The organism is Microbacterium sp. MMO-10, from assembly GCF_037148715.1.
GTDB lineage: Bacteria > Actinomycetota > Actinomycetes > Actinomycetales > Microbacteriaceae > Microbacterium.
Genome location: NZ_JBBCSV010000004.1, coordinates 507840 through 706303 on the forward strand (window position 1 = coordinate 507840; position 198464 = coordinate 706303).

General features: G+C 71.2%; 194 protein-coding genes, 2 tRNA genes, 1 pseudogene and 2 riboswitches (1 of these 199 only partly in view). Of the genes and pseudogenes, 128 read left to right on the forward strand and 69 right to left on the reverse strand.

Features of this window, described 5'->3' with window-relative positions; translation table 11 throughout:
• The 5 genes in view from WFJ17_RS15040 to xseA are tightly spaced (at most 41 nt apart) and all read right to left on the reverse strand, a layout consistent with a single transcriptional unit that may run on beyond the window.
• Positions 1–640 carry the 5' end (the start) of a class II fumarate hydratase gene (locus tag WFJ17_RS15040; protein WP_336648831.1) on the reverse strand. 782 nt of this gene lie to the left of the window's left edge, so 640 of the gene's 1422 nt are visible here — the first part of the coding sequence; its start codon is at positions 638–640; the stop codon falls past the left edge of the window.
• Positions 641–681: 41 nt separating this feature from the next.
• On the reverse strand, positions 682–1332 hold the full coding sequence (locus WFJ17_RS15045) for a carbonic anhydrase (RefSeq protein WP_251446837.1): 651 nt from the start codon (positions 1330–1332) through the stop codon (positions 682–684).
• Positions 1329–1982 carry a DUF4245 family protein gene (locus WFJ17_RS15050; protein WP_251446839.1) on the reverse strand — a complete coding sequence of 218 codons (654 nt, stop codon included), beginning with the start codon at positions 1980–1982 and terminating at the stop codon, positions 1329–1331. Before WFJ17_RS15050 ends, WFJ17_RS15045 begins: the two co-directional genes overlap by 4 nt.
• Entirely contained in the window at positions 1979–2242 is a 264-nt protein-coding gene (locus tag WFJ17_RS15055) for an exodeoxyribonuclease VII small subunit (protein WP_251447269.1), read from the reverse strand. The genes WFJ17_RS15050 and WFJ17_RS15055 overlap by 4 nt, the downstream gene beginning before the upstream one ends.
• 15 nt (positions 2243–2257) lie before the next feature.
• Positions 2258–3571, reverse strand: coding sequence for an exodeoxyribonuclease VII large subunit (gene xseA, locus WFJ17_RS15060; RefSeq protein ID WP_336648832.1), 1314 nt, complete (start codon positions 3569–3571; stop codon positions 2258–2260).
• Positions 3572–3720: 149 nt separating this feature from the next.
• Between xseA and WFJ17_RS15065 the strand changes: the two genes are divergently transcribed.
• Both WFJ17_RS15065 and WFJ17_RS15070 read left to right on the forward strand, forming a co-directional pair.
• Positions 3721–4758: a 4-hydroxy-3-methylbut-2-enyl diphosphate reductase gene (locus tag WFJ17_RS15065; protein WP_374208786.1), complete on the forward strand. Its 1038-nt coding sequence runs from the start codon at positions 3721–3723 to the stop codon at positions 4756–4758.
• A complete protein-coding gene (locus tag WFJ17_RS15070; protein WP_336648833.1) occupies positions 4755–5300 on the forward strand; it encodes a DUF6264 family protein in 546 nt (181 codons plus the stop codon). Before WFJ17_RS15065 ends, WFJ17_RS15070 begins: the two co-directional genes overlap by 4 nt.
• A 60-nt stretch (positions 5301–5360) precedes the next feature.
• On the opposite strand, the gene WFJ17_RS15075 is transcribed toward WFJ17_RS15070, so the two are convergent.
• Together WFJ17_RS15075 and WFJ17_RS15080 are read right to left on the reverse strand one after the other, a co-directional pair.
• Positions 5361–5954 (reverse strand): DUF4822 domain-containing protein, encoded by a 594-nt coding sequence (locus tag WFJ17_RS15075; protein ID WP_336648834.1) that lies wholly within the window; start codon positions 5952–5954, stop codon positions 5361–5363.
• A 100-nt stretch (positions 5955–6054) separates the two neighbouring features.
• Positions 6055–6543 (reverse strand): hypothetical protein, encoded by a 489-nt coding sequence (locus WFJ17_RS15080; RefSeq protein WP_336648835.1) that lies wholly within the window; start codon positions 6541–6543, stop codon positions 6055–6057.
• A 115-nt stretch (positions 6544–6658) separates the two neighbouring features.
• Here WFJ17_RS15080 and WFJ17_RS15085 point away from each other — a divergent pair, with 115 nt between their 5' ends.
• From WFJ17_RS15085 to WFJ17_RS15095, 3 genes are all read left to right on the forward strand, one after another.
• Entirely contained in the window at positions 6659–7162 is a 504-nt protein-coding gene (locus WFJ17_RS15085; protein ID WP_251446852.1) for a sigma-70 family RNA polymerase sigma factor, read from the forward strand.
• Entirely contained in the window at positions 7159–7833 is a 675-nt protein-coding gene (locus WFJ17_RS15090; RefSeq protein ID WP_336648836.1) for a zf-HC2 domain-containing protein, read from the forward strand. The genes WFJ17_RS15085 and WFJ17_RS15090 overlap by 4 nt, the downstream gene beginning before the upstream one ends.
• Before the next feature lie 70 nt (positions 7834–7903).
• On the forward strand, positions 7904–8413 hold the full coding sequence (locus tag WFJ17_RS15095; protein WP_336648837.1) for a COG4315 family predicted lipoprotein: 510 nt from the start codon (positions 7904–7906) through the stop codon (positions 8411–8413).
• Positions 8414–8479: 66 nt separating this feature from the next.
• Here the strand turns inward: WFJ17_RS15095 and fbaA are convergent, their stop codons facing one another.
• The gene (gene fbaA / locus WFJ17_RS15100) at positions 8480–9508 is read right to left on the reverse strand and encodes a class II fructose-bisphosphate aldolase (RefSeq protein WP_251446858.1); all 1029 of its coding nucleotides are present in this window, start codon (positions 9506–9508) and stop codon (positions 8480–8482) included.
• A 184-nt stretch (positions 9509–9692) separates the two neighbouring features.
• On the opposite strand from fbaA, the gene glpX reads away from it, so the two are divergent.
• Positions 9693–10685: a class II fructose-bisphosphatase gene (glpX, locus tag WFJ17_RS15105; RefSeq protein WP_251446860.1), complete on the forward strand. Its 993-nt coding sequence runs from the start codon at positions 9693–9695 to the stop codon at positions 10683–10685.
• A 150-nt stretch (positions 10686–10835) separates the two neighbouring features.
• Positions 10836–11048 (forward strand): UDP-N-acetylmuramyl pentapeptide phosphotransferase, encoded by a 213-nt coding sequence (locus tag WFJ17_RS15110; protein WP_251446862.1) that lies wholly within the window; start codon positions 10836–10838, stop codon positions 11046–11048.
• Here WFJ17_RS15110 and WFJ17_RS15115 read toward each other — a convergent pair.
• The gene (locus tag WFJ17_RS15115; RefSeq protein WP_336648838.1) at positions 11023–12315 is read right to left on the reverse strand and encodes a DNA recombination protein RmuC; all 1293 of its coding nucleotides are present in this window, start codon (positions 12313–12315) and stop codon (positions 11023–11025) included. The two genes, WFJ17_RS15110 and WFJ17_RS15115, sit on opposite strands and share 26 nt — an antisense overlap.
• Before the next feature lie 52 nt (positions 12316–12367).
• Positions 12368–12970 (reverse strand): 3'-5' exonuclease, encoded by a 603-nt coding sequence (locus tag WFJ17_RS15120; RefSeq protein WP_336628654.1) that lies wholly within the window; start codon positions 12968–12970, stop codon positions 12368–12370.
• A gap of 82 nt (positions 12971–13052) precedes the next feature.
• On the opposite strand from WFJ17_RS15120, the gene WFJ17_RS15125 reads away from it, so the two are divergent.
• From WFJ17_RS15125 to WFJ17_RS15145, 5 genes are all read left to right on the forward strand, one after another.
• Entirely contained in the window at positions 13053–13793 is a 741-nt protein-coding gene (locus WFJ17_RS15125) for a class I SAM-dependent methyltransferase (protein WP_336648839.1), read from the forward strand.
• A 31-nt stretch (positions 13794–13824) separates the two neighbouring features.
• Positions 13825–14898 (forward strand): redox-regulated ATPase YchF, encoded by a 1074-nt coding sequence (gene ychF / locus WFJ17_RS15130; RefSeq protein WP_251446877.1) that lies wholly within the window; start codon positions 13825–13827, stop codon positions 14896–14898.
• Between the two features lie 262 nt (positions 14899–15160).
• Positions 15161–15442, forward strand: a complete 282-nt coding sequence (locus WFJ17_RS15135; RefSeq protein ID WP_251446880.1) for a type II toxin-antitoxin system Phd/YefM family antitoxin — start codon at positions 15161–15163, stop codon at positions 15440–15442.
• Positions 15439–15840 (forward strand): type II toxin-antitoxin system VapC family toxin, encoded by a 402-nt coding sequence (locus WFJ17_RS15140; protein ID WP_336648840.1) that lies wholly within the window; start codon positions 15439–15441, stop codon positions 15838–15840. The genes WFJ17_RS15135 and WFJ17_RS15140 overlap by 4 nt, the downstream gene beginning before the upstream one ends.
• Before the next feature lie 302 nt (positions 15841–16142).
• The gene (locus WFJ17_RS15145; RefSeq protein ID WP_251446886.1) at positions 16143–16811 is read left to right on the forward strand and encodes an MOSC domain-containing protein; all 669 of its coding nucleotides are present in this window, start codon (positions 16143–16145) and stop codon (positions 16809–16811) included.
• Between the two features lie 176 nt (positions 16812–16987).
• Here the strand turns inward: WFJ17_RS15145 and WFJ17_RS15150 are convergent, their stop codons facing one another.
• Positions 16988–17332, reverse strand: a complete 345-nt coding sequence (locus WFJ17_RS15150; RefSeq protein ID WP_336648841.1) for a LysR family transcriptional regulator — start codon at positions 17330–17332, stop codon at positions 16988–16990.
• Between the two features lie 126 nt (positions 17333–17458).
• Between WFJ17_RS15150 and WFJ17_RS15155 the strand changes: the two genes are divergently transcribed.
• Together WFJ17_RS15155 and WFJ17_RS15160 are read left to right on the forward strand one after the other, a co-directional pair.
• Positions 17459–18232: an alpha/beta fold hydrolase gene (locus WFJ17_RS15155; protein ID WP_336648842.1), complete on the forward strand. Its 774-nt coding sequence runs from the start codon at positions 17459–17461 to the stop codon at positions 18230–18232.
• A 59-nt stretch (positions 18233–18291) separates the two neighbouring features.
• On the forward strand, positions 18292–18453 hold the full coding sequence (locus WFJ17_RS15160; protein WP_251446892.1) for a hypothetical protein: 162 nt from the start codon (positions 18292–18294) through the stop codon (positions 18451–18453).
• Here WFJ17_RS15160 and WFJ17_RS15165 read toward each other — a convergent pair.
• Positions 18446–18787 carry a YciI family protein gene (locus WFJ17_RS15165; RefSeq protein ID WP_292884582.1) on the reverse strand — a complete coding sequence of 114 codons (342 nt, stop codon included), beginning with the start codon at positions 18785–18787 and terminating at the stop codon, positions 18446–18448. The two genes, WFJ17_RS15160 and WFJ17_RS15165, sit on opposite strands and share 8 nt — an antisense overlap.
• A gap of 156 nt (positions 18788–18943) precedes the next feature.
• Here WFJ17_RS15165 and WFJ17_RS15170 point away from each other — a divergent pair, with 156 nt between their 5' ends.
• The 6 genes from WFJ17_RS15170 (at position 18944) to WFJ17_RS15195 (ending at position 22327) form a co-directional block, all read left to right on the forward strand.
• Entirely contained in the window at positions 18944–19519 is a 576-nt protein-coding gene (locus tag WFJ17_RS15170; protein WP_251446898.1) for an alpha/beta fold hydrolase, read from the forward strand.
• A complete protein-coding gene (locus tag WFJ17_RS15175) occupies positions 19519–20073 on the forward strand; it encodes a cysteine hydrolase family protein (protein ID WP_336648843.1) in 555 nt (184 codons plus the stop codon). Before WFJ17_RS15170 ends, WFJ17_RS15175 begins: the two co-directional genes overlap by 1 nt.
• A gap of 154 nt (positions 20074–20227) precedes the next feature.
• A complete protein-coding gene (locus WFJ17_RS15180; RefSeq protein ID WP_251446903.1) occupies positions 20228–20443 on the forward strand; it encodes a hypothetical protein in 216 nt (71 codons plus the stop codon).
• Between the two features lie 4 nt (positions 20444–20447).
• Entirely contained in the window at positions 20448–20792 is a 345-nt protein-coding gene (locus WFJ17_RS15185; RefSeq protein WP_336648844.1) for a type II toxin-antitoxin system PemK/MazF family toxin, read from the forward strand.
• 45 nt (positions 20793–20837) lie between these two features.
• Complete coding sequence (locus tag WFJ17_RS15190; RefSeq protein WP_251446909.1) at positions 20838–21662, forward strand: Fpg/Nei family DNA glycosylase; 825 nt, start codon at positions 20838–20840, stop codon at positions 21660–21662.
• 26 nt (positions 21663–21688) lie between these two features.
• A complete protein-coding gene (locus tag WFJ17_RS15195) occupies positions 21689–22327 on the forward strand; it encodes a DUF1345 domain-containing protein (protein ID WP_251446911.1) in 639 nt (212 codons plus the stop codon).
• Here the strand turns inward: WFJ17_RS15195 and WFJ17_RS15200 are convergent.
• The 3 genes from WFJ17_RS15200 to WFJ17_RS15210 all read right to left on the reverse strand — a co-directional run bounded on the left by WFJ17_RS15200 (position 22311) and on the right by WFJ17_RS15210 (position 24015).
• Entirely contained in the window at positions 22311–22898 is a 588-nt protein-coding gene (locus tag WFJ17_RS15200) for a 1-acyl-sn-glycerol-3-phosphate acyltransferase (RefSeq protein WP_251446914.1), read from the reverse strand. The two genes, WFJ17_RS15195 and WFJ17_RS15200, sit on opposite strands and share 17 nt — an antisense overlap.
• Positions 22899–22993: 95 nt before the next feature.
• On the reverse strand, positions 22994–23293 hold the full coding sequence (locus WFJ17_RS15205; protein ID WP_251446918.1) for a Fe-S cluster assembly protein HesB: 300 nt from the start codon (positions 23291–23293) through the stop codon (positions 22994–22996).
• A 149-nt stretch (positions 23294–23442) separates the two neighbouring features.
• Positions 23443–24015: a carboxymuconolactone decarboxylase family protein gene (locus WFJ17_RS15210; RefSeq protein ID WP_295034712.1), complete on the reverse strand. Its 573-nt coding sequence runs from the start codon at positions 24013–24015 to the stop codon at positions 23443–23445.
• A gap of 182 nt (positions 24016–24197) precedes the next feature.
• Between WFJ17_RS15210 and WFJ17_RS15215 the strand changes: the two genes are divergently transcribed.
• Entirely contained in the window at positions 24198–24356 is a 159-nt protein-coding gene (locus WFJ17_RS15215) for a hypothetical protein (RefSeq protein ID WP_336648845.1), read from the forward strand.
• A 64-nt stretch (positions 24357–24420) separates the two neighbouring features.
• Here the strand turns inward: WFJ17_RS15215 and WFJ17_RS15220 are convergent, their stop codons facing one another.
• Both WFJ17_RS15220 and WFJ17_RS15225 read right to left on the reverse strand, forming a co-directional pair.
• Entirely contained in the window at positions 24421–25362 is a 942-nt protein-coding gene (locus tag WFJ17_RS15220) for a hypothetical protein (protein WP_336648846.1), read from the reverse strand.
• A 93-nt stretch (positions 25363–25455) separates the two neighbouring features.
• On the reverse strand, positions 25456–26934 hold the full coding sequence (locus tag WFJ17_RS15225; protein ID WP_336648847.1) for an MDR family MFS transporter: 1479 nt from the start codon (positions 26932–26934) through the stop codon (positions 25456–25458).
• 254 nt (positions 26935–27188) lie between these two features.
• On the opposite strand from WFJ17_RS15225, the gene WFJ17_RS15230 reads away from it, so the two are divergent.
• The gene (locus tag WFJ17_RS15230; protein ID WP_442927993.1) at positions 27189–29072 is read left to right on the forward strand and encodes an ABC transporter ATP-binding protein; all 1884 of its coding nucleotides are present in this window, start codon (positions 27189–27191) and stop codon (positions 29070–29072) included.
• A gap of 42 nt (positions 29073–29114) precedes the next feature.
• Here the strand turns inward: WFJ17_RS15230 and WFJ17_RS15235 are convergent, their stop codons facing one another.
• The 7 genes from WFJ17_RS15235 to WFJ17_RS15265 form a co-directional block, all read right to left on the reverse strand.
• Positions 29115–29888: an SDR family NAD(P)-dependent oxidoreductase gene (locus WFJ17_RS15235; protein WP_336648848.1), complete on the reverse strand. Its 774-nt coding sequence runs from the start codon at positions 29886–29888 to the stop codon at positions 29115–29117.
• A gap of 56 nt (positions 29889–29944) precedes the next feature.
• Positions 29945–30886 (reverse strand): glycosyltransferase family 2 protein, encoded by a 942-nt coding sequence (locus tag WFJ17_RS15240; RefSeq protein ID WP_336648849.1) that lies wholly within the window; start codon positions 30884–30886, stop codon positions 29945–29947.
• Between the two features lie 64 nt (positions 30887–30950).
• A complete protein-coding gene (locus WFJ17_RS15245; protein WP_336648850.1) occupies positions 30951–32099 on the reverse strand; it encodes a cysteine desulfurase family protein in 1149 nt (382 codons plus the stop codon).
• A gap of 1 nt (position 32100) precedes the next feature.
• On the reverse strand, positions 32101–32967 hold the full coding sequence (gene nadC / locus WFJ17_RS15250) for a carboxylating nicotinate-nucleotide diphosphorylase (protein ID WP_336648851.1): 867 nt from the start codon (positions 32965–32967) through the stop codon (positions 32101–32103).
• Positions 32964–34451 (reverse strand): L-aspartate oxidase, encoded by a 1488-nt coding sequence (gene nadB, locus WFJ17_RS15255; protein ID WP_336648852.1) that lies wholly within the window; start codon positions 34449–34451, stop codon positions 32964–32966. The genes nadC and nadB overlap by 4 nt, the downstream gene beginning before the upstream one ends.
• A complete protein-coding gene (gene nadA, locus WFJ17_RS15260) occupies positions 34451–35761 on the reverse strand; it encodes a quinolinate synthase NadA (RefSeq protein WP_336648853.1) in 1311 nt (436 codons plus the stop codon). The genes nadB and nadA overlap by 1 nt, the downstream gene beginning before the upstream one ends.
• A gap of 118 nt (positions 35762–35879) precedes the next feature.
• The gene (locus WFJ17_RS15265; RefSeq protein ID WP_336648854.1) at positions 35880–36545 is read right to left on the reverse strand and encodes an NUDIX hydrolase; all 666 of its coding nucleotides are present in this window, start codon (positions 36543–36545) and stop codon (positions 35880–35882) included.
• Positions 36546–36655: 110 nt separating this feature from the next.
• A riboswitch (glycine riboswitch) is annotated at positions 36656–36749 on the forward strand.
• Between the two features lie 248 nt (positions 36750–36997).
• Between WFJ17_RS15265 and gcvT the strand changes: the two genes are divergently transcribed.
• From gcvT to WFJ17_RS15305, 8 genes are all read left to right on the forward strand, one after another.
• On the forward strand, positions 36998–38104 hold the full coding sequence (gene gcvT, locus WFJ17_RS15270) for a glycine cleavage system aminomethyltransferase GcvT (protein ID WP_336628635.1): 1107 nt from the start codon (positions 36998–37000) through the stop codon (positions 38102–38104).
• Positions 38101–38478, forward strand: a complete 378-nt coding sequence (gcvH, locus tag WFJ17_RS15275) for a glycine cleavage system protein GcvH (RefSeq protein WP_251446955.1) — start codon at positions 38101–38103, stop codon at positions 38476–38478. The genes gcvT and gcvH overlap by 4 nt, the downstream gene beginning before the upstream one ends.
• Positions 38479–38534: 56 nt before the next feature.
• A complete protein-coding gene (gcvP, locus tag WFJ17_RS15280) occupies positions 38535–41351 on the forward strand; it encodes an aminomethyl-transferring glycine dehydrogenase (RefSeq protein ID WP_442927994.1) in 2817 nt (938 codons plus the stop codon).
• Between the two features lie 197 nt (positions 41352–41548).
• On the forward strand, positions 41549–43174 hold the full coding sequence (locus tag WFJ17_RS15285) for a peptide ABC transporter substrate-binding protein (RefSeq protein WP_336648855.1): 1626 nt from the start codon (positions 41549–41551) through the stop codon (positions 43172–43174).
• A gap of 185 nt (positions 43175–43359) precedes the next feature.
• Complete coding sequence (locus tag WFJ17_RS15290) at positions 43360–44286, forward strand: ABC transporter permease (RefSeq protein WP_336648856.1); 927 nt, start codon at positions 43360–43362, stop codon at positions 44284–44286.
• Positions 44279–45220, forward strand: coding sequence for an ABC transporter permease (locus tag WFJ17_RS15295; protein ID WP_336648857.1), 942 nt, complete (start codon positions 44279–44281; stop codon positions 45218–45220). Before WFJ17_RS15290 ends, WFJ17_RS15295 begins: the two co-directional genes overlap by 8 nt.
• On the forward strand, positions 45217–46890 hold the full coding sequence (locus WFJ17_RS15300; protein WP_336648858.1) for an ABC transporter ATP-binding protein: 1674 nt from the start codon (positions 45217–45219) through the stop codon (positions 46888–46890). Before WFJ17_RS15295 ends, WFJ17_RS15300 begins: the two co-directional genes overlap by 4 nt.
• 20 nt (positions 46891–46910) lie before the next feature.
• A complete protein-coding gene (locus WFJ17_RS15305) occupies positions 46911–47468 on the forward strand; it encodes a PH domain-containing protein (RefSeq protein ID WP_336648859.1) in 558 nt (185 codons plus the stop codon).
• A gap of 167 nt (positions 47469–47635) precedes the next feature.
• Here the strand turns inward: WFJ17_RS15305 and WFJ17_RS15310 are convergent, their stop codons facing one another.
• Together WFJ17_RS15310 and WFJ17_RS15315 are read right to left on the reverse strand one after the other, a co-directional pair.
• Positions 47636–48604 (reverse strand): hypothetical protein, encoded by a 969-nt coding sequence (locus tag WFJ17_RS15310; RefSeq protein WP_336648860.1) that lies wholly within the window; start codon positions 48602–48604, stop codon positions 47636–47638.
• Between the two features lie 233 nt (positions 48605–48837).
• Positions 48838–49635, reverse strand: a complete 798-nt coding sequence (locus WFJ17_RS15315; protein WP_336648861.1) for a CPBP family intramembrane glutamic endopeptidase — start codon at positions 49633–49635, stop codon at positions 48838–48840.
• Between the two features lie 111 nt (positions 49636–49746).
• Between WFJ17_RS15315 and typA the strand changes: the two genes are divergently transcribed.
• Entirely contained in the window at positions 49747–51657 is a 1911-nt protein-coding gene (typA, locus tag WFJ17_RS15320; RefSeq protein WP_251446979.1) for a translational GTPase TypA, read from the forward strand.
• A gap of 56 nt (positions 51658–51713) precedes the next feature.
• On the opposite strand, the gene WFJ17_RS15325 is transcribed toward typA, so the two are convergent.
• A complete protein-coding gene (locus WFJ17_RS15325; protein ID WP_292884650.1) occupies positions 51714–52262 on the reverse strand; it encodes a helix-turn-helix domain-containing protein in 549 nt (182 codons plus the stop codon).
• 65 nt (positions 52263–52327) lie between these two features.
• Between WFJ17_RS15325 and WFJ17_RS15330 the strand changes: the two genes are divergently transcribed.
• The 6 genes from WFJ17_RS15330 to WFJ17_RS15355 all read left to right on the forward strand — a co-directional run bounded on the left by WFJ17_RS15330 (position 52328) and on the right by WFJ17_RS15355 (position 56802).
• The gene (locus tag WFJ17_RS15330; protein WP_251446986.1) at positions 52328–53074 is read left to right on the forward strand and encodes an AzlC family ABC transporter permease; all 747 of its coding nucleotides are present in this window, start codon (positions 52328–52330) and stop codon (positions 53072–53074) included.
• Positions 53071–53385, forward strand: a complete 315-nt coding sequence (locus WFJ17_RS15335) for an AzlD domain-containing protein (protein ID WP_251446990.1) — start codon at positions 53071–53073, stop codon at positions 53383–53385. Before WFJ17_RS15330 ends, WFJ17_RS15335 begins: the two co-directional genes overlap by 4 nt.
• A gap of 35 nt (positions 53386–53420) precedes the next feature.
• Entirely contained in the window at positions 53421–53918 is a 498-nt protein-coding gene (locus tag WFJ17_RS15340) for a histidinol dehydrogenase (protein WP_336648862.1), read from the forward strand.
• Positions 53919–53927: 9 nt separating this feature from the next.
• Complete coding sequence (fdxA, locus tag WFJ17_RS15345; RefSeq protein WP_251446996.1) at positions 53928–54248, forward strand: ferredoxin; 321 nt, start codon at positions 53928–53930, stop codon at positions 54246–54248.
• Between the two features lie 4 nt (positions 54249–54252).
• On the forward strand, positions 54253–55365 hold the full coding sequence (gene dapC / locus WFJ17_RS15350; protein ID WP_336648863.1) for a succinyldiaminopimelate transaminase: 1113 nt from the start codon (positions 54253–54255) through the stop codon (positions 55363–55365).
• A 141-nt stretch (positions 55366–55506) separates the two neighbouring features.
• Positions 55507–56802 (forward strand): citrate synthase, encoded by a 1296-nt coding sequence (locus tag WFJ17_RS15355; protein WP_292884667.1) that lies wholly within the window; start codon positions 55507–55509, stop codon positions 56800–56802.
• A 72-nt stretch (positions 56803–56874) separates the two neighbouring features.
• On the opposite strand, the gene WFJ17_RS15360 is transcribed toward WFJ17_RS15355, so the two are convergent.
• Both WFJ17_RS15360 and WFJ17_RS15365 read right to left on the reverse strand, forming a co-directional pair.
• Positions 56875–58272, reverse strand: coding sequence for a DEAD/DEAH box helicase (locus WFJ17_RS15360; RefSeq protein ID WP_336648864.1), 1398 nt, complete (start codon positions 58270–58272; stop codon positions 56875–56877).
• A gap of 198 nt (positions 58273–58470) precedes the next feature.
• The gene (locus tag WFJ17_RS15365; RefSeq protein ID WP_292884673.1) at positions 58471–59868 is read right to left on the reverse strand and encodes an MFS transporter; all 1398 of its coding nucleotides are present in this window, start codon (positions 59866–59868) and stop codon (positions 58471–58473) included.
• A 151-nt stretch (positions 59869–60019) separates the two neighbouring features.
• Here WFJ17_RS15365 and WFJ17_RS15370 point away from each other — a divergent pair, with 151 nt between their 5' ends.
• Positions 60020–60589, forward strand: a complete 570-nt coding sequence (locus tag WFJ17_RS15370; RefSeq protein WP_292884676.1) for a TetR/AcrR family transcriptional regulator — start codon at positions 60020–60022, stop codon at positions 60587–60589.
• Here WFJ17_RS15370 and dapD read toward each other — a convergent pair.
• Positions 60586–61539 carry a 2,3,4,5-tetrahydropyridine-2,6-dicarboxylate N-succinyltransferase gene (gene dapD, locus WFJ17_RS15375; protein WP_336648865.1) on the reverse strand — a complete coding sequence of 318 codons (954 nt, stop codon included), beginning with the start codon at positions 61537–61539 and terminating at the stop codon, positions 60586–60588. The two genes, WFJ17_RS15370 and dapD, sit on opposite strands and share 4 nt — an antisense overlap.
• Before the next feature lie 65 nt (positions 61540–61604).
• On the opposite strand from dapD, the gene dapE reads away from it, so the two are divergent.
• The 3 genes from dapE (at position 61605) to WFJ17_RS15390 (ending at position 64168) form a co-directional block, all read left to right on the forward strand.
• Entirely contained in the window at positions 61605–62678 is a 1074-nt protein-coding gene (gene dapE, locus WFJ17_RS15380; RefSeq protein ID WP_251447017.1) for a succinyl-diaminopimelate desuccinylase, read from the forward strand.
• Positions 62671–63909, forward strand: coding sequence for a hypothetical protein (locus tag WFJ17_RS15385; RefSeq protein ID WP_336648866.1), 1239 nt, complete (start codon positions 62671–62673; stop codon positions 63907–63909). The genes dapE and WFJ17_RS15385 overlap by 8 nt, the downstream gene beginning before the upstream one ends.
• An 85-nt stretch (positions 63910–63994) precedes the next feature.
• Positions 63995–64168: a DUF3117 domain-containing protein gene (locus WFJ17_RS15390; protein ID WP_082072398.1), complete on the forward strand. Its 174-nt coding sequence runs from the start codon at positions 63995–63997 to the stop codon at positions 64166–64168.
• A gap of 91 nt (positions 64169–64259) precedes the next feature.
• Here the strand turns inward: WFJ17_RS15390 and WFJ17_RS15395 are convergent, their stop codons facing one another.
• Entirely contained in the window at positions 64260–64892 is a 633-nt protein-coding gene (locus WFJ17_RS15395; RefSeq protein WP_251447023.1) for an O-methyltransferase, read from the reverse strand.
• Positions 64893–64988: 96 nt separating this feature from the next.
• Here WFJ17_RS15395 and WFJ17_RS15400 point away from each other — a divergent pair, with 96 nt between their 5' ends.
• Positions 64989–65462 carry a Sec-independent protein translocase TatB gene (locus WFJ17_RS15400; protein WP_336648867.1) on the forward strand — a complete coding sequence of 158 codons (474 nt, stop codon included), beginning with the start codon at positions 64989–64991 and terminating at the stop codon, positions 65460–65462.
• A gap of 133 nt (positions 65463–65595) precedes the next feature.
• Here WFJ17_RS15400 and WFJ17_RS15405 read toward each other — a convergent pair whose 3' ends face one another.
• The 3 genes from WFJ17_RS15405 to WFJ17_RS15415 are packed head-to-tail and all read right to left on the reverse strand — an operon-like array spanning position 65596 to position 68512.
• Positions 65596–66723 carry an Mrp/NBP35 family ATP-binding protein gene (locus WFJ17_RS15405; RefSeq protein WP_336648868.1) on the reverse strand — a complete coding sequence of 376 codons (1128 nt, stop codon included), beginning with the start codon at positions 66721–66723 and terminating at the stop codon, positions 65596–65598.
• Positions 66720–67244 (reverse strand): DUF1003 domain-containing protein, encoded by a 525-nt coding sequence (locus WFJ17_RS15410; RefSeq protein WP_251447277.1) that lies wholly within the window; start codon positions 67242–67244, stop codon positions 66720–66722. Before WFJ17_RS15410 ends, WFJ17_RS15405 begins: the two co-directional genes overlap by 4 nt.
• Entirely contained in the window at positions 67244–68512 is a 1269-nt protein-coding gene (locus WFJ17_RS15415) for a magnesium transporter (RefSeq protein WP_251447032.1), read from the reverse strand. The genes WFJ17_RS15410 and WFJ17_RS15415 overlap by 1 nt, the downstream gene beginning before the upstream one ends.
• Before the next feature lie 88 nt (positions 68513–68600).
• Here WFJ17_RS15415 and WFJ17_RS15420 point away from each other — a divergent pair, with 88 nt between their 5' ends.
• From WFJ17_RS15420 to WFJ17_RS15430, 3 genes are read left to right on the forward strand one after another with little or no spacing between them, the layout of a single operon-like run.
• Positions 68601–69341 carry a general stress protein gene (locus WFJ17_RS15420; RefSeq protein ID WP_251447035.1) on the forward strand — a complete coding sequence of 247 codons (741 nt, stop codon included), beginning with the start codon at positions 68601–68603 and terminating at the stop codon, positions 69339–69341.
• A complete protein-coding gene (locus WFJ17_RS15425) occupies positions 69338–70042 on the forward strand; it encodes an alpha/beta hydrolase family protein (protein WP_336648869.1) in 705 nt (234 codons plus the stop codon). Before WFJ17_RS15420 ends, WFJ17_RS15425 begins: the two co-directional genes overlap by 4 nt.
• Complete coding sequence (locus WFJ17_RS15430) at positions 70039–71229, forward strand: MalY/PatB family protein (RefSeq protein WP_336648870.1); 1191 nt, start codon at positions 70039–70041, stop codon at positions 71227–71229. Before WFJ17_RS15425 ends, WFJ17_RS15430 begins: the two co-directional genes overlap by 4 nt.
• Positions 71230–71265: 36 nt before the next feature.
• On the opposite strand, the gene WFJ17_RS15435 is transcribed toward WFJ17_RS15430, so the two are convergent.
• Positions 71266–72210: a phosphotransferase gene (locus WFJ17_RS15435; protein ID WP_336648871.1), complete on the reverse strand. Its 945-nt coding sequence runs from the start codon at positions 72208–72210 to the stop codon at positions 71266–71268.
• Positions 72177–73607, reverse strand: coding sequence for an aminopeptidase P family protein (locus WFJ17_RS15440; RefSeq protein WP_336648872.1), 1431 nt, complete (start codon positions 73605–73607; stop codon positions 72177–72179). The genes WFJ17_RS15435 and WFJ17_RS15440 overlap by 34 nt, the downstream gene beginning before the upstream one ends.
• Before the next feature lie 240 nt (positions 73608–73847).
• Here WFJ17_RS15440 and WFJ17_RS15445 point away from each other — a divergent pair, with 240 nt between their 5' ends.
• Positions 73848–74243, forward strand: a complete 396-nt coding sequence (locus WFJ17_RS15445) for a DUF3054 domain-containing protein (RefSeq protein ID WP_336648873.1) — start codon at positions 73848–73850, stop codon at positions 74241–74243.
• An 18-nt stretch (positions 74244–74261) separates the two neighbouring features.
• On the opposite strand, the gene WFJ17_RS15450 is transcribed toward WFJ17_RS15445, so the two are convergent.
• Entirely contained in the window at positions 74262–75296 is a 1035-nt protein-coding gene (locus tag WFJ17_RS15450) for an endonuclease/exonuclease/phosphatase family protein (RefSeq protein WP_251447049.1), read from the reverse strand.
• Positions 75297–75394: 98 nt separating this feature from the next.
• Between WFJ17_RS15450 and WFJ17_RS15455 the strand changes: the two genes are divergently transcribed.
• On the forward strand, positions 75395–76282 hold the full coding sequence (locus WFJ17_RS15455) for a PHP domain-containing protein (RefSeq protein WP_251447051.1): 888 nt from the start codon (positions 75395–75397) through the stop codon (positions 76280–76282).
• A gap of 23 nt (positions 76283–76305) precedes the next feature.
• Here WFJ17_RS15455 and WFJ17_RS15460 read toward each other — a convergent pair whose 3' ends face one another.
• Entirely contained in the window at positions 76306–77826 is a 1521-nt protein-coding gene (locus WFJ17_RS15460) for a DEAD/DEAH box helicase (RefSeq protein WP_251447053.1), read from the reverse strand.
• A 211-nt stretch (positions 77827–78037) separates the two neighbouring features.
• On the opposite strand from WFJ17_RS15460, the gene WFJ17_RS15465 reads away from it, so the two are divergent.
• On the forward strand, positions 78038–78751 hold the full coding sequence (locus WFJ17_RS15465; protein WP_336648874.1) for a ferritin-like fold-containing protein: 714 nt from the start codon (positions 78038–78040) through the stop codon (positions 78749–78751).
• A 21-nt stretch (positions 78752–78772) separates the two neighbouring features.
• Here the strand turns inward: WFJ17_RS15465 and WFJ17_RS15470 are convergent, their stop codons facing one another.
• Genes WFJ17_RS15470 through WFJ17_RS15480 form a run of 3 tightly spaced genes read right to left on the reverse strand, consistent with a single transcriptional unit; the run spans position 78773 to position 79819 of the window.
• Positions 78773–79294: a hypothetical protein gene (locus WFJ17_RS15470; protein ID WP_336648875.1), complete on the reverse strand. Its 522-nt coding sequence runs from the start codon at positions 79292–79294 to the stop codon at positions 78773–78775.
• A gap of 7 nt (positions 79295–79301) precedes the next feature.
• Complete coding sequence (locus WFJ17_RS15475) at positions 79302–79589, reverse strand: hypothetical protein (protein ID WP_251447059.1); 288 nt, start codon at positions 79587–79589, stop codon at positions 79302–79304.
• Between the two features lie 5 nt (positions 79590–79594).
• The gene (locus WFJ17_RS15480; protein WP_251447061.1) at positions 79595–79819 is read right to left on the reverse strand and encodes a DUF3107 domain-containing protein; all 225 of its coding nucleotides are present in this window, start codon (positions 79817–79819) and stop codon (positions 79595–79597) included.
• Between the two features lie 242 nt (positions 79820–80061).
• Between WFJ17_RS15480 and WFJ17_RS15485 the strand changes: the two genes are divergently transcribed.
• The 3 genes from WFJ17_RS15485 (at position 80062) to WFJ17_RS15495 (ending at position 88353) form a co-directional block, all read left to right on the forward strand.
• On the forward strand, positions 80062–81399 hold the full coding sequence (locus tag WFJ17_RS15485; RefSeq protein ID WP_336648876.1) for a DUF222 domain-containing protein: 1338 nt from the start codon (positions 80062–80064) through the stop codon (positions 81397–81399).
• A gap of 175 nt (positions 81400–81574) precedes the next feature.
• Complete coding sequence (locus WFJ17_RS15490) at positions 81575–84850, forward strand: ATP-dependent helicase (RefSeq protein WP_336648877.1); 3276 nt, start codon at positions 81575–81577, stop codon at positions 84848–84850.
• Complete coding sequence (locus WFJ17_RS15495; RefSeq protein ID WP_336648878.1) at positions 84847–88353, forward strand: ATP-dependent DNA helicase; 3507 nt, start codon at positions 84847–84849, stop codon at positions 88351–88353. The genes WFJ17_RS15490 and WFJ17_RS15495 overlap by 4 nt, the downstream gene beginning before the upstream one ends.
• On the opposite strand, the gene WFJ17_RS15500 is transcribed toward WFJ17_RS15495, so the two are convergent.
• Positions 88299–89735 carry a hypothetical protein gene (locus WFJ17_RS15500; RefSeq protein WP_336648879.1) on the reverse strand — a complete coding sequence of 479 codons (1437 nt, stop codon included), beginning with the start codon at positions 89733–89735 and terminating at the stop codon, positions 88299–88301. The genes WFJ17_RS15495 and WFJ17_RS15500 overlap by 55 nt on opposite strands.
• Positions 89736–89797: 62 nt before the next feature.
• On the opposite strand from WFJ17_RS15500, the gene nudC reads away from it, so the two are divergent.
• Complete coding sequence (nudC, locus tag WFJ17_RS15505) at positions 89798–90742, forward strand: NAD(+) diphosphatase (protein WP_336648880.1); 945 nt, start codon at positions 89798–89800, stop codon at positions 90740–90742.
• Positions 90739–92484, forward strand: a complete 1746-nt coding sequence (locus WFJ17_RS15510; protein WP_336648881.1) for an ATP-dependent helicase — start codon at positions 90739–90741, stop codon at positions 92482–92484. Before nudC ends, WFJ17_RS15510 begins: the two co-directional genes overlap by 4 nt.
• A gap of 746 nt (positions 92485–93230) precedes the next feature.
• Here the strand turns inward: WFJ17_RS15510 and WFJ17_RS15515 are convergent.
• Positions 93231–94631, reverse strand: coding sequence for a zinc-dependent metalloprotease (locus tag WFJ17_RS15515; protein WP_292888653.1), 1401 nt, complete (start codon positions 94629–94631; stop codon positions 93231–93233).
• Between the two features lie 133 nt (positions 94632–94764).
• Here WFJ17_RS15515 and WFJ17_RS15520 point away from each other — a divergent pair, with 133 nt between their 5' ends.
• The 3 genes from WFJ17_RS15520 to WFJ17_RS15530 all read left to right on the forward strand — a co-directional run bounded on the left by WFJ17_RS15520 (position 94765) and on the right by WFJ17_RS15530 (position 98999).
• A complete protein-coding gene (locus tag WFJ17_RS15520; RefSeq protein WP_336648882.1) occupies positions 94765–95865 on the forward strand; it encodes a YlbL family protein in 1101 nt (366 codons plus the stop codon).
• An 89-nt stretch (positions 95866–95954) separates the two neighbouring features.
• Entirely contained in the window at positions 95955–98867 is a 2913-nt protein-coding gene (locus WFJ17_RS15525; RefSeq protein WP_336648883.1) for a UPF0182 family membrane protein, read from the forward strand.
• Positions 98868–98925: 58 nt separating this feature from the next.
• Positions 98926–98999, forward strand: a tRNA-Met gene (locus tag WFJ17_RS15530).
• Positions 99000–99095: 96 nt separating this feature from the next.
• On the opposite strand, the gene WFJ17_RS15535 is transcribed toward WFJ17_RS15530, so the two are convergent.
• On the reverse strand, positions 99096–99884 hold the full coding sequence (locus WFJ17_RS15535) for a slipin family protein (protein ID WP_251447079.1): 789 nt from the start codon (positions 99882–99884) through the stop codon (positions 99096–99098).
• Between the two features lie 181 nt (positions 99885–100065).
• Here WFJ17_RS15535 and WFJ17_RS15540 point away from each other — a divergent pair, with 181 nt between their 5' ends.
• From WFJ17_RS15540 to WFJ17_RS15550, 3 genes are read left to right on the forward strand one after another with little or no spacing between them, the layout of a single operon-like run.
• Positions 100066–101265: a hypothetical protein gene (locus WFJ17_RS15540; RefSeq protein WP_251447081.1), complete on the forward strand. Its 1200-nt coding sequence runs from the start codon at positions 100066–100068 to the stop codon at positions 101263–101265.
• Positions 101262–102380 (forward strand): hypothetical protein, encoded by a 1119-nt coding sequence (locus WFJ17_RS15545; protein ID WP_336648884.1) that lies wholly within the window; start codon positions 101262–101264, stop codon positions 102378–102380. Before WFJ17_RS15540 ends, WFJ17_RS15545 begins: the two co-directional genes overlap by 4 nt.
• Before the next feature lie 54 nt (positions 102381–102434).
• Entirely contained in the window at positions 102435–103238 is an 804-nt protein-coding gene (locus tag WFJ17_RS15550; RefSeq protein ID WP_292888642.1) for a carbon-nitrogen hydrolase family protein, read from the forward strand.
• 14 nt (positions 103239–103252) lie between these two features.
• Here the strand turns inward: WFJ17_RS15550 and WFJ17_RS15555 are convergent, their stop codons facing one another.
• Positions 103253–104452, reverse strand: a complete 1200-nt coding sequence (locus WFJ17_RS15555) for an aminotransferase class I/II-fold pyridoxal phosphate-dependent enzyme (RefSeq protein WP_251447087.1) — start codon at positions 104450–104452, stop codon at positions 103253–103255.
• Positions 104453–104550: 98 nt separating this feature from the next.
• Between WFJ17_RS15555 and WFJ17_RS15560 the strand changes: the two genes are divergently transcribed.
• From WFJ17_RS15560 to WFJ17_RS15570, 3 genes are all read left to right on the forward strand, one after another.
• Positions 104551–106020: a S1C family serine protease gene (locus tag WFJ17_RS15560; protein WP_251447089.1), complete on the forward strand. Its 1470-nt coding sequence runs from the start codon at positions 104551–104553 to the stop codon at positions 106018–106020.
• Positions 106021–106171: 151 nt separating this feature from the next.
• Entirely contained in the window at positions 106172–107467 is a 1296-nt protein-coding gene (locus WFJ17_RS15565; protein ID WP_336648885.1) for a CDP-glycerol glycerophosphotransferase family protein, read from the forward strand.
• Positions 107464–108915 (forward strand): CDP-glycerol glycerophosphotransferase family protein, encoded by a 1452-nt coding sequence (locus WFJ17_RS15570; RefSeq protein WP_336648886.1) that lies wholly within the window; start codon positions 107464–107466, stop codon positions 108913–108915. Before WFJ17_RS15565 ends, WFJ17_RS15570 begins: the two co-directional genes overlap by 4 nt.
• A 36-nt stretch (positions 108916–108951) precedes the next feature.
• Here WFJ17_RS15570 and WFJ17_RS15575 read toward each other — a convergent pair whose 3' ends face one another.
• The 5 genes from WFJ17_RS15575 to WFJ17_RS15595 form a co-directional block, all read right to left on the reverse strand.
• On the reverse strand, positions 108952–109989 hold the full coding sequence (locus WFJ17_RS15575; protein WP_251447282.1) for a glycosyltransferase family 2 protein: 1038 nt from the start codon (positions 109987–109989) through the stop codon (positions 108952–108954).
• 130 nt (positions 109990–110119) lie between these two features.
• Entirely contained in the window at positions 110120–111499 is a 1380-nt protein-coding gene (locus tag WFJ17_RS15580) for a sugar porter family MFS transporter (RefSeq protein WP_292888632.1), read from the reverse strand.
• Positions 111500–111565: 66 nt separating this feature from the next.
• A complete protein-coding gene (locus WFJ17_RS15585) occupies positions 111566–111871 on the reverse strand; it encodes a hypothetical protein (RefSeq protein WP_251447098.1) in 306 nt (101 codons plus the stop codon).
• A 101-nt stretch (positions 111872–111972) separates the two neighbouring features.
• Positions 111973–112971 (reverse strand): hypothetical protein, encoded by a 999-nt coding sequence (locus WFJ17_RS15590; RefSeq protein ID WP_251447100.1) that lies wholly within the window; start codon positions 112969–112971, stop codon positions 111973–111975.
• A gap of 92 nt (positions 112972–113063) precedes the next feature.
• A complete protein-coding gene (locus WFJ17_RS15595; protein ID WP_251447102.1) occupies positions 113064–113756 on the reverse strand; it encodes a phosphocholine cytidylyltransferase family protein in 693 nt (230 codons plus the stop codon).
• Positions 113757–114106: 350 nt separating this feature from the next.
• Between WFJ17_RS15595 and WFJ17_RS15600 the strand changes: the two genes are divergently transcribed.
• The 3 genes from WFJ17_RS15600 to WFJ17_RS15610 all read left to right on the forward strand — a co-directional run bounded on the left by WFJ17_RS15600 (position 114107) and on the right by WFJ17_RS15610 (position 117914).
• Positions 114107–116041, forward strand: coding sequence for an ABC transporter ATP-binding protein (locus tag WFJ17_RS15600; RefSeq protein WP_336648887.1), 1935 nt, complete (start codon positions 114107–114109; stop codon positions 116039–116041).
• Positions 116042–116046: 5 nt separating this feature from the next.
• A complete protein-coding gene (locus WFJ17_RS15605; protein ID WP_336648888.1) occupies positions 116047–117585 on the forward strand; it encodes a hypothetical protein in 1539 nt (512 codons plus the stop codon).
• 62 nt (positions 117586–117647) lie between these two features.
• The gene (locus WFJ17_RS15610; protein WP_045272272.1) at positions 117648–117914 is read left to right on the forward strand and encodes a DUF3039 domain-containing protein; all 267 of its coding nucleotides are present in this window, start codon (positions 117648–117650) and stop codon (positions 117912–117914) included.
• A 48-nt stretch (positions 117915–117962) separates the two neighbouring features.
• Here WFJ17_RS15610 and WFJ17_RS15615 read toward each other — a convergent pair whose 3' ends face one another.
• Positions 117963–119285, reverse strand: a complete 1323-nt coding sequence (locus WFJ17_RS15615; protein ID WP_336629913.1) for a nicotinate phosphoribosyltransferase — start codon at positions 119283–119285, stop codon at positions 117963–117965.
• Positions 119286–119355: 70 nt separating this feature from the next.
• On the opposite strand from WFJ17_RS15615, the gene murI reads away from it, so the two are divergent.
• The 4 genes from murI (at position 119356) to WFJ17_RS15635 (ending at position 122564) form a co-directional block, all read left to right on the forward strand.
• A complete protein-coding gene (gene murI, locus WFJ17_RS15620; RefSeq protein WP_336648889.1) occupies positions 119356–120189 on the forward strand; it encodes a glutamate racemase in 834 nt (277 codons plus the stop codon).
• Positions 120186–120932, forward strand: a complete 747-nt coding sequence (gene rph, locus WFJ17_RS15625) for a ribonuclease PH (RefSeq protein WP_251447115.1) — start codon at positions 120186–120188, stop codon at positions 120930–120932. The genes murI and rph overlap by 4 nt, the downstream gene beginning before the upstream one ends.
• Positions 120929–121519 (forward strand): RdgB/HAM1 family non-canonical purine NTP pyrophosphatase, encoded by a 591-nt coding sequence (gene rdgB / locus WFJ17_RS15630; RefSeq protein ID WP_292888619.1) that lies wholly within the window; start codon positions 120929–120931, stop codon positions 121517–121519. The genes rph and rdgB overlap by 4 nt, the downstream gene beginning before the upstream one ends.
• A 112-nt stretch (positions 121520–121631) precedes the next feature.
• Entirely contained in the window at positions 121632–122564 is a 933-nt protein-coding gene (locus WFJ17_RS15635; protein ID WP_251447121.1) for a cation diffusion facilitator family transporter, read from the forward strand.
• A gap of 28 nt (positions 122565–122592) precedes the next feature.
• Here WFJ17_RS15635 and ligD read toward each other — a convergent pair whose 3' ends face one another.
• Positions 122593–124587 (reverse strand): non-homologous end-joining DNA ligase, encoded by a 1995-nt coding sequence (ligD, locus tag WFJ17_RS15640; protein WP_336648890.1) that lies wholly within the window; start codon positions 124585–124587, stop codon positions 122593–122595.
• A 46-nt stretch (positions 124588–124633) separates the two neighbouring features.
• Between ligD and ku the strand changes: the two genes are divergently transcribed.
• A complete protein-coding gene (gene ku / locus WFJ17_RS15645; RefSeq protein WP_336648891.1) occupies positions 124634–125464 on the forward strand; it encodes a non-homologous end joining protein Ku in 831 nt (276 codons plus the stop codon).
• A 7-nt stretch (positions 125465–125471) separates the two neighbouring features.
• Here ku and WFJ17_RS15650 read toward each other — a convergent pair whose 3' ends face one another.
• From WFJ17_RS15650 to WFJ17_RS15665, 4 genes are all read right to left on the reverse strand, one after another.
• On the reverse strand, positions 125472–126158 hold the full coding sequence (locus WFJ17_RS15650; RefSeq protein WP_292888612.1) for a DedA family protein: 687 nt from the start codon (positions 126156–126158) through the stop codon (positions 125472–125474).
• 153 nt (positions 126159–126311) lie between these two features.
• A tRNA-Leu gene (locus tag WFJ17_RS15655) sits at positions 126312–126393 on the reverse strand.
• A 48-nt stretch (positions 126394–126441) separates the two neighbouring features.
• Positions 126442–127266, reverse strand: a complete 825-nt coding sequence (locus tag WFJ17_RS15660) for an aldo/keto reductase (RefSeq protein ID WP_336648892.1) — start codon at positions 127264–127266, stop codon at positions 126442–126444.
• A gap of 73 nt (positions 127267–127339) precedes the next feature.
• On the reverse strand, positions 127340–128557 hold the full coding sequence (locus WFJ17_RS15665) for an MFS transporter (RefSeq protein ID WP_336648893.1): 1218 nt from the start codon (positions 128555–128557) through the stop codon (positions 127340–127342).
• 110 nt (positions 128558–128667) lie between these two features.
• On the opposite strand from WFJ17_RS15665, the gene WFJ17_RS15670 reads away from it, so the two are divergent.
• From WFJ17_RS15670 to WFJ17_RS15700, 7 genes are all read left to right on the forward strand, one after another.
• Positions 128668–129117 carry a MarR family winged helix-turn-helix transcriptional regulator gene (locus tag WFJ17_RS15670; RefSeq protein WP_251447140.1) on the forward strand — a complete coding sequence of 150 codons (450 nt, stop codon included), beginning with the start codon at positions 128668–128670 and terminating at the stop codon, positions 129115–129117.
• Positions 129118–129184: 67 nt separating this feature from the next.
• Positions 129185–129967 (forward strand): CpaF family protein, encoded by a 783-nt coding sequence (locus WFJ17_RS15675; protein WP_336648894.1) that lies wholly within the window; start codon positions 129185–129187, stop codon positions 129965–129967.
• Between the two features lie 273 nt (positions 129968–130240).
• A complete protein-coding gene (locus WFJ17_RS15680) occupies positions 130241–131329 on the forward strand; it encodes a tyrosine-type recombinase/integrase (RefSeq protein WP_336648895.1) in 1089 nt (362 codons plus the stop codon).
• The gene (locus WFJ17_RS15685; RefSeq protein WP_336648896.1) at positions 131326–131652 is read left to right on the forward strand and encodes a helix-turn-helix domain-containing protein; all 327 of its coding nucleotides are present in this window, start codon (positions 131326–131328) and stop codon (positions 131650–131652) included. Before WFJ17_RS15680 ends, WFJ17_RS15685 begins: the two co-directional genes overlap by 4 nt.
• Positions 131649–133607 carry a hypothetical protein gene (locus tag WFJ17_RS15690; protein ID WP_336648897.1) on the forward strand — a complete coding sequence of 653 codons (1959 nt, stop codon included), beginning with the start codon at positions 131649–131651 and terminating at the stop codon, positions 133605–133607. Before WFJ17_RS15685 ends, WFJ17_RS15690 begins: the two co-directional genes overlap by 4 nt.
• A gap of 217 nt (positions 133608–133824) precedes the next feature.
• Positions 133825–134196 carry an ArsR/SmtB family transcription factor gene (locus WFJ17_RS15695; RefSeq protein WP_336648898.1) on the forward strand — a complete coding sequence of 124 codons (372 nt, stop codon included), beginning with the start codon at positions 133825–133827 and terminating at the stop codon, positions 134194–134196.
• Positions 134196–135467 carry an MFS transporter gene (locus WFJ17_RS15700; protein ID WP_336648899.1) on the forward strand — a complete coding sequence of 424 codons (1272 nt, stop codon included), beginning with the start codon at positions 134196–134198 and terminating at the stop codon, positions 135465–135467. Before WFJ17_RS15695 ends, WFJ17_RS15700 begins: the two co-directional genes overlap by 1 nt.
• 52 nt (positions 135468–135519) lie before the next feature.
• On the opposite strand, the gene WFJ17_RS15705 is transcribed toward WFJ17_RS15700, so the two are convergent.
• Both WFJ17_RS15705 and WFJ17_RS15710 read right to left on the reverse strand, forming a co-directional pair.
• Positions 135520–136122 carry a copper resistance CopC family protein gene (locus WFJ17_RS15705; protein ID WP_336648900.1) on the reverse strand — a complete coding sequence of 201 codons (603 nt, stop codon included), beginning with the start codon at positions 136120–136122 and terminating at the stop codon, positions 135520–135522.
• Positions 136123–136256: 134 nt separating this feature from the next.
• Positions 136257–136784 carry a hypothetical protein gene (locus WFJ17_RS15710; protein WP_336648901.1) on the reverse strand — a complete coding sequence of 176 codons (528 nt, stop codon included), beginning with the start codon at positions 136782–136784 and terminating at the stop codon, positions 136257–136259.
• A gap of 338 nt (positions 136785–137122) precedes the next feature.
• Between WFJ17_RS15710 and WFJ17_RS15715 the strand changes: the two genes are divergently transcribed.
• On the forward strand, positions 137123–138175 hold the full coding sequence (locus WFJ17_RS15715) for a hypothetical protein (protein ID WP_336648902.1): 1053 nt from the start codon (positions 137123–137125) through the stop codon (positions 138173–138175).
• Positions 138176–138227: 52 nt separating this feature from the next.
• Here WFJ17_RS15715 and WFJ17_RS15720 read toward each other — a convergent pair whose 3' ends face one another.
• The 5 genes from WFJ17_RS15720 to WFJ17_RS15740 form a co-directional block, all read right to left on the reverse strand.
• On the reverse strand, positions 138228–138533 hold the full coding sequence (locus WFJ17_RS15720) for an ArsR/SmtB family transcription factor (protein WP_256534719.1): 306 nt from the start codon (positions 138531–138533) through the stop codon (positions 138228–138230).
• Between the two features lie 97 nt (positions 138534–138630).
• Positions 138631–139161, reverse strand: a complete 531-nt coding sequence (locus WFJ17_RS15725; RefSeq protein ID WP_256534718.1) for a YbhB/YbcL family Raf kinase inhibitor-like protein — start codon at positions 139159–139161, stop codon at positions 138631–138633.
• An 18-nt stretch (positions 139162–139179) separates the two neighbouring features.
• On the reverse strand, positions 139180–140745 hold the full coding sequence (locus WFJ17_RS15730) for a GMC family oxidoreductase (RefSeq protein ID WP_256534717.1): 1566 nt from the start codon (positions 140743–140745) through the stop codon (positions 139180–139182).
• A complete protein-coding gene (locus tag WFJ17_RS15735) occupies positions 140742–141251 on the reverse strand; it encodes a hypothetical protein (RefSeq protein ID WP_256534716.1) in 510 nt (169 codons plus the stop codon). Before WFJ17_RS15735 ends, WFJ17_RS15730 begins: the two co-directional genes overlap by 4 nt.
• 35 nt (positions 141252–141286) lie before the next feature.
• The gene (locus WFJ17_RS15740) at positions 141287–142315 is read right to left on the reverse strand and encodes an NAD(P)-dependent alcohol dehydrogenase (RefSeq protein WP_256534715.1); all 1029 of its coding nucleotides are present in this window, start codon (positions 142313–142315) and stop codon (positions 141287–141289) included.
• 248 nt (positions 142316–142563) lie between these two features.
• On the opposite strand from WFJ17_RS15740, the gene WFJ17_RS15745 reads away from it, so the two are divergent.
• From WFJ17_RS15745 to WFJ17_RS15790, 10 genes and pseudogenes are all read left to right on the forward strand, one after another.
• Positions 142564–143322 (forward strand): MIP/aquaporin family protein, encoded by a 759-nt coding sequence (locus WFJ17_RS15745; protein ID WP_256534714.1) that lies wholly within the window; start codon positions 142564–142566, stop codon positions 143320–143322.
• 127 nt (positions 143323–143449) lie between these two features.
• On the forward strand, positions 143450–144598 hold the full coding sequence (locus WFJ17_RS15750) for a glycerol dehydrogenase (RefSeq protein WP_256534713.1): 1149 nt from the start codon (positions 143450–143452) through the stop codon (positions 144596–144598).
• A gap of 124 nt (positions 144599–144722) precedes the next feature.
• Positions 144723–145547: an IclR family transcriptional regulator gene (locus tag WFJ17_RS15755; protein WP_336648903.1), complete on the forward strand. Its 825-nt coding sequence runs from the start codon at positions 144723–144725 to the stop codon at positions 145545–145547.
• A 220-nt stretch (positions 145548–145767) separates the two neighbouring features.
• Positions 145768–146163, forward strand: a pseudogene (locus tag WFJ17_RS15760) (ATPase, T2SS/T4P/T4SS family); the annotation flags it as partial.
• Positions 146160–147014, forward strand: a complete 855-nt coding sequence (locus WFJ17_RS15765) for a type II secretion system F family protein (RefSeq protein WP_251447153.1) — start codon at positions 146160–146162, stop codon at positions 147012–147014. The pseudogene WFJ17_RS15760 and the gene WFJ17_RS15765, both read left to right, overlap by 4 nt.
• Positions 147011–147937 carry a type II secretion system F family protein gene (locus WFJ17_RS15770; RefSeq protein ID WP_336648904.1) on the forward strand — a complete coding sequence of 309 codons (927 nt, stop codon included), beginning with the start codon at positions 147011–147013 and terminating at the stop codon, positions 147935–147937. Before WFJ17_RS15765 ends, WFJ17_RS15770 begins: the two co-directional genes overlap by 4 nt.
• Before the next feature lie 34 nt (positions 147938–147971).
• On the forward strand, positions 147972–148178 hold the full coding sequence (locus WFJ17_RS15775; RefSeq protein WP_251447157.1) for a hypothetical protein: 207 nt from the start codon (positions 147972–147974) through the stop codon (positions 148176–148178).
• A gap of 6 nt (positions 148179–148184) precedes the next feature.
• Positions 148185–148601 carry a TadE/TadG family type IV pilus assembly protein gene (locus tag WFJ17_RS15780; protein WP_336648905.1) on the forward strand — a complete coding sequence of 139 codons (417 nt, stop codon included), beginning with the start codon at positions 148185–148187 and terminating at the stop codon, positions 148599–148601.
• A 64-nt stretch (positions 148602–148665) separates the two neighbouring features.
• Positions 148666–149073 (forward strand): TadE family protein, encoded by a 408-nt coding sequence (locus WFJ17_RS15785; protein ID WP_336648906.1) that lies wholly within the window; start codon positions 148666–148668, stop codon positions 149071–149073.
• Entirely contained in the window at positions 149070–149540 is a 471-nt protein-coding gene (locus WFJ17_RS15790) for a pilus assembly protein TadG-related protein (protein WP_336648907.1), read from the forward strand. Before WFJ17_RS15785 ends, WFJ17_RS15790 begins: the two co-directional genes overlap by 4 nt.
• Before the next feature lie 45 nt (positions 149541–149585).
• Here WFJ17_RS15790 and WFJ17_RS15795 read toward each other — a convergent pair whose 3' ends face one another.
• Both WFJ17_RS15795 and WFJ17_RS15800 read right to left on the reverse strand, forming a co-directional pair.
• Positions 149586–151079: a bifunctional phosphatase PAP2/diacylglycerol kinase family protein gene (locus tag WFJ17_RS15795; protein WP_336648908.1), complete on the reverse strand. Its 1494-nt coding sequence runs from the start codon at positions 151077–151079 to the stop codon at positions 149586–149588.
• A gap of 60 nt (positions 151080–151139) precedes the next feature.
• Complete coding sequence (locus tag WFJ17_RS15800; RefSeq protein ID WP_336648936.1) at positions 151140–152360, reverse strand: MFS transporter; 1221 nt, start codon at positions 152358–152360, stop codon at positions 151140–151142.
• A gap of 151 nt (positions 152361–152511) precedes the next feature.
• Between WFJ17_RS15800 and prfB the strand changes: the two genes are divergently transcribed.
• Both prfB and WFJ17_RS15810 read left to right on the forward strand, forming a co-directional pair.
• Positions 152512–153624, forward strand: a complete 1113-nt coding sequence (gene prfB, locus WFJ17_RS15805) for a peptide chain release factor 2 (protein ID WP_251447169.1) — start codon at positions 152512–152514, stop codon at positions 153622–153624.
• A gap of 99 nt (positions 153625–153723) precedes the next feature.
• Positions 153724–154362 carry a C40 family peptidase gene (locus tag WFJ17_RS15810; protein WP_336648909.1) on the forward strand — a complete coding sequence of 213 codons (639 nt, stop codon included), beginning with the start codon at positions 153724–153726 and terminating at the stop codon, positions 154360–154362.
• A gap of 22 nt (positions 154363–154384) precedes the next feature.
• On the opposite strand, the gene WFJ17_RS15815 is transcribed toward WFJ17_RS15810, so the two are convergent.
• On the reverse strand, positions 154385–155194 hold the full coding sequence (locus WFJ17_RS15815) for a DUF2510 domain-containing protein (RefSeq protein WP_336648910.1): 810 nt from the start codon (positions 155192–155194) through the stop codon (positions 154385–154387).
• A 200-nt stretch (positions 155195–155394) separates the two neighbouring features.
• On the opposite strand from WFJ17_RS15815, the gene ftsE reads away from it, so the two are divergent.
• From ftsE to smpB, 3 genes are read left to right on the forward strand one after another with little or no spacing between them, the layout of a single operon-like run.
• On the forward strand, positions 155395–156372 hold the full coding sequence (gene ftsE, locus WFJ17_RS15820) for a cell division ATP-binding protein FtsE (protein ID WP_251447178.1): 978 nt from the start codon (positions 155395–155397) through the stop codon (positions 156370–156372).
• Positions 156369–157283 carry a permease-like cell division protein FtsX gene (gene ftsX, locus WFJ17_RS15825; RefSeq protein WP_251447181.1) on the forward strand — a complete coding sequence of 305 codons (915 nt, stop codon included), beginning with the start codon at positions 156369–156371 and terminating at the stop codon, positions 157281–157283. The genes ftsE and ftsX overlap by 4 nt, the downstream gene beginning before the upstream one ends.
• Before the next feature lie 51 nt (positions 157284–157334).
• Complete coding sequence (gene smpB / locus WFJ17_RS15830) at positions 157335–157811, forward strand: SsrA-binding protein SmpB (protein ID WP_251447183.1); 477 nt, start codon at positions 157335–157337, stop codon at positions 157809–157811.
• A gap of 30 nt (positions 157812–157841) precedes the next feature.
• On the opposite strand, the gene WFJ17_RS15835 is transcribed toward smpB, so the two are convergent.
• Positions 157842–159743 (reverse strand): S9 family peptidase, encoded by a 1902-nt coding sequence (locus WFJ17_RS15835; protein ID WP_336648911.1) that lies wholly within the window; start codon positions 159741–159743, stop codon positions 157842–157844.
• A gap of 147 nt (positions 159744–159890) precedes the next feature.
• Between WFJ17_RS15835 and WFJ17_RS15840 the strand changes: the two genes are divergently transcribed.
• On the forward strand, positions 159891–160856 hold the full coding sequence (locus WFJ17_RS15840) for a methylenetetrahydrofolate reductase (protein ID WP_251447188.1): 966 nt from the start codon (positions 159891–159893) through the stop codon (positions 160854–160856).
• Between the two features lie 35 nt (positions 160857–160891).
• Complete coding sequence (metE, locus tag WFJ17_RS15845) at positions 160892–163213, forward strand: 5-methyltetrahydropteroyltriglutamate--homocysteine S-methyltransferase (protein WP_336648912.1); 2322 nt, start codon at positions 160892–160894, stop codon at positions 163211–163213.
• 136 nt (positions 163214–163349) lie between these two features.
• Here the strand turns inward: metE and lexA are convergent, their stop codons facing one another.
• Complete coding sequence (lexA, locus tag WFJ17_RS15850) at positions 163350–164036, reverse strand: transcriptional repressor LexA (RefSeq protein WP_251447192.1); 687 nt, start codon at positions 164034–164036, stop codon at positions 163350–163352.
• Between the two features lie 325 nt (positions 164037–164361).
• Between lexA and WFJ17_RS15855 the strand changes: the two genes are divergently transcribed.
• The 6 genes from WFJ17_RS15855 to WFJ17_RS15880 all read left to right on the forward strand — a co-directional run bounded on the left by WFJ17_RS15855 (position 164362) and on the right by WFJ17_RS15880 (position 168810).
• A complete protein-coding gene (locus tag WFJ17_RS15855) occupies positions 164362–164718 on the forward strand; it encodes a LysM peptidoglycan-binding domain-containing protein (protein ID WP_336648913.1) in 357 nt (118 codons plus the stop codon).
• A gap of 98 nt (positions 164719–164816) precedes the next feature.
• Positions 164817–165902: a histidinol-phosphate transaminase gene (locus tag WFJ17_RS15860; RefSeq protein ID WP_336648914.1), complete on the forward strand. Its 1086-nt coding sequence runs from the start codon at positions 164817–164819 to the stop codon at positions 165900–165902.
• A complete protein-coding gene (hisB, locus tag WFJ17_RS15865; protein WP_251447199.1) occupies positions 165899–166501 on the forward strand; it encodes an imidazoleglycerol-phosphate dehydratase HisB in 603 nt (200 codons plus the stop codon). The genes WFJ17_RS15860 and hisB overlap by 4 nt, the downstream gene beginning before the upstream one ends.
• The gene (gene hisH / locus WFJ17_RS15870) at positions 166498–167148 is read left to right on the forward strand and encodes an imidazole glycerol phosphate synthase subunit HisH (RefSeq protein WP_251447201.1); all 651 of its coding nucleotides are present in this window, start codon (positions 166498–166500) and stop codon (positions 167146–167148) included. Before hisB ends, hisH begins: the two co-directional genes overlap by 4 nt.
• Before the next feature lie 110 nt (positions 167149–167258).
• Positions 167259–168005 (forward strand): bifunctional 1-(5-phosphoribosyl)-5-((5-phosphoribosylamino)methylideneamino)imidazole-4-carboxamide isomerase/phosphoribosylanthranilate isomerase PriA, encoded by a 747-nt coding sequence (priA, locus tag WFJ17_RS15875; protein WP_251447203.1) that lies wholly within the window; start codon positions 167259–167261, stop codon positions 168003–168005.
• A complete protein-coding gene (locus tag WFJ17_RS15880; RefSeq protein WP_336648915.1) occupies positions 167989–168810 on the forward strand; it encodes an SseB family protein in 822 nt (273 codons plus the stop codon). The genes priA and WFJ17_RS15880 overlap by 17 nt, the downstream gene beginning before the upstream one ends.
• Positions 168811–168835: 25 nt before the next feature.
• Here WFJ17_RS15880 and WFJ17_RS15885 read toward each other — a convergent pair whose 3' ends face one another.
• On the reverse strand, positions 168836–169222 hold the full coding sequence (locus WFJ17_RS15885) for a DUF1844 domain-containing protein (RefSeq protein WP_251447207.1): 387 nt from the start codon (positions 169220–169222) through the stop codon (positions 168836–168838).
• A gap of 323 nt (positions 169223–169545) precedes the next feature.
• On the opposite strand from WFJ17_RS15885, the gene infC reads away from it, so the two are divergent.
• From infC to argH, 27 genes are all read left to right on the forward strand, one after another.
• Positions 169546–170148 carry a translation initiation factor IF-3 gene (infC, locus tag WFJ17_RS15890; protein WP_374208788.1) on the forward strand — a complete coding sequence of 201 codons (603 nt, stop codon included), beginning with the start codon at positions 169546–169548 and terminating at the stop codon, positions 170146–170148.
• Positions 170149–170238: 90 nt separating this feature from the next.
• Entirely contained in the window at positions 170239–170433 is a 195-nt protein-coding gene (rpmI, locus tag WFJ17_RS15895) for a 50S ribosomal protein L35 (RefSeq protein WP_182253581.1), read from the forward strand.
• 32 nt (positions 170434–170465) lie between these two features.
• On the forward strand, positions 170466–170852 hold the full coding sequence (gene rplT / locus WFJ17_RS15900; RefSeq protein WP_336648916.1) for a 50S ribosomal protein L20: 387 nt from the start codon (positions 170466–170468) through the stop codon (positions 170850–170852).
• Positions 170853–170935: 83 nt separating this feature from the next.
• Positions 170936–171736: a TrmH family RNA methyltransferase gene (locus WFJ17_RS15905; protein ID WP_251447209.1), complete on the forward strand. Its 801-nt coding sequence runs from the start codon at positions 170936–170938 to the stop codon at positions 171734–171736.
• Positions 171737–171816: 80 nt separating this feature from the next.
• Positions 171817–172485: a response regulator transcription factor gene (locus tag WFJ17_RS15910; RefSeq protein ID WP_251447211.1), complete on the forward strand. Its 669-nt coding sequence runs from the start codon at positions 171817–171819 to the stop codon at positions 172483–172485.
• A 2-nt stretch (positions 172486–172487) separates the two neighbouring features.
• Positions 172488–173882: a sensor histidine kinase gene (locus tag WFJ17_RS15915; protein ID WP_251447213.1), complete on the forward strand. Its 1395-nt coding sequence runs from the start codon at positions 172488–172490 to the stop codon at positions 173880–173882.
• Positions 173879–174871 (forward strand): TAXI family TRAP transporter solute-binding subunit, encoded by a 993-nt coding sequence (locus tag WFJ17_RS15920; protein WP_336648917.1) that lies wholly within the window; start codon positions 173879–173881, stop codon positions 174869–174871. Before WFJ17_RS15915 ends, WFJ17_RS15920 begins: the two co-directional genes overlap by 4 nt.
• 197 nt (positions 174872–175068) lie before the next feature.
• Positions 175069–175833, forward strand: a complete 765-nt coding sequence (locus WFJ17_RS15925) for an amino acid ABC transporter ATP-binding protein (protein ID WP_251447217.1) — start codon at positions 175069–175071, stop codon at positions 175831–175833.
• Between the two features lie 42 nt (positions 175834–175875).
• On the forward strand, positions 175876–176784 hold the full coding sequence (locus tag WFJ17_RS15930) for a glutamate ABC transporter substrate-binding protein (RefSeq protein WP_251447219.1): 909 nt from the start codon (positions 175876–175878) through the stop codon (positions 176782–176784).
• A gap of 101 nt (positions 176785–176885) precedes the next feature.
• Positions 176886–177542 (forward strand): amino acid ABC transporter permease, encoded by a 657-nt coding sequence (locus tag WFJ17_RS15935; RefSeq protein WP_251447221.1) that lies wholly within the window; start codon positions 176886–176888, stop codon positions 177540–177542.
• Positions 177539–178486 carry an amino acid ABC transporter permease gene (locus tag WFJ17_RS15940; RefSeq protein WP_251447223.1) on the forward strand — a complete coding sequence of 316 codons (948 nt, stop codon included), beginning with the start codon at positions 177539–177541 and terminating at the stop codon, positions 178484–178486. The genes WFJ17_RS15935 and WFJ17_RS15940 overlap by 4 nt, the downstream gene beginning before the upstream one ends.
• A gap of 27 nt (positions 178487–178513) precedes the next feature.
• Positions 178514–179572, forward strand: coding sequence for a phenylalanine--tRNA ligase subunit alpha (pheS, locus tag WFJ17_RS15945; RefSeq protein WP_442927995.1), 1059 nt, complete (start codon positions 178514–178516; stop codon positions 179570–179572).
• Complete coding sequence (gene pheT, locus WFJ17_RS15950; protein WP_336648918.1) at positions 179572–182094, forward strand: phenylalanine--tRNA ligase subunit beta; 2523 nt, start codon at positions 179572–179574, stop codon at positions 182092–182094. The genes pheS and pheT overlap by 1 nt, the downstream gene beginning before the upstream one ends.
• 111 nt (positions 182095–182205) lie before the next feature.
• On the forward strand, positions 182206–182892 hold the full coding sequence (locus tag WFJ17_RS15955) for an urease subunit gamma (protein ID WP_336648919.1): 687 nt from the start codon (positions 182206–182208) through the stop codon (positions 182890–182892).
• Positions 182892–184592 (forward strand): urease subunit alpha, encoded by a 1701-nt coding sequence (locus WFJ17_RS15960; RefSeq protein ID WP_442927990.1) that lies wholly within the window; start codon positions 182892–182894, stop codon positions 184590–184592. The genes WFJ17_RS15955 and WFJ17_RS15960 overlap by 1 nt, the downstream gene beginning before the upstream one ends.
• Before the next feature lie 19 nt (positions 184593–184611).
• Positions 184612–185313, forward strand: a complete 702-nt coding sequence (locus WFJ17_RS15965; protein ID WP_336648920.1) for an urease accessory protein UreF — start codon at positions 184612–184614, stop codon at positions 185311–185313.
• Positions 185306–186061, forward strand: a complete 756-nt coding sequence (gene ureG / locus WFJ17_RS15970) for an urease accessory protein UreG (RefSeq protein ID WP_336648921.1) — start codon at positions 185306–185308, stop codon at positions 186059–186061. Before WFJ17_RS15965 ends, ureG begins: the two co-directional genes overlap by 8 nt.
• Positions 186058–186801: an urease accessory protein UreD gene (locus WFJ17_RS15975; protein ID WP_336648922.1), complete on the forward strand. Its 744-nt coding sequence runs from the start codon at positions 186058–186060 to the stop codon at positions 186799–186801. The genes ureG and WFJ17_RS15975 overlap by 4 nt, the downstream gene beginning before the upstream one ends.
• On the forward strand, positions 186791–187795 hold the full coding sequence (locus tag WFJ17_RS15980) for a HoxN/HupN/NixA family nickel/cobalt transporter (protein ID WP_336648923.1): 1005 nt from the start codon (positions 186791–186793) through the stop codon (positions 187793–187795). The genes WFJ17_RS15975 and WFJ17_RS15980 overlap by 11 nt, the downstream gene beginning before the upstream one ends.
• A gap of 7 nt (positions 187796–187802) precedes the next feature.
• Positions 187803–187896, forward strand: a riboswitch (TPP riboswitch).
• On the forward strand, positions 187887–188741 hold the full coding sequence (thiM, locus tag WFJ17_RS15985) for a hydroxyethylthiazole kinase (protein ID WP_251447229.1): 855 nt from the start codon (positions 187887–187889) through the stop codon (positions 188739–188741). It overlaps the preceding riboswitch by 10 nt.
• Entirely contained in the window at positions 188738–190957 is a 2220-nt protein-coding gene (locus tag WFJ17_RS15990) for a bifunctional hydroxymethylpyrimidine kinase/phosphomethylpyrimidine kinase (protein WP_336648924.1), read from the forward strand. Before thiM ends, WFJ17_RS15990 begins: the two co-directional genes overlap by 4 nt.
• A gap of 293 nt (positions 190958–191250) precedes the next feature.
• Positions 191251–192324 carry an N-acetyl-gamma-glutamyl-phosphate reductase gene (argC, locus tag WFJ17_RS15995; protein ID WP_336648925.1) on the forward strand — a complete coding sequence of 358 codons (1074 nt, stop codon included), beginning with the start codon at positions 191251–191253 and terminating at the stop codon, positions 192322–192324.
• Positions 192321–193478: a bifunctional glutamate N-acetyltransferase/amino-acid acetyltransferase ArgJ gene (argJ, locus tag WFJ17_RS16000; protein WP_336648926.1), complete on the forward strand. Its 1158-nt coding sequence runs from the start codon at positions 192321–192323 to the stop codon at positions 193476–193478. The genes argC and argJ overlap by 4 nt, the downstream gene beginning before the upstream one ends.
• A complete protein-coding gene (gene argB / locus WFJ17_RS16005; protein WP_251447238.1) occupies positions 193475–194374 on the forward strand; it encodes an acetylglutamate kinase in 900 nt (299 codons plus the stop codon). Before argJ ends, argB begins: the two co-directional genes overlap by 4 nt.
• Complete coding sequence (locus WFJ17_RS16010) at positions 194371–195591, forward strand: acetylornithine transaminase (protein WP_336648927.1); 1221 nt, start codon at positions 194371–194373, stop codon at positions 195589–195591. The genes argB and WFJ17_RS16010 overlap by 4 nt, the downstream gene beginning before the upstream one ends.
• Positions 195588–196538, forward strand: coding sequence for an ornithine carbamoyltransferase (argF, locus tag WFJ17_RS16015; protein WP_336648928.1), 951 nt, complete (start codon positions 195588–195590; stop codon positions 196536–196538). Before WFJ17_RS16010 ends, argF begins: the two co-directional genes overlap by 4 nt.
• A complete protein-coding gene (gene argH, locus WFJ17_RS16020) occupies positions 196535–197974 on the forward strand; it encodes an argininosuccinate lyase (protein ID WP_336648929.1) in 1440 nt (479 codons plus the stop codon). The genes argF and argH overlap by 4 nt, the downstream gene beginning before the upstream one ends.
• Positions 197975–198464 lie beyond the last annotated feature (490 nt).

Genomic DNA, 198464 nt, shown 5'->3' on the forward strand with positions numbered 1-198464 from the left:
GGATCTGGCGGGCGTAGCCGCCGAACTCCTGGCCGAGGGTGACCGGGGTGGCGTCCATGAGGTGGGTGCGGCCGGACTTGACCGCGTCCTTCCACAACTCCGCCTTCGCCTCGAGGGCCACCGCGAGGTGGTCGAGCGAGGGGATGAGGGTGTCGATGAGCGCCTGGGTGACGGCGATGTGCACCGAGGTCGGGAACACGTCGTTCGAGGACTGCGAGGCGTTCACGTGGTCGTTCGGGTGCACCGTCGCGCCCAGGATCCGGGTCGCGAGGGTCGCGAGCACCTCGTTCATGTTCATGTTCGAGGAGGTGCCGGATCCGGTCTGGTACGTGTCGACGGGGAACTCGCCGTCGTGCCTGCCCGCGGCGACCTCGTCCGCGGCCTGGGCGATCGCATCGGCGATGGCGCCGTCCAGGGTGCCGAGCTCCTTGTTCGCGAGCGCCGCGGCCTTCTTGATCCGGGCGAGCGCCGCGATCTGCGTCGACTCCAGCCCCTTGCCCGAGATCGGGAAGTTCTCGACGGCGCGCTGCGTCTGGGCTCCGTAGAGCGCGTTCACGGGCACGCGCACCTCGCCCATGGTGTCGTGCTCGATGCGGTACTGCAGCGCGTTCTCGCCGCTCCGCTGGTGTGTGTCGGTCACTGCTGTTCCTCCAGTTGTGACGGGGTGATGTGGGGGGATGTTCAGGGGAGGTCGCCGAGACCCGCGGTGACGACGGGCACGGCCGTGCCCTCGTTCAGCCGGTAGTTCGCGCCGACGATGCCGAGACGGCCCTCCGTCACGGCCTGGGCGATGAGCTCGGAGGACTGCAGCAGATCGTGCACGGTGTTGCGCAGGTGCTCCTGGCCGACGAGTTCGGGATCGATGTCGGCCACGGTGGATCCGCCCTGCTCGGAGAGCACCTTGCGGGCTGCGGGGACGATCGGCGCCACGAGCTTCCAGATGTGCGGCGGCAGCGGGGCCGCGTCGATGGCGGTGCCGTCGATCGCCGCGCGCACGGCGCCGCAGCTGTCGTGCGCGAGGACGACGATGAGCGGCACACCGAGGACGGCGACCGCGTACTCGAGGCTCGCGACGATCGACTCGCCGATCACCTGACCGGCGTTGCGCACGACGAAGAGGTCGCCGAGGCCCTTGTCGAAGATGATCTCCGCCGCCAGGCGCGAATCGGAGCAGCCGAACAGCGTTGCCATCGGCGCCTGCCCGTCCACGAGTTCGTGACGCTTGCCGACGTCCTGGTTCGGGTGCTGGGGCGTGCCGGCGACGAACCGCCGGTTCCCCTCGCTCATGAGCCGCCAGGCCTCGTCGGGGGTCAGAGTGCTGTTACCGGTCATCGTCCGCTTCCGAGTTCGTCGATCTGGGGGCTGATCTTCGCCACGAGTTCCGCCGTGCCGGCCTTGCCGAGCGCGCCGTAGACCAGGACGTAGTCCTTGCCGACCTGCGTTCCGAGGGCGTAGTTGATGTTCGCCGACTCGTCGGGGCGCGAGATCACGTACTCGTCCCAGGCGCGTCCGCCGATGGTCACGGTGTTCTTCGAAGCCGTGCCGCGCAGCGGCGTGAGCGCCCAGTCGGCGTCGGCGTCGAAGGCCTGCGCGATGTGCGCGTAGCCGCGGGCGTCATCGGCCTGCGGGGCGATGGTGATGTCCCACACGATCGGCTTGCCGTCGACCAGGACGGCCTTGTTCACACGCCAGTTGTTGGGCGGCGTCGGAAGCAGCACGGGGCGGTTCAGACTGCTCTGCGCGTTCCTGGCCGCGGCGGGGAGGTCGACGGCGTTGGTGCCGGTGAAGTCGCCGCGCGGCACGATCAGCACGATGAGCAGCACGACGCCCACGGTGGCGATGAGGGCGGCGATGAGGCCGCGGAAGGTCTGGCTGCCCCGGTAGGCGGCCGACGACGCCGCCTTGCGGTCGGCCGTCTCCTGCGCGGTCTCCGGGCGCCCCAGCTCGGCGACGACGGGCGGCTGTTTCGGTGCGCGGCTCATCGTCCGGCCTCCTCGGACTCGGCGTGCGAGCGCGCGGAGTCGAGGCGGCGCTTCGCACCCAGCAGCCACTCCTCGCAGCGTGCAGCGAGCGCTTCGCCGCGCTCCCACAGCGTGAGCGACTGCTCGAGCGTGGGCGCGCCCTGCTCGAGCTCGGCGACGACGCGGACCAGCTCGTCCCTGGCCTGCTCGAAGCTGAGAGAAGCCGGATCGGCGACGGTCGGCGCAGAGGTCCCTGCGGAGGCGGACGGCTCGTTCGACACAGTCACGCCTCCATCCTACCGGCGTGCGTCGGCGCCACCGGCCGCGTCGGCACCGCCGTCCGCGGCCTCGGCGATCTCGCCCTCCGACACGGCGCGCAGCGAGCCGCGGTCGACCGTGAGGGTGAGCACGGTGCCGGAGGGGGCGTCCGCGGCGTCGCGCACGATGCGCCCGTCGTCCCGGTGCGCGATGGCGTACCCGCGGGCGAGGGTCGCCGCGGGCGAGAGCGCGCGCAAGGAGGCGCGCAGCTCTGCGGTACGGCGGGCCGCCGCGTCGACGGTGCGGCCGAGCGCGTCGCGCGACCGTGCGGACAGCAGCCACACCTCCTGTGCGCGGCGCTCGATGAGCGGATCCGGATCCCGCAGCGCCGGACGGGAGCGCAGCTGCTCGAGCTGGGCGATGTCGTGCGCGATGCGCTGGGAGACGCGGGTGGCGGCCCTCGCGCGCAGCTGGGCGACGAGCGCGCGCTGCTCGCCGACGTCGGGCACGACGCGCTTGGCGGCGTCGGTCGGCGTCGAGGCGCGGAGGTCGGCGACGTCGTCGAGCAGCGGGTGGTCGTTCTCGTGTCCGATCGCGCTGACCACGGGGGTCGTCGCGGCGGCGACCGCCCGCACGAGGCGCTCGTCGCTGAAGCCGAGAAGGGTCTGCGGGTCCCCGCCGCCGCGGGCGATCACGATCACGTCGACCTCCGGATCCGCATCGAGCCGCTTCAGTGCGGCGAGCGTCTCCGGCACGCAGCGGTCGCCCTGCACCGCGGCGTGCACGGTGCGGAAGCGCACCTGAGGCCAGCGCAGCTCGGCGTTGCGGTGCACGTCCTTCTCCGCGTCGGAGTTCTCGCCCGTGATCAGCCCGATCATGTGCGGCAGGAACGGCAGCGGCTTCTTGCGGGAGGCGTCGAACAGTCCTTCCTGGCGCAGCTGGGTGCGCAGCCGCTCCAGGCGTTCGAGCTGATCGCCGAGCCCGACGTGCTTCATGGCGGAGACGGCGAAGCTGAAGTCGCCGGCCTTGACGAAGTAGTCCGCCTTGACCGCGGCGACCACGTGGTCGCCGATCGCGAGATCGGCCGGAATCCGCGCGCGCACGCTCGACCAGATCCGGATCGAGATCTGCGCATCGGAGCGGGTGTCCTTGAGGCGGGCGAAGACGTTGCCGGCACGCAGGTTCCAGCTCGTGATCTCGCCCTCGACCCAGACAGTGCCCCACTGGGCCACGAAGTCGCGGATCGTGGCGTTGAGGCGGGCGATGGAGGTCGGCGCGTCCGCGGTCGAGTCGCGGGGGGAGACGGCGTCGGCCGGCGGGGTCTCGCCGGGGGCGGCTTCGAAGACGGTCATCGCATCCTGTCGATCGGGGCGGGTTCAGGATAACGCGGGCTCCCGACGCGGCCCGGCCCGGTACGCAGGGCGGCCCGTCCCGGCCTCCTGCCAGGAGGCGCCGATAGAATCGCGGGGTGAGTTCTCCCGTCGCGCTGCCCGTGCCGCAGATTCCCCGCCGTCGTCCCGAGGGCGCGCGCGAGCCGCTCCAGAACCGCCCGGTCGAGGGCGTCAAGCGCGTGCTGCTCGCCGCGCCCCGCGGCTACTGCGCGGGGGTCGACCGCGCCGTCGTCGCGGTCGAGAAGGCGCTGCAGCGCTACGGTGCGCCCGTGTACGTGCGCAAGCAGATCGTGCACAACATCCACGTCGTGACCGAGCTCGAGGAGCAGGGGGCGATCTTCGTCGACGAGGTGGACGAGATCCCCGAGGGATCCCACGTGGTCTTCAGCGCCCACGGCGTCTCGCCGATGGTGGTCTCCGCCGCGGAGGACCGCCACCTGCACGCGATCGACGCGACCTGCCCTCTGGTGACCAAGGTGCACCGCGAGGCGGTGCGCTTCGCCCGCGACGACTACGAGATCCTGCTCATCGGCCACGACGGCCACGAGGAGGTCGAGGGAACCGCGGGGGAGGCGCCCGACCACGTCACGGTCGTGAACTCGCCGGCCGAGGCCGACACGGTCGAGGTGCGCGACCCCAGCAAGGTGGTGTGGCTGTCGCAGACCACCCTCTCCGTCGACGAGACGATGGAGACCGTCAACCGGCTGCGCACCCGGTTCCCCGAGCTGCAGGATCCGCCCTCCGACGACATCTGCTACGCGACGCAGAACCGGCAGGTCGCGATCAAGAAGGTCGCCAAGGACGCGGATCTCGTGATCGTGGTCGGATCCGCGAACTCGTCCAACAGCGTGCGCCTGGTCGAGGTCGCGCGCGAATACGGCGCCCGGGCCGCCTACCGCGTCGACTACGCCGACGAGGTGCGTCAGGAGTGGCTGGACGGCGTCGCCACCGTCGGGGTGACGAGCGGCGCCTCCGTGCCCGAGGTGCTCGTGCAGGAGGTGCTCGCGGCCCTCGCCGAGGCGGGTTACGGAGACGTCGAGGAGGTGCGCACGGCCGAGGAGGACCTCATGTTCTCCCTCCCCAAGGAGCTGCGCCAGGACATCACGGGCCAGCGCGACGAGCGGGCGCTCGGAGGACGCAGCCGATGACCGGCTCCGGGCCCGCGGAGCAGCCGCGACGGCCGGCTTTCGGCGAGTACGCGACTCCGGAGGAGCAGAGCAGGCGAGCGGGAAGGCCGATGCCGCCGCCCGTCGTGCCCGTTCCGCCGACCGTGCTTCCGGTGGTCCCACCGGCGCAGGACACGGCGGAGCGCCCGGCTCACCCCGTCGACAGGATGGCGTCGATCGCGCTGCTCGCCTACGGGGTCTGGAACGTCATCACGACGGTCATCGCCTACCTCGACCCGTCCTCGCTCATGACCTCGATGATGCGGATGATGGGGATCACCGGCACCTTCTCGAACTACGGACCGGCGCGGACCGCGGGGATCGTCGCGGGTATCGTCCTCATCGTCGGCTGGATCGTGACCGCCGCATGGTCCGTGGCCCGGCTGCGGCGCGGCAAGCTCACGTGGTGGCTCCCGGTGTCCGGCGGCATCGTGTTCGGCATGCTGGCGTCGGTCTGCATCGCGGTGCCCTTCATGACGGATCCGAGCGTCGTCTCGTTCCTGAACGGGCAGCTCCAGAAGTAGCGTCCGCGGACGCCGAAGGTCCGGCCCCCTCGGGGAGCCGGACCAACGACGAGCGGCCCGTCAGTGCGCGTTGCCGTTGTTGAAGTGGTGGTCGCCCTTGTGGTGACCGTTGCCGTGCGCCCCGGGGCCGCGACCTCCGGTGCCGGGCTCGACGTGGTTGGTCTTGGTGTGCACGATGTCGTAGTAGACGCTCGTGTCGGCCGCGTTCGGGAACACCCGGTAGGTGAAGACGTTCTTGTTCAGCTCCACGATCGGGACGACGCGCTCGAACAGCACGGCGCCGTTCGCGTCCTTCGCGGCGATCCACCGCGTGGCGCCGTCAGCGGGCACGTTCCAGTCGCCGTGCATCTTCGGGCTGTCGTCGAGGTTGTACATCGTGAACGTGCCGTCGGCCTTGAAGTACGCCCAGCCCACGAAGTTCTTCACGGCCGGGTCGTCGAGAGCGACGCGGCGGCCCTGGGCGTCGAGCGCGCTCGTGGTCTTCCACGGGGTCGAGGCCAGCGTCTCGAACGGCGTCAGCGCCCGGTGGCCGGAGGCGAACGATGCGGGCGCGGCAGCCGGCGCGGCTGCGGCGGCGACCGTCGGGACGATGGCGACGGCCGCGAGGGCGATCGTCGAGGCGGCGATGAGCTTGCGGGGGAAGGTGATGTTCATGTCTTCCACGCTAGGAATCGGGCCCCGATCGTCGCATCAGCCGATCGGCTACTTCCGGTGCCACCGGGCGGATGATCCCGGAATCGGGCTGCCGGTGCCGTCAGGCGATCCCGCCCCAGACGGCACGTGCGCCGGCCTCGCCCGCCAGGACGGCGGTGACGATCGTCCCGATCGCGCACACCGCCGCGATGATGGTGATCGTCGCGGAGATCGCGGACGCGATGCGGATCCGCCGGATCCGGGCCGTCATCCGCTCCCGCAGGTGAACGGCGACGGCCGCGATCAGGAGGGCGATGCTCCAGGGGATCAGCAGGAGCCCGAGCGCCTCGTGCTGCCGGATCGCGGGCGTGGATCCGACCTTCGCTGCCAGATCGAGGCCGGCGAGAACGGTCACCGTCACCAGGACCGCGACGAGTGCCGCGGCGATCGGCATCGCCAGGCCCAGACGGCGTCGGGCAGCGGGCCAGATCGCCGTGAGAGCCACGGCGAGCGCCGTCACGGGAGCGAGGATCACCGTGGCGTGCACCAGCAGCGGGTGCAGCGGGAGGCCGAGAAGCGTGAAGGGGCCGGAGGCGAGCAAGGCGGTCATACTGGGAGAACGGCGCGCGGGTGCACCGGGTTCACCGGATCCTATCGGCGCGGATCCGATCCGTCGGGGATGAACCTTTCGTTCGCGGATCTCGTTTCCCCGGTAGGAGGCGACGATGGAGGATGAGGACGAGCGGCTGACCGCGCTCTACGACGTGCACGCCGGGCCGATCCGTCGCTACGTCGTGCACCTGACGGGCAGCAGCTCCTCCGCGGACGACGTCGTGCAGGAGACGCTGCTGCGGGCCTGGCGCACCCCGCGGATCCTGGAGCAGGAGGTCGCGACGACCCGGTCCTGGATGTTCACCGTCGCGCGGCATCTCGTCATCGACGAGGCCCGCAGCGCGCGCCGGCGCCATGAGCATCCCGTCGCCGAGGTGCCGGAGCAGGGCACCGACGACACGACGGATCGCCTGTTCGACGCGATCCTCATCGAGGACGCGCTCGCCGACCTCAGCGCCGAGCATCGCGCCGTGATCGTGGCCGGATACTACGGCGGTCGCAGCGTCGACGAGATCGCACAGGAGCTCGCGATCCCCGCCGGAACGGTGAAGTCGCGCATGCACTATGGACTGCGGGCCCTGCGGCTCGCGCTGCAGGAGAGAGGGGTGATCCGGTGAGCATCGATCCGGACCCGTTCGCCACGTGGGATGCCGCCTATGCGATGGGTGCGCTGTCCGCGCCGGACCGCGCGCGCTACGAGGCGCATCTGGCGGACTGCCCGGACTGCCGTGCCGCCGTGGCCGCGCTCGTGCCGGCGGTGAGCCTGCTGTCGCGCGTGCGCGCCGAGGACGCGGAGCGCATCGGCACGGGCGAACCCGATCCGGTCGCTCCGAAGCTGCTCTCGATCGCGCGTGCACGCCGCCGGCGTCGCCGCCGTGCGCTCTGGACCGGCATCGGCATCGCGGCCGCGCTCGCGATCGCCGTACCCGTCACCGTCGTCGCGATCGCGCCGCGCCCGGCGGTGTCCGTGGCGCTGGAGGCGGACAGATCCGTTCCGGTGAGAGCCACGGTCTCGCTGACGCCCGTCGCCTGGGGCACGAGGATCGACATGGCGTGCCTGTACGACGCCGGGGCGCCCGATGCCGGGTGGACCTACGTCCTCACCGTCGTGGGCAAGGACGGCACAGCGACCGACCTGTCGACCTGGAAGGTCCAGCCGGGGCGGACGGCGACGCTCTCCGCGGGCACCGCGGCGGCGCTCGACGACATCCGGACGGTCGAGATCCGCACGGCGGCCGGAGACGTCGTGCTGAGCCGGGACATCCGCGGCGGATCCGCGTCGGGGTGAACCGCCACGCGCTCGCCCTCGTTCTTGCCCTGGAGCGCACCGCACGGAGCGCGGTCGAAAGGATGAGGACATGCGCAGAACCTGGGCGATCGGAGCCCTTGCACTGGGATTACTGCTGGCCGGATGCAGCTCGCCGGCGACGACCGGATCCTCGGCGCCTCCGGCATCGAGCGACGGGTACGGGGGCGGCGGCGGCTACGGCTCCGGGACGAGCAGTACCGCGGCGAGCACGAGCCTGAAGGTCGCGAAGACGTCTCTCGGCGAGGTCGTGGTGACCTCGGCCGGCATGACCGCCTACATGTTCGACAAGGACACCCAGGGCACGCAGGCGAGCGCGTGCACGGGAGCCTGCGTCGGATTGTGGCCGCCCATCCTCGCCACCGGTGGCACGCCCCAGGGAGACGGCATCACCGGCACGCTCGGCACGATCCCGACGCCTGACGGCAAGAAGCAGGTCACGCTCGACGGCTGGCCCCTCTACACCTACTCCGGTGACGCGGCGGCCGGTGACGTGAAGGGCCAGGGCGTGCAGGGCATCTGGTGGGTCGTGGATGCGACGGGCGCGAAGATCGGCGGCTGACCCGCAGACGACGGAAGCGCCGCCGGGACGGATCCGGGCGGCGCTTCCGATGCGGCTGAGGTGCGGTCAGCTCTTCGACTGGCCGTACGAGCCCAGCTGACGGGTCGACTCGATGACGCGCTGGGCCATCGCGGTCTCGGCGACCTTGCCCCAGGCGCGCGGGTCGTAGACCTTCTTGTTGCCGACCTCGCCGTCGACCTTCAGGACGCCGTCGTAGTTGCTGAACATGTAGCCCGCGATCGAGCGGGTGAACGCGTACTGCGTGTCGGTGTCGATGTTCATCTTCACGACGCCGTTCGCGACCGCGAGGGCGATCTCCGCGTCGGTGGAACCGGATCCGCCGTGGAAGACGAGGTCGAGCGGCTTCGCGCCCGTGCCGTACTTCGCGGCGACCTGCGCCTGGATCTCGCCGAGCAGCTCGGGGCGCAGCTTCACGCCGCCGGGCTTGTACACGCCGTGCACGTTGCCGAAGGTGAGCGCGGCGATGTAGCGGCCCTGCTCGCCGAGGCCCAGCGCCTGGACGGCCTGGTCGACGTCGGCGAAGGTGGTGTAGAGCGCCTCGTTCGAGCCCTCGTGCGCGACGCCGTCCTCCTCGCCGCCGACGACGCCGATCTCGACCTCGAGGATCGCGTTGATCGCCTTCATGCGGGGGAGGAGATCCTTGGCGATCTCGATGTTCTCCGCGAGCGGCACGGCCGAGCCGTCCCACATGTGCGACTGGAAGATGGGGTTGCGTCCGGCCCGCACCTCTTCCTCGCTTGCCGCGATGAGGGGCTCGACGAAGCCGGCGAGGGCGTCCTTCGGGCAGTGGTCGGTGTGCAGCGCGACGGTGACGGGGTAGGACTTCGCGACCTCGGTGGCGAACTTGGCGAAGGCCAGCGCGCCCGTGGCGCGGGCCTTGACGGTCTGACCGGCGAAGTAGTCGGCGCCGCCCGTGGTGACCTGGATGATGCCGTCGGAGCCGGCCTCGGTGAGACCCTGCAGCACGGCGTGGATGGTCTGCGAGCTGGAGACGTTGAACGCCGGGTAGGCGAAGCCGCCCGCCTTCGCGCGGTCGAGCATCTCGGCGTACTGATCCGGGGTGGCAACGGGCATGGCTTCTCCTGTGCTGGATGACGGGGGTCGGTGCCACTCTAGCGCCGTAGGATCCGCGTTTCAGAGCGCGTGACCGACGGCCTGGGGAGCCGGATCTTCCGCCTGGTAAAGAAGGGAAGATCTTTCGCTTTCCCGGAGCGGAAAACTGCTGATCCGTACGCTTCGCGGCCCTACGCTGGGGGCCATGGTGCGCCTCACAGCCGATCTCAGCCCCCTCAGCCCCGACCGCAACCTCGCACTGGAACTCGTCCGTGCCACGGAGGCGGCGGCGATCCGTGCCGTCCCCTTCATCGGCCGCGGTGCGAAGGAGGAGGCCGACGGCGCCGCCGTCGACGCCATGCGGGCTTTCCTCGGGACGGTCGACTTCGACGGTCGCGTCGTGATCGGCGAGGGCGAGAAGGACAACGCCCCGATGCTCTTCAACGGCGAGCATGTCGGCAGCGGCGTCGAGTGGGCGCAGCAGTACGACATCGCCGTCGATCCGATCGACGGCACCACCCTCACCGCCGAGGGGCGCCAGAACGCCGTGTCCGTCATCGCGGTGTCCGACCGCGGCACGATGCTCGACGCCTCGAGCGTCTTCTACATGGACAAGCTCGTCACCGGCCCCGCGGGCGTCGGAGTGGTCGACATCCGCCTCCCCGTCGCGGAGAACATCCAGCGTCTCGCCGGCGCCCTGGGCAAGCCGGTCGAGGAGCTCGTCGTCTCGGTGCTGAACCGTCCTCGTCACGAGAAGCTCATCCGGGAGATCCGCGAGGCCGGTGCCGGCACGCGTCTGATGAGCGACGGCGACGTCGCGGGCGGCATCAACGCCGCCCGTCACGGCGCGCGCACCGACATGTGCATCGGCATCGGCGGCAGCCCGGAGGGCATCGTCACCGCCTGCGCGATCAAGGCTCTCGGCGGTCACATCCAGGGCCGGCTGTGGCCCCGCGACGATGATGAGCGCCAGCGCGGCATCGATGCCGGCCTCGACATGGACAAGGTCTACGAGGCCGACGACCTGGTGAGCGGAAACAACACGATCTTCGTCGCCACGGGTGTGACGGACGGGCAGCTCGTCGCCGGCGTGCGCCGCGAGGGCGACTACCTCTACACCGAGAGCGTCGTGCTGCGCAGCGCCTCGGGCACCCTGCGGCGCATCGCCTCGGAGCACCTCGTCTCCAAGTGGCTCTGAGCCTCATCCCGCGGCGGCGGGCCGGGTCGCGATAACGACCTGGCCTCAGTCCGGCCGATTCCCTCGGCACCTGGCACAATGGGGGAGGCGCCATCGGCGTGCACGGCGCATTCGGCGCGACGCGGAATGCGGAGCAGGAAGGTGATGAGGATGGCTACGGAGAACATCTATCGCCATGAGACGGTCACCGACACCGGCACGGTGAAGGTCGTCGAGATGGAGGCCGCGCGCCGCCCCGACGTGCTCTTCCGCGTCCGTCGCGAAGAGGGCCACGAGATCAGCGCCTGGTGGATGATCGGCGCGTTCGTGCTCTTCTCCGCGACCGTCGTCTTCCTGCTCAGCGGGGTTCCGGGGAGCGCCTGACCTCCTCCCGGGCTTCGTCCTGCCCGGCCAGCCGCGCACGCAGCTCGCCGAGGTCCGCCTGCATCGCGTCCGCGGTGGCAGACGACGCGGGATCCTCCACCGTCGGGGGTGAGGTCAGCTCCTCCGCGGTGAACCGCCGGGTCGCGCCGGTGACCGGCAAGGGTGCGGCCAGCGCGTCGGCATCGACACCGGGGAACCGCCGGGCGGTCACGAGGACCCGCCCTTCCAGCGACCCTGCGAAGCGGTTGTAGCTCTCTACCGTGCGCTCCAGCGCCCGGCGCAGGTCGTCCGCATGCCCGGCGAGCACGCCGAGCCGGTCGTACAGCTGGGTGCCGAGCTCGAGCAGCACGGCGGCCTCGGCCGACAGCTCCTGCTGCTTCCACGTGTAGGCGACGGTCTTCAGCACGGCCCAGAGATTCACCGGGGTCGCCAGGGCCACGCGCTTGCCGAAGGCGTAGTCGAGCAGGGCCGGATCCTCGTCGAGGGCGGCGGACAGCAGCGACTCGCTGGGCAGGAAGCAGATGACGAACTCGGGGCTCACCTCGAGTCCCGACCAGTACGCCTTCTTGGCGAGTGCGTCCACGTGCGCGCGCACCGCCTTGACATGCTGCTGCATCAGGATCCGGCGCTGCGGATCCTCGGAGCCGAGCGCGCCGGCTGCGAGGAACGCGTCGAGCGGAGCCTTCGCATCGACGGCGATCGAGGCGCCGCCGGCGAGGCGGATCACCATGTCGGGGCGCCCCTGGCCGGCATCGGAGCGGATGGTCGTCTGCAGGTCGAAGTCGACGTGCCGGGTGAGGCCGGCGGCCTCCACGACGCGGCGCAGCTGGGTCTCGCCCCAGACCCCGCGTGCCGAGGTGGAGCGCAGTGCACCGGCCAGGGACTCGGTCGTCGACCGCAGCGCCTCGCCGCTCTCCTCGGTGCGGCGCAGCTGCTCGCTGAGCTGACCGAACTGGGCGTGGCGCTCGCGCTCCAGCACGGTCACCGTCTGCTGCATGCGGTGCAGGCTCTCGCGCACCGGGGCGAGGGCGGTGAGCACCGCGCTCTCCTGCCGGGCGCGCTCGGCCGCGTCGTGCTGCTGAAGGCGAGCGTGCTCGACGGCGTCGCGGTAGAGGTCGTGCTGCCGGTCGCGGTCTTCGCGGACCACCGAGAGCTCGGCATCGGCGCGGGCGAGGTCGGCGGCGCCGCGGCTGCGGCCGAGGAACCAGCCGACGGCCAGGCCGGCGACAGCGGTGAGAGCGGCGATGAGCAGTGCGAGCGCGTCCATGCGTCCATGATGGGCGGGGCCACCGACATCGCCGGGGACGCGCGGTCGCGTGTCAGGCCGCGGCGCGCACCTTCGCCGGGGTAGCCGGGGCGAGAGGGTCTCCGAGGCGGACGCCGATCGTCTCGGCCAGCTGCTGCACGGTGGCGGATCCGGTGCGCTGTGCCGCATCGATCACGATCTGCGCGCACGCGCGGGCGTCGGCGAGCGCGTCGTGATGCGGGAAGGTGCCGAACCCGGCGGCCTCGGCCGCGACCGGGAGCTTGTAGGAGTCGAGGTCGTAGACCTTGCGGGCCACGGCGAGGCTGCACAGCGAACGGTAGGGCGGGCAGTCGTCGCCGGTCGCCTCGCACGCACGTCGGATGACGTTGAGGTCGAACCCGGCGTTGTGCGCGACCAGCACGTCCGCGCCGGCGAACGCGCAGAGCCGATCGAGCTGCTCGCTCCATCCCGGGGCGCCCTGCACCTCGTGCGCGCGGATGCCGTGGATCCGGACGTTCCACTCCTGGAACTCGTCATGCCCGGCGGGCGGGCGGATCAGCCAGCCGGTCTGCGCGACGACGATGCCGTCCCGCACTCGGACCAGACCGACCGAGCATGCCGAGGCCGGGGAGGAGTTCGCCGTCTCGAAGTCGATCGCGGTGAAGTCCAGGGCCACGGATCCACCTTCCGTCGACCATGTGCGCCGGCGGAGCAGGCGCGCCGCGGAGGGCGTGATCGGCGGGCGTAGTCTCGGGAGCATGGTCGAACGTGCGACGAGTTTCGGATCCGAGACGGGCAGCTATGAGAAGGGACGGCCGGAGTACCGGTCGGACGCGGTCGCCTGGCTGCTGGAGCCGCTGGCGGACGGCGACAGGGCGGTGGTCGACATCGGCGCGGGGACCGGCAAGCTCACCCGCGCCGTGCGGGGCCTCGGGGGCACGGGCGTGACGGCCGTGGATCCGGATCCGCAGATGCTCGAGGCCCTGCGCGAGAAGACCCCCGGCGTCGAGGCTGTCACCGGCACGGCGGAAGCGCTGCCGCTGCCGGACGCGAGTGCCGACGCCGCGACCCTCGGGCAGGCCTGGCACTGGGTGGACCCTGTCGCCGCCTCCGCGGAGATCGGCCGCGTCGTGCGCCCCGGTGGCGTGCTCGGGCTCATCTGGAACGTGCGGGACGGCCGCACCGAGTGGGTGCGCCGGTTGACCGCGATCATGGGCGGCAGCGCGGCGGAGCAGATGATCGGCGAGAACACCGTGCGGGTCGCGGCGCCCTTCGGAGCGCTGGAGGAGCGGCGCTGGGAGTGGTCGCGCGAGATGACGCGCGCCGAGCTGCATGCGATGGCGAGCTCCCGCAGTGTCATCATCACGTCGTCGCCGGAGGAGAAGGCGCGGATCGCGCAGGCGATGGACGAGCTCTTCGACGAGCTCGGCCTCGTCGAAGGCGGAACGCTGTCGATGCCGTACGTGACCGCGGCCTACCGCGCGATCCGCGGATCGTGAGCGGGCGCGGGCCCCGGTAGACTCGTACCCCGTGGCTCTCACCATCGGAATCGTAGGACTGCCCAACGTCGGCAAGTCCACCCTCTTCAACGCCCTCACCAAGAACGACGTGCTCGCGGCGAACTATCCGTTCGCGACGATCGAGCCGAACGTCGGCGTGGTGAACCTGCCCGATGCGCGGCTGAACGCGCTCGCCGAGATCTTCGGCAGCGAGCGGATCCTGCCCGCGACGGTGTCGTTCGTCGACATCGCCGGCATCGTGCGCGGCGCGAGCGAGGGGGAGGGGCTGGGCAACCAGTTCCTCGCGAACATCCGCGAGGCCGACGCGATCGCCCAGGTCGTCCGTGGCTTCGCCGACGACGATGTCGTGCACGTCGACGGGGCGATCGACCCCAAGAACGACCTCGAGACGATCAACGCCGAGCTCATGCTCGCCGACCTCCAGACGCTCGAGAAGGCGATCGTGCGCATCGAGAAGGAGGTGCGCGGCCGCAAGACCGACGCTTCGGTGCTCGAGGCGGCGAAGGCCGCGAAGGACGCGCTCGAGCGCGGCCAGCTGCTCTCCACGAGCGGCATCGACCTGACGCCGATCAAGGAGCTCGGTCTGCTGACCTCGAAGCCCGTGATCTTCGTCTTCAACGTCGACGAGGCCGTGCTGACGGACGACGCCCGCAAGGCCGAGCTCGCCGCGCTCGTCGCGCCCGCCCAGGCGATCTTCCTCGACGCGAAGATCGAGTCGGAGCTCATCGACCTGGATCCGGAGGACGCCGCAGAGCTCCTCGCCTCCACCGGTCAGGACGAGTCGGGCCTCGACCAGCTCGCCCGCATCGGATTCGACACCCTCGGCCTGCAGACCTACCTCACCGCCGGCCCGAAGGAAGCCCGCGCCTGGACGATCCACAAGGGCGACAAGGCCCCGCAGGCCGCCGGCGTGATCCACACCGACTTCGAGAAGGGCTTCATCAAGGCCGAGGTCATCTCGTTCCAGGATCTGGTGGACACCGGATCCGTCGTCGAGGCCCGCTCGAAGGGCAAGGCGCGCCTGGAGGGCAAGGACTACGTCATGCAGGATGGCGACGTGGTGGAGTTCCGTTTCAACGTCTGAATCTGAACTGTGAGCTGGCGTGGTACTAGCGCCTGCGCGATGGCGTGTTTCGCATCGGACGTCTGAGGCAATGCTCGGATGAGGGCAGCTCACACCTCCGACGGCGTCGTCGTGTCGATGTCTGTGGCGGAGGCCGTTGTGCTGCACGTCATGTCGGACGTTCAGCAGGCCCTCACCCTTCTGATCCCGACTCTCGGCTCCGAGGAGTACGGTTCGGTGACGTTTCGCTCCAATTACGTAGCGCGGGTGCTACACTCGTCGCATGAGTGTGAGCGATTCGCACATCGAGAGCCTCTCCCAGCGTGAACTGCGCAACGAGTCCGGACGTGTTCTGCGTCTTGTCGGCGAGGGTCAGTCGTTCGTTCTGACCAACCGAGGCGTCGCCGTCGGTCGTATCGTCCCGCTCGACGCGCCCGCCGCCACGCTGCCGATCGTTCGGGCTGCGAAGCGCGTCGGAGGCTGGGCCGCGCTGAGCCCTCAGCCCGTCGAGAGTGATCGACTCTTGTCGCGCATCGTCGACGAGCTTCGCGAGGACCGGGTGTGAGCAGCGCTCCACTCGTCTACGTCGATACCTCCGCATTCGGAGCGCTTCTCATCTCCCAGGTCGAGACCGAGGCGCTGGTGGAGTGGCTCGACGGTGCGGACGTCAGCCTTGTCTCGAGCGATCTGCTAGAGACGGAGCTGCGTCGGATGGCCGCGCGGGAGGGACGGGACCAGGCGAAGGTCAGTGCGATCCTCGAGGGCGTTTCTCTTGCGGCGCTCGATCGTGCCGTGTACCGCTCGGCGGGGTTCTTGCCGATGCCCTATCTGCGCACTCTCGACGCACTCCATTTGGAGGCGGCGATCCGCCTGGACGTCGATGCCGTCCTCACGTACGACCATCGGCTTGCTGAAGCGGCGCGGGCCGCTGGCCTCGATGTCATTGCTCCTGGTCGCGGATGAGTGGGTTGACGGATCTGTTTTCGTTGGACGGATGCGGTGCCGAGGAAATAATGCTTGACACGGCTCCGACCGGGGTCCGACTCGCGCCCTGCCCGCCCTTCGTTCGCGGGCGCGAAGTCAGCTCGGAAGCGATCGTGCACTGGTCATTCGTTGGCTACGAGTTCAAGCGCTCCGTGACGCCCGTTCAGCAAGTGGTGATGGCTCGTGCCCTCGCATGACGTTCTGCGAACCGGGGAACGTGGTTGCGTTCAGATACAGATCAGTCTGCAGAGCCATTTCGGCAGACTGGAAAGGGAGCCACAATGGCCCATGTCGTCTCAGTGAACGTCGGCGCGGAGCGACCGAACGCCGCCAAGGACACCCCTACCGGCATCCATAAGCGGCCGGTGGAGATTATCGAGCTGCGACGACCCGGCTCGAAGCACGGGGGACTCGGCAGCGGCGTCGTGGGTGACTTCATCGGCGACCGGCAGCACCACGGCGGCGACTATCAAGCCGTGTACGCGGTCTCCCGTGAGGAGCTGGACTGGTGGGGCAAGGAGCTCGGTCGTCATCTGGATGACGGCATGTTCGGGGAGAACCTCACCACGACCGGTATCGATATCGACCACGCGCTCATCGGTGAGCGCTGGCAGGTGGGGGACGCCGTGGTGCTCCGGGTCGAGGGACCCCGGATCCCGTGCGGCACGTTCCGCATGCACATGGGGGAGGCGGGCTGGCTCAAGCGGTTCGTCGATCATGGCCTGTCAGGTGCCTATCTGTCCGTCGAGCGGCCGGGATTCGTCCGGCCAGGCGAGACGATTACGGTGCTCTCCCGCCCAGACCACGCGATCGATGTGCCGACGGTCTTCCGAGCGTTCTACGACGACGTCGAAGCTATGCGGGAGGTCATCGAGGCAGGCGTGCTCTCGGATTCCGAGGAGACCGCGGCGCTGGAAGCCCGTCTTGAGCGGTTGAATCGCAGACGCTGAGGAGTGGCGAGACTCGTGGAGGTCGCTCCATCTCGCGAGAGTCTGGTCATCTGCCTCGTGCCGTCGAATGACGCGCGATTGCAGTTCGAGCCGGTAGGCGCGATGCCGGTGATGTCCAACGATTCCGAGCTGCTCCGTTCCGAGCCCGGCCCCTGAAGCCAGGGTTCGAGTAAGGGTCAGCGTCCCTGGCGCTTCTTGTAGGGCTTGGGCTGGCCCTTCACGGCGGGTGCCCGGCCCTTTCCCTTGGACGCCTTCGCCTTGCCGCCGGACGGCGCATCCGACTTCTGCGGGGGCGTGGGCGCCGCGGCGATCCTGTCCCGCGCCTCGGGGAGCAGGAGAAGGCCGGCACTGGTCAGACGGGTGGAACCGCCGCGGGTGACGAGCGGCTGCCCGACCTCCTCCTCGAGCTTCTCGATGGACGAGTACAGCGCGGCGAGCGGGATGCCGAGGCGGGCTGCTGCGCGCGGGAAGTGCAGCTCCTCGGCGACGGCGACGAATCCCCTCAGGTGGGTGATCTTCATGGAAATCCGTCCTCTCGCGCGCGGATCGCGGCGTCGTCCAGCGTACGGGGCTTCGTCGCACGATGCGCTGCACCTGGATCCACCGGGAGGGTGTCGTCGCGTGGACCGGCGCACTACCGTGGGGTCGTGGAAGCGCGCGGGAGCAAGACCTCGGTGCACTACGTCGAGCACGGCACGGGGCTCCCCGCGCTGATCCTGCACGGCGCCGGCGTCGACCATCGCGAGTCCGAGGCCTGCTTCGAGCCGGCGTTCTCCGGGATCCGCGGAGTCCGGAGGATCTATCCCGATCTGCCGGGCATGGGCCGCACGTCGGCGCCGGAGGATCTTCGCAGCGCAGAGGACGTCGTGGTCGTGCTCTTCGACTTCGCGGAGCAGGTGAGCGACGGCGAGTCCTGGCTCCTCGTGGCCCACTCGGCGGGTGCGCATTTCGCGCGGGCGATTGCGGCGCGGAATCCCGAGCGGACGGCGGGCCTCGCCCTGGTCTGCCCGCTGCTTCCGGACATCCGGGATGTACCGGAGCATCGCGTGATCGACGGATCCGGCGATCTCGGCGATGACGAGTTCCGGGGGTACTTCGTCGTGCAGACGCCGGAGATGCTGGAGAGGTACGAGCGGTTCGTGGTGCCCGGTATGGGTCTCGCCGATGAGGGCGCGATGGAGCGGATCGCCGAGCAGTGGGAGCTCGCGCCGGGGGAGGGCCCGCCGTTCGCCGGGCCGACGCTCGTCGTGGCGGGCCGGCTCGATTCGACGGTCGGATATGCCGCCGCGCTCGATCTTGCGGACCGCTACCCGCGCGCGACGGCCGCGGTCCTGGACGACGCCGGGCATGCGCTGCCGCACGAGCGGCCCGAGCTGCTCCGCGCGCTGATCCACGACTGGGTGGACCGGGTTCTGCGCTGAGCGTCCCCGCGCAGCGCGAGGCTCGTAGGATGACGGTGTCGTCCAGAGGAGGCACGGCCATGTCCGATAGCGATGAGCAGCCCACGGCACCGCATGTCCCGGCACCCGGTGAGCCGACGATCCCCGAACTCGAGGTCGACGAGAACATCGCACCTCGACCCGAGGAGGAGATCGCGGATCTGCTCCGCGCCGAACCGGATGAGGACGATCAGGTCAGCTGACCCGGCGCACCTCCTGGGGCCAGCCGCAGGCTTCGGCGATCCTGCCCGCCCAGTGCTTCGCGGCGGCGTCGTCGGCGACGTCGATGATCGTGAGGCCGCCGATGCGCTGCTCGGTCGGGGCGAAGGGTCCCGCGTCGATCACCGTCGTTCCGCTCGTCGCGTCGGCGGTGAACGCCGCAGCATCGTCCTCGTGCACGCCTCCGGCGAAGACGAGGGCCCCGGCGTCCCTGATGTCCGACACGACGGCATTGGCGAGCGGCCCGCGTTCCGCGAACCACTCGGGGCTGTGATCGCCCACCCACTGCTGGTTGAAGTAGATGATGTACTGAGTCATCGCCGCTCCTCGCGTCGCCCGTGCGGTCACGGGCCCTCTCGCGATCGTACGCCGCGGGATTCCGGGCTCTCGAGCCCGGAACGAGGATCCGGATCGGCTCTCCTGTCCCGACGCCGGCCCAGCAGAGGCCGCGGCGGGACTCGGTACGATGGCTCGGTGACTACCGAGAACAACAGCATCTTCGAACCCGATGGCCGCGCGATCCCCTACGTCGACGAGATGTCGGAGGGCGACGGGCCCGTTCTGGTGCTGATCCCGGGCCGCGGCCTGGAGGGCGGCGCGCTCGGCTCGGTCGCGCACATCCTCGCCGGCGAGGGGATCCGCGTGCTGCGGATCGGCAACCGCGCCGCCGACGACGCGACGCTCGACGAGCGCGTCCAGGACGCGAGCGACGTGATGGATCACGTCGGCATCGGCGCCACCTGGATCGGCGGCCACGGGGTCGGCGGGACCGTCGCCCGTGCACTGTCCGCGAAGCGCACCGACCGTGCTCTCGGCGTGCTGCTGCTCGGGGTCGAGGACGTCGACGTGCCGATCGCGCCCTCCGTGCCGATCCTCATCATCCAGGGGTCCGCGGACGACGTCATGCCCCCGGCGAACGGCGAGAAGCTGCGCGACTCCGCGAAGGAGCGCGCGAGCGTCGTCACGATCGAGGGCGGCGGCCATCTGTTCCCGGTGAGCGACCCTGTCGACACGGCCTTCGCCATCGAGGACTACCTGGCCTGGGACTGATGATCGGCACTGCTGCGCAGTCGCCGGCGCGTACCGTCCTCCTCGTGATCGACATGCAGAACGGCGTCATGCCCGGCTGCTTCGACGAGCGCGGAGTGCTCGAGCGGACCGACGCCCTCGTGCGCCGGGCGCGCAGCGAAGGGGTTCCGGTGGTGTGGGTGCACCACGATCCGGTCGGCGTGGGCACGCCCGACTGGGAGCTCGCGTCGCCGCTCGCGCGTGCCGACGGGGAGCCGCTTGTGCGCAAGAGCTACCGCGACGCCTTCGCCGACACCGATCTGCAGGAGGTGCTCGATGCCTTCGGCGCGACTCGGCTGGTGGTCGCCGGCGCGCAGTCGGACTTCTGCGTGCGCACCACCACGCAGCGGGCGGCCGCCGAGGGCTACGACGTCACGCTGGTGCGCGATGCGCACACGACGGTCGACGCGACCGTGGACGGCGTCCCGATCACGGGCGAGCAGATCGTGGCCCACACCAACATGTACTTCTCCGGCCTCCGCTACCCGGGGCAGGAGTTCGCCGTCGCCCCGCACGACGAGGTGGCGCTCGCCTGACGCGCGGGTCCGGCCTCCACAACCCGGGCACCTTCCGGGTTTCGCGCCGATCTCGCCTCGAGCGCGTTCCCCGGGAGCGCGAGCGGGCATCCTCGACGCGGGGGATCAAAGAGGAGGTATACGGATCGGTATACGTCCGCCTTAGAATCGGAGCATGGCGATGACCACCATCAAGGTGACGACCGAGCTGCGCGATCGGATCAACGACGACGCACGGGCGACGGGCGTTTCGGCAGCGGGTCTGATCGAGCGCCTTCTGGATGCCTATGAACGGCGGAGGCGGATGGATGCGTTCGGCCGCGCTGTCAGCGCGGCCGACGGCGGTTACTGGGATGAGTTCCACGAGTGGGACATCGCGCTGGCGGACTGACGACGTGACGACGCTACGGAGGGGCGACGTCGTCTGGGCCGATCTGGATCCGACACGCGGACGGGAGCACTCCGGTCGCCGGCCAGTCCTGGTCATCGCGAGCGACCTTTTCCTGGAGCAGGCGGACAGCCTCGCGATCGTCGTCCCGGCGTCGAGCATCGATCGGGGCTGGCCCAATCACGTGCGCCTGCGCGGACCGGGGCTGACCCTGCCGCGAGCGACCTTCGCGCTGACCGAACAGCCGCGCACGATCACCCGGGACCGGATCACCGGCGCCCTCGGTCAGGTCGACGTCGCGACGATGCGCGAGGTGGACCTCTGGCTCCGGGACTTCCTGGGTCTGCCGTGACCTCCAGGCGCGCGGATGTCCGACCCCGGTGCGAGGATGGGGCGCATGCCCGAGTCTCCGGAGGTGCAGGCGCTGGTCGAGTTCCTCGACGAGCGGATCCGCGGTCGCGTCATCGCCGCGGTCGAGATCGATGAGTTCCGCGTGGTCAAGACGCGCGACCGGCCGCCGGGATCGCTCGTCGGCGCGCGCATCGACGGTCTGACCCGATTCGGCAAGCACGTCGGTTTCGACACCCCGGAGGGCTGGCTGATGCTCGGCTTCGGGCGCAACGGATGGATCCGCTGGCTGGACGCGGGGGAGCAGCCCGGCGACGAGCTCGTGCCGGAGGTCGCGCGGATCGTGCTCGACGACGGTGCGGCGATGCGGATCGTGGACACCGGCGACTTCCTCGCGGTCACGCTCTCCGTCGTCGACGGCCCGCAGGACGTGGCGGGAATCGCCGCGCTGGGACCGGATCCGCTGAGTCCCGACTTCGCCCGCGACGCGTTCGAGCGCGCCCTGGGCAGCAGGCGCAAGCAGATCAAGGCACTGCTGCAGGAGCAGACGTCGCTCGCGGGAATCGGCAACGCCTATTCCGACGAGATCCTGCATCGCGCGCGGATCGCCCCCGCGGTGCACGCCGCGCTGCTCGACGGCGACGAGCGGGATCGACTGTTCGCTGCCACGACCACGGTGCTGCGCGCCGCCGTCGCAGACCGACGCGGCCTGGCGCCCGAACAGCTCAAGCCGGCCAAGGTCGCCGCGATGGCCGTGCACGGCCGCGGCGGCGAGGCGTGCCCGGTGTGCGGCACGACCATCGTCGACCGGGTGTTCTCCGGCGCCTCTGCACAGTTCTGCCCGCACTGCCAGCCCGAGCGCTCCCCGGCATGAGTCGGCATGCGGGTTAGCATTCCGAGGTGAGCCCGCTTCCCCTGCGCCATCGCTGGCGTGTGCGCACCGCCGTCGCGATCCTGGCCGGAACCGCGGTCGGTTTCGCCGTCACGCCCTCCCTGGGGCTGGCGGCAGGACTCCTCGCGGCCTGGGGCACGCTGGCGCTCGTCAGCACCGTGTGGATCCTGCTCGTGGTGTGGCCGATGAACGCCGAGCAGACGCGCTCGCACGCCACCGAGGAGGACCCCGGCCGCCGCATCGCCCGGGTCGTGGCCGTGATCGGGAGCTTCGTCAGCATCGCGGCCGTGCTGGTCGTCGTGCTGCAGGCCCGGCATGCGCACGGCTGGGTGCAGTTCGCCCTCGCCGGGAGCGCCGTGCTCAGCGTCGCCGCCTCGTGGGGGCTGATCCAGGCCGACTACATGCTGCGCTACGCGAAGCTCTACTACGACGGATCCGGCGGCATCCTCTTCAATCAGGACGAGGATCCCGAGTACACCGACTTCGCCTACTTCTCGGTCGGCCTCGGCATGACCTACCAGGTCGCCGACACCAACGTCACGCGCAACGCGATCCGGCGGATCGTGATCGCTCAGACGACGATCGCCTACGTGTTCGGCGCGCTCATCCTCGGCACGATCATCAATCTCGTCACGGGGCTGGGATGACCGCCGCCAGCTCCTCGCGCAGTCGCGGCTCGGTGCGGCGCTCGGGGCGCACTCCCGCCTTGTCGGCGTAGAAGGCACGGATCCGATCCATGTCCGCGGCGACGTCGCCGGTGAGATCGAGGGTCGGTCCGAGGCCCGTGGTCATGGTGCTGCGATCGACATATCCCAGGGTCACCGGCATCCCTGTCTCGCGGGCGATGCGATAGAAGCCGCTCTTCCAGTGGTCGTTGCCGCCACGGGTGCCGTCGGGCGTCACCACCAGCCCGAACACCGCGCCGGTGCGGATCTGCTCGACGACCTCGCCGACGACGCGCGCCGGATCCGAGCGATCGACCGGGATGCCGCCGAGCCGGCGCATGATCGGGCCCCGCCAGCCGGTGAACAGGCTCTTCTTGCCCAGCCAGTGCACGTCGATCCCCAGCCGCCACGCGATGCCGAGCATGAGCACGAAGTCCCAGTTCGAGGTGTGCGGTGCGCCGATGAGCACGGTCGGGCGCGTCGGCGCCGGCTCGCTGCGGAGCGACCAGCGACTGCAGGTCCAGAACACGCGTGCGGCGAGGCGTTTGAACATCCGTCCACCGTAGGGCCCGGCGTATTCCGTGTTGCGCATGAAGAAGGCCCGGGCGGACGTGAAGGACGTCCGCTCGGGCCTCGGCCGCCGGGCGGTCAGACGGCCTGCGGCAGCAGCGAGAACGACACCGCGCCCTCGTCCGTGACGTTCGCGTCGAGGACCTTGCCGTCCAGGACGACGGCGGCCTCCCCTTCCAGGAAGACGGGAGCACCGGGCAGATCCAGGATCTGGTCATCCGGCTCGGGCGCGACGACGACATCGGCGGCCAGGCGATGCTGGTCCGCCTGCCCTGCGGCATCGGCGGTGTGGATGCGCAGTCCCGCGCCCTCCGCGTCGGTGCGACGACGGACGAGCGTGGTGACGAGCGCGGTGGCGCTGTCGGTCAAGGTGAGCATGAGGCACTCCTTCCGGTTGCGGACACGTCGCGGTCACGACATGTCCGGGCCACGATTCCTCGTACAGGCCGGTCCCTCAACCGCGTTGCGGCGTTTCGGGCCGATTCGGAGGATCTTCCCACCGAAGGACCGGCGGGCGATCTCCGCTGTCAGAGGGCGGCGGCGCGCAGCGCGGCGGCCGTCTCGGGAGTCAGTCCCGGCACGTCCTCCGTCGGCACGGCGAGCGCGAGCAGCGCACGGCTGAAGTAGTTGCGCGCCGCGGCGGCCAGCGTGATGTCCACGATCTGGCGGTCGTCGAAGCCGGCATCGCGGAGTGCTCCGGTGTCGGCGTCCGTCATCGATCGCGGATCCGACGACAGGCGCTCGGCGTAGCGGACGACAGCGCGCTCGGCCGGGGTGAAGCCGCTGTCGTCTCGGTGCGCGAAAGCGGCGAGGGCCTCGTCGTCGAGGACCTCTGCCCGGAGGGACTTGCGTCCGTGGGCGAGAAGGCAATGCGGGGAGCCGATCGCCCTCGCCGCGCCCAGGGTCGCCGCCTCGTAGACCCGGATGCCGATCGACGGCACGATCGCCGCGATGAGGGCCATGAACGCGGCGTGCGCCTCCGGGTTCACCGCCATGGCTCTCGTGTAGGCGAAGACGAACCCGTCCGAGGAGAGGTCGTCGGCGTACATCTCGGCGACATGTCCCTCGGCGGTCTCCGCGGGGGGAGTGCTGATGATCATGGGAAGCTCCTTCGCGTCCGCGCCGACGCGCCTCCTGAGCGGGAGGACCCCAGTGCCAGCGCCCGAGCGAAGACTACGCCTGGCGCGCGCCGGACGGTATGGGTGGGCATCCGCCACCGTGCTTCTCCGTGCCGGATCCCGAGAACGGCGCCGTCCGATCCGGACGGGCGTAGCATCGAGGGATGACCACGGCAGCTGACCCCCAATCGCAGGCCCCCGCGGACGCCGAGCGTCCGACGCTGGCGGCCGCGCCGGGGCTCACCCTGCTTGCGGGCGACGAAGCGACGGACGCCGGGCTCTGCATCGGCGGCTTCTGCCGTCTCCCGGGCGCGAAGGACTGACCTCCCACATTCGAGTCGTCCCCCTGAGCACGACCTATGAACCGTGCTCAGGGGGACGACGCGGTCATACGGCGCGCGGAACGCCGAGAAGGCGCAGGTCGCGAGCGATGCGGTCCGGTGAGTCCCGAAGCTCGCGCGATGTGCACCGGATCTGAATGCGATCCGGCGCGGCGAGCGCACGCTGGCGCGCCAGATCCGCCTCCCAGTGCGCGACCTCCATGTGGAACGCGCCGTCGACCTCGAGGATGAGCGTCTTGCCGTCGGGAAGCGACCATTCGCAGTCGGTGTAGCGGGCCCGTCCGTCTGTGCCACGGCGCATGGTCTGGCGCCGAGGCGTGGCCAGCCCGAAGGCACGGCAGAGATGGAGCACATCGAGCTCGGCGACTGACTGGGCCCCGTCCGCGATCTCGCTCAGCGTCTCGCGGAACATCCGCGCCCATCGCAGCGGTCGCATCCGGGGGATCCAGGCAGCCAGTCGTGCCGGAGTGGTCAGGCCTTGCTGAACCGCCGCCGCAACGACGCCCTCGGCGGTGCGCGGGGAGTGCTGGTACGCCGCGAAGTGAAGTATCGCGGGCTCCAACCGGCATGTCGGAAGCCGGCGAGCAGGATCGCGCATCGCGGCCAGTGATCGCCGGGTCTCGACGAACCGGATCCCGGCGAGGGGTTGCCCCAGATCGCTGCCCTGGGGAACCAGCACCGTGATCTCCTCACGGTGCCAGCTGCGCAGGCCGGACACCTCGGCGGCGCTGAGGTCGCCGATGATCGCCGGAGCGCCGGCATGGAGAACGCCGAGTCGCATCAGTTGCGCACGGGTGAGGCCACCGGTGGTGGTGCCGATGACGGTAGCCGAGCGGGCAACCCAGCGCTCGGTCGCGATTCGATGTCGCACCGCGTCGTTGTCGATCCCGTGAGCGCGGAGCTGCGCGCGCGTGATCAGACCGTCCTGCGCTCCCGCGAGCTCTCGCCATCCCATGCCTGGAAACAGTGCCGCAGCACGGCGGATCATGCGTCGAGTTCTCCACAGAACGCGAGTCGTCCCCCTGAGCACGACCTATGGACCGGGCTCAGGGGGACGACTCGAATGTGGCGGAGGCCCAGGTCAGTGCATCGCCGGAGCGGTGCCCTCCTCGTGCGGCTGGTCCTCCGGCTTGCGGATCACGAAGGCGCCGACGATCGTCAGCGTCGCGATGACCGCCGCGATCACAAACGTCGTGCGGGAGCCCGCGGCGACCGCGGCCGGCTGCTCGGTGCCGCCGTTCGCGTTCACGATCACCGTGAAGACCGCCATCATCACCGCGATGCCGGCGGCGCCCGCGACCTGCTGGATCGTCGAGATCACCGCGCTGCCGTAGGAGTAGAACCTCGGCTTCAGCGAGGCGAGCGACGCGGTGAACAGCGGCGTGAAGGACAGTGCGAGCCCCATGGACAGCAGCGTCTGCGCGACGATGAGCACCCACACCGGCGTGCTGGTGCTCAGGGTCGTGAACAGCCACAGCATGCTCGCGGCGAGGATCGAGCCGGGGATCAGCAGGATCCTCGTGCCGCGGGCGTCGTAGATCCGGCCGATCACCGGTCCCAGCAGGCCCATCGCGAGCGCCCCGGGCAGCACCACGAGGCCGGCCTCGGTGGTGCCCAGCGAGAGGCCCTTCTGCAGGAACAGCGGCAGCACGGTGATCGCGCCGAAGAACGCGATCGAGAGCAGGAACATCTGCACCATGGAGAGCGAGAAGTCGCGCGACGCGAAGACGCGCAGATCCAGCAGGGCATCGTCCTTGCGCTGCAGCACGACCTGACGCCAGAGGAAGAGCGCCAGTCCGATCGCGCCCACGATCAGCGCGATCGCCATCGGCAGCGGCGAGCCCTCGCCGCCGGAGAGCTCGCCGATCTGGCTGAGCCCGAACACGAGGCCGCCGAAGCCGAACGCGCTGAGCACGATGGACAGCGCGTCCAGCGGCGCGTGGGTCTGCTCGCCCACGTTCGTGAGCCAGCGCCAGCCGATGAACATCGCGACCAGCGCGATCGGCAGCACCACCACGAAGATCGAGCGCCAGCTGAAGTGATCGAGCAGGAAGCCGGCCAGCGTCGGGCCGATCGCCGGGGCCAGCGAGATCACGATGCTGACGCGGCCCATCATGCGGCCGCGCGACGACGGCGGCACCAGGTTCATCACGGTCGTCATGAGCAGCGGCATCATGATCGCCGTGCCCGACGCCTGCACGATGCGGCCCGCGAGCAGCATCGGGAAGCCGATCGCGAGCGCGGCGAGCAGCGTGCCCGCCGAGAACAGCGCGAGCGCGGTCAGGAACATCTGCCGCGTGGTGAAGCGCTGCAGCAGGAAGCCGGTCGTCGGGATGACGACGGCCATGGTGAGCATGAAGGCGCTCGTGACCCACTGGGCCGCCAGCGGCGTGATGCTGAGGTCGTCGATGAGATGCGGGATCGCCATGTTCATCGTCGTCTCGTTCAGGATCGCGACGAATGCGGCGGCGAGCAGGACCCAGATCACGCCCATGTCGCGGCGCGGGATCAGACCCCCGTCGGAGACGGCGGGGGTGGATCCGGTATCGATGGCAGACATGTGTTCCTCCGGCTCGGCGGGGGCGAAAGATGGGGGATGGGTCGGCGGAGCGACCAGCGACTATCAGCGTAACCACAGGGTCGGACATTCCATTCCCCGGAAGCGGGGCATCGCCGCGGGACCGCGTCCGCGACGTTGCGCCCTGAGCGGACGGGGCCCGCGCGCGAAGCCCGTGCCGAGCTCGTGGTCATACGCTTGCGGGGTGCCGAAGGTGCAGGTGACCCGCGGCGGGCAGGGGTGAGCGGATGAGCATGATGGCCAGGATGGGCGGCGCGCGCGGCGGCCGGCCCGTGGACGAGGCGGCTCAGCGCAGGCAGAACGCCGAGGCGCCCCGGATCCCGAACCTCGGTCGCCGCGTGGTGACGCTGTTCCGGCCCTACCGGAACCGGATCCTCACGACGGTCCTGCTCGTCGTCCTCGGCGCCGCGCTCGGCGTCATCCCGCCCCTGCTCGTGCAGCGCGTCTTCGACGACGCGCTGTTCCCCCAGGACGGTTCCGGTCCGCAGCTCGGGCTCCTGGTCACCCTGGTCGTGTCGATGATCGGCCTGTACCTGCTCTCGTCCGGGCTCGGCGTCGTGCAGACCTGGCTCACCTCGACCGTCGGCAACAGCGTGACGGGCGACCTGCGGGTGCGCCTCTTCGAACATCTGCAGGCGATGGAGCTGGGCTTCTTCACCCGTACCAAGACCGGGGTCATCCAATCGCGGCTGCAGAACGACGTCGGCGGGGTCTCCGGCGTCCTCACCAGCACGGTGACGAGCATCCTCGGCAACACCGTGACGGTGATCGCCTCGCTCGTCGCCATGATCCTCCTGGACTGGCGGCTCACCATCATCGCGGTCTGCGTCATGCCGATCCTCGTGCTCGTGCAGCGCCGCGTGGGCCAGGTGCGGGCGCGGATCGCGGGCGAGACGCAGGAGTCGCTGTCCGAGCTCACCGCGATCACCCAGGAGACGCTGAGCGTCTCCGGGATCCTGCTGTCCAAGTCGTTCAACCGGCAGCGCTCCGAGTCGGCCCGGTACCAGGCGCAGAACCGCACGCAGATCCGTCTGCAGGTGCGTACGGCGATGAGCGGGCAGGGCTTCTTCGCCGTCGTCTCGGTGCTGATGTCGAGCGTCCCGGCGATCATCTACCTGGTCGCGGGCTTCCTCGTCGCCGGAGGCACCGGATCCATCAGCGCCGGCGCCATCGTCGCGTTCACCACCGTGCAGGCACGGCTGCTCATGCCGCTGATCGGGCTCATGCGCGTGGCGCTGGACGTGCAGACCTCGCAAGCGCTGTTCGCGCGCATCTTCGAGTACCTCGACATGGTGCCGCAGATCACCGACGCCCCCGACGCCCTGCCGGCGACCGCCGCGCCGGGTCCGCGCGGACTGCTCGAGTTCCGTGACGTGCGCTTCCGCTATCCGGACGCATCGCCGACCGCGCGGGACACGCTGCAGGGGGTCTCGTTCACCGCGGAGCCCGGGCAGCACGTCGCCTTCGTCGGACCCTCGGGGGCGGGCAAGACCACGATCCTGTATCTCGCGCCCCGGCTCTACGAGGCGAGCGGGGGAGCGGTGCTGTTCGACGGCGCCGACGTGCGCACGCTGACGCAGGAGTCGATCATCGACGAGATCGGCATCGTCTCGCAGGAGACGTATCTCTTCCACGCGACGATCCGCGAGAACCTGCTCTATGCGAAGCCGGACGCCACCGAAGACGAGCTGGTCGCGGCGTGCACGGCGGCCAACATCCATCACGTGATCGCCGGATTCGAGCAGGGCTACGACACCGTGGTCGGCGAGCGAGGGTACCGCCTGTCGGGCGGCGAGAAGCAGCGCATCGCGATCGCACGGGTGCTGCTGAAGGATCCGCCGGTGCTGCTGCTGGACGAGGCGACCTCGGCGCTGGACACGGTCTCGGAGCGCGTCGTGCAGGAGGCCCTCGACGAGGCGGCCCGTGGCCGCACCACCCTCACCATCGCCCACCGTCTGTCGACCGTGATCGGCGCCGATGTCATCCACGTGGTCGAGGAGGGGCGGATCGTCGAGTCCGGCACGCACGCGGAGCTGCTCGCCCACGGCGGCCTGTACGCGGATCTCGCCGCCCAGCAGGTGGCGGCGGCGAGGATCGACGACGACATCCGTTCGGCCTGAGCGCGGATCCGGGGACCGGCGACGGCCCCCCGGATCCGACACTCAGTGCGCCGAAAGGCCGCCGTCGACGAAGAGCGAGTGCCCCGTGACGTACGCCGAGCCCGCGCCGGCGAGGAACACGGCCGCCCCCGCGAAATCGGAGGGAAGGCCGTTGCGCCCGATCATCGTCCGCGCCGCGAGGGCCGCGATCTGCACCGGATCCTCCTGCAGACGCGCATTCAGCGGGGTCAGCACGAATCCGGGGACGAGGGTGTTGCTGGTCACTCCGGTGCCTCCCCACGCCTCGGCCTCGGAGCGCATGAGCGACTCGACCGCGCCCTTGGAGACGCCGTAGACGCCGCTGCCCACGAAGGCGCGATGGGCCTGCTGGGAGCTGATGTGGATGAGGCGGCCATAGCCCCGCTCGGCCATGCCGACGGCGTAGCGCTGGCCCAGCAGGAACGGGGCGAGGGAGTTCACGGTCATCGTGGCGTCCCAGTCGTCCTCGGTGATGTCGGCGAAGGCGGGACGGATGTTGATGCCGGCGGAGTTCACGAGGATGTCCGGCTCACCGAACGGCGCCGCGGCGTCCTCGGCGACCGTACGGATCCCCTCTCGGGTGCCGAGGTCGCCGACGACGCCGGCGGCGCGGCAGCCGAGTTCGGTGAGCTCGCGCACGGTCTCGTCGACGCGCTCGGCGCCGCGCGCGACGATCACGGTCGCCGCTCCCGCTCGCGCGAGGGCGGTCGCGATGCCGCGGCCGATGCCGGAGCTGCCCCCGGTGACCACGGCCGTGCGGCCGTCGAGGGAGAACAGTTCGGAGAGGTAGGCGTTCATGGTGGTCCTGTTTCTGACGGCGACGCAGGGCGCGCGCGGTCGGGGACGGGCCGCGGCTACCAGCGCAGCGCGGCGACGAGGGAGGGATCGACGCGGGCGTCGGAGAACTCCGGGAGCGCCTCGAGCTCGTCGAGGAAGGCTCGGACCGCCGCGGGATAGGCGGGGTCGGGGTGGGTGCCGGCGATCTCCTGGAGCGGCGGCACGTCCATCGCGAGGATGAGACCGAGCCTAGCGGCCACCGCGGCATGGGCGCCCGCATCGTGCAGCACCGCGATTCCGCCGCGGAGGGCGGCGAGGTAGTCGCGCAGCACCGGCAGCCGGTCCTTGCCCTGGGTGATCGAGCTGCCGTCGGCGCGCAGGCGCCACCGGACGACGGCGTCGGGGATCACGTCGAAGGCCCGCGCCGACGTGTACATGCGCTGTGCGACGATCTGGTCCTCGTAGGCGACGCCCTCGGGGAACCGCAGGCCGTCCCAGAAACCGGTGCGGCTCACCTTCGACCACGCCACGATGTTCGCCGACGCGGCCGGGTGGTCGAAGATCGTCGTGCCCAGAAGCTCCGGATCCGTCGCGGCCGAGACCCAGGGCTGGATCCGACCCGGCGCGTAGCGCTCGCCGTCCCAGCGCGAGCGCACGTAGGCACCGGCCACGAAGTCGCTGCCGCTCGCGGCGAGCGTGCCGGTGAGGCGCTCGAGCGCCGACGGGGTCAGCTCGTCGTCGCCGTCGAGGAAGCCGACGTAGTCGGTGTCGACGAGGTCGAGCGCGGCGTTGCGGGCGCCGCCGAGCCCGCGGGGCTCGGTGTGGTGCAGCACTGCGAACCGCGGATCCGCCTCGGCCGCGGCGGCGAAGATCCGTCCGGTGTCGTCGGCGGATCCGTCGTCGACGAGCAGGGCCCGCCATGCGGTCAGCGTCTGCGCGCGCAACGAGTCCAGCGCGGCCGGAGCGAAGGCGGCGATGTCGCGCCCGGGCACGATCACGGTCACGAGCGGGGCAGGCACCCTGTCAGTCTAGGAGCGCGCCCGGTCGGTGGCGCCGGGCGGGTCTCGCGCCGTGCGCCGGCCGTCAGGAGCGCACGGCGGCCACGGCGTCGGCGACCAGCGCGGCCAGCCGCTCCGGGGCGTCGCCGGGGAGCCCGGTGCGGCCGAGCGTGAACCGCACCGAGGTCTGCGCGACGGCCGGTGCGACGCCGCAGGCGAGCAGCACGTGCGAGGGCTCGTCGCTGCCGGCCGCGCATGCGGATCCGCTCGAGGACACGACGCCACGACGCTCCAGCTCCAGCAGCACGGCCTCGCCGGAGACCTCGCTGAAGGTGAAGCTCGCCGTGCCGGGCAGCCGCCGGACGGGATCCCCCGTGAGACGCGCCGACGGCACGGCGGCGAGGATACCGGCGATGAGCCGTGCGCACTGCGCGCCGACCTGCGCCGACGCCGCGGCGCGCTCGGCCTCTGCGAGCTCCAGCGCCGTCGCCAGCGCGACGGCGCCGGCGACGTTCTCGGTGCCCGACCGGCGGCCGCGCTCCTGGCCGCCGCCGTGCACGAGCGGTTCGAGCGGCACGCGTCCGCGCACGGCCAGCGCGCCGATCCCCTTGGGAGCGCCGAGCTTGTGCCCGGCGATCGCGACGGCATCGGCCCCGAGGCCGGCCAGGGGCAGCCAGCCCGCGGACTGGACGGCGTCCACGTGCACCGGGATCCGGCCCGAGCCCGCCGCCGCGGCCACGATGCCGGCGATGTCCTGGACGGTGCCGATCTCGTTGTTCGCGTGCCCGACGGCGATCAGCGCGGTGTCGGGGCGGATCGCGGCCGCGATGTCGGACGGATCCACCCGACCCGTGCCGTCGACGGGCACGAGGGTCGACTCGACGCCGTGGAAGCGCTCGAGGTGGTGCACGGACTCCAGGATCGACTCGTGCTCGATCGGCGTCGTGACGACGTGACGGCGGCCCGGGGAGAGCGCGGCGAGCACGATGCCCTTGACCGCGAGGTTGTTCGCCTCGGTGCCGCCGGCGGTGAACACGACGTCGCCGGTGCGCATGCCGAGCACGCGGGCGATGCGCGCGCGGGCGTCCTCCAGCCCCGCCGCCGCGGTCTCGCCCACCGTGTGGTGACTGGACGGATTGCCGAACGCCCGGGTGAGGTACGGCGCCATCGCCTCGAGCACCTCGGCGCGCACGGGGGAGGTCGCCGCGTGATCCAGGTACAGCGGACCGCTCATGTCAGTCGATCCGCACGTCGAGCCCGAGGTCCAGCGCCCGCGCGGAGTGGGTGAGCGCACCCACCGAGATGACGTCGACCCCGGTGCCGGCGATCGCGCGCACGGTGTCGAGGTTCACGCCGCCCGAGGCCTCCGCCGTCGCACGGCCGGCGATCAGTGCGACACCGGAACGCAGGTCGTCGAGGGAGAAGTTGTCCAGCAGCACGGTGTCCGCACCGCCCTCGAGCACGGCGGGGATCTGGTCCAGCCGGTCCACCTCGACCACGACGTGCGTCGTGTGCGGCAGTGTCGCGATGGCCTCGCGCAGCGCCGTCGCGAGATCCCGCCCGCCCCTGCTCAGCACGGCGAGATGGTTGTCCTTCGCCATCACCGCGTCGGAGAGCGAGAAGCGGTGGTTGCGCCCGCCGCCCGCGACGACGGCGTGCCGCTCGAAGGCGCGCAGGCCCGGCGTGGTCTTGCGGGTGTCGGCGATCCGGACCCGCTTGCCGCCGGGGCCGGCGCCGTCGACGGCGGCGACGTAGGCGGCCGTGAGGGTCGCGATGCCGCTGAGGCGCTGCGTGAAGTTCAGCGCCACCCGCTCGGCCGTGAGCACGCTGCGGGCGGATCCCGTCACGGTCGCGAGCACGTCACCCGCGGCGAAGGCGTCGCCGTCCGCGAAGTGCAGATCCACCGAGATGGTCGGGTCGGTCAGCGCGAACGCGGCGGTGAAGACGTCGCCCCCCGCGAACACCCCGGGCTCGCGGGCGACCAGGTCGGCGGTGGCGGTCGCATCGACGGGGAGCAGGGCGGTGCTGGTCAGATCGCCCCAGGGGGCGTCCTCCTCCAGGGCGGCGCCCACGACGCGGTTCAGGACGGCGGGGGTGATCATCGCGCTCCGATCAGGGCGGGGGCTTCGAGGTGATGCGCGCCGACCGAGACCGGGCGTGAGAGGGCGGCCGCGATCATCGCCTCCGCGAGCTGGAGCAGGTTGCGGTCTTCGACGGCCGTCCGGGTGAGGCCCTCCGGCGGGCGCCAGGAGCGGACCGTCGCGAGCGCTTGTCCGAGCCCGTCGGGGGTGCGCAGCGGGCCGACGAGATCCCACATGAGCTCCTGCAGGGCGAGACGGGAGAACGGGGTCCGGCGGGATCCGTCCCCGACGCCCGTCGCCTGTCCCCGGGGCTGCCGCGGCGCGCTCGACGAGTCCCGCGGAGAGGCCGAGACGAGAGCCGCCGCCGCGCGCGCGCCGAACACCGCTCCTTCGAGCAGCGAGTTCGAGGCGAGCCGGTTCGCGCCGTGCACCCCGGTGCGGGCGCACTCGCCGACCGAGAAGAGCCCGGGCAGGGTGGTGCGTCCGTCGACGTCGGTGACGACGCCGCCCATGAGATAGTGCGCCGCCGGGGTCACCGGGATCGGCTCCCGCGCCCAGTCGAAGCCGCGCTCGTGCGTCACCCGGTCGATCGTCGGGAAGCGCGCGGCCAGGAGGTTGGCCCCGAGAGCCGTGGCGTCGAGCCGCACCGGGGAGCCCTGCTCGGCGGCGCGGCGCACGATGGCACGGGCCACGACGTCGCGCGGGGCGAGCTCGCCGTCGGGGTGCGCGTCGAACGCGAACCGCCGGCCGTCGTCGTCGATGAGGGTCGCCCCCTCGCCGCGCACCGCCTCGGAGACGAGGAAGGCGGGACCGGGGGAGACGAGGATCGTCGGATGGAACTGCACGAACTCCAGGTCGGCGACCGCCGCGCCGGCGCGCAGCGCCGCGGCGATGCCGTCGCCGGTGCAGACGTCCGGGGCGGTGGTATGGCGGAACAGCTGGCCGGCGCCGCCCGTCGCGAGGATCACCGCGTCGGCGGTCACCTCCTGGAGGCGGCCTTCCGCGAGGAGCAGCGCGCCGCGCACGCGACCGTCGGCGGTCAGCAGATCGACGAGCACCGCATGCTCGCGGACGGGGACACCCGTCTCCCGCAGCCGGGCGCACAGCGCGGCGGAGATCCCGGCTCCGGTCGCGTCGCCGCCCGCGTGGGCGATGCGCGCCGCCGAGTGCGCCGCCTCGAGCCCGAGCCGCAGCGCCCCGGCGGCGTCGCGGTCGAAGGGCACGCCGCGTGCGATGAGCTCGGCGATCCGCGCGCTCGCGTCGCCGACCAGCACCTCGACGGCCTCGGGATCGGACAGACCGGATCCGGCGACCAGGGTGTCCTCGGCGTGCGCGGCCGGGGAGTCGCCGGCCCCGTAGGCGCCCGCGATCCCGCCCTGCGCCAGCGCGGTCGCGCCGTCGCCCAGGGCGTCCTTCACGACCATCGTGACGCGATGGCCGGCCTCGTGCGCGTGCAGCGCCGCGGTGAGACCGCCGATGCCGCCGCCGACGACGAGGACGTCCATCAGCCGACCGCCACCGGAGGGCGTGCCGCCAGCATGCGCTCGAGCGCGACCCGCGCGGGATCCGCCACATCGGCGGTCACCGTGATCCGGTTCGGCGTGCGTCCCGCCACGAGCTCCTCGAGCACCCAGGCGAGATAGCCGGGGTGGATCCGGTACATCGTCGAGCACGGGCAGACCACCGGATCCAGGCAGAAGATCTCGTGCTGCGGATACTGTGCGGCGAGCCGGCGCACGAGGTTGATCTCGGTGCCGATCGCGAACGTCGTGGGCTCGGTCGCGGCGTCGATCGCACGGCGGATGAAGTCGGTGGATCCGGCCTCGTCCGCGGCGTCCACGACCTCCATCGGGCACTCGGGGTGCACGATCACCCGCACGCCGGGGTGCGCGGCGCGCGCCTGGTCGATCTGGGCGACGGTGAAGCGGCGGTGCACGGAGCAGAACCCGTGCCAGAGGATGACGCGCGAGTCCTGCAGCTCCGCCGCGGAGGACCCGCCGAGCGGACGGCGCGGATTCCACAGCGGCATCTCGGAGAGCGGCACGCCCATCGCCTTCGCCGTGTTGCGTCCGAGGTGCTGGTCGGGGAAGAACAGCACGCGGCGGCCGCGCGCGAAGGCCCATTCCAGCACCGTGCGGGCGTTGGAGGAGGTGCACACGATGCCGCCGTGCCGGCCGACGAAGCCCTTGATCGCGGCGGAGGAGTTCATGTAGGTGACGGGGATCACGGGCACGAGGCCGTCGGCATCCGGTGCGTCGAGCGGGCCGAGGACTTCGGCGAGCTGCTCCCAGCACTCCTCGACCTGGTCGATCGAGGCCATGTCCGCCATCGAGCAGCCGGCAGCGAGGTTCGGCAGGATCACGGCCTGGTCGGGTCCGGAGAGGAGGTCCGCGGTCTCGGCCATGAAGTGCACGCCGCAGAAGACGATCGCCTCCGCATCCGGGTGCTCCTTCGCCGCGGTCGCGAGCTGGAAGGAGTCGCCCATGTAGTCGGCGTGCTGCACGACCTCCTCGCGCTGGTAGAAGTGCCCGAGCACCACGACCCGTTCGCCCAGAGCGGCCTTCGCGGCGCGGATCCTCTCGTGCAGCTCTGGCTCCGCGGCCTCGCGGTAGGACGCGGGCAGCTCACCCTGGCGCGGGGCGCCGGTGGGGATCACGTCGCCCATCGAGGATCCGGGGCCGTACCCCGGGACGGTGTCGAAGTTCCACGGGCCGGCGGCGAGATCGGTCGCACAGGTCTCCTCGGTGGAGGCGCCGGTGACGATCAGCTGAAGCGCGTGATCGACGGAGGGATCGAGGAGAGGGGAGGAGGACATGGCGCGCCGCCTTCTGGTCGAATCGACATTTAGTGTCGCTGAGTGCACATTAAGTCGAAATGACCAGAAGTGCAAGCGGAGGGGCGGGAAGGCCCGGGAGCGCGGCGCGCGGAGGGGCTCAGTTCTCGGAGCAGTAGCGGTACAGCCGCGCGGGCCGATGGTTGCCGGTGCGGAACGACTCGGTGGGGACGAGCTCGCCCGAGCCTTCGAGCAGGCGGCGGAAGTTCGACGGATCCAGACGCCGTCCGAGCACGGTCTCGTAGACCTCGCGCAGCTCCGCGAGGGTGAACTCGTCGGGGAGGAGCCCCGCCGCGATCCGGCTGTAGCCGACCTTGTTGCGCAGGCGGTCGAGGGCGTAGGCCGCGATGCGGTTGTGATCGAAGGCGAGCGGGGGGATCGCGTCCACGTCCAGCCACTCGACGTTCTCGGGCGCGCCGGCCGCCGAGCGCTGGGCGTCGACGAGGTCCGAGCGGAGCAGGGCCCAGTAGACCACCGAGATCGTACGGTTCGGTGAGCGATCCACGTCGCCGAACGTGTACAGCTGCTCGAGGTAGCTCGGCGTGAGTCCGGTCGTCTCGGCCAGGGTGTGCGCCGCGGCCGCGTCGAGGTCCTCGTCGACGCCCAGCCAGCCGCCCGGCAGCGCCCACATCCCGCGGTACGGCTCCCGGGTGCGCCGGACCAGCGGCAGCATGAGCCGGTCGCCGTCGTCCGAGGCGCGCAGGGAGAAGATGACGGCCGAGACGGCGACGCGGATCGCGTCGTCCTCTGTCCTCGCCTGGGTCACACCACGAGCCTAGGGCGAGGATCCCCGTTCGGGCGACGATGGCCCGCCGACCCCTGCGCCCGCGCGGGCCGTGCCGCTATGCTGGGGGGATCAACTGAACACGTGGCCGCATGGTCCGCGCGGGAGAGTCCGGTGATCGCAGCCGGACACCGAAGGAGCAAGCCTCCCCGCCAATCTCTCAGGTAACCGCACCGCGCAGATCCGGCCGCTCTGAAAAGCGATTTCGAGCGAAGCAAGAAATCGGGTTGAGCGAGGCCGCCGAAGGCGTCCGAGCCGAAACCCCGGTGAGCAGATCCCCGCGGATCTCCACCTCTTGTTGCTTCACGACGGATCCGCCGACGGTGAAAGCCCTCGCGCACGCGCGCGGGCGAAGCTCTCAGGCCCATGACAGAGGGGGAGTTCTCGGATCCGCGCGCCGCCCGGATCCTCACCCATCCGCACGGGAGAGCTCCATGACAGACGCCCGCTACACCCCGCTCCGCGAGCGCCACGAGGCGCTCGGAGCCTCGTTCACCGATTTCGGCGGCTGGCAGATGCCGGTCCGCTACACGTCCGACCTCGCCGAGCACCACGCCGTGCGCGAGGCGGCCGGGATCTTCGACATCTCGCACATGGCCGAGTTCACGATCCGCGGCGCCGGCGCCGCGGAGTATCTCGACTACGCCCTCGCCGGCCGGCTCTCGGCTCTCGCGGTCGGCAAGGCGAAGTACTCCCTCCTGCTCGCCGAGGACGGCGGGATCATCGACGACGTCATCGTCTACCGGCTCGGCGACGAGGACTTCCTCATCATCAGCAACGCGGGCAACCGCGACGCCGTGCGCGAGGCGCTGCTCGCCCGCACCGCCGATCGTGAGGTCGTCGTGGCGGACGTCTCCGACGACTACGCGCTCATCGCCGTGCAGGGTCCGAACGCCGAGGCCATCCTCGCGGAGACCGCGGGCATCGACGAGGTCTCCGTCCCCTGGGCGGAGCAGAAGTACTACGCCTGGGCGAGTGCGGACTACCAAGGCAAGCCGCTGCTGCTCGCGCGCACGGGCTACACGGGCGAGGACGGGTTCGAACTGCTCGTGGCCGCCGCGGACGCCGCGGCGCTCTGGGACGCGGTCGTCGCCGCCGGCGCGGAGCACGGGCTCGTCCCCGCGGGTCTCGCCGCACGCGACACCCTGCGCCTCGAAGCAGGCATGCCCCTCTACGGGCACGAGCTGAACCGCGAGACGAAGCCGGCCCAGGCCGGGCTCGGCCGCGTCGTCGTCGCCGACAAGGAGAGCTTCGTCGGCAAGGACGGCATCACGCCGGCCGAGGGCGCGCGCGTGCTCGTCGGCCTGGCCGCCGAGGGCCGCCGAGCCGGCCGCGCGGAGTACGCGGTCGTGAGCGAGGACGGCACGGTGGTCGGCGAGATCACCAGCGGCGCCCTCAGCCCCACGCTCGGCCACCCGATCGCGATGGCCTTCGTCGACCCCGCGGTCGCCGACGGCTCCGTCCCCCTGTTCCTCGACGTCCGCGGGACGAAGATCCCCGCATCCCTCACCGCCCTGCCTTTCTACCGGAGGAAGAAATGACCGATCTGAACACCCTGCGCTACAGCGAAGAGCACGAGTGGGTCGCCGTGGACGGCGACAATGCCACCATCGGCATCACCGACTTCGCCGCCGACGCCCTCGGCGACATCGTCTTCGTCGAGCTGCCGGCCGTGGGCACCTCCTTCAGCCGCGGCGACGTCTTCGGCGAGGCCGAGTCGACCAAGTCCGTCTCCGAGCTCTACGCGCCGGTCGACGGCACGGTCGTCGAGATCAACGACGCCGTGGTCGGCGACCCCTCGCTGGTCAACTCCGCCCCCTTCGAGGGCGGCTGGCTGATCAAGGTCTCCCTCGCCGCGGGCGCGGTCGACGGTCTGCTGGACCGCGACGCGTACGTGGCGCACACGGAGGGCTGAGAGTGACCTCGTTCGCAGACCGCCACATCGGCACCACGGCCGACGCCCAGCGGGCGATGCTCGACGCCATCGGCATCGCGTACGGCGCCGATGAGCGCCCCGTCGATGCGCTCATGCGCGAGGCCGTGCCCGCTTCGATCCGGTCGGCGGCAGACCGCGTCAGCGTGCTTCCGGCCGCCGCGAGCGAGGCCGAGGCCCTCGCCGAGCTGCGTGCCCTGGCCGACGGCAACACGGTGAACCGCGCCATGATCGGCCTGGGCTATTACGGCACCATCACGCCGAGCGTGATCCAGCGCAACGTGCTGGAGAACCCGTCCTGGTACACGGCCTACACGCCCTATCAGCCGGAGATCTCGCAGGGCCGGCTCGAGGCGCTGATCAACTTCCAGACCATGGTCTCGGAGCTGACCGGCCTCGACACCGCGAACGCGTCGATGCTCGACGAGTCCTCCGCGGTCGCCGAGGGCATGCTGCTCGCGCGGCGCGGATCCAAGTCCGCCTCCTCCGTCTTCGTGGTCGACGCCGATGCGCTCCCGCAGACCAAGGCACTGCTCGCGACGCGTGCCGACGCCGTCGGCATCGAGCTCGTCGAGCGCGATCTCGCCGCGGGCGAGACGCTGCCCGAGGAGCTGTTCGGCGTCTTCGTGCAGTACCCGGGCGCCTCCGGCCGGATCTGGGATCCGTCCGCGGTCATCGACGCGGCCCACCTCGCCGGCGCCCTCGCCGTCGTCGCGGCCGACCTGCTCGCGCTCACCCTGATCGCCTCGCCGGGATCGCTCGGCGCCGACGTCGCCGTGGGCACCACGCAGCGCTTCGGCGTGCCGATGGGCTTCGGCGGTCCGCACGCGGGCTACATGGCGGTGCGCAGCGGTCTGGAGCGGCAGCTCCCCGGTCGCCTCGTCGGCGTCTCGCAGGATGCGGACGGCCACCCGGCCTACCGCCTCGCGCTGCAGACCCGTGAGCAGCACATCCGCCGGGAGAAGGCCACCTCGAACATCTGCACCGCCCAGGTGCTGCTGGCCGTGATGGCCTCGATGTACGCGGTCTACCACGGCCCCGAGGGGCTCAGGGAGATCGCGACCGGCGTCGCGTCCAAGGCGCGCTTCCTGGCCACCCAGCTGGAGAAGGCCGGCGCCGAGATCGTGCACGCGGACTACTTCGACACGATCACGGTCCGCGTCCCCGGCCGGGCGCAGGCGCTCGTCGCCGACGCCCACGCGGCGGGGATCCTGCTGAACCCGGTCGACGCCGACACGGTGAGCATCGCCGCCGACGAGACCACGACCTACGAGGACATCCTCGCGGTGGCGACGGTCTTCGGCGCGGGAGAGGGATCCTTCGCCTACATCCCGGTCACCAGCGTGCCCGCGGCCCTCGCCCGTCAGGACGAGTACCTCACGCATCCCGTGTTCCACGCGCACCGCTCGGAGACTGCCATGATGCGGTATCTGAAGAGCCTCGCGGACCGGGACTACGCGCTCGACCGCGGCATGATCCCGCTCGGATCCTGCACGATGAAGCTCAACGCGGCGACCGAGATGGCGGCGATCACCTGGCCCGAGTTCGCGCAGCTGCACCCGTTCGCCCCGGAGGCGGACGTGCGCGGCACGCTTGAGCTGATCGACCAGCTCGAGGCGTGGCTCGCCGACGTGACCGGTTACGACGCGGTGTCCCTGCAGCCGAACGCCGGTTCGCAGGGAGAGCTCGCGGGCCTGCTCGCGATCCGCGGCTACCACCTCGCGAACGGCGACGATCACCGCACGGTGTGCCTGATCCCGTCGTCCGCGCACGGCACCAACGCCGCCTCGGCGGTGCTGGCCGGCATGAAGGTGGTCGTCGTCGCGACCGATGAGCTGGGCAACGTCGACCTCGACGACCTGCGCGCGAAGATCGCGCAGCACGCCGACGAGATCGCTGCGCTCATGATCACCTACCCGTCCACGCACGGCGTGTACGAGCACGACGTGCTCGACATCACGGCGGCGGTGCACGCGGCCGGCGGTCAGGTGTACATCGACGGCGCGAACCTCAACGCGCTGCTCGGCTACTCCCGGTTCGGCGACCTGGGCGGCGACGTCTCGCACCTCAACCTGCACAAGACGTTCGCGATCCCGCACGGCGGCGGCGGCCCCGGTGTGGGCCCGGTCGCGGCCAAGGCGCACCTCGCTCCGTACCTGCCCGGGCACCCGCAGGCCCAGCGCGAGACGCACGCGGGCGGCTACGTCTTCGAGGGCGGTCCGGTCTCCGCGGCGCCGTACGGATCCGCCGGCGTGCTGCCGATCTCGTGGGCGTACGTGCGCATGATGGGCGCCGACGGCCTGCGCGACGCGACGGCGGCGGCGGTCCTCGCGGCCAACTACGTCGCGGCGCGTCTGGGCGAGCACTACCCGGTGCTGTACTCGGGGGAGCAGGGCCGGGTGGCGCACGAGTGCATCCTCGACCTGCGTCCGCTCAAGGAGGCGACCGGGATCACCGTGGACGACGTGGCCAAGCGCCTTATCGACTACGGCTTCCACGCCCCGACCATGTCGTTCCCCGTCGCGGGCACGCTCATGGTGGAGCCCACGGAGTCGGAGGACCTCGGCGAGCTGGAGCGCTTCGTCGAGGCCATGATCCAGATCAGGGCCGAGGCGGCCGAGGTCGCCGCGGGCGTCTGGCCGGCCGACGACAACCCGCTCGTGCACGCACCGCACACCGCGGCCTCGCTGCTCATGGGGGAGTGGGATCACGCCTACTCCCGTGAGCAGGCGGCCTACCCGACGCATGCGCTCATCGCGGGCAAGTACTGGCCGCCGGTGCGTCGCATCGACAACGCCTACGGCGACCGCAACCTGGTGTGCGCCTGCCCGCCCGTGGAGGCGTTCGCGCTGTAGTCGTCGGGACCCGATGAAGAGCCGTCGAGACGCCCCGGAATCCGCTTCCGGGGCGTCTCGTCGTTCAGGTCACCAGTGAATAACGGTTAACGCCGCGCATTCGTGCGATCCGCGGATCGGCGGTTAGGCTCGAGTATCCCTGAGCACTCGACGACGAGTGCGCAGATTGCTGTCAATTGTCCACAGGAGGACACAACGTGAAGCGCAACAAGATCGCCCTCGCGGGCATCGGGCTGCTTGCGGCGGGCGCACTCGCCCTCGCCGGCTGCTCCAGCAAGTCCGGCGGCGACGCCACCGCCTCGACGGGTGGGGATTCGAAGTCGATCATCCGTGTGAGCGGAAGCGAGCCCGAGAACCCGCTGCTCCCCGCCAACACCAACGAGGTCGGCGGCGGCAAGATCCTCGACTCGATCTTCGCCGGTCTGGCGTTCTACGACGCCAAGGGCAAGCTCGTCAACGACATGGCCGAATCGATCAAGGTCGACGACTCCAGTGACCTCACGATCAAGGTCAAGCAGGGCAACACCTTCTCCAACGGCGAGAAGGTCACCGCCGACAGCTTCATCAACGCCTGGCAGTACGGTGCGTTGTTCTCGAACAAGCAGCTCAACCAGTCCTGGTTCAGCGACATCGAGGGCTTCAGCGCCGACGCGGACTCCCCGCTGACCGGTCTGAAGAAGGTCGACGACTACACCTTCACGATCAAGCTCTCCAACCCGGTCGCGGCGGACTTCTCGCAGCGTCTCGGCTACTCGGCGTACTACCCGATCCCCGAGGCCGGTCTGAAGGACATGGCCGCGTTCGGCGAGAACCCGATCGGCAACGGCCCGTACAAGTTCGCCAAGACGGGCGCGTGGCAGCACAAGGTCGAGCTCGACCTCGTCAAGAGCGACAGCTACAAGGGTGCGCGTCAGGCCAAGAACGGCGGCGTGACCTTCGTGTTCTACGCGACCGCCGACGCCGCGTACGCCGACCTGCAGAGCAACAAGGTCGACGTCATCGACCTGATCCCCGCCTCGGCGCAGCAGACGTTCGAGTCCGACCTGGGCGACCGTGCGGTCAACCAGCCGGCGGCGATCTTCCAGTCGTTCACCCTTCCGGGCAACCTGGCGCACTTCACGGGCGACGAGGGCAAGCTCCGCAAGGAGGCGATCTCGCTCGCCATCGACCGCGCGGCGATCACGAAGACGATCTTCAACAACACCCGCACCCCGGCCAGCGACTTCACCTCGCCGGTCATCGCGGGCTGGTCGGACTCGCTCAAGGGCGCCGACGTGCTGAAGTTCGACGCCAAGAAGGCGAAGGAGCTGTGGGCCGAGGCCGACAAGATCTCGCCGTGGTCCGGTAAGTTCCAGATCGCGTACAACTCCGACTCCTCCCACCAGGCGTGGGTCGACGCGGTCTCGAACCAGCTGAAGAACAACCTCGGCATCGACGCCTCGGGCAACCCCTACGTCGACTTCGCCTCGCTCCGCAAGGACGTGAACGCCCGCACCATCCAGACCGCGTTCCGCACCGGCTGGCAGGCGGACTACCCGGCGCAGTACAACTTCCTGCAGCCGCTCTACGGCACCAAGGCCTCGTCGAACGACAGCGACTACTCGAACCCCGAGTTCGACGCGCTGCTCGCGAAGGGCGCTTCGGCTTCCGACCAGTCCGAGGCCACGAAGGACTACTCGCAGGCGCAGGAGATCCTCCTCCAGGACCTCCCGGCGATCCCGCTGTGGTACTCCAACGTGAACGGCGGCTTCGCCAAGGGCGTGAACAACGTCCAGTTCGGTTGGAACTCGGTTCCGCTGTACTACGAGATCACCAAGGGCTGACCGGCCCGAGGGATCACACCCGCGAGGCGGTGACGACCACGTCACCGCCTCGCGCGCTGTCAAAACAGCGCAAACCCAAAGTGTCGTGCACGTCGAACACGTGACACGATTCTCTCAGCGAGGCGTCGCACCCGCACAGATCGTGCCGGGGACCCGAGGCGCCTCCTCATCTGGAGGGAGGGCGAATGTTCGGATATATCCTCAAACGCCTCTTGCAGGTCATCCCCGTGTTCCTCGGGGCCACCCTGCTCATCTACTTTCTGGTGTTCGCCATGCCCGGCGACCCGATCGCGGCGCTCTTCGGCGACAAGCAGCCGAGCCCGCAGCTGCACGCGGCTCTCACGGCTCAGTACCACCTGGACCAGCCGTTCATCGTGCAGTACTGGTACTACCTGGTCGGCATCTTCCAGGGGAACATGGGCACCACGTTCTCCGGCCGGTCCGTCAACGACGTGCTCGCGGCGACGCTGCCGGTCACGGGTCGTCTGGCGGTCATGGCGATCGCGCTCGAGTTCGTGCTCGCGATCATCATCGGCACCTTCTCCGCGCTGCGCAAGGGCAAGATCTTCGACAACTCGATGCTCGTCTTGTCGCTGGTCTTCATCTCGATCCCGATCTTCGTCATCGCGTTCCTCGCGCAGTACTTCCTCGCGGTCAAGCTGCAGTGGTTCAGCCCGACCGTGGGCGCCGACAACGACTGGGGCGACCTCTGGCTGCCGGCGATCGTGCTCGGCGTCAGCCTGTACGCGACGAGCATGCGGCTGATGCGCGGCTCGGTCATCGACACGCTCAACCAGGACTGGGTGCGCACCGCCTACAGCAAGGGGCTGCCGCGACGACGCGTCATCCCCGTGCACGTGCTGCGCAACTCCCTGATCCCGGTGATCACCAACTCCGCCACGAACTTCGGCGTGCTGCTCGTCGGCGCCACCGTCACCGAGGGGATCTTCAACGTCCCCGGCGTCGGCAACACGCTGTTCCACGCGATCCAGCAGCACGAGGGGCCGACCGTGGTGTCCTTCGTGACCGTGTTCGTGATCATCTACGTGCTCGTCAACCTGCTCGTGGATCTGCTGTACGGCCTGCTCGACCCGAGGATCCGCTATGTCTGACACCAGCGCGACGCACTACGTCGCACCCATCCCCGAGGGCACCGTCGCCGTCGACGCCATCAAGATCGCGGACAAGCCGTCCAACCTCTGGCGCGACGCCTGGGCCGACATCCGCAAGCGTCCGATGTTCTGGATCTCGTTGGTGATCGTGCTCATCGTGCTCCTGATGGCCGTCTGGCCGACGCTGTTCACGCAGACGCCGCCGAACAACAACTGCCAGCTGTCGAACTCGAACGGCGGTCCCGCAGCCGGGCATCCGCTCGGCTTCACCTTCCAGGGCTGCGACATCTACGCCCGCACCGTGTGGGGAGCGAGGACGTCGCTTTCCGTCGGCATCATCGCGACGCTCATCGGTTCGATCATCGGCCTCGTCATGGGCGCCCTGGCAGGCTTCTACGGAGGCTGGCTGGATGGGGTGCTTTCCCGCGTGGGCGACATCTTCTTCTCGATCCCCTACATCCTCGCAGCGGTCGTCGTGATGAGCGTTTTTGCGCAGTACCGCAACGTGTTCACGCTGGCGTTCGCCATCGGCGGGTTCGCGTGGGCGTCCACGGCGCGCGTGGTGCGCGCGGAAGTCCTGAGAGTGCGCCAGGCCGATTTCGTGACGGCCTCGCGAGCGCTCGGGAAGTCGCGCTTCGGCACGCTCATCTCGCACGTCATCCCGAACGCGATCGCACCGCTGCTCGTGATCACCACGCTGAGCCTCGCCGCCGCGATCGTCGCCGAGGCGACTCTGTCGTATCTCGGTGTGGGACTCGGATCCGACACGATGAGTTGGGGCAATGACATCGGCCAGGCCCAGGCCTCGCTGCGCGTCGCCCCGATGGCGCTCATCTACCCCTCGATCGCGCTGACCGTCACCGTCCTCGCGTTCATCATGCTGGGCGAGCTCGTGCGAGACGCCCTCGACCCGAGAGCGAGGGCTCGCCGATGAGCGCATCGACCGACACACCGCTTCTTCAGATCCGCGATCTGAGGATCGCCTTCGACACGCAGAAGAGCTCGCGCGAGGTCGTGCACGGCGTCAACCTCGAGCTGTATGCGGGCGAAACGCTGGCGATCGTGGGCGAGTCCGGTTCGGGCAAGTCCACCACGGCCTCCGCGATCATCAATCTGCTGCCTGGAACCGGGCACGTGACCGCGGGCAGCATCATGCTCGACGGTCAGGAGCTGACCTCGCTCACCGAGGGGCAGATGGAGAAGATCCGCGGTCGCGAGATCGGCTACGTGCCCCAGGATCCGATGTCCAACCTCAACCCCGTGTGGTCGATCGGCTTCCAGGTCAAGGAGGCGATCCGTGCGAACGGGCTCGCCCAGGGCCGCAAGGAGATCGAGGCCCGCGCGATCGAGGTGCTCCAGCAGGCGGGACTCGCGGACGCGGCCAAGCGCCTGCACCAGTACCCGCACCAGTTCTCCGGCGGCATGCGCCAGCGCGCGCTCATCGGCATCGGCCTCGCGGCCGACCCGAAGCTGCTCATCGCGGACGAGCCCACCTCGGCGCTCGACGTGACCGTGCAGCGCGTGATCCTGGACCACCTCGCGGGGCTCACCAAGGAGAAGGGCACCGCGGTGCTCCTGATCACGCATGACCTGGGGCTCGCGGCCGAGCGCGCCGAGAAGATCATCGTCATGCAGAACGGCGAGATCGTCGAGGCGGGACCGAGCCGGGAGATCCTGGAGAACCCGCTGCATCCGTACACGAAGAAGCTCGTGGCCGCAGCCCCGAGCATCGCTTCGCAGCGGATCCAGGCCGTGGTCGAGAAGCGCGGCATCGAGACGAGCGAGGACATCGCGGGCATCCCGCCGACCGTCAGCGTGCGCGAGCTCACCAAGGACTACAAGATCCGTCAGGGGTCGTTCCGCAGTGTGCCGTTCCGCGCCGTCGACGCCGTGTCCTTCGACATCCCGCGTGGCAAGACGCTCGCCCTCGTGGGCGAGTCGGGCTCGGGCAAGTCGACCGTCGCCAAGATGGTCCTCAAGCTCGAGGAGCCGAGCTCGGGAACGATCCAGATCGATGGCGCCGACATCTCGGGTCTTTCCGGACGCGAGACCCTGGCGCTGCGCCGGCGCATGCAGCCGGTCTTCCAGGATCCCTATGGATCCATGGACCCGCTGCGCAACATCGGCAACACGATCTCGGAGCCGCTGGACATCCACGGCGTGGGCGACCAGGCGTCGCGCCGCGCGCGGGTGCTCGAGCTGCTGGATCAGGTCTCGCTGCCGCGGGAGCTGGCGACGCGGTATCCGAACGAGCTGTCCGGCGGTCAGCGTCAGCGCGTCGCGATCGCGCGTGCGCTCGCGCTGAAGCCCGACATCGTCGTCCTCGACGAGGCGGTCTCCGCGCTCGACGTGCTGGTGCAGGACCAGATCCTGAAGCTGCTCGCCGAGCTGCAGAGCGAGCTCGACCTCACCTACCTGTTCATCACGCACGACCTCGCCGTCGTGCGCGTCGCCGCCGACCTGGTGTGCGTGATGGAGAAGGGCAAGCTGGTCGAGCAGGGCACGGTGGACGAGATCTTCGCGAACCCGCAGCAGGAGTACACGGAGCGCCTGCTCCAGGCCATCCCGGGCGTCTCGATCGCCCTGGGCGGTCGCAGCGCGTGAGCTCGATGGATCAGACGCCCGTGGGCGCGCGGACCTACCGCGCGACCACGGGTGTCGCCGTTCTCGTCGTGTGCGCGGTGTTGTCCGTGTTCCTGCTCGGCGACGCGGTGGTGCGGGGCAGCTGGGGACTCATGCTCCTGTTCGTGCCCTGGGTCCTGCTCGTGCTGTGGCTCATCTACGTGGTGAGCGTGGCGTCGATGGTGCACGTCGACGAGGAGGGCGCCTCGGTGCAGAACTTCCTGCGCCGCACCCGCTTCGGCTGGCGCAGGGTCACCGAGCTCGATCTGCGCTGGCAGCTGGACTTCACGCTCGACGACGGCCGGAAGCTCGCCTGCTGGGGCGGCCCGGGCCGGATCCAGTCGCCGCGGATGAAGCGCTCGGGCGAGGTCACCGTTCCGCAGAGTCTGCAGGCGCTCACCGACGTGCGCGCCCGCTGGGAGAACGCGGTGGAGCGCCCGGTCGGCACGACGGGCGAGGGCGTGGACGCCCCGATCCGGCGCAGCTGGGACTGGCCGGCGATCGGCGCACTGGTCGTCATCGTCGTCTGGGCCGCGATCGCGATCGCCGTCACCCGCTGACCCGTCCGTCCGTCCGGTCCGTTCGTCCGGCGTGCGGCCGTCCGTTGGCACCTCGCTCCGGCCGTCCGGCGGGCGACCGTGAGACCGAGTTTCCGTGCCGAGACCCGCGATCGCATCGTCGGTCTCGTGCGGCAGGTTCGGTCTCACGGTGCGGTGGCCGCGCACCGTCACGCGAGATCCCGCAGCGTCGCGAGCAGCGCCGCATCCCGGCGATGGGGGCGGGGCACGCCGGCGCTCATCAGGATGCCGGTGAGGATGGCGAAGTCCCGGACCTCGCTCCAGCCCCAGTGCAGGAGGCCCGAGGCCTGGCGGCGCAGACGGGAGTCCCGCTGCTTCTCCCGCATGATCGCGCTCATCGGATCCTGAAGCGTTCCGTCGTACTTGATCCGGCCATCGGCCTCGCCGATGATCCTCCTGCTCCGCCAGAAGAAGTCCGCGCGATCGACGCATCCCTCCAGGTGGAACTCGACCTGGAGCTCGGGAAGCTCGAACCCCGCCGCCTCCATGACTCCGAGGCTCAGCGACTCCAGCGGACTCTCGGGCACGCCGGTCGCGCGTTCGAGCGCCCATCGTGCATTCCTGCGACCGCGTGAGGTCTCACGGCTCTCGTTGATCGCTCGCAGCTCGTCCGGCCTCGGATCCCTGGCGCGACGAAGCAGCGCGTCGACGAAGGCGAGGCCCTCGATCGGCGGGACGGAGCGCGCGACATCCACGGCCGTATCCGGGATCCCGGTGAGCAGTGTTCCGCCGACCTCCTCGATCACGCGGTCGTGGCCGCCGGTGTGGATACGGATCCTGCCGGCGAGCCGACTGGATCCGAGGGGTTCGAGCACGTGGACCGGCTCATCGGCCCGGCCGAGATAGACGCCGCGCAGGGCGGCCGCGGAGACGCCGCAGAACACGGCGTCCGGCTTCTTCAGCGCCACGGCATGGACGTGCGCGAGGTAGCGAGCCCACGGCGGCAGCGTCTGCCAGCGTTTCGACTCGGCGTAGACACCGGGCATGATCCGGATGATCTCGCCGCGATGCCAGGCCCGGTTCAGGCGACTCGCGTTCAGCGGGCTGCGCTCTCGCAGCAGTTCGATCGGGACGGGGGCGATCCCGTCGACAGCGATGGATTCGGAGGTGCCGTTCATCCCCCTGATTCTCACCACGCCCCGGACGACCCGGGGGCCCATTGCCGCAACGGTGAGGAACCCGCCGCACCTCCCGCCTGTGGAGGACGACAGTCGTCGTCAGCGAGACCGAACTCCCGTCCCGAAACCGACGTTGGCATCGCGGGTCTCGGGACGCAGGTTAGGTCTCGCGGCCAGGGGGCGGGACGGGGCGGGGCAACGGGACGGGGCGGGGCGGGGCGACGGGGCGGGGGTCAGTGCCCGCTGATACCGAACAGGGACGGCCACAGGGCCGCGACCACGGGGTAGCCGACGAACGCGGCGGCGTCGATGAGGAAGTGCGCCACGAGGAACGGCAGCAGGCGGCCGCTGCGCAGGAAGAGGGTGCCGAACAGGAGGCCCATCGCGAGGTTGCCGACGAAACCCGGCAGGCCCTGGTACAGGTGGTAGCTCGCGCGGAGGACGGACGTGCCGAGCACGATGGCCCAGGGGCTCCAGCCGAGCTGGCGCAGGCGGGCGAACAGGTACCCGAGGACGACGAACTCCTCCTGCAGCGCCGCGCGGGCCGCCGACAGCAGCAGCACGGGGATCGTCCACCAGTAGGCGCTCGCGGATCCCGCATCCACGGCGAGCGACAGTCCGAGCGCGCGCCCCGCGACGTACAGCGCGAGGCCGGGGACGCCGATCGCGAGCACGAGGCCAGTGCCCCAGGCCGTATCGCGTCCGATGCGGCGGCCGTCGAGGCCGAGTGCGCCCAGATGCGGCCGCGTCGGGCGCCACAGCAGGAAGCACACCAGCAGCACGGGCGCCACGGCGAAGGCGAGACCGAGCAGCTGGTAGAGGAGGTCGAAGACCTCCCGGCTGGACAGTGCGGGGTTCAGGGACGTGCTCTGCTGCGCGATCGGCGTGGAGCGGGTCGCGCTGTCGATGAGCTGCACGATCGCGTACACGGCGGACTGGCCCAGCCCGAGCGCGAGCACGATCGCGATCTCCCAGCCGATCCGGATCCGGGACGGGGCATCCGGCGGGGACAGGGGGACCGCGATCTTCATGTGATGAGCGTACGGGGCCGTCTGATGAGCGTAAGGCTCCGTCCAGGTGCCGTGTTGTATCCTGAAGAGTCCGGAATCCCGGGCGAAACCCCATCTGCATTGGATTCCTTCATGGCGCACGCCCTCCGTTCCGATCTCCGCAACGTCGCCATCGTCGCGCACGTCGACCACGGCAAGACCACGCTGGTCGACGCCATGCTCCGCCAGACCGGATCCTTCGGCGAGCACGCGCACGTCGAAGAGCGCGCGATGGACTCCAACGACCTGGAGCGTGAGAAGGGCATCACGATCCTCGCCAAGAACACGGCGATCACCTACAACGGCGCGCACACCGACACCCCGATCACGATCAACGTGATCGACACCCCGGGTCACGCCGACTTCGGCGGCGAGGTCGAGCGCGGCCTGTCCATGGTCGACGGCGTGGTGCTGCTCGTCGACGCGTCCGAGGGCCCGCTGCCGCAGACCCGCTTCGTGCTGCGCAAGGCGCTCGAGGCCAAGCTCCCGGTCATCCTGCTCGTGAACAAGACCGACCGTCCCGACGCGCGCATCGCCGAGGTCGAGGAGGAGGCGCACGACCTGCTGCTGGGCCTCGCATCCGACCTCGTCGACGACGTCCCCGACCTCGATGTCGACGCCCTGCTCGACGTCCCCGTGGTGTACGCTTCGGGCCGCGCCGGCGCGGCCTCGCGCACGCGTCCCGAGAACGGCTCGCTGCCCGACAACGACAACCTCGAGCCGCTGTTCGAGGCGATCCTCGAGCACGTGCCGGCTCCCGCCTACGACGACGAGGCGCCGCTGCAGGCCTGGGTCACGAACCTCGACTCCTCGCCCTTCCTCGGCCGCCTCGCGCTGCTGCGCGTCTTCAACGGCACGCTGAAGAAGGGGCAGACCGTCGCCTGGGTGCGCGGTGACGGCTCGACGAGCAACGCCCGCATCACGGAGCTGCTGAAGACCCGCGCCCTCGAGCGCTACCCCGCGGAGGAGGCCGGCCCCGGCGACATCGTCGCGATCGCCGGCATCGCCGACATCACGATCGGCGAGACGATCGCGGATCCCGAGGACGTGCGTCCGCTCCCGGCCATCACGGTCGACGACCCCGCGATCTCGATGACGATCGGCACCAACACCTCGCCCCTCATGGGCAAGGTCAAGGGCCACAAGCTCACGGCGCGCATGGTGAAGGACCGCCTGGACCGCGAGCTCATCGGAAACGTCTCGCTCAAGGTCGAGGACATCGGGCGTCCGGACGCGTGGGAGGTGCAGGGCCGCGGCGAGCTCGCGCTCGCGATCCTCGTCGAGAACATGCGTCGCGAGGGCTTCGAGCTCACCGTCGGCAAGCCGCAGGTGGTCACGAAGAAGATCGACGGCAAGACCTACGAGCCGTTCGAGCACCTCACGATCGACACGCCGGAGGAGCACCTCGGCGCGATCACCCAGCTCCTCGCGAACCGCAAGGGGCGCATGGACAACATGACCAACCACGGCACCGGCTGGGTGCGCATGGAGTTCATCGTCCCCTCGCGCGGGCTCATCGGCTTCCGCAGCGAGTTCCTCACCACGACCCGCGGCACCGGCATCGCGAACGCGATCTCGCACGGCTACGAGCCGTGGGCCGGTCAGATCACGACGCGCCAGAACGGCTCGATCGTCGCCGACCGCTCCGGCGTGGTCACCCCCTTCGCGATGATCGCCCTGCAGGAGCGCATGTCGTTCTTCGTGCAGCCCACCGAAGAGGTCTACGAGGGCATGGTCATCGGCGAGAACTCGCGCGCCGACGACATGGACGTGAACATCACCAAGGAGAAGAAGCTCACCAACATGCGCTCCTCCACGGCCGACAACTTCGAGTCGATGACGCCGCCGCGCCTGCTGACCCTCGAGGAGAGCCTCGAGTTCGCCCGTGACGACGAATGCGTCGAGGTCACCCCCGAGAAGGTCCGCATCCGCAAGGTGATCCTGGACGCGACGGTCCGCGGCCGCGAGGCCTCGCGTCAGAAGCGCCAGGACTCGGGCGCCTGATCCGTGCAAAGGCCCGTCTGCTCCGGCAGGCGGGCCTTTCTCGTGCGCGGCGCCGGTCAGCGCAGCTCGGACACGAGCACGGCGGAGGTGCCGGGCTCGAGCGCCTCGAAGACGTGCCCGGCGTCGCCCGGGTAGGACAGATAGTCGCCGGGGCGCAGTTCGACGGCCCCGTCCGCCGGGCCGACCAGCGCGCGCCCGCTGATCAGCACCACGTGCTCGGTGGTGCCGACGTGGTGCGGCTGGGAGCGGCGCGGCTCGCCGGGCTCCGCCTGGATGATGTACAGGTCGCGTCGGGCGCCCGGGGGACAGGCCGCGATCAGCGTCGCCAGATACGGTGCCGCTGCCGAGGGCACGCCGGCGTGCTCGCCGGCGCGGATCAGGGTCGGGGCGCTGACGCGCTCCTCGACGAATGCGGCGAAGGGGAGGCCCAGCGCGTCGGCGATCGCCCACAGCGTCTCGACGCTCGGGCCGGTGGATCCGCTCTCCAGCTGCGACACCGTGGCCTTGGAGACGCCGGCGCGGCGTGCGAGCTCGGACACGGAGATCCCGGCCGTCTCGCGTTCGCGACGGAGGGATCGGGAGATGCGCTCGCGGAGATCATCCATGCGGCCAGTATTCCAAACGATCGTTCGCCTTGACAAACATTGCGCCGATGTTCAGAATGATCGTCATGCGTTCAGAGGAGCGAACGGTCGACCGTGACGGCGACGAGATCGCCGCAGAGGTCCGCGGCGCGCGCCGTGAGGCGCTCGGCGTCGCCCTCGCCACCAGCGCCTACGGCGTGTCTTTCGGGGCGCTGGCCGTCGCCAGCGGCTTCGACGTGTGGCAGACCTGCGTGCTCAGTCTGCTCATGTTCACCGGCGGGTCGCAGTTCGCCTTCGTCGGTGTGATCGGCGCCGGCGGGATCGCGGCGGCGCCGGCGGCGATCGCCTCGGCGCTGCTGCTGGGCGTGCGCAACGTCGCCTACGGCATGCGGATGTCTCCGGTGATCGGCCGTGGTGCGCTCAAGCGCGCCGCCGCCGCCCCCTTCACCATCGACGAGTCCACCGCGGTCTCGCTCGCGCAGACCTCGCCGCGGGCCCGCACCCTCGGCTTCTGGATCACCGGGCTCGGCATCTACGCCGGCTGGAATCTGACGACGCTGCTCGGCGCGCTGCTCGGCGACGTCCTCGGGGATCCCAGGACCTATGGCCTGGACGCGGCGGCGGCCGCGGCGTTCCTCGCCCTGCTCTGGCCCCGGCTGCGCCGACGCCAGGCGATCGCGGTGGGGATCGCCGCCGCGACCGTGGCGACCGCGCTCACGCCCGTGCTGATCCCCGGGCTGCCGGTGCTCGTCGCCGCGCTCGTGGCCGTCGTCGTCGGGTGGTTCAACTGGCTGGGGCGCGAGGGAGCCGAACCGGCGGGGGGAGAGGCATGACGCTGTGGAACGCGGTGCTGCTCGCGGCGATCGGGTGTCTGGCGCTCAAGGCGGCCGGATACCTCGTGCCGGCCTCGGTGCTGGAGGCGCCGCGGCCGGCGCGCATCACGGATCTGCTCACCGTCGCCCTGCTGGCGGCCCTCGTCGCCGTGCAGGCGCTCGCCTCGGGGCAGCACATCGTCGTGGACGCACGGGTCCCTGCGGTGCTCGTGGCCGCCGGGCTGCTGTGGCTGCGGCAGTCGTTCCTCGTCGTGGTGATCGCCGCGGCCGTGGTGGCCGCCCTTCTGCGCCTGGTGGGCTGGGCGGCCTGAGGGCGGCGGACAGGGTGGCCGCGTAAGCTCGAGGCGTGCGCGGATCCTGGCTCAATCGAGTGCTCTCCTGGGTGGCCCTGCTGATCGTGGGCGTGGTCTTCGGGCTCGCCGCGACCGTCACCCACGCCTCCTCGCTCTGGGGCTTCGGCTGGGCGGGCATCGTGCTCGGCGTGATCGCGTGCGGCGGGATGCTCCTGGCGGTGCGCCTGCTGCTGCGCGACCGCTGGGCGGCGCTCCTCACCGGCCTGGGCATGCTCGCGGGGATGATCGTGATCTCCGGACGCGGCCCGGGCGGCTCGGTGATCGTGCCGAACGACCTGCTGGGCGTCGTGTGGACCTGGACGGTCGCCGGGATGGTGCTGCTCGTCGCGGCCTGGCCCGACTTCTCGCGCATCCGCCGGATCCAGCAGGAGCAGGCCGCCCTTCGACAGGCTCAGGGGCCGGCGGACAGGCAGGGGCCGGGGGAGAGGCAGGGGCCGGGGGAGAGGCAGGATCCTCGGGGTCAGGGAGAGGCTCCCGCCGACGGGTCGTAGACTGGGGCGGTGACCTATGTGATCGCTCTTCCCTGTGTCGACGTCAAGGACCGCGCGTGCGTCGACGAGTGCCCCGTGGACTGCATCTACGAGGGTGAGCGCTCTTTGTACATCCACCCCGACGAGTGCGTGGACTGCGGCGCCTGCGAGCCGGTCTGCCCCGTGGAGGCGATCTACTACGAGGACGACCTGCCCGAGGAGTGGGCCGACTACTACAAGGCGAACGTGGAGTTCTTCGACGAGATCGGGTCCCCGGGCGGCGCCGCCAAGGTCGGCGTGATCCATCACGACCACGCGGTCATCGCCGCTCTCCCGCCTCAGGGCGAGTGACGTCATGAGCGTCCGCGACCTCGCCGACTACCCCTGGGACGCGGTCGCCCCGTTCCGTGAGCGCGCGGCCGCGCATCCGGACGGGATCGTCGACCTCGCCATCGGATCCCCGGTGGATCCGACGCCCGAGATCATCCGCCGGGCGCTCTCCGAGGCCACCGACGCGCACTCCTACCCGCAGACCGTGGGCACTCCGGCGCTGCGGGAGGCGATCGTGGACTGGTACGCCCGACGCCGGGGCGTCCCCGACCTGCGCGTGGACAACGTGATGCCCACGATCGGCTCGAAGGAGCTGGTGGCCCTGCTCCCGACCCTGCTCGGCCTGGGCGAGGGGGACATCGTGGTGCAGCCGCGGGTCGCCTATCCGACCTACGCCGTCGGCGCCCAGGTCGTCGGCGCGACCGTCGTCAGCGAGGACGACCCGGCGCTCTGGCCCGAGGGTGCGCGGCTCATCTGGATCAACACCCCGGGGAACCCCGACGGCCGTACCTGGACCGTCGAGGAGCTGACCGAGGCCGTGCGTCGCGCGCGGGAGCTGGGCGCCGTCCTCGCGAGCGACGAGTGCTACGCAGAGCTCGGCTGGGACGGGCCGTGGGCCACGGAACGCGTGCCGAGCGTGCTGGATCCTCGTGTCACCGGCGGTACCCGATCGGGGCTGCTCAGCGTCTACTCGCTGAGCAAGCAGTCGAACCTGGCCGGCTACCGGGCGGCGTTCGTGGCGGGGTGCGCTCGCATCGTCGGCGACATCCTCACGGCCCGCAAGCACCTCGGCCTGATGCCGCCGGCCCCCGTGCAGCACGCGATGGAGGTCGCCCTCCGCGACGACGAGCATGTGGCCGCGCAGAAGGAGCTGTATCGCCGGCGCCGGGATGCGCTGCGGCCGGCGCTCGTCGAGGCGGGCTTCCGGATCGACGGCTCCGAGGCCGGTCTCTATCTGTGGGCGACCGAGGGGCGCGACGCCTGGGAGTCGATGGGGCGCCTGGCGGACCTCGGGATCCTGGCCGGTCCAGGGCCGTTCTACGGCGACCACTCCGCCGACCACGTGCGGCTGTCCCTCACGGCGCCGCTCGAGCGCATCGAGGCGGCCGCGCAGCGGCTCCGGGGGAGTGTTTCGTAGGTCTCCACAGTCGTTCCCGCTTCAGTCTTGGCTGTTTTCACAGTAGGACCGCACGGGGGATAGGCTGTAGAAGCGTCGCGATCCGGGCCCATCGGCACCGATCGCACATCCCCCAATCGACAGACGCATGAGGAGGACTGCGTGAGCGCAGCGGGCGAGCGGCCGACCAAGGCGACGCTGACGGTAGGCGAGACGACCGCGGAGTTCCCGGTCCTGCACGGCACCGACGGACACAGCAGCATCGACTTCTCCACCCTCACCCGGCAGACCGGGCACACGGGGCTGGACTACGGGTTCGTGAACACGGCGTCGACCAAGTCGGCGATCACGTTCATCGACGGCGACCAAGGCATCCTGCGCTATCGCGGCTACCCGATCGAGCAGATCGCGAACTCCTGCTCCTATCTCGAGGTCGCGTGGCTGCTCATCTACGGAGAGCTGCCCACGCCCGCCGAGCTCGCCGACTTCGACGAGAAGATCCGCCGGCACACCCTGCTGCACGAGGACCTGAAGCATTTCTTCCAGGCCCTTCCCGACAATGCGCACCCGATGGCGGTGCTGTCCTCCGCGGTCGCCGCGCTGTCGACGTACTACGAGAACGAGTCGGATCCGCACAACCCGGAGCACGTGGAGCTGAACACGATCCGCATGCTCGCCAAGCTCCCGGTGATCGCGGCCTACGCGCACAAGAAGAGCATCGGTCAGGCGTTCCTCTACCCCGACAACTCGCTGAGCTTCGTGGACAACTTCCTCAAGCTCAACTTCGGCGTGCACAGCGAGCCGTACGAGATCAACCCGGTCATGTCGAAGGCCCTCGAACTGCTGCTGATCCTGCACGAGGACCACGAGCAGAACGCCTCGACCTCCACGGTGCGCCTGGTCGGCTCGACCGGGGCGAACCAGTTCGCGTCGATCTCGGCCGGCATCCAGGCGCTCTCGGGCCCGCTGCACGGCGGTGCGAACGAGGCCGTGCTGACGATGCTCGCGCAGATCCGCGACTCCGGTCAGAGCATGCAGCGCTTCGTGGAGCGGGTGAAGAACAAGGAAGACGGCGTGAAGCTCATGGGCTTCGGGCACCGCGTCTACAAGAACTACGACCCGCGGGCGAAGCTCGTCAAGGCCGCTGCGGACCAGGTGCTCGCCGAGCTCGGCGTGACGGATCCGCTGCTGGATCTCGCGAAGGAGCTCGAGGAGATCGCGCTCGCGGACGACTACTTCCAGGAGCGCCGTCTCTACCCGAACGTCGACTTCTACACCGGCGTGATCTACAAGGCGATGGGCTTCCCGACGCGGATGTTCACGGTGCTGTTCGCGATCGGCCGTCTGCCCGGCTGGCTGGCGCAGTGGCGCGAGCTGAATCTCGACCCGCAGACGAAGATCGGCCGTCCGCAGCAGCTCTACACGGGCTCCCCGGAGCGCGACTTCCGCCGCGGCTGAGCCGACGGCGCGACGATGCAGTGAGGGCGGGGATCCGATCGGATCCCCGCCCTCACTGCATCGCGCTGCGGCTCAGCGGGCGCTCGGCGTGCCCTGCGGACGCGACGAACGACGACGGCGACGGCGGGCGGGCGCGGCGGCGACATCACCGGATGCCGCGGCACGCCGCTGACCCTGGGGCTGCGCCTGGCTCTGTCCCTGACGGGGCTGGCCCTGCCGCTGGCGGGTCGCGCCGCCGGCGGCGGCCGGCTTCTTCTTGGCGGGCTGCTGCGCGACCGGCTTCGGCGCGGGCTTCACGTAGGGCGCGGTCTCGCCGACCAGGCCGGACACCGCGGGGGACGCCGCGGAGACCTGCTCGATCGCCGCGGTGATCTGGGCCTTGCGGAGCAGGTCCTTCACGTCGCGCCGCTGCTCGGGCAGGAGGACGGTCACGACGGTGCCTGCGGCGCCGGCGCGCGCGGTGCGCCCGGAGCGGTGCAGGTACGCCTTGTGCTCGGCGGGCGGATCCACGTGCACGACCAGGTCGACGTCGTCGACGTGCACCCCGCGCGCGGCCACGTCGGTGGCGACGAGCACGCGCACGCCGCCCTCGGCCGGGTCGGCGGAGAAGGCCGCGAGGTTGCGCTCACGGGCGTTCTGGCCGAGGTTGCCGTGCAGGTCGACGGCGGGGATCCCGGCCGTCGTCAGGACCTTGGCGAGCTTCTTCGCCTGGTGCTTGGTGCGTGTGAACAGGATGCGCCGGCCGGTGCCCGAGGCGAGGGTCTGGACGAGGGTCTTCTTGGCTTCGGCGTCGGCGACCTCGAGCACACGGTGCGTCATCTCGCCCACCGGGACGCTGGACTCGTCGACCTCGTGGCTGACCGCGTTCGAGAGGAAGCGGCGCGCGAGCACGTCGATGCCGTTGTCCAGCGTCGCACTGAACAGCAGGCGCTGGCCGCCCTGCGGGGTCGCCGCGAGGATCCGCGTGACTCCGGGCAGGAAGCCCAGGTCGGCCATGTGGTCGGCCTCGTCGAGCACGGTGACGCGCACCTCGTCGAGGCGCACGACGCCCTGCTTCATGAGGTCTTCCAGGCGGCCGGGGCAGGCCACGACGATGTCGACGCCGCGACGCAGCGCCTCCTCCTGGGGGCGCTGGCTGACGCCGCCGAACACGGTCGTGACGCGCAGCCCCGCCGCCTTCGCGAGCGGGGCGATGGTCGCCGCGATCTGGGTGGCCAGCTCGCGCGTCGGCGCGAGAACGAGGCCGCGCGGGTGCTGCGGGCGGGAGGTCGCGCCGGTGAGCCGGGCGACGAGGGGGATCGAGAACGCGAGGGTCTTGCCGCTGCCGGTGCGGCCACGACCGAGCAGGTCGCGACCGGCGAGCGAGTCGGGCAGGGTGCCCTGCTGGATGGGGAAGGCTTCGGTCTTGCCGTCGGCGGCGAGCACCGCGGCGAGCGGCGCGGGCACGCCGAGATCGAGGAAGGAAGGCATGGATATCTCCTGGGCCGGATTCGCCGGCCGCATAAGGGCGTCGTTGTCGACGCGAGAGGTCGCCGCTCGAGAACCGGATCGCGAGGGGGAGCGGGGCTCCACTTCCAGGGATGATGAATCCAGGGATCCGGGATGGCGACGAGATGCCGGAAGATCCGACATCGGGTCCATCCTATCGCGGATCCCCGGATCCTCGGTTCACGCCTCGACGAGCTCGGGGAGCGCGGTCGCGGACGTCGTCGCCGCAGGACGCGTGCGCACCGCCCAGACGATGGCACCGGCGAGGAGCGTGGCGACCGCGACGAGCATCCAGGCGGTGGCGAAGCCGGAGCCCGTGCCGTGCGGAGCCGCGCCGAACACGATCGCACCGGTCGCCGCGGAGCCGATCGCGGAGCCGATCGTGCGGAGGTTGGCGTTCACCCCGGTCGCGACACCGGTCACGGCGGCGGGCACGCTCTGCACGACGATCCCCGCGGAAGCCGCGTAGGCCAGGCCGCAGCCGATCCCGAACCCGGCGCCCGCCGCGGCGAGCTGCCACGGTGCCGAGTGGGCGAGGGCGGCGGACGCCGCGGAGAGACCCATCAGCAGAGAGCCCATCACCAGCAGCGTGCGCAGCGACAGGATCCGGTTCAGCGCGCCGGTGGCGAAGCCCACGCCGCTCATTCCGATGAGCATCGGGACGAGCATGAGGCCGGCGTCGCGCACCGTGAGACCCGCACCTCCGGCCGACTCGGTGAGCTCGAGGAACTGCGGCAGGTAGCCCCAGAAGGCGAAGACGCCGGCGCCGATGAGCAGCGAGGCCGCGTTCACCGGCCAGATTGCGGGCGAGGCGAGCAGCCGCAGATCCACGAGCGGCTCTGCGGAGCGCAGCTCCGACACGATCCATGCGGCGAAGGCCGCGGCGGCGAGTCCGAACAGCGCAAGGACGGCAGGAGAGGTCCAGCCCCAGCGCGCGCCGGTGCTGAGCGGCACGAGCAGCGCCACCAGCCACAGCGACAGCAGCACGGAGGACCGCGTGTTCACCCGGCCTCGGGCGCGCACGCCCGTGTCGCGCACGACGGCGAGGGTGAGGAGAGCGCCGAGCGCGGCGACGAGGAACGGCACGGCGAACGTGCCGCGCCAGCCGACCAGGTCGGCGAGCGGGCCGGCGAGGACGGTGCCCGCGGCGCCCCCGATGCCGATGACGGCGCTGACGATGCCGATCGCGCCGGTCACGCGTTCCCGCGGGAGGGCGTCGCGGAGCAGTCCGTAGGCGAGCGGGAACAGAGCGCCGCCGATGCCCTGCAGCACGCGGGCGACGATGAGGATCTCGAGGCCGGGTGCGACGGCGGCGAGGACGTCGCCCGCTGCGGTGACCCCGAGGGTGATCAGGAAGGTGGTGCGCCGGCCGCGCAGGTCCCCGACGCGGCCGAGCGTGGGCGTGGCGACCGCGGCCGCGATGAGCCAGGCGGTCATCGTCCAGCTGGCCGCATCGGCGCTGACGCCGAACTCGGCCTGCACCAGGGGGACGAGGGGGATGACGAGGTTCTGCAGGAGTGCGATGGACGAGACCGCCACGGCGATGGCGACCAGGATCGAGGTGGATGAGCGGGACATGAGTTCCCTTCCGAAGCCTGGATGAGAGAGGTAAAGTGGGAGGAGACCTCCGAACGGAGGCTGCCTCCGGATTGACGGTACCGGAGGGTGCCTCCGTTTTGCAAGGGGTCTTCCGAGACTTTTCTGAAGGCTTTTCTGAAGGGACGACGCGATGGGCGGTCAGAACCGGGCGGCGACGACGCTGGAGGAGCGGCGCCCGCGCCGCGCCGACGCGGCGCGCAACTTCGACGCGCTCGTCGTCGCGGGTCGCGAGGCGTTCGCCGAGGACGGATCCGACGCCTCCCTCGAGGACATCGCCCGTCGTGCGGGTGTCGGCATCGGCACCCTGTATCGCAACTTCCCGACGCGGGACGACCTCATCGAGACGCTCTACCTCCGCGAGGTCGCCGCGCTCGCGGATGCCGCGGACGAGGTCGCCGACCTCGAGCCCGGACCGGCGTTCGAGGCCTGGCTCGACCGGTTCGTCGAATACGTCGGCACCAAGCACGTGCTGCTGGACGGGCTGAACCGCGAGTCCTCGGTGTTCGCCGAGTGCCGCGGGGTGATGCTCGGAGCGGGGGAGCCGCTCCTGGCGCGCGCCCAGGCCGCCGGCGCGGTGAAGGCGGATCTCGCGATCGCCGACGTCGTCAAGCTCATCGCCGGAGTCAGCGCGGTCGCCTACGACGACGAGGCGCAGCGCCGCCGCGTGCTGGGACTCGCGATCGGATCGCTGCGCGCCTAGGCGTGCAGCGCCTCGTTCAGCGTCACTCCGACCCCGGCCCGGCGGACCGCCTCCACCGCTCCCGACAGCGAATTGCGGCGGAACAGGATCCCGTTCTCGCCGCTGAGCTCGGCGCCCTTGACGACCGGGCGGCCGCCGTCGGCCGTCGGGGCCGCGTCGGCGAGCACGATCTTCGTGCCGGCCGTGACGTACAGCCCCGCCTCGACGATGCAGTCGTCGCCGAGGGAGATCCCGATGCCCGCGTTCGCGCCGAGCAGCGTGCGCGCGCCGATGGAGACGCGGTGCGTGCCGCCGCCGGACAGCGTGCCCATGATCGAGGATCCGCCGCCGATGTCGGAGCCGTCGCCGACCACGACGCCCTGCGAGATCCGGCCCTCGACCATCGACGCGCCCAGGGTGCCGGCGTTGAAGTTCACGAAGCCCTCGTGCATGACCGTGGTGCCCGGGGCGAGATGGGCGCCGAGGCGCACCCGGGAGGCATCGGCGATGCGCACACCGGCCGGCAGCACGTAGTCGGTGAGTCGGGGGAACTTGTCGACCCCGGTGATCTGGATCCCGGCCCGCTGCAGCAGCGGGCGGAGGCGCGCAGCGTCGGAGGGGAGCATCGGGCCGGCGCTGGTCCAGGCGACGTTCGGGAGGTGCGCGAAGATCCCGTCGAGGTTCACCTCGTTCGGGCGCACCAGCAGATGCGAGAGCGCGTGCAACCGGAGGTAGGCGTCCGCCGTCGAGGCCGGCGCGTCGTCGAGGTCGATCGTCAGCTGCACGAGCTCGACGGTCACGTTCCGCCGCTCGTCGGGCCCGGCGGAGGACTCGAGGGTCAGCGCGGCGGGGGCGAGATCGCCGGCGGAGGGGGCATCGGTGCCGATCTCCGCGAACCACGCATCCAGCACGGTGCCGTCTCCGGCGATCGTGGTGAGCCCTGAGCCATGGATCGTGCGCGCGTCGGTCATGGAACCACGGTAGCGAATCGGCGCCTCCAGCTTCGGCTTCATGACGCGGCGCTAGGGTGGGGGACATGCCGCTCGATCTCACCGCCTCTGCGGCGGACATCACCCGCGCGATCTGCGACATCCCCAGCGAATCGGGATCCGAGGCGCATCTCGCCGACCTCATCGAGGAGGCGATGCGCGATCGCGAGCATCTCGAGGTGATCCGCGAGGGCAACACGATCGTCGCCCGCACGAACCTCGGTCGTGCGCAGCGCGTGGCGATCGCCGGTCACATCGACACGGTGCCGATCAACGGCAACGTCCCGACCCGCGACGTCGAGATCGACGGCGTGCCGATGATCTGGGGCCGCGGGACGGTCGACATGAAGGCGGGGGTCGCGGTGCAGCTGAAGCTCGCCGCCGAACTCGTCGATCCCGCCGTCGACATCACCTGGATGTGGTACGACAACGAGGAGGTCGAGGCGGCCCGCAACGGCCTCAAGCTGCTCGCCGAGAGCCGGCCCGAACTGTTCCGGGCCGATTTCGCGATCCTCGGCGAGCCCTCGAACGGCGAGGTCGAGGGCGGCTGCAACGGCACCCTCCGCGCCGTCGTCCGCACGACCGGGGTGCGCGCGCACTCCGCGCGGGCCTGGATCGGCGAGAACGCGATCCACCGCGCGGCGCCGATCCTGGCGCGCCTCGCCGAGTACCGTCCCCGCGAGATCGCGGTCGACGGCCTGGAGTACCGCGAAGGACTGAACGCGGTCCGCATCAGCGGCGGCATCGCCGGCAACGTCATCCCCGATCTCTGCGAGGTCGAGGTCAATTACCGGTTCGCGCCGAGCAAGTCCGCGGCCGACGCCGAGGCGCACGTGCGCAACGTGTTCGCCGGCTTCACGGTGGAGATCACCGATGTCGCCGAGGGTGCGCGTCCCGGCCTGGACGCGCCGATCGCGCAGGAGTTCGTCGCCGCCGTCGGCGCGACGCCGAAGCCCAAGTACGGCTGGACCGACGTCGCGCGCTTCTCAGCGCTGGGCATCCCCGCGGTCAACTACGGACCCGGCGACCCGCATCTCGCGCACCACGACGAGGAGCGGGTTCCGATCGCGCAGATCACCGCCACGGAGCAGGGTCTGCGATCCTGGCTTCGCGGTGTCTGACCTCGCGGCCCTGCCCCGCTGGGCGGGACGCGTCTACGCCCGCATGCCCGCCTGGGCCGGCATCCTCGCGGTCTACCTCGGCGCGCGCCTGATCACCACGGCGCTGCTGCTGATCGCGACCGGGCTCTCCGGCGGCCCCGGATCGAGGTTCGGCGCGCACGCCACGATCGCCTCGTTCGTGAGCGGCTGGGACGCGCAGTGGTACTGGTACATCGCCGTCTACGGCTATCCGACCACCCTGCCGCTCGGGGCGGACGGACATGTCACCCAGAACTCGTGGGCGTTCCTGCCGGTGTACTCCTGGGTCTCGCAGGTGGTCGGGCTGCCGTTCGGCGAGGGCGGCTGGCCCGTCGGCGCCGCGATCGTCTCACTCATCGCCGGATACTTCTGCTGTCTCGTCCTCTTCCGGATGATGCGGGTCAGGATCGGCCGGATGGCCGCCGTCTGGACCGTGATCTTCTTCGCGGCGGGACCTCTCGGCGCCCTCTTCCAGGTCGGCTATGCCGAGGTGCTGAACATGCTGTTCCTGCTCCTGGCCCTGGACGGCCTCATCCGCCGGCGCTACGTGCGGCTGTACCCCCTCATCGTGCTCATGGGGTTCACCCGCCCCGGTGTGCTCGCGTTCGCGCTGATGCTCGGTCTCATGCTCGTGCTGCGATGGCTCCGGCGCCGCACGGATCCGCTGAGGGGCCGGGAGATCGCGCACTACCTCGGCCTCGGTGCGCTCGCCGTGACCGTGGGCTTCGCCTGGCAGGTGATCGCGGGCATCGCGACCGGAGTGCCGAACGCCTATCTGGAGACCGAGCTGAGCTGGCGCGGTTTCTGGATGCCGCAGGACGGGAAGCCGTCGTTCTCCCCGTTCGAGGGCTGGCTGTCGGCGATGCCGTACTGGGCCAAGATGCTCGGGCTGCCCGGCTGGCTCGGGCTGGTCGTCCTCGGTGTGCTCGTCGCCCTGTTCGCGGCGGCGCTCATCGCGGGCCCCGGCGTGCGGCGGCTCGGGCCCGAGATCCGGCTCTACGCGGCGAGCTATGCGCTCTATCTGCTGGCGGTGTTCTTCCCTCAGTCCAGCACGCTGCGGCTGCTGTTCCCGCTCGCGCCGCTGTGGGGCGCCGTCGGCTGGCGACGGTCGTGGTGGCTCCGCGTCGGCGTGCTGATCGTCTGCCTGTGGCTCCAGTGGGTCTGGATCGCGAACGTCTACGGCTATGCGGACACGTTCTGGCGCGTGCCCTGAGCCCCTCGGGCGCCGAAGCGGTAAGCGGTGTCCCAGCACCCACTAATATGGAAGCTGTAGACCACCGAGGAAAGGGAGCACCGCGATGGCAGCGATGAAGCCGAGGACTGGCGACGGACCCATGGAGGCCGTGAAGGAGGGCCGGCTGATCATCGTGCGCGTGCCGCTCGAGGGCGGCGGGCGCCTGGTCGTCTCCGTCAATGACGCCGAGGCGAAGGAGCTGCACGACGTGCTGAGCAGCGTCGTGGCAGCCGCCTGAGTTCTTTCAGATCGTCGAAAGGCCCGCGTTCTGCGGGCCTTTCGTCATTCCCGGACGTCTTCCTCGCGCTCCGGAGGGAAGGCCCTCCCGCTCAGACGGAGACGCCGGTGAGCTGGAGCAGCCCCTCGCCCGCCGTGTTCAGCGCCGCCAGCACGGCAGGGGACTGCTGGGTCTCCTGGATGAGCGAGCGGTAGGCGACGGTCACGTCGTCGCGCTGCACCGGATCCGCGACCCGCCCGCCGGCGAGGACACGGGGCACCAGCACCGTTCCGCCCGCGCGCACGAGCCGGAGACCGTGCTCGACGTACTCGATGACGTTCTCCGGATCCGCGTCCACCAGCACGATGTCGTAGGCGGCCTCGTTCATGCGCGGCAGCACGTCGGCGGCCCGGCCGGCGATGAAGCGGGCCCTGGTCGGGGCGATCCGCGCGTCCTGGAAGGCGCTGCGCGCCGCGGCCAGATGCTCCGGCTCGTTGTCGATCGAGGTGAGCACCGCCTTCGGAGCGCCGCGCAGCAGCCACAGCCCCGAGACGCCGGCGCCGGTGCCGATCTCGACGATCGAACGGGCATCCGAGGCCGCAGCGAGCAGGGCGATCTGCGCGCCGACGGCAGCGCTGATGGGCTGCGCGCCGAGCTCGACGGCATGCGCACGCGCCCGGGCGATCTCGTCCGGTTCGACGATGGCCTCGCGTACGTACCGTGCGTTGGCGTCCTGCTCGCTCACTTCGACTCCCTCGCGGTCACTCAGTGCGCCGCATATCTTACGAGCGTAGGCGTCCTGCGTGTCCGATGCGGCCAGGCGCGGCGGTACCCTTGTGACATGTTCTTCGGCATCACCATCGAGAAGCTCCTCGTGATCGGCGTGATCGCGGCCCTTCTCGTGGGCCCCGAGCGGCTTCCGCGGTATGCGGAGTCGTTCGCGCGCCTGGTCAAGCGGGCCGGCGACTACCTGCGCGGCGCCAAGGACCGCATGCGCGAGGAGGTCGGCCCCGAGATCGACGAGCTGGACTGGCGCAAGCTCGATCCGCGTCAGTACGACCCGCGTCGCATCATCCGCGATGCGCTGATGGACGACAGCCCCGCCCCGGCGCGCCCCGCGGCGCCGGCCGTCGCGGCCGAGACGCCCGCGGCCGCGGTTCCCGCTGCGGGATCGGCGGCGGCGCTGCTGGCCTCCGCGACGGCGATGAACGCCGCTTCCGCGTCCGCAGAACCGGCGCCGGACGCTCCGGCCTCCCGGGCGCCCAAGGTCTTCTCCGCCGAAGAGCTGCCGCCCTACGACAGCGAAGCCACCTGACGTCCCCTTCGGGGGCGTTGAGCGAGCACCGGCGGAGCCGGAGGGAGACGAAACGCGGTCACCTCGCGAGGGTGCCGCGTTTCGTCTCGGTCGCGCTTCGCGCGTCCTCGCTCAACGACCCCATCGGGGCCGCTCACCGCGGGCTGACCGGCAGCCGCCTGCCGGAGAGACCGCGACCCGCGCGGTCGATCGCGTCGGCGACGGCGAGGATCGCGCCCGCGGCAGGGTCGCGCGCATCCGCGAGCACGACGGGCACACCCGCGTCACCGCCGGTGCGCAGCGCGGGGCTCAGCGGCACCGAGGCGAGCAGCGGGACCGGATCCGCATCCTGCGAGAGCGCCTCCGCCACCGCCTGCCCGCCGCCCGAGCCGAAGAGGTCGAGCGAGCTGCCGTCGGGCAGGGTGAGCGCGGCCATGTTCTCCACGACGCCGATCACGCGCTGACCCGTCTGACGGGCCACCAGGCCGCTGCGGATAGCGACCTCTGCGGCCGCCTCCTGGGGTGTCGTCACCACGAGCACGTCGGCGTGCGGGAGCAGCTGGCCGAGGGTGATCGCGATGTCGCCGGTGCCGGGCGGCATGTCGATGAGCAGCACATCGAGGTCGCCGAAGAACACGTCGGTGAGGAACTGCTGGACCGTGCGGTGCAGCATCGGGCCGCGCCAGGCCACCACGGACTCGCCCTCCCGCAGGAACATCCCGATCGAGATCGCCTTCACGTCGTACGCGACGGGCGGCAGCATGAGGTCGTCGATGCGGGTGGGCTGCGTGCCGGGGGCGATGCCGAGCAGCCCGGGGATCGAGAAGCCGTGCACGTCGGCGTCGATGAGACCGACCCGGCGGCCGCGGGCCGCGAGGGCGACCGCGAGGTTGGCGGTGAGCGACGACTTCCCGACGCCGCCCTTCCCGCTCGTGACCGCGATCACGCGCGTGAGCGAGTCCGGGCCGAAGGGCATCTGCCGTGGGGCCCTGCCGTCGCGGAGGCGATCGGTCAGGGCGCGCCGTTCGTCCGGCGTCATCACCCCGACCGCGACCTCGACGCCCTCGACGCCGGCCACCGAGGCTGCCGCGGCGCGTACATCGGCCTCGATCCGGGTCGCCGCGGGACAGCCGACGATCGTGAGAGCGATGCCGACGTGTGCGACGGCCCCGTCGACCGTGATGTCGCGGAGCATGTCGAGATCGGCGAGCGGGCGGCGCAGCTCGGGGTCGGTGACGGCGCCGACGGCACGACGGACCGCGGCGGCGAGATCGGCGGTCACGGAGTCTGCTCCGCCGGATCCTCGTCGCGCAGCTCGCTCAGCATCGCCCGGAGCTCGGCGCGCAGCACCTCGCGGGTGACGCCCTGCGAGGAGCGCTCCTCGAGGGCCATCCGCAGCGCCACGATCTCGCGCGCGAGGTACTCGGTGTCGGCGAGATTGCGCTCGGCGCGCTGGCGGTCCTGCTCGATCTGGACCCGATCCCGGTCGTCCTGACGGTTCTGCGCGAGCAGGATCAGCGGGGCGGCGTAGGACGCCTGCAGCGACAGGATCAGCGTGAGCAGCGTGAAGTTCGTCGCGGCGGGGTCGAACTGCCAGTCCCGGGGCATGGCGATGTTCCACCACAGCCAGACGATGACGAACACGCTCATCCCGATGAGGAAGCCCGAGGTGCCCATCGCGCGCGCGAAGGCCTCGGAGAAGCGCCCGAAGGTGTCGCTCGAGCCGGAGGAGGTCGCGCTGCGCCCGAGCATGCCGGAGCGACCGCGGGGCAGATCCAGGCCCCGGCGGCCCGACTTCGCCATCATCCGGCCGCGCCCTGCGTCGGGACGGACGTGTCCGCGTCGTGCGAGCGCCAGTCATCGGGCAGCAGGTAGTCGAGCACGTCGTCGACGCTGATCGCGCCGACCAGCCGGTGCGCCTGATCGACGACCGGGAGCGAGACGAGGTCGTAGCTGGCCAGCATGCGCGCCACCTCCGCGGCGGAAGCGGTGGCGGGCACCGGCTCCAGTGTGTCGTCGACGATCGCGCCCAGCCGTTCGTGCGGCGGATAGCGCAGCATGCGCTGGAAGTGCACCACTCCGAGCAGGCGTCCGGTGGGGGTCTCGAACGGCGGGAGCGTGATGAACACGGCCGCGGCGAGGGCGGGGTGCAGCTCGTGCCGCCGGATCAGCGCCAGCGCCTCGGCCACGGTGGCGTCGGCGGAGAGGATGATCGGCTCCGGCGTCATCAGCCCGCCCGCGGTGTCGGGGCTGTAGCGGAGCAGCATCCTCACGTCCTCGGCCTCCTCGGGCTCCATCAGCTCGAGGAGGTGCTCCAGACGGCCCTGGGGGAGCTGGGCGAGGAGGTCGGCGGCGTCGTCGGGCTCCATCTGGTCCAGGATGTCGGCGGCGCGCTCGTCGCCCAGCCGGTCCAGGATGTCCATCTGGTCGTCCTCGGGCATCTCCTCGAGGGCGTCGGCGAGCCGCTCGTCCGGGAGTTCCTCGGCGACCTCGATGCGGCGCTGCTGGGGGAGGTCGAGCAGCGTGTTCGCGAGGTCGGCGGGGTGCATCTCCGAGAACGTCGCGACGAGCTGCTCGGCCGACTGCGCCTCGCCGGGACGGTGATGCTCGCGCACCTCGGTCCAGGTCGCGAACGTGGTGGGACCCTTCGCGAAGGGAGACGCGCTGGTCTTCGGCTTGCGCAGGAAGAGCTGGCTGACCGACCATTCGCCGAGCCGGTTCGGCTCGATCGCGACGTCCTCGATCACGGCCGTTCCGGAGGCGTCCGCGAAGTCGACCCGGCGGCCGATGAGCTCGGCCATGATGCGCACCTCGCCGTTGCGCGGCTTGAACCGGCGCACGTTCATCAGCCCCGACGTGATGACCTGCCCGGTGCTGATCGATCCGACCCGTCCGATGGAGAGGAAGACCTGGCGGCGGCCGGGGATCTCGCACACCAGGCCGATCACACGGGGGGCCGCGCTACTTCGGTACACGACGACGACATCTCGGACTTTGCCGATCCGGTCGCCGGCGGGGTCGAACACGGCGCACCCGGCCAGGCGCGCGACGAAAACCCGCTGTGTGCTCATGCTTCCAGCGTACTGTCCTGCACCTCGGGATCCGGGGCGGGTGACGGCATCCGGCAGACTCCGGACGGCCGCGTGGAACAATGGACCGATGAGCATGATGAATGCGTCGGGTCCGGCGGGCGAGATCGGCGAGACGGTCGCCACGGTGGCCGAGTACGAGGCCGCGCAGAAGCTCGTCTCGCAGCTGATCGCGGGCGAGATCCCCGCCAGGGCGATCGCGATCGTCGGCGTCGGCGTGCAGACGGTGGAGCGCGTCACCGGACGCCTCGGGTATGCGAACGCCGCGCGTTCCGGCGCCGTGAACGGCGTGCTCATCGGGCTCTTCCTCTCGGCGATCTTCGTGCTGGGCAACCCCTCGGTCCCCATGCAGGCCTTCATCGGGATCCTGTTCGTCGGCGTCGCGATCGGCATGATCCTCAGCCTCATCACCTACTCGATCGTGCGCCGCCGCCGCGACTACGCGAGCGTCATGCAGCTCAAAGCCGACCACTACGAGGTGACCGTGCTGCCGGACTCCGTCGGCAAGGCGCGCCAGGTGCTGGGGCGCGCCGTCACGCCGATCCCGCGCCCCGCGCCGTCCGCGACCGCGGCCGAGCCGCCGCAGTACGGGGAGCGCGTGGAGGAGCCGCCGCGCTACGGCGAGCGCGTGACCCCCGAGCGTCCGCCGATGCCGCCGATGCCCCCCGCGGTCCCCGCGTCCCCGGTGCCGGCCGAGCCGGTCGCCGCGCCGCCGGTCACCCCGGCCCCCGCGCCCGAGGGCGCCCCGCAGGGCGACGAGGGCCCGCAGCCGGAGGGCGACGAGCAGCCGGGCGACGGCTCCTCACGATGACGGAGTCCGCCGAGGAGCGGTTCCCGATTCCGGTTCCGCTTCCGGCGGGTGGCGTCGAGGTCTCCGCCGTCTTCGGACCCGCGCCCGCGGCGCCCGTCGAGGACGCACCGCTCGTCGTGATCGCCCACGGCGCCGGGGCGGGGATGGATCATCCCTTCCTGCTCGGGTTCGCCGCGGCGCTGCGGGCCGACGGGCTGCACACCCTGCGCTTCACCTTCCCGTATCTCGAGGCCGGCCGGCGGATGCCGGGACCGGCCGCGCACGCCATCGTGACCTGGCGCGCCGTGGTCGCGGAGGCGAGACGGCGCACCCGGGGACCCGTGTTCGGCTGCGGCAAGTCGTACGGCGGCCGGATGGCGTCGATGGCGGCCGCGGAGGAGCCCGGTCTCGACGTCGCCGGCCTGGCCTACCTCGGGTACCCCCTGCATCCGCCCGGCAAGCCGGAGAAGCCGCGGATCGAGCACCTGCCCGCGGTGCGGCAGCCGCAGCTCTTCGTGGAGGGGACGAACGACCCGTTCGTGCAGCCGCTCGCGCAGCTCGAGGACGCGGTCGCCTCGTGCCGGGACGCCCGGATCGCCTGGGTCGACGGCGGCGGGCACTCGTTCGAGGTGAAGGGGCGCAAGCGCCCGCCCGCCGAGGTGGGCGCGGGGATCGCACCGCTGGTCGCGGAGTTCGTGAGGATCGGAGCAGCAGGGGTATGAGCACGGCGGAGGAGCTGGACGCGATCGGGATCGACCGGCTGCGGGAGAACGGCAGTCTGAAGTGGTCGGTCTTCCCCGAGACGATCGGCGCGTTCGTCGCCGAGATGGACTTCCCTGCGGCGCCCGCGGTCGATGCGGCGATCCGGGACGCCCTCGACCGGGGGCTGACCGGCTACCTGCCCGCGGCGGTCCGGGATCGGATGGCCGACGCCGTGGCGCGCTGGCAGCGCGACCGCTACGGCTGGGAGGTGCCCGCCGAGCGGATCCGCCCGGTCCCGGACGTGCTGACCGCGCTGCGCACCACGATCGACTTCTTCACGGCCCCCGGGTCGAAGGTCGTGCTCCCGACGCCCGCGTACATGCCGTTCCTGACGATCCCCGCGATGCACGACCGGGAGATCATCGAGGTGCCGATGCTCGTCGACGGAGGTCGCGCCGTGTACGACCTCGACGGCATCGACGGGGCACTGGCGGACGGCGGCGGCCTGCTGATCCTCTGCAATCCGTACAACCCGCTCGGGCGGGTGTTCGAGCGGGCCGAGCTGGAGGCCGTCTCCGCCGTCGTGGAACGGCACGGAGCGCGGGTCTTCTCGGACGAGATCCATGCGCCTCTCGTGTTCGCCCCGCACCGGCATGTGCCGTATGCGAGCACCGGTCCCGCTGCGGCGGCGCACACGATCACTGCGGTGAGCGCCTCGAAGGCCTGGAACCTGCCGGGTCTCAAGGCGGCCCAGGTGATCCTCACGAACGATGCCGACGCCGAGACCTGGGCGCGCCCCGAGGTCGCGTGGGCCGAGCACGGCACGGCGAACCTCGGTGTCGTCGCCACGACCGCTGCATTCGACGAAGGCAGAGGGTGGCTCGCCGACACCCTCGACTACCTGGACGGCAACCGGCGCGTCCTGGGTGAGCTGCTCGCCGCGCACATCCCTGCGATGGGCTACCGCGCCCCCGAGGGCACCTACATCGCCTGGCTGGACGCCCGGGCTCTGGGCGTCGAAGGATCGCCGGCCGAGTTCTTCCGCGAGCACGCCGGCGTCGCGATGACGGACGGGCTGGCCTGCGGCCCGGCGGGGGAGGGCCACCTGCGCTTCATCCTCGCGACTCCGCGTCCGATCATCGAGCAGGCCGTTCGACAGATGGCGGACGCGCTGCGCGAGCATGCCATGAGGAGTCGGTCCGTGTAAGTGCGGCCCAGTGGGCTGATCCAGCCGATCCGGCGATCAGCCCACCAGATCCGGATCCTCCAGCAGGCGCCCCATCGTGCGCAGACCGAGCGCGGCCATGACGGGGTTCGTCCGCTCGTAGTACCAGCCCAGGCCCATCGCCTGCTGCAGCGCCCACGCGCCCCCGCGGCGCCACTCGCGGTCGTCGGAGCCGAGGGCCGCACGGAGCCGGCGCCGGTCGTCGAGTCCGAGCAGGTGCCACGCGATCACGAGGTCGAGGGAGGGGTCGGCCGGGCCGAAGGACCCGCCGTCGAGAACACCGTCGAGCCGCCCGTCCTCGGAGAGCACGAGGTTCGGCGGGATCAGGTCCCGATGCGACAGGACCTCGACGCCGGGATGCGGGATCCGCGACAGCCGTGCCCAGAGCGAGCGCGCCGCGGCGACGTCGAGCAGGTGCTCACTGCGCGCGAAGCACTCGGTCATCCACTCCTCGTGCACGCGGAGGTCTCCGCCGCGGCCGCGGCCGTCGAAGGAGCGTCCGCGCAGCGAGGCGCGGCGGAGGGCCCCGATCAGGTGCGCGAGATCGTCGGCGAGGCCGGGGAGCGGACCCGGATCCGCGTCGGGGAGCGCTTCCGCCGCCGTGCGTCCCTGGACCCACGTCTGCACCGACCAGGCCGAGGGGTAGGCGGCGTCGCCGTCGACGACGCCCAGGGGGACCGGAGCGGGGAAGGGCGCGACCGCGGCGAACTCCTCGAGTGCGGCCGCCTCGGCGGCGATCTCGGCATGCGCGGTCGACTGCAGCGGGAAGCGCGCGACGTGCGTCGCGCCGATCCGGAACAGCGCGTTCACCGTACCCGGTGTCGCGAGCGCGGACACGGGAAGCCCCGCGAGTTCGGGAAAGGCCGCCGCGATCCGTGCGGCCGCGGCGGCCTCGCCCACCCGGAGCTGCCCCGGATGCATGTCCTCGGTCAGGACGCGGATCCCTGCACGCGGGCGATCCACGCCTCGACCTCGGCCGAGGTGCGCGGGATGCCGGCGGAGAGGTTCACGGGTCCGTCGGCCGTGATGAGGATGTCGTCCTCGATGCGCACGCCGATGCCGCGGTACTCCTCGGGCACGGTCAGATCGTCGATCTGGAAGTACAGACCGGGCTCGATCGTGAACACCATGCCCGGCTCGATGAGGCCGTCGTAGTACATCTCGCGCCGCGCCTGCGCGCAGTCGTGCACGTCGATGCCGAGATGGTGGCTCGTGCCGTGCACCATGTAACGGCGGTGCTGGCCGCCCTTGTCGGCGTCGAGCGCCTCCTCGGCGGAGACAGGAAGCAGGCCCCACTCGGCGGTGCGGCGGGCGATGACGTCCATCGCGGCGCCGTGTACCTCGCGGAACGGCACACCGACCTGCGCCGCCGCGAACGCGGCGTCTGCGGCCTCGACCACGGTGTCGTAGATGCGGCGCTGCACGTCGCTGAACGTGCCGTTCACCGGCAGCGTGCGCGTGATGTCGGCGGTGTAGAGGCTGTCGGCCTCGGCGCCCGCGTCGATGAGGATCAGGTCGCCCGGCAGCACCGCGCCGTCGTTGCGCGTCCAGTGCAGGTAGCAGGCGTGCGGACCGGATGCCGCGATCGTGTCGTAGCCCTCCCAGTTGCCGTCGCTACGGGCGCGCTGGTGGAAGGCGCCCTCGACGATGCGCTCGCCGCGCGGGTGGGCGACCGCCCGCGGAAGGTCTCGGATGATGTCGTCGAAGCCGTTCGCGGTGATCTCGACGGCGCGGCGCATCTCGGCGATCTCGTACTCGTCCTTGACGAGGCGCAACTCGGACACGAATCGGGTGAGCTCGTCGTCCTCGTCGACCACGAGGTCGGACTCGCCCGCGGCGAAGTCGTCGAGGTGCGCGGTGGCGACGGCCAGGTCGGCGGCGACGCCGGCGAGGGCGGGACGCGGGCCGATCCAGAACTCTCCGATCGTGGCGTCCGAGTAGAACTCGCTCGTGGTGCGGTCGGCGCGCTCGCGGAAGTACAGGGTGACGTCGTGGCCGCCGGCCGTGGGCTCGAAGACCAGCAGCGAGTCGGGCTCGGAGTCGGCGGCCCACCCGGTGAGGTGCGCGAACGCCGAATGGGCGCGGAACGGATAGTCGGTGTCGTTGCTGCGCTGCTTGAGGGATCCGGCCGGGATCACGAGGCGCTTGCCGGGGAAGGCCGCGGAGACGGCGGCGCGACGGGCGGCCGCGTACTCTGCCTGCGCGCGCGGTGCGGGCAGGGATTCGGGCCGCTCGGCCCAGCCTGTGGAGATCGTGTCGAGGAACCCCTGGGGGAAGGGCTGGCGGCGGTTGGTCGTGGTCGAGGTGGTCGCGGTGGCGGCGTCGCCCGGCTGCTCGATCGTGTCGTGCTCGGAGGTCATGGATCCATCCTCTCACCGCGTCGCCCCGCCCTCTCGCGTGGCGCCTGCCGGCCATGCAACGATCCGCACACGTTGTGACGATCTGCACACGGATCGGCCGGATCCGTGTGCAGATCGTGCCGGGCTGTGCTGATCGTCACACGCTCCCTCGCGCAGAGCATCGGCGGACCCGTCGCGTGCGGACGCCGGTCCGGGGCCGAGGCCGTCCGAGCGCACAGCCGGCCGGGCTAGCGTGGAGGCATGACCGAAGTCGCCTCCGCCCGCCGATCCGCTCCGACCTGGCCGTGGGCCGCGGGGATCGACGTCGTGCTCGTGATCGTGTTCGCCGCGATCGGGCGTGCGAGCCACGAGCACGGAGTCGATGCCCTGGGCGTGCTGGAGACGGCCTGGCCCTTCCTCGCGGGTCTCGCGGTCGGCTGGCTGGTGCTGCGGGCGTGGCGGGCGCCGGCCGCCCCGCTGCGCACGGGCGTCGGACTGGTCGTGATCACGGTCGTGCTGGGGATGCTGTTGCGCGTCCTCGCGGGCGGCACCACCGCCGTCGCGTTCATCATCGTCGCCACGGTGACGCTGCTGGTGTTCCTCGTCGGGTGGCGCGGGATCGCGGCGCTCGTCGCCCGGGTGCGCTCGAGCCGCTGAGCGCGCGGCCGGTCGGCCTCAGGACTTCGCGGGCTCCAGCTGCACGATGAGCGCCCGGTGATCGCTCCCGCCGGCGCCGGCGGGGAGCACAGCGGATCCGGAGGGCCGCCACTGCTCGGTGGCCATGACGTGATCGATCGGCGCGCCGACGAGCGCGGGCACCGACGTCGGCCAGGTGCCGACGGCGCCCGAGCCGGTGCGCGATGCCGCGTCGCGGCAGGCGCCGAGGTCCCCTCCGGCCGTGCCGAGGCCGGCCATGTGGTCCAGCGTCGCGTTGAAGTCGCCGGCGAGGATGACGTTCTTTCCGGCGGGGCACTGATCGGCCACCCAGCGCAGATCCTGCGACCAGCCGTCCATCTCGTCCTGCCGCGGGGCGACCGTGTGCACCGCGACGACGGTCGGGCCGTCGCCGCTCACGGGCATGACCACCGCGCTGGGCACCGAGGAGGTGTTGCTCGATCCGTCGGCGGAGGAGGGGATCACCGAGTAGTCGCCCAGGGCGGGGGAGATGAGCACGGTCGTCTGCCAGGAATCCGGCCCCTGCGTCACCTCCGGACGGTACTGCACATGGTGCACCCACATCGGGTGCCCCGCCTCGCGCAGCTTCAGGGCGATGTCCTCGCCGACCGCCTCCGTGGTCTCGGGCAGGGCGACGATGTCGGCCTGCTGCGCGACGACGGTGTCGGCGATCTCGTCCGCGGAGACGGCCTCTCCCGCGGTGTTCCACGCGAGTACCCGCACGCTCTTCGCCGCCTTCGCAGGCAGCGCGTCGGCGGTGTCGACTCCGCGCAGCGCGAGGATCCCCGCCGAGGCGCCGCCGGCGAGCAGCGCGATCAGGGCGATCGAGGCCGCGAACCCGCGCAGGGGCCGGGCGAGCATCAGCAGGAGGGCGAGCAGCAGGATGCCCGCGAACGCGAGCACGAGCACCGCCCGGGAGGCGACGATCTGCGTGATCGGGAACGTCTGCTCCAGATGGAAGAACTGCGGCCAGGTCACGACCGCTGCAGCGATCGCGAAGAGGACGGTGAGCAGGATCCCGATCAGACGAAGCATCGCCCTCGAGCCTAGGCGACCGCGTCTGTGAGCCGTCTGGTGCGGAGCCGGGGAAGCGCCGTGCGCCGGTGGCGCCCCTGCATCGCTACGCTCGAAGGATGACCGATGCCGATCCGACGCCGCGACCCGCCCTGTTCGCAGGCCCGATCGATCTGCATCTGCACTCGAACCGCTCCGACGGCACCGAGGATCCGGCCGAGCTCGTCGCGCAGGCGGCGCAGCAGGGCCTGGGCACCCTGGCGCTCACCGACCACGACACGACGGCGGGCTGGGGTGAGGCGGCCGCCGCGGCGGCCGCGCACGGGATGACCTTCATCCCCGGCATGGAGATGTCGTCGAAGGACGGGTGGCGCAGCGTCCATGTGCTCGCCTACCTGTTCGACCCGACGGATCCGGATCTCGTCGCGGAGACCACGCGGATCCGCGAGGACCGGATCGGCAGGGCCGAGCGGATCGTCCGCAACATCGCCCGCGACTATCCGCTGCGCTGGGAGGACGTCCTGGAGCAGACCGACCCCGATGCCACCGTCGGGCGCCCGCACATCGCCGACGCGCTCGTCGCCCAGGGCATCGTGCGCGACCGCGGCGAGGCGTTCGACGGGATCCTGCACCCGCGCGAGGGCTACTACGAGGGGCACTACGCGCCGGATCCGGTCACCGCGATCGAGCTGATCGCCGCCGCCGGCGGCGTCGCCGTGATCGCCCATCCGGCCGGCCGGGAGCGGATGACCGACGCGACGCTGCGCCGCCTCATCGACGCGGGCCTCGCGGGCCTCGAGATCGACCACCGCGAGAACACCCCGGAAGGGCGGGCCTGGCTGCACCGCATCGCCGCCGAGCACGACCTCATCGTGACCGGATCCAGCGACTACCACGGGGCAGGCAAGCCCAACGTGCCGGGCGAGAACACCACGACCCCGGCGATGCTGCAGCGGATCATCGACCGCGGATCCGGAGCGGCCCCGGTCTACCCGGTCGGGGGCTGAGCGCCCGCGACCGGGAGGGAGCCTCAGGCCCCGGTCTGCGGGGCGCTGCCCCCGGCCGCGCCCCCGGAGGGGCGACGCCGACGGCGACGACGCTGCGCGGCCGGCTTGCCGTCGTGGTGCTCGGCGCCCTGGCCGTCGTGCGTGCCGGATCCCTCCGCGCCGCGGTCGGCGTCGCCCGCCGGTGCGCCCTTGGCGACGGCGGTCTCGGCGCCCTCGGTGAACGTGGATCCCACGCCCTCCGCCGCACGGCGACGGCGGCGGCGACGGCGCGTCGTGCCCTCGCTCGTGCCCTCGGCGGCGGCCTCGGTCGCACGCTGCGGCTCGCGCTGCTTGCGGGCCGGCTTCTCGGACACCGGAGCGGTGACGAGGCGGCCCTTGGTGCCGGCGGGGATGTCGAGGTCCTCGTACAGGTGCGGGCTGGACGAGTAGGTCTCGATCGGCTCGGGCTGGCCGAACTCGAGGGCGCGGTTGATGAGGGCCCACTTGTGCAGGTCCTCCCAGTCCACGAACGTCACCGCGATGCCGGTGCGGCCGGCGCGGCCGGTGCGGCCCGCGCGGTGCAGGTACGTCTTGTCCTCGTCGGGGATGGTGTGGTTGATGACGTGGGTGACGTCATCGACGTCGATGCCGCGGGCGGCGACGTCGGTCGCGACGAGCACGTCCCGCTTGCCGGCCTTGAACGCGGCCATGGAGCGCTCGCGCTGGTCCTGCCCCATGTCGCCGTGCACACCGCCGACGTTGAAGCCGCGGTCGCTGAGTTCGTCGACCAGACGCTGGGCCGCGCGCTTCGTGCGCGTGAAGATCACCGTCTTGCCGCGGCCCTCGGCCTGGAGGATCCGGGCGATGACCTCGTCCTTGTCGAGCGAGTGCGCCCGGTAGACCAGGTGGCGGATGTTCGCCTGGGTGAGGCCCTCGTCGGGGTCGTTCGCGCGGATGTGGATCGGGTTCGTCATGAACCGGCGCGCCAGGGCCACGATCGGGCCGGGCATGGTCGCCGAGAACAGCTGCGTGTGCCGCACCGCGGGGACCTTGGAGAAGATCTTCTCGATGTCGGCCAGGAAGCCGAGATCCAGCATCTTGTCGGCCTCGTCGAGCACCACCTCGGTGGCGTGCGAGAGGTCGAGCAGGCGCTGGTTGGCGAGGTCGATGAGGCGGCCGGGCGTGCCGACGACGATCTGCGCGCCGGCCTTGAGCTGCTCGATCTGGCCCTCGTAGGCCTTGCCGCCGTAGATCGCGACGACGCTCGTGGAGCGGCCGGAGGTGAGCAGGTCCATGTCCTCGTACACCTGCACCGCGAGCTCGCGGGTGGGCACGACGATGAGCGCCTTGACGCCGGGCTCGGGGTCGAGGCCCAGGCGCTGCACCACGGGGATGCCGAAGCCGAAGGTCTTGCCCGTGCCGGTCTTGGCCTGTCCGATGATGTCCTGGCCGGGCAGGCCCAGGGGGATGGTCTGCTCCTGGATCGGGAAGGCGTCGACGATGCCCTTCGCCGCGAGGGCGTCCACGATGTCCTGATCGATGCCGAGATCGGCGAAAGAAGTCACAGTCTTTGATTGCCTGTCCGGCGGGCCTTGCGATCGCGGCGCCGCCTCGTTGATGGGGTCCACGCCGAATCCGAATGCACAGGCGCGGGGCTCCGATCCGTCGCCGGAGCGGGATCCAGCCTACCGGAGCGCGCCCCCGACTCCGGGAGCGGAGTGCGCACGGTGCGCGCCGCCGCCGATCCCGGGGGAGCGGCTCCACTAGGCTGGGCGCGTGGTGAGGTGGTTCTGGCAGCGCGACAAGGCGCCGCGACGCACCCTGGTGCTCCGCTCCCGGGGCGACGTGGGCGACGCGACCCGCGTCGACTTCGCCGAGCTGGCGCCCGAGCTGAACACCTTCCTCGGCCAGGCCGCGTATCTGCAACTGGGCTACTTCGAGACGCTCACGCGCCTCATCCGCGCCACGAGCGATCTCGCGGAGAAGGAGATCCTCTCGCGTGCCGCGGGCGCCGCGCTGGTCAAGCACCGCGGGATCGTCGACATCATCACCGCGCACGGGGACGACCCGACCGAGGTGATGCTGCCGTTCCGGGAGCAGCTGGACGCGTTCCGCCGCAAGACCCTCGGCCCGCGCATCGCGGAGACCATGCTCGCGGTCTACCTCACGGCCGGCATGCTCGACGACTTCTACATCGCGCTCGCGTCCAGCTACGGCGAGACCGGGGCGAAGGTGGCAACGATCCTCTCCGAGGCCGACGACCGCCACGAGATCATCGGGATCGTGCAGGCCACGATCGCGAGCGACGAGCAGTGGCGTTCCCTGCTGTCGATGTGGGGCCGGAGACTCGTCGGCGACACGATCCTCGTCGCGCGTGCCGCGCTGCGCCCGCACCTGCCCGGTGCCGAGGACGATCGTCTCGAGCCGGTCTTCACAGAGCTGATGGGCGCCCACGCGCGGCGCATGGACGCGATGGGGCTCGCGTCCTAGCAGGCGGGACCGGCGACGGGCTCAGCCCGCCTCGACCGGAAGCCTTTCGAGGCGCCGGGTCAGCCGCCAGGCGATGACGACCGGGATCACCCCGAGGATCCCGAACGACATGTCGATGAGCTGCCACCCCAGCGGGATTCCGCGCAGCGTTCCCGCGATGAGGGCGAGCGGGATGATCCCGGCGCAGGCGATCACCCCGAACTGGATCACCCAGATGTTGCGCACCGGATCGATCAGCGGGCCCAGGAACACCACCGCGATGATCAGGTGCGCGAAGGCGAGCCAATCCGTGCCGTAGGCGAGGAAGGGGTATCGCGCTCCGGTGTCGGCGAGGGCGGCGGCCACGCGGTCCACCCACCCGGCAGCGTCGGGGAAGAGCGCGGACACGGGGGATCCGTCCATGATCCTGGCGGCCAGGCCGAGCTCCTCCCGTAGCGGGAAGGCGGTGACGCCGCTCACGATCAGTCCGAGGATGAGGATGCTGAGGCAGATCCTGATCCCGCGCAGGGTGCGGAAACGGTCCCCGCTCGCGGAGGCCGTCACCGTCGGCTCAGACGCCGAGCTCCGCGCGCCGCACCGCGTCGCCGTGGTGCCGCACGCGGGTGAGGACCACTCCGACGAGGGCGGAGACCACGACCGCACCGCCGAGGGCGATCAGCCACAGCCAGAAGCTGGACTCCTTCAACCCGGCCCACTGCCCGAGCGTGTAGGCCGCCGCGGCGACCGCGGTCGCGACCGCCGGGACGAGCGCGACCCCTCGCACATCCCGATGGGGGATCGCGAAGTGCACGATCACGCCCAGCACGCAGGCGGCGATCAGCGCGAGCAGGATGTACACGGGGCTCAGGCCACGAAGCCGACGCGGCGGGACTCCTCGGTCCCGAGCTCGACGTAGCCGAGGCTCGCCGTCGGCACGATGTAGGAGTTGCCCTTGGTGTCGCTCAGCTCGACGTGGCTCGCGCCCTGGTCGAGCGCGCCGGCGATGGCCGCGCGCACCTCGGAGGCGTCGGCCGAGGTCTCGAAGCTGAGCTCGCGGCCGGTGTTGATGATGCCGATGCGGATCTCCACGGAATGCTCCTTGAAAGGTTGAGGTTCCGTCACTCTATCGCGGGCTCTGCGGGGTGGGATCGTGTGCGGGGCGGTGTTCGCCGAGGGCGATTGCGGAGCCCGGTGCCGGGCCTTGTCGGGTCGGATGCCCCGGATCCTCTTCGGCGGTCCGTCGCCGTTGCGCGCGGGGACTCCTCAGAGCAAGAGGGGAATGCCTGTGGATAACTTTCGAAGCTAGTTTCGATTCTCGGTAGAATCGGGGTATGTCCAGCACTCTTGATCCGCTTCTGGAGGCCACTCGGCTTCTGGTGGATGCGTGGGGTGATGCCTCCTCTGGTGCGGGTCTGTCGCGGGCGCGGCTGGTGGCGGTGAATGAGGCGATCGGGCGGGTGAAGCGCACCGCGGATGGGGTGCATGCGGAGGTGGCTGCCCGGTTGGCGGAGGAGTCCCGGCCGGAGCTGGGGCCGCAGTCGTTGGCGAGGCAGCAGGGGTTTCGGAACACGGCCCAGTTGATCGCGACGACCACCGGGGCGTCGACCGGTGATGCGGCCCGGCTGGTCAAGGTCGGGGAGGCGACGGCGCCGCGGGCGAACCTGGTCGGGGAGGTGTTGCCGGCGAAGTTCCCGGCCGTGCGGGAGGCGCTGGTCGCGGGGCGGATCGGGGCGGCGGCGGCGGGGGTGATCGTGGGGTTTCTGGACCGGATGATCGTGAAGGTGGGGCGGGAGAAGACCGCGGAGGCGGAGGAGTTCCTCACCGGGAAGGCGCCCGGGTTGTCGCACGATGAGGTGCGGCGGATGCTCACCCGGTGGGAAGCACACCTGGACCCGGACGGCGTCGCCCCGCGGGAGGAGGAGCTGCGGGCCCGGGCGTCGGTGACCCTGTTCGAGCGGGAGGGGATGCTGCATGTGACCGCGGTCCTGGACCCTGCCCGGGGTGCGGCGGTGAAGACCGCGATCGGAGGGTTCGTGTCGGCCGAGTTCGCCGCGAAACGCGACGGCCGCGACCCGAACACGCCGGACGCGGACCGGCGCACCGTCCCGCAGATCCAGGCCGACGCGCTCGCCCACCTCGCCGAGCACGCCCTGACCTGTGAGGGCAAGGGGACCCTGAACGGGGCGACGGTCATCGTCCGCGTGAACGCGACCGACCTGGAGGCCGGGACCGGGTTCGGGCTCATCGACGGGATCGACCAGCCCGTCAGCATCGGCACGGTGCGCCGCATGGCGGGCGGGGGCGGGGTGAGCCGGTGGGTGTGCGGGGAGGATGGGGAGGTTCTGCACTGGGGGCGGGATCGGCGGTTGTTCAGTCGCGCGCAGCGCCTCGCCCTGGTCGAACGCGATGGTGGGTGCGCGTTCTGCGGACTTCCACCCGGGGTGACGAAAGCGCACCACATCGCGTGGTGGGCCCGTGACCACGGCGAAACCGACCTCAACAACGGGGTACTGCTCTGCGAGACCTGCCACCACCTCATCCACGACAACGACTGGACCATCCGCGTCGACGGCACCGGCATCCACGCGAAGGTCTGGTTCCTGCCCCCACCCGGCACCAGTGCCCCACCCCGCCCCGGCGGCAGAGCACGCACCGAAAAACTCGCCTGAAACACGACCCCGGGGTGGCGTGCACCGCGAGCCGGAAAAGCACGCACCGAAAAACTCGCCTGAGCAGCGCCGCCGACCCGGCCGCAGTTCCCGAGACCGGCTGCTTCGATGTTCTCCGTGGATGGACGTCCTGCTCGGCCGGATCGATGTCGGCCGCGGCCGATAGCGTGGAGGCATGCCCGACGCCTCCGCTCCGACTCCCGCGCAGGCGGCCGTGATCGATGCCCCGGCGAACGCCGTCGGCACGGTGATCGGAGCCCCGGGCACCGGCAAGACGCATGCGCTGGTGGAGCGCGTCGCAACGCTGCTGGAGCGCGGCCTCGCTCCCGAGCAGGTGCTCGCGCTGACGCCCAGCCGGCAGGCGGCCACCGCTCTGCGCGATCGGATCGGCGTGCGCGTGCGGGTCGCCACGCCCGGACCGATGGCGCGCTCGCTCGGGTCCTTCGCGTTCCAGCTCGTGCGCGGGGCCATGGTGCATGCGGGCCTCGAGCCGCCCGCGCTGCTCACCGGCGCCGACCAGGACCGGATCATCGCCGACCTCCTCGCGGGAGACGCGGAGGACGAGCGCGAGGGGATCCGCAGCCGCTGGCCGGAGAGCCTCGGCGCCACCGTGCGCGCGTCGCGGGCGTTCCGATCGGAGTTGCGCGCGTTCCTCGCCGAGTGCACCGAGCTCGGCCTGACCCCGGCCGATCTCGAGACCTCCGAGCGTCCCGCCTGGCGCGCGGTGGGATCCTTCGCCCGCTCCTACCGCCGGGTGCTGGACCGCGCCCGCTCCGCGCACCGGGACGCAGCCGACCTGCTGGCCGAGGCCGCCACGACCCTGCGCGGCGCAGCACCGGACGAGCTGGGCGCCCTGAGCCGGCTGAGCACGGTGCTCATCGACGACGCGCAGGAGCTCACCGCCGGAGGGGTGGCGCTGGTCGCCGCCCTGCGCGCGCGGGGCGTCGCCGTGCTCGCCTTCGGGGATCCGGACATCTCCTCCGGCGCCTTCCGCGGGGCCGGGCCCGAACTGTTCGCGGAGCTGGTGGGCATGCTCGGAGACGTCCATGTGCTCGACGAGCCGCATCGGCAGGATCCGCCGCTCACCGCGCTCACCCGCACCGTCGTGCAGACGATCGGCGCATCGGGCCGGGTCGAGCACCGCAGAGCCCCCATCGCGTCCGACGCGGCGGATCATCCCGGCGCGGTGCAGGCGTACATCGCTCCTTCGCCCCACGAGGAGCACGATCTCATCGCGCGGACGCTGCGGGAATGGCACCTGCTGCAGGGCGTGCGGTGGGAGCGGATGGCGGTGATCGCGCACGACACCCGCCAGGTCGCCGCGCTCGAGGCCGAGCTCGCCGCCCGGGAGGTTCCGACCAGGGCAGCCGGCGTGCAGCGTCCGCTGGGCAGCGAGACCGTGGTGCGCGACATCGTCGGCATCGTCCGACTCGCGCTCACGGAGCCGGCCGAGCGCGACCCGCAGCTGCTCGCCGAGGCGCTGCGGACGCCGTTCGGAGGGCTGGACGGCGTCGGGCTGCGCCGGCTGCGCGCACGGCTGCGGCACCTCGAGCTCGAGGCCGGAGGATCCGCCCCAGCGCGGCTGCTGCTGCGCGACGGGATCGCGGAGCCCGCTCAGCTCGCCCGCGTCGACACCGCCGAGGCGCGCATGGCGGACCGCTTCGGCACGGTGCTGCGCGAGGTGCGCGAGGGCTGGCAGCGCGGCGAGACGATCCATGAGCTGCTCTGGCGGGTGTGGGACGGCTCCCGCGCGCCGGACGGCCGTCGGCTCGCCGTCGCCTGGCGGGAGATCGCCGACGGGCCGGGCTCGGGCGGTTCGGCGCGGGGATCCGGTGCGGCGGGGACGGAGACCGCGCGCGCCCTGGACGCACTGGTCGCCCTCTTCGATGCGGCGAAGCGATCGGTCGAGCGCGCGCCGGAGAAGGGCCCTGAGGCGTTCATCCACGACATCCTCGACAGCGAGGTGCCGGAGGACTCCCTCTCGGCGCCGGAGCGGCCGGGGACCGTGACCCTGATGACGCCGGCGACCGCGCTCGGCACCGAGTTCGACGCCGTCGTCATCGCGGGCGTGCAGGACGGGGTGTGGCCGAACGTGCGGCTGCGCGGCGGCCTGCTCGAGACCTGGCGGCTCGCCGAGGCGACCGGTGCCGCGCGTTCGGGAGAGCCGGAGCACGTGCACTCCACGCTCGACCGGCGCCGCGCCGCGCTCCATGACGAGCTGCGCCTCTTCGTGCGCGCGGCCTCCCGCGCCCGCCATCGGCTGCTGGTGACCGCCGTGGACGACGACGATCAGAGTCCGAGCGCGTTCTTCGGCTTCCTGCCGGATCCGCTGCCGGTCGACGAGCGGCACGCGCACCCGCTCACGCTGCGCGGGCTCGTGGCCCGGCACCGCCGGGTGCTCACGACCTCGGCGGATCCGGCGGCGCGTGCCGCTGCGGCGGGGCAGCTGCGCCTGCTCGCGGAGGCCGAGGTGCCGGGCGCGGATCCGGGGGAGTGGTTCGGCGTGCGGCCCGTGTCCGATTCCGGTCCGCTGGAGGACCTGGAGACCGGCTCCGTGCGGGTCTCGCCGTCCCGGCTGGAGGCGTTCGAGACCTGCGGGGTGAACTGGGCGATCGCGGCGCTCGGCGGGGACACGAGCAGCTCGCCGTCCGCCGGCATCGGCACGATCGTGCATGCGGCGATGGAGCGCGTCCCGGACGGCGACCGGGAGCGCATGCGGGCGGTGCTCGACGAGCGCTGGGGCGAGCTCGACTTCGAGGCGCCCTGGATGGCGGCCAAGGAACGACGCCGCGCCGAGCAGTACCTGGACAGCCTCCACGACTACCTCGCCGCGGTCCAGCGCGACGAGGGGCGGCTGCTCTCCGCGGAGGGCACGTTCCGGTTCGCGATCGAACTGGATCCCGACGCGCAGCCGCGCACGCATCCGGTCGATCCCGAGCGCCCCGCGGGACAGGTGGTCGTGAGCGGAGCGATCGACCGGGTCGAGGCGTATCCGCCCGGGGCCGGCGACCATGCCGAGGCCCGGGGGCCGGCCCGCAACTGGGCGCCGATGTCGGCAGGCGCCGCCGAGGAGCGGGTCGTCGTGGTGGATCTGAAGACGGGCAAGAGCGAGACGAACGTGACGGAGGACAAGGTGCGCGAGCACGCCCAGCTGGCGGCGTATCAGCTGGCGGTGGAGGAGGGGCTCGTGCCGGGGGCGGATCCGGACGGGCTGGCCGGTGCACGTCTCGTGATCGTCTCCAAGACGATCGGCCGGAGCACCTACCGGGTCGCGCACCAGCACCGGCTGGAGGACGAGGCCCGCGAGCGGTTCCTGGACCGCGTCGTCGAGGCGGGCCGCGGCATGGCCGCGTCGAGCTTCACCGCCCAGGTCGAGGCGCACTGCGCGGACACCTCCGCGAACCGGGTCGAGATCTGCCGGATCCACACGATCCCGGCGGTGAGCGCGTGAGCGCGGCGACGGGAGCGGCCGGCTGGGAGGGCGGGCACGGCATCGCCGCCACCGACATCGCCGCGGCCCTGGGCCTGCCGTCGCCGACCCCGGCGCAGCAGCGGGTGATCGAGGCGCCGCCGGTACCGGCGCTCGTGGTCGCCGGTGCGGGCAGCGGCAAGACCGAGACCATGTCGGGCCGCGTGGTGTGGCTCGTCGCGAACGGGCTCGTCGCCCGGGAGGAGGTGCTCGGACTCACGTTCACGCGCAAGGCCGCGGGGGAGCTGGCCGAGCGGATCGCACTGCGCCTGGACCGCATCGACGAGTACGGCCGACGCGGCCTGCTGCCGCATCTGCCGGAGATCGTCGCGACCGGCGCCCTCGCCCGCCTGGACGCCGCTCGCACGCCCGCTCAGCGGGCGCTCCTGCAGCGGGAGGTGCTGGACGCGCTCGCCGAGCGCTTCGACACCGGCTGGGATCCGACCGCCCCGCGCTCCGCGGACGACCTCATCAGCCGGCCCCGGGTGTCGACCTACAACGCGTTCGCGGATGGCATCGTGCGCGAGCACGCCGCGCACATCGGCCGCGACCCGGATTCGGCGATGCTCAGCCAGTCGGCATCGTGGCTCATCGCGCGGGCGGTCGTGCTGCGCTCGGATCATGCAGGGCTCGGCGACATCGAGCGCAGCGCGACGGGGGTGATCGACGCCGTGCAGCGCCTCGCCGGGGACGTGCTCGACCATCGCGTCGACCTGGATGCGATGATGCGCATCGCCGCCCGCCAGGCGGACGAGTTCGAGCCCTTCCTGCCGCAGACCGACCTGGACAAGATCGTCGCGAACCTGCGGGCGATGCCCGTCCTCACCGGACTCGTCCGCGACTACAGGGCCGAGAAGGAGCGCCGCGGCGTGCTCGACTTCGCGGATCAGGTCGGCGGCGCCTTCGACATCGTGGAGGCCTCGCCCGAGGTGCGCGCGCAGCTGCGCGCCGAGCATCGGGTCGTGCTGCTGGACGAGTATCAGGACACGTCGGTCATCCAGACCCGCTTCCTGTCGGCGCTGTTCCGCGACGGCGCCGTGATGGCGGTGGGCGACCCGCATCAGTCCATCTACGGCTGGCGCGGCGCGAGCGCGGACAACCTCTACGCGTTCGGGCGCACCTTCGCCGAGGAGCAGGCGCCGGCGAGCTATTCGCTCATGACCAGCTGGCGCAACGATGCGCGGATCCTCGACGTCGCGAACCGCGTGCTCGAGCCGCTGCAGCGGCCGGGACTGGACGTGCCCGCGCTCGAGCCGCGTCCGGGATCGGGGCAGGGCCGCGTCGAGGTCCGCTTCCCGGAGACCGTCGACGACGAGGCCGACGAGGTCGCGCGCTGGTTCGCGGATCGCCGTGCCGCGCACGACGAAGCGGCCGCGGGGCGGCCGCACACGGGCGCGATCCTGTTCCGTTCGAAGCGGCACATGCAGACGTTCGCGGCCGGGCTCGCCGCCCGGGGCATCCCGCACCGCATCCTCGGGCTGGGCGGACTGCTCGCGACGCCCGAGGTGGTCGACGTCGTCTCCGCTCTGCGGGTGATCCACGACCCGACGGCCGGATCCGCCCTGATCCGGCTGCTGGTGGGGCCGCGGTTCGGCATCGGCGTCGCCGACATGGGCGCGCTCTACGACCTGGCCGCGCAGCTCGCCCAGCGCGACGGCGCGCTCGCGCCCCTCGGCGACGAGCTCAAGCAGCGGCTGCGCTCTTCCCAGGGCGCGGACGAGGCGGTCTCGATCGTGGACGCCGTCGACTTCGTGCGCACCGCGCGCGACGACTACCGGCTCCTGGAGGGGATCAGCGCGGAGGGGCGGGCGAGACTGCGCCAGGCCGGAGACCTGCTGGAGCGGCTGCGGCGCGCCGCGGGGCAGCCGATCCTCGAGCTGATCCGGCTCATCGAGATCGAGCTGCGGCTGGACATCGAGCTCGCCGTGAACGAGACGCGCGGGCCCGCCAGGGTCGCGGCGACCCAGCTGCGCGCCTTCGGAGACGAGGTGCGCGCGTTCCTCGCCGCCGACGACCGGGGCACGATCTCCAGCCTGCTCGCCTGGCTCGACAAGGCCGAGGTCGCCGACGAGCTGATGCCCCGCACGGAGCCGCCCGAGCCCGGCGTCGTGCAGCTGCTGACGATCCACGGCTCGAAGGGGCTGGAATGGGATGCGGTGGCGGTGGTCCGCCTCGTCGAGGACGAGCTGCCCGGCCGCATCGCCGACACGCAGGGCTGGTTCGGTTTCGGCGTGGTGCCGTTCGCGCTGCGCGGCGACGCGGCGGCCCTGCCGCGGTTCTCCTGGGATCCCGAGGCGGCGCGCGAGGCCGCGGGGCCGGATCCGGCGAAGCGGGAGAAGGCCGCGAAGGCCTCCCTCCTCGCCGGGGAGACCAAGGAGTATCCGCATGGCGGGGCGTTGCGGCGGTTCAAGGACGCCTATCGCGACTATCAGCGGGCCGAGGAGCGGCGGCTCGCGTACGTCGCCGTCACCCGCGCGCGCACCGACCTGCTCCTCACCGGCGCGCACTGGTCGGGGCAGAAGAACCCGCGCCGGGTGAGCCCCTACCTCGCCGAGGCGATCGAGGTGCTCGGCCTCGATCCGATCGGCGAGCCGGAAGGTGCGGAGAACCCCTACGAGGGGGCTGCGCGGACCAGCGCGTGGCCGCTGGATCCGCTCGGCGCCCGCCGGGGCAGGGTGACCGCGGCGGCCGAGGAGGTGCGCCGGGCGATGACCGATGCGGAGCGCGCCACGCCGACGGAGGAGCTCGAGCGACTGCTCGCCGAGCGCGCGGCCCGTCAGCGCGGAACCGCGGCGGACGCCCCGACGCGCGTTCCCGCGTCGCGGTTCAAGGACTACGTCTCCGACTACCGCGGCACGATCAGCGCCCTCACCCGGCCGATGCCCGAGCGGCCCTATCGGCAGACCCGACTCGGCACCCTGTTCCACGCCTGGGTCGAGCACCGGTCCGGATCCGTGGGCGTCGGCACCTCGCTGGACGATGCGCTCTGGGATCTCGACGACGACTTCGCCGCTCCCGGGGCATCGGGCGGGATGGACGCCCCGGCCGATGACGAGATCGCCCGTGCGGACGCCGAGGACCTCGCCCGTCTGCGCGCCGTCTTCGAACGGAGCGAGTGGGCGCAGCTGCAGCCGATCGCGGTCGAGACCGAGATCGACTTCGCGCTCCCGGTGGGCGAGGGGGAGCCGCCGCGCATCGTCATCTGCAAGCTCGACGCGGTCTATCGTCGTGCGGATCGCGGGGGGCGGATCGAGATCGTCGACTGGAAGACGGGGCGACCGCCGGCCACTGCGGCGGAGCGCGAGGAGCGCATGCTGCAGCTCGCGCTGTATCGGCTCGCGTACCACCGCCGCTACGGCGTGCCGCTCGAGGAGATCGACGTCGCGCTGTTCTACGTCGCCGACGACCTCGTGCTCCGCGGCGACACGGTCTACTCGGAGGAGGCGCTGGTCCAGCGCTGGAACGCGGCGCGCGCCGCACGGTGAGCGTCGGCGACGTCCGCTTCCGAGCCGGCGATCCCGCCCTCGCTGGGCAGCAGCGTGCCGGAGCGGGCCGGACGGTCGTCCTCGTCGCCCCGGGAGTCGCGGTCGTCGCGGACCTCGGCGGACGGGCGCAGGTCGCTGAGGTCCTCGGTGGCGTTCGGATCCAGATCCTCGAGCGCGCCGGTCGCGGTGAGATCCTGCGCGTCCCGGTCGGCGGCGTCGTCGGTGGCCGCGTCCGCGGAGTCCCGGTGCTCGTCCCCCGCCGCGGCGGAGTCGCGCTCGGACGACAGCCCCCGCGGACCGAACGCGGACGTGTCGTCCATCGTGATCCCCACGAAGGCGCTGGCATCGTAGGCGTCGGTCTGCATGGAGGTGTCGACGCGTGTGGCCCCCGTCGCCGGAACACGGTCCAGCGCCGACATCGCCTCGTCGACCCCCGCCCCCGCGCTCGCCCGAGGGGCGAGGTCGTCGTGGATCCCGTCCGCCAGGGCATCGAGCAGTTGCGCGGCATCGTCGACGACGTCGGGGCGGTGGGTGTCGTGGCCGTGCAGCAGCCAGCGCGCCAGCTCGAGCTCGGCGAGCAGGCGGGCGCGGATGCCGAGGCCGGCGTCGGGGGCGCGCAGCGTCGCGGACGCGTACGCGTCCAGCACGTCGTCGCGGGCGTCCGCGGCCATGGTGAGCCAGGCGAGGTCGACGGCGGGGTCGCCGATCGCGAGCGCGTGCCAGCCGAGCACCCCCGTGACGCGCGGACCGCGTTCGTCGTCATCGGCGAAGAGGAACGACTCCGCATGCGCACCGCCGAGGGTGACCGCGGACTCGAACCGCCACAGGTCGTCGGCGTCGACCGCCTCGCGCCAGCGCACGGTGAGCCGCGCCGAGACGCGTCCGGTGGCCGCGGCGCGGTCGATGAGCACGCGGACGTCGTCGCGGGCGTCCGTGGGGGTGCGCTCGGCGAGGCCCGCCCCGCGCACCACGGAGGCCGGCAGCGCATGCACGCCGGCGATGGCCTTGCCGATCGCCACCGCGGCGCCGGGACCCGGCGGCACGTCGGCGGCGTCGATCTGGAAGCCGGGGAGCAGCGTGGTGACGAGGGCGCGGGCGTCGCCGACCCGGCCGTCGCCCAGGTGCTCCGGCGCGTCGAAGCGCAGCATCGAGCGGGCGCCGGGGGTCAGCGCGCGCAGCGCCAGACTCTCCCGGGCGAGTTCGGAGGCGGTCTCGTCATCGTTCGAGGCGCGGATCGCGACCTCCGTGCCGTCCGCGAGGGTCGCCACGGCGGAGTCGAAACGGGCGTCGCCGTCCGATGACAGGGCGCGGACGCCGACGACATCGGCTCCGGGCACCGCCGCCGTGACCGCCGCGGCTAGAGTGAAGGGTGAGCGAGCCATGTCACCAGGGTAGGTCGAGCCTCGTCCGCACAGGGCCCGCCACGCCTGTGAGAAGGGGAGTCGTGACCGTGCCGGAGACCGTCCCCGAACCATCCGCCGTCGGCGTGGCGCCTCTCGCCGACACCGCCTCCGAGGGCGCATCGCTCGACCGCGCGGCGGAGTGGCGCGACGATCCGCAGACGCTGCCGCGCCTGCGCGCCGATCCCCGCACCCGGGTCCTGGTGGTGCGCGAGCGCCGGGTGCCCCTGGGCGACGGCCTCATCCTGGTGCCGGCCGACGACGCCGTGCTGGCCCGCACCCGCGAGTGGGCGCTGCTGGGCCGCAGGGCGGACGGCAGCGGGCTGCTGCTCGCGCTGCAGGAGCCGGAGGACGACACCGACGCCGATGGATCCTGGGCTCCGCGCTGGAGCGATCTGCGCGAGGCGCTTCCCCTCGTCGACGCGGCCGACGGCGAGCTTGTCGTCGCGGCGATCGCCCTGGCCGGCTGGCTGCGCGACGCGGGCTTCTGCCCCGCGTGCGGCAGCCCGGCCGAGCTGCGGCAGAACGGCTGGTCCCGGCACTGCGGGTCCTGCGGACGCGAGCACTTCCCCCGCACCGACCCGGCCGTCATCGTCGCCGTGCAGAGCGCCGACGGCGAGCGGCTCCTGCTCGGGGCCAACGCGCAGTGGAAGGGCCGCTTCTACTCCTGCTTCGCCGGCTTCGTCGAGGCGGGGGAGGCGCTGGAGACCACCGTGCACCGCGAGCTGTTCGAAGAGGCGGGGGTGCGCGTGCGCGATGTGACGTACTTCTCGTCGCAGCCGTGGCCGTTCCCGCGCTCGCTCATGGTGGGCTTCCACGCGACGGCCGTCGACGACGCCGAGGTGCACGGCGACGGCGAGGAGATCATCGACGTGCGCTGGCTGAGCCGCGCCGAGATCGGATCCGCCCTCGCCGGAGACGGGCCCGTGGGGCTTCCGGGCGAGGCGTCCATCGCCCATCGCCTCATCGTCGACTGGTATCGGCGGTGAGCGCGCTCGACGGACTCGACGAACGCCAGAGGGAGGCCGCATCGGTGCTGCGCGGACCGGTGGCGGTCCTCGCAGGGGCAGGGACCGGCAAGACGCGCGTGATCACGCATCGCATCGCGCACGGCGTGGAGACCGGCGCGTACTCCCCGGCACGGGTGATGGCGGTGACGTTCACCGCGAAGGCGGCCGGCGAGCTGCGGGGTCGCCTCCGCGGCCTCGGGGTGCAGGGCGTCTCCGCGCGTACCTTCCACGCGGCGGCGCTCGCGCAGCTCGGCTTCTTCTGGCCGCAGCTGGCCGGTGCCCCGGCCCCGGCGATCGTCGACAACAAGGTCCGCCTGCTCGCGCAGGCCGCCGACATGCTGCGGCTGCGGCCGGACACGGCGACGCTGCGGGATCTGGCGTCCGCGATCGAGTGGCGCAAGGTCTCGATGCTCTCGATCGAGGAGGCGGCCGCCCGCGGCCGATCGATCGGCCGGCTGGATCCCGGTCAGGTCGCCGATCTCTCCCGCGCCTACGAGACCCTCAAGGACGACCGGCATCAGCTCGACTTCGAGGACGTGCTCCTCGCCTGCGCCGGCATGCTGGAGGCCGAACCGCGGGTGGCGGCGGCCGTGCACGAGCAGTACCGGCACTTCACGGTGGACGAGTACCAGGACGTCTCGCCGCTGCAGCACCGTCTGCTGGAGCTGTGGCTCGGCGATCGGGGCGACCTCTGCGTCGTGGGCGATGCGTCCCAGACCATCTACTCGTTCGCCGGCGCCGATCAGGGCTACCTCCTCGACTTCGCCCGGCGGCACGCGGATGCCACGGTCGTGCGGCTGGAGACCAACTACCGCTCCGCCGAGGGAGTGCTGCACGTCGCGAACGCTCTGATGAAGGGACGCCCCGGAGCCCTCGAGCTCGTCCCTGCGGTACAGCCGGCTGCGTCGCAGGCCGGGGCGCCCGCGGAGCACGCGGTGGCGGAGACCGCGGTGGTCGTCGCGTTCGACGACGACGCGGACGAGGCCCGCGGGGTCGCAGCCGCGATCGCGGGCCGCATCGCGTCCGGCGTGCCGCCCGAGGAGATCGCGGTGCTCTACCGGGCGCATTCGCAGTCCGCGGCGCTGCTGCAGGCGCTCGCCGCCACCGGCGTGGCCGCGACCGTGCTCGGCGGCAAGCGCTTCTTCGACCTGCCGGAGGTGCGCCAGGCCGTGCAGGCCCTGCGGGCGGCCGCCGTGGCCCCGCAGCAGCACTCCTTCCTCGCCGCGGTGCGGGATGTGCTGCGCGGTCTCGGGTACAGCGACGACCCTCCCGAGGCCGGCGGAGCCCTGCGCGACGCCTGGGAGGCGCGACGCGCGGTGCTGCGTCTCGCCGAGGACGCGCCCGTCGGCACCACGATGCGCGATTTCGCCGACGACCTCTTCGCGCGGGCCAAGGACCAGCACGAACCCGTGCTGCGCACCGTGACCCTGTCCACGCTGCATGCGGCGAAGGGTCTCGAGTGGCCCGAGGTGTATCTGGTGGGGTGCTCGGAGGGGCTCCTGCCGATCTCGTACGCGAGCGGGTTCGAGGCGATCGACGAGGAGAGGCGCCTCGCGTACGTCGGTGTCACGCGGGCCGCGCGAGCGCTGACGCTGACCTGGTCGCGCGACGTGAATCGGGCAGGGCGGCGTCCCTCGCGCTTTCTCGCGGAGATCGGCAGAGGCAGTCTGCGTGAAATTCCGCCGTCTGCGATGATCGGGTCCCGTCGCGGCGGATCCTGATCCGCCGGCCGGATCCGTCCCGCTCCGACTCGGCTCGCACGGCGAGGAGGTCCGCCGCCGCGTCCGCGGCCGCGGCGACGGCACGCAACGGCACCCGTCCCGGATCGCGCTCCAGCAGTTGCACGTGCAGGGCCGCCCAGGCGGGGTCCCGCGCGCGATCGTGGCCGTCGCGGCAGGAGAGACACGGCGTGCTCCCCGGCACCACCAGGGGGCCGACCGTGGATCCTCCGGCGTCGATGGCGACCGGGAGATGAGGGCGGTCGTCGGCGAGGAGACCGATCGCATCCCGCGCCGCCACCGCACCGTGGCGCACCACCACGGTGACGGCGTCGCGGGCGTCGGTGACGTCGACGCCCGCGTCCGCGAGCGCCTCCTCCAGCCGCAGCGCTGTGCGCACGCCGACCGCGGCGGCGTCGAGGCGCACGAGGGAGCGGGGGAGATCGCCGACGAGAGCCGGACCGAGCAGGGCGCGGAGCCGGCGTGCCGCGGGGAGCGGCGCGCCGAGGCCGTGGGCGACCACTTCGAACGCGCGCTCGTCGATCCCGTGCGTCAGCTTCTGCAGCATCCGCGGGATCCATGGTCCGTCCACGGACAGCGTCAGAGCGGCGTCGGCGCCGAGCTGCACGCAGTCGGCATCGCGCCACAGCACGGGCAGCGCGGGGTCGAGTCGGATCGTGGGCATGTCCCGATCATGACCGCATCGCCGCCGCGGCCGGATCCCGTTCCGGAATCGGTGGAGAACTCGCTCAGACCGGCTTCTCGCCGGATCCGCCGTCCGGGCCGTCCGACGCCGGTGCGTCCGGTGCGGGGTCGTCGCCGGGGGCATCGGGGCCGCCGAAGTCGTCGCCCCGGAGCAGGCGCTCCAGCGCCTCGTCCATCTCGTCCTGCACCGGCTGCTCGCCCCGGGCGCGCGCCTGCAGGCGCGCCACCAGTGCGGCGGGGTCGTCGATGTCCGAGGCGTCCGGCATCAGATCGGGGTAGTCCCAGAGGGCGTCGCGGGCCTCCACACCCACCGCGTCGGTGACCGCGCGCCACATCGCCGCGGCCTCGCGCAGCCGGCGGGGACGGATCTTCAGCCCGACCAGCGCGCCGAGAGCGTCTTCGGCCGGACCGCCTGCCGCGCGGCGCCGCCGGGCGGCCTCCGCGATGCGGACGCTGTCGGGCAGGCGGGACGTCGCCTGCGTGGTGACCACGTCGACCCAGCCGTCGATCGTGGCGATGAGGTTCTCCAGGCGCTCCAGCGCCTCGCGCTGCACCTCGGAGAGCTCGGGCAGGAGCGCGCCGCCCTCGATCGCCTCGCGCAGTTCCTCCGGGTTGGACGGGTCCAGGCGCCCCGCCACGTCCTCGAGCTTGGCGACGTCGACGGTCACGCCCTTCGCGAACTCGGTGATCTGGGTCATCACGTGCAGGTGCAGCCAGCGCGCGTGCCGGTAGAGGCGGGCGTAGGCGATCTCCCGGGCCGCGAGGTACAGCGCGATCTGGTCCTCGGGGATCTCCAGGCCCTCGCCGAACGCCGACAGGTTCTGCGGGATGACGGCCGCGGTGCCCGCGGGCAGGACCGGGATCCCGACGTCGCCGCCCGAGACCACCTCGAGCGACAGGTTGCCGAGCACCTGGCCGAACTGCATCGCGAACACCGAGCTGCCGATGCCGCGCATGAGACGGCCCGCGCCCTGCACGGCGCCCTGCATCTCCTCCGGGGTCTGCCCCTCGAGCGCGCTCATCAGCGCGTCGGCGATGCTCGTGGACACCGGGGCCGCGACCTCCTTCCACACCGGCATGGTCTGCTCGACCCACTCGCCGCGGGTGAGCGCGCGCGGAGGCGAGCCCAGCTCGGAGATCGTGGTCGCCTCGCCGACCCACAGGTCCGCGAGGGCGAACGCGTCGGCGATCGACGACCGCGCTCCGGAGTCGATGCCCAGTCCGTCGCGGTTGGCGATGTGCAGCGCCTGGCGCAGCGCGGTCTCCCAGGGGTCGCCGCTCATCGCGTGCTGCATCTGCTGCATCAGCTGCTGCATCATGGCGGGGTCGATGTTCAGCCCCTCCATGCCCTGCAGGGCGCTCAGATCGAGGCCCTCCGCCGATCCGCCGAGCATGCGGCGCAGCATCTCCATGAAGTCGTCGGGGTTCGGGTCGTTGTCAGCCATGGGGAGCCCTCTCAGCACGTGTATAGCCCGTGCTGACTACGCTAGTTGCACCACCAGTGGGAGTGCCCCGAACCGGGCCGCCCCGCTGTACGCCGCTCGCGAACGAGCATCCACGACCCCGGGGGGAGACACAGTGACGAGCACGCGCTCCAGCCGCGCAGGTCGGATCGGTCTCATCGCGTTCATCGCCTCGCTCGCGGCGCTGCTGGTGCTCACGTTCCTTCCGCTCCCGTACGTGATCGAGCAGCCGGGGCCGGTCTTCAACACGCTGGGCGAGGTGAAGGACGCCCAGGGCAAGAGCGTGCCGCTGATCTCCGTGAGCGGCGCCGAGACGCACCCGACCAAGGGCGCGCTCGACCTCACCACCGTCCAGGTGGTCGGCAACAGGGAGGCGCCGCCGAGCTGGATGCAGATCGTGCTGGCCTGGTTCGACTCGTCCAAGGCGGTCGTCCCGGTGGACGCGGTGTTCCCGCAGGGCGTCACCACGACCCAGCGCGATCAGGCGAACCAGCTGATGATGGTCGACTCGCAGCAGGAGGCGACGGCCGCGGCCCTGCGCGAGCTGGGCTACACGGTCCCGGTGACGATCCAGGTGGCCTCGGTCACCGATGACGGCGCGGCGCACGGTATTCTCCAGAAGGACGACACGGTCGTGGCCGTGAACGGCGCCAACCCCGCCGACTCCGACGCGATGCGCGCCGAGATCCAGGACGCGAAGGGATCCCCGGTCACGCTCACGATCGAGCGCGACGGACAGCGCCAGGACGTCTCGGTCACCCCGCGGGAGCAGACCGTCGACGGTACGAGCCGCTGGCTGCTCGGGATCACCCTGCAGCAGGAGTACAGCTTCCCGGTCGACGTGAAGCTGCAGCTCGACAACGTGGGCGGGCCGAGCGCCGGCATGATGTTCGCGCTCGGGATCATCGACACCATGACCCCCGGTGCGCTCAACGGCGGGAAGCAGGTGGCGGGCACCGGCACCATCACCGCCGACGGCACGGTCGGTCCCATCGGCGGCATCAGGCAGAAGCTCTACGGCGCCCGCTCCGCGGGGGCGACCTACTTCCTCGCGCCGGGATCCAACTGCGACGAGGTCTACGGGCACATCCCCTCGGGCCTCACGGTCGTGCGCACCGACAGCCTGAGCCAGTCGCTGGATGCGCTGAAGGTCATCGCCGACGGCGGGGACGTCGCGAAGCTCCCCGCCTGCACCGCCGCCGACGTCAAGAAGTAGCCGCCGCAGGCGGGGGTGCGTTCGCGACGGGCGAAGCCGGCCGCGGCTGCGCTCAGGACGACGGGAATCCGCCGACCTAGGATGGAACGGTGACCTCACCCGCACCGGCCGCGCCCCGAACTGCCCGACGCATCGTCCTCGCGACGGTGGTGATCCTCGCCGTGCTCATCGCCGCGTTCTTCGTGTTCGCGACGATGTACACCGATTTCCTCTGGTACGACCAGCTGAACTTCGCCCAGGTGCTCACCACCCGGTGGATCGCCACGGCCACGATGTTCGTGGTCGGCTTCCTCGGAATGGCGGCGCCGATGTTCGTCGCCATCCAGCTGGCCTATCGCCTGCGCCCCGTGTACGTGCGTCTGAGCTCGCAGCTCGACCGCTATCAGGAGGTCGTGGAGCCGCTGCGGCGCCTCGCGATGTGGGGGATGCCGGTGTTCTTCGGCCTGTTCGCCGGCTTCGCCGCGGCCGGGCAGTGGGAGATCGTGTGGCAGTGGGCGAACGGCACCGCCACGGGGCAGACCGATGCCCAGTTCCATCTCGACACCGGGTTCTACCTGTTCGACCTGCCCTTCTACGAGGCGCTGCTCGGCTTCGTCTCCGCCGTCCTGATCCTGTGCCTGCTGGTGTCAGCCCTGGTGCTGTACCTCTACGGCTCGGTGCGCATCGGCCAGGGGGAGCTGCGGATCTCCAAGGCCGCGCGCGTGCAGCTGGCAGTGATCGCCGGCGTGTACCTGCTGGTCCAGGCCGTGAGCCTGTGGGTCGACCGGTACAAGACCCTGACCGCGCCCGAGGACAAGATCACCGGTGCGGCGTTCACCGGTGTCAACGCGACGATCCCCGGCCTCGCGATCCTCGCGATCATCGCTGCGCTCGTCGCCGTCCTGTTCTTCGTCACCGCGGTGATCGGCCGCTGGCGCTTCCCGCTCGCGGCGACCGCACTGCTCATCGTCGCCGCGCTCGTACTGGGCATCGCCTACCCCTGGGCCGTGAACACGTTCCAGGTGAAGCCGAACCAGAACCAGCTGCAGGCCCAGTACTACGAGCGCAACCTGAAGGCGACGAAGGCCGCCTATGGCATCGACGGAGTGGAGACCACGCCGTTCAAGGCGCAGACGACGGCCGAGACGGGGCAGCTGCGCAGCGACGCCGACACCACGGCGTCCATCCGGATCATGGATCCGAACGTCATCGGCCCCACCTTCCAGCAGCTGGAGCAGTACCGCAGCTACTACAAGTTCCCGACGAAGCTCGACGTCGACCGCTACGCGATCGACGGCAAGACGCAGGACGCGGTGGTCGCGGTCCGTGAGATCGACACGAACCGCATCCCCAGCCCGACCTGGAACAACAGCACGCTCGTGTACACGCACGGCTACGGCCTGGTCGCCGCGGCGGGCAACCAGCGCACGGACGACGGCGAGCCGGTGTTCCTGGAGCGGGGCATCCCGACCTCGGGCGTGCTGACGAACAGCGAGAAGTTCGAGCCGCGGGTGTACTTCGGTGAGAACTCGCCGCCCTACTCGATCGTGGGCGCCCCGAAGGGCACGTCCCCGATCGAGATCGACTACCCGCGCGGTCAGGACTCGAGCGAGAACCAGACGAAGACCACCTTCACGGGCGACGGCGGCCCCCGCATCGGCAACTTCTTCACGAAGCTCCTGTACGCGCTGAAGTTCCAGTCCGAGCAGATCCTCTTCTCGGACAGCGTGAACCCGGACTCCCAGATCCTCTACGACCGGGACCCGGCGACGCGCGTGCAGAAGGCCGCGCCCTACCTCACGCTCGACAGCGACCCGTACCCGAGCATCGTGGACGGTCGGATCGTGTGGATCGTCGACGGCTACACCACGAGCTCGAGCTACCCGTACTCGACGACGGTGAACCTGCCCAAGGCCATCAGCGACTCCGTCAACACGCAGCCCGGGTTCGTCACGGACGACATCAACTACATCCGCAACTCGGTCAAGGCGACCGTCGACGCCTACGACGGCAAGGTGACCCTGTACGCCTGGGATCCGACCGATCCGGTGCTGAAGACGTGGCAGAAGATCTACCCGTCGACGCTCAAGCCGATCAGCGACATGTCGTCGCAGCTGATGAGCCACGTGCGCTACCCCACGGACCTGTTCAAGGTGCAGCGCGCCATGCTCGGCACCTACCACGTCAACGACGCCGCGTCCTTCGCGCGCCAGGACAACCTCTGGGAGACCCCGAACGACCCGCAGAGCGATTCGGCGAACCCCGAACTGCAGCCGCCGTACTACCTGAGCATGAAGATGCCGGGACAGGACGCGACGCAGTTCTCGATGTACACGACGTTCATCCCCGCATCACAGGGGGCGAACAGCCGGAACGTGCTGATGGGATACCTGTCGGTGGATGCCGACGCGGGGTCGACGTCGGGCAAGAAGTCGGCTTCGTACGGCAAGCTGCGCATGCTGGAGATCGATGCGGATACGACCGTGCCGGGCCCCGGCCAGGTGCAGAACTCGTTCGACTCGGATCCGACCGTCGGCCAGCAGCTGAACCTGCTCAAGCAGGGGCAGTCCAAGGTCACCCACGGCAACCTGCTGACCCTGCCGGTCGGCGGCGGCTTCCTCTACGTGCAGCCGGTGTTCGTGCAGTCCTCGGGCGGCACGCAGGTGCCGCGCCTGCAGAAGATCCTGGTCGCGTTCGGCGACAAGATCGCTTTCGCGGACACCCTCACCGAGGCGCTGGATCAGCTCTTCGGCGGCGACGCCGGCGCGACCGGCGGTGACGGCAACGTCACCCCGACGCCCACGCCGACGCCCGGCACCGGGAGCGGGACGGGCACGACGACTCCCACGGGGGATGCGGCGTTCCAGGCCGCGCTGTCGGACGCCAAGGCGGCCATGCTCGCCCGCGACGCGGCGCTCAAGGCGGGCGACCTCGCGGCGTTCGCGACCGCGGATCAGCAGCTCACCGATGCGGTGAACAAGCTGATCCAGCTGCAGGGCAACGCCAACACGCCCGGGAAGTAGTCGGAAGGGGTCCCGATTCGCGCACTGCCGAATCCCGTGCTAGGCTCATTTCTTGTGCCGCGGGGTGGAGCAGTTCGGTAGCTCGCCGGGCTCATAACCCGGAGGTCGCAGGTTCAAATCCTGTCCCCGCAACAAGAGAAGGCCCCTGATCAGGAGAAATCCCGATCGGGGGCCTTCGGCTTTCCCGGGTTCTTCAGCGCGTCGGAGACTGGATCGCGGCCGCCGTCGCTAGTGCGCGCGCATCTGCGCGACCGCCGCCTCCCGATCGATCAGGTTCATCACGTCGCCGATCGAGTTCACGAGCGGGGCCGGCGCGATCACGAGCGTGTTCTTGTCCACGCCGATCTCGACGAGCGTCTGCAGGGTGCGCAACTGGAGTGCGAGGGGGTGCGACATCATCGTGTCCGACGCGGTGCCCAGCTGAGCGGCGGCGAGCGCCTCGCCCTCCGCGGCGATGATCTTGGCCCTCTTCTCCCGCTCGGCCTCGGCCTGCTTGGCCATCGCGCGCTTCATCGAGTCGGGCAGCAGGATGTCCTTGAGCTCGACGAGGGTCACCTCGACGCCCCACTCGACCGTCGTGACGTCCAGGATCTCGCGGATGTTCGCATTCAGCGCCGCCGTATCGGAGAGGATCTCGTCGAGGTGGTGCTGGCCGACGACCCGGCGCAGCGTGGTCTGCGCGATCTGATCGATCGCGGCGCGGACGTTCTCGATCGCGATCACCGACTTCACCGGATCCTGGATCCGGAAGTAGGCGACCGCCGAGACGCCGACGGTGACGTTGTCCTTGGTGATGATGCCCTGCGACTGGATCGGCATCGTCACGATCCGCAGCGACACCGGGATCAGCACGTCGGCGAGGGGGAGGATGAACCGGATCCCCGGCTCGCGCACGTTGTGCAGACGGCCGAAGCGCAGCACCACGCCGCGCTCGTACTGCCGCACGATCCGCGCGGACAGGAAGAACGCGATGATCGCGAGGATCACCACGACACTGAGGATGATGAGCGGGGTCATGGGGACCGCCTCCTCCGGCTCCGGTGACGTGCCGCGGGCCGTGCTCCCATTCTCCTCCCGCCCGCGGACGGCGGCGCCGTTCGGGGGCGGGATCGACGCAGGTCCGCGGGTGGGCCGCGCCTAGACTGGCCGGACCCGCCGCGCGCTCCGCGACGGCGCCGGCTCGAAGGGATCGCCGCACATGCCGAACGTGCTGATCCTGGGCGGTCGCGCCCCGGTCGCGCTCGATCTCGCCCGCCGCTTCGCGCACGCGGGCTGGACCGCGCGGGTCGCCGACAGCGCGCCCTGCCGGATCAGCGGATCCTCGGTGTCGGTCGCCTCGGTCGTGCGACTCGCCTCGCCTCGGCGCGAGCCCGAGCGCTTCGCCGCCGACCTGGAGGGGGCGGTGCGCGCGCACGCGATCGATCTGGTCCTGCCGACGTGCGAGGAGGTCTTCCACGTCGCGCGGTGGCGGCACCGGCTGCCCGAGTACGTGTCGGTGCTCGCCGAAGAGCTCGGCACGCTCCGCCGCCTGCACAGCAAGGCGGAGTTCCCGGTCCTCGCGGCGGAGCACGGGCTGGACGTTCCGGAGACCGCCCGGGTGCGCACGCTGCGCGAGGCGCGCGCATGGGCGCAGGGACGCGGCGTGGTGCTCAAACCCGAGTTCTCCCGGTTCGGCGTGCACGTGCGGCGGTATGCCTCGGGCATCCCGCGGGACGCGCCGGAACTGGGGGAGGGCGGCGCCTGGGTCGTGCAGGAGCTGCTCACCGGCGATGAACGGTGCTCCTACGCCGTGGCCCATCGGGGGCGCGTGCTGGCCCACGCCGTGTATCGCCCGCGATGGTCGATGCCCGGCGGTGCGAGCTTCTACTTCGCCCCCGCTCGGGACGACCTCATCCGTGCGGAGGTACGGCGGCTGGTGGCCGGGATCGGCTTCACCGGGCAGATCTCGCTGGATTGGATCCGGCAGGCCGACGGCCGGATCCGCCCGCTCGAGTGCAATCCGCGCGCGACGAGCGGCCTGCACCTGTTCGGGGCGGACGACCCGCTGCCCGCGGCGCTCGCCGGCGAGCTCGACGGCTGCATCGAGCCGATCGATCCGCGGCCGCGGATGATCGCGCCGATGATGCTCACCGAGGGCCTGCGCGAGGCCGTGCGAACCGGACGGATCGCGCAGTGGGCGGCGGACCGGCGGGCCGCAGAGGATGTGCTGGCGGTCGCCGGGGATCGCGCGCCGCTGCGGGGCGGGCTGCGCGACCTCGCCGGGCATGCCAGGCGGGCGCGCGCCGCGCGGCAGAGTCTGCGTGAGGCTGCGACGGCGGACATCGAGTGGGACGGCGATGAGGCGCGGCCGGCTCTCTCGGGGGCGCCGTCGGCCTCCGTTCCCGGCGGTCCGGAGTGAGCCGTCCCGGCAGCGTGCCGCACGCGCTCTTCGCGGAGAAGGCGCGGGCGTTCCTGGACGTGCACCGCGGGCAGGACTCCACGTACTTCGCCGGCAATCTCGTCACCCGGATCGACGCGGTGACGGCGGGCGACCTGATCCTCCCCGTCACCGTGAACGACGCATCAGAGCCTCCGGGCAACGCCTGGGTGTGCTCGCCCACCACCACCTACGGGCGGTACGCGCTCGAGGAATCGGAGCGGCTTCTTCCCGGGCTGCTGCGTCCTCCGCTGCGCGCGACGATCGCCGGCGTGGACCGCGGCATGCGGCGCCGACGCCTGGATCGGGCCGTGGCGGTGGACAACTGGCTGCTGAGCACGAACCTGCATCCCGACCTCGCCGGGATCGACCTGAACCGGCTCGTCCGGGAGGCACGGGAGCGCTGGCCCGAGCACGCGATCTGGATCCGCTCGCTGAACGCCGTCCAGCACCCCGACTGGCTGCGCGCGGCCGCGGAGGCGGGCTTCACGCTCATCCCGAGCCGTCAGGTCTACCTGTTCCGCGATCTCTCCGCGGCGCGCCCGAGCCGGGACCTGCGCCGCGATCTGCGGCTTCTCGACCGCACGGAGCTCACCGCGGTCCACCACGACGCTTTCACGGAGGAGGATTTCGCGCAGGCCGAGCGACTGTACGCGCAGCTCTACCTGCACAAGTACTCGACCTTGAACCCGCGCTACAGCGCCGCGTTCCTCCGAGCCTGGCATCGTGCCGGCCTGCTCGAGCTCGCGGGCTTCCGCGACGCGGAGGGAACCCTTCGGGCGGTGGTGGGCATGTTCGGGCAGGGCGCGGCGCTCACCGCACCCGTCGTGGGCTACGACACGTCCTGGCCGCAGCAGGCGGGCCTCTACCGTCTGCTGATGGCGCACGTGCTGCGCTCGACGCGGCAGCGGGGCGTCGAGCTCAACCTCAGCGCGGGCGCCGCGCAGTTCAAGCGGCTCCGCGGAGGGGAGCCGGCGATCGAGTACAGCGCCGTGCAGGCCGCCCATCTTCCGGCGGCCACGCGCCGCGCGATCGCCGCGCTCGGCGCGCTCGCGTCGCGGGTCGGAGTGCCGATCATGCGGCGCTGGGAGCTCTGACGCGGGCGCCGTCCCGGCCGGGCGCGGTCGTCGCCCGTACGGGATGATGGATCCATGTCCTCCGGATCCGTGATCGTCGCCGTCTGCCAGTTCTCGCCCGTGGCGGATCGCTCCGCCAACCGCGAGCGCATCGGCGCGCTCGTCGCAGGCGCGGCGGCGCGCGGGGCGCGGGTGGTCGTGCTGCCGGAGTACTCGAGCTACTTCGTGGACCCGTTCGACGAGACCCTCGCCGCGAACGCGGAGGACCTCGACGGCGAGTTCACCGGTGAGCTGCGCCGCCTCGCCGGGCGGTACGACGTCGTGATCGTCGCGGGGCTGGTGGAGCGCGCGGACGAGGGGCGGATCCGCAACGCGGTCGTCGCGGTGGATGCCACGGGCATCCTGGCGGTCTACCGCAAGCAGCACCTGTACGATGCGTTCGGGCAGACCGAGTCGCGGTGGATCGAGCCGGGCCGGGTCGGGGGAGCGGCGACGTTCGTCGTGGACGCCCTGACGTTCGGGCTGATGACCTGCTACGACCTGCGCTTCCCCGAGGTGGCGCGCACCCTCGTCGACGCCGGGGCCGACGTGCTCGTCATCCCCGCCGAGTGGGTGCGCGGTCCGCTCAAGGAGCACCACTGGACCACTCTCCTCGCGGCGCGGGCGATCGAGAGCACGGCCTACGTCGTCGCGGCCGATCACCCGGTGCCGGTGGGAGTCGGTCATTCCGCGGTCGTCGATCCGCAGGGCGTCGTCGTCGCCGGGGTCGGCACGGGGGAGGGGATCGCGGTCGCCGAGCTCGATCCCGCCGCGGTCGCACGGGTGCGCGAGGTCAACCCCGTGCTGCGATTGCGGCGCTACCGGGTCTCGCCGCGCTGATCGCGGCGCGCGGACTACCGCAGCCCGGCCAGCCGCTCCGACGCCTCGGCGATCACCTCGGGCCGCTTGCACGCGGCGAAACGGACGAGGCCCCGGTAGGCGTCGCGGTGCTCGGGGCGCACGAACGCCGTGAGCGGGATCGCGGCCACGCCGATCCGCTCGGGGAGGGTCCGGCAGAACGCATCCGCATCGACGCCCCCGATCGCGGTCGCGTCGGCGACGGTGAAGTAGCCGCCGTCGGGGCGGTGCACCTCGAAGCCCGCCGCGGCGAGGCCCTCCGCGAGCAGGTCGTGCTTCGCCCGCAGTCGTTCCGCCGCATCGGTGAAGAACGTCTCGGGCAGGCGCAATCCGACGGCGACCGCCGGCTGGAACGGGCCTCCGTTGACGTAGGTGAGGAACTGCTTGACGCTGAGCACGGCCGTGATGAGCTCGGCCGGCCCGTGGATCCAGCCGATCTTCCATCCGGTGACCGCGAAGGTCTTGCCCGCGGAGGAGATCGTGAGCGTGCGCTCGGCGGCGCCCGGCAGGGTCGCGATCGGCACATGCGGCGCCGTGAACGAGAGGTGCTCGTACACCTCGTCGGTGACGATGATCGCGTCGTGCGCGTGTGCGAGGCGCACGATCTCCGCCCGCGCGGCGTCGTTGAGCACCGCGCCGGTCGGGTTGTGCGGATCGTTCACGAGGATCACGCGGCAGCGATCCGTCACCGTCGCGGCGAGCTCCTCGAGGTCGGGCTGGAAATCGGGCAGGCGCAGCGGCACGGTGCGCAGGGTCGCGCCGCTCAGCGCCGCGATGGCGGCGTAGGAGTCGTAGTACGGCTCGAACACCACGATCTCGTCGGCGGGCCCGTCCACGAGCGCGAGGAGCGCCGCGGCGATCGCCTCCGTGGCGCCCGCCGTGACCACGACCTCGCGATCCGGATCCACCTCGAGACCGTAGAAACGATGCTGATGCTCGGCGATCGCCTGGAGCAGATCGGGCACGCCGCGCCCCGGAGGGTACTGGTTGGCGCCCTCGAGGATGGCGGTGCGCGCGGCCTCGAGCACTTCCGCGGGCCCGTCCTCGTCCGGGAAGCCCTGCCCGAGGTTGATCGCCCCGGTGCGGGCCGCGAGCGCGGAGATCTCGGCGAAGATGGTGGGGGCGACCTCGCCGGCCTCGGAGAGCAGGCCGGCGCCGGCCGCGGTGCGGCGCCATGCGCCCGGAAGGATTCCCATGGCGCCCAGGGTAACGCCATAGCGGAATCTCCCAGCGGGCATAAGAAAAACACAGAAACGGCCGTCAGTCTGTAAGGGCAAGGTTCGAAGGAGCAGACATGAACGAGCAGACGCCTCACCCCGACGCCGGACACTCCGTGCCCCCGGCGTTCTCGTCCACCCCCGCCGCCGACGCCGCCGCACAGGCCGGCGCGACGGCTCCCACCACTCCCCTCCCGCCGACCGGGATGTACGCGCCGCAGGGGCAGGCCCACCCGGCACAGCCGGGCAACCCCGGTCACCCGGGCGTCCACACCGGCGCCGCCTTCGGCGCGGCCGCGACCCCGACCATCGAGCACAAGGCGAAGAGCGGCGTCGGCGGCGGCAAGATCGCCGCCATCATCATCGCGGCGGCCCTGGTCGGCGGCATCGCCGGCGTCGGCGGCGCGGTCGGCTACGGCTCGCTGACCGCCTCGAGCTCGTCGTCCTCGAAGGGCGTGACGGGGCCCAGCACCGTGACCGTGAACAACCCCGAGTCCGTGTCGGAGGCCACGGCGATCGCGGCGAAGGCCGTGCCGTCGGTCGTGACGATCGAGGTCTCGGGATCCAGCGCCGCAGGATCCGGATCCGGCATCGTGCTCGACAAGCAGGGGCACATCCTCACCAATGCGCACGTGGTGACCCTGGACGGCGAGGTCTCCGACCCCGCCATCACGGTGACGACCTCGGACGGCCGCATCCTCGAGGCCACCGTGGTCGGGATCGACGCGACCTACGACATGGCGGTGATCCAGGTCAAGGACGGCTCGAGCCTGACTCCGATGGAGTTCGCCGACTCGTCCAAGCTCAACGTCGGGTCCATGACGGTCGCCGTCGGCGCGCCGCTGGGGCTCTCCAACTCCGTCACGACCGGCATCGTCAGCGCGCTCAACCGCAGCATCCAGATCCAGTCCTCGGCGGCCCCGTCTCAGGGCTCGAGCGGCGACCAGCAGCAGAGCCCGAACCAGGACGGCTCGCAGCAGCCGTTCCAGTTCGACATCCCGGGCCGCGGCTCCGGCTCGCAGAGCTCCGCCGCGACGATCTCGATCTCGGTCATCCAGACCGACGCGGCGATCAACCCCGGCAACTCGGGCGGCGCACTCGTCGACAGCGACGGCAAGCTCATCGGAGTGAACGTCGCGATCGCGAGCGCCGGATCCTCGTCCTCCTCGTCGGGACAGTCCGGCAACATCGGGGTCGGCTTCGCGATCCCGTCGAACATCGCCAAGCGCATCGCCAACGACATCATCGCCGACGGCAAGGCCACGCACGGCCTGCTGGGTGCGACGGTGCAGGACGCGAGCGCTCAGAAGGGCGCGACGGTCGTCGGCGCGGCGATCGCGTCGGTCACGAACGGGGGCGCCGCGGCGAACGCCGGCATCCAGGCGGGCGACGTCGTCACGGGCTTCAACGGGAACCCGATCACCGACGCCAGCGACCTGACCGCGCAGGTGCGCTCCGTCGCCGGGGGGAGCACGGCCACGCTGACCGTCGTCCGCAACGGTCAGAGCCAGGAGATCAAGGTCACCCTGGGGACCCTCGCCCCGTGAGCGGCCGCTCCTGATCCTTGCGCTGAGGAAGACGCCACCCGCGACACGTCGCGGGTGGCGTCTTCTCCGTCGGGGGCGCGAATCCGCGCTGTGGCCGGGACGGCGGCGCTCTCCTTTTCCGCACCGAGTCCCCGGCCGGTAGGCTCGCGGGGTGGCGTCCTTCTCCTTCCGTGCGGGTAACGCCGGCAAGCTGCTGAGGATCCCGCTGTATCTGCTCGGCAGGCTGGGAACCCTCGTCGTCCCGCGGGGGCGGGGCTGGGTGATCGGGTGCGGCGCCGGCATCGGCGACGGCGCCCTCGCCCTCTGGCACGCGGCCGTGGAGAGCGGTCTCGAGCCGCTCTGGCTGACGGGGTCCGAGCGCGAGCGACGCGATGCGGACGAACTCGGCATCAGGTCGATCCCGAAGAGCGGTCTGCGCGGCTGGTGGGCGACCGCCCGGGCCGGAGTGGTCGTGGTCACGCACGGCTTCGGCGACGTCAACCGGTACGCCACCTCGGGTGCGTTCCCACGCCCTCCTGTGATCGTGCAGCTCTGGCACGGCATCCCGCTCAAGCGCATCGGGCTGGACTCCCCGGCCACCGTGCAGAGCGCGTTCCTGCCGGGCTTCGTCCCGCTGCAGCGCCTGCTCGGGTTCCTGTACCGCGGCCAGACCCGGCGCATCCGGGTGCTCCCCGCCGCATCCGACCGGTCCCGCGGGCGCCTGGAATCGGCGTTCGCCCTCGGCGTCCGGCAGGTTCTCGTCACCGGCGAGCCGCGCGTCGACGTGCTCTCCGCCGGGGATCCGGAGGAACGCCGAGCGCGCGCGATCGCGCGACGGGACGCCGCGGTCGGACCGATCGCGGACAGCGCGCGCGTCGTGCTGTACGCGCCCACCTGGCGGGACGGGGCGCCGGACCCCTCGGTCCCGACCGCTGCGGAGTGGGCGGATCTGCTCGGCGTGCTGGAGCGCACCGACAGCGTGCTGCTCGTGCGCTCGCACCCGCTCGGCGAGGGCGACTACAGCCCGCCGGTCCCCACAGACCGCGTGCGGATGATCGGTTCCTCGACCGTCGCGGACATCACGCCCGTGCTGCCCGCGGTCGATGTGCTCGTGACCGACTACTCGTCACTCGCCTATGACGTGGGGCTGCTGTCCATGCCCGTCGTCTATCTCGCCCCGGATCCCGAGGAGTACGCCGCCGCCCGCGGCTTCTACGGGACGTACGCCGAGGTCGCCGGCGGCGACCCTGCGAGCGACTGGGCGGAGGCCGGGGGTCAGCTCGAGGCGACCCTCTCCGACGTCGAAGAGCGCGACCGCCGCGCCGAGCTCTCCCGCGCGCTCAGCGCGCGCATGCACGCCCATCGGGACGGCCGGAACACGGCCCGCGTCCTCGGCGCGATCCTCGCCCGTACCGGCGACGCCAGGAGCGCCGCCCGCCCGACCCCCGCAGCGAAGGGAACCCCATGACGAGCCGCGTCACGAGCGTCCGCGTCGACGAGGAGCAGCAGGCGCTGCTGATCGGCGGAGAGGGGACCGCTCCCGCCGAGATCGAGCTCGCCGGCCGCCGTGCCGTCTCCCGGGCCGGCGTCGATGCGGACCGGGACGACCCCGGCTGGAGCGCCGTGCTGCCGCTGCAGGCTGCGCGATGGGGCGGGCCGGTGCTCCCGCTGCCGAGCGGCGACTACGCGCTCCTGCTCGACGGACGCGCGGTCGACGTGCCCGTGCTCGAGACCGTCGTGCTGGCCGGGCTCCGCGTCGGCGCGGACGGCGCCGTGCGCATCGACCCGCCGGTCGACCCGGTGTACGAGACCGCCGAGGGGCGGCTCGCCCTGGAGGGGCGCTACGCCGCGCTTCCCGGCGCGGGGGAGAACGCGGTGTTCTTCGAGTCCTTCTACGGGCAGTCCAGCGGCTGCAACCCGGGCGCGATCGACCGCGAGCTCGCGGCGCGCGCCCCAGGAGTGACCCGGTACTGGAGCGTGGTCGACCTCTCGATCCCGGTCCCGGAGGGGGCGATCGCGGTCGTGGAAGGATCGCCGGAGTGGTGGCGGGCGCGTGCCGATGCACGGCTGCTCGTGGTGAACGACTGGCTGCGCCGCCGCTTCGACCGCAAGCCCGGGCAACGCGTGCTCCAGACCTGGCACGGCACGCCCCTCAAGCGTCTCGCCCTGCATCGCCCCGGCCTGCACCCGCGGCGCTGGCTCGCCGTGTTCCGCGAATCGCGACGCTGGGACGCCCTGCTCGCCCAGAACCCGTACGCGGAGCGGGTGCTGCGCAAGGCCTACGCCTTCCTGCAGCGGCCGGTGTGGGTGGACGGCTACCCGCGCAACGATGTGCTCGTCACCGGCGATGCCGCGCGCATCCGCGATGCGCTCGGCATCGGTCCGTCGGAGCGGGTGCTGCTGTACGCGCCGACCTGGCGGGACGACCGGTCGGAGATGGTCGACTTCCTGGATCCGACCGCGCTCGCCGAGGCCGCCGACGCGGTCGTGCTCGTCCGCGGCCACTCCCGCACCATCCGCCCCGGCCGCGACCAGGCCGGATCCCGGGTCATCGACGTCACCGGCTATCCCGATACCGCGGAGCTGCTGCTCGCCGCCGATGCGCTGATCACCGACTACTCGTCGGTGATGTTCGACTTCAGCGCCACCGGCAAGCCCATCTACTTCCTGGTGCCGGATCTCGAGCACTACCGCGGCAAGCTCCGCGGCTTCTACTTCGACCTCCCGGCCCGTGCACCCGGCCCCCTTGTGCGCACGCAGGAGGAGCTCGTGGCGGCGCTCTCCGACGTGTCGGCGGTCGCGGAGCACGCCGCGTCCTACGTCGCCTGGCAGGCGCAGTTCAACGGCCGCGACGACGGGTCCGCGTCCGCGCGGGTCGTCGACCGGATCCTGGATCTCGGCTGGCTCGACGGCTGAGCCGTCCCGCCCGGGGCCGCCGAGCGCGGAGGCCGCTCAGGGCAGCGGGGTGTTCCGCGTGCCGAGCCGTGAGGTGTCGACCGTGTCGTGCGCGCCGCGCAGCACGCCCATGAGGAACCCGAGCCCCCAGGAGAGGTGCATCGTCGGCAGCACGGCGAGCGTCCAGATGCGCTCCCGCGGGCTCCGCGGCGGATCGGTCGGGCGCCCCGGAGCCAGCGCCATCGCGATCACGAGCAGCGCATAGGCGACGAGCGGCAGATACACCGCCGACGCGATCACGCCGGCGACGCCCGAGAGGACGCCCGTGAGCTGCAGCACCCCCGTGACCACGGCGAGCGCGAGGAGGACGAGGAGCGCCGGGGGCGCGAAGAAGCGCACGCCGTTGCTGCGCCCGTAGCGGCGCACCAGCTCGCCGCGCCAGGCTCCGGTCGAGCGGAACTGCCGCGCCAGCCGGATCCAGCTCTCCCGCGGCCAGTAGGTCACCGCGAGCTGCGGATCGAACCACACCGCGTACCCCGCCTGGCGGATCCGCAGATTGAGCTCCCAGTCCTCGCCGCGGCGGATCGACTCGTCGAACAGGCCGACCTCGTCCAGCACGCTGCGGCGCATGACGCCCAGGTAGGCCGATTCGGCGGCTCCCTCCCTGGTCCCTCCGTGGTAGCTGCCGCCGCCGAGACCGACCGGCGAATTGTACGCGCGGGCCACGGCCGCCTGGAACGGGGTGCGGCCGTCGGCACGCATGACCCCTCCGACGTTCGCGGCGCCGGTTCGCTCCAGCGTCTGGATCGCGCGCCGGGCGTACCCGGGGGAGAGCTCGGAGTGCGCGTCGACCCGGATGATGGTCGGATGCGCGCTGGCGCGGATCGCCGCGTTGAGGCCGACCGGGATGTCGGCGGCCGGGTTGTGCACGATCCGCAGCCGCGGCTCGCGGGCCGCCAGGCGCTCGGCGAGGTCGGTGGTGCCGTCGGAGGACGGGCCGAGCGCGAGCACGAGCTCCGTGGGGCCGTCCACGTCCTGCGCGAGCACCGACTCCACGGCGTGCTCGAGATAGGTGCGCTCGTTCAGCACCGGCATCACGAACGACACGCCCGCGCCGGACAGCGGGGCATCCGCGCCGGGGGAGGACGGGTCGGGGTGGCTCACCCGTCGATCCTTGCACGTCCGGCCTGCAAGACCGGCGGGAGGGCCGTCCGGGCGCGTCGGGCTACCAGCGTCCGCCGTTCTGCCAGTACTGGCCGATGTCCTCGAGCGGGCGCCCCTTGGTCTCGGGAGCCAGCCACACCACGAAGAAGAAGGCGAGGATCGCGATCACCCCGAAGGCGGCGAAGGTGCCCGCGCCGCCGAGGGCGTTGAGCATCGTCAGGAAGAGCGCGCCGACGATGACGTTCGCCACCAGGTCGCTCGTCAGCATCACGCTCGCACCGAGCGAGCGCAGGTGCGCCGGCATCGCCTCGCCGGCGTAGACCCAGACCAGGGAACCGAAACCGAACGTGAAGCCGGCGGTGAAGAGCACGAGTCCGATGAACCCGGCGATCGTGAGGGCGCCGTCGAAGTGGCCGCCCCCGATCGCGAACACGATCACGAGCAGCAGGTTCGCCAGGATCATGGTCCCGATGCCGATCAACAGCACCGGGCGGCGCCCCATCCGGTCGATCACGAGCAGGGCGATGAAGACCGCGACGAGCCCGGCGACCTGGACCAGGGCGGAGAGTCCCAGCTTCACGATGTCGTCCGTGAACCCCATCGCCTCGAAGATCCGGGGGCTGTAGTAGACGATCGCGTTGATGCCGGTGAGCTGCACGAAGAACCCGAGTCCGACGACGAACAGCGTGGCACGGAGGAACGGCTTGCGCAGCAGATCGCGCCACGATGCGGTGTGCGCGGAGGCGAAGCCCGCGGTGATCGTCTCGATCTCGGCGTCGACGTCGATCTCGGGGCCCTCGATGCGGGCGAGGGTGGCACGGGCCTCCGAGGTGCGGCCCTTCATGACGTACCAGCGCGCGGTGTCGGGCAGGCGCAGCAGGACCAGGGTGATGACCACGCCGGGGATCGCCGCGAGCCCCAGCATCCATCGCCAGCTCTCGGTCGGCGCGAGGGCCATGGCCACGAGGTAGCCGAGGATGATGCCGGAGACGGTGGCGACCTGGTACAGCACGAGGAACGCGCCGCGCGAGCGGGTGGGCGCGGACTCGGCGACGAAGACCGGGACGACGACGACCGAGACGCCGATGGTGAGTCCGAGCAGGAAACGGGCGGCGACCAGCACCCACAGGGCCGGGGCGAGACCGGACAGCAGGGAGAACACGGCGAAGGCCAGGGCGACGGCGACCATGGTCGGCTTACGGCCGATGCGGTTGGCCAGCGCGCCGCCGAAGAGCGCCCCGAGGATCTCGCCGACGACCACCGTGGTGGTGACCCAGGACTGCGCGGCGGGATCGAGGTGGAAGTCCTTGGCCAGGTACAGCATCGCCCCGCCGATGTTGGAGGAGTCGTAGCCGTAGATGATGCCCACGGTTGCGGCGGCGACGCCCACGAGCAGCGCCAGCCGTGTGGTGCGGCTGTTGCCGGTCAGTGCAGAGCTCATGATCCCGTCCTCGTTCTCGGCGCTCCCCGGGGAGCGGATTCGAGAGTACCGCGGCGGCCGCGGCGCTCAGACGACGAACCGCCAGACGTACTCCAGGCCGTCTTCCGGGCGGAACCAGGCCAGGGTGACGACCACGTCGTCCACGTCGGTGTCGCACAGGCAGATCTCCATCTGCTCGCCGGGGCGCACCCTTCCCCAGAGCAGGGTGCGCCCCGGATTCGTCGAGGTGCGGGCGAAGGCGCGCACGAAATCGAGGCCGCCGTCGGCGTTGGTCACGACCGGATGCGTGCGATCGCGCCGATCGACGCGCCAGGGCACAGGGTACGAGACGTCGGGGAACCGTGCCGACGGGGGATCGGATGGGCGGGTCATGGCGCCACGATAAGAGCGGGTGCCGACGGCTCGGCGCCGTCGGACGCGGTCGCGACGACGGCTGTGCAGAACTCCTCCGGAAGCGCCGCTGTGCGGACCGCTCAGAGCTCCCGATCCGGCGCCGTCGGATGCAGTTCCGGGCCGGGCGCCTCGGGTGCCGACACCGGCGCGGGGCGGCGTCGCACGACCTCCGCCGCGCGTCGGCCGACCACGCCGACGCCGCGCGCCGCGGATCCGGCCGCTCCGGCGACGGCGGCGCCTGCGAGCTGCGCACCCCGGGCGATCCTGCGCTCGATGCGCTGGGCGCCCTCCTGCGGTTCGAGCTCGGCGGGCAGCGTCTGCGGCGGGAGCCCGAAGGCACGACGGGAACTGGTCAGCACGCGCCGCCCCAGCACGTGATTGCCCGCGCCGCCGATCACCGCCCCCACGCCGAAGGGAAGCGCCTTGCCGAGGAACGAGGCGCCGCCGACGCCGGCGAACTGCTTGATCAGCATGCTCTTGAGCCGGTCGGCCAGCGGACCCACCGCCGCCCGGGGGAGGGACTTGGTCACGAGCTCGCCCCAGTAGGCGGGACGGCCTGCGCCCTTGCCCGTCGCCTGCCCGGCGAGCTGGCGGATCAGATCCACGCCCTCCTTGCCGAGCATGAGGGTCATCACGAGCGCCCTGGCGCGATCGGGATTCTCCACGGTGATGCCGTGGACCTCGGCGATCGACTGGGCGAACAGCGCCGTCGTCTCGACGAACCCCGCGGTCTCGACGCCGGACAGCGCGAGGGTGACCCCGGTGCCGATGCCGGGGATCACGGCCGTCGCGCCGACCGCGGCTCCTCCGGTCGTCACCGCGGCGAGGTAACGGCGCTCCAGCAGCGTGATGATCTGCGACGGTGTGGCGTCGGGGTGCCGCAGCCGGATGCTGCGGATGTGCGCGAGCACGAGCGGACGCTGCACGGCGAGGACCCGGTCGAGACCGCGGATGTGCATCGGGTGCTCGGAGGATCCCGCCGGAGGCAGCCCGCCGGCCCACGGGGCGTCGTCGGGCAGGGAGTGGATCCGCTGCACGGACTGGTCGCGCTTGCTGCGCTTCGCATCGCTCTTCCCCATGGACCAGAGCCTAGGACGGCTCCGTCTGAAGATCGGCCGTTAACGCGAGCGGGCCCGTGCTTATCGCACGGGCCCGCTCGGAGGGAGGGGGGTCAGACGAACAGGTTCGCCCGCTCCAGGTCCTCGGCGAAGTCGACCTCGACCGCGTAGAGGTCGGAGATGTCCATCGGCTCCAGGAGGAGGCCGTTCTCGACGATCGCCAGCTCGAGGCCGCGCTCGAAGTAGTCCTGGTCGTCGACGCGCTGGAGCTGGCGCAGGAACGCCTGCTTGTCGCGCGAGGAGACGTAATTGATGCCGACGGCCTCGCCGATGCCGCCCTTGACGGTCTTGGAGAGCTCCTTGATGTATCCCTCGGCGTCGACCGTATACTTGACCTCTTCGTCGCTCACCTTGGCGGTGTTGACGGTGACGAAGGACTGGTCGCGCTCGATGAACGCGATCGCGCGGCCGAGGATGCGCGGGTCGAAGACGACGTCGCCGTTCATCCAGAGCACGCCGCTGCGTCCGGTCGCGGAGAGACCGCGCAGGAGGCTCTTGGACGTGTTGGTCTGGTCGTAGCGCTCGTTGTGCACGTAGTTCACATCGGGGAAGGCCTCGATGATCGTCTCGGCGCGGTAGCCGACGATGGTCGTGATGCGCACGTCTTCGCCGAAGGCCGCATGGATGTTGTCGTGCTGCTGCTGCATGATCGAGCGTCCGTCGTTGAGCTCGGTCAGCGGCTTGGGGAGGGAGCGCCCGAGGCGCGAGCCCATCCCGGCAGCCAGAATGATGGTCTGAAGAGTCACAGAAATGCTCCTGTTACGTGTGTTCACGGTCAAGTCACCGATGGGACACTTCCTCGTGCCAGAAGCCATGGTATCGATCCGCCCCGCGCGGGACATGCGGAGGAGGGGCGAGATGCCATTCCGTTATCGAGTGCTCGGTGCATTCCCAGGTTCGTCAGAGGATCCGGTTCCGGCCTCGATCACGTCGGTTCGGGTCGTCGCCCCCGTCCTCGCCGTCGTCGGTTGATACCGTGAAAGGCATGACCGGAGCATCCCATGACCCCCGTGCGCCCAAGGATTCCTCTCCTCCCTCGAGGCCTCGCCGGACCGCCTCCGGCACCTCAAAGGAGTCGGCCGCGCAGACCGCGCGCGTGAAGGCCGAAGGGGAGGCCGCTGCCGTGCGCTCGGCCACGGCCAAGCGCACGGCAGCGCGCACGACCGCGGCGCGCACCGCCGCGACGAAGACCGCGAACGAGAAGGCGGCCGCCGCCAAGGCGCAGGCCGCCTCCGAGAACGCCAAGGCGCAGGCGGCCAAGGTCGCGGCGGTCAAGGCCGCGACGCCGGCTCCCGCGCGGACGGCGCGCACGACGACGAAGAAGGCGACGGCCGCGAAGAGTGCGACGGCACCCGCCGCAGCGTCGGGGGGCGCCGCGGACGAAGGCGCCGGCGCTGCGCCGAAGCGGCAAGCCGCGAAGACCTCGACGGCCCGGACCGCAGCGGCCAAGGCCGCGACACCGCGGACCACGACCGCGAAGAGCACCGCCGCGAAGACCACGGCTGCGAGGGCCACGACGGCGAAGACCGCGGCCGCGAAGACCACGACGGCGAAGAGCACCGCCGCCGCGAAGAGCGCCGCCGCGGGGGAGAGCACCACCGCGTCGAGGACCGCGGCCGCGAAGCGCACCCCGGCGAAGAGCACCACCCCGAAGGCCACGACTGCCCGGCGGGCGCCGCGGAAGGCTCCGACGGCTGCCGCTGCGGCCGCGATCGCGGGTGAGGCGCCCGCCGCCCCCGCCGAGCCGGAGACGACCGTCGACGAGACGACCACGACCGCGGACGAGGCGACCTCCTCCGCGGAGGAGACGACCACCTCCGCGGAGGAGACGACCACGACCGCGGACGAGGCGACCTCCTCCGCGGAGGAGACGACCGCCACGGTGGATGACACAACCGCCGCCGGCGCCGGAACCGTCCCCACCGCGGAGGAGGCGACCCCTGCGGCGGACGAGACCGTCGAGAACCCCTCGCCTGAAGGGAATGCCGCAGGGCATGATGCTTCTGTGGACAGCGATTCTGGGGCGGCTGGGCCGGTGGGGGAAGCCACGTCGAGGGCGGCGGAGGCGACGACGGACGCAGCGGCGACGGAAGCCGAGCAGGTGCCGGTCGCACCGACCGCGCCGGAGAGCACGACGGCATCGGAACCGGCCGTGGCGGACGAGCCGTCCGACCCCGTCGGGATCGGCGCCGAGAGCGCGGCCGCTCCGGCACCGTCGGCGCCCGAGCCTGATGCTCCGGGCGAAGACGACCGGGTACCGGCGTCGCACGAGGGTCAGGCGCTCGTCGTCCGCGGGCTGGTGAAGCGCTTCGGGGACACCGTCGCGGTCGGCGGCATCGACCTGACCGCCCCCGCGGGGTCCTTCTACGGCATCGTCGGCCCGAACGGCGCGGGCAAGACCACCACGCTGTCGATCATCGCGGGGCTCCTGCGCCCGGACGCGGGGACGGTGCTGATCAGCGGCATCGACCAGAGGGCCGACAGCGCCGCGGCGAAGAAGGCGCTCGGTGTGCTGCCGGACCGGCTGCGCACCTTCGACCGGCTCACCGGCCGACAGCTGCTGCACTACTACGGGCTGCTGCGCGGCCTCGCCGCCGATGTCGTCGAGAAGCGCGTCGCGGATCTCGCCCGCGCCTTCGATCTGACCGGCGCGCTCAGCCGGGTGGTCTCCGACTACTCCGCCGGCATGACCAAGAAGATCATGCTCGCCGGTGCGATGATCCATTCCCCGCGCGTGCTGGTGCTGGACGAGCCGTTCGAGTCGGTCGACCCGGTGTCGTCCGGCGTCATCCTCGACATCCTCCGTGCGTACGTCGCCCACGGCGGCACGGTCATCCTCTCCAGTCACGGCATGGACCTGATCGAGCAGGTCTGCGAGAGGATCGCGATCATCGTGGGCGGAGAGGTCCTCGCCGAGGGCACCGTCGACGAGGTGCGGGCGGGCCAGACCCTCGAGCAGCGGTTCATCGAGCTGTCCGGCTCGGCCGGCGAGGTGGAGGGCCTGGAGTGGTTGCACACGTTCTCCGCCTGAGGCTGATGCTCGCGCTCGGCGCCCTGCGCGGCGATCGCAGCCGGGTGGCCAGGACGGTGGCGGCGCTGCTGCTCACCGCCGCCGCGACGGCCGTCGCCGTCATCGCCATCCGCAGCCTGTCGCAGACCTCGGAGGCTGCCGCGCACACGGTGATCGTGCTGGGCAGCTCGGCCGTGGTGCTGGGCTTCTTCGTCGCCCCCATCCTCGCAGGCTCGGTGGATCAGCTGGATCCGCGCCGCTTCGCCGTCTTCGGCGTCGACGAGCGGCGGCTCCCGGCGATCCTCGCGCTCGCCGCCTTCGTCAGCGTGCCGAGCCTGGCCCTGCTGCTGGTCCAGGGGGCGGTGGTCGGGGTCGCGATCTCGTTCGGCGCGCCGTGGGCGGTCGCCGTGCTGTCCGGACTGGTCACACTCGCCACCGCGGTGCTGGCGGCGAGGGCGGGGATGGCGCTCAGTGCTCGACTGCTGCCGGAGCGGCGCTCGCGGGAGCTCACCGCGCTGTTCGCGCTCGCCGTGATCGTGGTGGCCGTGCCGGTGGGCGTGTTCGTCGCCTCCCTCGGCTGGGCCGGCGCGGTTCCGCCGCTCCTGCACTCGGCGGCCGCGGTGCTCGGAATGACGCCCCTCGGCGCCTCCGCGGCCTTCCCGTTCCTGGTCACCGCAGGGCAGACCGGCGCCGCCTGGGTGGCCGGGGTCGTCGCCGTGCTGAGCGTCGTGGGTGTCGCGGCAGGCTGGCTCGCGCTCGTGCACCGTGCCCTGACCACCCGGGAGCGGCCCACTGCGGTGCGCGAGCGACCCGGCCTCGGCTGGTTCGCGCTGCTGCCGTCGAACGCGTTCGGCGCCGTGGCGGCGCGGAGCCTCGTGTACTGGCTGCGTGATCGCCGCTACATCATCAACGTCGTGATCGTGCCCGTCGCCGGAGTGCTCACCGCCGTGCCCCTGCTCGTCGCGGGTGTGCCGATCTCGGTCGCCGCGGCACTGCCGGTCGCGGTGATGGCCCTGTTCTTCGGATGGCTGCCGCACAACGACGTCGCCTACGACTCCACGGCGTTCTGGATCCACGTCGCCAGCGGCGTCCGCGGGGTGCCCGATCGACTCGGACGCCTCGTCCCGGTCGTGCTCATCGCCGTCCCGACGCTCGCGGTGGCGATCCCGGTCACCCTCGCGGTGATCGGACGCTGGTCGCTGCTCCCGGTGCTCATCGGCGTGGTGACGAGCCTGCTGCTGACCGGCCTCGGTCTCTCCAGCGTGGTCTCGGCGGTGGCGCCGTACGGCGTGTCCCGTCCCGGCGACAGCCCTTTCCAGCAGCCGCAGCGCTCGCGCGGCGGCGCGCTGGGCCAGGCCGGGGCCCTGATCGGAGCCGTGGTGCTGAGCCTGCCCACCCTTCTGCTGGCGTGGCACGCGCTCACCGACGACACGGCGTCGACGGCGCCGGCGCTGTGGATCGGGCTGGTCACCGGCGTGCTGGTCCTCGCCGCGGGCGTCCGCACGGGCGCCTGGGCGTTCGATCGACGCGGTGCCGAGCTGATGGAGTTCGTCGAGACGGTCTGAGCGGATCACGGATCCTCGATCGCGCGGCGCCCGAGCGGCGCCGCGCGATTAGACTCGCCGTCATGAGTACCCCGCTGGACGCCCCGGATCAGGGCGGCGTCGCCACCCTCGATCGCGAACTCGAGCAGCTCCTCAACGAGGAGCTCCAGGAGCCGGGAGACCACGAGCGGTTCTCCCACTACGTGAAGAAGGAGAAGATCCTCGAGTCCGCTCTGACCGGCAAGCCCGTGCGGGCCCTGTGCGGAAAGAAATGGACCCCGGGTCGTGATCCGGAGAAGTTCCCCGTGTGCCCCACCTGCAAGGAGATCTACGAGTCGATGGTCGGTTGACGACCTTTCGACGCGTCGCTCCGCCTCTCGATCGGGAAACGCCCGGGTCTAGCGGACGTCCTCGAAGACGGTGGGGATCGCCGGATCCGACTTGCTGAGCGCGAGGGCGCGCACCGGCAGTTCCTCCCGCACCCGGAGGTGGTGCTCGCGGGCCGCGACGGTGCCGGCGGGGCCCTCGAACGCGGTGTCGATCTCGCCGCCCTCGACGAGGGTGACCTGCAGCGGACGCCCGTCGGGGTGGTCCTGCGCACCCAGCTCTTCGAAGCCGTCGGCCACGAGCACGGTCTCGGACTGCGCGACCCCGTCGGCCAGCACCCGGAACGCGGCCTTGCGCCCGCCCTTCGAGGCCTTGTCCGCCGAAGCCTTGGCCACCGCGACCCAGCCTCCGTCCGCGCCCTGGCGGGCGACGAGCTTGTAGACCATGCTCGCGGTGGGGTAGCCGGAGCCGGTGACGACCGAGGTCCCGACCCCGTAGGCGTCCACCGGCGACGCGGCGAGGGCAGCGATCGCGTATTCGTCCAGATCGCTGGTCACGGTGATCCGCGTGCCGGTCGCGCCGAGCTCGTCGAGCTGCGCGCGCACCTCGGCCGCCATGATCGGCAGGTCGCCGGAGTCGATGCGCACCCCGCCCAGCTCCGTGCCCGCCACGCGGATGGCCGTCTCGACGCCCTGCCGGATGTCGTAGGTGTCGACGAGCAGCGTCGTGCCGGTGCCGAGCGCGGCGATCTGGGCGCGGAAGGCGTCCTCCTCGCTGTCGTGCAGCAGGGTCCACGAGTGCGCCGCGGTGCCCATCGTGGGGATGCCCCAGGTGCGCCCCGCCTCGAGGTTGCTGGTGGCGCCGAAGCCGGCGATGAACGCGGCCCGCGCGGCCGCGATGGCCGAGTCCTCCGCGGCGCGCCGGGACCCCATCTCGGCCAGCGGGCGCTCTCCGGCGGCGATGCTCATCCGCGAGGCCGCGGTCGCGACGGCCGAGTCGTGGTTCAGCACGCTCAGCGCCAGGGTCTCCAGGATCACGGCGTCGGCGAAGGTGCCCTCGACGGTGAGGATCGGGGATCCGGGGAAGTACAGCTCGCCCTCGCGGTAGCCGCGGATCGTGCCGGAGAAGCGATAGCCCTCGAGGTAGCGGAGCGCCTCCGCATCCACGACCTTCGCGTCACGGAGGTAGCGCAGCTCCTCGTCGCCGAACCGGAAGTCGCGAAGCAGGGAGAGCAGGCGCCCGGTGCCGGCCACCACTCCGAAGCGGCGTCCGCCGGACAGACGCCGGGAGAACAGCTCGAACACGCTCTGCCGCGAGGCGGTGCCGTCGCGCAGCGCCGCCTCCAGCATCGTGAGCTCGTAGCGATCGGTCTTGAGGGCGCTGGACGCGGTCATGGCGATCAGCATACGGGCGCGGGGCGCGACCTGCGCGTGGGGACGCGTGCGCCGACTAGGCTGGATCATCATGAACGACGCGCCGATCGGGATCTTCGACTCCGGAGTCGGCGGCCTCACCGTGGCGCGCGCGATCCGCGCGCAGCTGCCCCGGGAGTCCTTCGTCTACATCGGCGACACGGCCCATTCGCCGTACGGGCCGAAGCCCATCGCCGACGTGCGCCGCTACTCGCTCGAAGTGCTCGACACCCTTGTCGACCAGGGCGTGAAGATGCTCGTGATCGCGTGCAACACCGCCTCCTCGGCGATGCTGCGCGATGCCCGCGAGCGCTACGACGTGCCCGTCGTCGAGGTGATCGGCCCGGCCGTCCGCCGGGCGATCTCGACCACGCGCAACGGCCGGATCGGCGTGATCGGCACGATCGGCACGATCGGATCCCGCGCGTATCAGGACATGCTCGAGGTGAATGAGAACCTCGCCGTGTTCACGGCGGCATGCCCGCGCTTCGTCGAGTTCGTCGAGGCGGGGATCACGGACACCCCCGAGGTGCTCCGGGTCGCCGAGGAGTACCTGGCGCCGTTGCGCGATGCGGAGGTCGACACGCTCGTGCTGGGCTGCACGCACTATCCGTTCCTGCGCGGCGCGATCGGCTACGTCATGGGGGAGGGCGTCTCGCTCGTCTCCAGCGACGACGAGACCGCCGGCGACGTGTACCGGCAGCTCGTCCGCGGCGACCTGCTCGCCTCGCCCGACGCCTGCCCGCGCTACGTGTACGAGGCGACCGGCGCCTCGGCCGACGACTTCACCGCCCTCGCCAACCGCCTGATGGGCCAGGAGGTGCGCGGCGTCCGGCTCGTGCAGACCGGCGTCATCGACCTTCCCCACCTCAAGGAGATCCCATGACCGAGTCCACCGTCCGCGCCGATGGCCGCACCGTCGACCAGCTCCGCCCGATCACGATCGAGCGCGGCTGGAGCGCCCAGGCCGAGGGATCCGCCCTCATCAGCTTCGGGAACACCAAGGTGCTGTGCACGGCGTCGTTCACGAACGGCGTGCCGCGCTGGCTGACCGGCAAGGGCAAGGGCTGGGTCACGGCCGAGTACGCGATGCTGCCGCGGGCCACCAACGACCGCAACGACCGCGAGAGTGTCAAGGGCCGCATCGGCGGACGCACGCACGAGATCTCCCGCCTGATCGGCCGGGCCCTGCGCGCCGTGGTCGACACCAAGGCGCTCGGCGAGAACACCATCGTGATCGACTGCGACGTCCTGCAGGCCGATGGCGGCACCCGGACCGCGGCGATCACCGGGGCGTACGTCGCCCTGGCCGACGCGATCGAGTGGGGTCGGCGCAAGAAGTTCATCGGGCAGAAGGCCCAGGTGCTGCACGACTCGGTCGCGGCGGTCTCGGTCGGCATCATCGACGGCGAGCCCATGCTCGATCTGGCCTACGTCGAGGACGTGCGCGCCGAGACCGACATGAACGTCGTCGTCACCGGACGCGGTCTCTTCGTCGAGGTGCAGGGAACCGCCGAGGGCGCCCCCTTCGACAAGCGCGAGCTCGACGCCCTGCTCGAGCTCGGCGTGAACGGCTGCGCCGATCTGCGCGACCGCCAGGTGGCGACCCTCGCGGAGGAGCGGGCGTGAGGATCGTCCTCGCGACGCACAACGCGCACAAGGTCGCCGAGTTCGGCCAGATCGTGGCCGCGACCCGGCCCGATCTCGAGGTCGTGGGCTACGACGGACCGGAGCCCGTCGAGGACGGCGTGACCTTCGAGCAGAACGCGCTCATCAAGGCGCGCGCCGCGGCCGCGCACACGGGACTCCCGGCGCTCGCCGATGACTCGGGGATCGCGGTGGACGTGCTGGGCGGATCGCCCGGGGTGTTCTCCGCGTACTGGGCGGGGCAGAAGAAGGACGACGTCGCGAACCGGGAGCTCCTCCTGGACCAGCTCCGGGACATCGCGGATCCGCACCGAGCCGCCCGCTACGTCAGCGTCATCGCGCTCGCCCTGCCCGACGGGCGGGAATGGACCGTCCGCGGCGAGTGGCCGGGCCGCCTCGCGCACGCCCCCGCCGGCGAGGGCGGATTCGGCTACGACCCGGTGTTCGTGCCCGAGGGGCAGTCCGATCCCGAGCGCACGGTCGGGGAGTTCACCTCCGACGAGAAGCAGGCGCAGTCGCATCGCGCGCGCGCCTTCGTGGCGCTCGTGCCGCTGCTCGCCGAGCTCTGAACCCGGCGGTCGCGGCCCGGCAGGGTCGCGTCGGTCGCTAGTGAGAATCATCCCCATTCCCGACTAGGCGAAAACGCCTCCGACCGGGGGATCCCGGCTCTACCCTGGAGGCATGCACGATCACGCCCCCGCCTCCGGGATCCGCTCCGCAGGTCACCGTCGCCTGCTCGCGATCTCCCTCACGCTGACCAGCACGATCATGCTGGTGCAGGTGGTCGGGGCGATCCTCAGCGGGTCGCTGGCACTGCTCGCCGACGCGGCGCACATGTTCACCGACGCATCCGCCCTCGTCATCGCGCTCATCGCGAGCGCGGTCGCCGCCCGTCCCGCCGACGACCGGCGCACCTTCGGATACCAGCGCGCCGAGGTCTTCGGAGCGCTCGTCAACGCGATCATCCTCATCCTGCTCTCCGCCTGGGTTGCGTTCGAAGGCGTCTCGCGGCTGCTGCATCCGTCCGAGGTCGAGGTCGCCGGTCCCCTCATGCTGACCGTCGCCGCCGTCGGGCTCGTGGCGAACGGCGTCTCGATGTGGCTGCTCAGCGCCGCGCAGCGCACGAGCATCAACGTGCGCGGCGCGTACCTGGAGGTCATGGGGGATCTGATCGGCTCCGCGATGGTGATCGTCGCCGCGATCGTCATCATCACCACGGGCTGGATGCCCGCCGACGCCATCGCCTCGCTCATCATCGCCGCGATGATCATCCCGCGGGCGGTCTCGCTGCTGCGCGAGGTGTTCTCGGTGCTCGCCGAGTCGGCGCCGAAGGGCACCGCGGTGAGCGAGATCCGTCAGCACCTTCTCGACTACCCCGGTGTGACCGGCGTGCATGACGTGCACGTGTGGCAGCTCACCCGCGGGGCGCCCGTGTTCACCGCGCACGTGTCCGTGCAGCCCGCGGCATTCGCCGACGGGGGCGCGTCGGGTCTGCTCGCGCAGTTGCAGTCCTGCCTCGCGGATCATTTCGACGTGGAGCACTCCACGTTCCAGATCGAGCCGGACGCCTCGGGATCCGGCAGCGCCGGCGACTGCGAGGCCGTGCACGCCTGAGGGCGGTCCCTGAGGGCTTCGCAGGGTCTCAGCCCTCCACGACCACCTCGTCCGGGCGCTTGTCGGGCCGCAGTCCGCGCCATCGCGCGTGCCGCAGCACGCCGTCGTCGGTCCAGTTCGCGAACTCCACCTCTCCGACGAGCTCGGGGCGCACCCAGAGCGCGTCCGAGGCGTCGGCGACCGGCACGCCGTCCACGGCGGGCGCGGAGGAGCGGAGCGGTTCCAGCCGTGCGCCGAGGTCGTGCAGCGCCCGGTCGGTGAAGCCGGTCCCGACGCGTCCGACGTAGCGCAGCCCCGACGGCAGCGCGGGCTCGGGGATCGCGAGCAGCAGCGACCCGATGCGCCCCGCGCGGTCGCCCTTCCCGGGCCGGATCCCCACGATCACCGCCTCCTGGGTGCGGGTGAGCTTGAGCTTCTGCCACCGTGGGGAACGGCCGCCGGGAAGATACCCGGAGGCGGGATCCTTCACCACCACTCCTTCGAGGTCGAGCGCGGCGCTGGTCGCGAGGGCGGCGTCCACATCGTCGAAGACGGGCGGCACGATCACCGGTGCGGGGAGGTCCGTCGCGATCTGCTCCAGCAGCTCCCGGCGATCCCGCAAAGGCAGACGGGTCAGGTCGTGGCCCTCGAGGCGCAGCAGGTCGAACAGGTGGTAGCGCACCGGGGTGCGGACGACCTCGCGCTCGATCTCGCGCGCCAGGGTCAGGTGCATCCGATCCTGCAGGCGGTGGAAGCTGGGCCGGCCCGCCGCGTCGAACGCCACGATCTCGCCGTCGACCACGGCCTCCCCGACCGGGAAGCCCGGAGCGCCGTCGGCGGTGAGCTCGGGATAGCGGTCCGTGATGTCGGTGCCGCTGCGGGCCCGGAGCCGGAAGCGGCCCCCCGACCAGGTGCCGATCGCGCGGATCCCGTCCCACTTGATCTCGGCCCAGCCGAGCCCGCGCGCCGTGCCGGGCGTGCCGTGCTCCGCGAGCATGGGGGAGTAGACGGGGACGGGGGTGTCCGGCGTCTCCGCCTCGGGAGCGTCGAGGCGCGGGGGCGTGCTGCGGGGGAGAGCGGGGCCGGATTCCCCGGGGTCCGCTGCCCCGGAATGGGGCGTCGCGTCCCGGGTCGAGGCTGCGGCCCGCATCGGAGCCGCGGCCGTGATCGCGGCGAACGGATCGAGCCCGCGCTCGGCCCGCTCGAGCACCTCGTCGAACCGCAGCTGGCGGAGGTCGGGATCCTGCAGCTCCTCCCAGGTGCGCGGGGCCGCGACCCAGGGCTGGGGGCGGCCGCGCAGCGAATAGGGCGCGATCGTCGTCTTCTTGCCGTTGTTCTGGCTCCAGTCGAGGAAGACCTTCCCGGCGCGCAGGGTCTTGGTCATGACGCTCGTGACGAGGTCGGGCCGATCGGTCTCGATCGCCCGCGCCAGGGCGTGCGCGAAGGCGGAGATCTCGTCGCTCGTGCGGTCGCCGGGAAGCGGTGCGTACAGGTGGATGCCCTTGCTGCCGCTCGTCACGGGCACCGCGTCCATGCCCATCCCGTCCAGGATCCGGCGGGCGAGGAAGGCGACCTCCGCGCACTGCGCCAGAGTCACGCCCGGACCCGGATCCAGGTCGAGCACGAGCCGATCGGGATTGCCCCGGCCCCCGTCGGGGGCGAAGCGCCACTGCGGGATGTGCAGCTCGATCGCGGCGACCTGGGCCATCCAGACGAGGGTCGCGACCTCGTCGACGAGCGGGTAGTCCTTGGCGCCGCCGGAGTGCGGGATCTCCTGGCGGCGGATCCACCCGGGGGCGCCCGGTTCGAGCTGCTTCGCGAAGAACGAGCCCTGCGGATCCGCCTCGGTGCCGACGCCCTCGACCCAGCGCTTGCGCGTGACGGGGCGTCCCTCGACGACCGGCAACAACAGCGGGGCGATCCGCGCGTAGTAGTCGATGACCTCGCCCTTGGTGGTGCCGGTCTCGGGATAGACGACCTTGTCGAGGTTCGTGACGCGCAGCTTTCGCTCGCCGATGCGCACGAACTGCGGGCCCTCTGCCATGCCGTCAGGCTATCCCGCCCCCGTGCGCGTGGTGTGTACTGGTGCCATGAGGACGATCTGGAAGGGCTCGCTCACCTTCGGCCTGGTCAACGTGCCGGTCAAGGTGTACTCGGCGACGGAGGACCACGATGTCGCGCTGCACCAGGTGCACGATGCGGACGGCGGGCGCATCCGGTACAAGCGGGTGTGCGAGATCTGCGGCGAGACCGTCGCCTACTCCGAGATCGACCGGGCCTACCAGGACGAGACGCAGACCGTGGTCCTGACCAAGGAGGGCCTGGAGTCGCTGCCCGCCGAGCGCAGCCGCGAGATCGACGTCGTGGAGTTCGTGCCCTCGGACCAGGTCGATCTGCTGACGCTCGACAAGGCGTACTACCTGGAGCCGGACTCGAAGTCCCCCAAGGCCTATGTGCTGCTGCGCAAGACCCTCGAAGCCACCGATCGGACGGCGATCGTGCGGTTCACGCTGCGGCAGAAGACGCGCCTGGCGGCGCTGCGGGTGCGCGGCGACGTGCTCGTGCTGCAGACGCTGCTCTGGGCCGACGAGGTGCGCGAGGCGGACTTCCCCGCGCTCACGGAGGACGTCACGATCTCGGACAAGGAGCTGGAGCTGTCCGCGAGCCTCGTCGAGGGCTTCTCGGGCGACTTCGATCCGAACGCGTTCGTCGACGAGTACCAGGTCGAGCTGCGCACCCTCATCGACGCCAAGATCGAGAAGGGGGAGGCGTTCGAGACGGAGGAGACGTTCGCGCCGGCCGAGAAGGGTGGCGAGGTCATCGACCTCATGGAGGCCCTGCGGGCGAGCGTCGAGAAGTCGAAGGCCGCGCGCGCCGCCTCGTCCGAGAAGGGCGACGCGGGCGTCCGCGACGCGGGCTGAGCCCGGCTCAGATCTCCGGCTCGACGGCCGGGATCCCTGCGGCGGACTCCTTCTTCGCCTTGCGCCGCTCGTTGAGGTAGTGCCAGACGGTGACCGCGAGCGTGAGGGCGACGACGCCGAGCAGGATCACGTCGATGTACTTGGTGACGAGGTCGGCGATCCAGGGGATGTACGCGATGAGGTAGCCGACGTAGGTGAGGCCGAAGCCCCAGATCAGCGCGCCGATGAGGTTGTACAGGCTGTACTTGCGCCACGGCATGTGCCCGACGCCCGCCGCGACCGGCGCGAAGGTGCGGACCACGGGCACGAAGCGTGCCAGGATCACGGTCAGTCCGCCGAAGCGCTCGAAGAAGTGGTTCGTGCGCTCGACGTTCTTCCGGCTGAACAGGCCGGACTCCTTGCGCTCGAACACGGCGGGACCGCCCTTGTGCCCGATCAGATAGCCCACCTCGCCGCCGAGGAAGGCCGCCAGGGCGATCAGCAGGCCGACGGCCCAGATGTCCACCCCGAACACGTGGTTCGTGTGGGTGAGCAGACCCGAGATGATCAGCAGCGTGTCACCCGGAAGCAGGAATCCGATGAGCAGACCGGTCTCGGCGAAGATGATGAACAGCACCACGGCGAGCGCCCAGGGGCCGGCGCCGTTGATGATGACGTTCGGGTCGAGCCAGGGGATGAGGGCGGCGTGGTGCACAGGTGATTCCCGTCCGTGGAGTCGTCGCTGGAGTGATGCCGAGATGCCGGCTGCTCTGCAGTCTAGAGCGGCCAGGTCTCGTCCGGCTGGGAGTGCGGCGCACGGAACGGAAAGGGCGCCGGCGGGTGGCCTGCGGCCGCCCCGGCGCTCATGTGCGGAAGGTGGGACTTGAACCCACACGCCCGGAGGCACAGGAACCTAAATCCTGCGTGTCTGCCAATTTCACCACTCCCGCGAGTGGATCCATTCTACTGAGACCGGATCCACCCGCTTCGTCGGGCGATCAGCCGTGGAAGTCGTGCGGGTGCGGGCCCGTGCGCCCGTCGCGGTCGAGCGCGTCGATGGCGGCGAGCTCTGCGGGGTCGAGGTCGAAGCCGAACACGTCGAAGTTCTCGACGATGCGGCTCGGCGTCACCGACTTCGGGATCACCACGCGACCCTGCTGCAGGTGCCAGCGCAGCACGACCTGCGCCGGCGTGCGGCCATGCCGGGCGGCGATCGCGGTGACGGCCGGATCCTGCAGCACCGCGCCCTGGGCGAGCGGGCTCCAGGCCTCGGTCGCCACGCCGGCGGCGGCGTCCGCCGCGACCACCGCGCGGTTCTGGAAGGCGGGGTGCAGCTCCACCTGATTGACGGCGGGGATGACGGATCCGGTCTCGAGGATCCGCGCGAGGTGGACCGGCTCGAAGTTGGAGACGCCGATCGCGCGCACCCGGCCCTCGGCGTAGAGCGCCTCGAGCCCGCGCCAGGTGCCGGCGTAGTCGCCGTCGCCGAGCTCGGGCCAGTGGATGAGGTAGAGGTCGAGGGCGTCCAGGCCCAGCTTCTCCAGGCTCGCGTCGTAGGCGCGCAGGGTCGCGTCGTAGCCCTGCTCGGCGTTCCATGCCTTCGAGGTGATGAACAGGTCGTCGCGCGCGATGCCGGCTTCGGCGATCGCGCGACCGACGCCGCGCTCGTTGCCGTAGATCGCCGCGGTGTCGATGCTGCGGTACCCGGTCTGCAGGGCGCTCGCGACGGCGGCGGTGGTCTCGTCGTCGGGGACCTGGAAGACCCCGAAGCCGAGCTGGGGCATGGCCACGCCGTTGTTCAGCGTGATGGTGGGAACGGTCATGTCGTTCGTCCTTCTGTCGGTTTGCGAAGAGTGTCGATGTGGCGAGGGGGGCGTCGCCGAGGGGGGAGCGGGATCAGCGTCCGGCGCCCGCGGGAACCGGAGTCGCGGTCGTGGTGGTGGCCGGCGTCGCGGCGCGCGCGCCGGCGCCGCCTCGGCGGGCGGCCACGGCTGCCACGGCCATCACGACGAGAGCCAGCGCGGTGATCCCCGCGCCGATCCAGATGGGGGAGGTGTAGCCGAGGCCCGCGGCGATGCCGACACCGCCGGCCCAGGCGCCCAGGGCGTTGCCGACGTTGAACGCCCCGATGTTCGCTCCGGAAGCCAGTGTCGGGGCCGATGCGGCATAGCCCATGATCCGCGACTGCAGGCCGGGGACCGTGCCGAACCCGAAGCCGCCCATGAGGAAGAGCGCGACGACGGTGGCCGGCCCGCTCGATGCCACGAGCGCGAAACCCACGAGCACGAGGAGGAGGGCCGCGATGAAGACGAGGAGGGTCGCGTCGATCGACCGGTCTGCCGCCTTGCCGCCGGCCCAGTTCCCGAGGAACAGTCCCACGCCGAACAACACCAGCAGCCACGGCACCATGCTCGACGCGAAGCCGCTGACCTCGGTGAGCGTGTAGGCGATGTAGGTGAAGGCCCCGAACATGCCTCCGTATGCGAGCACGGTGACGATGAGCGACAGCCACACCTGCCCTGACCGGAAGGCGCCGAGCTCATCGCGCAGGCGGGTCGGCGGGATGTCGTGGGTGGCGGGGACGAGCAGTGCGATCCCGGCGAAGGCCACGACCCCGATGACGGCGATCGCCCAGAACGTGGCGCGCCAGCCCAGCTGCTGGCCGAGGAACGTCCCGAAGGGCACGCCGAGCACGTTGGCCGCGGTGAGGCCCGTGAACATGATCGCGATCGCACCGGCCTTCTTCGCGGCCGGGACGAGCGAGGCGGCGAGCACGGATCCGATGCCGAAGAACGCGCCGTGCGTGAGGGCGGCGATGATGCGGCCCACCATGGCGAGGCCGTAGCCGGGCGCGAGGGCGGTGAGCGCGTTGCCGATGATGAAGAGCACGATGAGGCCGAGCAGCACGGGCTTGCGGGGGAGGCGCGTGGTGGCGGCGGTGAGGAACAGCGCACCGACGACGACGCTCAGCGCGTAGCCGGAGATGAGCCAGCCGGCGGCGGCCTCGGTGACGCCGAAGTCGGCGGCCACCTCGGGCAGCAGGCCCATGATGACGAACTCGGTGAGGCCGATTCCGAAGGCGCCGAGGGCGAGGGCGATCAGGCCGAGTGGCATGGGAGGACTCCTGGTACAGTTGAGATAGTTGCAGACGCGGTCTTTTGCGTCGGTGATGACAATACTTGCACGCGCAAATAAAAAGCGCAAGCAACTACTTTGGAGGATCCATGGGCATCGCCGATGACGCCGTCGAGATCCGTGCCCGCGGATGGCGCACGATGGCCGCTCTGCACGCCATGATCGAGGCGGAGCTGGAGCGCGCCCTGTCCGCGGAGGCGGGGCTCTCCGTGGTCGAGTACACGGTGCTGGAGGCGCTGAGCCGCCAGGACGGCTGGCATATGCGCATGCAGCAGCTCGCCCGCGCCGCCGCCCTGAGCCCGAGCGCGACCACGCGCCTGGTGAACCGTCTCGAGGACCGCGGGCTGCTGACCCGGATCCTGTGCCTCGACGATCGTCGGGGGATCTACACCGAGCTCACTCCGAGCGGGCAGGAGCTGTACGAGCGCGCCCGTCCCGTGCACGACGAGACCCTGGAGCGCGTCCTCGCGGATGCCGCCGAGCAGCCGGAGCTGCTGCCGATGGTCGACGCGCTGCACGACGTCGCCCGCGCCGGCTGAGCCTCCGTCCGCGGAGGCCTGTGGATAACTTCCGAGGCGGATCCGCGGATCCTGCCACGATGCGGGGGTGAGCCTCACCACCGCCGCCGTCACCGAGAGGGTGCGTGCACGCCTGCGCGCCGAGCGCACGGATCCGTCCGTCCATCCCGGCGAGGCGCGTCGGATCGCCCAGTTCGAGGTGCGCCGGCACAACGATCAGGCCCTCGCCCGCGGCACGGCGACGATCGACGACGAGGACGCCTGCGTGCGGGACGTCCTCGCGGGAGTCGCGGGGTACGGGCCCCTGCAGCCGCTGCTCGACGACGACACGGTCGAGGAGATCTGGCTGAACGGCCCGTCGCAGGTGTTCGTCGCGCGCGCGGGGCGCAGCGAACGCGTGCCGATCGCCGTGAGCGAGGCGCAGCTGCGCGACGTGGTCGAACGGATGCTGCACACCGCGGGGCGCCGTGTGGACATCGGGCAGCCGTTCGTCGACGCATCCCTCCCGGACGGATCCCGTCTGCACGTCGCGATCGCGGATGTGGTCCGCGACGGCTGGGCGGTGAACATCCGGAAGTTCGTGCCGCGCTATCGGAGCCTGGAGTCCCTCGTCGCGCAGGGGATGCTGCCCCCGGCGACGGCCGCACTGCTCGCCGAGGCGATGCGGGGCGGTCGCAGCGTGATCGTCTCGGGTCCGACCCATGCCGGGAAGACGACACTGCTGGCCGCGCTCGTCGCGGAGTGCGGGCACCAGCGCGTGATCACGGTCGAGGAGACGTTCGAGCTCGGCGTGCGAGCACCCGACCTCGTCGCCCTCCAGGGGCGGCAGGCGAGCCTGGAGGGCGCAAGTGAGCGGAGTTGCATCGGATGAATCAATGGTGGGCTGGTTTCAGCGCTCTTGACGGCACGCTGCGAAAGTGATCCGGTGCGTGTGTCAGCGGCTGAGTGAGCCTCGTTGGCAGTGGGTGTTGGCGATGCGGATGCGATGATTTCCTGATCAGGCGGCGGATTTGATCCTGTTGCCGCGACGGGGTGCCCGTTCGAGGCGACAATGCCCAATCGTGGATGTCTCGTTGCACTGGCAGACTCTGTGCTACGTTCACAGCATGTTTGATGCATCTGACGCAATCGCTTGGTGTGGTTGGTGACGCGTGAGGTCCGGTCTCTGGCGCCGGTTTTGCTTCTGGATCCGGCTCGGTCGACGTTCGATGAGATGCTGCGTGGATATGCCGTGTCGATGCGGTCTCGGGGTCTGGCGGAAGGCACGATCCGGGTGAGTCAGCATGGCGTGAAGCGGTTCTTCCGGTTTGCTGGCACCTACCCGTGGGAGTGGCGGCCGCAGGATGTCGAGGACTTCACGTCGTCGCTGTTGTCTCGTCCGGAGCCGTTGGCGCATTCCACGATCCGTGGCTATCACCAGATCCTGAAGGGCTTCTGCGGGTACATCTCGCATCCGGCCTACGACTGGGTCGACGTCTGCCTGGAGCGGTTCGGGTCCGCGCCGGCCCAGATCTGCCATCCGTGGAACACGTTCGCGCACCTGGCGGAGTTCGAGGCGAAGCCCGCGCGGCGGCCGTTCGGTTACGACGAGCTCGAGGCGTTCTTCGCGCATGCCGATCAGCGTGCCCACGATCTGCTCGAGGACCGGAAGAAGGGCGCGTTGCCTGCGCTGCGGGACGCGCAGTTCTTCAAGACGGTTTATGCGTTTGGGCTTCGGCGGCGCGAGGCGGTGATGCTCGATCTGATCGACCTGCGCCCCAATCCGTACGTGCCCGAGTGGGGCGCGTACGCGAAGGTGCAGGTCCGCTACGGCAAGGCGATGAAGGGATCGCCGCCGCGTCGACGCACCGTGCTGGCCTGCCCGGAGTTCGCGTGGGCGTCGGAGGGGCTGCGCTATTGGGTCGAGGAAGTACGGCCGCGGCTGGCCGGCGAGAGCGATGCGCTCTGGGTGAGTGAGCGGCGCACCCGGATCACGACCCGCACGGTGGATCAGCGGTTCGCGGAGATCCGCGACGCGGTCGGCCTGGATCGCGCGTTGACGTTGCACAGCCTCCGCCATTCCTACGTGACGCACCTGATCGAACTGGGTTACGCGGCCCAGTTCGTGCAGGAGCAAGTCGGGCACAACCACTCGTCGACGACTGCGATCTACACCTCGGTTGGCGATGACTTCAAGAATCGGATCTTCCAGGAAGCGCTGCGGCGCGTGCTCGGAGAAGGAGCGACCGCATGACCCGTCAGTTCGATTGGCACCTTCGCCGCAAGCTCGCCGAACGCGGCATCTACAAGACAACCGAGTTGGTGCCGTTGCTCGCCGAGCAGGGCGTGCAGCTGTCCCGCGAGCAGGTCTACCGGTTGGTGACGGCCACCCCGCAACGGCTGAACATCGAGGTCCTCGACGCGCTCTGCCTGATCTTGGACTGCACACCGAACGACCTGATCAGCTTCACCGTCGCGGCACGCGCGCAACCGAAGGCCGTCGGCGGCGCCACCGTCACCGACATCGGCACACTCAAGACCGTCCCGGCGCGGATCACCCGACCCGACAGGTCGTGAGCTCGCCGCCGTCGACCGCACTTCCCGACAACACCGCCGCCCTCCTCACCCACGGCGACCCGTGGACGACGATCGGCGCGGAAGGAGTGCGTGAGCTGCTAGGGCAGCTCGCCCCTACGGCGCAGGGTCAGGCGCATCTTCGACGTTTCCTCGCCGACGCGGATGCGACCTGGATCACGGCCGCCGATCCGCACCTGCCCCGGCAGGCGCAACGATTGCTGCGGTTGCTCCGAGATCGCGGGATCACGGTCGCGCTGCCGGTCTGCAGCGGCTGCGGCCGGGAGCAGCTGCTCACGCAGACCCTCGAGGACGGGCGCCGGGTCTGCAACACCTGCCGAGACACCCGAAACACCCGTCGCTGCGACGGCTGCGAGAGGATTCGGGTGATCTCCCACCGCATCGCTGGGCAGAGCTTCTGCGGCACCTGCCGCCGACGGCGCCCGGAGGCGAAGGAAACGTGCATTCGCTGCGGCCACGACCGTCTCGTTCAGAACCGCACTCAGGACGGCCCCGTCTGCCCGCAATGCGCGCCCGGCAAGATCGAGTCGTGCGTCCACTGCGGCCATGACCGGCGAGTCCGAGTCCGGTTCCTCGGAGGCCCGACCTGCGAGCCCTGCTTCAACATCATCCGCGGCACACGGCGCCCCTGCCCGCGCTGCGGCACGATCGGCCTGGTCGCGTCCGTCGCCGACGATGGCACCCTGGCATGCTCAACCTGCACCGGGGCGCGATCCCGGTTCGTCTGCGCAGACTGCGGCGTCGAGGACATCCGCAACGGGAAACGCTGCTACCCATGCCTTGCACGCATCGCTCTAGACGACCTGTTCGCCAGCGGAACACCCGACCGCCGAGCCGCCCTCGAACCGCTCCGACAACGCCTACTGGGCCACCCCGAACCCAAGAGCATGGCCCGCTGGCCCGGCCGCAGCGTCTCCGCGGCGATCCTGCGCGAGATCCTCACCGAGGACCGGGAGCTCACCCATGAAGGACTGGACCAACACCCCACCGCTCAGGCGGTGAGCCTGCTCCGGCACGCGCTCGTCGACGTCGGCGTTCTCGAACCACGAGACACCGCATGGGTGCAGTTCGTGGCCTGGACCGACACGTTCCTCGAGGACCGCCCCGAGCACATGATGCGCCACCTCGGCCCGTTCTGCCGGTGGCACGTTCCCGCCCGCACCCGGCTCCTCATCGCGCGCAACGGGATCACCGACGGCACGTTCGTCCGCGCCCGCCGTATCTGCCGGACCGCCGCCCATTTCCTCGACGACCTTCACGCGCATCAGCTCGAGCTGAAGACCGCGTCGCAGCACGCGGTGGAGTCCTACCTCGACCGGCACCCGCACAACTTCGAGCCCCTCGCGGTGTTCTTGCGCTGGGTGTCGCAAAGCGGCGCGGCCGATCGCATCCACCCCATCCCTTCCCCCTACGCGGATCCCTACACCGCCTACCCGATCGACACCTATCGGTCGTGGATGCGCCGGTTCGCGACCGACGAGACGATCCCGCTTCGGACCCGGATCTGCGCGCTGATCGCGGGGATCACGGGCAGGCCCAGCACGACCATCGCAGGCCTGACAACCGCAAGCATCATCGACGACGGCGACGGGATGCTGCTCCGCCTCGGGACCACGCCCGCCCACCTGCCGCCCCCACTGCCGGCGCTGATCAGGCGTCAGCTCGCCACACCACGGCGATGGGACACGGAATCGACCTGGCTGTTCCCCTCGAAGCTCCGCGCCGGCGCGCACGTCCACGCCAGCCGGTTCGCCGCTGACCTGCAGAACCTCAGCTGCAGCATCGTCCGACTTCGCGGGGCCGCGCTCCTCAACCTCGCCGCCACGATGCCCGGCGCCCCGCTCTGCGACCTCACCGGCATGTCACCGAACGTCGCAGCACGCTGGCAGATCGTCGCCGCCTCCGCCTACGCGCAATACCCCGCAATCCGGCTCTGATGCTCCCCCAAAACCCGGCCTCCGGACCGCGTCTCGCTGCTCGCCGCCATCTGGACAACGAGCCGTTGACCAGATGGTGTCGGCGCCAGCCCCGGAGCCGGAAGTCTAGGGATATCTAGCGAAACGCTAGACATCCCTAGACCTCGCTAGCTTCGCCAGCTGCCCCGGTCGTCGAGAAGAGGCGCCGCACACCACAACCCAATGTTAGTATCTGCGTATGCATGCAGATAACAGATGTTCCCTCGGTCCCGAGAGTGCCTACGTCGAACTGGCGGTCGAGGTGTTCGCGATGCTGGCCGACGCGACCCGGGTGCGGATCATCCTCGCGCTCCGCGACGGGGAGCTGCCGGTGAACACCCTCGCGGAGCTGGTGGGCAAGCCGCCGGCGGCGGTGTCTCAGCATCTGGCGAAGCTGCGGTTGGCGCGGATCGTGCTGACCCGCCAGGAGGGCACGAAGGTGTTCTACCGGCTCGCGAACGAGCATGCCCGGCAGTTGGTCGCGGACGCGATCTTCCAGGCCGAGCACTCCTTGAGCGCCGATCCGGCTCACCACCGCGGCGCGCATCCTGCCTCTGCGGCGGTTCGCTGATGCTGCGGGTGCTGCGCAACGGCACCTACGCGAAACTCTTCTCCGCGCAGGTGATCGCACTGCTCGGCACCGGGCTGCTCACCGTCGCCCTCGGGCTGCTCGCGTTCGACATCGCCGGGGACGCCGCGGGGTCCGTGCTGGGCACCGCGCTGACGATCAAAATGGTCGCCTACGTCGGCGTTGCCCCGCTGATCGCCGCGGTCGTCGACCGGCTCCCGAAGAAGGCCGTGCTCATCACCGCGGACCTGGTCCGCCTCGCGATCGCGCTCATGTTGCCGTTCGTCACGGAGGCGTGGCAGATCTATCTGCTGGTGTTCGTGCTGCAGTCCGCGTCGGCCACGTTCACTCCAGCGTTCCAGTCGCTGATCCCGGCCGTGCTGCCCGAGCCGCAGGACTACACCCGTGCGCTGTCGTTGTCGCGGCTGGCCTACGACCTCGAGTCGCTGCTGAGCCCGACGATCGCTGCCGCGCTGCTGACGGTGATCAGCTACAACAACCTGTTCGTCGGGACCGCGATCGGGTTCGCCCTCTCCGCAACCCTGGTGCTGGCATCCCGGCTGCCCGCCCGCACCGACGAAGAGAGCGGGCTGACGTTCTGGCAGCGACTCCCGCTCGGGGTTCAGGTGTTCGCCCGCACCAAGACGCTGCGGTTCCTGCTGCTGACCAACGTGGTCGTCGCGGCGGGCACCGCGATCGTGCTGGTCAACTCCGTCGTCTACGCCAAGGGACTGTTCGGGCTCGACGACGCCGCCCTGGCGGTCACCCTCGCCTGCTACGGAATCGGCTCGCTGCTGGTCGCTCTCAACGTCCCGTGGATCGTCGAACGGATCGGGGTGGTCCGCACCATGATGGCGGGGGCTGCCGTGATCACGGTCGGGCTGGTCGCGGCGGTGATCGTCACCGCTGTGGACACTGCGACCGGCACCGGGTGGGCGTGGCTGCTGGCGACCTGGGTGCTCCTCGGCATGGGCACGTCCCTGGTGAACACCCCGTCCTCCCGGCTGCTCGCCGACGCCTCGACGCCGACGAACCGGAACCTCGTCTACACGGCACAGTTCGCCCTGTCGCACGCCTGCTTCCTGATCACCTACCCGATCGCCGGATGGATCGGAGCGATCAGTCTCACCGCCGCGGCCGGCGTGCTCCTGGCCATCGCCACCGTCACAGCCGTCGCCGCCATCGGTTACGCGACCACGCAGCGGCTGCGCGCCAGCAGCGACCAGGCCGCCCCCGCGCCTGCAGCCCCCATCGACGAGAACACACGGAGTTAGAAGCCGGAACGGGGTCGGGTGGCGGTTGCACCACCCCGACCCCGCTCGAGGGTTACGCGCTCTTCCTGCGGCGCGCCGCGATCAGCCAGGCGATCAGCGCGATCAGCGCAACAACCCCGGCGGTCACCCCGACCCACACCCACACGCCGGCACCCTGATCCTGCGTCGAGGCAGGGTCAGCCGCAGCGGCGTCGGTCGGAGTCTCGGAGGGGAGGTCGGTCGGCGCCACGGTGATCTCCGCGACCGGGGACGGCTCGACCACCTGGCCGTCGTCTCCGCACACCGATCCGTCACTGCCGGCCGCTGCTACCGCGCCTGCGGGCGGAGCATAGGTGAAGGAGTACTCGGCGGAGATCGGGTGCCCGTCGCCCGACACCGCCCGCCACAGCACTCGATACTCACCGGCTGCGCCGAGCGCGACCGCGGTCGTCATCACCGCGCCGTCGATCTGCGCACAGTCGGTCTCATAGTTGCGGCCGTCGGGGCCGAGCACTTCCGTTCTGCCCGAAGTGGGCTCATCGAGGATCTCGTCGGTGAACACGAGCTCGACCGCCGCCAGCTCGGTGACGGTCGCCCCCTCGGCAGGGTTCGTGCTCGACAGAGCCTCATGGGCGGACGCGGTCGACGCGGACGCGAGGACCAATCCGAGGGACAACGCGATCGCCGAAGCGATCTGAACAGGTCTCCTGACAGGACGTCGGGACATGAGTAAAGCACCTTTCGGTTGGCGCGCGCACGGGCACCGCCCACTGCGCACGCAAAGGGGATGAAGGGGGTTGGTTCAGCGGCTCAACACGCCACTGGAGGCCCCCGCCACCGCACAACCGAGAACTGCTCGCGCCCTGCCGGCACCCGTGGCGCTCGCCCGGGCGCAGGAAGAACGGGCGCCGGGCGCAGCGGCGAGAAGGTCCGCAGCGCGACCAGACCAGACAACCCCAGAACATGAGCGATCGCGGCGACCGCGAGCTCGCCCCACCCCAACAACACGATCGTGATCACTGCGGCTACCGCGTGGGCCGCCCACATCGACGAATCCATGGCCAAGTGATCCGCTGGCAACGCCGACGTCGTTGACCCCAACGACACCGAAGCCATCGCGTGATGAGAGCTCACCGTCGCTCCGGTCGGCACCAGCGGCACCGACAACAGCCCATGGAACAAAAGCTGACTCGCTGCCACCGCGATACTCAACCGGAGCCACGACAACCGGCTACCCGCCAGCAGAACACACACCGGCATCGCCAACACCAGCGCAACCACCACGTTCAGCAGCGGCGGCAGCCCGGCACCCCCGGCCGCATGCGACAACGTCGCCACGAACGTCGCTATACCCGCAGCGATGGCCCCCCGAACAGCGACCGACCGCCGACGAGACCGAACACGCTGCACCCCACCACCGTAACGAACCGCGGGCTCCTGATATCTCCCCCGCGGTTCGCGCGCCGGTCCATCACGAGCGATCGGCGCATCGAGGGAAGTCGGCCCGCCCGCCGATCACACCGCAACCGCGCACCGACTCAACATGGCGCACCGCAATAGAGCACTTCCACCAGACAGTTGCATCGGATGTCTCAGTAGCGCCGTGATTTCAGGTCGCCACGGCAAACCATGAGGCGTACTCGACGAGGCTAGCGCGGGGCTGGTTGCAGCGCACTATGCGTTGTCCTTGGCCCGGCCGCAGCGCATCCGCGAAGATTCTGCGCGAGATCCTCACCGAGCGCATTGACCTCACCCACGAGGCATTGGACCAGCAGGCGAGCGTTCAGGCGGTGAGCCTGCTGCGACACGCGCTCGTCGACGTCGGCGTGCTCGATCCGCGGGACACCGCTTGGGTGCAGTTCGTGGCCTGGATCGAGACGTTCCTCGAGGGCCACCCTGAGCAGATGGTGCGCATCCTTGGGCCGTTCTGCCGGTGGCACGTTCCGGCCCGCACCCGGCTCCTCATCCAGCGCAACGGGATCACCGACGGCACCTTCGTTCGCGCCCGCCGCATCTGCCGGATCGCGGCCCACTTCCTCGCCGACCTCGACGCTCAGCAGCTCGAGCTGAAGACCGCATCACAGCACGCCGTAGAGTCCTACCTCGACCGGCACCCACGCCACTTCGAGCCGCTCGCAGTGTTCCTGCGGTGGGCGACGCACAGCGGCGCCGCCGATCGTATCCACCCGGTCCCTTCTCCCTACGCCGACCCCTACACCGCCTACCCGATCGACACGTACCGGGCATGGATGCGGCGGTTCGCGACCGACGATACGATCCCACTCAGGGCCCGCATCTGCGGGCTTATCGCGGGGATCACCGGCAGGCCAATCACGACCATCGCCGGCCTGACCACCGCGAGCATCATCGACGACGGCGACGAGATGCTGCTACGCCTCGGGACCTCGCCCGTCCAACTGCCACCGCCCATACCCGCGTTGATCAGACGGCAACTCGCCGCCCCACGGCGATGGGACACGGAATCGACCTGGATGTTCCCATCTAGACTGCGCGCTGGAGCACACGTGCATGCCAGCCGATTCGCGGTCGACCTGCAGCGCCTGAACTGTCGGGTGGTTGGACTTCGCGGCGCCGCGCTGCTCAACCTCGCCGCGACAATGCCCCTCGCCCCGCTCTGCGACCTCACCGGCATGTCATCGAACGTCGCCGCACGCTGGCAGGTCGTGGCCGCATCCGCCTACGCGCACTACCCTGCGATACGTATCTGAGCCCACCGAACGAAACCCTGTTGCGGGGACGTGTCTTGCCGTAGGTGATCGATCAGATGGTGCCGTCGGTAAAGGGGATGAGCCAGTCGATCGCTTCGACGACGGCGTGTGGAACAATGCTGCTGATCTGGGCGCGATTCTCAGGCACGGTACGGATGAGTCCGGCCGCGCGCAGCACGCCGAGATGGTGGCTGGCGCCGAACCTGGAGATCTCCGCTCCTACGGCAATCTGCGTGATGCTGAGGCCCGGCTGGCCGTTTTCGTGGGCGCGTCGGAGCAGGTGCAGGATGGCGCGACGATCGTCGTGGGTGAGAGCGGCGAACACTTTGCCCAGATCGATCTCTGCCTCGGTGGTCATCGGAACAGTCAAGAACCAGGTCCTCGCTCATCTCGGTAGCGACGAAGCCGCGGAGCCGCCTCCCCAAGGGCGACTCCGCGGCGGACATCAGGTGGGATCAGAGTGCTTCCCACCACCCGACGAGCACTGCGCGTGCGAGCGTGTGTCCGGACAGGTTGAATCCGAGGAACGCGGGGGTCGCGGCGTGGTCGAGGCCGAGGCTGTCGACGTCGACAGCATGCACTGCGACGTAGTACTTGTGCTTGCCGCTGCCCTTGGGCGGTGCGGCGCCGAGGTACTGCGTGAGTCCCGCGTCGTTGGCGAGTTGCCAGGCTCCGGCGGGCAGCCCGGATCCTTCCGCGTCTCCCGCGCCCGCGGCGAGCTGGGTGGTCGTGGCGGGGATGTCTGCGACGGCCCAGTGCCAGAAGCCGCTGCCGGTGGGAGCGGTGGGGTCGTAGACGGTGACGACGAAGCTCTTCGTCTCGGGCGGGAAGCCGCTCCAGCTCAACTGCGGGGATCGGTCCTCACCGCCGGCGCCGAAGATGCCGCTGACCTGCGGGATTCGCAGGCGGGCGCCGTCGGCGGGGATGTCGTCGCTGGTGACGGTGAACGCGGGCACTTCGGCGATCGCGTCGTAGGGCGTGGTCATGAGGGTGTTCCTTCCGTGTCAGAGGTTTTGCGCGGCCAGCTGGTCGGCGATGTAGTCGGCCTGCCGGATCGCCAGGGCGACGATGGTGAGGGTGGGGTTGGCTGCCGCGCCGGTGGTGAAGACGGAGCCGTCGCTGATGAACAGGTTCGGCACGTCGTGCGCGCGGCCCCACTTGTCGACCACGCCGTCGTCGGGCTTGGCGCTCATCCGGGCGGTGCCGAGGTTGTGCGTGGACGGGTAGGGCGGGGTGCGGTGGGTGCGGATGGCATCGACGGACCGGTAGAGTTCCGCCGACTTCGTGTACGCGTGCTCGCGCATGGCGATGTCGTTGGGGTGATCGTCGAAGTGCACGTTCGCGACCGGCAGCCCGTTCGCATCCAGGACGGACGGATCGAGGGTGATCCGGTTGGTCGACTGCGGCAGATCCTCGCCGACGAGCCACATCCCGGCGGTGTGCGCGTACGAGTCGAGGAACGTCGTGAACTCGCGTCCCCACGCGCCCGGGCTGAGGAACTTCGCCAGGAACGCGGGGCCGAGCGCGATCGTCTCCATGTAGTAGCCGCCCGCGAAGCCGCGGCTGGTGTCGTGCACGGACTCGTCCGCGATGATCCCCGCCATCGTCTCGCCGCGGTAGAAGCGGACGGGCTGCTCGAACTGCGCGTACGTGGAGCCGGTCATGTGCCGCATGTAGTTGCGTCCCACCTGCCCGGAGGAGTTCGCGAGCCCGTCGGGGAACATCGCCGACTCCGACAGCAGCAGCAGCCGTGCGGTCTCGATCGAGTTCGCCGCCACCGCGACCAGGCGCGCCTTCTGGCGGTGCAGCGACCCGTCCTTGGTGACGTAGAGCACCGCATCCGCTCTGCCGTGGGCGTCGTGGCTGATCCGAACGACCTGCGAGTCCGGCCGCAGGTCCAGCAGCCCGGTCGCCTCGGCGCGCGGGATCTCACGGACCAGGGTGCTCCACTTGGACTTGTTCTTGTCGCCCTGAAAGTTGAAACCGTCCTGTATGGAGGCGGGTCGGCCGTCGTACTCCTCGGCGTTGGTCGCGTAGGGGCCGGTCGCGTAGTGCTTGTAGCCGACGCGCTTGGCGCCCTCAGCGAACACCTTGTAATTGTTGTTCGCCGGCAACGGCTTGCGGCCGTGACGGTGGGTGGAGCCCATCGCGATCTCCGCCCGGTCGTAGTACGGGGCAAGGTCGTCGAGGTCGATCGGCCAGTCCAGCAGGGTGGCCCCGTCGACGTGCCCGTACGCGGTGCGCGCCTTGAACTCGTGCGCCTTGAACCGCGGCGTCGCCCCCGACCAGTGCGTCGTGGTGCCGCCGACGGCCTTCACGACCCAGGCGGGCAGATTCGGGAAGTCCTGCCCGACCCGCCACGACCCGGAGGTGGTGCGGGAGTCGGTCCAGGCGAGCTGGGCGAACGACTCCCATTCCTCGTTGATGTAGTCCTCGTTGCGCAGGTAGGGCCCCGCCTCCAGCAGAACGACAGGGATCCCCTTCGCGGTCAGCTCGTAGGCGAGGGTGCCGCCGCCCGCGCCGGAGCCGACGATGACGACCGCTTCGTCGTCGTGATCGATCGCGCTCATATCGTCGCCACCTTCTTCGTGTCGCTGAAACTGACCTGCAGACCCGGCACGGGCGGCAGGTACTCGACGAGCGGCTCACCGTCGTACTCGGTGATCCGCGGTTCGGGCAGCCAGTCCAGGTCGTCGAATCCGCGGTGCAGGTACCCGCCTTGGTCGAACGAGGCGCCCTCGTAGCCGAGCAGCTCCCACGTCTCCGGGTCGCTGTACAGGGTGACGACGCTGCTGGTGAGCAGGATCTGGAAGAACTCCGTCTGCCGGATGCTCTGCAGGATCCGGGACAGCTCGTCCACCGCGACGGCCTGCAGGTCGCCGCCGACGACGGCTTCCAGGCTGCGCACGCCCTCGGCGACGACACCGTACTGGTGCGCCGAGCCGGTGACGTTGCGCAGAATCGTCTCGGCCGAGCGCAGATACGGCCCGTCGCTGAGACGGTCGTGGGGGAAGATCGCCCGGATGATCCGGGCGAGTGACGCCGGGGCGGCGTCCGGGGGTGTGGGTGTGACCACGGTGATCTCCTTCGATTCGGGTGGTGCCATCTGGGTTAGGGGACGAGGATGCCGCGGCCGACCAGGCGGCCGGCGTCGAGGTCGGCGATCGCGTCGAGAGCTGCGTCGAGGGGGTAGACCTTGGTGTGCAGGGTGACCTTGCCCTGCGCGGTGAGAGTCATCAGCTCGACGAGGTCGTTGTAGGTCCCGACGAGGTTGCCGATGACATTGATCTCCCGGGAGATGATGTCGATCGTGGGCAGCCGCACCTCGCCGCCGTAACCGATGACGTACTGCGAGCCGCGGCCGCGCAGCAGCCGGGGGGAGAGCAACTCGGTGCCGTGCTCGCCGACGTAGTCGAACACGACCTGCGCGCCCCCACCGGTAATCTCCAACACCTCCCGGGCCACCGTGTCGTCGTCGGCGGCGAGCACAGTGTGGTGGGCGCCGAGCGTGGCGGCCAGAGCGAGGGCCTCTTCCGACCGGTCGACCACCGTGATCTCGGCTCCAGTGATCGCCGCCAGCGCCTGCACACCGATATGCCCGAGGCCGCCGGCGCCGATGACGACCGCGTGCGTGCCGGGGTAGAGCACCTCGGCCGCCTTGCGCACCGCATGGTAGGCCGTGAGGCCGGCGTCGGCGAGGGCCGCGATGTCGCGTGGCTGCAGCGACGGGTCGAGCTTGACGACCGCGCGGGCGTTGGTGAGCAGCTGATCGGCCATCCCGCCGTCGACGTTCACGCCGGGAAATGTCGCGTTCTCGCAATGCGAGTCCTGGCCCACCCGGCAGGCCGGGCACAGTCCGCAGCTGGTCAGCGGGTGGGCGATCACGGTGTCACCGACCTCCACGTTCGTGACGGCGGAGCCGATCGCCCGTACCCAGCCGGCGTTCTCATGCCCGAGCGTGTAGGGCAGGCGAGGGTGCTGGATCGGCTCCCACTGTCCTTCGATGATGTGCAGGTCAGTGCGGCACAACCCCGCCGCGCCGACGTCGATCACGACATCCCACGGACCCAGCGGGCGCGGCTCGGCGACCTCATCGATCGTGGGCGCCTGCCCGTACTGATGCAACCGGACTGCTCTCATCGCTTCTCCTCATCGAGTTCGTCAACCAGCACGCACCGTCGAGGCGGGTGCCGTGCGACAAGGCTCAGCGCCCGTCGGGGGGAAGGGAAGCCGCGTTCTCAGATCGCGAGAAAGCCCGCCTGACAGCACCAGAAGGGGCGTTCTCACACTCCGGTAAGGACCCTTTCGCGCCATTCCGGCGCGTCGTTACCGTGCGGCGCACCGGCGCCAGACGTGCGCCGCGCACATCGACTCGAAGGAGAGTTCTTATGGACACACTGCTCGGGGTCTTCGCCTCGGAGATCGTCGGCACCGCGCTTCTGCTGCTGCTGGGATGCGGCGTCGTCGCGAACGTCGTGCTCGCCAAGACCAAAGGCAACGGCGGCGGGTTCCTGCTCATCAACATGGGGTGGGGCATCGCCGTGTTCGCCGGCGTCATCGTCGCCTACCGGTCCGGCGCCCACCTCAACCCCGCCGTCACCCTCGGCATCGTCGCCACCGGCGCGAAGGAATTCGTCCCCGGGGTTCCGGTCGACCTGCTCTCCATCGGCACCTACATCGTCGCCCAGTTCCTCGGCGCGATGCTCGGCGCCGTGCTCGCCTGGCTCGCGTACCGGCAGCACTTCGACGCGGACGGCGACCCGGCAGGCAAGCTCGCCGTCTTCTCCACCGGTCCCGGCATCCGCAACTACGGCTGGAACCTCGTCACCGAGATCCTCGGCACCTTCGTGCTCGTGTTCGTCGTCATCGGGTTCGGACGCAACGGCGACTCCAGCGGGCTCGCCGCACTCGGCGCGCTGCCGGTCGCGCTGCTCGTGATCGGCATCGGCGCGTCACTCGGTGGCCCGACCGGGTACGCGATCAACCCGGCGCGCGACCTCGGCCCGCGCATCGTGCACGCCATCGTCCCGATCAAAGGCAAGGGCCCCAGCGACTGGACCTACGCCTGGGTGCCGGTCGTAGGACCGGTGATCGGCGGCGTCCTCGCCGGGTGGTCCTCCACTTTCCTGCTGCCCGTCCTCACCTGACCGTAGCCTGCTTTCTCACAGTCCGAACAAGCCGCTACGACCCGGTCTGCCTCAGGGCTAACGTCGTCTGCGGCTGCAGAGCCACCCATGGCGTTACCGCGCCACACCCGATCAAAGGAGATTGACCATGTCCGACACCATCCCGGTCAGAACCATCATCAGCCCCCGCCGGTACGTGCAAGGCGCCGGCGCCATCCACAGCCTCGGCACCTACCTCACCTCCCTCGGCAGCACGCCGCTGCTGGTCGCCGACGACGTCGTCTGGGGCTTCGTCGGCCACGACATCGAAGCCTCCCTCGGCTCGGCCGGGCTTCCCACGCACCGCGAGAAGTTCAACGGCGTCCCCTCCGCGGCCGAGATCGACCGCCTCGTCCAGATCATCGGCACCCGCAACGCCGACGTGATCGTCGCGATCGGCGGCGGCAGCACCATCGACGCGGTCAAAGCCGCAGGCCACCTCGCCGGCATCAACTGGGTCACCGTCCCCACCGTCGCCTCCACCGACGCACCCACCTCCGCGCTGGCAGTCGTCTACACGGAGAACGGGGAGTTCGAGGAGTACCGGTTCTTCCCCAAGAACCCCGACCTCGTGCTCGTCGACACCCAAGTCGTCGCCAACGCCCCCGCCGCCTTCCTCGCCGCCGGTGTCGGCGACGCCCTCGCCACCTGGCTGGAGGCCCGCGCCACCGCCGCCGCCCACGCATCGACGATGGCCGGCGGACTGCCCACCCTCACCGGCACCGCCCTGGCGCGGCTGTCCTGGGACGTGTTGTGGGACAACGCGCTCCCCGCACTCGACGCCGTCCGCGACAACGTCGTCACCCCCGCCGTGGAGAAGGTCGTCGAAGCCAACACGCTGCTCTCCGGCATCGGCTTCGAATCCGGCGGCCTTGCTGCCGCGCACGCCATCCACAACGGCCTCACCGCGGTGCCCCAGACACATGGGCTCGCGCACGGCCAGAAGGTGAATATCGGCTCCGTCACTCAACTGGTCCTCGAGGGCGCACCCACCGGCGAGATCCGCGAGTTCATCGAGTTCACCACCCGCGTCGGCCTGCCAAACACCCTCACCGAGGTCGGCCTCTCACCCGACGACGACCAGGAACTGGCGACCATCGCCGCCGCCGCGCTCGCACCGGGAGAGACCATCCACAACATGCCCTTCGAGATCAGCCCCACCGAACTCGTCTCGGCACTGAAGTCCATCGAGCGCTTCGCCCGCACCGTCCGCACCGAAGCCGCCCTTCCCGAACCCCAGCCCTACCATCACCACTGACCGATCCGCTGCCGTGGCCCAGAGCCTCGGGTCACGGCAGCGGACCGCACCCGCCCGACCGAAACTTCTCGGAGAATGAGAAAAGAAGTGGCCGACCGCGTCGGGCGGGTGCGATCATCTCAAGATGAACACTGGCGTTCTCCTCGACGATGAGGACGTGCTCGACCCGGGAGCGTCCGAACGTGTCATCACCGTCCGCAAATCCCTGCAGCTGCTCGAATCGATCGCCGACCGCGGTGGCTGCACCGCGAAAGAGCTCTCCGACATCCTTCGATTCTCGCTGCCCACGGTGTATCGGCTCGCGCAAGAACTCGTCGCCAACGGCTACCTCGTGCACCTGAAGTCAGAGCGACGATTCGAACTCGGATACAAGCTGCACGGGCTCGGACTCTCCCTCCACCAGCAGCTCGGCGTCTCCGGGGTCGTGCGATCCGCCATCGACACACTCCACAACGGCCTCGGCATGGCCTCCTACTACGCCATCTACCGCGGGGCCGACGTCGTCCTCACCTACGTCTCGGACTGCGCCGAACACCCCCGGCTCACCCCGCTCAGGTTCGGATTCCACGAAGCCGCGCACGCGACCGCGTTCGGCAAGATCATGCTCGCAGCCATGAGCATTGAGCAACGAGACGACTACCTCTCCGCCCACCGCATGCCCTCGCTGACGTCCTCGACGATTACCGACCAGGAGGGGCTCGAGCGAGTCCTCTCGACCGTCGCCCTGCGCGGCATCGCCTGGGAGCGAGACGAGTTCATCTCCGGCAAGACCTGCGCCGCGGTCGGCGTGCGCGACCCGTCCGGACTTGTCGTCGGAGCAGTCGCCATCAGCATGGACACCCCCGCAACGCCCACCAACGACGCACGTGTGGAACACAGCCTCCGCGAACACGCGCTCGCCCTCAGCAAGCACTACCGCTCCGGCGCAAACCAACTACGGCTCGCATAGCCGTTCTTCCCCGGTCAAGCGGTGACGGCCAGGTTTCGTCAGCGACCGTCCCGATGGGCTCCACGATACCGATGCGGGCTGCTCCCGCTGACAGGATCGTTCCCCAACGACCCACACCTGCCGGCACTCCTGCAATCCGCGACGACAACCGAATTAGCGTGGTTGCACCATAACCAAGAATCGACGAATAGTTCTCAATGTAATAGAGCAGTTCCACCAGACCGGTGAGATCACCCTGCGGCGCCTGGTGAAGGAGGCGCTGCGGATGCGGCCGGATCGGCTCGTCGTCGGCGAGGTGCGCGACGCGGAGGCGCTCGACCTCGTGCTCGCCCTGAACACGGGCGTTCCCGGCGCGGCGACCGTGCACGCGAACTCGGCCGCGGACGCGCTGGAGAAGCTGAGCATGCTGCCGCTGCTCGCCGGACGCAACATCGATCGGGCCTTCATCGCGCCCGCGCTCGCCGCGTCCGTCGACCTCGTCGTGCACTGCCGGCGGGAGTCCGACGGGAGGCGCCGGGTGGTCGAGGTCATCGCCCCGACCGCCGTCGAACCCGACGGTCGCATCGGCTACCGAGCCGTCACCGCGGGTACCCGCGTCGACGAGGCCGTCGCATGACTCTGCTGCTGGGTGCGCTGCTCGCAGCCGGTGTCGTTCTCGCAGCCAGCCCGTGGCTGTGGCCGGCCGGCGCGGGGCGGGTGCGGCTGCCGCGCGCCGGGGTGCCGACGCGGCTGCTGCGCGAGGCGGGATTCCGCGCCGACGTGCGGGTGTTCGCGCTCGTGGTGCTCTCCGGCGGCCTCGTCTCGGGTGCGGTCGCGTGGCTGATGACCGGCGCCGTCGCCTTCGTGCTCGTACTGAGCGTGGCGGGCGCTGCGGCACCGGTGGTGTTCCTGCGTTCGCGCCGTCAGCGCCTGCTCCGGATGCGACGCGGTCTCTGGCCCGACGTGTGCGACCTGCTCATCGCCTCGATCCGTGTGGGCATGCCGCTGCCGGATGCCGTGGCGGCGCTGGAGCGGGCGGCGCCGGGGCCGCTGCGTCCGGCCTTCGCGGCGTTCGCGCGCGATCTGCACGGCACGGGGCGTTTCGATGATGCCGCCGCGAAACTCAAGGACGCGCTCGCGGATCCGGTCGGGGACAGGATCATCGAGACGCTGCGGATGGCCCGCGAGGTCGGCGGAACCGAGCTCAGCACCGTGCTGCGCGCGCTGTCGGGTTCTGTGCGGGCGGAGGCGGCACTGCGCGCCGAGGTGGAGGCGCGGCAGTCGTGGATCCGCGGGGCCGCGGTACTGGGGGCGATCGCTCCCTGGGTGATCCTGGTGCTGCTCCTGCTGCGGCCCGAAGGCTCGCGGGCCTATGCCACCCCCGAGGGGATCGCCCTGATCCTGGGCGGTGCCGTGGTGTCGTTCGTCGCGTTCCGGATCATGCTGCGGATCGGTCGGCTGCCCGAGCAGCGGAGGTGGTTCCGGTGAGCGCGATCTCGGGGCTGGCCATCGCCGTGCTGTTCGGTGGCGCGTTCGCCGCCGGCGTCCTCCTCGTCCTCGCGGCCTTCCCGCGGTGGCGCTGGGCGGATCTGGGTGCGCGGATCGCGCCGCACCTGCGGGACATCGTCGACCTCGCCGAGCCGACCCCCCGGCTGCCGTGGCGGATGCCCGCGGGCGGGTCGTGGTCGACCCGGCTCAAGGGCGCCCTGGGACTGTTCGGCGGGGGAGACGCCGGGGTGACCCTGCGGATGGCGCAGGCCGGGCTGAGCGGCGGGTCGGGCGCCTTCCGCAGCCGACAGCTGATGTGGGTGCTGACCGGGCTGGCCGCGGGGGCCGCCGCCACCGTCCTCCTCGCTCTGATCGGACGGCTGTCGGCACCGGTCGCGCTGCTTCCGCTGCTGTCGGCGGTGACCGGCGGTGTGACCTGCGACGCGCTACTCGGCGCCCGGGCGAGAGCGCGAGTGTCCCGTCTCGTCGAGGAGCTGCCGACCGTGCTCGAGTTCCTCGCGCTCTGCCTGTCCGCCGGAGAGGGCCTGCCCGACGCGCTGCGCCGCGTGGGCGCGGCCGGGTCGGGTGAGCTCAGCGCCGAGGTGCGCGGCGTCACACTCGCCGCGAATACGGGATCCTCGCTCGCGGACGCCCTCGGTGACGGCGCGCATCGGCTCCAGATCCGGCCACTGACCCGTGCCGTCGATCAGATCGTCGCCGCCCTGGAGCGCGGCGCCCCGCTGGCTGCCGTGCTCCAGGCACAGGCCTCGGACGCGCGGGAGGAGACCAAGCGCGGCCTGATCGAACAGGCCGGCCGCAAGGAGATCCTGATGCTCCTGCCGCTGGTCTTCCTGATCCTTCCCCTCAGCGTCCTCTTCGCCGTGTTCCCCGGCGTCTTCATCCTGCGGCTCGGCATCGGCTGATCCGGTCCGAGCGCCTCCCTGAAAGGAACCTCACATGCTCGCTGAACGTGCGCCCGCGTCGCCCGCCCGTCCGGACCCGTCGTCTCTCGATCCGTCCGAGGACCCGGAACGGGGTGACGTCCCCGGCTGGGTGCTGATCACCTTGATGACCGCGGGGCTCGTCGTCTTGATCTGGGCCGTGGCGGGGCCCGCGCTCACCAACCTGTTCGAGCAGGCGATCGCGCGCGTGAGCGGGCTCTGATCCGACATGAACGGTGTGATGCGAGGGAGCGGTGCTCCCGGTGACGATCGCGGTTCCGGGCCCGTCGAGTTCGTGCTGGTGGGTGCGTTGCTGACGCTGCTCACCCTCGCCGTGCTGCAGCTCGCGCTCGCGGTATACGTGCGCAACGTCGTGCACGATGCGGCCGTCGAGGGCGCGCACATCGCGGCCCTCGCCGACACGGAACCCGGTGAAGGAGCTCAGCGCACCGAGGCGGTCATCGCCCGTGCCCTCGGCGCCGACGATGCCCGGGACGTCAGCGTGCGTGAGACGACGTCGCTGGGTGTGCCCACGATGGAGGTGACGGTGCGCACCACGCTGCCGGTCATCGGCCTGCTCGGGGTGCCGTCGGCATTGGAGGTGACCGGCCGTGCTCCCGTGGAGTCGTTCGCCGCAGCCGGGTGAGATGTCGTCACCGCTCTCGGAGAGACGTCGGCTGCGGCACTCCAGCGAGACAGGATCCGCAGCCGTGGAGTTCATCGGACTGGGCGTGATCCTGCTGGTTCCGCTCCTGTACCTCGTGATCGCCCTCGGTGCGATCCAGGAGGAGATGCTCGGAGTCGAGTCCGCCGTGCGGCACATGGCCCGGACCATGAGCGCGGCGACGGACGGGGCGGATGCGACCGCTCGCGCCGACGCCGCCGTGCGGTCCGCGATCGCGGAGTACGAGATGGATCCGGACACCGTCGAGGTCGACATCCGATGCGCGCCGCGCGGCGCGGAATGCCCGTCGGCCGGTGCGACCGTCGTGGTCACGGTCACCGCGAAGGTCGCGCTGCCGTTCCTGCCGCCGATGTCCGGCAGGGACCGGATCGGCGCCGTGCCGGTGCAGGCTTCATCGGCGTACAAGGTCTCGCGCACGTGGACAGGCGGATGAGCGTGGTGCGCGGATCGGAGACGTTCCAGGGACGGGCGCAGGGCGCTCGCCGACGGAACCTGCTCGCCGATGAGCGGGGGAGCACGGTGCCCCTCATCCTCGGATACCTGGTGCTCGCGATCGCCCTGATCTGGGTATGCGTGTGCGCCACGGATCTCTACATCGCGCAGAAGCGCCTCGACTCCGTGGCGGATGCGGCGGCGCTCGCCGGAGCGGACGGCTTCCGGCTGCAGGTGGACGGCGCGGGGATCCGTGCGCGGCTCGATGATGCGGACGTCGCGGAGCAGGCGGCCGCGGTGATCGCGGTGCTCGACGACGGCACGGAACTCGTCTCCGCGAGCAGTCCGGACGGGCTCTCCGCCCGCGTGATTGTGAAGGCCACGTGGTCGCCGCCGCTGCTCAGCGACCTCGTGCCGGCGGTGGTCTCGATCCGCTCCACGGGGACGAGCCGCACCTCGCTCGAGTGAGCCCGATGGCGGCTCGCAAGAGGCGCGACCGCTTCGTCGTCGCGCTCAGCTCCGATGCGCCCGATAGACCGTCAGCGCACGACGCGCCGCGCGCACACGCAGGTGATCGCTCGCCTCGCCCACCTCGCCGTCGCGCGCGATGCGCTCGGGTCCGCCGGGGAGGCCGATCTCGAACTCCGGAGCAGACACCTCGTGGTACTGCTTCACCCGGGCCAGCTGTCCGGTGAGTGTCGCGAGCAGGACGACGAAGCGCGACCAGCGGCCGGACACGTCGAGGATCCGCAGATCGATCAGGCCGTCCTGAAGGTCTTCGCGCACGGTGGGGGCGAAGCCGTGCGGCTGGTACTGGCCGTTCCCGATGAACAGCAGACTCGATTCCCGGGTCCTTCCGTCGACTGTCACGGAGACCGCGCGGTCCTTGCGCATCGTCCGCCACCCGGCGACGAGCGCCGCGAGCGGCTTGCCGATCCTCTTCTCCCTCCCCTCGCGGATGCGCACGAAATCGGTGTAGGCGCCGACGCTGGCCGTGTTGAGGAAGATCCGGTCGTTGAGGTAGCCGACATCGACCTTCGTCGCCGTGCCGCGCCGGATCGCGCGGACCGTGTCCTTCACCCGATCGGCGCCGATCGTGCGGGCGAAGTGATTGAAGGTTCCGCCGGGGAACACCGCGAGCGGGAGATCCCTCTCGATCGCGGCCTGCGCGGCGGCGGCCACGGTGCCGTCGCCGCCGGCGACCGCGAGCACGTCCGCTCCGGCGGCCGCTCGGCGCATCACCGCCGCGACGTCGTCGGACTCGTGCAGCTCGACGATCCCCATGTCGGGCAGCGCCCGCCGCAGGACGCGCGTGAGATCAGCGCCGCGCCCGCTGTGGGACGCCGGGTTGACGACCAGCGTGACGCCCTCGCCGCGGGGGCGGGGCTGCAGCTGGTCGAGCTCGCGAGGGGCGGACACGGCCGGCGTCGGCACGGGAGGCACGAGCCGGCGACCGATGGCCGCGACCGTGCTGCCCAGGACGAGACCCGCGGCGACATCCGAAGGGTAGTGCGCTCCGGTGGCGACCCGGGAGAAGCCCACCAGCCCCGCGAGCACCTGGAGCGGCACGCCCGCCGCCGGAAGCTCGGCGCTGACCCCGGCGGCGAAGGCCGCAGCGCTCGCCGCATGCCCGCTGGGGAACGAGGAGGAGTGCGGCGTCCTGCGGGACAGTCGGCCGAGCGGGACGAGCGTCTGGATCGGACGTTCGCGACGGTGCAGGCGCTTGGCGAGCTGGTTCGCGATGAGGCTCGTCGCCCCGAGGGTCACGACCCCGCGCAGGCCGGCGCGCCGCGCGCGGCTGCGTCTGGTCAGATAGAGGCCACCCGCGATCCCGAGCCACAGCAGAGAGTGGTCGGCGGCGTTCGTGAGCCGAGGCATCCAGCGGTCCAGGACCGGGCTGGGCGTCGTCGCGACCGCGGAGAAGACGGCCGCGTCCAGTGCGCGCACCTGCTCTCGTGCCTCGGCAGCCGCGTCGCGGATCGGGCGGGGGCTTCTCCTGCGTGTCATCGGACACCTCCTCGATCCACGGTAGCGAAGAGCCGGTGTCGGAGCGTCCGCTGCGGGGCGCTAGAGCAGGGTCCGTCGCGGCACGAACCGGGGGATGAACCGCAGGAACCCGACGGCGCCGATGATGCCGATCGCGCCCATGGCGGCTGCTCCGATCGCGAGCGAGCTGATCGCCGCGATCCCCGAGAACAGCAGGGGAGCGATCGCGCCGCCGGCGTCGGTGAGCGTGCGCCAGGAGCCGAGGAACGCGGCGGGCTCGGACTGCGGGGCGACGTCGGCTCCGAGCGTGAGCAGTATGCCGCTGGAGAGCCCGTTGCCGACGCCGAGCACGGCCGCGATCATCCCGAACCAGAGCACGTTCGTGCTCGCGTCGTGCGTGAGGGAGAGCACGAGGAAGCCGGCGCCCATCAGCACCATCGCCGGCAGCGCGGCCCAGAGGCGGCCGAAGCGGTCCATGACCTGACCGCTCGCGTAGAACAGGGCGAAGTCGATCGCGCCGGAGACGCCGACCACGAGGGCGATCGACGAGGCGTCCAGCCCGATCGAGACGCCCCACAGCGGCAGCACCACCTGGCGGGCGGAGCGCACGGCCGAGAGGCTCGCCGCGGCGAGGCCCAGGCGCCCCAGCACCCCGCGGTTGCGCCACATCGTGCGGAAGACGCCCGCGCGCTCGATCGTGGGGATCGATCCGCTCACCGCCTCACCGGTGTCCTCGACATCGCCGGGATCGCGATCGGCGGCCGCGGCCTGCGCCTCCGGATCCGGCCCGAACAGCACGAGCAGGATCAGCGCGACCAGCAGCACGACGAAGAACCACAGGGCGGCGTTCTCGGTGTGGAACAGAGCCAGCAGCGCCGCGGCGATGAAGGGCCCCACGAACATGCCGGCACGGAAGGAGCCGCCCAGCAGCGACAGCGCGCGGGCGCGGAACTCGACCGGAACACGGGTCGTCATGAACGCGTGCCGGGCCAGTCCGAACGCCGCCGCCGACATGCCGACCACGAACACGGCGACCGTGAACACGACGAGGCTCGGCGCGAGCGCTCCCGCGACCACGCCGATGAGGGAGAGGGCACCGGCGATCACCATCGTGTACCGCTCGCCGACCCGCGACACCAGCCAGCCCGCGGGGATGTTGCCGCACAGCTGTCCCACCACGAGCGCCGAGGCGATGAGGCCGGCCGACGCGAGGGTCGCCCCCCGGCTCGCCGCGATCACGGGGATGAGCGGCACGACCGCGCCCTCGCCGAGCGAGAAGAGGAGCGTGGGCAGGTACACCATCGGGCCGAACTTCCACAGCACAGAGATCGCCCGTTCCGCCACGACTCCACGGTAGACCCGTGCGCGGATGCCGGGTCGCGCACCCGCGGGCGACGACGATCTGGCCCGAGGGTTCGTCAGGGCATCGCTGCGCGCGATACTCTGAGGTGCCATGCTCGAACTTGATCTCTCCGCCGAAATCGCGGCCCTCCGTCAGACCTTCGGCGACATCCGCGAGGTCGCCGACGTCGAGGGACTCCGCGCCGACATCGAACGCCTCAGCGAGGAAGCGGGCGCGCCCGACCTCTGGGACGACCCCGAGAAGGCGCAGAAGGTGACGAGCGCCCTCAGCCACCGCCAGGCGGACCTCAAGCGCGTCACCGAGGTGGAGCAGCGTCTCGACGACCTCGAGGTGCTGGTCGAGCTCGCCAACGAGATGGAGGACGAGGACTCCGCCGCCGAGGCGCGCGCCGAGCTCGCCTCCCTCACCGACACGGTGAACCAGCTCGAGGTGCAGACCCTGCTGGACGGCGAGTACGACGAGCGCGCCGCGATCATCACGATCCGCTCGGGTGCGGGCGGCGACGACGCCACCGACTTCGCCGAGATGCTGCTGCGCATGTACCTGCGCTACGCCGAGCGCCACAAGTTCCCGGTCAAGGTCATGGACACCTCCTACGCCGAGGGCGCGGGCATCAAGTCCACGACCTTCGAGGTCGATGCGCCCTACGCCTTCGGCACCCTCTCTGTGGAGGCGGGCACCCACCGCCTCGCCCGGATCAGCCCGTTCGGATCCGCCGACAAGCGCCAGACGTCGTTCGCCGCCGTCGAGGTCATCCCGCTCATGGAGGAGGCGACCGAGGTCGACATCCCCGAGGGCGACATCCGCGTCGACGTGTTCCGCTCCTCGGGTCCCGGCGGCCAGTCGGTCAACACGACCGACTCCGCGGTGCGCATCACGCACCTGCCGACCGGCATCGTCGTGTCGATGCAGAACGAGAAGTCGCAGATCCAGAACCGCGCCGCCGCCATGCGCGTGCTGCAGACCCGCCTGCTGCTGCTGCAGAAGGAGGAGGAGGCCGCCAAGAAGAAGGAGCTCGCGGGCAACATCACGGCGAGCTGGGGCGACCAGATGCGCTCCTACTTCCTCTACGGCCAGCAGCTCGTCAAGGATCTGCGCACCGGACACGAGTCCGGCAACCCTGCGACGGTCTTCGACGGCGACCTGGACGGCTTCATCTCGGCCGGGATCCGCTGGCGCAAGCGCAAGGACGAAGACGACTGATTGCCGTCGGACTCCCGGTTGCTCAGCGCCTTCCCAGGTGACGGAGCACGGGAATGCCCGTAGGGTGGTCTCCCGATGACGGTGACACGGAGAATCCCGATGACTCTGACCCGGAAGACGGCGGCCGGCTGCGCCATCGCAGCGCTGATCCTTCCTGCCGCGGCGACGGCGGCGTTCGCCTTCCCTCCCGCGGACCCGTCCGCCGGGCGCAGCGCGGTGTCGCTCGTCGTGGATCCGCAGAGTTACACGGTCGCGTCCGCCGCTCAGGAGCAGACCCTCTCCCGCGCCGCGTTCGAGGTCTACACGCCGCCGGCGCCGCCCGCCGCACCCGTTGTCGCCGAGGCGCCCGCGTCCTCGGCGACGGCCGCATCGGCATCCGCCGCGCCGCAGTCGTTCTCCGGTGAGGCCGTCGTCGCCTACGCCGAGACCTTCGTCGGCGTGGTCCCCTACGGCTGGGGCGCCGACCCGAGCGACTCCTTCGGCTGCGACGGACTGGTCCAGTACGTGTTCGGCCACTTCGGGATCAGTCTTCCCCGCGGCGCCGACAACCAGGCCGCGCTCGGCACCGTGATCTCCGCCGACGAGGCGCGGGCGGGGGATCTGGTCTGGTGGCCGGGGCGACACATCGGCATCTGGGACGGCGCCGGGGGCATCATCGACTCGCCCGACTGGGGGCGCTACGTCGAGCACCACGCGCCGTGGGCGAGCTCGGGCCCGCCGATCTACATCCGGCTCTGAGCGCCCGGCGCGGCGTCGCGGATCACGGCGCCGTCTTGCAGGCCGTGACCGCCTCCATGGTCGTCTGAACGACCAGCTGCCGCTCGGTCTCGTCGGACTGGATGTCGCGTCCGTCCGCCACGTTGATGAGACTCTCGGTCGAGACCTCCGAGTCGACGAGATGCTGTCCGATGCACAGCGCCTCATCGTCGGTGTACTGGCCGCTGGCGCCCGCCGCGTCCATGATGACGAGGAACCCGTCGGCGACCTCCTGAGCAGAGGGCCTGTCCGCGGCATCGGTGGTCGTGGTGCCCGGATCCGTCGCCGCATCGGATGCCGCCGGAGCGGATCCGTCGAACTCGTCCGGATGCGTGCTCGCGTAGCCGAGGAAGACCGTGAACAGCACGATGCCGGAGACGATGCCCGCGACGATCGAGAGCGCGATCCCCACGATTCCCGGCCACTTCGCGCCCCGGAGGAACAGCGAGACGATCGAGAGCACGAATCCGATGCCCAGCAGGATCCAGCCGAAGAGCATGATCGGCGGAATCCAGGAGACGATCGCGCCGACGGCGGTGACTCCCAGCGCGATCCAGCCGAGCACCCCGACGCGCTTGGTCCCGGGCGCGGGTGCGGCCATCGCGGGGATGGCCGTCCCGGGCACGGCCATCTGGGGTGCGGCCATCTGCGGCGCGGTCATCTGGGGTGCGGCGATCGAGGGGGCGGGGGAGCCCGGAACGACCGGAGGGGTCGATGGCTGCTGCGGGCCGGCGTAGTGGTCGGTCCACTGCCGGCCGTCCCACCAGCGCTGCCTTCCGGATCCGTCGTCGTACCAGCCTGCCGGCGTTTCCATGGAGCCCCTCCCGTTGGCGAGGATCGCGCCCCATCGGCGATATCCTCAGCGTTCCAATAACACTCGCACAGAGTCTTCCCAGAATCATCCGGGACAGCAAACTCGCCGGACCGGGATCCCGCCGACTCGGCGCCGCCAACCCGCCGCGCGGGGGTGTCGCTCGCGGGCTGCGGGCCACGCCCGCTTAGGCTCGACACGCCATGATCCGATTCGAGAACGTCACCAAGCGCTATCGCGGCACCAAGCGTCCCGCGCTCTCCGGGGTCGATTTCGAGGTGCAGCGAGGCGAGTTCGTCTTCCTCGTCGGCGCGTCGGGATCCGGGAAGAGCTCCTGTCTGCAGCTGATCCTCCGCGAGGAGTCACCGACCTCCGGCCGCGTCGCCGTGCTCGGGCGCGACCTCAAATCCATCGCGAACCGCAAGGTCCCCTACTTCCGTCGCAGCATCGGGTCGGTCTTCCAGGACTTCCGTCTGCTGCCGTCGAAGACCGTGTACCAGAACGTCGCGTTCACCCTGCAGGTGACCGGCGCCTCGCGGGGCTTCATCCAGCAGGCGGTGCCCGAGGCCCTCGCGCTCGTGGGCTTGAGCGGCAAGGAGAAGCGCCTGCCGCACGAGCTCTCCGGTGGTGAGCAGCAGCGCGTGGCGATCGCGCGGGCCATCGTCAACCGCCCGCAGATCGTGCTCGCCGACGAGCCGACCGGCAACCTCGACCCCGGCACGTCCGTCGACATCATGCAGCTGCTCGCGCGCATCAATGCCGGCGGCACCACGGTGGTCATGGCCACGCACGAGGCGGCGTTCGTCGATCAGATGCAGCGCCGCGTGATCGAGCTGCGCGACGGCGAGATGGTGCGCGACGAGGTCGGCGGCGGCTACGGCGACACCTCCAACGTGCCGCGTCTGGAGCCCGAGGCGATCCGTGGTGCGGCGGCGACCGCCGCCCTGCAGACCGTGCGGGAGGTGCACCGGGAGACCGAGGCCGCGATCGCCGAACCGGTGGCCGCCCCCGCGCCCGCCGATGCGCCGAGGAATCCGCGACCGACGGCCTCGACGGCCGACGACGCGCCGCCGGCTTCGCCGCCGATCGTCGTCCCGCCTGTGGACCTCGCCGAACTCGGGGTCGCCGACCGGCTCGGGCTCGATACCGGCGACGACGAGGAAGTGGGTCCCGTGTCATGAGGTTCGGACTCATCCTCGGCGAGGCGCTGACCGGCCTGCGCCGCAACGCCTCCATGGTCATCTCCGTCGTGCTGGTGACGTTCGTGTCCCTCACGTTCGTCGGCGCGGCGATCCTCATGCAGGCCCAGATCGGCACGATGCGGGCCTACTGGCAGGACCGCGCGCAGGTCGCGATCTACATGTGCTCCTCGGTCTCCACGTCGCCCGGGTGCGTTGGCGGCGTCGCGACGGAGGATCAGATCAAGGCCGTCCAGGCCGAGCTCGACGGCGACACGCTGAAGCCGCTGATCGCCAAGAGCTCGTTCCAGACGGCGGACGAGGCCTACCAGGAGACGCTGAAGCTCGTCGGCAAGGACTACGCCGGTGTGCTCACCCCCGATCAGGTCAACGCCGTCTTCAAGGTGAACCTCAAGGACCAGACCCAGTCGGCCGTGATCGCGGAGGCCTTCAGCGGCCTCAAGGGCGTGGACGAGGTGAAGGACCAGCTCGAGTACCTGGATCCCCTCTTCAACGCGCTCACCGTCGCGACGTACATCGCCGTCGGGATCGCGGTGCTGATGCTCATCGCGGCCGTGCTGCTGATCGGCACCACGATCCGATTGTCGGCGTACGCGCGACGGCGGGAGATCGGGATCATGCGCCTGGTCGGAGCGTCGAACCGCTTCATCCAGACGCCGTTCGTCCTGGAGGGCGTGTTCGCCGCCGTGATCGGTTCGGTGCTCGCGAGCGCCGCGGTGCTGCTGGGCGTCCACTTCGGCGTGCAGGAGTACCTGACGAAGCGGGTCGCGTTCATCACCACGTGGGTCGGCCTCAACGAGGCGCTCCTCGTCGTCCCGGTGCTGATCGGCATCGGCGTGATCCTCGCGGCGCTCAGCGCCGGGTTCGCGATCCGCCGGTGGCTCCGCGCCTGATAGGCTGACAGGCTGCCGTGCGCCCGCGCGGCGCAGAATCAGGAGATCGCCATGCCCAGGGAACGCGGGGAGAAGGTCATCGCGACCAATCGTCGCGCACGTCACGACTACAACCTCGAGAAGTCGTACGAGGCGGGACTCGTGCTCACGGGCACCGAGGTGAAGTCGCTGCGCCAGGGGCGCGCCAACCTGACGGACGGATACGCGTTCATCAAGGGCAACGAGGCGTTCCTCGATGCGGTGCACATCCCGGAGTACTCGCAGGGGCACTGGACGAACCATTCGGCCAAGCGGATCCGCAAGCTCCTGCTGCACAAGGAGGAGATCGCGAAGCTCTCGCACGCGGTCTCCGCCGGTGGCTACACGCTCATCCCGCTGCGCCTGTACTTCTCGGATGGGCGCGCCAAGGTCGAGATCGCCCTCGCGAAGGGCAAGCGCGAGTACGACAAGCGGCAGACCCTGCGTGAGCGACAGGACACCCGCGAGGCGGAGCGCGCGATGCGCTCCCGCAACCGCCTGGGGGAGTGACCTCTTCGCGCGCGGGCGTCTGAGCCCGAGCTACGGGGCAGGATCGAACCCGAACACCTCGCCGAGGAAGCGCAGTTCGGCCTCCGCCGCGGCGATGATCGTCTCCGCCCGCCGGAATCCGTGCCCCTCTCCGGGGAACAGCAGGTACTCGTGCCGCACGCCGCGCGCGGCGAGCGCATCGCGGATCGCCTCGGACTGCGACGGCGGGACCACGGCGTCATCCGCCCCCTGCAGGATCAGCACGGGCACGTCGATCCGGTCCGCGTGGGTGAGCGGCGAGCGGTCGATGTACGTCTGCTCGGCCTCGGGCAGCGGCCCGACCAGTCCGTCCAGGTAGTAGCGCTCGAAGTCGTGCGTCTCCTCCGCGAGAAGGCGGAGGTCGACGACCCCGTAGCGGTCGATCCCCGCGGCGAACACCCCGCCGCGCACGAGTGCGGACAGCACGGTCCATCCGCCGGCGGAGCCGCCGCGGATGGCGATGCGCGCCGGGTCCGCGATGCCGGCGTCGGCGAGACCCTGCGCCGCGGCGAGGACGTCGTCCACGTCGACGACGCCCCACTGGCCGTCGAGCCGCTCGCGGTAGGCCCGGCCGTACCCGGTCGACCCGCCGTAGTTCACCTCGAGCACGCCGATCCCGCGGCTGGTGAACGCGGTGATCCAGCTCGCCTGCGCTCCGGTCGCGTGCGCGGTGGGGCCGCCGTGCACCTGCACGATGTACGGAGGCAGAGCGCCCGCCTCGGCGCGGACGCCGGGATTCGCGGGCGCGTGGTCGAACGCGTGCACGGGGCCGTGCGGTCCTGCGAAGGTCACCGGGCGCGCCCCCGGCACCCAGGCCGGATCCACCGCGTCGCCGGCGCGGATCGCCCGGACGGTGCCGGCGTCGACGTCGAGCTCCCAGAGACCGGGGGTGACCCGCCGCCCCTGACCCGTGACGAGCACTCGGGAGCCACGGGCATCCTCGAGGCTGAGGTCGGCGTCGAACGGCACGTCCAGCTCGCGGAGGAGCGCGCCGTCCCGGTCCAGCAGGACCAGCGAGTCCGAGCCGTTCGTCCGGACCGCGAGGATCCGTCCGTCGTCCAGGATCCGGAACCAGCGCTGGCCGAGCACCCAGAGCCCGCCGCCGGTGTCGGCGTCGGCGCGCGAGAAGTCCTCGCGGGTTGCGAGGGGTGTCGGGATCGGAGGCGCCGGCTGCGCGCCGATGCGTGCCCGGTGCAGATTCCACCGGCCCGTCGCATCATCGGCGAACAGCAGCTCGTCATCCGAGACCCATTCGGGCTGCAGCGCCGCCCGGCTCGGGATCGCGCCGTCGGCGCCCGAGGCGAGATCCACGACGCAGGCGAGGGCGGCGTCCCAGGGCATGCGCGTGTCCGGCCAGAGCACATAGGCGAGGCGGGATCCGTCGGGTGAGAGCGCGGGGTGGGCGTAGAAGCCGCCGTGGGAGACGATCACGCGGACGGCCCCGTCGTCCTCCGCCGCGGATCCGTCGACGGGGATCTCCACGATGGCACGCACATGCGGGTCGGGTCGCAGGTCCTCCCGCACGGCGAAGAGACGCCCTTGCTGCAGCCGGAGTCCTCCGTACTGCGCTCCCGAGGGCGTCAGCGGCACGGGTGCGACGGCTTCCGGATCCCACCGGCGCACGCGCTGATCGTCGCCGTCGACGAAGAACAGCGTGCCGTCATCCGCCACGGTCCACGCGCCGCCGCCGTACTCGTGCACGCGGGAGCGCGCGCCCCACGGCGCCGGCAGCACCTCGTGCACCGTGCCGTCGGGCGCGGTGCGGAGCACGCGCATGCGTCCGCGCTCCTGCGGCACCGACTCGCTCCACCAGATCCCGTCCGCGGCGAACCGTGCGCCGTCGATCCGCACGCCCGCGGCGGCGAGGTCGGCCGAGGTCAGCGGGGAGGGCCAGGAACCGTGTGCAGAGCTCATGCTTCGAGCCTAGAAGAGCGCGCGGCGGATGCGGGCGCGGATCCCGCCGGCCGCGGTTCGCGGAGAGCGCGACACATGATGAAACACAGAATGCGTCGCCCCTCGGCGCCGCCTACCGTGGGGGGACCACCCCGATGCAGGAGAGAGATGTCCTTCGATGCGCCGCCGTTCGCCCCGATCGGGGTCGTCGCGCCGCGCGTGCCGATCTCCTTCGAGCTGTATCCGCCGCGCACCCCGGCGCCGGTCGAGGCGCTGCACGAGACCATCCAGCAGCTCGCCTCGGTGACGCCGCGCTTCATCTCCGTCACCTACGGCGCCGGCGGCTCCGTGGGGGGCCGCTCGCTCGACGTGCTGCGCTACATCCGCGAGCACACCTCGGTCGAGCCGCTGGCGCACCTCACCTGCGTCGGCAGCACGTACGCCGGGGCCTCCCGGCTGATCCGGGAGTTCCTCGACGCGGGGATCCTCAGCTTCCTCGCCCTGCGCGGGGATCCGCCGATCGACGAGAGCGCGCCGTTCCTCGGCGACCTGGAGAGCTCGGCTCAGCTCGTGCAGCTCATCGACCGGGCGCAGGCCGAGCGCGCGCCCTACCAGGAGCGCCCCATCCCCGGCGTCCCGGGCGCCGTGCAGGTGACCCCGCGCCGCAAGGTGAACATCGCGGTCGCCGCCTATCCGAACGGGCACCCGCGCTCGACCTATCGGAACCAGGACATCGACGCGCTGCTGGCCAAGCAGGCGGCGGGGGCGACGCTCGCGATCACGCAGCTCTTCTTCCATCCCGACGACTACTTCGCCTTCGTCGAGCGGGCCCGCCGCGCCGGGGTGACGATCCCGATCCTGCCCGGGATCATGCCGATCACCTCGCCCGCCCGGCTCCGCCGTGTGCTGGAGCTCAGCGGCGAGGAGCTGCCCGCCGAACTGTCCATCGCGCTCGAGGTCGAGCCCACCGCCGAGGGGCGCACCGAGATCGGCATCGCCCAGGCGGCCGCCCTCGTTCGCGAGCTCGTCGACGGCGGCGCACCCGGCGTGCACCTGTACGCCTTCAACCAGCACCGCACCGTGCTCGACGTGCTCGAGAACGCCGGCGTGCTCCAGACCGTCGGCGCGCGCTGAGCCGCACCTTCCCCCTTCCGTCAGAGAGGACCGTCATGACCGCATTCCCCGAGGGCACCGTCCTGGGCTACCCCCGCATCGGCCGTCGCCGCGAGCTCAAGAAGGCCGTCGAGGCGTTCTGGGCCGGGCGGATCGACGAGGCCGAGCTCGAGCGCACCGCCGCCGAGTTGCGTGCGACCACCCGGGAGCGCCTCGCCGCGCAGGGGCTGGGCCGTGACGACTCGGCGATCCCCGAGTCGTTCTCGTACTACGACCAGGTGCTCGACGCCGCCGTCACGGTCGGCGCGATCCCGGCGCGCTTCGAGGATCTCCGCTCCGAGGACGGCACGATCGGCCTGCCCGCCTACTTCACCGTCGCCCGCGGCGAGGGCGAGCGCGCGCCGCTCGAGATGACGAAGTGGTTCGACACGAACTACCACTACCTCGTGCCGGAGATCGGCCCCGACACCGTGTTCTCGCTGTCCAGCGACCGCATCGTGCGCCAGGTGCAGGAGGCGGCGGAAGCCGGCTTCCGCACGCGTCCGGTGGTCGTCGGTCCCGTCACCTTCCTCGCCCTCGCCAAGGCGGCCGACGAGGCGCCCGCGGGCTTCGACCCGCTGTCGCGCCTGGACGACCTGCTGCCGGTGTACGCCGAGCTGCTCGGCGCGCTCAAGGCCGCGGGTGCGGAGTGGGTGCAGCTCGACGAGCCGGCCCTCGTGAGCGAGTCCCTGCCCGCCTCGGTCGCCGAGCTCGGCGCCGCCGCCGCACGCGCCTACGGCGTCCTCGGCGGGTTCGCCGAGCGCCCGGCGATCTTCGTCGCCGCGCCGTACGCGGCGCTCGACGCGAACCTCGAGGTCCTCGCCGGGGCCCCGATCGAGGCGATCGGCCTCGACCTGGTGCGCGGCACCGTGCCCGCTGCCGTCTCCGGGCTCGCGGACAAGGTGCTCGTCGGCGGCGTGATCGACGGCCACAACATCTGGCGCGGCGACCTCGCTGCGGCCTTCGACACCCTCGAGGCGCTGCGCAGTCTCGGCGCGGCCGGCGTCTCCGCCGCGACCTCCACGTCGCTGCAGCACGTGCCGCACGACGTCGAGGACGAGACGAAGCTCGATGCCCGGCTGGTGAGCTGGCTCGCCTTCGCCGACCAGAAGGTCGCCCAGGTCACGACCCTCGCCACGGGTCTCGCCGAGGGCCGCGACGCGATCGCCGCCGAGCTCGACGCCGCGTCCGCCGCTCTCGCCGATCGCCTGAGCGCCCCCGGCGTGCGCGTCGAGGCCGTGCGTGCGCGGACCGCGGGCCTCACCGAGGGCGACTTCAGCCGCGGGGACTACGACGCCCGCGTCGTGGCGCAGGAGAACGCGCTGAACCTGCCCGCGCTGCCGCTCACCACGATCGGATCCTTCCCGCAGACCGGCGAGATCCGTCGCGCCCGTGCGCAGTTCACCCGGGGCGAGATCACCGCCGACGAGTACGACGGCTTCCTCCGCGACGAGATCGGCCGCGTCGTCGAGCTCCAGGAGGAGCTGGGCCTGGACGTGCTCGTGCACGGCGAGCCCGAGCGCAACGACATGGTGCAGTACTTCGCCGAGAACCTCGACGGCTTCGACGTCACCGAGAACGGCTGGGTGCAGTCCTACGGATCCCGCGCCACGCGTCCGTCGATCCTGTGGGGGGACGTCTCCCGCCCCGCGCCGATCACGGTCGCCTGGTCGCAGTACGCCCAGTCCCTCACCGCGAAGCCGATGAAGGGCATGCTGACGGGTCCCGTCACGATCCTGGCGTGGTCGTTCGTGCGCGACGACCAGCCGCTCGCGGAGACCGCGAACCAGGTGGCGCTGGCGCTGCGCGACGAGATCGCCGATCTCGAGGCCGCCGGCATCGGCGTGATCCAGGTCGACGAGCCGGCGCTGCGCGAGCTGCTGCCGCTCAAGAAGGCCGACCAGCCGGCCTATCTCGACTGGTCCGTCGCGTCGTTCCGTCTCTCCACCGCCGGTGCGGAGACCGCCACGCAGGTGCACACCCACCTCTGCTACTCGGAGTTCGGCGTGGTCATCGACGCGATCCGCGCTCTGGACGCCGACGTGACGTCGATCGAGGCCGCCCGCAGCCGCATGGAGGTCGTCACCGACATCGCCGCCTCGGGCTTCGACCACGGCATCGGCCCGGGCGTCTATGACATCCATTCCCCGCGCGTGCCGGAGACCGCCGAGATCGAGACGCTGCTGCGTCGCGCCGTCGAGGAGATCCCCACGCGTCAGCTCTGGGTCAACCCGGACTGCGGCCTGAAGACGCGTGGCTACGAGGAGACCAACGCCTCGCTGCGCAACATCGTCGAGGCCACCCGTCGCGTCCGCGAGGACGTCTCGGTCGCGGTCTGACCGTGTAGGTCGTTCTGCTCGTCGAGGCCCCCTCGCAGCACCGAGGCCCCCTCTCAGATCCGGATCTGAGAGGGGGCCTCGGTGCGCAGAGGGGGTATCGACGCGGATGGCTCGATGGCGCGATGGCGCGTGAGGATCAGACGGCGCGCAGCACGGCCACGACCTTGCCCAGAACGGTCGCGTCATCGCCCAGGATGGGCTCGAACGCGCTGTTGCGCGGCAGCAGCCACACGTGACCGTCGCGGCGGCGGAACGTCTTGACGGTGGCCTCGCCGTCGAGCATCGCGGCGACGATCTCGCCGTTCTCGGCCGTGCCCTGGGAGCGTACGACCACCCAGTCCCCGTCGCAGATTGCGGCGTCGATCATCGACTCGCCGGAGACCTTCAGCATGAACAGGTCGCCCTTGCCGACGAGCTGGCGGGGGAGGGGGAAGATCTCCTCGACCTGCTGCTCCGCCGTGATCGGCACACCCGCCGCGATCCGGCCGACGAGCGGCACCAGGGCCGCGTCGCCGACCGACGGCGCCGTGTCGGCGGGGTTCTCCGTGGAGGTCCCCGGGAGGTCGATCAGCACCTCCATGGCGCGGGTCTTGCCGGCGTCGCGGCGCAGGTAGCCGCTCAGCTCGAGCTGGCCGAGCTGATGCGTCACGCTGCTCAGCGACTTGAGGCCGACGGCGTCGCCGATCTCGCGCATGCTCGGCGGGTAGCCGTACCGGGCGATCGAGGTCTGGATGACCTCGAGGATCGCCATCTGCTTCGCACTGAGGCTCTTGCGGCGCCGCGTCCGCGGGGCCTCGGAGCCGGGGGTCGCGCCGTCGCTCATGCCATCTCCTTCGTGTGCGTCCGGCCTTCGCGGAGCCGTTCGATCCCGCCTGTCCGGGGGCGGCGGTTCGAATGTCGGTGGTCCGTGATGGGGTCTTGTTATCGAAACCGTATCCGAGACCGGAGCGGAATCGGTAGATCTGTTCGAGCGTGTCGATGAATTCGGATCCCCGATTTTCGAAGAACGCTTGACAGATGTTCGAACTCGAAAGTAGTTTCGGAACGTAGGTTCGCCTCTCCAGAGGCCCGGACCCCCGGAAGCTCACACAGAGGAGCTATCGGGATCCGGGGAGAGGCGGACCCGCACACAACAGAGGAGAAGCACCATGAGCAGCATCACCTTCGCCGCACCGGTCCCCGCCACGCGTCTGCGGATCACCGCCCGCGGTCGGCGCGTGCTGGCGGCGCTGGTCGCGCTGCCGGTGGCGGCCGGGATCGCCTTCGCCGCACTGAGCGGGGGATCGGCTCTCGCCGCGGGCGAGCACACCGCGGGAGGTGCGTTCGCGACGGTCACGGTGCAGCCCGGGGACACGCTGTGGTCGATCGCGGGCGAGATCGCACCCGACGCGGATCCGCGTGACGTCGTGGCCGACATCTCCCAGCTCAACATGATCGGCGGCGGCGTGATCGAGGTCGGTCAGCACCTGGCGATCCCCGCGCAGTACAGCGCGACGCAGCGCTGACTCGCACCGCTTCGGACTCGGCACCCGTGCTCCGCCGGAGCTCTGCAACCGCCGACATCTGTGCGCCGGTGCACATCCGAGCCGCCTAGCATGGCAGGGTGACTGCCTCGCTCGACGACTTACCCCTTCGTGACGACCTCCGCGGGCTCCGCCCGTATGGAGCCCCGCAGGCGCCGCTGCCCGTGGCGCTGAACGTGAACGAGAACACCCATCCGGTGCCCGAGAGCGTCGCGAGCGACATCCTCGACGACATCGCGGTGGCGCTGCGCGACGTGAACCGCTACCCGGACCGCGAGTTCACCGAGCTCCGGGAGGCGTTCGCCGGCTACCTCGGCCACGGCCTCGAAGCCTCGAACATCTGGGCGGGCAACGGATCCAACGAGGTGCTCCAGCACATCCTCCAGGCGTTCGCCGGTCCCGGGCGCACGGTGTTCGGCTTCGCCCCGACGTACTCGATGTACCCCCTGCTGACCCAGGGGACGGGTGCGACCTGGGTCGCCGGTACGAGGCACCCCGACTACGAGATCACCGTCGACGAGGCGGTCGCGCAGGTGCGCGAGCACGACCCCGACGTGATCCTGCTCTGCGCGCCGAACAACCCCACCGGGACGCCCCTTCCGCTCGAGGTGGTCGAGGCCGTCTACGACGCCGCCCGCGGCATCGTCATCGTGGACGAGGCGTACCAGGAGTTCGCTCCCAAGGACTCGCCCTCCGCGCTGTCCCTGCTCGACGGGCGGCCGCGGCTGGCCGTCTCGCGCACGATGAGCAAGGCCTTCGCCTTCGCCGGGGCGCGGGTCGGCTACCTCGCCGCGGACCCCGCGTTCATCGACGCGCTCCGTCTGGTGCGGCTGCCCTACCACCTCAGCGCGCTGACCCAGGCAGCGGCGATCGCGGCGCTGCGCAACGCGCCGATCATGCTGGGGATGGTCGATGAGATCGTCTCCCAGCGGGATCGCATCACCGCGACCCTCGAGGCGCTGGGATACGCACCGCATCGCTCCTGGTCGAACTTCGTGCTGTTCGGCGGCGTGACCGACCCCGCCGCGACCTGGCGCGCGCTCTACGACAAGGGGGTCCTGATCCGTGATGTCGGGATCCCGAATCACCTGCGCGTCACGGCCGGCACCGAGGCCGAGACCACCGCGTTCCTGGACGCGCTCGCCTCGATAGGATCGGCCTCATGACCGCTCGTTCCGCCCGCCGCACCCGCTCCACCTCCGAGTCGACGATCGAGCTCGAGCTGAACCTGGACGGCACCGGTCAGAGCCACATCGACACCTCGGTGCCCTTCTTCGACCACTTGCTCACCGCGTTCGCGAAGCACTCGCTGACCGACCTCACGGTGCGCGCCTCGGGCGACATCCACATCGACGCGCACCACACGGTGGAGGACGTCGCGATCGTGCTCGGCCAGGCGATCCGGGAGGCCCTCGGCGACAAGAGCGGGATCTCCCGCTACGGCGATGCGCTCGTGCCCCTGGACGAGGCGCTCGTGCAGGCCGTCGTCGACATCTCCGGGCGGCCGTACCTCGTGCACGAGGGCGAGCCGGCGGGCTACGAGCACCACCTCATCGGCGGTCACTTCACGGGTTCCCTCGTGCGGCACGTCTTCGAGGCCATCGCCTACAACGCCGCCCTCACCGTGCACGTGCGCGTGATCAGCGGCCGCGACCCGCACCACATCGCGGAGGCCGAGTTCAAGGCGTTCGCGCGTGCGTTCCGGCAGGCGAAGGCCCTCGACCCGCTGGTGGTCGGTGTGCCGTCGACCAAGGGCGCCCTGTGAGCGCGTCCGCCGAGGGGCGTCGCCCCACCGTCGCGGTGTTCGACTACGGCTCCGGCAACGTGCACTCGGCCGTGAAGGCGCTCATCCGCGCCGGCGCGGACGCCCGGCTGACCGGCGATCGCACGGAGGCCCTCGAGGCGGACGGACTCGTGGTCCCTGGTGTGGGCGCGTTCGCCGCCGTCCGCGAGGCCCTGGCCGCTCACCGCGGCGATGAGATCATCGAGCGTCGCCTCGCCGGCGGTCGCCCGGTGCTGGGGATCTGCGTCGGCATGCAGGTGCTGTTCGCCGGCGGGGTCGAGCGCGGCGCCGAGGTCGACGGGCTCGGCGAATGGCCGGGAGTGGTGACGGAGCTCGATGCTCCGGTGCTCCCGCACATGGGCTGGAACACCGTCGAGCCGGACGAGGGCAGCGTGCTGTTCCGCGGCATCGAGCACGAACGGTTCTACTTCGTGCACTCGTTCGCCGCGCAGTCCTGGGAGCTGGAGGTCATGCCCCCGTTCCCGCAGCCGCGGCTCACCTGGGCGGAGCACGGATCCCGATTCCTCGCGGCTGTCGAGAACGGACCGCTCTCGGCCACGCAGTTCCACCCGGAGAAGTCCGGCGATGCGGGGATCCGGCTTCTGGGCAACTGGATCTCCACGCTCTGACCTCCGCGGCCGTGCGGCGGAGGGGATTGGTGCCCCACCGTCGCCCGGACTACTCTCTTCTCTCGTGCCGAGCCTGCAGCGGGCCGGCGCACCGTGACCCGAAGGACGACATGAACGAGTTCGCGCAGTCCCCCTCCCTGACCCTCCTCCCGGCCGTCGACGTGGCCGGCGGTCAGGCCGTGCGCCTGACCCAGGGCGAGGCCGGAAGCGAGACCAGCTACGGCGATCCGCTCGACGCGGCCGCCGAGTGGGTCGACCAGGGCGCCGAGTGGATCCACCTCGTCGACCTCGACGCGGCGTTCGGCCGCGGCAGCAACGCGCCCATCCTGCGTCGCGTCATCAAGCAGTTCCGCGGCGTCAACGTCGAGCTCTCCGGCGGGATCCGCGACGACGCGAGCCTCGAGGCCGCGATGGAGTCGGGCGCCGCCCGGATCAACCTCGGCACGGCCGCGCTGGAGAACCCCGAGTGGGCCGCCGATGTGATCGCCCGGTACGGCGACGCGGTCGCGGTCGGCCTCGACGTCCGCGGCACGACGCTCGCGGCGCGCGGCTGGACCAAGGAGGGCGGCGACCTCTGGACGGTGCTGGACCGCCTGGAGGACGCGGGCTGCAGCCGCTACGTGGTCACGGACGTGACGAAGGACGGCACCCTCAAGGGCCCGAACCTCGACCTGCTCCGCGAGATCACCGCGCGCACCCCGAAGCCCGTCGTGGCCTCGGGCGGCATCGCCAACCTCGACGACATCGCCGCGCTGCGCGAGCTCGTGCCGCTCGGCGTCGAGGGCGCGATCGTCGGCAAGGCGCTGTACGCCGGTGCGTTCACCCTGGCCGAGGCGCTGGATGTCGCCGGATCCTGACGACACCGCGTCCGCGGCGTGCGACCACGACCACGGCCCGCACGCCTTGGCCGGGACCGGAGACTCCGCCGGCGTGCCCTGGGCCGGTCGGTCATTCCAGGAGAACACCCGCGCCGGTGACGACGGGTCGGCGGATCCGGCGCTCTGGGATGCGCTGACGCGCTTCCGCGCGGGGGAGGGCTCCCAGGTCGAGGTCGTGGACGCGTTCCGCGCCGCGCGCGTGCTGGTGCCCCTCGTCGCGGAGAAGGGCGAGGAGGGTGTCGCCCCGTCCGGCCTGACCGTGGACAAGACGCAGGAGCTGTCGCTCGTGACGGTCGCCTCGCCGGACGGACGCACGGTCCAGCCGGCGTTCACGAGCGTCGACACCCTGCGCGCATGGGACCCCGTGGCGCGCCCCATCCCGGTCGAGGCCGCGCGGGTCGCGCTGTCTGCGTCGTCCGGCGACGCCGAGCTGATCGTGCTGGATCCCGGATCCGCGACCGAGTTCGTGCTGCGCCGCCCCGCCGTGTGGGCGGTCGCGCAGGGCCAGCCCTGGGAGCCGAGCTTCTTCTCGCCCGAGGTCTACGCCGGGCTGCAGGCGAGCGTCGGCAGCGAGCTCGCCGTGATCGACGTCTCCGTCTCGGCGGGCGACCCGGACGCGCGGCTGCGCGGCCCCGAGCTCGTGGTGACCCTCGAGCTCGTGCAGGGCATGGACCGCGAGACGCTGGACGCGGTGCTGGCGCGTCTCGCCCAGCGCTGGGCTGCGGACGACCGGATCGCCGTGCTGGTCGACTCGCTCACGGTGCGGCTGCGCGCCGGCGCCTGAGCTCCGCCCCGGAGGGCGGGCCCGGTCAGGTGACCGGGCCGGTCCACTTCTCGCCCGGGCCCTGACCGATCGGGTCGGGGATCACGGACGCCTCGCGGAAGGCGAGCTGCACCGAACGCAGGCCGTCGCGCAGGGACCGCGCGTGCATGTCGCTGATCTCCGGTGCTGCGGCGGTGATGAGCCCGGCGAGCGCGTTGATGAGCTTGCGGGCCTCGTCCAGGTCCTTCTGCGATTCTGGGTCGTCGGCGAGGCCGACCTTGACGGCGGCGGCGCTGAGCAGGTGCACGGCGGCCGTGGTGATGACCTCGACGGCGGCGACGTCGGCGATGTCGCGGGCCGCTCCCGCGGCGCCGTCATCGGTCGTGGAGACGGGGGAGACGTGCTCGTGGCCGTCGGGCGCGGGAGTGCTCACTGTGCCGGCTTTCCGAAGGTCTTGCCTTCTGATAGACTTCTGCGGGCTCCGGGGCTTAGGCCCCGGCACGAAAGAGGATTCACTTCCCACCCGCGCTTGCCGCTCAAGGCTACCGGGTCCAGCACTCCGCCGATTCACGTCGGTAGCCCGAGTCATCTCGGGAGGCACCGCGCAGCGACAGCTGTGCAGGCGTCAGGGTGCCGCCGGCGTCTGAGTGCCGGCGGGTGGGACGATTCCGCTTTCGCCCGTGATCCGTCCGGATCGCGGTGGCCGAAACCATCGTCTAAGGAGTCCGCATCAGCGATCCCCGCACCAATGAGCGCATCCGCGTCCCCGAGGTCCGCCTCGTCGGTCCCGCGGGTGAGCAGATCGGCGTCGTCCGCATCGAGGCCGCGCTGCGTCTCGCGCAGGAAGCCGACCTCGACCTCGTCGAGGTGGCCCCGAACTCGAAGCCTCCCGTGGTCAAGATCATGGACTACGGCAAGTTCAAGTACGAGGCTGCGCAGAAGGCGAAGGAAGCTCGCCGCAACCAGGCGAACACCATCCTCAAGGAGGTGCGCTTCCGTCTGAAGATCGAGGCGCACGACTACACGACCAAGCTCAAGCGCGCCGAGGGCTTCCTCAAGTCCGGCGACAAGGTGAAGGCGATGATCCTGTTCCGCGGTCGCGAGCAGTCCCGTCCCGAGCAGGGCGTGCGGCTCCTCCGCAAGTTCGCCGAGGACGTGGCCGAGTTCGGCACGGTGGAGTCCAACCCCACCATCGACGGACGCAACATGGTCATGGTGATCGCCCCGCTCAAGAACAAGTCCGAGGCGAAGGCCGAGCAGAACGCGGTGCGCGACGCGCAGCGCGCGGCCAACAAGCAGGCCGCCCGCGACGCCAAGGCGCCCGCGGCGCCGAGCGCCCCGGCCGCACCGGCTGAGTGATCCGCCGGATCCCGTAGCCCCACACAGACCTCCCGCTGCATGCGGGCAGAACCCTGTCGCCCAGCTGGGCGCCATACGAAGGAAGAGAAGATGCCGAAGCAGAAGACCCACTCGGGTGCCAAGAAGCGCTTCAAGATCACCGGCAGCGGCAAGCTGAAGAAGCAGCAGGCCGGCATGCGCCACAACCTCGAGCTGAAGTCGAGCCGTCGCACCCGCCGCCTCAACCAGGACCAGGTGCTGTCGAAGGCAGACGCCAAGGTCGCCAAGAAGCTCCTCGGCCGCTGACGCGCCCGATCGCACGATAGGAATACACGAAAATGGCTAGAGTCAAGCGCGCCGTCAACGCTCAGAAGAAGCGCCGCGTCATCCTCGAGCGCGCCTCGGGTTACCGTGGCCAGCGCTCGCGCCTGTACCGCAAGGCGAAGGAGCAGGTCACCCACTCCCTCGTCTACGCGTACCGCGACCGTCGCAAGCGCAAGGGCGACTTCCGTCGTCTGTGGATCCAGCGCATCAACGCCGCTGCCCGCCAGAACGGCATCACGTACAACCGCTTCATCCAGGGCCTCGGTCTCGCCGGCGTCCAGGTCGACCGCCGCATGCTCGCCGAGCTCGCGGTGAACGAGCCGGCGACCTTCGCCGATCTCGTCGAGACGGCCCGCAAGGCTCTGCCGGCGGACGTCAACGCGCCCAAGTCGGCTGCGTAAGCACGGTTCCTGAGCCCGTCGAAGGGCTCGAAGGGGCGTCGTCCGTGAGGACGGCGCCCCTTCCGTGTCCCTAGACTGTGAGCGTGCTGGAGAATCCCCGATCCCCGCGCGTGCGCGCCGTCGCCAAGCTGACCAAGCGCAGTGCCCGAACCGAGACCGGCCTGTTCCTCCTGGAGGGGCCGCAGGCGGTCCGCGAGGCGCTGTCCTACCGCCCGGACGCGATCGTGGAGCTCTTCGCGACGCCGACCGCATGGGACCGGCACACCGACCTGCGTCATGCCGCCGCCGAGGCCGACGTGCGCCTCGAGTACGTGACCGAGTTCGTCCTCGCGGCGATGGCCGACACCGTCACCCCGCAGGGCGTGGTGGCCGTCGCGCGGCAGACGCCGACATCGGTCCGCGACATCTTCGCCGCATCGCCGCGCCTCATCGCGATCTGCGAGGAGGTGCGCGATCCCGGAAACCTCGGCACGATCATCCGCGCCGCCGACGCCACCGGCGCGGACGCCGTCGTGCTCACCGGTCGCACGGTCGACCTGTACAACCCGAAGGTGGTGCGCTCGACCACGGGATCCCTGTTCCATCTCCCCGTCTCTGTCGGGGGCGATCTCGCCGACGTCGTCGCCCGCGCACACGCCGCGGGCCTTCAGGTGGTCGCCGCCGACGTGAAGGGCGACGATCTGCTCGCGGCGCGGGCGGAGGGGGCGCTGGCCCGGCCGACGGCGTGGCTGTTCGGCAACGAGGCGCGCGGCCTCGAGGACGACGCGCTCGAGCTCGCGGACCGGGCGCTGCGGCTCCCGATCTTCGGCCGCGCGGAATCGTTGAACCTCGCGACCGCGGCGAGCGTGTGCCTCTACGAGAGCGCGTTCGCGCAGCGCGCCTGACCGGCTTCCCCGGCCGGGACGGCTGATACCGTGGTGCGGATCCGGTCGACGGAGCCGGGGCACGCGAGGGGACGGCGTTCATGAAGATCCTGATCGTCGAGGACGACGAGCGCGTGGCGGACGCCCTCGCCGGATTCCTGGGCCGCGCCGGCTACGCGGTGGAGCGCGCCGGCGACGGACGCGGTGCGCTCGAGATGCTCGGCACCGACACCGAGGCGGTCATCCTGGACCTCGGGCTCCCCGACATCGACGGGATCGAGCTGTGCCGTCGCATCCGCACGGTCAGCGGCGTGCCGATCCTCATCGCCACGGCGCGCAGCCAGGTGCACGAGCGCATCCGCGGGCTGCGGGCCGGGGCCGACGACTTCCTCGTCAAGCCGTACGACGTGCAGGAGCTCCTCGCCCGCATCGAAGCGGTGACGCGCCGCAGCCAGGCGATCGGCGGGGGGCTGGGCCAGGTCGGCATCGACATCGACGGTGTCCGCATCGACCTCGTCGCGCGCCGGGTGCTGGTCGACGGCGAGCCGGTGGAGCTGACCCGCAAGGAGTTCGACGTCATCGCGGTGCTGGCCCGGTATCCGGGCGTCGCCGTGCCGCGGGAGCGCCTCATCCGCGAGGTGTGGAACACCGACTGGCAGAGCTTCGCCCGTTCGCTCGAGGTGCATGTCGCCTCCATCCGCCGCAAGATCGGCCGTCCCGCGCTCATCGAGACCGTGCGCGGGATCGGATACCGCCTGACGGGCCTCTGACCGTGCGCCGTCGTCTGTTCGTCGTGTTCCTGGTGCCGCTGGCGGCGGTGCTGCTGCTGCTCGGCGGCGCGTACGGATGGGCGGCCTCGCGCAGCGTGCAGCAGTCCTTCTACACCCAGCAGATCGGCGATATCGGCACGTTCGTGACGAGCGCGCGCCAGGCGCTGCTCTCGGGCAGCGCCGAGGTCCTGGACGGGGAGCTGCGCCGCTACAGCGCGCTGTACGGAACACGGGTGGTCGTCGTCGACCGCTCCGGGCGACCCTGGTCGCCGCAGCAGGCCGACGCGGAGGTGCTCGACCAGCCGACCGCCGACAAGGTGCAGCTCGCGCTCTCCGGGCGGCGCAGCGACCTGCCCGAGCCGGTGCTGCTGCCGTGGCAGTTCGCGGAGCAGTCCCTCGTCGAGCCCATCTTCGACGGCAGCGACGTGATCGGCGCGGTGGTGATGTCCGCGAGCGTGGACGCGCCGCGCTCCGAGATCGTGCGGCAGTGGATCCTGCTCGGCGTCGTGAGCGTGCTCGCGATCGGAGTCGGCCTGCTCGTGGTCGTGCGTCTGGCCGGCTGGGTGCTGCGCCCGGTGCACCGGGTGGACGAGGCGATGGAGGCGATCGAACGCGGCGACATGGAGGCGCGGATCGCCGACGACACGGGCCCGCCGGAACTGCACCGGATGATCCTGCTGTTCAACCGGATGGCGGAGGAGATCGAGCGGGTGGTGTCGCGCCAGCAGGAGTTCGCGCTCAACGCCTCGCACGAGCTGCGCAACCCCCTGAGCGCGCTCCTGCTGCGGGTGGAGTCGCTCGCGACCGGCCTGGACCGCAGCTGGGACCGCGACGTCGAGGCGACCCGGGAGGAGGGACGCCGCATGACCCGGATCCTGGACACCCTGCTCGCGTTCGCGCGCGGCGCGGATCCGGCTCCGTCGCGCGATCCGATCGACCTCGTCGCCCTCGCGCGCCGCCGGGTGGAGTCCTGGCGGGACGCGGCGGCGGCGAAGGGCGTCGCCCTGGTCCTGCTCGCCCCCGGGCCGGGGGCCGGCGGCCGCGTGCTCTCCAGCACCGATGAGACGATCGCGGAGAGCGCGCTCGACGCGGTGATCGACAACGCGGTGAAGTTCTCGCCCGCGGGCGCGCAGATCGAGGTCACCGCGGCGCGCGTCCAGGACCGATGCGAGCTGACGGTGCGCGACCACGGTCCTGGACTGCCCGAGGAGGAGCTCGCGCACGCGACCGACCGGTTCTGGCGCAGCGATCGCACGCGCACCACGCCGGGCACGGGTCTCGGCCTCGCCATCGCCACCGATCTGCTCGCCACCGTCGATGCGGGCGTGCGGGTCGAGGCGGCCGACGGCGGCGGCCTCCGCGTGGTGCTGATGCTGCCCGGGACGGAGACGCGATGAGTGCGGATGCCGGCCGTCGCGTGCGCGGGAGGACCCGGGCGGCGCGGGCGCTCGCCCTGGTGCTGTGCCTGCTGACCGTGCTCGGACTGGCGGCCTGCGCCCAGGCCGATCGCGGCTGGGCGGACCGGCCGCAGGCGATCGCCGGCGGGGGAGCGACGGGCGTGTACTACGCGTACGGGCAGCGGTTCGCGGCCGCGCTGAGCGCGCACCTCGGCGCGACGTTCAGCGCGCAGGCGACCAACGGATCCGTCGACAACCTGGAGCGCATCGGCGCGGGCACCGCCGTGCTCGGCTTCGCGCAGGGCGACGCCGTGGCCGACGCCGTCGCGGGCACCGGAGCGTTCTCCGAGCCGCTCCCGATCGTGGCGGTGGCGCGGCTGTACGACGAGTACGTGCACATCGTGGTGCGGGCGGGGTCGGACGTGCACGACCTCCGCGACCTCGCCGGACGCGCGGTCTCGCTCGGCGCGCGCGGCTCCGGCGTGGATCTCGTCGCCCGGCGGATCCTCGGGGCGGCGGACGTCGATCCGGCCGGCATCCGCAACCCGGAGCTCGGGCTGGAGGCCTCGATCGGGGCCTTGCGGCGCGGCGAGATCGACGGCTTCTTCTGGGTGGGCGGGCTGCCCACGCCCGGTATCGCCACGCTCGCCGCGGACACCCCGATCCGGCTGCTGTCGATCCCGCCGGCGGTCGTCGACGCGGTCAACGCCGCGCACGCGGGCGCGTACCGGCAGGCGGACTTCCCCGTCGGCGCCTACGGCATCGACGCGTCGACCGTGACGATGACGGTGCCCAACTACCTGGTCACGCGTGCCGACGCCCCCGAAGGGCTCATCCACGACGCGACCGCGGTGCTGTTCGAGCAGCGCGGCGAGATCGCCCGGGGCGCCCCGGCCGCCGCCCTGCTCGATCGTCGTCAGGCGATCTTCACGGACCCGATCGCCCTGCACGACGGCGCGGTGCGCTACTACCGCGAGACCCACGACTGAGGTCGCGACCCCCTCCTCCGGAACATCGTCGTCGCCGGCGGGAAACACCCCGGAAACCGGAGCGACGAAACCCTCAAGGAATCCTCAAGCGAGGCGTTCCGTGGGCCGCGGAGCCAATAACGTCATCGCGTCGGGGCCCGCAGGGTCCTGGCGATAACCCGAACCATCCGGCCATTCGATTCATCGGAGAGTCAGTCATGACCGACGTCACCCCTGCTGCCCTCGGCGCCCCTCTCGTGGTCGTGCAGAACGTGCAGAAGCACTACGGCGAATTCCAGGCGCTGACCGACATCGACCTCACCGTGCACAAGGGCGAGGTGGTCGTGATCATCGGTCCGTCCGGATCCGGCAAGTCCACGCTCTGCCGCACGATCAACCGCCTGGAGACGATCACCAGCGGTTCCATCACGATCGACGGCGAGGAGCTGCCCGCGGAGGGCAAGGGCCTCGCCCAGCTCCGCGCGGACGTCGGCATGGTGTTCCAGTCGTTCAACCTCTTCGCGCATCTGACGATCCTGGAGAACGTCACCCTCGGTCCCATCAAGGTGCGCGGGATGAAGAAGGCGGACGCCGAGAAGGAGGCCATGCAGCTCCTCGAGCGCGTCGGGGTCGCCAAGCAGGCCTCCAAGCTCCCCGCGCAGCTCTCCGGCGGTCAGCAGCAGCGCGTCGCGATCGCACGGGCGCTCGCCATGCACCCGAAGGTGATGCTCTTCGACGAGCCGACCAGCGCCCTGGATCCGGAGATGATCACGGAGGTGCTCGACGTCATGGTCGAGCTCGCCGCGAGCGGCATGACGATGATCGTCGTCACGCACGAGATGGGCTTCGCGCGCAAGGCCGCGAACCGCGTCGTGTTCATGGCCGACGGCCGGATCCTCGAGGAGGCCGAGCCCGAGGAGTTCTTCACGAACCCGCAGTCGGACCGGGCCAAGGACTTCCTGTCCAAGCTGCTCACCCACTGACTTGATCCCCGCACCACAGCACCTGCACCGAAGGAGAAGCACATGCGAAAGTCACGGATCCTCACCGGCATCGGCATCGCCGCCGTCGCCCTGATCGCCCTCACGGGCTGCAACAGCGGCAGCCCGACCAGCCCCGGCGCGACCGGGGAGGGCGTCGCCCCCACCAGCGACAAGCCGCTGTTCGAGGTCGCCAAGGACGTCAAGCTCGAGGGCAGCCCCACGTTCGACCGGATCACCAAGAACGGCAAGATCACGATCGGCGTCAAGGAGGACCAGCCGGGTCTCGGCTTCAAGGACGCGACCACGGGCGAGCGCACCGGCTTCGACGTCGACATCGCGCGCTGGATCGCCGCGTCGCTCGGCTACAGCGAGGACAAGATCGAGTTCAAGGCGATCCCCTCCGCGAACCGTGAGCAGTCGATCGTGAACGGCGACATCGACTACTACGTGGGCACCTACTCGATCACCGACAAGCGCAAGGCCGTGATCGACTTCGCCGGCCCCTACTTCGTCACGGGGCAGGGCCTGCTCGTCCGCAAGGGCGAGGACACGATCAAGAGCGAGAAGGACCTCGCCGGCAAGACCGTGTGCTCGGCGACCGGATCCACGCCGCTGCAGAACATCCAGGCGAACTTCCCCGACACCAAGACGGTCGGCCTCGACCTGTACTCCGCGTGCGTGGAGCAGCTGATCAACAAGCAGGTCGACGCGGTCACGACGGACCAGGCGATCCTCATCGGCTACGCCGCGCAGGATCCCGAGGAGCTCAAGGTCGTCGGCGAGCCCTTCACGACCGAGCGCTACGGAGTCGGCCTCGCCAAGGGCGACACCGCGCTGCAGACGTTCATCAACACGATGTTCACCGACGGAGGGGACACCTGGACCGCGATCTTCGAGAAGAACCTGGGGGCGAGCGGCCTGAAGGTCACTCAGCCCGCAGTCGACAAGTGATCCGGGGCGGCCGGCGGGGCTGATCCCCGCCGGCCGCGTCTTCCCTCCCGGCGTCCGCGGACGCCTCCGAACCCAGTCCTCGAACTCGAAGGAGAGATGGCGTGGATGCACTCCTGGGCAACCTCGACCTGTGGGGTCAGGCGACCCTCAATACGGTCCTGCTCTTCCTCGGCGGCGGCGCGCTGGCCCTCGTGCTCGGCACGGTCGTGGGCGCCATGCGCGTCTCGCCCGTCCCGATCGCACGGGGCGTCGGCACCGTCTACGTGAACCTCGTCCGCAACACCCCGCTGACCCTGGTGTTCTTCTTCTTCGTGTTCGGATATCCGAAGCTCGACCTCCCGGAGATCCCGTTCATGCCGCTGGGCATCATCGCCCTCGGCATCTACACGGCCACCTATGTCGCCGAGGTGCTCCGCGCCGGCATCAACACGGTGCCCGTCGGGCAGGCGGAGGCGGCGCGCGCGATCGGCCTCTCCTTCGGACAGGTGATGACCCTGGTCGTCATGCCGCAGGCGTTCCGCTCGGTCGTGCCGCCCATGATGAGCGTGTTCATCGCGCTGCTGAAGAACACCACGGTCGCCGCGGGCTTCTCCATCGCCGAGCTCGCCGCCCTCCGCGCCACGGTCGCCGATTCGGCGAACCGGCCCGGCACGGTCATGGAGATCCTGCTCTGGGTCGCCGTCGTGTTCATCGTCCTCGTGTTCCTGCTGAGCCTCGTGCAACGGCACTTCGAGAAGAAGTGGAGGATCGTCCGATGAGCGGCGCATCCGTTCTCTACGACGTCCCCGGTCCCCGTGCGGTGCTGCGCAACCGCATCCTCGGTCTCGTGACGGTACTGATCGTCCTCGCCGCCGTCGGCTTCATCGTGTACCGCTTCGCGGCCACGGGCCAGTTCGACGCGAGCCGCTGGAACCTCTTCACCTACTCGCTCGTGTGGCAGGGCATGGCCCAGGCGCTGTGGGCGACGGTGAGCGCGTTCCTCGCCGCCGGCGTCGGCAGCATCGTGCTCGGCTTCGTGCTCGCGATCGGACGGCTCTCGGACCACGCCTGGGTGCGGGTCCCGGTCACCGTGGTGATCGAGCTGCTGCGCGCCGTGCCGGTGCTGGTCATGATGATGATCTTCTTCTACGGCGTGAACTCGATCCCCGGATCCACGTTCCGGATGTCGGCCTACGCCGCGGTCGTGATCGGCCTGGTGCTCTACAACGGCTCGGTGCTCGCCGAGGCGCTGCGCGCCGGCATCGAGGCGCTCCCGAGGGGCCAGAAGGAGGCCGGGTACGCGATCGGCCTGCGCAAGTCCGGCGTGATGGCGTTCATCCTGCTGCCGCAGGCGATCCGCGCCATGCTGCCGGTCATCGTCGCCCAGCTCGTGGTGACGCTCAAGGACACCGCGCTCGGCTTCATCATCACCTACCCCGAGCTCATCTACTACGCGAAGTACCTCAGCTCGCAGCCGGGCCGCCCGCTCCTGCAGGCCGGGCTCATCGTCGCCGTGATCTACATCTCGATGTGCCTGATCCTCTCCGGCATCGCGAAGTGGCTCGAGGTGCGCACCCGGCGCTCGCCGAAGATGAAGGGCTACACCCCGGATGCGGGCGGTGGCGATCCTCGGATCCACGACGGCAGCACCGTCACGGAGGTCATCGCGATGCAGCGCGGCGCGGGCAAGTTCGACGGCACCAGCACCGGTCCGAGCGTCTGAGCCTGCGGGTGCGCGCCGGTAGACTCGATTCTCGTGTCCGACAACGCACAGACTTCCCCTGAGATCACGCCCGAGGCGGTGGAGACCGCCGTCGAGGCCGCGCTCGCCGCGATCGGATCCGCGGCAGACACCGCCGAGCTGAAGGCGGCACGCGCCGCGCACGTCGCCGAGGGGTCGCCGCTCGCGATCCTCAACGCGTCGATGCGCCAGGTCGCGCCCGAGCACAAGGCGGCGTTCGGCAAGCTCATCGGCCAGGGCCGCGGGCGTGTCACGCAGGCCCTCGCGGCGAAGGAGGCGGAGCTGGCCGAGGCCGAGACCGCCGCGCGCCTCGAGGCCGAGCGGGTCGACATGACCGCGGTCGCCTCGCGCAGCCGCGTCGGCGCCCGGCATCCGCTGACCCTGCTGCAGGATCAGATCAGCGACGTGTTCGTCGGCATGGGCTGGGAGATCGCCGAAGGCCCCGAGCTCGAGCACGAGTGGTTCAACTTCGACGCGCTGAACTTCGACGTCGACCACCCGGCGCGTCAGGAGCAGGACACGTTCTACGTGGATCCGCCCTCGCGCCACCTCGTCATGCGCACGCACACCAGCCCGGTGCAGGTGCGCTCGATGCTCGACCGCGAGGTGCCGATCTACGTGCTCTGCCCCGGACGGGTGTACCGCACCGACGAGTTCGACGCGACGCACCTTCCCGTCTTCACGCAGTTCGAGGGCCTCGTCGTCGACAAGGGCATCTCGATGGCCCACCTCAAGGGCACGCTCGACCACGTCGCGCGCCAGCTCTTCGGCCCGGAGGCGAAGACCCGCTTCCGCACGAACTTCTTCCCCTTCACGGAGCCGTCCGCCGAACTGGACCTCTGGCACCCGACCTTCAAGGGCGGCGCGCGCTGGATCGAGTGGGGCGGCTGCGGCATGATCAGCCCCAACGTGCTGCGCGCGGCGGGGATCGACCCCGACGTGTACAGCGGCTTCGCGTTCGGCATGGGCGTCGAGAGGGCGCTCATGTTCCGCAGCGACGTGCAGGACATGCGCGACATGGCAGAGGGCGATGTCCGGTTCAGCGAGCAGTTCGGGATGGTGGTGTGATGCGCGTCCCGCTTTCGTGGCTGCGTGAGTACGTGGATGTGGCCGACTCGGCGACGCCGGACGACGTCTTCGCGGCGCTCGTCTCGGTGGGCTTCGAGGAGGAGGAGCTGCACGGCTTCGGCATCTCGGGTCCGGTCGTGGTGGGACAGGTGCTCTCCTTCGAGGACGAGCCCCAGTCCAACGGCAAGACCATCCGGTGGTGTCAGGTCGACGTCGGTGACGCCCAGGGGGGCGTCCGCGGCATCGTCTGCGGTGCGCACAACTTCGCCGTGGGGGACAAGGTCGTCGTGACCCTGCCCGGCGCGGTGCTGCCCGGGCCGTTCCCGATCGCCGCGCGCAAGACCTACGGGCACGTCTCGGACGGCATGATCGCGTCCGCGCGCGAGCTGGGCCTCGGCGACGAGCACAACGGGATCCTCATCCTGTCCGAGCTCGGCATCGACGCGCCCGTCGGAACCGACGCGATCGCCCTGCTGGGGCTGGACGACGTGGCCGTCGACATCAACGTCACCCCCGACCGCGGCTATGCGTTCTCGATCCGCGGCGTCGCGCGCGAGTACGCGCACGCGACCGGCGCGGCCTTCCGCGACCCCGCGGAGCGCGACTTCGCCGAGCTCCAGCCCGGCACGGGCTTCACCGCCGTCGTCGAGGACGCGGCGCCGATCCGCGGCAACGCCGGGGCGACCGAGTTCGTGACGCGCGTGGTGCGCGACGTGGATCCGTCCCGTCCCACCCCGCCGTGGATGATCGCCCGCCTCACGCTCGCGGGCATGCGCTCGCTCGGCGTGCTCGTCGACATCACGAACTACGTGATGCTCGAGCTCGGCAACCCCGTGCACGGCTACGACCTGGACAAGCTAGACGGGAACATCGTGATCCGTCGTGCCGCGGAGGGCGAGACCATGGTCACGCTCGACGGCCAGGAGCGCACGCTCAGCGCCGAGGACCTCCTCATCACCGACGGATCGGGGCCGATCGGCCTGGCCGGCGTCATGGGCGGCGGCACCACGGAGATGAGCGAGACCACCCGCAACGTGCTGATCGAGGCTGCCACGTTCGATCCGATCACGATCGCGCGTTCGGCGCGCCGCCACAAGCTCCCGAGCGAGGCCTCCAAGCGCTTCGAGCGCGGTGTGGATCCGCTCATCCCGTTCGCGGCGGCGCGGCGCGTGGCCGACCTCATGGTCGAGCTCGCGGGCGGCACGCTGACCGACGAGGGCGGTGCGCTCTTCGCCGAGGTCTTCGTCTCGGGCATCGAGCTGCCGGCCGGCTTCGTGCAGGGGCTCATCGGCGTCGACTACACGGACGCCGAGGTGACCGGCGCCCTCGAGACGATCGGCGCCGAGGTGACCCCGGTCGACGCTTCGACGGGCTCAGGGGCCGGCTGGACCGTGATCCCGCCGAGCTGGCGGCCCGACCTCACCGACAAGTGGACGCTGGCCGAGGAGGTCGCGCGCATCCACGGACTGGACCGGATCCCGTCCGTGCTGCCCACGCCGCCGTCCGGTCGTGGACTCACCGACCTGCAGCAGGGTCGGCGTCGCGTCGCGAACGCCCTGTCCGCCGCGGGGCTCGTGGAGACCCCGGCGTTCCCGTTCACGACGCAGGAGCAGAACGATCTGCACGGCTCGGCCTCGGGGGAGAGCATCCCCGGCGTGCGCCTGGCCAACCCGCTCGACGGGCAGGCGCCGTTCCTGCGCCGTTCGCTGCTTCCCGGCCTGCTGCAGATCGCGCACCGCAACCTCGCGCGCGGCCTCGTCGATCTCGCGATCTTCGAGACCGGCATCGTGTTCCTGCCCGAGCCCGGCGTCGTGTACGGCACCGACGAGGTGCCGCCGCTGGGCGCCAAGCCCTCGGACGAGACGCTCGCGGCGCTGAACGCCTCGATCCCGCCGCAGGCCCGCCATCTCGCGGCGCTGTTCACGGGGCACGTCACTCCCCGCCAGCCCGGGCGAGCGGCCGAGGAGTACGGACTCAGCGAGGCGCTCGACGCCGTGCGCGTCGTCGCCGAGGCGGCGGGCGTCCCGATCGAGGTCGTGCAGGGAACCCGTGCCGCGCTCCATCCGGGACGCACGGGCGTGCTCCGGGTGCGCGGCGTCGAGGTCGGCTACGTCGGTGAGCTGCACCCGCAGGTGTCCGCGGATGCGGATCTGCCGGGACGCGCGGTGGTGCTCGAGCTCGATCTCGACGGCGTCCTGGCACGGGCGGGGGAGCGCGTGGTCGCGGCCTCGCTGTCGACCTACCCCGCCGCGACCCAGGACGTGTCGCTCGTGGTGGACGCGGGGATCCCCGCGGCGGAGGTGAGCGCGGCGCTCTCCGAGGGTTCCGGTGCGCTCCTCGAGTCGGTCCGCCTCGTCGACGACTACCGCGGCGAGGGCGTTCCGGCCGGATCCAAGAGCCTCAGCTTCGCGCTGCGGTTCCGGGCAGAGGACCGCACCCTCACCGCCGCCGAGGCGACCGAGGCCAAGCTCGCGGGCGTCGCCGTGGCGACCGAGCGGTTCGGAGCCCAGCTCCGCGACTGAGACGCCGCATTCCGGGGAACGGATCCGTTACACGGCGGAAACATGTTCGACCTCATCCCGATACCCCCGGGAGATTAGAGTCTCGATGTTCCCTGACATCGGAGGCTCTCCATGCACGCGAGTCCGGCTGAGACCGAGAAGCTCCTGCTGGCCGTCGCGGGCATGGTGGCGAGGGATCGCCACGCGCGCGGCGTGCTGCTGAACCACCCGGAGACGGTCGCGCTGCTCAGCACCTGGGTGATCGAGCGGGCGCGCGAAGGCGCGCTCGTGGAAGACCTCATGCAGCGCGGGCGCGAGGTGCTGACCGTCGACGACGTGCTTCCCGGGGTCGCGGGCATGCTGCACGACGTGCAGGTGGAAGCCACCTTCCCGGACGGTCGCAAGCTCGTGACCCTGCACCATCCGATCCAGGAGCCGCCGGGTGCACGGGCCGAGGACGCGGACGTCTCCGCCGAGGCGCCCGGCGCGCACCGCATCCTCCCGGGGGCGATCGAGGTGAACGTGCGCGACGCGGCGGACGCGGTGAAGAGCCTGGTGTTCCTGAACACGGGCGATCGCCCCATCCAGGTCGGATCGCATGTCCACCTGCCGGACGTCAACACCGCGCTCGCCTTCGACCGCGCCGCGGCGCGGGGCTTCCGGCTCGACATCCCGTCCGGGACGTCCCAGCGGTTCGAGCCCGGAGCCTCGCGCGAGCTCGCCATCGTCGCCGTCGCCGGAGCGCGCCGGGTTCCGGGCCTGCAGCGCGGGAACACGGGCCGCGCGGCATTCGGCGCGCACTCGGGGCAGGACGCCTGATGCGTCTGGATCGGGAGCGCTACGCCGCGATCTACGGGCCGACCGCGGGCGACCAGGTGCGTCTCGGCGACACGGATCTCTGGATCGAGATCGAGCAGGATCTCACCGTCGGCGGCGAGGAGGCCGTCTTCGGCGGCGGGAAGTCGATCCGCGAGTCCATGGCGCAGTCCACCGCCACCCGGGCCGAAGGCGCGCTGGACACCGTGATCACCAACGCGATCGTGCTCGACTGGTGGGGCGTCGTGCGCGCCGACGTCGGCCTCCGCGACGGCCGGATCGTCGCCCTGGGCCGTTCGGGCAACCCGGACATCGCCGACGGCGTCCATCCGGACCTCGTGATCGGCCCGTCGACCGACGTGATCTCGGGGGAGGGGCGGATCCTCACCGCGGGCGGGATCGACTCGCACGTGCACCTGCTCTCGCCGTCGCAGATCCATGAGGCGCTGGCGACGGGGATCACGACGATCGTCGGCGGGGGCACCGGTCCCTCGGAGGGGTCGAAGGCGACCACGGTCACCCCCGGGGCGTGGCACCTGGAGACCATGCACCGGTCGCTGGACCGCCTCCCCGTGAACGTCCTGCTGCTCGGCAAGGGCAGCACCGTCTCGCAGCACGCCCTGCGCGAGCAGGCGCTCGCCGGCGCCGCCGGGTACAAGATCCACGAGGACTGGGGAGCCACGCCCGCCGCGATCGACGCCGCGCTCACGGCCGCCGAGGAGTGGGGTCTGCAGGTCGCGCTGCACTCCGACTCGCTCAACGAGACGGGCTACGTGCAGTCCACCATCGACGCCATCGGCGGGCGCGGCATCCATGCGTTCCACGTCGAGGGCGCCGGCGGAGGTCACGCCCCGGACATCCTCGCGATCGCCTCGCTGCCCAACGTGATCCCAGGATCGACCAACCCCACGCTGCCGCACACGGTGAACACCGTGGCCGAGCACCTCGACATGCTCATGGTCTGCCACCACCTCAACCCGGCGGTTCCTGAGGATCTCGCCTTCGCGGAGTCGCGGATCCGGGCCACCACGATCGCCGCCGAGGACATCCTGCACGACATGGGGGCGCTCTCCGTCACCTCCTCCGATGCCCAGGCGATGGGGCGGATCGGCGAGGTCGTCACGCGCACCTGGCAGGTCGCGCATGTCATGAAGCACCGCCGTGGACGTCTCGGCGAGAGCCTGCCCGCCGACAACGAGCGTGCGCGCCGCTACGTCGCCAAGTACACGATCAATCCGGCGATCGGACACGGGATCGATCACGAGGTCGGGTCGGTCGAACCCGGCAAGCTCGCCGATCTCGTGCTCTGGGATCCGCGGTTCTTCGGCGTGCGCCCGGAGATCGTGATCAAGGGCGGCGGTCTGGTCTGGGGCGCGCTCGGGGATCCGAACGCGTCCATCCCGACGCCGCAGCCGGTGCTGATGCGCCCGGCGTTCCTCGACGCGATCGGCGCAGACCTGTCGGTGACGTTCGTCTCGCCCGCCGCGCTCGCCGACGGCCTTGCGGAACGGCTCGGATTGCGCCGCCGGCTCGCGGCCGTGCGCAGCACGCGGGCCGTCACGAAGGCCGATCTGAAGAACAACGACGCCCTCCCGCGCATCGACATCCGTCCCGACACGTTCGCGATCTCGATCGACGGCGAGACCGTGGTCCCCGCCCCCGTGGATCGGCTGCCCCTCGCTCAGCTGTACGCGATGTTCTGATCCCGGCCGCATTCCGATCATGGCTGCTCCGGTGTCCACCCCCGTACGCTCCGCGTCGCTGACCGTGGCGATGCTGCTCGCCGACGGCCGGCTGCCGTCCGGCGGGCACGCGCATTCGGCGGGCCTGGAGCCGGCGCTGCTCGCGGGGATGCCCCCGGCGGACGTCCCCGCCTTCCTCGCGGGCCGCGCCCGGACGACGAGCCTCGTCGACGCGGGGACGGCGGTCGTCACGCGACATCGGCTGCGCGACGCGCCGTCGGATCGCGGGCTCGGCGAGATCGTGGACCACTGGGCGGCTCGCACACCGAGTCCGGCCCAGCGCGAGGCGTCCCGGCTCCTCGGGCGGGGCTGCCTGCGCCTGGCCCTGCGGGTCTGGCCCGATTCCCGGGCCGTGCAGGCGTGCGCCGCGCTCGCGGCTCCACCGAGGCCCGTGGTGATCGGCGCCATCGCCGCGGCGACGGCCATGGATCCTCGTGACCTCGTCCGGCTCGTCGTGTACGAGGACGCCCAGACGGCCGCGGCGGCGCTGCTCAAGCTCGCACCGGCCGACCCGGCCGCGCCCGTCGGCTGGGTGCTGGCCGCGTGCGCGGCGGCCGAGGACCTCGTCGATGCCGTCGCCGCCCTGACCCGTCCTGCCGACATCCCCGCCGGCAGCGCCCCTCAGTCCGAGGGATGGGCGCAAGCCCACGCCCTCACGAACCGGAGGTTGTTCCGTGCCTGATCCCCTCGTTCCCCGCGCCCTTCGTCTCGGCATCGCCGGCCCGGTCGGCGTGGGCAAATCCACTCTCATCGCGACGGCCTGCCGCGTGCTCGCGGACGAGCTCGCGCTCGCCGTGATCACGAACGACATCTACACGGACGAGGACGCCCGCTTCCTCCGTTCCGCAGGCGTCCTGGATCCGGAGCGGATCCGCGCGGTGGAGACGGGAGCCTGCCCGCATACGGCGATCCGTGACGACGTCACGGCGAACCTGCTCGCCGTCGAGGACGTCGAGCGCGACTTCGCACCGCTCGACCTCGTGATCATCGAGTCCGGCGGCGACAACCTGACGGCGACCTTCTCGCCGGCGCTGGTGGACGCGCAGATCTTCGTGCTCGACGTCGCCGGCGGCGGAGACGTCGCGCGCAAGGGAGGGCCGGGGATCGCGCGCGCCGACCTGCTCGTGGTGAACAAGACCGACCTCGCACCCTATGTCGGCGTCGACGTGACGCAGATGGTGCACGACGCGTCGGATGCGCGGGAGGGCCGGGAGGTGCTCGCGCTCTCCCGCAACGACCCCGACTCCGTGGCGCGACTGAGGGCCTGGATCCTGGACATGCTCGCGGCGCACCGTTCCGGCGCGCATGAGCCCCAGGATCCGGGACCGATGGCGCCGCACTTCCACGCCGACGACAGCGAGGCCGGCGGCTACGTGCACCGTCACGACGGCGACGGGACCCACGCGCACGCGCACCCGGCATCGCGGTGACGGTCGCCGTCCGCGCAGCGACCACCGTCGTCCAGGTCGCGGCGGGCGCTGATCGCGCCCGCGTCGTGCTGCGCTCCGGCGTGATCGCCGCACGCATCCTGGAGCGTCGTCCGCGCTACGCCCGCGTCGGGCTCGTCGCCGCCGGCGCGCTCCTGCTCGGGGGCGATGCCGTCGATCTGCGGATCTCGGTCGACCCCGGCTGCACGCTGGAGCTGGAGGACATCGGCGGCACGGTCGCCTACGACGGTCAGGGGCGGCGCGCCTCGTGGTCGGCGCGCATCGAGATCGGGGACCACGGGACCTGCACCTGGCACGGCCAGCCCTTCGTCATCGCCGACGGCGCCGACGTCGACCGGCGCACCGATGCGCAGCTCGGCGACGGCGCGGCGCTCCTGCTGCGTGAGACGCTCGTCCTGGGACGTGTCGGAGAGCGGGGCGGCGCGATCAGGGTGCGCACCGGGATCGCCGTGCAGGACACGCCCGTGCTGATCGAGCACCTGGACGTGACGGGCTGGGCACCGGTCCCCGGAGTCCTCGGCGCAGACCGCGTGCTCGACAGCGTGGTGCTGATCGGGCGTGAGCCCGCCGAGGACCCAGAGTCCTGGCGCAGGGACGGAACGGCCGTGCTCCGCCCCGAGCACGGGGGGCTCCTGATCCGGTCGATCGTCGGCGCTGCGCATCTCGGTGACGTCACCCCGGCATGGCACGCGCTGCGCGAGGAGCTGTTCCGTGCGGCCTAGCCCGACGGCATATGTCGTGGCCGGGCTGCACGTGCTCGGCTGGGGAGCGCTGCTGCTGACCGCCGTCTCCCCGCTCGGCATCGGCCTGGGCGTCACGGCGTATCTGCTGGGACTCCGGCATGCGTTCGACGCCGACCACATCGCCGCGATCGACAACACGACGCGCCGGCTCCTCGCACGCGGGCGCCGGGCGCGCGGCGTGGGACTGTGGTTCTCCCTCGGCCACGCGACGATCGTCTCTGCACTGTGCGTGCTGCTGGCGCTCGGAGTCGGCGCGCTCGCGAAGAGCCTGGTGGATCCCGGTTCGCCTCTGCAGGTCTGGACGGGGGTGATCGGCCCGGTCGTGTCCGGCGTCTTCCTGCTCCTCATCGGCGCGGCGAACATCCTGCTCCTGCGCCACCGGCGGCAGACGGGGAGCCACCGGCACGGCGGCCCCGCGTGGGCGCTGCTGGGGCGGTTCGACGCCGTGATCGACCGGCCGTCGCGGATGTACGTCGTGGGGCTGCTGTTCGGGCTCGGGTTCGACACCGCGACGGAGGTCGGGCTTCTGGCGCTCGCCGGGACGGCGGCCTCCCGCGCCGTGCCCTGGTCGACGATCCTCATCCTCCCTGTCCTGTTCGCGGCCGGCATGTCGCTGCTGGACTCGGCCCAGGGGGCGATGTCACGGCGTGCGTATTCGTGGGGTGCGGAGGGTGGCGAGAGCAAGGCGCGCCGTTACGACCTGCTGGTCACGGGGGCATCGATCGTCGTGGCGCTCGTGATCGGCATCGCCGAGCTCGCGGGGGTGGCGCTGCGCAGTCTGCCGCATCCGGGCGGGTTCGCGCGTGCGCTGGGCGAGCTCGATCTGAACGTGCTCGGGCTCGTGCTCACGGGGGCGCTGATCGTGTTCTGGGCGGGTGCCGTGGCCTGGTCCGGCCTGGAGCGCCGGCGGCCGTCCGTGCAGCGATCGCCGGGGACCTTCGACCCGCAAGGCCCTGGCGGCGTTCCTGGCTAGACTGACCGGCAGTGACACGGGGTGCCGCATCCGCGGCTGAGATCACACCCGTCGAACCTGATCTAGGTCGTACTAGCGAAGGGATGTCGCGATGAGCGCGCGTCTGGAAACGTCGTCCGAGTCCGTGGTGGGATCCGCCGCGGACCTTCTGCGGGAGCTGCGGGTGGAGCCCCCGCTCGTGCACTGCATCACCAACTCGGTGGTCACCGGGTTCACCGCCAATGTGCTGCTCGCCCTCGGCGCCGCGCCGGCGATGGTGGACATCACGGGCGAAGCCGGCATGTTCGCCGCGATCTCCTCCGGTCTCCTGGTGAACCTCGGCACCCCCACGCCCGAGCAGCGGTCGGCGAGCCTCGAGGCCGTCGGAGGGGCGCGCACGGCGGGCACGCCCTGGGTGCTCGACCCGGTGGCCGTGGGGGCTCTCCCGGTGCGGACCGCGCTGGCGCAGGATCTGCTGGGCCTGCGTCCCACGCTCATCCGCGGCAACGCGTCCGAGATCCTCGCGCTCGCCGGCCTCAGCCAGGGCGGGCGCGGCGTGGACGCGCTCGACGCGACGGAGGCGGCGGCGGACGCGGCTCGCGACCTCGCGCGACGGACCGGGGGAGCGGTCGCCGTCTCCGGCCCGGTCGACCTCCTCGTCGACGCCGAGCGCACGATCCGCGTCGCGAACGGCGACGCCCTGCTCACCCGGGTCACCGGGGGCGGCTGCGCCCTCGGCGCCGTGATGGCCGCGTTCCTCGGTACGGCGCGACGGACCGGGCACGACCCGCTGGTCGCCGCGACGGCGGCGACCCTCGTCTACACCGTCGCCGCCGAGGACGCGGCGGAGGGGGCAGCCGGACCCGGATCCTTCGCCGTCCGGCTCCTCGACGCGCTCTCGGCGGTCCGTCCGGAGCATCTCGCCGTCCGCGCTCGCGTCGAGGCGGGGCAGGGAGTGGCCGCATGATCGGGGCGGAGGTCCTCACCGCGCCGCAGGAGGCCGCACCCGAGGCGGTGCCGGCCCGCCGTGCTGCCCGTCTCCGCCGCGACGATCTCGCGCTCTACCTCGTCACGGATCCGGCGCTCTGCGGGGAGCGGGGCGTGGCCGCGGTCGTCGACGCGGCCGTCGCCGGCGGGGTGCGGATCGTGCAGCTGCGCGACAAGGACGCCGACGACGCGTCGATCGTGGAGCAGCTGTGCGCGCTGTCCGAGGTCATCGCAGGGCGGGCGCTGCTCGTCGTGGACGACCGCCTCGACGCGGTCGTGGAGGCGCGTCGCCGCGGAGCCCGCGTGGACGGGATCCACCTCGGGCAGTCCGACGCCTCGCCGCTCACCGCGCGCTCCCTCCTCGGCCCCGACGCGATCGTCGGGCTCACCGCGAACACGCCAGCGCACCTCGACGCCGTGCGGGCGCTGCCCTCCGGCACCGTGGACTACCTCGGCGTCGGCGTCATCCATCCGACGAGCACCAAGCCCGACCACCCGGCTCCCCTCGGCGCGGCGGGGTTCGCCGCGTTCGCCGCCGACAGCCCGCTGCCCTGCGTCGCGATCGGCGGCATCGAGCGCGCCGACGTCGCTGCGCTCCGCGCCGGCGGTGCAGCGGGGGTCGCGGTGGTGTCGGCGCTCTGCGCCGCCCCGGATCCGCGGGTCGCCGCACGCAAGCTGCTGCGCGCGTGGGGCGCGGGCGGGGTCGCGCGCGTGCTCTCGATCGCCGGCAGCGACCCCTCCGGGGGTGCCGGGATCCAGGCCGACCTCAAGTCGATCGCCGCGAACGGCGGCTACGGCATGGCCGCGATCACCGCGCTGACCGCCCAGAACACCCGGGGCGTCCGCGGCGTGCACGTGCCTCCCGCCTCGTTCCTGCGCGCCCAGCTCGATGCCCTCGGCGACGACGTGCGTGTCGACGCGGTGAAGATCGGGATGCTCGCCGACGCGGGGGTGATCGCCGAGGTCGGATCCTGGCTGCGCGTGCATCGCCCGCCGACCGTCGTGCTGGATCCCGTGATGGTCTCCACGAGTGGCGACCGGCTCCTGGATGCGGCAGCGGAGCAGGCGCTGTGCGCGCTGCTGCCGCTCGCCGACCTGATCACGCCGAACCTTCCGGAGCTGGCCGTCCTCGTGCGCGAATCCGCCGCAGCGAGCTGGGCAGGCGCGCTCGCCCAGGCGCAGCGGCTCTCTGCGGAGACCGGCGCTCTGGTGCTCGTGAAGGGCGGGCATCTCGGCGGAGACGAGGCGCCCGACGCGCTCGTCGGCCCGTTCGGGCCGGTGCGGGAGTACCCCGGATCCCGGATCCGCACCGCCAGCACGCACGGCACCGGCTGCTCGCTCTCCGCCGCGCTCGCGACCCGGCGGGCCGCGGACCGCGACTGGCGCGAAGCGGTGACCGAGGTGAGGTCGTGGCTCCGCGAGTCGATCGCCGCCGGGGCCGGACTGCAGGTCGGATCCGGTCACGGCCCGGTCAGCCACTTCGCCGGGCTGTGGCGTCGCGGCGGGCTCGAGGCGCATCCCGCTCGCGAGGAGGTCGCCGCAGCGTGGTGGTCGTCGATCGCCCCGATCCGTCGCGCGATCGACGACCTGCCGTTCCTGCGCCGCCTCGCCGACGGAAGCCTGCCGGAGGCCCCGTTCCGGGCGTACCTCGCGCAGGACGCCCTGTATCTGCGCGACTATGCGCGCACCCTCGCCGAGGCGGCGCGCCTCGCGCCGGACTCCGCGGAGCAGGCGTTCTGGGCGCACTCCGCCGAGCAGTCCGTCATCGGGGAGCTGCAGCTGCACGCCAGCCTGCTGTCGCCGGAGGGGATCGGCGCGGCCACGTTCCGCGCGGAGCCCGTGCCGGCGACGACCGCCTACCTGGACCATCTGCGGGGTGCGGCGTTCGACGGCGACTACCGGGTGCTCATCGCGGCTCTGCTGCCCTGCTTCTGGATCTACGCCGACGTCGGCACCCGGCTGCATGCGCAGGCGAAGGCGGACCCGGTGCGCCCTTACGCCGTGCACCCCTTCGCGGAGTGGCTCGACGAGTACGCGGATCCGCGGTTCGCCGAAGCCACCGAGGAGGCGATCCGGATCGTCTCCGCGCACGCCGCCGCGGCCGACCCGGTCACGCGCGAGCGGATGCGGGTCGCCTTCGCGCGCTCGAGCGAGCACGAACGCGCTTTCTTCGCCGCAGCCGACCTCCGCGATTGAGGGGATCCGCCCGGTCTCCGGTGCGATGACGCGGGGCCGGGCCCTCGATTTGGACGAGGGCCCGGCCCCGCGATAGGGTCGCCGCATGCTTCCGGCTCCGCACACGACCACCCCGACGGGTGTCACCGTGGTGCGTCGACGCCGCTCGGGCGACCGCCGACTCTAGGCGACCCTGCGCTCCCGCGTCGTACGCGGTCGAGCGCCGGCGTCGCCGCCTCCGGCCCCGCATCGCACTCCTGCCGCGCGCCGTCTTCTTGGGCGTCCGCGGCAGACCCGACCGTTAAGGTGGAAGCATGACGTATTCCGTCGCCGTCTCCGGCGCATCCGGCTATGCGGGCGGCGAGATCCTTCGCCTGCTCGCGAGCCATCCCGACGTCGAGATCCGCACCGTCACGGCGCACTCGAACGCCGGCCAGAAGCTCTCCGAGCACCAGCCGCATCTGCGCTCCCTGGCTCACCTGACCCTGCAGGACACGACGCCCGAGATCCTCGCCGGCCATGACATCGTGTTCCTCGCGCTGCCGCACGGGCAGTCGGGGCAGTACACCGATGCGCTCGGCGACGTCCCGCTCGTGATCGACGCGGGGGCCGACCACCGACTGACGTCGCAGACCGCATGGGACGCCTTCTACGGCGGAGCGTTCCACGAGCCGTGGAGCTACGGCGTGCCCGAGCTCCTGGTCGATGGAGGAAAGCAGCGCGAGCACCTCCGCGGCGCGACCCGGATCGCGGCCCCCGGCTGCAACGCCTCCACCGTGAGCCTGAGCCTCGCCCCCGGCGTCGCGGCCGGCGTGATCGACCCGTCCGACATCGTGACGGTGCTCGCCGTCGGTCCCTCCGGCGCCGGCAAGAGCCTCAAGCCGCACCTGCTGGGCAGCGAGATCCTCGGATCCGCCAACCCCTACGCGGTGGGCGGCACGCACCGGCACATCCCCGAGATCCGTCAGGCGCTCGCCGCCGCGTCGGGCCCGTCGACCGTCTCCGGGATCGTGGATCCGGAGGGGATCCGGATCTCCTTCACCCCCGTCATCGTGCCGATGGCGCGCGGGATCCTCGCCACCTCGACCGCGCCGATCACGCCCGGTGCCACCGACGCCCAGATCCGCGAGGCGTGGGAGAGCGCCTACGACGGAGAGAGCTTCGTGCAGCTGCTGCCGGAGGGATCCGCCCCGCGCACCGCCGACGTGCTCGGCGCCAATACGGCGCTCCTCGGCCTCGCGATCGACCGCGCCGCGAACCGCGTCGTGGTGGTCGCCGCCGTCGACAACCTCGTCAAGGGCACCGCAGGCGCCGCCATCCAGTCCATGAACATCGCGCTCGGTCTCACCGAGACCACGGCGCTCACCATCAACGGAGTCGCCCCATGAGCGTGACCGCACCCCAGGGATTCGAGGCGGCCGGCGTCGTCGCGGGCCTCAAATCCACCGGCAAGCCCGATGTGGCCCTGGTGGTGAACCGCGGGCCCCGGAAGGTGGGCGTGGCGGTGTTCACCAGCAACCGGGCCAAGGCCAACCCGATCATCTGGTCGCAGGAGGTCGTGAAGGACGGCATCGTCGAGGCCGTCGTGCTGAACTCCGGCGGCGCCAACTGCTTCACGGGACCGTTCGGGTTCCAGACCAGCCACCTCACCGCCGAGCGCGCCGGAGAGCTGCTGGGCGTCAGCGCGGGGGACGTGGTGGTCTGCTCCACCGGCCTCATCGGCACCGGGGACGAGGTCTTCCGGGGCAAGGTGCTCGCCGGGGTCGAGGCCGGGGTCACGCAGCTGAGCGCCGACGGCGGACAGGCCGCCGCCGAGGCGATCATGACCACCGACACCGTCGCGAAGACGGTCGCCGTGACCCGCGACGGCTGGACCATCGGCGGCATGGCGAAGGGCGCGGGCATGCTCGCGCCGGGGCTGGCGACGATGCTCGTGGTGCTCACGACCGACGCCGTGCTCGACGCGGCGGAGGCCCACGCGCTGCTGCGCCGTGCGACCGGCACCACCTTCGACCGGCTCGACTCGGACGGCTGCATGTCGACCAACGACCAGGTGACGCTGCTCGCCAACGGCGCGAGCGGGATCCGGCCCGATCTGGACGACTTCGCGGCCGCGCTCACCGAGGTCTCCGACGAACTGGCCCGCAAGCTGCAGGACGACGCCGAAGGCGCCAGCCACGCGATCTCGATCGAGGTCCTGCACGCCGCGAGCGAGCAGGATGCGGTCGAGGTGGGCCGCGCGGTCGCGCGCAACAACCTGTTCAAGGCCGCGATCTTCGGCAACGACCCGAACTGGGGGCGTGTGCTGGCCGCGATCGGCACGACCCGCGCCGCGTTCGATCCCTACGACGTCGACGTCTGGATGAACGGCGTGCGGGTGTGCACCGCCGGCGGTCCCGACCGGCCGCGCGAGGAGGTCGACCTGACGCCGCGCGCGACGCACGTCGTGATCGACCTCAAGGTCGGCGAGGCCGCGGCGACGATCCGCACCAACGACCTCACCCACGACTACGTGCACGAGAACAGCGCGTACTCCTCATGAGCGATCTTCAGGACACCGCGCCCGAGGAGGCCGCGATCAAGGCGCAGACGCTGATCGAGTCGCTGCCCTGGCTGAAGAGGTACCGCGATCAGATCGTCGTGGTCAAGTACGGCGGCAACGCGATGATCAGCGACGACCTGCAGGAGGCGTTCGCGCAGGACATCGCCTATCTCCGCTACGTCGGCGTGCAGCCGGTCGTCGTGCACGGCGGGGGGCCGCAGATCTCCGACATGCTCGAGCGGCTCGAGATCCCCAGCGAGTTCAAGGGCGGCTACCGGGTCACGAACACCGAGGCGATCAGCGTCGTCCGGATGGTGCTCACCGGCCAGGTCAACCCGCAGCTCGTCTCGAAGATCAACTCGCACGGACCGATCGCGACGGGGCTGAGCGGCGAGGACGCCGGGCTCTTCGGCGGACGTCGCCGCGGTGTGATCATCGACGGCGAAGAGGTCGACCTCGGTCGCGTCGGCGACGTCGTCCAGGTGGATCCGACCCCGGTCCACGATCATCTCGCAGCCGGACGAGTCCCGGTCGTCTCCAGCATCGCCCCGGATCTGGATCATCCGGGTCAGTCGCTGAACGTGAACGCGGACGCGGCGGCGGCGGCGCTGGCGACGGCGCTCGGCGCGGTCAAGCTCGTGATCCTCACCGATGTCGCCGGACTCTACGCGGACTGGCCGAACCGCGACTCGCTCGTCTCCCACCTGACCACGTCGGAGCTCAAGACCATGCTCCCGTCGCTCGAGTCGGGGATGATCCCGAAGATGACCGCATGCCTGGAGGCCGTGGAGTCGGGCGTGCATGCGGCGGCCATCATCGACGGGCGGGTGCCGCACTCGGTGCTCGTCGAACTGTTCACCAGCAAGGGAATCGGAACGGAGGTGGTGGCGGGATGACGTCGCCGGCCGAAGGTACTTGGCAGGAGAGCGCCGAGCGCGACCTGATCTTGAATGCGGGCCCGCGGTACGAGCTGCTCGTCCGCGGCGAGGGATCGCACCTGTGGGACGGCGAGGGGCGACGCTACCTCGACTTCCTCGCGGGCATCGCGGTCACCGCTCTCGGGCATGCGCACCCCGTCTTCGTCGAGGCCGTGTCCCGCCAGGCGGGCACGCTCGCCCACGTGTCGAACTACTTCGCCACCCCGCCGCAGCTCGAGCTCGCGGCCCGGCTCAAGCGCCTCGCCGGCACCGGTGACGCCGGCCGGGTGTTCTTCGGGAACTCCGGGACCGAGGCCAACGAGGCCGCGTTCAAGCTCGCGCGCCTGCACGGCGGGGCGGAGCGCCCGCGCATCCTGTCGCTCGACAACGCGTTCCACGGCCGCACGATCGGCGCGCTCGCCCTCACGGCGAAGGCATCGATGCGGGATCCGTTCCAGCCGCTGCCCGGCGGCGTCGAGCACATCCCCGCCACGATCGAGGCGCTCGAGCAGGCGCTGGACGACCGGGTCGCCGCGCTGTTCGTCGAGCCCATCCAGGGCGAGGCCGGCGTGCTCGAGCTGCCCGACGGCTATCTCCGCGCTGCGCGCGAGCTGACGGCGAAGCACGGGGCGCTGCTCATCGTGGACGAGATCCAGACCGGTGCCGGCCGCACCGGGGACTGGTTCGCCTTCCAGTACGAGGACGTCGTGCCCGACGCGATCACCCTGGCGAAGGGCATCGGCGGCGGCTTCCCGATCGGCGCGCTCGTCGCGTTCGGCGACGCCGCGGCCCTGCTGGGCCCGGGCTCGCACGGCTCCACGTTCGGCGGCAACCCGCTCGCCACCGCGGTCAGCAACGCCGTGCTCGAGGAGATCGAGCAGGCGGGGCTCGTGCAGAACGCGCGCGACCGGGGCGCCCAGGTGCGCGCGGCCGTCGAGGGGATCGGATCCCCGCTGGTCACCGGCGTCCGCGGACGCGGGCTGCTCATCGGCGTCGCTCTCGCCGCCCCCGTGGCGGGCGAGGTGGTCGCCGCGGCCCAGCGCCTCGGCCTCATCGTGAACGCCGCGAACCCCTCGTCGGTCCGGATCGCGCCCGCGCTCACCATCGGCGACGCCGAGATCGCCGAGTTCACCGACCTGTTCACCGCCGCCCTCGCGGAGGTCGCGGCCACCGCTCTCACGGAGACGAACGCATGACCCGCCACCTGCTGCGCGACGACGACCTGACCACGGCCGAGCAGACCGAGATCCTCGACCTCGCGCTCGAGCTCAAGAAGGACCGCTGGGCCGACAAGACCCTCGCCGGTCCGCAGACGGTCGCGGTGATCTTCGACAAGTCCTCGACCCGCACCCGCGTCTCGTTCGCGGTGGGCATCGCCGACCTCGGGGGATCCCCGCTGATCATCTCGACGGCGAACAGCCAGCTCGGCGGCAAGGAGACCCCGGCCGACACGGCTCGGGTGCTGGAGCGCCAGGTCGCCGCGATCGTGTGGCGCACGTACGCGCAGGCGGGTCTCGAGGAGATGGCAGAGGGCACGCGCGTCCCGGTCATCAACGCGCTGTCCGACGACTTCCACCCGTGCCAGCTGCTCGCCGACCTGCTCACGATCCGCGAGCACAAGGGCGACCTCGCCGGGCTCACGCTCTCGTTCTTCGGCGACGGACGCAGCAACATGGCGCACTCCTACGTGCTGGCGGGCGTCACCGCGGGCATGCACGTGCGGGTCGCGTCGCCCGAGGCCTACGCGCCCCGCGCCGACGTGGTGGCCGACGCCCATCGCCGCGCCGCCGAGACCGGCGGTTCGCTGACCCTGGTCACGGATCCGGACGAGGCCGCGGCGGGTGCCGATGTCATCGTCACCGATACCTGGGTGTCGATGGGCAAGGAGGAGGAGAAGGCGCAGCGGCTGCGCGACCTCGGCGCATACAAGGTGACCACCGGCACCATGACGCGCGCCGACGGCGAGGCGATCTTCATCCACTGCCTGCCCGCGGACCGCGGCTACGAGGTCGACTCCGAGGTCATCGACGGCCCCCAGAGCGTGGTCTGGGACGAGGCGGAGAACCGCCTGCACGCCCAGAAGGCGCTGCTCGTGTGGCTCATCGGGAAGTCTTCGGGACCGTCGAGCGAGGGAACGAAGTGACCGAGACTCGACGCGCCGCCGCGCACGGAACCAATCAGGGCGCGCTCTGGGGCGGCCGATTCGCCGGCGGTCCCAGCCCGGAGCTCGCCGAGCTGAGCCGGTCGACGCATTTCGACTGGATCCTCGCGCCCTACGACATCGCCGGTTCGCACGCGCACGCCGCGGCGCTCGAGGCCGCGGGCTATCTCGAGGCCGATGAGGCGGTGCGCATGCACGCCGGCCTGGACGCCCTCGCCGCGAAGATCGCCGACGGCACGCTTCTCCCGCAGCCGGGCGACGAGGACGTGCACGGTGCGCTCGAGGCGGCGCTCATCGCCGAGGTCGGCGCCGATCTGGGCGGACGCCTGCGCGCGGGGCGCAGCCGCAACGACCAGATCGCGACGCTCGTGCGCATGTATCTCATCGACCACGCACGCATCATCGGCCGCGACGTCCTGGGCCTCATCGACGCGCTCGTCGCCCAGGCGCAGGCGCACGAGAGCGCGATCCTGCCCGGACGCACCCACCTGCAGCACGCCCAGCCCGTGCTCCTCGCGCACCACCTGCAGGCGCACGCCTGGCCGCTGGTGCGCGACCTCGAGCGCCTGGTCGACTGGCGCGCGCGGGCCGGGGTGTCTCCATACGGCGGGGGAGCGCTGGCCGGATCCACGCTCGGACTCGACCCTGCCCTGGTCGCCCGCGAACTCGGCCTGGACCGCCCCGCGGAGAACTCGCTGGACGGCACCGCGTCCCGCGATGTCGTCGCGGAGTTCGCCTTCATCACCGCGATGATCGGCGTCAACCTGTCCCGCTTCTCCGAGGAGATCATCCTCTGGAACACCCGCGAGTTCGGCTTCGTCACTCTCGACGACGGCTACTCCACGGGATCCAGCATCATGCCGCAGAAGAAGAACCCCGACATCGCCGAGCTCGCGCGCGGCAAGTCCGGGCGTCTCATCGGCAACCTGTCCGGGCTCCTGGCCACCCTCAAGGGTCTGCCGCTCGCGTACAACCGCGATCTGCAGGAGGACAAGGAGCCGGTCTTCGACTCTGTCCGCACCCTCGAGGTCGTGCTGCCGGCGTTCACCGGGATGGTGGCGACGCTGCGGTTCGACACCGACCGCATGGCCGAGCTCGCTCCCCAGGGCTTCTCGCTCGCGACCGACGTCGCCGAGTGGCTGGTGAAGAACCGGGTCCCGTTCCGGGAGGCGCACGAGATCTCCGGTTCCCTGGTGCGCGCGTGCGAGCAGCGCGGGCTCGGTCTCGAGGACGCCGACGATGCGCTCCTCGCCGAGGTGTCGCCGCTCCTGACTCCCGCCGTCCGGGAAGTGCTCACGATCGAGGGGTCCGTGGCCAGTCGCGATGGCGTCGGCGGTACCGCCCCGGTGCGCGTCGCCGAGCAGCGCGCCGAGCTCGTCGCGCGTGCGCAGTCGGCTGCTCACGCTCTCGGGATGTGACCTGAAAGAACCTCCGCGGATGCTGTTCCGTCCGCCGAAACCCTCCTCTGGGCATCCGCACGGGGGAGGGTTTCCTCGTTCATCAGGTGTTTCGCCTGCAGAAGCCGCCGAATCGAGGGGTGCGACACGCCCGGGGTGCGGCCGCGATTTGCCGGAACCCCCGGATCCGCGTAACTTATTACTTGTTCGCCCCAAGCGGTAGAGCGAAGGGCCGGAAGGCCTGACTCCCCAAGCGGCGAACAAACCCCATCTCAACGAAGAACTTCCCCTGTGGAAGATCATCGAGTATGATGGGTAACTCCCGGCTCAGGTTCGTCGCAAGACGCAGCGAGCGGGAGTGAGATCTAGCCCTACTTGTGATGCCGCGAGGCTGAACTGTAGGAGCATCCGATCCTTGAGAACTCAACAGCGTGCACTTGTCAAATGCCAATTTATTCCTCGTCCAGTCTTCGGGCTGGTTGAGAAATTCCTTTGGATCAAAGACCAACTC

What these genes read in the sequence shown, in the direction of transcription:
- WFJ17_RS15220 (WP_336648846.1), bottom strand. Translation starts at nt 25,362, where the DNA reads ATGATCCGCCGTGCTGCGGCACTGTTTCCAGGCATGGGATGGCGAGAG.
- dapE (WP_251447017.1), top strand. Translation starts at nt 61,605, where the DNA reads ATGCCGCTCGATCTCACCGCCTCTGCGGCGGACATCACCCGCGCGATC.
- WFJ17_RS15835 (WP_336648911.1), bottom strand. Translation starts at nt 159,743, where the DNA reads ATGAGCTCTGCACACGGTTCCTGGCCCTCCCCGCTGACCTCGGCCGAC.
- WFJ17_RS15325 (WP_292884650.1), bottom strand. Translation starts at nt 52,262, where the DNA reads ATGGATGATCTCCGCGAGCGCATCTCCCGATCCCTCCGTCGCGAACGC.
- WFJ17_RS15740 (WP_256534715.1), bottom strand. Translation starts at nt 142,315, where the DNA reads ATGAGAGCAGTCCGGTTGCATCAGTACGGGCAGGCGCCCACGATCGAT.
- WFJ17_RS15665 (WP_336648893.1), bottom strand. Translation starts at nt 128,557, where the DNA reads ATGCCACTCGGCCTGATCGCCCTCGCCCTCGGCGCCTTCGGAATCGGC.
- typA (WP_251446979.1), top strand. Translation starts at nt 49,747, where the DNA reads ATGGCGCACGCCCTCCGTTCCGATCTCCGCAACGTCGCCATCGTCGCG.
- WFJ17_RS15755 (WP_336648903.1), top strand. Translation starts at nt 144,723, where the DNA reads ATGAACACTGGCGTTCTCCTCGACGATGAGGACGTGCTCGACCCGGGA.
- WFJ17_RS15955 (WP_336648919.1), top strand. Translation starts at nt 182,206, where the DNA reads ATGCACGCGAGTCCGGCTGAGACCGAGAAGCTCCTGCTGGCCGTCGCG.
- WFJ17_RS15110 (WP_251446862.1), top strand. Translation starts at nt 10,836, where the DNA reads ATGGCTACGGAGAACATCTATCGCCATGAGACGGTCACCGACACCGGC.
- WFJ17_RS15605 (WP_336648888.1), top strand. Translation starts at nt 116,047, where the DNA reads ATGCTCGCGCTCGGCGCCCTGCGCGGCGATCGCAGCCGGGTGGCCAGG.
- WFJ17_RS15455 (WP_251447051.1), top strand. Translation starts at nt 75,395, where the DNA reads ATGACCGATGCCGATCCGACGCCGCGACCCGCCCTGTTCGCAGGCCCG.
- WFJ17_RS15115 (WP_336648838.1), bottom strand. Translation starts at nt 12,315, where the DNA reads ATGGACGCGCTCGCACTGCTCATCGCCGCTCTCACCGCTGTCGCCGGC.
- WFJ17_RS15750 (WP_256534713.1), top strand. Translation starts at nt 143,450, where the DNA reads ATGTCCGACACCATCCCGGTCAGAACCATCATCAGCCCCCGCCGGTAC.
- WFJ17_RS15670 (WP_251447140.1), top strand. Translation starts at nt 128,668, where the DNA reads ATGGGCATCGCCGATGACGCCGTCGAGATCCGTGCCCGCGGATGGCGC.
- WFJ17_RS15840 (WP_251447188.1), top strand. Translation starts at nt 159,891, where the DNA reads ATGTCCTTCGATGCGCCGCCGTTCGCCCCGATCGGGGTCGTCGCGCCG.
- priA (WP_251447203.1), top strand. Translation starts at nt 167,259, where the DNA reads ATGAACGAGTTCGCGCAGTCCCCCTCCCTGACCCTCCTCCCGGCCGTC.
- WFJ17_RS15790 (WP_336648907.1), top strand. Translation starts at nt 149,070, where the DNA reads ATGAGCGTGGTGCGCGGATCGGAGACGTTCCAGGGACGGGCGCAGGGC.
- smpB (WP_251447183.1), top strand. Translation starts at nt 157,335, where the DNA reads ATGCCCAGGGAACGCGGGGAGAAGGTCATCGCGACCAATCGTCGCGCA.
- WFJ17_RS15215 (WP_336648845.1), top strand. Translation starts at nt 24,198, where the DNA reads ATGACCACGGCAGCTGACCCCCAATCGCAGGCCCCCGCGGACGCCGAG.
- WFJ17_RS15160 (WP_251446892.1), top strand. Translation starts at nt 18,292, where the DNA reads ATGTCCGATAGCGATGAGCAGCCCACGGCACCGCATGTCCCGGCACCC.
- WFJ17_RS15560 (WP_251447089.1), top strand. Translation starts at nt 104,551, where the DNA reads ATGAACGAGCAGACGCCTCACCCCGACGCCGGACACTCCGTGCCCCCG.
- WFJ17_RS15920 (WP_336648917.1), top strand. Translation starts at nt 173,879, where the DNA reads ATGAGTGCGGATGCCGGCCGTCGCGTGCGCGGGAGGACCCGGGCGGCG.
- WFJ17_RS15615 (WP_336629913.1), bottom strand. Translation starts at nt 119,285, where the DNA reads ATGACCGCGTCCAGCGCCCTCAAGACCGATCGCTACGAGCTCACGATG.
- nadB (WP_336648852.1), bottom strand. Translation starts at nt 34,451, where the DNA reads ATGGACGTCCTCGTCGTCGGCGGCGGCATCGGCGGTCTCACCGCGGCG.
- WFJ17_RS15730 (WP_256534717.1), bottom strand. Translation starts at nt 140,745, where the DNA reads ATGAGCGCGATCGATCACGACGACGAAGCGGTCGTCATCGTCGGCTCC.
- WFJ17_RS15800 (WP_336648936.1), bottom strand. Translation starts at nt 152,360, where the DNA reads ATGGTGTACCTGCCCACGCTCCTCTTCTCGCTCGGCGAGGGCGCGGTC.
- WFJ17_RS15810 (WP_336648909.1), top strand. Translation starts at nt 153,724, where the DNA reads ATGACTCTGACCCGGAAGACGGCGGCCGGCTGCGCCATCGCAGCGCTG.
- WFJ17_RS15230 (WP_442927993.1), top strand. Translation starts at nt 27,189, where the DNA reads ATGGCCAGGATGGGCGGCGCGCGCGGCGGCCGGCCCGTGGACGAGGCG.
- argB (WP_251447238.1), top strand. Translation starts at nt 193,475, where the DNA reads ATGAGCGATCTTCAGGACACCGCGCCCGAGGAGGCCGCGATCAAGGCG.
- WFJ17_RS15815 (WP_336648910.1), bottom strand. Translation starts at nt 155,194, where the DNA reads ATGGAAACGCCGGCAGGCTGGTACGACGACGGATCCGGAAGGCAGCGC.
- lexA (WP_251447192.1), bottom strand. Translation starts at nt 164,036, where the DNA reads ATGAGCGACGGCGCGACCCCCGGCTCCGAGGCCCCGCGGACGCGGCGC.
- WFJ17_RS15540 (WP_251447081.1), top strand. Translation starts at nt 100,066, where the DNA reads ATGCCGAACGTGCTGATCCTGGGCGGTCGCGCCCCGGTCGCGCTCGAT.
- rph (WP_251447115.1), top strand. Translation starts at nt 120,186, where the DNA reads ATGACCGAGTCCACCGTCCGCGCCGATGGCCGCACCGTCGACCAGCTC.
- WFJ17_RS15715 (WP_336648902.1), top strand. Translation starts at nt 137,123, where the DNA reads ATGCGTTGTCCTTGGCCCGGCCGCAGCGCATCCGCGAAGATTCTGCGC.
- WFJ17_RS15880 (WP_336648915.1), top strand. Translation starts at nt 167,989, where the DNA reads ATGTCGCCGGATCCTGACGACACCGCGTCCGCGGCGTGCGACCACGAC.
- WFJ17_RS15450 (WP_251447049.1), bottom strand. Translation starts at nt 75,296, where the DNA reads ATGCTTCGTCTGATCGGGATCCTGCTCACCGTCCTCTTCGCGATCGCT.
- WFJ17_RS15410 (WP_251447277.1), bottom strand. Translation starts at nt 67,244, where the DNA reads ATGGCGAAGTCGGGCCGCCGGGGCCTGGATCTGCCCCGCGGTCGCTCC.
- WFJ17_RS15205 (WP_251446918.1), bottom strand. Translation starts at nt 23,293, where the DNA reads ATGCTCACCTTGACCGACAGCGCCACCGCGCTCGTCACCACGCTCGTC.
- metE (WP_336648912.1), top strand. Translation starts at nt 160,892, where the DNA reads ATGACCGCATTCCCCGAGGGCACCGTCCTGGGCTACCCCCGCATCGGC.
- argF (WP_336648928.1), top strand. Translation starts at nt 195,588, where the DNA reads ATGACCCGCCACCTGCTGCGCGACGACGACCTGACCACGGCCGAGCAG.
- gcvP (WP_442927994.1), top strand. Translation starts at nt 38,535, where the DNA reads ATGCTCGACGCCATCGGCATCGCGTACGGCGCCGATGAGCGCCCCGTC.
- ftsX (WP_251447181.1), top strand. Translation starts at nt 156,369, where the DNA reads ATGAGGTTCGGACTCATCCTCGGCGAGGCGCTGACCGGCCTGCGCCGC.
- WFJ17_RS15190 (WP_251446909.1), top strand. Translation starts at nt 20,838, where the DNA reads ATGCCCGAGTCTCCGGAGGTGCAGGCGCTGGTCGAGTTCCTCGACGAG.
- hisB (WP_251447199.1), top strand. Translation starts at nt 165,899, where the DNA reads ATGACCGCTCGTTCCGCCCGCCGCACCCGCTCCACCTCCGAGTCGACG.
- WFJ17_RS15745 (WP_256534714.1), top strand. Translation starts at nt 142,564, where the DNA reads ATGGACACACTGCTCGGGGTCTTCGCCTCGGAGATCGTCGGCACCGCG.
- WFJ17_RS15685 (WP_336648896.1), top strand. Translation starts at nt 131,326, where the DNA reads ATGACCCGTCAGTTCGATTGGCACCTTCGCCGCAAGCTCGCCGAACGC.
- WFJ17_RS15425 (WP_336648869.1), top strand. Translation starts at nt 69,338, where the DNA reads ATGACGGAGTCCGCCGAGGAGCGGTTCCCGATTCCGGTTCCGCTTCCG.
- WFJ17_RS15145 (WP_251446886.1), top strand. Translation starts at nt 16,143, where the DNA reads ATGGCCCATGTCGTCTCAGTGAACGTCGGCGCGGAGCGACCGAACGCC.
- WFJ17_RS15360 (WP_336648864.1), bottom strand. Translation starts at nt 58,272, where the DNA reads ATGCCTTCCTTCCTCGATCTCGGCGTGCCCGCGCCGCTCGCCGCGGTG.
- WFJ17_RS15080 (WP_336648835.1), bottom strand. Translation starts at nt 6,543, where the DNA reads ATGACCGCCTTGCTCGCCTCCGGCCCCTTCACGCTTCTCGGCCTCCCG.
- WFJ17_RS15400 (WP_336648867.1), top strand. Translation starts at nt 64,989, where the DNA reads ATGTTCTTCGGCATCACCATCGAGAAGCTCCTCGTGATCGGCGTGATC.
- WFJ17_RS15370 (WP_292884676.1), top strand. Translation starts at nt 60,020, where the DNA reads ATGGGCGGTCAGAACCGGGCGGCGACGACGCTGGAGGAGCGGCGCCCG.
- argJ (WP_336648926.1), top strand. Translation starts at nt 192,321, where the DNA reads ATGAGCGTGACCGCACCCCAGGGATTCGAGGCGGCCGGCGTCGTCGCG.
- WFJ17_RS15295 (WP_336648857.1), top strand. Translation starts at nt 44,279, where the DNA reads ATGTCTGACACCAGCGCGACGCACTACGTCGCACCCATCCCCGAGGGC.
- WFJ17_RS15420 (WP_251447035.1), top strand. Translation starts at nt 68,601, where the DNA reads ATGAGCATGATGAATGCGTCGGGTCCGGCGGGCGAGATCGGCGAGACG.
- WFJ17_RS15300 (WP_336648858.1), top strand. Translation starts at nt 45,217, where the DNA reads ATGAGCGCATCGACCGACACACCGCTTCTTCAGATCCGCGATCTGAGG.
- WFJ17_RS15575 (WP_251447282.1), bottom strand. Translation starts at nt 109,989, where the DNA reads ATGCCGGTGCTGAACGAGCGCACCTATCTCGAGCACGCCGTGGAGTCG.
- WFJ17_RS15415 (WP_251447032.1), bottom strand. Translation starts at nt 68,512, where the DNA reads ATGAGCACACAGCGGGTTTTCGTCGCGCGCCTGGCCGGGTGCGCCGTG.
- gcvH (WP_251446955.1), top strand. Translation starts at nt 38,101, where the DNA reads ATGACCGATCTGAACACCCTGCGCTACAGCGAAGAGCACGAGTGGGTC.
- WFJ17_RS15335 (WP_251446990.1), top strand. Translation starts at nt 53,071, where the DNA reads ATGACGCTGTGGAACGCGGTGCTGCTCGCGGCGATCGGGTGTCTGGCG.
- ligD (WP_336648890.1), bottom strand. Translation starts at nt 124,587, where the DNA reads ATGGCAGAGGGCCCGCAGTTCGTGCGCATCGGCGAGCGAAAGCTGCGC.
- WFJ17_RS15050 (WP_251446839.1), bottom strand. Translation starts at nt 1,982, where the DNA reads ATGAGCCGCGCACCGAAACAGCCGCCCGTCGTCGCCGAGCTGGGGCGC.
- WFJ17_RS15695 (WP_336648898.1), top strand. Translation starts at nt 133,825, where the DNA reads ATGCATGCAGATAACAGATGTTCCCTCGGTCCCGAGAGTGCCTACGTC.
- WFJ17_RS15330 (WP_251446986.1), top strand. Translation starts at nt 52,328, where the DNA reads ATGCGTTCAGAGGAGCGAACGGTCGACCGTGACGGCGACGAGATCGCC.
- WFJ17_RS15585 (WP_251447098.1), bottom strand. Translation starts at nt 111,871, where the DNA reads ATGACCCGCCCATCCGATCCCCCGTCGGCACGGTTCCCCGACGTCTCG.
- WFJ17_RS15940 (WP_251447223.1), top strand. Translation starts at nt 177,539, where the DNA reads ATGAGCGGCGCATCCGTTCTCTACGACGTCCCCGGTCCCCGTGCGGTG.
- WFJ17_RS16010 (WP_336648927.1), top strand. Translation starts at nt 194,371, where the DNA reads ATGACGTCGCCGGCCGAAGGTACTTGGCAGGAGAGCGCCGAGCGCGAC.
- WFJ17_RS15925 (WP_251447217.1), top strand. Translation starts at nt 175,069, where the DNA reads ATGACCGACGTCACCCCTGCTGCCCTCGGCGCCCCTCTCGTGGTCGTG.
- WFJ17_RS15045 (WP_251446837.1), bottom strand. Translation starts at nt 1,332, where the DNA reads ATGACCGGTAACAGCACTCTGACCCCCGACGAGGCCTGGCGGCTCATG.
- gcvT (WP_336628635.1), top strand. Translation starts at nt 36,998, where the DNA reads ATGACAGACGCCCGCTACACCCCGCTCCGCGAGCGCCACGAGGCGCTC.
- WFJ17_RS15445 (WP_336648873.1), top strand. Translation starts at nt 73,848, where the DNA reads ATGACCGAAGTCGCCTCCGCCCGCCGATCCGCTCCGACCTGGCCGTGG.
- nadC (WP_336648851.1), bottom strand. Translation starts at nt 32,967, where the DNA reads ATGATCACCCCCGCCGTCCTGAACCGCGTCGTGGGCGCCGCCCTGGAG.
- WFJ17_RS15365 (WP_292884673.1), bottom strand. Translation starts at nt 59,868, where the DNA reads ATGTCCCGCTCATCCACCTCGATCCTGGTCGCCATCGCCGTGGCGGTC.
- WFJ17_RS15580 (WP_292888632.1), bottom strand. Translation starts at nt 111,499, where the DNA reads ATGAGCTCTGCACTGACCGGCAACAGCCGCACCACACGGCTGGCGCTG.
- dapC (WP_336648863.1), top strand. Translation starts at nt 54,253, where the DNA reads ATGAGCGTCCGCGACCTCGCCGACTACCCCTGGGACGCGGTCGCCCCG.
- WFJ17_RS15965 (WP_336648920.1), top strand. Translation starts at nt 184,612, where the DNA reads ATGGCTGCTCCGGTGTCCACCCCCGTACGCTCCGCGTCGCTGACCGTG.
- WFJ17_RS15550 (WP_292888642.1), top strand. Translation starts at nt 102,435, where the DNA reads ATGTCCTCCGGATCCGTGATCGTCGCCGTCTGCCAGTTCTCGCCCGTG.
- ftsE (WP_251447178.1), top strand. Translation starts at nt 155,395, where the DNA reads ATGATCCGATTCGAGAACGTCACCAAGCGCTATCGCGGCACCAAGCGT.
- WFJ17_RS15165 (WP_292884582.1), bottom strand. Translation starts at nt 18,787, where the DNA reads ATGACTCAGTACATCATCTACTTCAACCAGCAGTGGGTGGGCGATCAC.
- murI (WP_336648889.1), top strand. Translation starts at nt 119,356, where the DNA reads ATGAACGACGCGCCGATCGGGATCTTCGACTCCGGAGTCGGCGGCCTC.
- WFJ17_RS15200 (WP_251446914.1), bottom strand. Translation starts at nt 22,898, where the DNA reads ATGTTCAAACGCCTCGCCGCACGCGTGTTCTGGACCTGCAGTCGCTGG.
- thiM (WP_251447229.1), top strand. Translation starts at nt 187,887, where the DNA reads ATGAGCGCGCGTCTGGAAACGTCGTCCGAGTCCGTGGTGGGATCCGCC.
- WFJ17_RS15780 (WP_336648905.1), top strand. Translation starts at nt 148,185, where the DNA reads ATGAACGGTGTGATGCGAGGGAGCGGTGCTCCCGGTGACGATCGCGGT.
- WFJ17_RS15245 (WP_336648850.1), bottom strand. Translation starts at nt 32,099, where the DNA reads ATGAGCGGTCCGCTGTACCTGGATCACGCGGCGACCTCCCCCGTGCGC.
- WFJ17_RS15390 (WP_082072398.1), top strand. Translation starts at nt 63,995, where the DNA reads ATGGCAGCGATGAAGCCGAGGACTGGCGACGGACCCATGGAGGCCGTG.
- WFJ17_RS15310 (WP_336648860.1), bottom strand. Translation starts at nt 48,604, where the DNA reads ATGAACGGCACCTCCGAATCCATCGCTGTCGACGGGATCGCCCCCGTC.
- WFJ17_RS15095 (WP_336648837.1), top strand. Translation starts at nt 7,904, where the DNA reads ATGCGCAGAACCTGGGCGATCGGAGCCCTTGCACTGGGATTACTGCTG.
- WFJ17_RS15795 (WP_336648908.1), bottom strand. Translation starts at nt 151,079, where the DNA reads ATGACACGCAGGAGAAGCCCCCGCCCGATCCGCGACGCGGCTGCCGAG.
- fbaA (WP_251446858.1), bottom strand. Translation starts at nt 9,508, where the DNA reads ATGCCCGTTGCCACCCCGGATCAGTACGCCGAGATGCTCGACCGCGCG.
- WFJ17_RS15210 (WP_295034712.1), bottom strand. Translation starts at nt 24,015, where the DNA reads ATGATCATCAGCACTCCCCCCGCGGAGACCGCCGAGGGACATGTCGCC.
- WFJ17_RS15225 (WP_336648847.1), bottom strand. Translation starts at nt 26,934, where the DNA reads ATGTCTGCCATCGATACCGGATCCACCCCCGCCGTCTCCGACGGGGGT.
- WFJ17_RS15440 (WP_336648872.1), bottom strand. Translation starts at nt 73,607, where the DNA reads ATGACCTCCGAGCACGACACGATCGAGCAGCCGGGCGACGCCGCCACC.
- glpX (WP_251446860.1), top strand. Translation starts at nt 9,693, where the DNA reads ATGGTGCGCCTCACAGCCGATCTCAGCCCCCTCAGCCCCGACCGCAAC.
- WFJ17_RS15635 (WP_251447121.1), top strand. Translation starts at nt 121,632, where the DNA reads ATGCACGATCACGCCCCCGCCTCCGGGATCCGCTCCGCAGGTCACCGT.
- WFJ17_RS15150 (WP_336648841.1), bottom strand. Translation starts at nt 17,332, where the DNA reads ATGAAGATCACCCACCTGAGGGGATTCGTCGCCGTCGCCGAGGAGCTG.
- WFJ17_RS15930 (WP_251447219.1), top strand. Translation starts at nt 175,876, where the DNA reads ATGCGAAAGTCACGGATCCTCACCGGCATCGGCATCGCCGCCGTCGCC.
- WFJ17_RS15535 (WP_251447079.1), bottom strand. Translation starts at nt 99,884, where the DNA reads ATGACCCCGCTCATCATCCTCAGTGTCGTGGTGATCCTCGCGATCATC.
- WFJ17_RS15610 (WP_045272272.1), top strand. Translation starts at nt 117,648, where the DNA reads ATGAGTACCCCGCTGGACGCCCCGGATCAGGGCGGCGTCGCCACCCTC.
- WFJ17_RS15515 (WP_292888653.1), bottom strand. Translation starts at nt 94,631, where the DNA reads ATGGCTGACAACGACCCGAACCCCGACGACTTCATGGAGATGCTGCGC.
- WFJ17_RS15075 (WP_336648834.1), bottom strand. Translation starts at nt 5,954, where the DNA reads ATGAACATCACCTTCCCCCGCAAGCTCATCGCCGCCTCGACGATCGCC.
- rpmI (WP_182253581.1), top strand. Translation starts at nt 170,239, where the DNA reads ATGCCGAAGCAGAAGACCCACTCGGGTGCCAAGAAGCGCTTCAAGATC.
- WFJ17_RS15775 (WP_251447157.1), top strand. Translation starts at nt 147,972, where the DNA reads ATGCTCGCTGAACGTGCGCCCGCGTCGCCCGCCCGTCCGGACCCGTCG.
- WFJ17_RS15290 (WP_336648856.1), top strand. Translation starts at nt 43,360, where the DNA reads ATGTTCGGATATATCCTCAAACGCCTCTTGCAGGTCATCCCCGTGTTC.
- WFJ17_RS15960 (WP_442927990.1), top strand. Translation starts at nt 182,892, where the DNA reads ATGCGTCTGGATCGGGAGCGCTACGCCGCGATCTACGGGCCGACCGCG.
- WFJ17_RS15135 (WP_251446880.1), top strand. Translation starts at nt 15,161, where the DNA reads ATGAGTGTGAGCGATTCGCACATCGAGAGCCTCTCCCAGCGTGAACTG.
- dapD (WP_336648865.1), bottom strand. Translation starts at nt 61,539, where the DNA reads ATGACCGACGCGCGCACGATCCATGGCTCAGGGCTCACCACGATCGCC.
- WFJ17_RS15490 (WP_336648877.1), top strand. Translation starts at nt 81,575, where the DNA reads ATGCCCGACGCCTCCGCTCCGACTCCCGCGCAGGCGGCCGTGATCGAT.
- WFJ17_RS15855 (WP_336648913.1), top strand. Translation starts at nt 164,362, where the DNA reads ATGAGCAGCATCACCTTCGCCGCACCGGTCCCCGCCACGCGTCTGCGG.
- pheT (WP_336648918.1), top strand. Translation starts at nt 179,572, where the DNA reads ATGCGCGTCCCGCTTTCGTGGCTGCGTGAGTACGTGGATGTGGCCGAC.
- prfB (WP_251447169.1), top strand. Translation starts at nt 152,512, where the DNA reads ATGCTCGAACTTGATCTCTCCGCCGAAATCGCGGCCCTCCGTCAGACC.
- WFJ17_RS15910 (WP_251447211.1), top strand. Translation starts at nt 171,817, where the DNA reads ATGAAGATCCTGATCGTCGAGGACGACGAGCGCGTGGCGGACGCCCTC.
- ku (WP_336648891.1), top strand. Translation starts at nt 124,634, where the DNA reads ATGAGGACGATCTGGAAGGGCTCGCTCACCTTCGGCCTGGTCAACGTG.
- WFJ17_RS15700 (WP_336648899.1), top strand. Translation starts at nt 134,196, where the DNA reads ATGCTGCGGGTGCTGCGCAACGGCACCTACGCGAAACTCTTCTCCGCG.
- WFJ17_RS15500 (WP_336648879.1), bottom strand. Translation starts at nt 89,735, where the DNA reads ATGGCTCGCTCACCCTTCACTCTAGCCGCGGCGGTCACGGCGGCGGTG.
- WFJ17_RS15570 (WP_336648886.1), top strand. Translation starts at nt 107,464, where the DNA reads ATGACGAGCCGCGTCACGAGCGTCCGCGTCGACGAGGAGCAGCAGGCG.
- rplT (WP_336648916.1), top strand. Translation starts at nt 170,466, where the DNA reads ATGGCTAGAGTCAAGCGCGCCGTCAACGCTCAGAAGAAGCGCCGCGTC.
- WFJ17_RS15125 (WP_336648839.1), top strand. Translation starts at nt 13,053, where the DNA reads ATGGTCGAACGTGCGACGAGTTTCGGATCCGAGACGGGCAGCTATGAG.
- WFJ17_RS15085 (WP_251446852.1), top strand. Translation starts at nt 6,659, where the DNA reads ATGGAGGATGAGGACGAGCGGCTGACCGCGCTCTACGACGTGCACGCC.
- WFJ17_RS15725 (WP_256534718.1), bottom strand. Translation starts at nt 139,161, where the DNA reads ATGACCACGCCCTACGACGCGATCGCCGAAGTGCCCGCGTTCACCGTC.
- WFJ17_RS15485 (WP_336648876.1), top strand. Translation starts at nt 80,062, where the DNA reads ATGTCCAGCACTCTTGATCCGCTTCTGGAGGCCACTCGGCTTCTGGTG.
- WFJ17_RS15070 (WP_336648833.1), top strand. Translation starts at nt 4,755, where the DNA reads ATGACCGGCTCCGGGCCCGCGGAGCAGCCGCGACGGCCGGCTTTCGGC.
- nadA (WP_336648853.1), bottom strand. Translation starts at nt 35,761, where the DNA reads ATGTCCTCCTCCCCTCTCCTCGATCCCTCCGTCGATCACGCGCTTCAG.
- WFJ17_RS15315 (WP_336648861.1), bottom strand. Translation starts at nt 49,635, where the DNA reads ATGAAGATCGCGGTCCCCCTGTCCCCGCCGGATGCCCCGTCCCGGATC.
- WFJ17_RS15990 (WP_336648924.1), top strand. Translation starts at nt 188,738, where the DNA reads ATGATCGGGGCGGAGGTCCTCACCGCGCCGCAGGAGGCCGCACCCGAG.
- WFJ17_RS15175 (WP_336648843.1), top strand. Translation starts at nt 19,519, where the DNA reads ATGATCGGCACTGCTGCGCAGTCGCCGGCGCGTACCGTCCTCCTCGTG.
- WFJ17_RS15555 (WP_251447087.1), bottom strand. Translation starts at nt 104,452, where the DNA reads ATGGGAATCCTTCCGGGCGCATGGCGCCGCACCGCGGCCGGCGCCGGC.
- WFJ17_RS15765 (WP_251447153.1), top strand. Translation starts at nt 146,160, where the DNA reads ATGACTCTGCTGCTGGGTGCGCTGCTCGCAGCCGGTGTCGTTCTCGCA.
- WFJ17_RS15180 (WP_251446903.1), top strand. Translation starts at nt 20,228, where the DNA reads ATGGCGATGACCACCATCAAGGTGACGACCGAGCTGCGCGATCGGATC.
- WFJ17_RS15430 (WP_336648870.1), top strand. Translation starts at nt 70,039, where the DNA reads ATGAGCACGGCGGAGGAGCTGGACGCGATCGGGATCGACCGGCTGCGG.
- WFJ17_RS15720 (WP_256534719.1), bottom strand. Translation starts at nt 138,533, where the DNA reads ATGACCACCGAGGCAGAGATCGATCTGGGCAAAGTGTTCGCCGCTCTC.
- WFJ17_RS15590 (WP_251447100.1), bottom strand. Translation starts at nt 112,971, where the DNA reads ATGGGGAAGAGCGATGCGAAGCGCAGCAAGCGCGACCAGTCCGTGCAG.
- xseA (WP_336648832.1), bottom strand. Translation starts at nt 3,571, where the DNA reads ATGACCGTCTTCGAAGCCGCCCCCGGCGAGACCCCGCCGGCCGACGCC.
- WFJ17_RS15660 (WP_336648892.1), bottom strand. Translation starts at nt 127,266, where the DNA reads ATGACCGTTCCCACCATCACGCTGAACAACGGCGTGGCCATGCCCCAG.
- WFJ17_RS15235 (WP_336648848.1), bottom strand. Translation starts at nt 29,888, where the DNA reads ATGAACGCCTACCTCTCCGAACTGTTCTCCCTCGACGGCCGCACGGCC.
- argC (WP_336648925.1), top strand. Translation starts at nt 191,251, where the DNA reads ATGACGTATTCCGTCGCCGTCTCCGGCGCATCCGGCTATGCGGGCGGC.